This is a genomic window from Hymenobacter puniceus (genome assembly GCF_014333525.1).
Taxonomy (GTDB): domain Bacteria; phylum Bacteroidota; class Bacteroidia; order Cytophagales; family Hymenobacteraceae; genus Hymenobacter.
The window spans coordinates 1-230,686 of the sequence record NZ_JACSCX010000003.1 but is presented as its reverse complement, the minus strand read 5'-3'; the positions used below and the strand labels follow the sequence as shown (position 1 = coordinate 230,686).

Below are 230,686 nucleotides of genomic sequence, written 5' to 3'. Positions count from 1 at the left end.
GGCGTCACGTCCTTTTTCCTGCGCCACGAAATCGATACCGGCGACCTGATTTTCCAGGATGTAATTCCGATTGCCGCCGAGGACGATTTTGGCTCGCTCTATGAAAAGCTGAAGCTGGCCGGCGCGGCCCTGGCCTTGCGCTCGGTGCAGGCTATTGCGGCCGGCACGGCGCCCAGCCTGCCCCAGCAGGAAAGTGCCGAGTTGCGCGCCGCCCCCAAGATTCAGAAGGAAACCGGCCGGCTGGATTTCAGCGAGTCGGCGCCGGCGCTGGCCAACCGCGTGCGGGGCCTCTCCCCCATCCCTACGGCCTTCACGCAGCTGCCCGACGGCCGTACGCTCAAGGTGTTTCGGGCCCAGCCCTTCGACGACGAGGAAGCAAGCGGCCCCGACTCGGGCGGCATCGGCACCTGGCATACCGACGGCCGCACCTACCTGCGCGTGCAAACCGGCAGCGGCCTGCTGAGCTTGCTGGATGTACAGCTGGAAGGCAAGAAGCGTATGCCCATACAGGAATTCCTGCGCGGGTTCAATGTATCTGCTCTAACATCCTGATTGAAACGCATGGTATCCTTTGTAGTAGCTACTGCCGAAAACAACGTCATCGGGCACGACAACAAGCTGCTCTGGCATTTGCCTGATGACCTCAAGCACTTCAAGCGCCTCACCCAGGGCCACCCCGTTATCATGGGCCGGCGCACCTACGACAGCATCGGACGGGCCCTGCCCAACCGGCCCAACATCGTCGTCACGCGGCAGCAGGACTGGCAGGCGCCGGGCTGTGAAGTGGCGTATTCGGTGCCGGCCGCCTTGGAGCGGGCCGCGCAGCTCGATGAGGAGGTGTTTGTGATTGGGGGCGCCGAAATCTACCGCCAAGCCATGCAGGCCGCCGATACCATCTACCTCACCGAAGTGCACCACAGCTTCGAAGGCGACACCGTATTCCCGGAACTCAACCACACCGAGTGGCGCGAAGAGTCTCGCGAGCGGCACCCGGCCGATGACCGGCATGCTTACGCCTTTAGCTTCGTAACGCTGCGGCGCCGATAGGTAAGTGTCAACTAGCATCCTGTACATATAAAAAGGGCCGCCAAAATTGGCGGCCCTTTTTGGTAGGCATTGCGTATCATTTGCCGCTTAGCGAATCAGGACAATTTTGCCCCAGTCGTTTTTGAAGGCCCGGCGGTCGGCTTCGGCGCTGGTGGCGCGGCGGCTGAACTTGCTGGTCGGGTCATCAAGGATGACGCGGTACAGGTAGGTGCCGTTGGCCAGCCGGTCGCCGTAGGTATCGGTACCATCCCAGGCGTAGCCCGTGATGTTGTTGCCGATGCGCAGCGGCCCTTTGGCCGTGATGTCCTCCATCATAATTTCCTTTACCACGCGGCCCGTGAGGGTCAGGATCTGAATTTTCATGTCCCGCGGCAGCTCGGCGCCGGTAAGCGTAAACACGAACTGCGCTTTGCTGGTGACGGGGTTCGGATACGGGAAGACGTTGGTGATGGTAGAGGCATTCACTACTTCAAACGTCACGCGGTAGGGCTCGGAGCCAGCGGGCTTGTTGGTAGCGTCGCGGCCCTGCACTTCCAGCGTGTAGATGCCGTCGGCCAGCGCCTGGGTTTTGCCCATATCCAGCGTCAGCACTGCCAAGCCCCGCGTTGAGTCAGATTCAAAGATGACGTTGGAGCCGTTCAGGTCGAGGCGCGTGGCCGTGGTCTGGCCGGGCGCGGTCAGCAGCACATCGAAGTTGTTGGCGTTCTGGATGCGGCGCAGCCGGTCGTCATCCTTGAGCTGCACCCGAATAATAGGCGTCGGCGACACAATTTCCCCATTCAGAATCCGGCGGCCATCAAAAGCCACGTCCAGTACGGGCGGCGTGTTGCGGTCATCCACCTGGAAAGCAGGCAGCAGCAGTTCGTTGTTGAAAAAGTACAGTTCCGGTACAGCATTCGGGCGCGGGTTCACTACCACATTACCGCTAATGGAGCCGTCGAGACCTACTATGTTCATACTGGCGTTGAAGCGAACCTGTGAATTGGCCGCCAGTGGCCCACCAGGCACGTTTAGCAGCTCAGTGCGAGTGTTTCCGCCGTTGCTGAGTGTGATGCGGGCTTTGAGAGGGCCACTGAAGTTTATAGACGACACGTTTTCAAATACCACAGGTACCGTTACGCTGCCGGTTTCGGCGGCTTGCCGGGCCAGAGTAGCTGCGTCGTACACCGTGGCAGGGGTGGCCAGGTCGCGGCGCACGATGCCTTCGGGCACACCCTGATAGGTCACCAGCCACTGTTCCAGCTGCGGTGCCGTGCGATTCACAGTGTCGCGTAGGGTCAGTACCAGCTTCAGGTACGGATACTGCCGGGCCGAGATACCGGCCAGCGCCAAACTGCGGTTTGTAACGCTCGGATTGAGCAGGCGCTCCACGTTCAGCGTATCAATGCCCACTAGCTGCAACGTGTAGCTGTCGGAGGCCTCAGGCAGGCGCACGGTGTGGTAGAGCGTCTGCCACTCCTGGGCCGGGCCGATACGGGTAGACGATACTGTGCCGCTACCGCTACGGGTACCAATCTGGCCATTGAGAGTGACCACCTGGCTGGCGCGCGGGGTGGAGCTGGTGGGATCGGCGGTTACTTCCTGCACTGGGCGGGCGTTGGGGCCTTTCTGGACCAGCAGAGCGTACGGGTCGCCATCCTGCAGGCTGTTGATACGGGTGGCGCCGAGGCTGGTGAGTATCGCTTTCAGCGAAGCAGGGAAAGCCGAGAAGTTCACCTTGTTCATCGATAGCAGCGCGATATAGTCGCCGGGCCGCACATTGGTAAGCAAGGCCTGCAGCTGGGCCTGCCGGGCAGGTGTGTTGATATTGTCAGAGGCGGTGCCAGCGCTGGCGAAGTGGTAGAAGCGCAGATCACCCTGGCCACACGAGTCGTAGGCGCCGCCGCCCACGTTGCGCACGGGCCGCAGCGTGCGGCCACTGAACACAGCCACCATAATATTGGGCTGAATGACCGCGCAGTTGCCAACAAAAGGCAAAGAGGCCGCCGTGATTCCGTCCGTCACCGGATTGAACGTAGGCGTACTGCCGTCGCCGCCGCCGCGCGTAATCAAGCCAACAGGCTGCGTTGTGGCATCGGCAAACTCCCAACGCCCAGAAGGAGCAACGTTATTTATACGGGCCAGCTGGTTGCGTTTGAACTGGCCATGGTGGCTCTGCGACCAGCCACCTGGGGTGGCCGGAATCACGCGGAACGAGCTGGTAGCCCACTCCGGATTTTCGTTGAGGGTCGGGTCAGGCGTTTGGAAGCGCAGGCGCCAGTACCACACCACACTGTCGCGGCCAGCGAGGGCGGGCAGCGTGGGGCGCCAGTCAGGCACCAGGGTGGTGGTTACAGTGCGGGTTTGCTTGAGGGAACTATTGAAGGTAGGTACAGTATCAAGCTCCATTTCATAGGCCCGCGAGGTGCCGCGCGGGTCGTTGGTCTGGCCTACCAAGCGCAGGTTGGTAGCAGGCACAATGGCAAACTCCGGGGGCCACAGCGTCGTGACGCCGCCCTGCAGGAAATTGAAGCAAGCCTGTCCGCTGTTGTTGGTTTCCAGCAGCTCCGCAATGCGCTGCTGGTAGTCCAGCTCTACCTGAAAGCAGTTTTCGCCGAACACGTTGCCGGCATTAGGCAGCACGAAAGCGTAGGTGGTATCGCGCCAGGCCTGGCGTACCGTATAAGTGTACACGTCGGGGGCACGGGTGCCGGCGCTGGTGGTAGGATAGCGCCGCGTAATACGCACGTCCAGCGGATCGGTCGTGATTTTGCCGGGGTTTTTCACATTCACAACCACCTTGAGGCTGGTGGCCGAAGCTTGTAGCGGACCAGCACCATTGGGCTGCACCTGCACGTCGCCGGGCTGATTAGCAATGAAGTCTGGCTTATCGGGCGCGAAGAAGCGCAGAGCCGGGTCGCCAAGCCAGATATTCATCAATGACTGCGAAATTGTAGAGGGAAGGTTGAACTGCGCCAGCATCCGGCGAGTAGCCTCTGCTTGAATAACCGGAACGGGTTTGCCGTAAAAATTGGGGTCGTTGAAGGCAGCCTGGTAGAAATGGGTAGTAAACGCATCCAGGTTCTGCGGAAAACCAAGATCGGAGCCGGCCAGGAAGCCTATCGCGCCTTTATTGTCAGAGAAAATCCAGTTTTCCGACAGCGTACGGGCACCGCCGAGCAGACTGAACACCGCATTGGCAGAGCAGCCACTGATTAGAAACACCGGATACTTACCGGGGTTATTGTAGCCCTTGCTCGGGTCGGTGGGGTCACCAAACTGCAAATCGAAGTCTAGAGCCGTGCCGTGGCCAAAATATGTCACCAACGACACCCCATTATTGATTTCAGGTGCTAAGGTGATGCTGACTGGCAAATTTCCTCCCTGCGAGTCGGAGCGGCGGTAGGTTTTCACCACCTTCCCCCCAAACAGAGGACGTTCTACAAAGCGCTTGTATCTATCTATATACTCTTCGAACAACATACGCTCGTTTGAACTCTGTCCCCCGGCCAAGTGTACAACGTTTTTGCGCCAGGGTTCGGCGGGCAGCGCCTCGTGCGCTTTCAGCTTGTTCAAGTAATTCAGGACTTCCGTAGAAGTAGCTGCAGACACACGCCCAGTAGGCATGCGGGCAATGTAGTTGTTGTTTTCCCAGTCGGCCGACAGAAAGTTGTCGGAGGCGCTGCGCGTAGATCCGGGAATCAGGTCGCTGGCGGGCGGCAACGAACTGCGGCTGTATTCGCCTACCATCAGGCCCTTGCCCAGCAGCAACAGATAATTGGTTTGGCTGGCAGGTGAATTGGCCAGCTCCCAGCGCACGTAGTTGCGCATAGCTCCGACTGACTTCTCACCGTAGTGAAACTGGTCGTAGAGCTGCTGCGAGGTTACCACCACCGTATCATATCGGCCGCCGGCCGTAGAGGCGCGGTAAGTGGCATAGTCGCGCACAGCGTTTATGCCGCCTACTGGCCGCATGAGCAGCTGGTGGCTTATTATCAAAAAGTTAGTGGCAGTGGCATTCAGCGGACGAAAGCGTATGCGTGTTGCAGGACGAGGCACGGAAGCTACCGCTTCATCAGCCAGCACCATATTTCGAGTACGGTTGTTGGCCTCCGGAAATACATATCCCCGGCGCTGACCACCCAGCGCAGAGCCAACAATCCGTTGCACATTGTAAGGGTCGGTGATGTCGAAACCAACAACTGTTGCTGGAATAGAATCCAGGGCATAATAGGCTGGCCCGGCCAACGTCGAATCGTTGGAAAACGCAATTTGTGGGCGGCCGGCAAACCAGCGGTTGGTTTGTGCATATGTGTAGCGGGCATACGCCACCCGAAACTTGTTGCCATTGGCGGCCGGCGGCCGACCCGTAATGCTAAAAAACACTTTCACATTACCGTTGGCATCAATATCTGTGGATTGTAGCGGCAACCGTAAGCGATACTTATTGTAATTAGTCACCAAGGTGGTGGACAATAGCCGCATGTTGTTGCTGCCCGGCAGGTATACCGAAACGTCCACAGACCGCTGCCCCGGCCATCCCCCAACCAACATTACCTCCATCATGGGCACAGGGCCGTTCGCACTACGGCTCCAGATTGAGTCAGTTAAGGCAGTAGCATTAGTGGACTCTCCTCGAAATGTTCCCCCGAATGATGCTGAAAGCCACCCCTCTCCCGATTCGCCCCAGGGCTGGTAGATAACTGCATTGTCATCTACGTGTGCAAAAGAGGATACAAACATTTCGGTTTCACGGCGCATCCGGTACGGCTGTGCCGCGGCTGTGGGCGCTACGGCCGGCTGGGCCATCCGTAGTCCATTGGCCGTAGCCGACCACGTGAGAAAGTAAGCGGCAGTATCGGTGTAGAGGCTATAGAGGTCGTGGGGCTGGGTGGCCGCACCACCTTTGTAGAGGCGCTGGTCGAGCTTGCCGTCGTTGCGCTGGCCGTAGAACTCGAAGTAGGTGGTGGCGTCGAGCGTGGCCTGGTTGCCGCCACCGAAGATGGCCACTTCGCGGCCGCGCCGCCAGAGCTGTACCCGCTGCGGATTCACGCCGCTGATGCCAGCCTGCGCCAGATACTGCTGATCGAGGCGGTAGAGGCCGTCTTTGAGAATCTTGATCTTATAATACTGCTGGCTCGGAACGATCCACTCGTTGCCGTAGAGCGTCTGGGCCGAAGCAGAACCGGCGGTCAGCAAGCCCAGCAACAGGAAACACCAGCCCAGCAGGTAGCGAAGTCGGTAAGGTTGTGTCATATGATAGAGGTAGAAGCGTAAGGAGAAGAGCGTGCCGCGCCAACTCGCATGGCGCGGCAATAGGTTCCGCTTTCGGTCTTATTTGATGCCGTAGCCCAGCGAAACGATGATGTTGTTGGTCTGGGTGCGGCCAGCCAGCTTCTCGATGGCCAGCTGCGAAAGCGCCACATCCAAGCGCAACCCACTAAGGGCCACCCCAACGCCCAGGCTAGGCTGTACTTTCCACTCCTCGGAGCCAGTGAAGGCCTTTATTTTTTGCACGTTGCTAACCCCACCGCGCAGGAACACCAGGTTTTTGTAGCCAATTTCCAGACCGGCGCGCGGATCGACGCTCACCAGCCCACTTGACACCAACGTGTTGCGCTGTCCATCGGTCGTCAGGTCGATGTCGACGGCGGCCAGGGCCGTGAACTCGCCGGGCAGCTGCACCAAGCGGCCTACACCCAGCACAAAGCGGGGCAAGGTTACTTCGGTGCTGCCTTTGGGCACGCTGCTACCAGTGGAGTCGCCGGCTATGGGGCGTAGCTTATCGGAGTTGATAGACCAGGCGTTGACGGTGGTGGTGATGTCGCGGGCCATGAGGCCGAGACGCCAGTTGCCTTTGTCGTACTGCACACCGGCGTCGATGCCAAAGCCCCAGGCATTGGCAAACTCGCCGATGTTGCGGTAGATGACCTTGGCGTTGGCTCCCACTTTTAGGCCCTCGATGTTGCCAAGGCGCCGCGCGTACGACAGCATCAGGGCATAGTCGGCCACCGAGAAATACCGGATTCGGTCGTACTGGATATAGCCGTACTCATTAATAAGGTCACGGGTGTCGGCAATATCATCAACGCCCAGCCGCACCACGCTCACGCCAATGGCGCTTTTGTCGTCGAGAGGCATAGAGAAGGCGCCATAGTCGTTTTTCACGATGCCCGAGAACAGCTCAGAGTGCATGAGCACGGCATCGTACTTGGTTTTCTGATCGAGCAGGCCCGCCGGGTTCCAGTAGCCGGCTGTGGCATCGTTGGCCAGGCTTACCTGCACTTTGCCCATACCCAGCGCACGCCCCCCCACCCCAATATTGAGGAATTCGTTGCTGTACTTGGGCGTGGTATCCTGGGCGGCGGCCTGCTGCGGAGTGAGAGCCAATACTCCACTAACTACCACTAGCAGAGAAGTAATACGGAAAACGTGCGACATAGAAAACAAGCTAAAAACGGCTAATCCGATTCACAACGCAAGGTACTAACTAATAGTGCGTCGTGGCTTCATGGGCTTCGGAAACTATACCTCGTGGCCGCTGCCAGCATCTTTCGGCAGACCCGGATTCCGGCACTTACGCCAGCTGCTCTCCTCCGGATTCAGCGCCCGGCACTGCCCCATACCCAGTAGAATACCGCCAACAGGCGCATAAGCCGCTCTATCCGCTTTTCGGCGGCAGCGCAGCTGTACCTGAAGTACTGGTGCCGACGGTAGCTGTATGGGCAGGCGCTGGCATCCCACGTTTTTTTTGCCCGAAATGTGCAACCAAAAAATATTTTCGACAGTACCTTGTGTTACATAGTACCTTTTACTATCTTTGACTCATTCTTCACCGATCTACCATCGCAAGCCCATGAAAGTAGAGAACACCCAAGTGCAGATGCGGAAGGGCATCCTGGAGTTCTGCATTCTGGAAATCATCGCCCGCGGCGAGGTGTATGCGTCAGACATGCTCGAAGAGCTAACCCAGGCCCGCATGATTGTGGTCGAGGGAACCCTCTACCCGCTGCTCACGCGCCTCAAGAATGCTGGCCTTCTGGATTACACCTGGAAGGAATCCACGAGTGGCCCACCTCGCAAGTACTACACCCTCACCGAAGGCGGCACGGAGTTTCTCCACCAGCTCCGCCTCACGTGGGAGGAAGTCGAAGAGTCCATTCGCATCATTCGCACCAAGCCTTCCGCCACCGGGAGCCCCGAACTGCCGGTCCTACTGTAGGCCCCGGTTCCTTTCCTTCTCCTCCCGATTTTTTTCCGACTAGTTGCAGCAACTGAGATGAAAAAGAATATCAGCATCAACCTCCAGGGCATGATCTTCCACCTCGAAGAGGATGGCTACGACGTACTGGGCCGCTACCTGGCGGAAGTGAAAGCCCACTTTAGTGGCTACCGTGGGCACGAAGAAATCGTGGCCGACATCGAAAGCCGCATTGCCGAGCTGTTTGCCGCCCGTCTTTCCGTCACCAAGCAGGTGATTACGCTGGAAGATGTGGACGCCATGACCGCTAAAATGGGCCGCGTGAGCGACTTCCAGAGCGCCGACGACGCCGACGAAGACGATGAGCTGCTGGCCGGGGCCGTAGCCAGCGGCACGGCACAGGGCACTTATGCCGGCGGCAACAGCTACACGGGCCCTGCCGCCGCCGCGGCTGCTACCGCTGCCGCTGCCGACACGGAACCCCGCCAGTTGGTGCGCGACATGAGCCACCGCAAAGTGGCCGGCGTGTGTGCCGGTTTGGCTCAATACTTCCGCATCAATGCAGTGTGGGTGCGGCTGCTGGCGCTGGCCTCCCTGTTTTCGCCCGTCATCGGCGATTTTATCGGCTTCCTGCCGGGCGTGGTGCTGGTATCGTACGTGGTGCTCTGGATAGTATTGCCGAAGCGCTACGATGTACCCGAAACAGCTGATGCCAACGAAAAGCAGCTGTTTCGCGACACCGATACCGGCAAAATCGGGGGTGTGGCCGCCGGGGTAGCAGCCTACCTGGGCACGGATGTTTCGCTGGTGCGGATTCTGTTTCTGCTGGGTGCGTTCTTCGGCTTCGGCCTGATCCTCTACATCATTCTGTGGATTGCGGTGCCGGAGGCCAAAACGGTGGCCGACCGGATGCGAATGCGCGGCGACGCCCTGACCTTGTCGGGCATTGCCAGCAACGCCCGCGACTACGATGCCACCACTGGCAACCGCCGGCCTCTGGGCACCTTTTTCGAGGACCTGGCCGGGGCACTGAATCCACTATTGAGCTTTGTAGGCACGGCTTTACGCATCTTTGCGGGCGTGCTGCTGTCGGTTATCGGCTTCAGCCTGCTTCTGGGCTTCACCGTGACGCTGGGCGTGGTGCTGGGCTTGATTCCGGAGTCGCAGAACCCCACGATAGGCAACCCGGGCTTTCTGAAGCTGCTGCACGAGCAGCCCACCTGGGCCTGGCTGGCTAGCTACGTGGCTGCTGCCATTCCTTCGCTGGGAATGTTGCTGGTGGGCGTAGGCTTGCTGGTGCGCCGGTCCTTCATCAACCGCACTGTTGGCTGGTCGATGTTTGGCCTCTGGCTGCTTGGCGTTATCGGCATTACAGTGGCAGTGGCCCGCCAGAGCCGCGAGTTTCAGTACAGCGCCGATGTAGAGCAGACCACCAGCTACCCAACCCTCACAGCCCCGGTGCTGCGCCTCGAAACCCGCCACCTCGACCGGGACAGTGACCAGAATGTGGGCGTGCAGCTGGCTGCCGCCGACAGCGGCCAGGTAGTACAGGTGCTGCGCCGCATATCAGCCAAAGGCACCTCGGAAACCGAAGCCGCCCGCACCGCCGGCAACTCACTGGCCTACACCGTCCGCACCCGCGGCGACTCGGTTTTGCTGCTCGACGACCACTATTCCTTCCAGCCCAATGCCCGCTTCCGCGACCAGGACCTGGAACTGACTATCCGCCTGCCCCGCAACCGGACGTTCCGCCTCAGCAATGACGCTGCCTACTGGATTGGTGGGGAGAACTTCGCCGGTGGCCGGGTGCCCGACAACGTGGAGCGCCATAAGTTTCAGCTGCGCGGCAACGACCTGGAGTGCCTCGACTGCACTACCGACGAGTTGGGCCTTTCCGATTCGGAGGATGAAGACAACGCCAGCAACGACGAAATGGCCGACGACGACGATATGGACGTTGATATCGACTCCGATGATGACGATGTGAATGTCAACCTGAACTACGGGGGCGCGGCTTCCTTTAACCTCAACGAGGATTTCTATGGCCCCGACCGCCAGACCTACACCGAAGACGGCTTTCGGGCGGTGAGCGTGATGGGCAGCTACCGGGTGGTTATCAGGGAAGGCAGCACGTTTCGGGTCAGCGCCGCCGGTGCCGCCCGTGACCTGCGCGACCTGAAAATTGACCAGGAAGGTGATGAGTTGCTGGTGCGCCCCCGGGGCCGGATCAACTTCGGCTCCAACTGGCGCGCCAACGACAGCAAGGTATTGGTAACCATTGAAATGCCCAACCTCGACAAGCTCAACCTGGCCGGAGCTGTGCGCGCCGATGTGCGAGGCTTCAGCGACGACAGCCGCCTGGAAGTGGTGCAAGCCGGCGCCAGCGACCTGCGCCTCAATGGCACCTTCAACAACCTCGACCTGGAACTAGCCGGCAAATGCCGCACCTCTCTGGAAGGAAGCGCCGGCAACCTGAATGTAGATGCAGCCGGAGCCTGCTCTATTGTGGCCGCCGACTTCCCTACCCGCATTGCCGACGTAGACCTGGCCGGTATCAGCAAAGCCCGCCTCAACGTCACGGAAACCCTGAAAGCCGATGCCATTGGCGCCAGCATCGTCCAGTACAGCGGCAATCCGCGCAACGTTGAGAAAGACGTTATCGGGGCATCCCGCGTGAGTGCCGTATCTAACTGATTACCTCCCCCAGCACTGCCCTGGCTGGCAGCTTCTTCCCTATCGAGGCCCACAATTGATTTCCTACGCAGGCAACCTTACTACTCAAACGCGCATCTGTCTGCCTGAGTGACCAGTAATGTCTTTTTCTGGTGAGTGAAAGACTGGTCGAGAAAGTCCTCTTGCCTACCGTGCTGCAACCGGTAGACCAAGGGGCTTTCTCATTTTCGGGCCGGAGTGATTGTAAGACGCAATCTGCGCGGCTGGTAATCTGGTCCTGACTGGTGCCTTGAGGTTGGTTCGTAGCCTTCGTTGCCTGCTCACATGCCCCACTAAGCAGCGCGCTGCTTGGCAGCTACCTTTTCAACTTTCTATTATCTGGCTTATCATGAAACTGCTACTTTCCGCACTGGCGCTGGGCCTAATGCTGTTCCCCGCCGCCGCGTTTGCCCAAACTCCCGCGCCCACCTACGCCCAGCTTATGGATCAGGGCGGCGCCCAAATGCAAGCCAAAGACTTCTGCGGCGCCGTAGCTACCTTCGAGCAGGCTTTCCGGCCCGACAGCACCCGCGCTAATGAGTTTGAGCTATTTACCGGGGCTATGGCGGCCGCCAATTGCCTGGCCCGCCGCCCGCTGGCTTGGCGCTGGCTTGGCCAGCTGAGCCGACTCCGCCCACTCAGAATGCAGCCCCAGGACCTCGACAACGTAGCAAACGACCCGGCGTTGGCTCCTTTGCGCACTGAGGCAGCGTGGCTGCGCTGGCTGGCTGCCATGCGCCAAGCCTTGGCCGACCAGACTGCCAGCACCAAAGCCGCCAGTGTGCGCTGGGTAGCTCAAACCCAGACCCGCACGCTGCCCGCCGCCAACGGCAAAGTCCGGAAAATGGCTCCGTCCGGTTTCGCCCTCTACTTCAGTCAGGTTCCCACCGACACCGTTCGGATGCCCTACCTGGTGCGCGTGCCAACTGGTTATGACCCAGCTAAGCCCGCACCGGTGGTGGTGTACCTGCACGGCGGCGTAGTGAGCACCAAGCAGTTTGGCTACGCTGATCCGGACGTCGTAAAAGAGCCGGTTTTCGAAGAAGCTCCCACCAATGCCCTGGTGGTATACCCCTTTGGCCGGGTCAGCTTTGGCTGGGTGGAACAGCCAGCGGCCTTCGCCCAGATCGAGCGGATTCTGGCGGAAGTGCAGGCCCGCTACCGCACCGATGGCCGCCATACGGTACTCGGCGGCATGAGCAACGGCGGCAGCGCGGCCCTGTGGTTTGCCAGCCAGCGCCCCGCTGCTTTCAGCGGTTTCTACGCGTTGTCGCCGGCGCCCAAGCTGCCGCTGCAAGCCAGCTACGGGCGCTTGGGCCAGGGCAAGCCCTACTACCAGCTCAGCGCCCAGGACGACTCACTGTATAAGTATTCGGCCGTGAAGGCCACGTACGACGCACGCCCTTCGCAGGCCGCGCAATGGTTTCTGCAGACGATACCCAGCGGCAGCCACAGCTTCCTCTACGGCCCCAACGGCCCGGCACTGCTCCGGCAAACACTGGCCACGCTGTGTGCGCAGCCCAAGCCGCGTTAAGCACCTCACTACCCAACCACCAGCCTCCCGCTACTCCCCAGTGGGCACCGGCACGAGGCCTTTACGCTCCCCCAACTCCAGCAGTAGCGCAAAGGCCTCGTCGTGCTCGTTCCGGATCTTGCCTTCCAGAATGGCGTCTAACAGTGCCTCTTTCAGCTCGCCTACTTCGCGGGAAGGCTTCAGGCTGAAGGTGCTCATGATGATTTCGCCGGTGATGACGGGCTTGAAATTGCGCAGATGGTCTTTTTCCTCTACCTCTTTCAGCTTCTGCTCCACTACATCGAAGTTGCGCAGGTAGCGGTTTTTGCGGTCGTAGTCTTTGCTGGTGATGTCGGCGCGGCACAGCAGCATCAGCCGGTCGATGTCGTCGCCGGCTTCGAACAACAAGCGGCGCACGGCCGAGTCCGTCACGATTTCCTTGCTTAGCGCAATGGGCCGCAGGTGCAGGCGCACCAGCTTCTGAACCTGGCGCATTTCCTCGCCCAGCGGCAGCTTCAGGTCCGTAAAGATGCCCGGCACCCAGCGGGCACCCTTGTCCTCGTGGCCATGAAATGTCCATCCGACACGCGCATCCAGGCGCTTGGTGGCGGGTTTGGCAATATCGTGCAGGATGGCGGCCCAGCGCAGCCACAGGTCGCCGCCGGCCGCCACCACGTTGTCGAGCACTTGCAGCGTGTGGTAGAAATTGTCTTTGTGTGCGTGCTTGCCCACTTTCTCTACGCCCTGCAGTTGGGCCATTTTCGGGAAGATGAGCTGCAGCAGCCCACAGCTGAACAGCAGCTTGAAGCCGTAGCTGGGCTTCGGGGACATGATGATCTTGTTCAGCTCGGTGGTGATGCGTTCCTGCGAGATAATGCTGATACGCTCCTTATTGCGGGCCAACGCATCAAACGTATCCGGTTCGATGTCAAAGTCCAGCTGCGTGGCGAAACGAATGGCCCGCAACATGCGCAGCGGATCGTCGGAGAAGGTGACGTCGGGGTCTAGTGGCGTGCGAATCAGGCGGCGCTGCAGGTCGCCCATGCCGTCGTAGTAGTCTATCAGCTCGCCGTAGGTGGAGGGGTTAAGGCTCAACCCTAAAGCATTGATAGTGAAGTCGCGCCGGGCAAGGTCTTCTTCCAGTGTGCCGGCTTCCACTTCCGGTTTCCGGCTGTCGGCGCGGTAGCTTTCCTTACGGGCTCCCACAAATTCCACCTCAATTTCGGGCGTAGGCAGCATGGCCGTGCCGAAGTTTTTGAACACCGTAACCCGCGGCCGGCCGGGCAGCTTGCGTCCTACTGCCTGGGCCAGCGCAATACCGTCGCCAACGCACACCACATCCACATCTTTACTGCCGCGCTCCAGCGCCAGGTCGCGCACGTAGCCCCCAATCACATAAGCCGGATAGCCCAGCTCGCCGGCGGCGTCTGCAATGGTCTGGAACAAAGGAAGGTTGGGGAGCTGCGGGGTTTTCATGCTGGTCGAATTGAAGCGCAAAGGTACGGTCCTGGCTGCATCGGTAGGCGCCCATCCGCACGGATTCTTACCCACCGGCTTACTCGTTGCAGGAACTCAATGTGTGCTCAGCCCCAGAAAATGCTACTAACACAGAAATTAAAAAGCTCCTCCCGAAAAATCGGGAGGAGCTTTTCAGAAAGAAGTCAGACGGCAGATTACTGCTTGGCTGGTACTTCTTCTACTGCTTTGTCGGCTTCCTTGTTGATCACAACAGCCGTGTCGCCAGCTTCAGCGGCCATGTCGGCTTTCACGTCAGCAGCAGCGTTGTCGGTAGCGTTTTCCACTGCGTCGCCAGCATTTTCGGTGGCGTTGGCAGCGTCCGTAGCAGCGCTTTCAGCAGTTGCTTCGGCATTCTCTTTGGTTGCTTCCGAGCACGAAGCCAGAGCGAAAGGAGCAAAGGCGGCAACAACGAGCAGGGATTTGAAGGACATTTTCATAAGTCAGGGGAAGTGTTGGTGGTAAGTTTCTCTTTATACACCAATCGGCAAAATGTAACCTGGCCGCTGACACATAGCTACTAAAAAACCCATTGGTGCCCGTCATACACCAACTGAGTTGTCCTTCCTTGCGGCTACCATTCTGCATGCCGGAGCTGCGGCAAGTATGCACAGGCCAATGGAGCCAGCGAAAAGCAGTTGCTTATGCTGGACAATAGGCTTAGTCGCGCAACACTTCCAGACCACCATCGGGCAACACCCGCACCACCCGAGAAGGGGCCGCCCGCGTGGTATCATCCTGGCGCCAATAGGCTACGTAATCTGCTTTGCGCACAAGCTCCGGGTCTATTTCAGTGTATAGAGCCGGCGTTGGCGCGCCACTCAGGTTGGCCGATGTAGACACCAGCCCGTGCCCTAGGCGCCGCACCACCAGCCGGCAAAACTCATCGTCGAGCACCACCCGCAGGCCGATGGTACCATCGGGAGCCAGCAGATTGGCTGCCAGCAGAGGGCTGCCGGGCACCACATAGGTGGTAGGCCGGGTTTGGGCAGCCAGCAGTTCCGGCAGATTGGGTGGCACCACGGCAGCGTAGCGGGCAAACATCTGCTCATCAGCTACCAAAACGATACAGGCTTTTGTGGTAGGGCGGTTCTTAAGCTGATAGATCTTCTCCACTGCTCGTGGTAGTTCGGCGTCGCAGCCCAAGCCCCACACCGTATCGGTCGGATACAGGATAACCTGCTGCATCAGCAGGGCATCGACGGCGGCATCTACCTCTTCGCGAAGAAATCGGGTATTCATAGGAGTTTAGGGCTTAGAAAGGGGACTCGGGGTTCAGGACTTGTGATACAGGCAGGGCATAGGAAGGCTTAGAGGTTGGTATGGCCCGATTCCTATGCCCCAAGCGCCAAAAACCAAGCCCTTTAGTAGCTTATGGTCTGGCACAACTCTACCAGCACGCCACCAGCCGACTTAGGATGCACGAAGCACACCAGCTTGTTGTCGGCGCCGCGCTTGGGCGCTTCGTTGAGCAGCGTGAAGCCTTCCTGCCGCAGTCGCGCCATTTCAGCCTCAATATCGTCGACCTCAAACGCTACGTGGTGAATACCAGCCGGTTTCTTCTCCAGAAAACGCGTGATGGCGCTATCAGGAGAGGTGCCGGCCAGCAACTCTATTTTCGAGCCACCTACCTGAAAAAACACCGTATCCACTGCTTCTGACGCCACATGCTCCCGCTTGTAAGGTGCTTGGCCGAGTAGCGTGGTATAGAGTGCGGTGGCCGCGTCTAAGTCGGTTACGGCTAAGCCTAAGTGTTCGAGGTTAAGAAGCATGATGGGGGTGTAAAAGTGCCGCTGCCGCATAGCGCGGCTTGTTTGGATTTGTTCTACTTTTGCAGGTGCAAATGTGGGAAGAAATGAAAACCTGTTTTGCAGTTTTTGTGTTCTACCTGCGAAAGATTCTCCGCTGAAACCAGACCCCGAGTGATGCTTAAGCTACCTATTTACCTCGACAACAACGCCACCACGCCTCTTGATCCGCGCGTTTTGGAGGCGATGATGCCGTACCTGACAGAGGTATTCGGCAATGCGGCTTCCCGCAACCACCCCTTCGGCTGGGCTGCTGAAGAGGCCGTAGATTACGCTCGTGAGCAGATTGCCAGCCTAATCAATTGTGACCCCAAGGAAATTATCTTCACTTCGGGTGCCACTGAGTCCGACAACTTAGGCATCAAAGGAGTGTTTGAGATGTATGCCCAGAAAGGCAACCACATCATCACTACCACCACCGAGCACAAGGCGGTGCTGGATACCTGCAAGCACATCGAGAAGCTGGGCGGCAAGGTAACTTACCTGCCCGTCGATTCGGAAGGACTTATCAGCTTAGCTGAGCTGGAAGCCGCCATGACGCCGGAAACCATTCTGGTGACCATCATGTACGGCAACAACGAGACGGGCACCATCCAGCCCATCCGTGAAATTGCTGCCATTGCACACAAGCACGGTGCCCTGTTCATGACCGATGGCACACAGGCAGTCGGCAAAATTCCGGTGGACGTCGTTGCAGATGGTATTGACTTGATGGCTTTCACGGCGCACAAAATGTATGGCCCCAAAGGAGTTGGTGCACTGTACGTACGCCGCAAATACCCTCGGGTGAAGGTAACGGCCCAGATGGACGGTGGTGGCCACGAGCGTGGCATGCGCTCCGGTACCCTGAACGTTCCTGGCATTGTAGGCTTAGGCAAAGCCTGTGAGCTGGCCAAGCTGGAAATGGCAGCCGATACAGCCCGCTTGAGCGCCCTGCGCGACCGGCTGGAGCGTGAGCTGCTGACGCTGGAAGAAAGTTATGTGAATGGTTCGCGCGAGCATCGGTTGCCGCATGTGGCCAATATCAGCTTCAAGTATGTGGAGGGCGAAGGCCTGATGATGGGCGTGAAAGACCTGGCAGTGTCCTCGGGCTCGGCCTGTACTTCGGCTTCGCTGGAGCCTTCTTATGTACTGAAAGCCCTGGGCCTGAGCGACGACCTTGCCCACAGCTCCCTCCGGTTTGGCCTAAGCCGCTTTACCACCGACGAGCAAATCGATTACGCCATCAACCACGTAAAAGAAGCTGTTACTAAGCTCCGTGAAATGTCGCCCCTGTGGGAGATGTTTAAAGAAGGCATCGACCTCGACAAAATTGAGTGGGCCGAACATTAATCGTTTAATTGCCAGTGTTTAGTTGTCTGGAATGACCAACGACGAAACACTGCCAACTACCACTTACCAACTGACAACTAACAACACAAGCCATGGCTTACTCCGATAAGGTAATCGACCATTACAGCAACCCCCGCAACGTGGGCACGCTGGACAAAAGCAAAAAAAACGTAGGTACCGGCCTGGTGGGGGCACCTGAGTGCGGCGACGTAATGCGTCTGCAGATCGAGGTAGACGAAACCACTAACACCATCACCGACGCTAAATTCAAAACCTTCGGCTGCGGCTCGGCTATTGCGTCGTCGTCGTTGGCAACGGAGTGGCTGAAAGGCAAAACCGTGGACGAGGCCCTGGCCATCGACAACATGGAGATTGTGGAAGAGCTGGCGTTGCCGCCCGTAAAAATTCACTGCTCGGTGCTGGCTGAGGATGCTATCAAGTCTGCCATCAACGATTACCGCGTGAAAAACGGGATGCCGGAGCTGGAAATGGCCAAGTCGCACCACTAAGTTATTGCTGGTTGTCGATAGCAGATTGTGGAAGTTCTTCCAACAATCAGTTATCGACAACCAGCAACAAACACTGAATGGACGTTACCTCTTCTGACGTACACGTAGAAAGTGCCCGGATTCAGCGGCAGATAGAAGACTATCTGGGATTGGGACCGGGCAACCTTCTGTTTGAGTTCCGGCAACTGGATGGGCAAACCCGCCTGGATCTTATTACCGTGAATCCGCGGCACCAACAGAGCTTCCTGTTTCGCTATGAAATGGGCTATGATAAGCTGGATACATTGCGCAAAATGCTGGCCTACGTGCAGCGTTACCGCGACGAGGAAAGCTCCTTCACCCTGCAGTGGCGCGCACGCGGCGACAAAGAGTTGCAGACTTCATATTTCCGCGCCCATAATGCGTATGAAGCGCTCGATAAGCTGTACTTCGGTCGCGACCTGAACACAATCACTGTGTTTAGTGTTGTGTTAAATCCATCGTCGTAATACGATGCGAAGCTGGTGAAGGCGACACTACCTGTGGGTGCTTCTATCAGCTACCAAAATGCCCCATATTAAGTATCAACGCCATGATTACTGTTTCTGAAAAAGCGAAAGCGAAAGTAGAAAGCCTCATGCGCGATGCAGAGCTGGATGCTACCTACCGCCTCCGGGCCTCAGTAGCTGGTGGTGGTTGCTCGGGCCTGAGCTATAAGCTCGACTTCGATAACGAAGTGAAGCATATGGACCAGGAATTTGAGGACAAGGGTGTACGGGTAGTAGTGGACATGAAAAGCTTCCTCTACCTGGCCGGCACTGAGTTGGACTTCTCGGATGGCCTCAACGGCAAAGGCTTCTACTTTGATAACCCCAATGCCTCCCGCACTTGCGGCTGCGGCGAGAGTTTTTCGGTATAGCCGCTGTCTGCCATACTCCACAAAGCAAAAGACCCCATCTACATGATGGGGTCTTTTGCTTTGTGGAGTATGGCAGAAGGCTTATTCCCGCACAAAGCGCTGTACCTGGCGGCCAGTGGCGGTCTGCAGTTCCAAGAAATAAGAGCCGGGACGTAGCGCCTGCACATCAACAACCCCATCGTCAGCAGCGTCGCCGGTCAGGAGCGTCTGCCCTATCGTATTCAGCACCCGGTAATGCACCGGGCCGATGGCTGCCAGAATAATCTGGCCAGTGGTGGGATTGGGAAAGAATGTGGCTTTGGCAGTGCCACCAGATTTCACGGCTACTACTGGCGAAAATGACTCAGTGCCATCCGTATCATGCTGGCGGAGGCGGTAATAGCTGAGGCCTGCTAATGGCTGAGCGTCCAGCCATGCGTAGCTGTGAGTGCGGTTAGAGGTGCCCTGCCCATCTACCCGGCCAATGGTAATGAATTCAGTGGCGGTAGCGCCCCGCTGTATGTCGAACCCAGCGTTGTTGCTCTCAGACGCCGTGGCCCATTTAAGTTGCGTGCCCTTTGCAGTTGGCTCCGCCGTGAAGGACTTCAACTCCACCGGCAACGGACCGTCGCTCCCAATGCGTATGTCGTCGATAAAAACGCCTGTTTTGCCATTCACTGCAACAGTAATTCTTACTCGAACCTGTGTGATGGCAGCCCCGAAGTTTATTCTTGCAGTAGAGAGGCCTGCTACACCAGTAATAGCCAATGACTGTCCGCTTCCGGTCCGGTCATCTGGTGAAGTAAATGTTTGTAGCGTTGGGTTGGTGCTGGTTACAGAAGCAGTAGCAACACCAGTAGCACTATAGTCAAAAACAGAGCCGTTGTTCAGCCCAATAATTCTTAAAGTGGGCACAAAAGTGGAAGAACCGTTATAAGCAACATCAACCTGTATGCCGTTGTTGGCCGTGGCATTATCGAGGCCTCCGTTGTTGTTGGTTTGATATGAGGCCAACCTAAATTGCAGATAATTGCCGGTAGTTACTGGGAAAACAACGTTATTAAGGTTTACTATCCCGGTTGAATTTCCATTGCCTGTGTTATTGACCGCACCAAAACTACTACTACCTTCTGAAGCAATTGCTCCAGGATTGGGCAATGCATTAGCACTGTTCCCAGACGCTGCCAAGAAAGTACCACTATACACTGCACCAGCACCAGTAGCACTATATATGTACTGTCCACCTGCACCGCCACTGGCGTTGGAGCCACTGCCAGTGGCCGGCGTATTGCCGCCCGTTTCGAATCCTTGTTGCAGGTAGGAAGCTTGGGCGTAAGCTTCTGTTTGTCCCAAGCTCAGAAAAGCACCAAACAATGCGGCAGCGCGCAGAGCGGCCAAGTTGGAGAAGCAAGGTGTAATGAGTCGCATGAGAGTATCGTTTTGTCCGTTATTCCACTAAATGTACCTGAATCGTACATATAATTCACTATATTATTCATTCCCAATATGAAACTGTGCTCCTGAAGCAAGTCTATCATGTTAAAACTTTGCTAACTATGCAGTTAGCTTACCTAGCCTGTTGAAAATAATACAGGTAATAAAGCGACATGGCGCCATGCGTTGAACCGGTAGCGACAAGCAATTCCGATGAAAAGCCAAATGGACTCTGCGTAGCTACCCCAAGTTGCGGAGAAGCCGCGTAGCGGCGGTAGGTGTGTAGTCCAGCCATCGACAGCCAGCAAAAGCCGCGTAGCGGAGACAGATTCGCCGGCAGATAGTCCCACAATCCTGCCGCCGCTTTGCGGCTTGTTTCAGGTAACCGCTGACTTACTATAAACCTGTCGCCGCTATGCGGTTCTTCCGCAACTTGGGTTTGCTGGCAGGCCATTCTGTGTGTTTGGGAGTTTACAAAAACACCGTTTCGGTCCTGCTGCATTTCATGTCTGAACGCAACATAAAGCTGGCCAAATGGTATTTCGCGCCTGACCTCTTTCAGTAGGCGCAACCTGTGACAGGCGCAGACCACCACCCTTGAGGACCGCCTCACTAACACAACTGATGCCTCCGGCTCCACCAAAGCTTCAAGTGCCTCAGCAATCTGCTGGTCCTGCATGCTCCCGATGCGGCTGGCTTCCGGAACGCTCAGCACGCTACTACCCGCGTGGTGAAGTGTGACGTGTAGGAAGCCCCAATGGATTGTCCCGAACAGTAATACACGCTAAGCGTCTGCATAGGAGCAACTGAAAAAAAGCACCCAAACCAGGGTTGATATAGCACAAAAAGCCCCTTCTAATTTGATAGAAGGGGCTTTTGCTTTATTATAAGGATGGGCGCTTTCCGTTAAACCCTTGTAAGCGCCTAGTCCTGCTTGGTGAACTTGCGTACCATGCGGCCGTCAGCAGTTGTGACTTCTAAATGATAGAGGCCAGCCGGCAACGAAGCCACATTGAGCGTTGCGGTACCGGTGGTTGTTTTGCCGTCCAGCACAACGCTGCCAATGGGGCTCAATACGCGGTAGGTGGCCTCCAAGGCGGGCACCAGCACCTGTAGCTCCGTACGGGCCGGATTGGGATAGAGTGCCAGCTCCTTACCAACCGATACAGCTACTACCGGCGAAAACGAATACTCCCCGCTGGTATCTACCTGGCGGAGGCGGTAGTAGGAAGTGCCGGGTAGTGGCTGGCGGTCGAGGGTAGTGTAGGTGTGGCGCTGGGTGGTGGTCCCCTGCCCTGCTACTGTGGCCAACGTGCGGAACTGCAGGCCATCAGCGGAACGCTGTACTTCAAACCGGGCATTGTTTTTCTCGGAAGCCGTGGCCCAATCCAGACGCACCAGGTCGGCTTGGCGCTGGGCCGTGAACCGGATCAGCTCCACAGGCAGCGGGTTGTTGGCAACGTCGGGGTCGGTGCTTGCCAGGGCGAAGTCGCTGAACGAGGTGAAAGTGCCGGACGTAAGGGTACCGGGCACAAAACTACCTGCGCTAGCGGTGCCGGTTGCGGACGAGCGGCCAATGTTTTCCCAACCGCTTCCGTTGTTTTTGGCCACTACCAGCGACGCGGCTGCGGGGTCCGTTACTTGGTCATCGGTACCAAAGCTAAGGGTAATGTTACCGGAGAAGGCCGTCGGAATTACGTTCGGGACGATAGAATAATACCGTATGCGGGATACTCGCTGCAAGTCACCTAGCAACACCGGGCTAACGGGAGCCATGTTTTTTTGCTCCGCTGTATAGATAACATTATTGCCTTGAGCGGATATCTGCAAACGTATTGGCCGAAACGCGTCGCCTTTACCAATCGGCAACGTAATGTCCGTGTTACCCCCTGCTTCTATTAAGCAGGAAAGTGGGCCATCCACAAACGCTGTATTGCTGCTACCGGTAGTCACAGTCAGCTCATTAATCTGCAGTGTGCTTCGGGCGGGGGTACTACCACTTATGTATGAAGTGGTGATTTTTCCTCCGTCAAAATCCAGGTCACCGTCTGATATCACAGGGTAACTAATAGTTAAGCCAGCCGGATTTGAAACACGAATCAGCGTGAAGAAATCAGTAGGCCCCACCAGCACCGGATTAGTGCCCGTTCCGTTGATGAGTTGCGGCGTGGTACCATTGAAGATTACCTCATTGCCATTATCAAAGGTTAACTGGCCACCATTGACGGTAACATTACCCCCAATACTTGTAGAGCCGAAGTTCATTCCCACGTTACCGCTCTGCACAATCAGGTCGTTGAGAATGGCTATACCCGAGCCACCTGTCAGGTTTGCCAAGGTGTTATTACCGGCCGGCTGCCGAATTTCCAAGGTGGGGAAAGTTCGGCCATTGAAGCTGGTGGCAGTAGTCAGGCCATTGATGTAGTAGCGGCTGCCACTTTCAAACACAACAACGGTCGCCGGCGCAGCGAGGCCAAAAGGATTCGACCCGCCATTTTGCTCGAAAGTAGCCCCGCTACGGAACACTACTGCATTGGCCGAAGCAGTATTTGAACCAAACGGATTACCTGTCAGATATGTGCCCGCCCGGAAATAGCCGGTACTCGTGAATTCCACAGCATTAGCGCCCCGGGCTACCAGCCTATGACCACCATTTCGCGAGGCGTTGCCCTCAAACTCCAGCCGGCCAGCGACCAATCCCGTCTGGCCGCTTTGCAGATCCAGTATCAGGTCTCGGGCGCCAGTGGTGGAATTGTTTAGGAAGCGTGTTACGGAGCCACTGGCAATTTCAAAGTCTGAACCGGGCTGGTTACCGCTGATGATAAGGGTACGGTCGCCGGGCAGTGTCAGGTCGGCGGTTATGTTGTTGATGAACCGAAGCTGCCCTATGGTTTGCGTGGTAGGGGATATGTCTAGGCTCGCAACGGCGGTTGGCGTAATCTGGCCATTGAACACCAATATATCAGTGGTTTGTGGCGCAGTGCGAGCCGGAGTCCAGCTGCTGGAGCTGTTCCAGTTGCCCGCTCCTCCTGCTGCTGACCATGTGTATGTATTGGCCACGGGAGCGGCTGTGGCATTGCCGGTGACGGCTACGGCTACACTAGTGCTGCCAACAACGTTGGTGACATCGGCTGGACCGGTGGTGCCGGGCGTGGCTGGCGCTATGAACCGTACCCAAACCTGCCGGCTTAGGGTGCCAGTGGCGGTGGTGGTAGCCGTCTGGCTGCTGGCAAAACCTGCTGTGGCCGACGTTACCGACACTTCGAATGAAGCCGGAGCCGTGATGTTTACCGTGCTTGAAGCGGGCAAATTGCTGCCATTGAGAGTGTAGGACTGAGCAGCGGAGGTAGTGCTCACCTGCGTGCTAAAGCTCAACGAAGACTGAGTGGCCGTGAGGGTTGCGACTGGTGCCGTGACGGTGAAGGGTGCGGCGGCCGAAGCGCCGCCGCCTGGTGCAGCGTTGGTCACAACCACATCGTACGTACCAGCCGTGGCAATATCGGCAGCCAGGATAGCGGCCGTCAGGCGCGTGGCCGATACGAACGTGGTAACACGATTGGTGCCATTGAAACTGACCGTAGAGCCGCTGATAAAGCCCGTGCCGTTGACAGTGAGCGTGAAGCCCGCGCCGCCGGCCACCGCCGTGTTTGGCGACAGACTGCTGATGGCTGGAACCGGATTCGGAGGCGCAACGCTACCACTCAGCGGTACATCTAGCTGGGCTGCTCCACCGCCAGTATTCACTACCACTTGGTTGTTGTAGGTGCCCACCGGCAGGCCACCCTTCAGGCGAACGTAGACGTCGGTTGCCGAAAAGTTGCTGATGGTAAAGCCCGTTCCGAATGTCGCATTGTCCTGCGACACCTCGTAGTTGGTGGGGGCCGTAACAGTCACGGTAGAGTTGGCGGGCAGGTCGTTACCCGTAAGGCGGTAACTTTGGGTAGCCGAAGGCCCAAGCCCCTCCACATAGGTGAAATCGGAAAGGGAAGTGGGATTGGCGGTGAGGGTTGGAGTTGGCGCCGTGGGAGCCGTGATTTCAAAGCTGTTGGACGGGGTACCCGTCGTAGCCGGGTTAGAACCATCAACACGCACTTTGTAGGTGGTGCCGGCTGCGGTACCGGCCGGAATAGTTACGGTCAGGCTAGTAGCCGTAGAAGAGATGGTAGTAAGGGGCGTTGGGAAGGAAGTGCCCGCCGCATCCGACAATACTGCGCTGAATGTATTGCCACTGTTGAATGTACCAGCTGTGCTGAAGTTTACCGTTAGGTTGCTGCCGGCTGTTACTGGGTTCGGCGAAACTGTGCCGGTAGTGATAGTTGGAGCAATACTGCCAGTAGTAGCCGTGATTGAGAAGTCATCTACTCCCAACCCGTCATTTGCTCCCGTAATGCTAAAGTCGTTCCATCGAATCCAGAAAGTACCGTTATTAGCAATAGACACCCCTGTTATAGTGTGTGTGATTGTTGTTTTATTGTCAGTCGCATTGCCATTAAGTGCTCCAGTTGTTCCAGTTGTTTTAGGTGCCGTGAAATCAAGATTATCTACATCAATGTATGCACCCGAACCTAACCCTGTTGCGGTTGTGCTATACTGGAAGTCCAACTTATCAACTCTACCTGTCGCTCCCAGCCGCCATTGCTCACCTGTATAGGTGATGGTTAGGCTTGTGATTGTTTGACCCGTGTTGTTTGTAAACGAAGCACCTATTGTAGGAATAAGATTTCCGCTTCTCAATTCGCCAAAAGCCCGGTCAGTGGAGTTAGTTGCTCCATAGCTATATGTGTTGCCAGCATTTGACCCACCTGTATCTACCCCATAAGTACCGTTCGCATTGGAACCGGCTTCTGAGAAAGCCCAACCAGTTGGTAAAGATGATGATGTGCTGCCTGTGTTGGCGAGAGTATTAAAATCTTCTGTTACGGCAGATGTATTTAAGATACTCCGCTGCCCCCGCCCTACTATCGGGCTCAACAAAAGCAACAAGACAAACAGCGCGCGCCAGATAGTGCCAGAGCGGGTTGCGGACAAGTGAGTAAACGGTGCTACCATATGCAACAAGAATGAAAATGATGACAGGCGGAGTTTTCTAACTCCAAAGATACAAGTTAATCAAGGCCAAGTACAACCTACAGTAGATTATCGAATGATTACCTATTGGACACAAAAAAAAGCCTCCCGCAACTACGGGAGGCTTTTTGATGTAGGCGCGGCGCAGGCCGCGACACTAGTTAGTTCTTAACCACTTTCCGGGTCACCTGCTGGTCGCCGGTGCCTACTGTTACCATGTAGGTGCCAGCGGGCAGCGAAGCCAGGTCCAGCTCGCCGGTTACGGGCAGCGTCTGCTCGCGCAGTACACGGCCAGTCAGGTCGGAGATACGAACGCGCAGGCCTTCAGCGGTGGTCGCCTGTGGCAACGAAATCGTCAGCTTGCCCGAAGTTGGGTTCGGGTAGAAGCTAGCCTCGGTAAGACCGGCGTTTTTCACCGTTACCACTGGCGAGTACGAGAACTTGCCGTCGGTGTCAATCTGCTTGAGGCGGTAGTAGCTCAGGCCAGCCAGTGGGCGGGCATCTACGGCATTGTAGGTGCTGCGCGCATTGGTAGTTCCTTTGCCCTCCTTGAACAGGATGGTCGAAAACTCGCGGGCGTCCTGGCTGCGCTGTACTTCAAAGCCACGGTTGTTTTTCTCCGAAGCCGTTACCCAGTTCAGGGCCACCTGACCGTTACGCAGCTGCGCCGTGAAGCTCTTCAGCTCTACTGGCAGCGGCAACTGCACCGTGATTGGCAGGTTTGGCGTCTTGTAGTTCTCAGCGCCACCTACTTGGTCGTTGTTGTATTCGAAGCCGAAGAAGTAGTACTGCGTGTTCGGGTCAAGGCCAGTGATAATAGCCGTTACAGCCGAGCTGGCAAATACCACGAAGTTGCCACCAATGTTAGAGCCACGGCCATAGATGTTGTTGCCGGGGTCGTACGGGGTAGCATCCTCAGGGAAGAAGCCGGGAGTCAGCGTCGCGTTGAGGCTAGCCACAATCAGACGGTTTTCACCGAAGCCTGCACCCTCTGGATTACCTGGGAAGGCCGAACCATCTTCCTGCGTGAAGTTGATGGTAACAGTCGTACCATCAGCCGAACGAGTTACCGTGGCCGCCGATTGACGCGTAGGCTCCACATCGATAGAGCGGCCCTGCAGACGAGCATTCGGCACCCGGTTGAATTCTACACCATTGCTGATGTCTGGCGTACGGAACAACAGGTCAGCCAAAGCCGAACCTACACGGGTTGGCGAGTAGCGAACGTACAGGGGTACCAAGGCAAGGCTGTCATTGGCATCAGGCGTCAGCGTCAGCTGGAAGCCCGTTGGGTTAGCAGCCGTGCCCAAGTCCGAGAAGTCAGACGTCAGCGAAATCTGGAACTGTGGTGTACGGCTTGGGTTCAGCGGCGAAGCCGTGGTAGGCTCTTCCGGGTCGCGCGGTACCCGCACAACTACACTGCTGTTCAAACGAGCACCTTCCAGTACAAGCGTCTGAGTAGCCGATTGTGTGCCTTTCACCTGGTTAACTACCGGCGTGAAGGTACCACGCACGTTCAGTTCTGGCTCGCTCGAACCGTTTACCGATACAAACTGCGTACGGGCTGGAGCGCTGCTGTTGGAGATTACCTGACCACGGTTGGTTTGAGCCGCTGGTGGGAAGTAACGCACGTAGATAGTGGTCTGGTCAACGTCTCCGTTCAACGAAGCCGTAGGCGAACCCTGAATACGGGGCAGCGTCAGCGAGTTGCCGGTAGTAGTGCCCAACGAGTTGAATCCGCCAGGAGCGTTCGGGTCAGCTGAACGCGAAATCTGGAAAAACTGAGGAGCCAGAATCGTCAGATCCTGCAGCAGGTTATCGGCCGATACTTTGTATGACTGGATGTTGGAAGGCACACCGGGCGACGTGCTGAACTCGCGCAGAATTGCGTCCGTCAGGGAGATATCGGAGATGCTACCGCTTGGGTTGTTGGCATTCACAGCCACGTTCACCTGGCTGGCACCATTGCTGGTCAGCGCAATCGTACCCGAGAAAGTACCCTGTGCTACGGTTGGCACCAGCGTTACTTCAATCGTCTGGTTGGTGATGTTGCCGGAAGCGTTAGGCTGGATATCCAGCGGGCCGCTCGTGAAGCTACCCGTGTTGGAAGTCAGGTTACGGAACTGAATGTTGCCGTTCGAAGCCGCCAGCGTCAGGGGGCCGCTCAGGTTGGTAGCGCTAACCGTGAAGGTTTGCGTCTGGGCCGAACCGCTGTTGGTTACCGTACCAAACTCCAGAGCCAGCGGCGTAGCATTGATGGTTGGCGTAACCGGGGCGGGAGCACCCGAGCCGCTTACCGCTACCGAAGCAGAGGAGCCGCCGTTGCCGGTTGCCACTACGTTGCCCGTAATAGCACCCGTTGCACCCGGCACGAAGCGCACATCTACCTGCTGGTTGATAGCGCCATTGCTAGGCACCAGCGTAATAGGGTTAGGCGAGAAGGCCTGGCCGTTAACCCGGATTTCATAGCCGCTCGGGGCCGATACCGATACGTTGCCTGACAGGTCCCGACCTGTCAGCTGGAAGGACTGAGGCTGCGAGCTGGTACCTACCGTCTGCGAGCCGAAAGCCAGCGAAGTAGGATCAGCAGTCAGGATGGGCTGTGGCGCCGTGGCATTGCCGGATACCGTAACGGACACTGCTGTAGCACCCGTGCTGGTTACCGTAATATCTGCCTGAATGTTTTGTGGGTACGGACCGGGTGCCGAAGCAAACGTCGGTGCGAAAATCACATCATACTGAGCAGATGCGTTGCCGTTAGCGTTTGGCGTGATGGTAGCCGTCTGCTCGTAAGGGTCGCCGGTGCCAGCCAGACGCAGCAGGAAACCGGCCGGAGCCGTCACCGTGGCATCAGTCGACAGATCAGCGCCGGTAACAGTAAGCGTACGAGGAACGGAACGCTGGTTAACCGGCGTGTTAGGGAACAGCTGATTGTTGATAGAGACATTCAGCGTTGGGGTCAGGCTCCGCAGTGCTACGTCATCGAGGCGGTACTCTTTTGTCGTGCCGGTGGCCTGCGCCGTACGCGTGAAACTCAGCGCCAAAGAAGTGCTGCTGACGTTGATGGAGCTAGTGGTATACAGGTTCCAGGCGAAAGTGGTGCCAGTAGCTGTGTTGTTGGTGGTACGCGTGTAGCTTACAGTAACCGGAGCGCCGCCATTGTCTGAGTATTGCACCAAAAAGTCGCCAGCCACAGGAGCAGCGCCTTGAACGGTGTACAATCCAAACGTAATCTGCGTACGTCCCAGCGCCGAAGTATTGATGCCTGCTATGCGCAGATCCTGCGGCAGAACTTGTGGCTGGCCGGATGCGGGGCCGAAATACACTGAAGTACCACCGCTAGCACCGGTGTATCCGGTTGAGCTGGCAGCGGTAGCCATTCGGGCATTTCCCGTAAAAGTAAAGGGGCCCTGCTGAGTGCCTGTTGCATCATTGGCAAAGCCTCCACGGGAAGTATAGGCGGTTACCAGTTCGCGCGAAACAGCGGCAGTTCCTCCTGTTTCGCTCATAGGCTCTGTGAATGTCTGCGCAAACACAGTAGTTGATCCTAAGACCAAGATGGTTAACAGTGCCCAAAACTGCCTTACACTAGTAAGATATGAAGCTCTCGTGCGAGAAGAGTCCATCTGAAGGGCCTGTCGTATGGAACGCAGGTAAGAGTGGTTCATATGTATATGGAAATGGTAAGCGTTTCGAAAGTGAGGTGAAAAAACAGAAGAAAGCAGCGCTGGACTGCACCGATGTCACAGGGTGGTACGCAGAAAGATTGGCAAGGATTGCCACGTTTCTTACATATTATTGAACAATTTCAAGCATCATAAAATATGTATGGGCATATTATCTCAGAACTTTGTGACCACAATTCATGCCAACAACCAGTATCCTACTTCATTAGCGAGCCAAAAATTCCGAAAGTATAGTGCGCCTAATGCATACGGAATATGCTATGTTCACTATACCTACTTTGCCCTGCAAATTTGCGGCTATTTTCTGAATAATTCTACAAGGATGTGCGTCGTGCACTAAATAACCGTGGCTTCTATTCCCTAGAAGTCAGTCTATTATCCATTTCATATACTCCGGGTGGGTCATGTGTAGTTTTCATTTAATTGTCATCTGGCTATAGTGCATGGTTGCAATAGCTGGCACATTACATCACTAATGGCAATCTAGTTCAAGTGTTTAGCAGCTTATGTAAGAATATTTCCAGGCAGAACATTTTAAGACCTTTCCTCCATCCTTACCCTCCAGCCTATCCGGAAACGAGTAAGTTCAGCTTTTAAGGTTAGCATGGCCTAATTAGCGCAAACAGGATATAAACAAGACCCAACGAAAAAGGCCCACCGTTCTTGTGGAACGATGGGCCTTTTTTACTGAGTTCAGGCAATCAGTAGCGGTAGTTACCGCGCATCTGGCTGTGTTGCATTTTCAAATAGCCGGACTCTGTTGCGGCCGTTCAAATCAACCTGCCAAACTTCAGGAATGGCCTGGTTGACGTTCCTTACTTGTACAAAAATTACCTGAGCGCCGTTACCCGTGAATCTTGGCAGCACATCATTAAATCCTTCAGGCCTGCCGTTTCCACCAGTAACTTGGATAGCAGATAGGGAATACTTTCCGGAGCCATCCAGATTCTGGATAAATATCTGCGCATTAGTTTGCCGGCCTGTAGCATCCATAAAGCCGTCAACATCATTTGTGTACATAATGCGGTTGCCAAGTAGGTTAAACGACGGGGAATCCAGCCGTCCCGGCAGATTGCCAACTATTTGAGTCAGATTACTTCCGTCAGCATTCAGTATGTATATCTCGGAGTCGTAGATGCTTGACCCAACTGTTTGGACCAGAATTCGATTGTTCTGCGAATTCCAGTCGCACTCCCGGAAATGACGGTTTGCAGGCGCAGTTGCAATGATCTGTGCTCCTGTGCCGTCACGGTTGATACGCCACAGCTTGTCGTTGCTGGCAATGATGAACTGGCCGCCATCCGGCGACCAACAGAAGCCTACACCAAAGTTGTGGTAGCCTTCAATTGGAATCTGCGAGACAAGGCGCTGCTCAGAACCGTCGCGGTTCATCGTGTACAGGCGATACTGACCGGAAGCATTGGAAGTGTAGGCCACTTTGTCCAACAAGGGGCTAAGCCGCGGGTATGCCTCCACAAATGGCGAGTTCGTCAGACGAATCAGATTGCCACCAGTGGCGTCTGAGGAGTAGATATCCGTATTACCCCCAACCTGGCGCACGTACAAATACGGGTTGTCCGGCAAGTCGCGGGTTCTAAAAGACCATACGTTCCCGCGAGTTATCAGCCCGGCTTTATCACGAACGATAACCTGCCATAAATAGGCAGTGTTATATTTCAGCCCCCTTGCCACAACAGTTGTGTCCCGGGTGTTAGTCACCAAGGTCTGTTGGTTACCGTTGTTGCCTTCATATAGTATTACCTCGCTGCGCAGGGAGTCAGTCTTCCCATTAGGGTCACTTACCCGCCATTTTAGGGTCAGCTCCACTGGTTGATCAACGGCACCAGTAGCGGGCGTTGGGCTGAACGGCACGTTCGGAGCGACATTGCTTGCAGAGGTCTTTTCTAAAACCACCGTTACCGATGTGCTGGCATTGGCATCAACCTGCACGTTTACGCTTTCTGTTTTGAAATCTGCCTTTCTGATTGAAATGGCATATTTGCCTACAGCAATGTTGGGCAAGCTGAACCGGCCCTGGGCATCGGTTACGTAAGAAGAAGTTGCGGGATTAGTGGTAATTACCGCATTAACAAGCGGCGTGTTGTTGTTGCTGCCGTCCAGTACAGTTCCTTCCACTGAGCCGGAATACAACGGCTCAATCGTATCATCTTCACAACTCAACAGCGTCAGTCCTAACAGCAATACTACAAGTAGCCGAGCTACCACATACAAGCGAGTGAACATAATGGGGAAAAGAAGGATTCGGTGGGTGAGTGCTGGAGCAGGAAGTAGAAGTAAGCCAGGGCAGCAGGTGTGAGCTCAATCCGTTGAAAAGGATAAGCATCACTGATACTGATGGCCCGGCAAGTACTTATTACTTAAGAAAGACTACGGCTTGTGGATTATGGAATCCTGCGCTACTACGTTGCGCTGGTCATCCAATACGCGCAGTCGGGCCTCGTAAGTATCAGATGCCTGCACATTGATTGAGGTTTGAGAAAGGGAGGCTGTCTGGTGTGCTGCTATTGTCACAGAACCGGATTGCGCATTCTGCGAAGTGCCCGACACGCCTTGCTTGCGGGTGGTAAGCTCATAACGCAGCGTCAGGGCCTGATCCGACAGATTCTGGCATTGCCCTGTCAGGGTGAGCATGCCTGCTTGCTGCTTGGCTACCAGCCGGGCCTGGCAGCGCGGGTGTTGATCAGCTCCAGTGGTAGGCGACGACGAAAGACCGAGAGATGAAATCATAATAGAAATCAGGGGGATTTTCATGGGCAGGGCTGATGCAGAGGAATTTAAATATTGCTCGTAGCAATGAAAAGCGCCAGTTTTGGCTGCGTATGAACCATCACCGGCGCTTTGTATTACTGCTGCTAAGGCAAGCGGGAAACCCGACCTTGCTCAATCATAATCTGGATGCCGTTGCCCCGCATTTCCACTTCGTAGCCTGGATTACGGCCAGAAGTTTCGCGCTGTATCAGATGATTGTTGTTCCCTATCTGCTCAACGGTGTAGCTCTGGTTGTCGCGTTTTATTTCCTGATCTACCCGGTTGCGGTTCCCGTCCTGAGAAATAACGGACTCCGTATTGGTACCCTGAATGTCGCTGACTACCACATTCCGGTTTCCTTCCTGCGAGATGATCGTGCGGTTATAGTAGCCGGTTTGCAGCGCAGCAGCTGCATTATTATTGCCATTCTGCATGATAGAGGCAGCATTGCCCCGCCCAGCGCCGAGAATACTCTGGTCAATAGTGCCCTGGTTCTGGTTGCCTTGCTGAATCAGCGTAGCCTGGTTGGCAGTAACAACCCGGGCCTCCGACGATGATGTGCCGTCTGTGGGAAGTGCGCCGGTTTGCAGCAGCAGTTGGCCTGTACTAACCTCTTGGCCGTCTACCCCTTGCGCAAAAGCATTTTCGCTGAGAGCGAAAAGGCCGCAGCATATTCCTACAAAAAAGGATGTTCTCATAACAAGCAGGATTTCAAGTGGAAGAAAAGCTATAAAGACAATAGGCGTACGTATAATCCTTGGGCCTATCTGGTATCATCTCATAAAAATAAGCTTATTTTTCAATACAAAAGTACCTTATTGGTTATTTTCAATAATTGTTTTTAAAACGATAGCGCCAGCACCAAGCCATCTGATATGGAATAGTGCTGGCAGCATCAGAATACTGGAATCATACTTCCAATAACACGTTTTGTAAAGACAGATAGCACCTCCCGGACCAACCGGCGGATCCTTGGAGGTGCTATCTACTTACAGGCAGTATCGAAAGCGCAAACTTTCGACACTCTCAATTATGGGTGGTTCTGCTTCACCGTGCTGGTGTTGCCTACGCCCACCTGCGACACGTTGCTGTTGTTGCCGCTCATACCCTGATACGTGTTGGCGGTGTTAGCATTGCCTTGCTGGAACTGGATGGCAGTATGGCCACCCATATCGTCCTGGTCAATGTAGGCGCGGTTGGCAGGAAGTACACCAATCGACGAAACCTGGTTAGGACCATTGATGGCATACTGCGTCTGCAACGCACGGTTGCCGTTGCCATCCTGCTCAATCAGAGCGGAGTGCTCATCCGTACGCTGGATCTGCTCGGCTACGTTGTTGTTGCCAACCTGCATGATGGTAGCATCAGCGTAGAAGGTGCCACCTGGGTTGCGGCCCTGGTCCTGCGATGCCGTGTTGCTGTTGCCACGCTGATCAATTACAGCGTCCGTGTCGAAGCCGGACGAGTACTGCGTAGCGGTGTTGGTGTTGCCAAGCTGCACGATAGAGGCACGCAGGGAGCTACCCGATTGTGTTTGCGTAGCAACGTTGCCTTCTGCAGTGCTCTGGAATACAGAACCAATGTTGTTGCTGCCGGTCTGAGACTGAGTGGAAACGTTGCTGCCGCTCAGCTGCTCAACAGAAGCTCTGTTGCCCGAACCGGATTGCGTCTGGGTGGATAGGTTGCCGGCGTCCAATGGAATACCATCACCCTGACGGCTGGTGGCCGTGTTCAAAGAGCCCGACTGCGTCTGGAAGGAGCGCTGGTTGTTGCCAGTCTGAGTGGATGTAGCCGACTGGCCCGAACCGGATTGTGTCTGCGTCAGCTCGCTGTTGTTGCCAACCTGCGAGCCAATAGCGGTGCTACCACTACCGCTTTGAGTTACTGTAACTGAGTTGGCATTGCCAGTGGAAGTAGAGGTCTGGCTATTGCTTTGAGCAAATGCACCACCAGCTACGAACAGAGAGGCGATGAAGAGAGAAGTCTTTTTCATGGAAATAGAGCGTTGGGGAGGTTGGGGAAGATTAGGGGAATATTGAGCAATTCGTAGGCAGATGCTGGGATATTCATTGAACTATGCCATCATCTTTTTATTCCCTCCGGAGGAATAGCACAAATATATATGGGCAAAACTTAATATCAAGCTTTGTCGAAACAAAATTTTTAAATTTTTTATGATAATAATTATAAATATTAAAAAGGCCCTGAAGATCAGCATTTTACAGCTGACCCTCAGGGCCTTTCTATTGTTATACAATCCCGATTTTAACGCTCAGGCGCCGTCATTGGCACCGGCGTTGTCTTTCCGGCAGTCCCACGGCCCAGGTATAAGCTGATGCCCACTTTGCCTGACCACAGGTAATCGTAGTATTTTCCTAGCACAACACCATCCAACCGGTCATTCAGGAAATACCGGTTATCAACGCCGATTGTAATTCCCACCTTATCTGTGGGCAATATCTCTATTCCTATACCCGTAACAATGTGCCCAAGCGTTGGCTTGAAAACGCCTTGAGTGGCTCTGGAAGTTGCTCCCGCACCAGCAGTCAGATACGGGGTGAACTGGTCGCGCGGGAACAGACGAAACTGCCCAGCTACCTCCGCATAGTTGAAAGCTTCGCGGTAGAAATCACCGGCCCCCAACTCAAAACGTCCCAGGTTAACTACAGCTGACAATTTACTGTTCAGCTGCGGGTTATAATGCAGGCTTAGCTCTGCCGCTCCCCGAACCTGTGGGCGCCGCAGGTCTCCTTGGTAGCGGGCTGCAGCGCCTGCCACACCAATGCCCAGCGTTGTTCTGCGGTCATGCTGGACACGGCCCAGCACGTCAATGTTCTGATTTTCCTTTTTCTCCTGAAAATAAGCCTGCATACCCACTCCATTGACGTCGGCCATGTTGCGGGGCGCCCAGATCCGGCCATCAATCCCTTCGTAGATAAGTGCCTCAACTGACTTTTCAATAGCTTCCTTTACAGCCATTTCAGTGGGTTCATTGTAAGTGAAACCGGTTTCAGTTTCCAGCAGCCGCTTGAAATTCACAAAACGAAATAAGCTCGCATCGACCTGCTGCGACAGAATGGTTTTAGAGGTGTAAACTGTTTTCAGTATTTCGCCGGTGCTGGTACTGATAGCGCGCAGGTACACAGTTACGCGGTCCTGCCGGTACTGCCCGGATGCTCCGGCGCCAAAATAGCGTAGCCCCGCGCCGCCCGTAATGACGTTCGCATCGTAGGAAACGATACCTCCTTCCAGAATTATCCCCGCAAATAGCAACGAGGGTAGTGCTGGCTGCCGCTGGCCGGTTAGCTCCTGGTACTCTGCCCGGCTTGAGCGAATGATTTTCCGCTCGTTGAGCAGGTTGCCTAGATTTTCTCGTTCAATGGGCGTAAACCAGCGGGTTTCTTCCAAGGCGCGCAACAGAATGGTGGTGCCCCCCTGCGTGATGGCCGTGGAAAAGCTGGAGCCATTCTGCGCCGGCTTGTATTGCCCGGTCTGGTCGCGGAATTTGTACACGGCAGCAACTATCCGCTCTTTTGGCTCCGGCACACTGTGCAGGCCCTTGCTCCCCTCAATATCAGCCCCCAGGCGGGCTCGTTCACTGCTGAATGGTTGGTGAAAATACGGTGCACAGGCACCCATACCAATGGTAAGTAGCCCAGCTACTGCCAATCGGCGAATAACACGGTGTAGCATGATAGCGCGCGGCTTAGAAATATGGGATGGTAACGGTGGTCTGGTTGCCTGTATTGGTATCTGTTATCTGCACAGAGAAGCCATTGCCGCCCGGTACCACATTTATCTGATACGCTCCAACCGAGTAGCTTCCTTCCTGCAGGCCCTGTCCCTGCGTACCGTTTCCTCCAAACTGATTACCAATAAGCCGCTGGGCCAGCTGGTTGAGAATCTGCTGGTTGAGATTCTGCTCGAACTGCCGTAGCGGATCAATCTGGAATGGGTTTGAGGCAGACGCAGATGTTGGCTCCGCAATGGTGTTCTGCGCCTGAGCCGAGCTAAGCAGCCAGGAATAGTTGAATGTGTTGCCTCCACCGAAAGAAGGATTTTTTGGCTCGTATACCAAATCCTGAGCAGCAGCCTGTTGGCCTCCGAAAGCAAACAGCAGCAAGAGCATGCAGCGTAGTAGAAGGGTAGTCATGGGAGTGGAAATTTGAAACAGGGAACGATAGGGAGAAAATCAGGGGAGTTTAAAACACTTCAAGCGGCTGCCGCCCACCACGCTCTAGCTGCTGGCTTTCATTTTTAGCCTGCAGCAGAAAATTGGTTACCATTTCCAACGCATAGTTGGCTACATCTTCGATTATCTCCGCTTTAGGCTGAAGCGGCACTTCCAGTAGCTCGTTGTCATTCACATCCACCGAAATCAGGATGCTGGTGGCGCGGCCCGGCTTTTCACTAATATTGATGGTGTAGTCGCCGACGCCTTGCGGGACCTCCCAGTTGCTATAAAACTGGTCGTAGAAGTCATGGCCGACTTTCGATATCGTTTGGTCAATCACCAGACCTTCTATTTCGGTGGGCCGAAACTGGCGGCGCTGCGGGCTCACGGGTGTGGAGTCACCGGTTGCTTTCAGGAGAAGCTGCAGCGCCTCTTCCAGCTTTTTTGCCGGCAGCGGCGAAGACCCTTTTTCTGTAGTAGCCGGGGTTTTGGGCGGCATTCTTTGCGCATAGCTCTTCGGCAGGCAACACACCCAAAAAAGCGCCAGCAGCCCGATTGCCGGTACAAGCCTAATGTCTTTCGCTGCAATGAGTAGGCGGAAGCAAGCGTGCATGTGGCAGACAGGCTAAGAGGGTAATTGCTTGAAAAAAGTAGAATCAAGTGCCTGATTGCATATCGGAGGCAGTTAAGACACTTTTATGCCATAAACTTAATTCTTTAAAAGAATAATACAAATATTTACACCACATTTACTTTTCAATCGACGAAAAATTCAACTAACCTTCTATATAACTAGCTTATATCCAGATAAAATGGCCTATTACTGATAGTGGCCGGTCAATGAAAAGGCTCCGCAACAACGGAGCCTTTTCATTGACCGGCCACTATCAGTAATAGGCCTGCGAAAGAGAATTAACTACACCCGCCTCGGCGGCTACACCAGTACGTGCGGCACAAACTCCGACAGGTTGGTGATAAAACCAGGGTCGCGGCGGAACCCGATGGCACTACCAGTGCCCGCCCAGAACACACCAGCCTGGTAGAGCCGCTGCTGCGGATCCTGAGGAAGCTGCACGAAGCGTTGGTAAAGCTGTGGCTGACTGGCAAAGTCGCCGGCTATTGCCTTGCCGACACGGCCCTCTTGTACTTCGGTTACGTTTTGGCCCTCACGGCCCAATAAAGGCTTGCGCACACAATGGCCCGGCAGCTCGGTGAGAGATGCTTCCAACAACAGGGGATGGTATGGAAAGCACTGCCAGAGCCACGCCAGAATAGCTTTGCTCTGAAACATCATCGTATAGGCTGGGTTGGCAATAATCAGGTCACGGCTTTGCATCAGCTGCACCAGGTCGCCTGTAAGCTCGGGTTCTTCGGCTGCCAGGATTTCCCAGGGCACCAGCTTAAACAAAAAGCCGAATTGCTGCCATTGGCTGGGCTTTGTTTCCACCCAAACGCCTCGCTCCTCCCCTGCTACCGCCACCTGCATAGCATCAACCGAACAGATATGAACGGACTCGAAGCCGACTGCCGTAGCTGCTTCCGCTACCACGGCGCAGTTGGCCGCATCCTCCGCGCTGCCGGGCAGATGCACGAGCAGCAAGGTAGGTGCCAGATCGGGGTTGCGCTCCAGCCATTCAGCTAGCTGGGTTTCCAAGCCTTCAAACAGTCCATTGGCCTGCCGGTCTTCCTGGGCCTGGCCGGCAGCCACCAGGCTGGCCCACTGCACCACGGCCGTTTCGGGCAGGCCGGTGGCGGTGTCGGCGTTGAATTCGAGCAGCTTGGGGCCATCGGGAGTTTGGGCCAGGTCGAAGCGGCCGTAAAGGTGCCAGTGCCGGTCGTCGTTCCAGGAGTGGCGCACGGCAGGCCAGAGCAGCTCCGGAATAGCCAGCATCTGGAGCAGCGTGTCCGGAATCGGGTCGGGAACGGACTGCACCAGCAACTCATACAGCGTATCCGCCGCTTGCAGCAACGCGTCGGCTTGCACTTCCGGCAGCTGCACAGCTTCCCGCGCCACGTAATTCTGGCAGTCCTCTTCCACCACCCAGTCCCAGCCCAGTCCGCGCACGGCCGGCGTTACATCACCGGAAAGCGGCAAAAGCGAGATAGTAGGCATGCACGTAGGCTATGAAAATTCACTTTGATTGGATTACGCTTCTTATGGCAGCAAGCAGCTCAGCGGAAGCAAGTTAGTGCCTTATAGCTGCGCCAGCCAGTCATTCAACCAGCTCACTACCCGGCAGGAAATACTTCTGTCAGCCAGGCATATCAGCCACCAAAGCCGCGGCTGCTGCTACGGCTACCGAAGCCGGAGCTGCGGCTGCTGCTAGGGGCCGTGCTACGCACGCTGCTGCGGCTGCCGAAACCGGTGCTGCGCGTGACGCTGGAGCTGGGTTGCACGCCCGTATTGGCTCTGCTGCCGGAAAAGCCCCGTCCAAAGAAGCCGCGGCCCCGGTCACGCTCCTGCGCCACGCGGCCCCGCCAGCCGTTGTTCTGCTGCACAATGCCAGGGTTGGCATAGGCGCCCATGTTGGGAGTCAGAAAGCGGCCAGCCATGTAGCCGATGCCTCCCCACATCAGGATATCCATCATACCGGTGCCACCCATGCGGTTTTCGGGGTTCACGCGGCTGTATTCCTGCATCTGGCGTTGCAGCGCCTGGCCTTGCAGGGTGTCGACTTTGCCATCGAAGTGCTTGAGCACTGCTGCCACTTCTTCTTTGCCGGCCGGACGCTCAGCCGTGATTTTCCATTCGCCTGGCTTCACCTCGGTCATTTCCGTAATGACGCCTTCAGAGTAGGATTCGCCACCGCCCCAGTCTGATTGGGTGGCGGCAGTTTCGTTTTCAGAGCTGCCACCGGAGCAGGCCGGCAGCAACAGCCCCAGGCTGGTAGCTGCCGCCATCAGCAGCACGTTGCGGCGCAGGTCGCCGAGGCGGTAATAAGGCTTGTTCATGGGAATGGCAGAAAAGGAGGTGGTACACAGAGAGAAAGCAACGCAGGCGCAGAAGAGTTGCCCAAAGACACTATTCCCACAGCGGGTAGTGCTCCAGATGCACTTCCTGCCCGAAAAATATACGTGTGCTTTCCTCAAACGAACGAGTGAAGTCGGAGACGTAGAAATGGTGCATTGGGGCCGCTTTGCCGGGCTGAGCGGCCAGTTGGTGCTGCTGCAGGTACTGCTGCACATGCGTAGCTACTACGTCTGAGGCATCCAGCACGGCTGTGCGGTCCTGGTAGAAATCAGCAATCTGCTTTTTGATGAGCGGATAGTGCGTGCAGGCCAGCACCAGCGCCTCAATTCCGTCGAGGGCCGGATTGGTCAGGTAGCTTTCAATGATGTTGCCGGCAATGCTGTTGTCGAAGAAGCCTTCCTCAATCATGGGCGCCAGCAAGGGCGTGGCGAGGCTTTGCAGCTGCACCCCGGCATCCAGCTCATCAATTTTTTTGCGGTACACGTTGCTGTTAACCGTCTGCTTGGTTCCGATCAAGCCCACGGTGCGGCCGGCGTAGGTTTGCCCCACGTGGGCCACAATTGGGTCGATGACGTTGAGCACCCGCGCTTTGGAGCCTACGTATTCGCGCACCAGCTCGTAGGCTGCTGCCGAGGCTGAGTTGCAGGCAATGAGAATGACTTTGCACTGCTGCTTGAGCAGTAAGTCGCAGATTTTGACGCTGTACGCCTGAATAGCGGCCGTGCTTTTGTCGCCGTAGGGCAGATGGGCTGTGTCGCCGAAGTACACGAGCCGTTCGTGGGGCAGCACGCGGGCCACGGCGCGCGCCACAGTGAGGCCACCAATGCCGCTGTCGAATACGCCAATCGGGCGAGTGGAAAGGTCTGGGTTCATATCGGCGGCAAGTAACGAGTAACCGGCGGAACTGTTGTAGCCGATGGATTTTTACAATTCTCCTAATTTCCTATCTTCCGACTCCGTACCGAACTGCTACCCCCGTCATGAGCACCATTTTAGCTGAAATCGACCATGCCCTGGCAGCTTTCGATTCTTCCCGCGGACGCCCCGTGGCCATTGAGCTGGGCGAGCGAAAATACACGCAGCTCATTCTCGACGTAGCCCACCTGCACGCCGACGGCGGCGAGCTAACCCACAATACAGGCCGGCCGCTGGCTTACCGGGGCCTGGAGATTCTGCGCGACGACCTGCACGTAGACCGGATTCTGGTGATATAGGGAAAGAAGCTAGGCGTTAGGAGTAATAGGAATCAGAAGTAAAGAACGTCATTTCGAGTGCAGCGAGGAATCTCGCGTGCTGACGTTGCAATGCTCTTCATTCGCCAGCACGCGAGATTCCTCGCTCCGCTCGGAATGACGTGCTGCTTTTACCATTCCTCACTTCTTCCCGGCTTCTAACTCCTGGCCCCTACCTTTGCGGCATGAATCTGCTTTCCGCTGAGAACCTTTCGAAGAACTATGCCGACCGGTGGCTTTTCCGGGACCTGAACTTTGGCTTGCTGCAGGGCCAGCGCGTGGCCTTCGTGGGCATCAATGGCACTGGCAAAACCACGCTCATGCGCATTCTGGCCGGCCTCGAGCAGCCCGATACCGGCCTAGTAAGCACCCGCAAAGGCATCCGGGTGACGTACCTGGGCCAGCAGCCGGTATTTGATGAGAGCCTGACGGTGGAAGAAACCATCTTCGCCAGCCAGAACGACACGCTCAAGGCCATCAAGGAATACGAGCACGTGGTGAACGACCCCGACCACAAATCCGATGATTTGCAGCGGGTGCTGGAACGCATGGACGCCCTCAACGCCTGGGACTATGAGGCGCAGGTGCAGCAGATCCTGAGCCGGCTGGGCATTCTGGGCGACCTGCTCAACCGCAACATCAGCATGCTCTCGGGCGGGCAGCGCAAGCGTGTGGCTTTGGCCCGCGTGCTTATCGAGGAGCCCGACGTGCTGCTGCTCGACGAACCGACCAACCACCTGGATCTGGCCACCATTGAGTGGCTGGAAAACCGGTTGTCGTCGCCGAACCTGACGCTGCTCATGGTCACCCACGACCGGTACTTCCTCGACAGTGTGGCCAACGAAATTGTGGAGCTGGATAAGGGCCAGATGTACCGCTACCAGGGCAACTACGCTTACTTCGTGGAGAAAAAGGCCGACCGCGAGATGCGCGAATCGGTGGAGGTGGAGAAGGCCCGCCAGCTGTTCAAGAAAGAGCTGGACTGGATGCGCCGCATGCCGCAGGCCCGTGGCACCAAGCAAAAAGCCCGCATCGACGCCTTCTACATCACCAAGGAAAAAGCCAGCACCAACCTGAGCAAGCAGCAGGTGGAGCTGAGCGTGAAAACCACCCGCCAGGGCGGCAAAATCATTGAAGCCAGCCACCTGAACAAGAAGTTCGGCGACAATGTAGTGCTCGATGATTTCAGCTACGTCTTCAAGAAAAAGGACCGGATTGGCCTTGTGGGTCCCAATGGCGCGGGCAAATCCACACTGCTGAACATGCTCACGGGCAAGCTGCAGCCCGATTCCGGCACCATTGAGGTGGGCCAGACCACCGTGTTCGGCTACTACACCCAGACCGAGCTGGAATTTGACCCCTCGCAGCGCGTAATTGATATTGTGAAGGAAGTGGCCGAGGTGGTAGAGCTGGCCAACGGCGACGTACTGACGGCCAGCCAGTTCCTGAGTTTATTTCTGTTTCCGCCTGCCCAGCAGTACACGCTGGTAAGCAAGCTGAGCGGGGGCGAAAAGCGCCGGCTGCAGCTGCTGCGCGTGCTCATCAAGAACCCCAACTTCCTGATTCTTGACGAGCCCACCAACGACCTGGATTTGGGCACGCTCAACATCCTAGAAGACTTCCTGCTGCACTTCAGCGGCTGCCTGCTCATCGTCAGCCACGACCGGTACTTCCTCGATCAGCTGGCCGAGCACCTATTTGTGCTGGAGCCCGGCGGGGCTGTGCTCAACTTCCCTGGCAACTACACCGACTACCGCGAATACCTGGCCGAACGCGAAACGGAAGCTGCATTGGAAGCCGAAGAAAAAGCTGCTAAAGCTGCTCGCGCTGCCGCCAAAACGGCTGTTGCAGCGCCCGCCCCTTCCGCCGTTGCGGCCCCAGCGCCGCCAAAGCGCAAAGCCAGCTTCGCCGAGAAAAAAGAGTACGAAGCCCTAGAAAAAGAGCTGGCGCAGCTGGAAGTGAATAAGCAAGAGCTGATTACAAAGCTCAACGCCGGCTCCGGCTCCCATACTGAGCTAGCCGATTGGGCCGCGCAGCTCAAACGCACCGACGCCGACCTCGACGCCAAAGGCGAGCGGTGGCTGGAGCTAGCCGAGTTAATCTAGCCACGCCCTGTCTGAAACCACAAACGGCCCTTTCCGATAAGTTCGGGAAGGGCCGTTTGTGATATTGGCCTGGAAAGGGAAGCTGTATTTCGAGGCGGCACTTTATAGTTTGGGCTCAGGGTAAAGTATTGGCCTGGTGAATCATCTGAACGAAGCGGCACCGATGTTTCGGCAAGCTCAACCCGAAGGCAGCGCTACCTTTTAGTAGCCAGTGGCGGTGCTGCTGGCAGGCACGGTAGAGTACGTACCCGGTTTCTGGGTGAAATCAAATACAACCGGACGGGCGTTGAAAAATAAAACCACACGCAGCTGACGGGCAGCATCGGTGCGCGGGAAATGCACCTGACCCAGCACATATTCGTTTGGCTGCAGCACCGTCTTGCGCAGAATCACCGACTCCATATGCTGCTTGCGGCCGTAGAGCTCGTCGGCATTCTGGGCGTGGCTTTCGCGCTGCGCCTCGAAGTGGGCTTCGTTGTCGGCGTGGCGCTGCTCACGTTCTGCAATCTGCTCGGCAGTTTCCGTTTTCTTGATAGCGGAAATGTCTTCGGTGATGTTAGCAACGCTGCTCAGAATTTCCAGCCAGCTCCCTCCTTCCGCCTTAGATGCTTGCTTGTTGAGGCGGTTGGTGAGTTGCTGCAGCTTGAGTTCCGGGCTGAGGGCCATTACACGGGTAAGGGGCAGCGCGGGAGCAGTTGGCGCAAGACCAGTGGCCGCCGCTACCACCGCTGTATCGGGCAGCTGGGCGGTAGTGGCAGTATCAGTGAGGCGGTAGTTGGGTACGTAGTAAAATGATTCCGGCAAAATCTCCACCGGTCCGTGAGCATCATTGCCAATCTCAACTTCAAATACCAGCTCGTCTTTCTCATAGCGCACAAAGCCGAGTTGCACCTCTACGCTGTCGGAGTGGTAGATGCGGCTGGTGGGGCTCCCGCCTACGCTGGGTCCGTTGGGTTTCACGGGCTGCATAGTTAGGAACGCAGAAGAGCCGCAGCTGGCAAGCACCGCACTCAAACTGAGCGTAGTGAGTAAAAGTCGGAGTGGTAGCATATGGCAAGAGATAACTGGAGAGAAATAAGACCCGGCTCTGAATTATAAGTCGGCCGGTAGCGTTGCCTCTCCCGCATCATTTGTGCCAAACTGCCATATCCGCCGCACTGCCACCCGCGGGATGGGCCCGAACACGTGCGCAAAATGCTGCTGCCGGCTTTCCACCCACTCCCGCTCCACACGCACGTCGGCCGCGGCCAGAACCGCTTCATCCAGCTCCAATAACCACAAATCGGGCCGGCTGGCGTAGTAGCGGCGGGCTGTTTCCAGCACCTGATAGGCTTCTGAGCAGTGGATGAAGCCTTCCAGGGCCAGGTCGGCGCTGATAAAGAAGTTGGTTTGCTGGGCTTGCTGCCAATCAGCGGGTTCGGCAATTCGGTAGAGCATGATTACGGAAAGTCTAGAGCAGAAAAATAGCCGCCTGCTAACCCCTCACGGGCTAGCAGGCGGCTATTTACACAGGCGTTAGTTACTGAATCTACTCAGCCTTCCAGAGCTCCTGCTGCACGGCCTTGCCTACCGTGAGCATGATGCGCGTAGGGTTGGGTACGAGCGTGATACGGGCTTCTTTGCCAGGGTACTTCTCTGAATCAACCCACACACCTTCTTTCGGGGAAGGAGTGCCGCCAGTGCTGGAGGGCAGGTAGGCGGTAGGCAGCAGCACATCAGTATCCGAGCTCAGGTCGGTGTGCACCTTGTCCAGGGCTGCCTCCAAATAGGTGCCGTACTCTTCGTTGAAATCGTCTTCCAGATCGTGCAGTTCCTCTTCTACCTCATCGTAGCGGGCATCATCATACGGCATATCGTGCAGCGTCTGCTTTTTCTCGATCAGCGTAACGAGGGTGCGGTTTAGCTCTTCCAGATTCATAGGGGTAAGGCGTAGGGTTTGGCTGCAAAGGTGGACAGGATTCGCCAGTTTCATGTGCGGGTCCATCTCTCGCCCCAATTTTACGAAGAAAGCCGCATTTCATTTCTGGTGCCAGCGCATTTCCCGAGTGGCTTTTCCTACCGCAGTTGAGCTATCTGCTGCAGCTTCCCATACACTCACTGCACTGCGCCGCGGGTGCTGCCCACGTTGGCTGCCGGACCGGGCGGAATCATTTCCTTCAAAAACGTATTTTTACCCTCGCATCCCACCCTATTCCTTCTGCCCATGCAAACGATGACCTCGCCCGAAGTACAGGCCCACCCCGCCCACGACTTCCTGCCCCTCAATGGCACTGATTATCTGGAATTCTATGTCGGCAACGCCAAACAGTCGGCCTACTACTATCAGGCGGCGTTCGGCTTCGAGCTGGTAGCTTATTCCGGCCCCGAAACCGGCGTGCGTGACCGGGCCAGCTATGTACTGCAGCAAAACAAGATCCGCTTCGTTTTGACCACCTCCCTGCTGCCCGATTCCGACATCACGCGGCACGTGGCCCAGCACGGCGACGGCGTGAAGGTGATGGCGCTGTGGGTGGACGACGCCCGCAAATCGTTTGAGGAAACCACCAAGCGCGGCGCCAAAGTAGCCTTCGAGCCCTACACCATCGAGGACGAGCATGGCTCCGTGACGCTGGCCGGCATCTACACCTACGGCGAAACCGTCCACACCTTCGTGGAGCGCAGCAGCTACACCGGGCCGTTTCTGCCGGGCTTTGTGGCCAAAACCAGCCTCGTGCCGCAGGGCGCACCGGTGGGTCTGCAGGTAGTAGACCATTGCGTGGGCAACGTAGGCTGGGGCGAGATGAACCAGTGGGTGAAGTTCTACGAGGACGTTATGGGCTTCAAGCTGCTTATTACCTTCGACGACGACGACATCAGCACGGAGTACTCGGCCCTGATGAGCAAAGTGGTCAGCAACGGCAATGGCTTCGTGAAATTCCCCATCAACGAGCCCGCTGAAGGCAAGAAAAAGAGCCAGATTGAAGAGTACCTGGACTTCTATCACTCGCCCGGCGTGCAGCACATGGCCCTCATCACCAACGACATCCGCACGACGGTGACGGAGTTGCGCCGCCGTGGGGTGGAGTTTCTGCAGGTGCCCGCCACCTACTACGACGACCTGCTGGACCGCGTCGGCCACATCGACGAAGACCTTGACAGCATCCGCAACCTGAACCTGCTTGTGGACCGCGACGAGGAAGGCTACTTGCTTCAGATTTTCACCAAGCCTGTGGAAGACCGTCCGACGGTATTTTTTGAAATCATTCAGCGCAAAGGCGCCAAAAGCTTCGGCAAAGGCAACTTCAAGGCGCTGTTTGAGGCTATCGAGCGGGAACAGGCCTTGCGCGGCAACCTGTAGCAATCAGTGAATTCCAGATTTCAGCAAAGCCCGTTCTGCCCAGCAGGACGGGCTTTGTGCTGTATGTGCCTGCTGGGTAGCCGCTGAACAACAACAGCAAAATCAGGCCACAAGCACCTCAGCTAGTGCTTGAACTAAATCAGGAAAGTGCCAGAAGTGCCTTCGGTCGATAATTAGACAACAACTTATTAATTAGCCATTTATTACTGAAAACAAGTTGTTTTTTACTGCGCAAACCGCCCTGCGGGCTGCTTCAACCAGCCAAACGCCAGCTGCCGGAATATGAATATCACCATGATTAAGCACACCTATGGTCTTCCTGAGGTCGGGCCAATAGCCGGACCTACTCTTTGCCGCAAACGACAGTTTACTCACCTGCTTGAACTCCTTTAAATCAGCAACATACCCTGGGTTCAGATGAAATACGCGGGCTGCGTACCACAAGCCCAACGGTAGCAGATCTGCGAGCGAAGCACCGCCTCGGCACTACCCTAGGTACCGGTTGGCCCTGCGCGAACCATAGTTTGGAGAGTCGCAAGCTGAGCATGGGAAGGTTTGCCGACACTTGTGGCAGGAGCAGAAATCGACTAAGCCATGCTAACAATAAAGGACTAATAAACGTCTTAACCCCCGGCCAGCAGCACTTTTGGCTGTTCGGCTGGCCTTTCATTGGCTGGCCCACTACCTGCTTTTAGCGTAAATCTGCTTTTCTTTACCGTTCCTGCTCTTCCAACACCTTATTACATCCCACATGCCCCTTACTTCCGACATCCAGCAGAAAATCAGCACCTGGCTCACCCCCCACTACGATGCCAACACTCAGGCCGAAATCCGGCAGCTGCAGGCGGAAAACCAGGAAGATTTTCTGTCCGACGCCTTCTACCGCAACCTTGAATTTGGAACTGGTGGACTACGCGGAATTATGGGCGCCGGCTCGAACCGCATGAACCGCTATACGTTGGGCATGGCGGCGCAGGGTCTGAGCAACTACTTGCTCCAGGAGTTCCCGGGCCAGGAAATCAAGGTGGCCGTGGCGCACGACTCGCGCAACAACAGCCGGGAGTTTGCTGAAATGGTAGCGGGCGTTTTCTCGGCTAATGGCATTACAGTGTACCTGTTCGAGGCGTTACGGCCTACGCCGGAGCTGTCGTTCACTATCCGCCACCTGGGCTGCCAGAGTGGCTGCGTTATCACGGCCTCGCACAATCCCAAGGAGTACAACGGCTTCAAAGTATACTGGAACGATGGCGCCCAGGTAGTGGCCCCGCACGACAAGAACATCATCCGGGAAGTGGAAGCCATTCAGGGCGTAGAGGAAGTGAAATTCCAAGCCGACGCCTCGCGCATTCACAGCATTGGGGCCGAGGTAGATGCCGCCTACCTGGCCAAAGTGAAGGAGCTAAGCATCAACCCCGCCGCCATCCAGCGCCAGCACGACCTGAAAATCGTGTTTACGCCAATTCATGGCACTGGCATTACGCTGGTACCGCAGGCCTTGGCGCAGTTGGGATTCACCAACGTATCGGTGGTAGAGGCGCAGGCCACGCCCGACGGCAACTTCCCCACGGTGCTGTCGCCGAACCCGGAAGAGCAGGTAGCCATGCAAATGGCGCTGGATCAGGCCAAGGCCCTAGATGCCGACATCGTGCTGGCCACCGACCCCGACTCTGACCGGGTAGGTATTGCGGTGAAAAACACGCGCGGCGAATGGGTGCTCGTGAACGGCAACCAAACGGCAGCTCTGCTCACATATTATGTGTTGTCGGCGCGGCAGCAGGCCGGCAAAAAGACCGACAAGGACTTCATCGTCTATACCATCGTCACCAGTGAGGTGCTCGGCGACATTGCCCGCGCCCACGATGTGCAGAGCTACCAGACCCTGACGGGCTTCAAATACATTGCCGGCCTGATCCGGGATTTGGAAGGCGAGGCTACTTATGTTGGCGGCGGCGAGGAAAGCTACGGCTACATGCTCGGCGACTTTGTGCGCGACAAAGACGCCGTATCGGCGTGTGCGCTGCTGGCCGAAATGGCGGCTGTAGCCAAGGACAATGGACGCACGCTCTACGAGGAAATGACGCGCATGTACGCTCAGTACGGTCTCTACAAGGAGCATCTGATTTCGCTCACCAAGAAAGGCCAGCGCGGCGCCGAGGAAATTCAGGAAATGATGGCGGGCCTGCGGGCCACCCCTCCCGCTACCATTGCCGGCCAACCCGTGGTAGAACTGCGCGACTACAAAACCGGCCTGATCCGTGACCTGCGTACCGGCCTGGAAACCCCCACCGGCCTGGAAAGCAGCAACGTCCTCCAGTTCATTCTGGAGGACGGCAGCAAGATTTCGGCGCGCCCCTCGGGTACCGAGCCCAAAATCAAGTTCTACTTCAGCGTGCGGCACCCCCTGAAGTCACACGTCGATTTCGAGCTGGCTGAGCGTCAGGCGCAGGAAAAAATTCAAGCCATCATCGAGGACATGCAGCTGCAGTAGCAGCCCCGCGCGAGAAGCTGCGGGCCCTGTTTGGCGTCGACATAACCTCAACGCTGAAAGTGGCTCAGGCGCCGACAATTGCCGGACAAGCAATCTGCAAGTGCCCGGCCAGCCTAATATAGATTTCGGCCCGACTGCCCCCGCAGTCGGGCCGTTTTGATTGCTGCGCGGCCTAGCCGGCCCCAAACACCGGAGTTTCTTTACCTTAGGGATTCACATGCCTGACCTAGCCCTGATTTTCCGTTGTTTCAGTTTGCCCCGGTGCCGATGCCTGCTTGCAATGCTGGTTGTATTGGCTTCATTGGGTGTCCAGGCGGCAGCACTGCCCCAGCCTTCCGATTGGCAGGCGGAATACCCTCTCCCGCTCGACATCGACAACCCGGACAATTTCTTGACGCCCTTCAACTACAGCGTCTTGGAAGATCCGTCGGGCCAGCTCACACTGCGCGACGTGCAGCAGCCCCGATACGCTCAGCAGTTTGTATCCGGCGCGCGTGTGGCCACTACCATGGAGCACCCTGGCTCCGCCTACTGGTTGCGCCTGACAGTTCAGGCAGTGGGGCCACAGCCTCAGCACTGGTACTTGGAACTGTTCGACTCCCACCTCAACGACATCGTATTTTTCCCGAAGGCTGACACCGAGCAAGGCCGCATCCATACCGGTGCCGACTGCCCCTTCACTACCCGGCCCTACAGCTACAAAAACTACCTGCTGCAGCTGCCAGTAGCCGACAGCGAGCCGCATACCTACTACCTGCGGCTGCAGTCCAATTCCCGCACCAGCTTTCTATCGAAGATGCGGACCGAGCAAGGCATTGCCGAGCACTTCCAGCTGGAATATGGGCTGCTGGGAGCCTTCTATGGCATGCTGCTCATCATGATTGTCTACAATTTCTGCTTGTTCTGCTTCACCGGCGAGCAGACGTATCTGCGCTACGTCCTGTACGTGCTCAGCTGTAGCCTGGTGTTCTTGTCTGAAGACGGGCTGGGCTTCCAATATCTGTGGCCCAGCCAGCCGTGGCTGAATCGGGTGGTGGAAATAGCGTCGCCGCCGCTGCTGCTGCTCACCTTCGGCTACTACGCCCGTCAGTTTCTGGATGCGCCCCAGCGCCTGCCCCGCTACGACCAGTGGCTGCGGGCCGTAGTACTGCTGAGCGTGGCGGCGCTGCTGCTTGACGGCATCTGGTGGAAAACCGGGATGAGCATGGGGTTGTACCCGCTGCCGTATGGTATGCTGTTTTTTGCGGCGCTCCGCGTGTGGCAGCGTGGTTTCCTGCCGGCGCGCTTCGTGCTGCTGGCGCACTCTCTGGTGGCCATCAGCGTGCTGTTTTTGATTCTGCGCAAGCTGGGCATCCACACATTCACCAACACTTACACCGTGTATAGCATGAACGCGGCTTTTGTAGTGGAGGTAGTGGTGCTGTCGTATGCACTGGGCGAGAAGATCCGGTCAATTCAGCATGCTACGCTCAAGGCGCAGCAGCGCCTGGTGAAGCAGCTGCGCAAAAAGCACGATGTACAGCATAAGCTGGTAGAGCAGCTGCGGCAGAATGAGGAGTTGAAAGACCAGCTGAACTCGGAACTGGAAAACCTGGTGGCACAGCGCACAGCCGAGTTGCAGCGCCAAGGCGAAACCATTGCATCCCAGAACCGCGACTTGGTTCAAGCCAATGGCTTGCTGGCCTTGCAGTCGGCCGCCATCGAAAAGCTGAATACCGACCTGCAGCGCGACCTGCAGAAGGCCCAGACGGCGCGGGTACTCTCGCAGGAAGTAGATTTCGGTGAGTTCAGCCAGATCTACCCCGATAAGGACGCCTGCCTTACTTACCTGGCCGACCTGAAGTGGGCCCACGGCTACCACTGCCGCAAGTGCGGCCACGACAATTACTGTGAAGGCCGGGAAGCACACTCGCGCCGCTGCACTCGCTGCCGCTACGTAGAATCGGCTACGGCCTACACGCTGCTGCAGAAATGCAAGTTCTCGATTGTGAAGGCGTTTTATGCGGTGTTTTTGTTGCACACGCATAACGGTAGCTACTCCGCGCAAGAGTTGTCCCGGGTACTTGATTTGCGCCGGGCCACGTGTTGGAGCTTCAGCCAGAAAGTGCTGGACGCCATGCGCCGGATGCCCGCCGACCCCACCGCTGAAGATAGCTGGACCCGACTGCTTCTGGACGATGCCGGCACAGAGCCCGACGAGTCCACCGAACAGGAATTAGCAATTGCGGACGAGTTCGACCACGAAAGGGAGCTTGCAACAGTCAAGTCGAAAAACAAGCAAAAAAAAGTGGGCTGAAGCCCTTTTTTTTTGCTTGTTTTTTACCCGTTAGCAGCCCTCGACCATAATATAGGATTTGGCAGGACTACAGGATAAATGCCTCTCAAAAGTGGGTGCAGTAAGCGTACAGCTCTGCGTGCGACGTAAGCGAAAATCAGCCTTCCTGCTATTTCTAGCGGGGTTTACCGCTTGATTCTTAAGTAAAAGGGCGTCTACCTTTGATCATCCCCCGCCCTTATGATCAGCTACCTGACCTGCTTCCGCCCACTCCGGGTGAGTGAAGACCCACTCGTGCACGCAACTGCTTTCGAGCGCCCTCGGTTGCCCCACGCCCGCGCTTCCCCGGCGCGCCCGTTTCGCCCAGTTCTTCCTCACGAAAGGCTACTGGCAAGTTGCTTCCGCCAAGCAGGCAACCTGTACTCTCCCCTGTTCCGCCAAGACAGCTGGAGGTAGTGTTTGCCGAAGGCCCCAAGTTGCCGCTCACTTAGGGCTCCATCTGTTTTCCTGTGCGACTCCTGGCTTGCCTGACAGGGCTACCGGACGTCGATTTCAAATTCCCACACTCTTCCCTAATTCCCACACATGAACCGCAAACATTACTCGTATCCGGGATTCCGGCGCGTGGTTCCTCTCGCGGCCTGCGGGCTGCTGAGCCTAGCGCTGCCGCTGGCTGCTGAAGCTGGCACAGCCCCCGGCGCCCGCCTTGCCTTACTGGCTGATGTCCCGGTTTCTGGACGGGTCACGCAGCGCAACGGCGACGGCCTGCCCGGCGTGACCATTATCGTGCAGGGAACCACCATCGGCACCAGCACCGACGCCAACGGTAACTTCTCGCTGTCGGTGCCGGATGGCAGCACGTTGATTATTAGCTCCATCGGCTTTACCCGGCAGGAAGTACGCGTGAATGGCGCCAGCCCGGCCCTGAATGTGGTACTGGTCGATGATGCCAAAGCGCTGAGCGAAGTGGTAGTGGTCGGCTACGGCACCCAGGAGCGCGGCAGCGTAACGGGTGCTATTTCATCGGTGGGAGCTGCGGAAATCGTACGCCAGCCGGTGGCCGATGCCACGCAGGCCATCCAGGGCAAGGTGTCCGGCGTGACGGTGGTGAGCAATGGCGGCGCACCCGGCGGCGCGTCGGGCACGTCGGTGCGGGTACGCGGTATTACGTCGGCCGGCAACAACAACCCGCTGTATGTGGTGGACGGGTTTCCGCTGCCTGATGGCGGCGACAACCAGCTCAACGCCATCAGCCCCAACGACATCGAGTCGATTGACATTCTGAAAGACGCTTCGGCCACGGCCATCTACGGGGTACGGGCGGCCAACGGCGTCGTCATCATCACCACCAAGCGCGGCAAAGCCGGCCGCACCAACGTCAACCTGGACGTTTACCGGGGCGTGCAGTCCGTTACGCGCAAGCTGGATATGCTTAGCGCTTCGGAATACGCCGTTATCAACAACGAAAGCCGCCTGGCCAAAGGCCTGCCCATTGTGGTGGACAAGCTGCGCGACCCGGCCTCACTGGGCGAAGGCACCGACTGGCAGGACCTGGTGTTCCGCCGGGCCCAGATTCAGAACTACTCCCTCTCGGCCACTGGCGGCAGCGACAAGGCCCGCTACGCCGTGTCGGGCACGTATTTCCAGCAGGACGGTATCATCATCGGCACCAACTTCGAGCGGTTTACGCTACGGGCCAACGGCGACGTGCAGGTTGGCCGCATGCTGAAGCTGGGCAACAACATCCAGCTCACGCACCTACAAGACCGGCAGGTAACGACCAACAGCGGTGAGTACGGCACCGTGCAGCAGATGCTGCGCATTCCGGCCACCGTGCAGCCTTACCGCCCCGATGGCTACTGGTACCAGCCCACCTCGGCCGCTGACAACTTCATCGAGGAAAACCCGCTGGCCAGCGCCCTGATCAACAACCAGAAATTCACGCGCAACCGGGCCCTGACTACGTTCTTCGCTGAGCTGGAGCCCCTGAAAGGCCTGCGCTTCCGCACCAACGTGGGTGTCGACTTCATCTTCGACAACTTCAACCGATTTACGCCCAAGGGCCCCGAGCTGGCCGGCTACACCCAACGCTACGCCACGGCCAGCGCTGAAGCCACGGCCAGCTACGCGCCCACCTACCTGATTGAAAACACGGCCACCTACGACCATCTGTTTGCTGAAAAACACCAGGTGACGGTGCTGCTGGGCCAGTCGGCGCAGGAATTCAACTTCAGCAACGTAACGGCCAACCGCCAGGGCTACCTGCGCAACGACCTGCAGGTAATCAACGCAGGCCCGATCAACTCGCAGCTCAACAACGGAGGTGCTATTAACGCTCCCCAGCGTTTGGCCAGCTACTTCGGCCGACTCAATTACGAGTTTGCCGGCAAATACCTGCTGTCGGCCGTGGCCCGCTATGATGGCTCCTCGGTATTCCCGCCCGGCGAGAAGTTCGGCTTCTTCCCCGGCGTGTCGGTGGGCTGGCGCATTTCTGAGGAGGACTTCTTGAGTGGCAACAGCCTCATCAGCAACCTGAAGCTGCGGGCCGGCTACGGCAAAGTGGGCAACCCCCTCAATGCCGGCCGCTTCGCCGCCCTGTACACCATCAACTTCGGCGCCATCTACCCGCTCGGGCCCGATGGCACCATCAACACCGGCGCGGCTCCTATCCGCCTGGCTAACCCCGATTTGCGCTGGGAAAACAACAACCAAACCAACGTGGGTGTGGATGTGGGCTTCCTGGAAAACCGCTTCGAGGCCAGCCTCGACCTCTACAACCGCAACTCGCCCAACCTGATTGCGCCGGTGCCCCCGTCTTTGGTGTCGGGTACGTATGAGCCAGTGAACACCAACGCCGCTTCGGCCTACAACCGGGGCATCGACTTCTCGTTCACGTCGCGCAACGTGCAGGGCAGCGGCCAGGGCTTTAGCTGGACGACTTTGCTGAACGTGTCGGCTTACAAGACGCGCCTGGAGTCGTTGGGTTCGGGCGTTCCTTACAACGGCCCCAACTTTCTGAGCAACAGCGCCGTGGTGCGCTACGACGTCAACCAGGCATTCGGCTCGTTCTACGGCTTCGTGGCCGACGGTTTGTTCCAGACGCCCGATGAGGTGACGGCGGCGCCCACGCAGGAAACGGGCACGGCCCCCGGTGATATTCGCTTCAAGGACCTGAACGGCGACGGCGTCATCACGGCGGCCGGCGACCGGACGTTTATCGGCAATCCGAACCCCGATTTCACGTACGGCATCACCAATACCCTTACCTTCAAAGGCTTAGACCTAAGCTTCTTCATTCAGGGTGTGCAGGGCAATGATGTGTACAACATCAACCGCTTCATCACGGAAAGCGCCCTGTACGGCGCCAACAACGGCACCACCCGCGTGCTGAACCGCTGGACCGGCCCCGGTACCAGCAACGATGTGCCCCGCGCCATCGACGGCGACCCGAACACCAACCTGCGTGTGTCGTCGCACTTCGTGGAAGATGGCTCCTACGCTCGCCTGAAAAACCTGACGTTCGGCTACACGCTGCCGCAGAGCTTGATGAGCCGCATTTCGGCCACCCAGGTGCGCTTCTACGTGACGGCCCAGAACCTGGTGACCCTCACCAAATACACCGGCTACGACCCCGAAGTAAGCCCCAGCGGCATCGACCTGGGCGTGTATCCGCAGGCCCGCGTGTTCATGGGCGGCCTTAACATTGGGTTCTAACCTTTCCTCAACAGCTCCACTGCAATGACTATTTCCAAATACGCTTGCGGCGCCTTTCTGCTGTCGCTGGGCTTGCTCACCGGCTGTGGTGAGAAGTTTCTGGAAGAAACCCCCACCGACCAGATTACCGACGCCAACTTCTACCGCACCCAGGACGACGCCATTCAGGCCGTCACGGCTTCCTACAGCGAATTGACCAAAGAAGGCCAATACAATTTGGCGCTGTGGGCCATGGACATTATGGCCGACATTTCCACCACCGGCGGCGGCGGCGGCAGCGACGGTATCGAGTACACCCAGCTCGACGACTACAACACGCCCACCACCAACACCGTGGCCAACCGCCTCTGGGGCGGCTGCTTCATTGGGCTGCAGCGCGCCAACCTGGTGCTGCAAAAGGTGCCTGACATTCAGGGTATGGACCCCGCCATCAAGCAGCGCTGCCTGGGCGAAGCGCAGTTTCTGCGCGCCAAGTACTACTTCGACCTTGTGCGGGCCTTCGGCGACGTGCCCTTGTTCACGACGCCGCCTTCCGGCCCCTCGCAGGTGTACATTCCACGCACCCCCGCCGCCGACGTGTACCGCCAGATCGAGCAGGACCTGACCGATGCGTTCAGCAACCTGCCGGCCTCTTACAGTGGCGCCGATCTGGGCCGGGCTACCAAGTGGGCCGCCGCGGGTCTGCTGGCCAAAGTGTACATCACGGAAGGTAAAAAGACGGAAGCCGCTCAGTGGGCCCGCCAGGTCATCAACAACTCCGGCAAAAGCCTATGGGCCAACTACGGCGACAACTTCAAGATTGCCAACGAGAATGGCCAAGAGTCGCTGTTTGAAGTGCAGTACGTGAGCGGCCGCAACGGCTACGAGCGCAACAACGTGGGCTTCAGCGGCAACGAGTTCTTTGCGCCCCGCGGCTCCGGCACCACGCCGGCCGGCGGCGGCTACGGCTTCAACATTCCGGAGCCCGACTTCGTGAATGGCTACGAAACCGGCGACACGCGCAAAGCCGTGACCATCTGGGTGCCCGGCGACCCGTATCCGGCTGGCAGCGCCACGCCCGCGCAGCTGCCCCAGGCACCCGGCTCGCCGTTCGGCTATAACTGCAAGAAGTGGTTTATCGGCAAGGTGAACACCAACATCTGGGACTCGGGCCTCAACATTCCGGTGTTGCGCCTGGCCGATGTGTACCTGATTCTGGCTGAAGCCGTTGGCCCTACTACCGAAGGCCTGGATGCCATCAACAAAGTGCGGCGCCGCGCCTTTGGCCTGCCCATCAACACGCCTTCCGCCACCCGCGACCTGACGGCCGCTACGCCCGACTTCACCGGAGCCGTGCTGCGGGAGCGGAAATACGAGCTGGCTTTCGAGTTTGACCGTTGGTTTGATTTGAAACGCTACAACGGCACCCCCAACGGCCTGATTCCGCGCATGACCCAGCAGTCGGCGTTCCTGCGCACGCTCGGTATTCAGCGCGGCGTGCCCACCGAGAAGAACCTGGTGCTGCCCATTCCGCAGAGCGAAATGGACGCCAACCCGGCCCTGGTACAGAACCCTGGCTACTAAGCGGCTAGTTTGCTTTCCTCCACGATTTTCAGCCTGATTTTCATGAAAAGCCATTTCCATAAAGCCGCCATGCTGCTGCTGAGCGGGACCCTGCTTTTGGGTGCCTGCGAAAAAGACGACACCGGCAGCCTCGAAGGTGCGGTGCCTGTTTCCGATTTCACCACCACCTCCCGCACCGTCGGCTTCACAACCGAAGTAACATTCACGGCTACCAACACCGACGGCTTTCTGTACCAGTGGGAGTTCGACGATGGCACTGTGGGCTCTGGCCAGCAGGTAGTACACGTGTACTCGCGCAGCGGCTCCGTAAAGCCCCGCTTGATTACGGCCTACCGCGGCGGCACCAGCGTGTCGGCGCAGAAGGAAATCATCCTGCCGCCCGTTTCCGACCTGGTGAAGGCCGTGCTTACCGGTGGCTCGACGCGCACCTGGGTGCTCGACGACACCCAGAACGCGCCCATCATCGTGGGCCCCAACGATTCTGACCCTGGGGGATACTTCGCCGGCAGCCCGGCCGGTTCGCTGCCCGCCTGCCAGGCCGACGACGAATTCACGTTCAGCGCGGCCAACGTGTACACCTATGATGCCAAGGCGCAGACCTTTGTGGCCGGCGGCGGCGGGTGCTCGGCGCCACGCTCCGGCACCTCAGCCTTCACATTCGGGTCCGCTACGGGCCCCGGCCTGGCGCAGTTTGAGCTGGCCCGCACCGGCGCCTTCATCGGCATCACCGATGCGCCCGACCGGGTGTACCGGATTCTGTCCATCGACAACCAGCGCATGGTGCTGCGGGCCGGCCGGCCAACGGCGGGCGTGGTATTCACAATGAAGCTGCGCGTAAAGCCGTAAGCAACCACCCGGCTGCCGCTGGCCCTGCCACAAGTGGCCGGGCCGGCGGTTAGCGGTTGCGCGTGCTCCTGTCCTCCTTTTCCACCCGATTTCTTTCCTGCTATGCCCTTTTCCGCTTATTCGTGGGCGCGTGCCAGCCTGGGGCTCAGCCTGGCGCTGAGCACGCTGGCGGCCTGCACCTCCGAGTCGCCCAAGCCCGTGATTCCGCCGCCCGCTCCGCCGGCCGTAAACGCCGAACCGCGCGACTACGCCGCCTACACCACCCTGAAATGGAGCGACGAGTTCGACGGCGGCGCGCTTGATCTGACCAAGTGGGGCTTCGACCTGGGCGCCGGCGGCTGGGGCAACAACGAGCTGCAGACCTACACCAACGCCCCGGAAAACGTAACCACCACCGGGAGCGGCAACCTGATGATCAAGGCCATCCGGCCGGCCTCCAACAGCCCCGCCTACACGTCGGCCCGCATCCTGACCAAAGGCAAGCAGACCTTCGTGTTCGGACGGATTGACGTGCGGGCCAAAATTCCGAAAGGCAAAGGCATCTGGCCCGCCATCTGGATGCTGGGTGCCGACATCGACCAGAACAACTGGCCCCGGTGCGGCGAAATTGACATCATGGAGCTGCGCGGCAGTAAGCCCAAGGAGCTGATTTCCACCATGCACTTCGCCAACAGCGGCGGCTCCCGCGAATTCAGGACCACAACAAAAGTGCAGGCCGCCGACCTGTCCGACGACTTCCACATCTACTCGGTGGTGCGCAGCCAGGACCAGATCCGCATGTATCTGGACGGGCAGCAGTTTTTCACCTTCAGCAAGAGTGACGTCGGCTCCGGCCCTTACCCGTTCAACAATCCGTTCTTCCTGATTCTGAACATTGCCGTGGGCGGCGACTTCGACGGCAACCCGGACGCCAGCACCACTTTCCCGCAGGAAATGCTGGTCGATTACGTGCGCCATTATCAGTACCAGTAACGTACTGCTACTGGCTTGCGCGCCGGTTTTCACGGTCTTTCCTTTTGCTATGAATCTACGAATGCCACCCCGCCACCTGACCGCGGCCGTTGCGGCGGGCCTGCTGCTGCTCGGCGGCGCAGCCCACGCCCAGACCAAAGCCGCCAAGCCGGCTAAGGTGCCCCGCTACAGCTTCAAGGAGCTGATCTGGAGCGACGAATTCAACACGCCCGGCCTGCCCGACTCGGTGAAGTGGACCTACGACGTGGGCGGCACCGGCTGGGGCAACAAAGAAGAGCAGTTTTACACCAAAGCCCGCCGCGAAAACGCTCGTGTCGAGAATGGCCACCTCATCATTGAAGCCCGCAAAGAGGCGCTCAATTCCCAGAACGCCTATACCTCGGCCCGGCTGGTTTCCCGGGCCAAAGGCGGCGGCAGCCTCACCTACGGCCGCGTAGAAGTGCGGGCCCAGCTGCCCGCCGCCCGTGGCACCTGGCCGGCCATCTGGATGCTGCCCGACGAGTGGAAGTACGGCGACAACAGCTGGCCCGCCAACGGCGAAATCGACATCATGGAGTATGTGGGCTACCGGCCGGAAGTGGTGCAGGCCTCCACGCACAGCAAGAAGTACTACTTCCGCCTCAACAACCAAAAAACCGACTCCGTGCGCGTGCCCACGGCCACCACGGCCTTCCACAACTACGCCATGGAATGGACGCCCGAAACCATCACGGTGTTTGTCGACAACAAGCCTTACTTCACCAGTCGCAACGAACACACCGGCTGGGAAGCCTGGCCCTGGGACCATCCGTTTCATTTGCTGCTGAACGTGGCCGTGGGCGGCGAGTGGGGCGGCCTGAAAGGCATCGACCAGACGGCTTTCCCGCAACGAATGCTCGTGGATTACGTGCGTTTTTACAAGATGCGCCAGCGCTAGGCTTCGGGCCCGGCTTGCTTTTGTGCCTTATTTCCAGCGTTGCGCAATGGTCCTTTTTCAGGGGCCGGTTGCCACGCTTTGCCCTCAACTTTTCTACCACTATGGGCCGCCAAAGACAGTTTTTCCGGTTGTCGGCTGCCGAGCAGCAGGAGCTGCAGCACTATTTGCTGCTGCCCGCTCTGCTGCGCCGCCAAACCAACCGCGCCCACACCCTGCTGGACTGGCACGCTGGCCTGTCCGCCGCCGAGTCGGCCGAGCACCTGGCCATGACCGAGGGCCGGGTGTATGCCCTGCGGCGCGCCTACCAGCGCCAGGGCCTCACGGCCTACCTCAACACCCAGCCGGGCGGTGGGGCGCCCACCAAGCTCACGCCCGCCGTGGAAGCCGCGCTGCTGGCGCTGCTCTCGCGCCGCAGCGCCGACGCGCCCCGCCGCTGGACGCTGCGGCAGCTGGCGGCCTACCTCGTGGCCCAGGGCCACACCAAATCCATCTGCCCCGTGACGGTGGGCAAGGCCCTGCACCGGCTGCAGCAGCTGCTGCCCGCGGCCGGGGCCAGCCCCAACCTGCGCGCCGCCTGAGGTGCGCGGCTTTTCAAGCAGTGAGATGCCGGCAGCAAAAAGCCGACAATCAGAAGTAACCATCTGATTATCAGAAGCAATTTGTCATCTCACTACCAACTACTCAATACCCAATACTCCTCCGATGACTTTCTCCCGCTTTGTTGTGCTCACGCTGCTTGCTGGTTTGGCTGCGCCAACTGCTACCCACGCCCAGAAGGCGCGGCCCCGCCAGCCGGCCCGCACTGCCAAAACCGCCCGGCAGCCTGCCGCCCCGCTCACGGAAGACGCCATTGCCCGGCAGGTAGATGCCCTGCTAGCCCAGATGACGCTGGAGGAAAAGGTGGGCCAGATGACTCAGGTGACCATTGACGCCGTGACCCAGGGCAAGGACCGCTACAGCTCCAACGAGCCGCTGGCCCTTGACCCCGCCGACCTGCAGAAGGTCTTGGTAGACTACAAAATCGGCTCGGTGCTGAACTCGGCCAACAACCGCGCCCGCACCCCCGAAGTCTGGTACACCACCATCAAGCAGATGCAGGACGTGGCCACCCAGAAAACCCGCCTGAAAATCCCGATTATCTATGGCATCGACGCCGTGCATGGCGAAACTTACACGGCCGGGGCCACCATGTTTCCGCAGGAAATAGCGCAGGCCGCCAGCCGCAACCGCGCCCTGGTGCGGCGCGGCGCCGAAATATCGGCCTACGAAACCCGCGCCAGCAACATTCCCTGGGCGTTTTCGCCGGTGCTGGACCTAGGCTCCGATGCCCGCTCGCCGCGGCAGTGGGAAACCTTCGGCGAAGACCCCTACCTGATTTCCGAGCTGGGCGTGCAGATGGTGCGCGGCTATGAAGGCGACCCCAACAACATCGGCGACCCGACCAAAGTAGCCTCCAGCATCAAGCACTTTCTGGGCTACCAGGTGCCGCAGTCGGGCAAAGACCGCACCAACGCCTACATTTCCGACGAGGCACTATACGAGTACCACGTGCCGCCGTTCCGGGCCGCCGTGGCGGCCGGCGCCCACACCATCATGATCAACTCGGGCCTCATCAACGGGGTGCCCATGCACGCCAACTACGCCCTGCTCACCAAGCTGCTGAAGCAGGAACTGGGCTTCAAAGGCCTGGCCGTGACCGACTGGCAGGACATCGAAAATCTCTACAAACGCGACCATTTCGCCAAAGACCAGAAAGATGCCATCCGGCTGGCCATCAACGCCGGCATCGACATGTCGATGGTGCCCTACCAGTACGAGCAGTTCTGCGACAACCTGGTGGCGCTGGTGAAGGAAGGCCAGGTGAAGCAGGAGCGCATTGACGACGCCGTGCGCCGGGTGCTGCGCGTGAAGTACGCCCTCAATCTGTTTCAGCAGCCCAATACCAACCGCCAGGATTACCCGCTGTTCGGCAGCAAGGAGCACGAGCAGGCCAGCTACCAGATGGCCACCGAAGCCATTACCCTCCTCAAGAACACCGACAACATTCTGCCTCTGAAGAAAACCAGCAAGGTGCTACTGGCCGGCCCCAACGCCAACTCCATGCGCACGCTCAACGGCGCCTGGACCTACTCCTGGCAAGGCGAAAAAACCGAGGAGTTTGCCCAGCAATACAACACCATTCTGGAGGCGGTGCAAAAGGAAATCGGGGCTCAGAACGTGCAGCACGTGCCCGGCGTGAGCTACAAGATGGACGGCAAATACTACGAGGAGTACGCCGACAAGCTGGAGGAAGCCGTGGCTGCCGCCCGCAACGTGGACGTGGTGCTGCTCTGCCTCGGCGAAAACTCCTACGTGGAAAAGCCCGGCGACCTGAACGACCTCTACCTCTCCGATCTGCAAACCCAGCTGGCCCAGCGCCTGCTGGCCACCGGCAAGCCCGTGGTACTGGTGCTCAACGAAGGCCGCCCGCGCGTCATCAGCCGCATCGAGCCCGGCATGAAGGCCGTAGTGCAGACCTACCTGCCCGGCAACTTTGGCGGCGACGCCCTGGCCGACATCCTGTTCGGCGACGTGAACCCCTCCGGCAAGCTGCCCTACACCTACCCGCGCTACCCCAACGCCCTCATTTCCTACATCCACAAGTACGCCGAGGAGCAGAGCAAGGCCGAAGGTGCCTACAACTACGAAGCCGACTACAATCCGCAGTACAAGTTCGGCGATGGCCTGAGCTACACCACCTTCCGCTACGCCAACCTCAGCGTGGATAAGGCCTCGCTGCCCAAAACCGGCCAGGTAACCGTATCGGTGCAGGTTACCAACAGCGGCGCCCGCGCCGGCCAGGAAGTGGTGCACCTCTATTCCTCTGACCTCTACGCCAGCCTGGTAGCGCCCGACATGCGCCGCCTGCGCCGCTTCGAGAAGGTGAACCTCAAGTCCGGCGAAACCCGCACCGTCACGTTCACGCTGCCCATCTCGGAGCTGAGCTACTCCGGCCCCAAAGGCGAGCCGGTGCTGGAAGCCGGTGAGTTCGAGTTGCGCATTGCCGACCAGACCAAGAGCATCATGGTAACAGAATAGCGTAAAACCCCGCCGCTGCAATTGGCAGCGGCATCTTTATCTTTATCGGCCCGGCTGCCTGTGCAGCCGGGCCGTTTTTATGTTGTTATGCTTGCCATATAGCCCCACTTCAACTCGCTTCCCTGTCCCTCAGTTTAAAGCTTGGCCTTGGCTGGAAACTCTATTTTCATAATGCAACACCTCTACGATGCGCCCGTTGAGAGTCGCTATTCTTCCGATTTTATATATCGGGGCACTGGAGCTGCATTAGCTGGTTTCCTGCCATTGTTCTGCTTAATTGGCTGGCTTTCTGAATTAGACTTACTGGGTACGGCCTATGCTACAGCAGTCTGTAGCGGAAGCATACTTTTAGCAGCAGTTACTTCATACAGAGGATTAACCGTAGATGGAAAGCGGAGGCGCTACCGGTTTTACTGGTGGATACTGTGCTTCCGGCTTGGCAGCTGGCAAAATCTACCCGCTGTTACCAGAGTAGTTGTTTTGCCGTTTGCGCAGCGTCATACATTCGCAATCGATGGCCCCAACTACCACCAGCAACCTTCCGTCATATCACACGAAAGAGGATGGAAAGTTATCTTGTCTGTAGCAGACTCCGCAATAGGAATTGTCGTAAAAAAATCTTCTAGAAAAACGGCCACAAAAAGAGCTATAGAGCTAGCTGGCATACTCGGCTTGGAACTGCAAATCCGAGAATAAAATGCTGTGCTAGCGCACCAAGCAGCTATTTTTATCTCAAGCTTGGTGCGCATTTCTGCTTCCTCATCACGGCTTTTTAGTTTACTCTGGCCGCCGCTCCTTCTTGGTACCCAGAATAAACAGAATCAGCAGCAGGAAGGCCGCCAGCCCCAGGCTATACCACGTCAGCACGGGCAGGCCGCGGTAGTAGGGCATCTGGCCGGCCGGGTAGCGGCCCAGCAAGCTCAGGCCCGCAAACAGGATCAGCGCCACCGACACCGCCGCCAGAATGCCGCGGCTCACCAGTTGGTCGGCTTTGTGCATCAGCAGCTGGTAGCCACTCAGCTCGATACGCACGCGCAGGTCGCCACGCGAGATTTTGCGCACAATCTGCCGGATATCGGCGGGCAGCGTCTGAATCAGGGCCAGCAGTTGAGTGCCGGTGTATTCGGCTTCGCTGAGGATGTTCTCGGTGGAATACTGCTCGGCCACGATGCGCGCACCGTAGGGCCGCACAAACTCAAACGTGTTGAAGCGCGGGTGCAGCACCTTGCCGATGCCTTCCAGGATTACGAGGGCCCGCAGAATCAGGAACACGGCGCCCGGCACCTGCAGCTTGTAGTTGTAGATGACGTTCTGCAGCGCATCGGCCAGGTCCGACATGCTCATGTCCTTAACGTCGAGCGAGGCGAAATCCTCAATCAGCTCACCCAATGAGGCCTCAAACGCCCGCATATCCGGAATATCCGACGTGAGAGCCAGCCGCCGGAAGCTTAGCGCCATGCCGCGCGGGTCCTGCCGTGCCATACCAATGAATACGCCCGCAAAGGCGTATTTCTGCTGTTTGCTGAGCTTGCCCACCATCCCGAAGTCGATGAGCACCAGCGTGCCGTCGGGCCGCACCAGCACGTTGCCGGGGTGCGGGTCGGCGTGGAAGATGCCAAACTCGAATATCTGCGTCAAATAGATATCCATGCCGGTTTCGGCCACTTTCTCCGGGCTCAGGCCCCACTCCAGCAGCTGTGGCTTGTCCGTGATTTTGCAGCCGCTCACAAACTCAATCACCAGAATCCGGGCGGTGCTCAGCTCGCGGTAAGGCTTCGGAATGTAGAAGGTTTCGTAGTTCTGGTAGAGCGAGCGAAACTGCTCCATACTGCGCGCCTCGGAGGTATAGTCCAGCTCCTTGGTCATGCTCCGCTCGAAGGCATCTACCACGTCCTGGGGGTTGCTGAGGCCCTGTTTGCGCAGGAAGCCCGCCGTGAGGCGCACCAGCTCGTTGAGCAGGGCCAGGTCGGAGCGCACCTTTTCCGGCACGCCGGGGCGCTGCACTTTCACCACCACTTCCTCGCCCGTGAGCAGCCGTGCCCGGTGCACCTGCCCGATACTGGCCGAGCCTAGCGGCACGTCGTCGAACTCCGCAAACACCTCTTCCAGCGGCTGGCCCATCTCCCGCTCGATAATGCTTTTGGCCAGTTGCACATCGAAGGGCGGCACGTTGCTCTGCAGCTTCTCAAACTCATCGATGAGAGGCTGCGGCAGCAGGTCGGCGCGGTTGCTCATGGCCTGCGCTAGCTTGATGAACGTAGGCCCCAGTTCCTCGATAATCATCCGAATCCGCTGCCAGCGCGTGGTTTCAAACACGGCCTGCTCGCCTTCCTGCCACGAAAGGCGCCGGCTCCGCGTGACGAGGCGCCGCAGCGGCGTGCTCGTCACCACGTCCTCAAAGCCGTAGCGGATCAGCACTTCCGCCACTTGCCGGATGCGGGTCAGGTTGGATATCGTTTGCTTGAACATGAATCGGGAATCGCAGATGGTGCAGATAAAAGGGATTTCGCAGATAAGACAGCGCTCCTGCGCTGGGAGGGCCGCCCATGGTGAAGAAGCTAAGCAGCTACGCGGCAGCAAAATCCGGGGCTACAGCCGCAAAGCTATTCCACCCATCCGCAATCTGCGAAATCCCCTTCATCTGCACCATCTGTGATTAAAAAAACCCCGCCCGTAGAGCACGGACGGGGTTTCCTACGGCCGGAAGCCGCGTAGTACTAGGAGTTAGCCTGCGACGAAGCCGCACCGGCTGCCTTGTTTTCCTCTTTCTTGGCGGCACTAGCCGAGCCGGCAGCCGATTTCTGCGTTTTGCTGGCGGCAGTGCTGGTTTTGTCAGCGGCCTTCTTTACCGTAGAGGCGGCTTTGCTGGTGGCGCTGGCTGCAGCCCCTTTGGCCGTAGCGGCCGTTTTGCTGGCCGAAGCCTTAGGGGCGGGCTTGGCGCTGCTTTTCGCGCTGCCTGCCGACGACGCCGTAGAAGCCGACTTGGAGCTGCCTTTCACGGTGCGCTTCAGCTCTTCCACATCAGAGTTAGGCGCTACGCCTACCGTCTTCATCATTTTGGCAGCGAGGCCCTGCACCTGCTTTTCCAGCTCTTTGCGCTTGGTTTCACCGTTCTTCTTCAGGTCGTCCATAATCTTGGCGCCCTCCTTTTCCGACAGCTTGCTCTCCTTCACCAGTGTGTCGATGGTTTTCTGCACCCGGTCAGTGGTGAGGGAAACAAAGCCTACACCGGCGTTAACGAACTTCTTAAATAGATCTTCCATGAGACGGTAGGAAATTGGAAAATGAAGGTGAGAGAAAATGAAACTCAGAATGGAAAAGCTGCTCGCCGGAAAAAGTAGTATGCAAGCCGACTACTTGACGCAAACCTACGAAAATGCTGTTATATAGTTGGATATGAGGGTTAAAATTTATGCTGTACCTCATCTAATACTGTATGCACCTACTCAGCAATGGTAAAAAACTCTTCCCTTCACCCCTATTTAGGGTGAATGCCTGACAGCTACCGCAAAGGCTGTAAACGAAAGGGCGCAGCAATTTGCGCCTGCCGACCAGCTTTCTTCACGGTGGCCTGTGCCGCCTCCTGAGCTGCCCATACGCTACGCACGAAGCTACCTACCTGCTCCAGCGCCTGCCGGGCCTCTGGCACAAGGCGCCAGAACAGGTGCCACCAATGCACCAGCCCCCCAAACACCTGTAGCGAAACAGGGACACCAGCAGCGCGGGCTTTTTCTGTAAACTTCACCACATCGTCGTGTAGCACTTCGGCATCGGAAATCTGAATCAGGAGCGGTGGCAGTCCGCACAACTCGGCTCGTACCGGCGAAAGCAGCGGGTGGGCCAGAGGCGTATTATGAGCGTACATGCCGCCCCAGCCCCGGATTTCGAGGGCTTCAAGCAATTGGCTTTCCTCCCGGCATACCTGCCGGAGCGTGGCGGTAGGCAGTACCAAGTCGGTCCAGGGCGAAAGGCCAATGGCAGCGGCAGGTAGCGGCTGGGCGGCGTCGCGCAGGTGCAGCAGCAGCGCTAATACCAGCCCGCCCCCGGCCGAGTCGCCGGCCACCATGATGTTTTGTGGCGCGTAGCCTTCAGCCAGCAGCCAGTCGTAAGCCAGCCGGGCGTCGTCGAGGGCGGCCGGAAACGGGTATTCGGGCGCTTTGCGGTAATCGACAGCCAGCGTATTGAGCTGGCAACTGCGGGCCAGCGCGCCTACCAAAGAGCGGTGCGTATTCAGGGAGCCCAGCACGTAGCCGCCCCCGTGCAGATACAGCAGCACGCGCTCAGTGGGCGCGCCGGCCGGCCGTAGCCACTCAGCAGCCATGCCTTCCACATTGGTTTCCTCCAGAAACACATTCCAAGGCACAAACTGAAACAGGGCCGCCGCCTCTACGGCCAGCCGCATGGTGGCCAAGTGGGGGCGCTGCCGGGCAAGCGGACCGGTGGCAGCCGCCAAAAATTGCTTGAGCAGCAAGTGCTGGGAAGAGGGCATTAGAAACGTGGGAATTAGGCAGAGAAACCGGAGCAGGGCAATAGAAGTGTAAACTTCTTCAACCACAAGCTGAATACGCGTTGCGGCAACGATAAGATACTGATTTACTTGAACTCTAAGATGGGAGTTGCGCTACTGTGGCATTCACTTCCATTTTGCGGCAACTCTGCTGGCGTTTACATCGGTGGCGAAGCGTAAGCACCCTTGGCTCGTGTTGCCACAATGAACCTTATGGCGCAGTCAGCGAGTCGCAGCTAGATGCCTCTACGCCGTTCTGCCGCTAGGCCAGGCCGCTTTCCGTTGCGTAAGATGAACCCGCCAAAACCGACGCCACGCGCTACGGCTTCTCGCCGATGCGGTGGCCGCGGTAGCCGCGGATGGCAATCGGAATCCAGCCCAGAATCGGGATGAAAAACGACAGCGTGAACGGGTTGCGCCACACCATGCGCAGCCAGGCTCCCGGCTTATCCAGCTGCATCTTGAAGCCGCGGCGGCCTTCGCGCACGTAGAGGCGCTCGAACTCCTGAAACAGCGCTGGCCACGCCACGGGCAGGAAAAACGGGAAATAGCGCCAGTTCTGCTTCATGCGCTGCCATAGCTCCCGCCAGCGGTAAGGCTGCTGCCCGTGTTTGGCCACGGCAGCGTCCAGCTCGGATTGCATCAGCAGCCTTACCCGCTCCGAAAGCGCCGTGTAGTCTTCGCGCGTCATGTCGGCGGGGGCCTTGTCGATCATCTCGTAGGGCCGGATGCGCGAGCCAAGCACAAACGTGAGCTGTGCCGGATAGGCCATATAGAACGACCACGGCAGCAGCAGCACCAGCAGCACAATGGGGCCTAGCGGAATAAAGGGAATCCCGATTTTCTTGCTCAGGTTGTTGAGCCAGGGCCAGCTGTAAGCGTACGGGTTAAGGTATTCGCCGTTGATGGTGTAAAACGGCACTACGTCGGTGCGGTGCGAGATGCTGTGGCGCACCATGCTGCTGGCCAGCCGCTGCAATTCGTATTTCTTGTTGAACCCCTTCCCGATGCCCGGCACGCCCTCCGGATACAGCATCAGGTTGTGGTCCTGGTAGTACATCATCGTTTCGAAGTTGAGCGTGGTGGCATCCACGCAGCCACATTTCTTCCAGAAGTCCTTCACCTGGAACGGGTTCATGAGCGTGGACTGCGAGAGCAGCGGCGCCGATAGCGGCCGCGGCAACCCGCGCTGCCCCGGCAGTGTGCGCCACATATGGGCCAGCGCTACAATGGCATCCCAAGGAAAAGCCATACCCGAATGATTGGAGGCGAAGATCAGGGGTACGTCTGGGTCGTTGCGCTCCGGAAAATCCTCGAACCCCACCAGCCTCGAACGAAACCAAACGGCATCCAGCAGCTGCAGAATGTTGTTGTCGAGGGTTTGCACGAAGTCTTCCTCGAAATAATCGGAGTAGATGTGCTGGTTGGCCTGGATGGCGGGTGGCGGCTGGGGCAGCGCGGCGGGCGTGGTAGCCGTGGGCATCGGGAAGCGAAATGGGCGGGCAGGAAGGGAATACCAGAACAGCAGCGCCGGGCACTGGTGGGCTTCTAATGTAGGCATTTTACGGGCCCAGGCAAATCAGGGACGGGTAGCGGGCAATCTTAATTCACTTTAAAGCACCGGCTGTTTCAGCTGTTTTCGTGAGCCCGGCTGCTGCCAAGCACAACTATTCGACAGGCTGTGCAGGCAAACGCCTGGCGCCAGAGTATACAAAGCTGTGTTCGAGAGGCGCAACCGGCTCAGTGGTTCCTTCTATATTTTGCGCTGCAGCCGCACCTGGGTGGTATATAGCTCGCCATCGGGGCGGCGCAGCACCAGCAGCAGCACACGGCCGTTACCGGAATGAAAGATGCGGCTGAGCTCGGTGAGGCTGATGGCGCTGGCTGGCTGCAGATTCACGGATAGCAGCTCGTCTTTAGGCTGAATGCCGGCCTGCGCCGCCGGCGAACCGGCCTCAATCTGCATCACCACGTAGTTGCGGTATTCCTGGCCGGTGGCCAGCAGCTCCAGGCCGCACATGTCGTGCTCGAACGGGTCGTAGTAGAGTGCATTGGGCCGCAGCCACACGGTACGGCGCGAATAGTCAATCACCAGATCAAAGCGCTTAAGCAGCTCAAACCCGATGTTGCCGTTGCGGGGCACATCGGTGCGCAGGGCTGCGCTGTTGGCCTCCGGAAACGATGTAAGCAGCGTACGCAACTGGTAGCGGCCCAACTGCAGGCTGTGCACCCGGCCCAGATAGCCGTTGATGGCTCCACTCAGGCCTCTGCCCAGCTGCGAGCGGAGCCGCTTCTCGGGCACGCGCAGCTGTGGGTTGGAGGTGGTTTCGATGGACAGGGCGTGGCCGGCTCCCGTGTCAAGCACCAGCTTGAGTGGCAGCGTGAGCGAGTCGGTCATGCTCACGGGCACCGTCAGGTAGGGCTTGCGGCGCTCCAGCGTGAGGGGCACCTGCGTCCAGCGGCGGCCGCGGTGCGGGCGGTAGGTGGCCGGAGTGTGCAGCACGAGCTGGGTGGCGCTGGGCTCGATTTCGATGACAAAGCTCCGGAAAATGTCGTAGCCCAGGATGCCGTGCACTGGCATGCCCACATAGCCCGACAGGTTCAGCACATCGGCGGAGAGCACCAGAAACGGCAGATGGGGTGCCACAATCCCGGGCAGCGTCACACGGATGCTGTCGGCGTAGTGTGCTTCGAGCGGTTCTTCTTCGCCCACCCCTGCCACCCGGTACACAGCGGCGCCGGGCTTGAGGCGCAGCAGCGGCGTCAGGCTGGGGTCGGTGATGATGGACGTAGCTACGCCGGTATCGAGCAGAAAATTGTAGGGGCCTGCTCCGTTCAGCATCACCGGCACTACAATGAGGTTGCGCTGAAAGTAGAAGGGCAGGCGCACCCGCTGCTTGCCGGGGTTTTCCAGCTGAAACGGCGGATCAAGAATCTGCGCCTGGGCGCCAAAGGCAACCCCAAGCAACGCTACCCCCAGGCACGCCCCGGCGGGCGCAACACGCAGCAGCAACAGAAGAATGCGAAACCAGCGGGCGGGCATAGAAACAGGGGAGGCCGGGAAATATAGCCAAAAAACCATCTGTGTCCTTCACCTGCTTTTTCAGGCTGCCCGGTGCCCTGCTGCAGCCCAAGTCAGCTCATTTCGCTTGCCTGCGGCAGCTCCCAGCTTCCCTGCGGATCATAGAGCAGCTCGCCGGCCCGGATGTGGAGGGGAGCCACCAGGTTGTTGTGGTAAAGCTGCCCCGTGCCCAGCCCCTGCGGAAACCCTGGCAGGGCATATTCGCCGGCCAGCTGGCTTACCGCGTTCAGGCCGATATTAGACTCCAGCGCCGACGTCAGCCACCAGCTGATGCCTTGTTCCTCGGCCAGCTGCCACCACGCCAGCGAGGCCGCTAAACCGCCTACCAGCGTGGGTTTCAGAATAATATAGGCTGGCTGGATTTCGCCGAGCAGTTGCGCCTGTTGAACGGGGTTGGTCACGCCAATCAACTCCTCGTCCAGTGCTACTGGCACCGGCGACTGGCGGCACACCTCAGCCATGGCAGCCCACTGGCCGGCCGCAATGGGCTGCTCGATGGAATGCAGGGCATAGCGGGCCAGCTGCTCGAGCTTGGCCGGCGCCTCGGCCGGGCTGAAGGCCCCATTGGCATCCACACGTAGCGTCAGCTCGTCGGGGCCAGCTTCGGCTCTGATTTCAGCCAGCAACTGCAGCTCAGTAGCAAAGTCGAGGCTGCCGATTTTCAGCTTCAGGCAAGAGTAGCCTTCGGTGAGTTTCTTGCGAATCTGGCTGCGCATAAATGCCGCGTCGCCCATCCAGACCAGCCCGTTGATGGGCACACCAGCTTCGCCACAGCTAAACGCATTGCTGAACAACTGGCGCCGGCCACCACAATGCAAATCGAGCAGCGCAGTTTCGAGGCCAAAGCGCAACGCAGGCCACCCGGGCTCTAGTAGCGCCAGCACAGGTTCCGGCTCGGTATCGGCGCTGAAGTGCTGCTGGTTGAAAGCGGCACACAACGCCCGCAGGCGCGCTTCGAAGTCGGGCCGAAAATCGGGACTGAGACCCGCCAGTGGGGCAGCCTCTCCCAGCCCTACCAGGCCAGGGCGGGCAGTATCAGTTAGGTGCAGGTACCAGGCCACGTGCTCGGTGAGGGCGCCACGCGAGGTGCGGGCCGGGAAGTTGAACCGCAAGGTGCGGCGCGAGTACTGCAGCTCAAGCATAATCAGACAGTTGAAACGAGCCCGCAAATAACGCGCAAAAGAGGCAGCTGCCCAGCCAAGAGAAAGCCCGCGTTTGGCACTGGCCAAAGCGGGCTTTCCTGAAATCTACACAACTGTCCGGTGTAGTGCTGGGCCAGGCACTTAGGCCTCTGGCTGCGGACGGCGCGTGGCCTGGCCACCTTTGCGGCCGGCTGCGCGGGCTTCCTCCGGGGTGAAACGGTGTCCGCGGCCGCTCAGGTGCGAGGCTTTGCCGCCTTCACTGGCAATGCGGCGCTGCATATCGGGGTCCATGGAGGCGAAGCCGCGGGGGCGCTTGATTTTGGTTTCGGCAGCTGGTTGAACAGTGGCGGAAGTAGCAGGGGCGGAATTTGTTCGAGCAGTGACTGGCATATGCTTCTGTGTTTGGTAAAACCGATGAACAGCTAAACCAACGAAAATCCAGACTTCAACAGAGAGCTTTTAGTAGCCTAATTCAGCGTAGAGGCCATAAAATACCAGTTACTACGGATGAGCTCCGTTATTAATACTTGCTATTTTGCGTCAAATACGGATGGGCGGCTGCTGGCTTTCAGCGGCGGGTGGCACGGCCAGGCAAAACCCAGAGTGTGCAAAACCAGTTAAGAATCCGGCCTACTCTCACTCCCATGTCTACTTCCCTTTCCGCTCCTGCAGTTGATTCCGCTGCCTCATTGGCCTACCGCTACCAGCAGGTGCGCCAGCGTACTGTTCTGCTGTGCGAGCCATTGCTGCCCGAAGATACTGTAGTACAGCCAGTTATTGATGTAAGCCCGCCCAAATGGCATCTGGCCCACGTTACCTGGTTTTTTGAAACGTTTCTGCTCAAGGCGTATCTGCCAGGCTACAGCGTTTATCACCCGGAGTACGCGTTTCTGTTTAACTCCTACTACAACTCGCTAGGCTCGCGCGTGAACCGGGCCGACCGGGGCACCCTGTCGCGCCCGGCCCTGGCCGACGTGTACCGCTACCGCGCCCACGTAGACGAGCACATGGCCCGGCTGCTGGACCTGGCCGACACGCTACCGACTGCTTTTCAGGAGCTGTTTGAGCTGGGCTTGCAGCACGAGCAGCAGCACCAAGAGCTGCTGGCCACCGACATCAAGTATATTCTCAGCACCAGCCCCTTAGCGCCGGCGTACCTGCCAGCTTTGGCGCCGGCCGAGCCTGTAGCTGCGCCACCTGTGGCGTGGCTGCACGTGCCCGGCGGGGTGTCGCGGATTGGCTACGAAGGCTCGGGGTTCTGCTTTGACAATGAACAGGCCCCGCACGATGTGCTGACACCTGACTTCGCGCTGCAAAACCGCCTTGTGACCAATGGCGAGTACCTGGCCTTCATGGAAGCTGGCGGCTACCAGGATTTCCGCTATTGGCTGGGTGAAGGCTGGGACTTCGTGCAGACCCAGGGTTGGGAAGCGCCGCTTTACTGGACGCTGCACAACGGCCAGTGGCACCGCTTCACGCACCACGGCCTGCAGCCCGTAAATATGGCCGCGCCCGTCACGCACGTCAGCTTTTACGAAGCCGATGCGTATGCCCACTGGGCAGGCGCCCGCCTACCCACCGAGCCAGAATGGGAAGTGGCCGCCCGCTATTTTGGCGCTATGCCCGGCCACGGCACCTTTCTCGAAAGCAACCTATTCGACCCGCAGCCGCTACCACCCGACGCTGACCCCACCCGCTGCCACCAACTGCTCGGCGACGTGTGGGAGTGGACGTACTCGGCTTACCACCCCTACCCCGGTTACGTGCGCGCCGCTGGGGCATTAGGCGAGTACAATGGCAAGTTCATGATCAATCAGCTGGTACTGCGCGGCGGCTCCTGCGCCACGCCAGTCAGCCACATCCGCCTCACGTACCGCAACTTCTTCCACGCCGACAAGCGCTGGCAGTTCACAGGAATCCGGCTGGCCCGTTAGGTCTTTTGCTTATTCCTGCGCCGCTTCTCTTTCTACCCGCCCTGGCGGTTTTCCCGCACGCTCTCTGCCTATGACTTCCCGCTCCGCTGCTGCCTCGCCTTCATTCTACGCTTCCGGGCAGCTGGAAACCGCCGCCCCGGCGCTCCAGCAAGCGGCCACGCCCGATCAGGCCCTCGAAGCCCTGAAAAAGCATGTGGCCGAAGGGCTGGCGCGCACGCCCAAAACCCTGTCGTCGATGTATTTTTATGATGACGAGGGCAGCCGCCTGTTTCAGCAGATCATGGCCTTGCCGGAGTACTATCCTACGCGCACCGAGTTTGCCTTGCTTACTCGGCACCAGGCGGCGCTGGCCACGGCTTTGCGCCCCGAGAATAAGCAGAAGCCCTTTTTTCTGCTGGAGCTAGGCGCCGGCGACGGCCTGAAAACCAAGATTCTGCTGCGCTACCTGCTCGATACCGACGCCTCCTTCACCTACGTGCCCGTAGATATTTCCGGCGCGGCGCTGGACGGGTTGGCGGCCAGCCTGCGCCAGGAGCTGCCAAATCTGCGCGTAGAGCCCATCGTGGCGGACTATGGCACAGCTCTGCGCCTGATGGCGGTGCGGCCGGGTCGTAAGGCAGTGCTGTTTCTGGGCTCCAACATCGGCAACTTTCTGCCGGCCGACCGCCAGGCGTTTCTGCAGGAGCTGGCCGCACCGCTGTCTGCTGATGACCGGCTGCTTGTTGGCTTCGACCTGCAGAAAGACCCGCGCTTTATCCGCGCCGCCTACGATGACACGCAGGGTGTGACGGCCGCTTTCAACCTGAACCTGCTCACGCGCCTCAATCGTGAGCTGACCGCCGACTTCGACCTGGCCACCTGGCAGCATTACACCGACTATGACCCATTGTCCGGGGCTGTACGTTCGTTTCTGATGCCCACACAGGCGCAGCAGGTGCACATTGGAGCCTTGGGCCAGAGCTTCGACTTCGCTGCCTGGGAACCTATCCACACCGAAAATTCCTACAAATTCACTCGCCCGCAGATTCATGGCCTCGCGGCTGATGCCGGGTTAGCAGTGGCCGAGTTCTTCACCGACGACCAGGAGTATTTTGCCGACGTGGTGTTGCGCCTGGCAGTGTAAATGATGCGCATGAACACGGTAGCGCGAACTTTGTAGTTCGCGTCTCCGCGCCGTTCAAACGATTCCAACCGCGCGTGGACGCGAACTTTGTAGTTCGCGCTACTGCTTATGGGCCTTCCATACTGCCGGCTCCCTACTCCTCCTTTATGGCTGCTTCCTCCGATTTACCACTGATCAGCCTGGCTTCCGGCTATGGCAACTTTGCCTTGCCGGATGTGGTGCTAAACCAGTTGCAGCAGCACCTAAGTGCGCTGCCACTGCCTTCCGGCCCTACTGAGGGCCTGCCTACGCTACGGCAGGCGCTGGCCTGGCGCTACCAGACGCAAGGGGCCACCGTGGCGCCGGAAACGCTGGTTGTTACGCCCGGCACCAAAGCGGCCCTTTTTCTGCTGCTAACCGCTGTGTTGCGCCCCGGTGACGAAGTGCTGCTGCTTACGCCCAACTGGTTTGGCTTCGCGGAGCTAATAAGGCAGGCTGGTGTCACTTTGCGGGAGTTGCCCCTCACCCCTGCCAATGCCTACCAAATCAGTCCGAAGGCAGTGCAAGAGGCCATTGGGCCGCGCACACGCCTGCTGCTGTTCACTAACCCCAACAACCCCACCGGCCGTATTTACACTCGGGCAGAGGTGGAGGCGCTGCTGGCCGTTACGGGGCAATACCCACAACTGATGGTGCTGGCCGATGAGATTTATGACGGCATCCGGTTCAACTCTGAGCCGATTCCAACGCTGCTTTCGTTTCCGGATCCGCTGGGGCAGCACCTAGTGGTGAACGGATTTTCTAAGTCGCTGGCGTTGCTGGGCTGGAACATTGGCTACTTGGTGGCGCCGCTGGCTGTGGCGCAGGCGTGCACAGCACGGCAGTTTGCCACTGGTGGGGCCGTGGCAGCGCTCAGCCAGCTGGCTGCCCTGGCCGCCACCGAGGCCACTCCGGACATCACGCAGGAGCTGCGAGCCCGCCTGCAAATGAACCGCCAGCGGCTGCTCGACTTTCTGGCCACCCTGCCAGGTGCGCTGCCGCATGTGCCCCTGGGCACTTACTACGCCTTCCCCGATCTGCGCGCTTTTCTTGACCCTACCCTGCCGCCCGAGCAGGCTTCGGCCGAGCTGGTGGCGCGCCTGCTCGCGGCCGGCGTGGCCGTGGTAGACGGGACTACCTGTGGCTTGCCGGGCTTTGTGCGGCTGTCGTACGCCGTACCGGAGGCAGATCTGCAGGAGGCTATCCGGCGCATGGCACAGGTGCTGTGTTGAACTGAACCTACCTAATCCGGTCTGTGCTGCTGAGCTTGCCGAAGTATCTCTGCTGCTTCGCCCGAACGATTCACTAGCCCAGGGTTTGAGCCTTGAGTAATGGAGCGGGAGTCATTTCAAACGCCGATACAGTAAAATGTTGTTTCGCAACGAGAGCCTCGGGTTTAAACTGAGCCTGGTGTATTTCCGCTCGTCAGCGCGCCACCGCACGCCCGACTTCTGCATTTCCGTGCCCAGCGGTACCGTTTCCGTCCGTCAACGCGCCGCCGCACGCCCAACGCTTGTGTTTCCACCCCTACGCGACGCATTTACATCTATGTCCGTGCGGCCGCGGGCCCGGCTCCGGCGTTTCCGGCCAGCGCCGTTCTGCCGGCAGGCTGAGCAGGTGCAGGGTGCCTCCGTCCGACAATTACGCTTCCGCCGGCCCCGGCGCGACCAAACCGCCCTACCTTTGTGGCTCTTCGTTTGCTTTCTGCCATGCCGCTTACCGCCCTCCGCCCCCACCTCAAACCCCTCATGCTGCTGGCCTACCCGGTGGTGCTCAGTCAGCTGGGCCACGTGCTGGTCAACGTCTGCGACTCGGTGATGGTGGGCCAGACGGGCAAGGTGCCGCTAGCCGCCGTGAGCCTCGGCGTGAGCGTAAATACCGTGGTGATGGTGCTTGGACTGGGCCTCTCGATGGGCATCACGCCGCTGGTGGCCGCCGCCGATGGCCGCCGCGACGTGCCGCAGCTGGGCCGCCTGCTGGTGGCAGGCGTGTGGCTGAGCGCCGGGGCCGGGCTGGTGCTGGCCGCAGCCGGCCTGCTGATTGCGCCGCTGCTGGGCTACCTGCGCCAGCCCGCCGAAGTGGTGGCGCTGGCGGCGCCCTGGGTGCGGGTGCTGTTTCTGTCCTTGCTTCCGCTGATGGTATTTCAAGGCTTCAAGCAGTTTGCCGAAGGTCTGGGCCTCACGCGGCAGGCCATGTATCTATCGGTGCTAGCCAACATCCTGAACGCACTGCTGTGCTACATGCTGATTTTCGGCAACTTCGGAGCGCCGCGCTTGGGCATGATGGGCGCTGCCTGGGCTACGCTCATTGCGCGGGTGCTGATGGCCGTGTTCATGGTCACTTACGTGCTGCGCGCCACCCGGCTTAGGCCCTACCGTGAAGCGGCCACCCACTGGCTCCGGCCCGATGCCGCTACCCTGCGCCGCCTGGTAGGTTTGGGTTCCCCGATTGGCGTGCAGATGATGTTTGAGATGGGCGCCTTTAGCTTTTCAGCCATCATGATTGGCTGGCTGGGCGCCACGTCGCTGGCGGCCCACCAGATTGCTATTAATGTGGCTTCCGTGACCTATATGGCGGCCAGTGGCATTGCGGCGGCGGCCACTATCCGGGTGGGCAACCTGCGCGGCCTCGGCGACGCCGAAGGCTCGCGGCAGGCAGGCTTCGCGGCCTATCTGCTCACGTTTCTGTTTATGAGTTTCATGGGGTTGCTGCTGGTGGGTTGCAGGCAGTTCATTCCGCACTTCTACAACCACGACGCGGCCGTGGTGGCGCAGGCCTCGGGGCTGCTGCTGATTGCGGCTGCCTTTCAGGTTTCCGACGGCCTGCAGGTGGTGGGATTAGGAGCCTTGCGTGGCCTGCAGGACGTGAAAGTTCCGTCGGTGGTGGCGCTGCTTTCCTACTGGGTGATTGCGCTGCCGCTGGGCTACGGCTTGGGTTTCGTCCTGAAGCTTGGCAGCCTGGGCGTATGGCTGGGGTTGCTCACGGGCCTTACACTGGTGGCCGGGGCATTGCTCTGGCGCTTCCGCCAGTTCAGCCGAGTGCCTACAACGGTGCCGCGGCCGGCCGTAGTGGCAGCAGGCTAGCTGGGGCCCCGATAGTTCAGGCACCAGACCTTCTGACCCGGGGAACGGGAACCTCGGATTTGATGTACCCACTGAGCTACTTACACTTCTTAGTCTGCTCGCTGCTCTTATGGCTTTGCATTCCTTTCTACTTCCGTTGCTGCTGCTGCTTCAACCCGCTACGGCGCCACTCCAGACCACTCCCAAACCCGCTGCCCAGCCCGGCAAACCAACCAAAGAAGTGCTGGGTTGGTCGGCCGCCCGGCCCCTCACCTGGGCCGACTTCAAGGCCCGCCCCATGGGCACCGACCGGCTGAAGGCTATGACTTCCGCCAACATCGACGTGCAAGTGGCCTGCAAGGATTTTGTATTCAGCTCTACTGTTACAGCCGTGTTTCTGCCCCAGGAATCGTGGGTGCAGGATGCCGGAAAAGCCTCGGCCAACCTGCTGCGCCACGAGCAGCTGCACTTCGACATTACGGAGCTGCACGCCCGCCTGCTGCGCCAGAAGCTTAGCACTATTAAGCTGGACTGCCAGCACCTGAATCCGGCATTCAGCACCCTCACTAAAAACTATTTCGCGGCCTGGCAGCGGGAAGAAACCCGCTACGATGTGGAATCCAACCACGGCCTCAACCAGGAAAAGCAGCAGTTCTGGGAAACCCAGGTTAAGCAGCGCCTGGCATTACTGGAGTCCTTTGCGTCGCGGTGACAGGTGACAGGTGACAAAGTAAGAATGTCATTCCGGGTGCAGCAAGGAATCTTACGTGCTGATGTTGCAGTGGCATTATTTACCCCATTGGCGAGATTCCTCGCGCTGCTTGGAATGACGTTCTTACCCCATACCTTTCTTGCCTCATCACTCCATCACCACCTTATGCCAACTATTTCTTGGGCCGACTTTGAGCTGGTTGATCTGCGGGTCGGCACCATTGTGGAAGCGCATGAGTTTCCGGCGGCCCGGCGTCCGGCATATCAGCTGCTGATTGACTTGGGCCCGGAAATCGGCCTGAAACGATCCAGCGCCCAGATTACCTTTCACTATCAGCCCGCCGACCTGGTGGGGCGGCAGGTGCTGTGCGTCGTGAATTTTCCACCCAAGCAAATCGGCAAATTCATGTCGGAAGTGCTGGTAACAGGAGCCGCCGATGCGCAGGGGCATATAGTACTAGCAGCACTGGCCGGCCCGGTCCCAAACGGCAGCCGTCTTATCTGAACTCTGCATAACGGCCTTACGCTACCAGTCCACTACCCTGCCTTACTTGGCGGGGCCTATTTTCACCTGCCGCAACGCCAGCGTATCAATCACGAGGCCGTAAATTTCGTCGAGGTCTTTGCCATGGCTGGCGTAGTAGCGGTAGCTTTGCTGAAACAGCGAGTCAGTGACCTCACGGCGCCAGAACAACGCTTTCTGCTGCTGCAAGTATAGCGCGCGGGCCGAGTCAGGATGGAGACTGGCCGATTCCACGCGGGCTTCCAGCGTGTGCAAGTCGGCCAGCAGCGTCACCAGCTGCTCGCGGGGCAGCAGTGGCTGCGGGGGCGGCACCTCTTCAGGCGTCTGGCAGCCAGCCAGCCAGCCACTCAGCAGCAAGCTGACTACCAACAAAAAAGCACGGGGATGCAAAAGTTTCACACTACAAAAGTAAGGGTTCGGCAGCTTTCGAACGCCAATACTGCCACGATTCGCGTAGTTTAGCCAATATGAATACGCCCACGCCCACGCCTTTTCAGTTGCTCGTACGCAAATTGCGGCAGGTGGAAATCCGGATGCTGAAAGCCGTGGACGCGCAGTTGCAGGGAAATTTTCAGTCTGTATTCAAGGGTACTGGCCTCGAATTCGACGATGTGCGCCTGTATCAGTACGGCGACGAGGTGCGGGCCATCGACTGGGCCGTATCCAGCAAGGGCCACGGCACGTTCATCAAAACCTACAAGGAAGAGCGGGAGCAGCAGGTGCTGCTGCTGTTCGACGTGAGTGCCTCGCAGCAGGTGGGCGCGGCCGGCCTGCGCAAGCTCGACGTAGGCCGCGAAATCTGCGGAATTCTGGCGCTGGCCGCCGCCCGGCAGGATGCGCAGCTGGGCATCCTGGCCTTTTCCAACCAGAAAGAGCTGTATCTGGCGCCCGGTAAGGGCGTGCGCCACGCCTATTCATTGATCAAGCGGCTGTTTGCCTTAGAGCCTCAGTCGCAGCAGACAGATGTGGGAGGCGGCATCAAGCAGGCGCTGGGGCTGCTCAAGCGCCGCAGCATCATTTTGCTGATTTCTGACTTCATTGACAACGGCTACGAACGGGAGCTGACCATGCTGGCCCGCAAGCACGACCTGGTGGTGGTGCAGCTGCTCGACCAGCGCGAACAGGAATTTCCGCCCCTGGGCATCGTGCCGCTTTATGACCACGAGTCGGGCCGCACGCTCTGGACCAACACGTCTTCGGCGGCGTTTCGGGCGCGCTACCGTGCCACCTACGAGCAGAACCGCGACCAAATCAGCCAGATTTGCCGCCGCCACCGCACCGAGTACCTATCCATTGCCACCAACGCCGACTATGTGCCGCAGCTGATCCGGCTGTTTCGGCGGCGCAATCTTCGTTCCGGCCGTGCGTAGCGCCTTTCAGTTCATAGCTATTCTGTGGCTCGGTGCATTGCTGGCGCTATACCAGCCGGGGCTGGCGGTAGGCCAGCCTGCAGCAGCGCCGCCACAGGGCCGTTTCCTGCAACCCAGTGTCCGGGTGGGTGAGATTGTAGAGTATGAGCTCAGCTACCGTCACGAGCCGGGCCTGAATGTTATCTTCCCGGACTCCACAGCTGAGTATGCGCCGTTTGAGTACGTAGGCAAAACCTACCAGCCTACCCGCACCCGCCAGGGCATCAGCCTCGACCAGACCACCTACCGGCTGCGTACGTTTGCTCTGGCGCCGGTACAGGCGCTGCAGCTGCCCGTCACGATTTTGCGGGGCCGCGACACGCTGACGCTGCCCAGCACCCGTGCCACTGTGCAGCTCCGCCGCCTTGTGCCCCCGGCCGCAGCGGGCACTACCCCCGCACTGCGGCAAGCTACAGCGCTACTGCCCGTGGAGCCGGCATTCAACTACCCCTACTGGCTGGCGGGCGCAGGTGTGCTGCTGCTGCTGCTTGGGGGCGTGGCGCTTACCTTCGGGCGGCGCTGGCGGCATCGGTATCAGCTGTACAAGCTGCGCAAAAACCACGTGTACTTTCTGGCACAATACGCCCGGCACGTGGAGCGCTTCACGCTAAGCCGCTCCCTCACCAACATGGAGCGCGCCATCACGCTCTGGAAAAACTACCTTACCAACCTCGAAAACAACACCATCAACAGCCTTACCACCCGCGAAATTGTGGCCCATTATCAGAACGACGCCGATGTACGCCTTGCACTGCGCCTCGCCGACCGGGTAATCTATGGCAACCAGTTCTCGGAAGACGACACGGAAACCGACTTGGCCTTCGATCTGCTCCGCACCTTCGCCGACCGGCGGTTTGAGCTGGTGCAGCGGCAAGTGGAGAAGTAGTTTTTTCTGCTGGGCTGAACCATCTGTCATCCTGAGCGGCGCGAAAGGCCTACACACACTAGAGCGAGATGGTAATATGCTAGTCGCGCCGATACGACGAGGTTCTTCGCGCTGCTCAGGATGACAGCTATCTTTACCCCATCACCTCATCACCTGTTTACTGAATAGTGCAGCAACTCTGGCAACAGATTTTTGGGCCGATACTGGATAGTTTGCGCTATGCCACGTTGGCTAGCTATGCCTGGGAGAAACCTCGGTTGCTGCTGCTGATTGCGGCCATTCCACTGCTTTTTGTGGGGCGGTGGCTGCTGGCCTACCGGCGGCGCAGCAAGCTTGGCGTAGCTTTCGTGCGGGGCGAAGTGCGCCGCGACTGGAGCGCCGTGCTGCGGTTTTTGCCCGATGTGGTGCTGGCACTGAGTTTGGCGTTTGCCGTGGTAGCCCTGGCCCGTCCCCAGCGCACCGACGAGCGGGTGGTGCAGAACGGTGAGGGTATTGATGTGCTGCTGGTACTTGACGTATCGGGCTCCATGGAACTCGGCGACCTGAAGCCCAACCGCCTTGAAGCTGCCAAGCGCATGGCACTGGAATTTGTGAATGGGCGCCAGGGGGACCGGCTGGGGCTGGTGGCCTTTGCCGGCGACGCCTACTCACTGGCTCCGCTTACCACTGATTATGAGCTACTGCGAGAAAGCCTGAATAACCTGCGGCTGGGTATGATTCCCAACGACGGCACTGCCATCGGAACGGCCTTGGGTGTAGCCACCAACCGCCTGCGTACCTCGCGCAGCCGCAGCCGAGTGTGCATCCTGCTGTCTGATGGTGAAAATACAGCCGGTAACCTCGACCCGCTGACAGCCGCCCGGCTGGCCCACGCCTACGGCCTTAAGATCTATACCATCGGCCTTGGCCAGGATGGAACGGTGCCCTTTGGCCGCGACGAGCTGGGCCGCCCGCGCTACGTGGAAACCCGCCTCGACGAAACAACTATGCGCCAGATTGCGCAAGCCGGCGAAGGCCATTTTTTCCGGGCCACCGACAACGCCGCGCTCCGCCAGATTTTTCAGCGCATCAACCAATACGAAAAGTCGGAAATCAAGCAGACGCGCTTTCGCAACACCAAAGACTATTACCGCATTTACCTGTGGTGGTCGGTGGGCTTGTGGCTGCTGTGGCTGGCGCTGAAGAATACCTTCCTGACTAATTCATTGGAAGACTAGTCCCCCTTTGTTCCACAACAATGAAAGTTGTTCATGCAATAATCTTCGGTTATTACAACTTACTCCCAAAGGATCAGAATCCAGATGGAACACTTGCCAGTGCCCAGAAACTAGCGTGTCTGTTCTTGTATTTGCTTTGCCTAAATGCTACTACTTGGATTGCCCCTGACTACATGCTTGACTCGTTTATACTTTACCTAACACCAGCAGCACTTACTGTAGGTGTTATTATCTATGCCCAAAATGACAAATCTGGTTGGCTTCGTGCTCAAGCTCAGTTGAATAGGATTCCTCTATTAATTAGAGCACTTTATTCTCTTGGCCTATTCCTAGCTCATCCTTGTTTAGCATATACGCTCTACTTCTAAAAGGCTAGTTCTTAATGTCCAACATCACCGACAATCTTCACTTCTTCCAGCAGCAGCTGGCTGGCACTCGCTGCCGCCTCGTCACGGTCACGAAAACCCACCCGGCGGAAAAGCTGCGCGAGGCCTACGACGCCGGCGCCCGGCTGTTTGGCGAAAACAAGGTGCAGGAAATGGCCGCCAAGCAACCCGAGCTGCCCGCCGACATTGAGTGGCACCTCATTGGGCACCTGCAAACCAACAAGGTGAAATACATTGCCGCGTTTGTGCACACCATTCAGAGCGTGGACAGCCTGAAACTGCTGCTGGAAATAGAGAAACAGGCAGCCAGGCACAACCGCGTCATCCGGGGGCTGCTGCAGTTTCATATTGCCGCCGAAGACACCAAAACCGGCCTCACCCTGCCCGAAGCCGAAGAAATTCTGCAATCTGAGGAGTTCCGTGCCTTGCGCCACGTGCACCTCACCGGTGTAATGGCCATTGCTACCAACACGCCCGACGAAGCCCAGCTGCGCCAGGAATTCCGGTTGCTACGCGGATACTTCGAGCAGCTGAAAGCTCGCTACTTCGCCAACGACGAGGAATTCCGGGAAATTTCCATGGGCATGAGCTCCGACTACCGCCTGGCCATTGAGGAAGGTAGCACGCTCATCCGGGTGGGTAGCGCTATTTTTGGGGCGCGGAATTACCAGTAGCCCGTCTTTGCCTAAAGTGTTACCGTTATGCTGAGCTAGCCGAAGCATCTTTACCGCTTCGTTCTCACAACTGAGGTAGTCTGAGGTAGGGATGCTACGGCTCTGTATCTGCGTGACATTCTCATGACCACTCAAATTCAACCTATGACTGCCAAACTCATTCTACAACTTGCGGCCCTGCTGGGCGGACTAGGCGTTGCCATCGGCGCTTTCGGAGCGCACGGCCTGCGGGCCATGCTGGAGGCTTCAGGCCGCTTCGACACCTTCGAAACTGCGGTACGCTACCAGTTCTACCATACGCTGGCCTTGCTAGCCGTGGGCGTGCTGCTACACGCCCGGCCCGAGTTGCGGCTGCTGGGCACGGCAGCCTGGCTCTGGACCGGGGGCGTCGTTGTCTTTAGCGGCTCACTGTATCTGCTGTGTTTCACAGGCATCACCAAGCTGGGAGCCGTAGCGCCCATAGGAGGCCTGCTGTTGATTGCCGGCTGGATTGCGCTACTGCTAGCCGCGCGGCAGGCCTAAGTATCGTTTCAGTCGAGGCACAGCATCCAGCTAAACTCATGGGTTGGCTAACTTAGGCTCTCCACCTTGTGCGGAATGACAAGCACACAAAAAGGGCGGCCCGCATTGTGCGGGCCGCCCTTTTCACTTGCAATGCAGTAGCCTTACGACTTCTTGGATTTCACTTTCAGCTTGTTGTCGTCGGCTTTCATCTTCGACTTGTCGCTCAACTCGGCTGGCTCAACTTTTTCGCTTGTTATGGCGGCGGCTTCTTTCACCTCACCTACCACCGACACCATAGCGTTGCCGTTAGCCGAGTTCGACTCGATAGTTAGCACCTTGTTCTGGATGCCCATCTTACCGGCCGTGTTGAAGTTAGCAGTAATAGTACCCGTTTTGCCGGGCATTACGGGTTCCTTGGTCCATTCCGGCGTGGTGCAGCCACAGCTTACCCCGATGTTGGAAATCACCAGCGGCTGCGTGCCCACGTTTTTGAACTTAAACACATGCTTCACCACCTCACCCTGCTTGGCGCTGCCGAAGTCATACTTCATTTCATCGAACTGAATTTGCGGGCCTGTTACTTTGGTCTGCGCAGTGGCGAGCTTTACGGAAGCCGATTGGGCCTGAGCGGCAAAGCCAGCGCAAGCCAGCGACAGAGCCAGTACAAGTGCTTTTTTCATGATTGCTACTTGGTTAAGATGTTGATGGAAACAAAAATACACGTTTTGCCGGGCGGGGCAAGTTGAGTGCCAGTTTTCTACTTGTCAGGTGAAGCCTGCATGAAGACAGACACCTGCCCAGCCGCGCCCGTTCCGCCAACCCCGCCTAAAACTAAAACAGGACGAGCCGGAGCCCGTCCTGCTACAGGAGGTAATGATAAAGGTAGCCCACTAAAAATCAATAGCTGTCTTAGCAATACAGATTACATAAACTAGTATCTATCAGGCAATAATACACTTTCAATCTAGCTCTTAAACTCCTTGGAGTAGGGAAACTGGCGCGACGCCTTCCGCATGATGGTTGTCACGATGGTGTTGGTGTCGCTGCCGAAGCCGCGGGCCAGGCTCTTGTCGTATTTCCAAAGCAGCTCGCCCGATTTTCCATCGTGAATGTTGATGAGCAGCTTGCCGGTATTGGTGGGGCCGCTCATACCTACTATTACATTCAGGGCAATAGCAGCTCCGTTGGACATCGGCTGGGTGCTGGCAAATGTGCCGGAGATGATACCGTCAACGCCCAGCAACAGCGCCAGTTGCTCGGGCGTCTGAATGGCCAACTGCTCAGGGGTGAGGCCACTTTGCGCCAACAGCGCGTTGGTACGAGTAGGGTCCTGCACATCTACGGTCAGGTCGTTGGAGGCTTTCTGCTTCAGGAAGTATGAGTGCAGGGCCTGCTGCACATCCAAGCCTTCGCGCTTTTCCAGTTTGGCTACGCCTTCGGGGCCGCCGTTCTTGGCTACTTCCTGCGGGCGCAGCTGCAGCTTCACTACAAAGGGAAGTATGGCCAGGGTTTTGTGGCTTTGGGCCAGCGTTTTGAAATTGGTGTTGGTGTAGATTTCGCGGGTCTGGGCCTGCGTGGCCAGTGGCGCTAGTGCCAACAAGAGCAGGAAAAGTAGTAGCTTTTTCATAACAGCAAGGAAAGAGAAGCAGAAAGACAAATAGTAGCTCGCGAAGCTTGAATGGCACATTACCAACTTCATGCCATAAAAACTGCCACTATTGAACTTTTCTCAAAAACCTACCGTTTGACGCCTTTTTTTTCAAACTTCTACGTTGTCAGCCAATAGCTTAGCATTGAAGTTTAGCAAAAACAATTTTTCTGATGCCCGGGTAACAGCAGTATAAAGCCAGCGTGCAAACTCGGAATTCACCATATCCTCCTTTAAAAACCCGTGGTCGACGAAAACCGCCTGCCACTGGCCGCCCTGCGCTTTGTGGCAGGTGAGAGCATACGCAAACTTCACTTGCAGCGCGTTCAGAAACGGGTCTTTGCGGAGCGCGGCCGTCTTGTCCTTCTTGGTGGTAAGGTGGTCGTAATCCTTGCCCACTGCTTCATACAGCTCTTTGCTGCGGTCGGCGGGCAGGGCAGGGCTTTCGGTGTGCAGCGTATCCAGGAGCAGCTTGATTTCCATGTCCGGCTCATCGGGGTAGTCCACGAGCCGCACGCGGGCATCAGCAAAGCGGAAGCCGAACTCCTCAGTTAAGCGGATGATTTTCACTACCTGCACAAAGTCGCCGTTGGCCAGAAACCCCATTTCCGAGTCTTTGGGCAGCCAGAAATAGTTGTTGCGCACTACCATCAGGTAGTCGCCGCTTTCGATTTCGTCTTCGGCCTCAAACAGCACCCGCCTGATCATCTGATTGTACTGGTTGGCGTTTTTGTTGGAGCGGCAAATGATGGTGGTGTTTTCGTGCCCAAAGTTCTTGTAGGCCCAGCGCAGGCCATCCTCCAGCTTGTCGCCACCCATCTGAAACAGGTCGGAGTAGCCGCGGGTGTGGAACTGAATGTTGGGCTTTTCCTCGCGCAGCTCCTCGCGCAGCACGGTAGCATTCATCAGAATACCCGACTGCTCGGCCTGGCGCATCACCTGGCGCAGCTCCACCCCATCCACAGTAGCCCGGAAGCGGTGGCGCAGCAATTCGGGGTCGAGAGCGGGGCTGAGCAGCTGGCCTACGGGCGGCAGCTGAGCGGTGTCGCCGATGAGCAGCAGCCGGTTGGAGGGTTTCTCGAACACGTAGTTGAGCAGGTCGTCGAGCAGGCCGGTTTCACCGAACGACTTCTCATCGGAAATCATCGAGGACTCATCCACGATGAAGAGCGTGTCCTGGGCGCGGTTGGGCTGGCGCTGAAACGACAGATTCTGGCTGGGTGTGCCGCTGGTCTGGCGGTAGATTTTTTTGTGAATAGTGCTGGCCGGCACGCCCGCATAGCCGCTCATCACCTTGGCGGCGCGGCCGGTGGGAGCCATCAGCACGTATTTGCGGCCCAGCTTGTGCAGCCATTGCACCAAGGCACTCACCACGGTGGTTTTGCCGGTTCCGGCGTAGCCGCGCAGCACAAACGCCTTGCGCCCCGGCAAATCGTCCTTCAGAAACACATCCAGCTTCTGAAACAGCTGAGCCTGATCCTGAGTGGGTTCGTAAGGAAAATAGTCGCGGACGGAAGGAGTTCTGACGGAGAGCATAGCAAAGTGTTCGGGCAAGCAACAAAGCTACGCCCGTTTCAGGTCCCCGGCGTACCGATTCCGACATCAACAAGACGCCTTAAAACAGCTGGTTGCTTATTCCAAAGGCAGTATGATAATAAACTCCGTTCCCTGCCCGGCTGCCGACTTTGCCCGTAGCGTGCCGCCGTGGCTTTGCACAATGTCGTGGGACAGGGACAATCCAAGGCCAGTGCCTTCGCCCAGGGGCTTGGTTGTGAAAAAAGGCTTGAATATATCGGCCTGAATCTGCTCGGGAATGCCGGCCCCGTTGTCGCGCACGCACACCTGCACGGTGCCCTCAGCGAGTTGGGTACTACTGATGCTCACCACGGGCAAGTAGCCGTTTTCGCCGGCCTGCTGGCGCTGCAGCACCGCGTAGAAAGCATTGGTAAACAGATTCAGCAATACGCGGCCCATATCGGGAGCCAGCACAGGCACGGCCGGCAGATTGGGGGCCAGGGCAGTTTCTACGCGTATTTCCGAGGCCTTGTCGCGGAATTCCTGACTTTGGCGGGCCAACTCCAGATACTCCAGCACCAGCGCGTTGAGGTCGGTGGGTAAGCGCTGGCCGGCGCCCGCGCGGGCATGCTCCAGCATGTCACGGATGATGGCCGAAGCCCGCAGCCCATGCTGGCTGATTTCCTGCAGGTTGCGGCGTAGCCCCATCAGAATCTCGTCCTGAAGCGCGGGCGTATCGGCGTGCTGGTCCATGTTATCAACGAGAGCAGTGCTTACCTCCGCAAACCGCTTCATGAAGTTGAGCGGATTTTGCAGCTCGTGCGCAATGCCAGCAGATACTTCGCCCACAAATGCCCATTTCTCTGACTGCACCAGCTGGTTCTGGGTTTGGCGCAACTGGGTTAGCGTACGGCGGTGAAGGCGCAGCTGCTGATAAAGCACCACGCCCAGGGCCGAAATCAGTATGAGGGCTGCTACAGCCAGCGCCAGCAACTGGCTACGCTGGTGCAGCCGCAATTTCTGCACTTCCCGGTCGTGGCGCAGGCCAACAATTTCTTCGTTCTGGGCTTGTTCCACCCGTTCGGCTTCGTAGTTGGCCAGCAAGTCGGCTCCCTGGGTGGTATTGAGCGTATCCTGTAGGGCCAGGTATGCCAGGCTGTAGTGCCGCGCTGCTTCGGCCGTGCCATGCTTAGCTTCAAAGCGGATCAGCTCGCGCAGGTATTGAGGGCGTAGCATCTGCAGGTTGAAGGCGGTGGCCTGCGCGTAGGCCTGGCGCCAGTGGGCAGCTGCCTGCGGGTAGTTGTGGCGAGCTGTGTAGTAGCGGGCCCAGGTGGCATCCAGAGAAAACTCGCCGGGCCGTCCGGCAATAGTCATCTGGAGCGAATCGGCGAGCTGCTGGGCCCGCGTAAGCAACGGGCCTACTGCTGCCGGCTGCTGCCGGGCCAGTAGCAACTCGCTTTGCAGCAGTAGCGCGTAGGCGGTGTACTGGGCGGCGTTCAGCTGATCGTGGCGGGCCGTACGAGTGGCCTTGGCTACGTACCGGGCCGCCGCCGCAATGTTGCCCTGCTTTAGATACAGGCTGGCAATGGCACGCTCCGAATAAAACCGCTGCAGGCCGCCAATACGTGATTGATCGTTGTAGCGCGACGCCAGCATCAGGTAATGCAGGGCTTTGCGTGTATTGCCCCACTCCGCGTAGGTGTTACCGGCTACCATCAGCTCGTTGCTGTACAGGCGCCGATTGAAATGCCGGAACAGATCGGCGGCACGCAGATAGTGACTGATGGCCTGGTTGTAGTTGCCGCGGTGGCGGTAGGAGCCGCCCAGCACCAAGTGGCAGGCCGCCTCATTCTCTGGAAACCCACCAGCCACCTGGTATTGCCGCAGCTTGCCCTGGAAGTAGCGCATCCGCCCCTCTGAGTCCTGCAATTCATTGAAAACAGGTGCCAGGTCAATCAGCAGAAGAGGCACCGGCTGACCAGCCTTATCGAACAGTTCGATGGACTGCTGCAAACCAGCCAGGGCAGCAGCATACTGCCGCTGCTGCCAGTGCTGCAGGCCAGCCTGCAGTTGCTGGTACGGAGCCTCATCAGCCAGGTGGTGGGCACGCGCATTCAGGCGCAGCAACTCAGCCAGCGCCTTTACTGCCCGCTGCCGGTGGCTGGGCTCCGTTAGCTCTGTCACGTGCAGCATGTGCACCAATGTTCGAATGCGCGCCGTGTCGGCGCGCTGCCCGGCCAGCACCTGCTGCAACGAGTCAGCATCGGCATTCCAATACCGCGGCTGCGCCGGCAATGAGCCTCCCAGCAGCAAGAACCACACGGTAAAAATCCATTTCATAAGCAGCCGCCAGCTTCCGGAAGCACCAGCCGCTTGGCGGCGATAAGTTGAGAAGAAATCAGCGTATTCCGGTACCTACACGAAACGCAAGGCAGCCAGCAAGGCTCCCACGGCCATCATGGCCGAAGCATTTATAATCCGGTTTTAAAGCAACGAAGCTTGATACTGAGCGGGTTCGTGCAGGCATTAGTCATGGGCGGGACAAACCTTTAGAAGCGCATGAAAATCGTTAGGTAGCTAAACAAACATGGTAACGGAATATTTTCATTGCCTGCATCAGCACTTTAGCAATGAATATTCGCTCATTCTTATTCCAGGCAGGATGATAAGCAGGCGTACCGGGTGACGCCAGCAGCATTCCGGCACCGGTGCAAAAAAAACAGTTTGTCACATGCTTACTGCGGTTCCACTACGGCCATTGTGGCGGAGGCCTTGGCAATCAGCTTATCATCACACCATACTTCGGATTCGCAGAAGTGCAGGCGGCGGCCGGCTTTCAGCACCCAGCCCACGGCGCGCAGCTTCTGGCCCACGCCGGGGTGCAGGTAGCTGGTTTTCAGCTCCACCGTCACCACGCCGGTACCATCCGGCACGAGCGTAACGGCCGCAAAACCGGCTACCAGGTCGGCCATGGTGGCCACGAGGCCGCCGTGGGCAAAGCCACTGTGCTGCTGATGTTGCTGCTGCAGCGTCACTTCGGCTTCTATGCGGCCCGGTTCGATGCGGGTGAGGTCGGCTCCGATGAGGTGCATGAAGTGCTGGCGCGTGAGCTTGCGGCGGATCCGGGTTTCGAGCGAGTCGGCGGCGGTGGGAGTTGTTGGGTTCATTGCCGCAAAGGTCGGGGTTTAGGGTTCGTTATTCGTGGTTGACTTTCGTTTTTCGGCGTTTGTTTTTCGATATTGATTGCCACACGCCGCTTGCCACAGCTTCTTTTTTCGCTAAACCAACACTCGCTATGCAGCTCCAGGAATATTTATTGAGTGGTGCGCTGGGGCTGGCCCTGGCGGCGTGCAGCGGGTTTCGGGTGTTTGTGCCGCTGCTGGCCGCCAGCCTGGCCTACCAGACGGGTGTGCTGGCGCCGTCGGCGGGGTTTGCCTGGCTGGGCTCCTGGGCGGCTGTCGGTGCATTGGGCACGGCTACGGTGGCGGAAATACTGGGCTATTATTTCCCGGTGGTAGACAATGTGCTGGATACCATAACTACGCCGGCATCGTTTATTGCTGGCGCCGTACTCATGACGGCCGCCCTGCCCGACCTCGACCCGGTAGTGCGCTGGGGTTTGGGCGTGCTGGTGGGCGGCGGCACAGCGGGTATGGTGCAGACCGGCACGGCGCTGTTGCGGGCCGGTTCTACGGCCACTACGGCCGGCCTCGGCAACCCCGTGCTGGCCACCGCCGAAAACACGCTGGCCATTGTGGGCTCGGCGCTGGCGCTGCTGCTGCCGGTGGTGACGGCCGCCCTCATGCTGGGGGTGGTGGTGTATATTGCCACCCGGTTGCGGCGCTGGCGGCAGCGCCGTGCTGGCCGCCGCGAGGCGTCTGGCCGGCTGGCCTGAACCGGCCACTGCTCTGCATGCCCCTACTGCTCTATCTACTTATCACACCTTTTCATGGCTACCGACTCTTTCTCTACGCGCGACCTGCTGGGCGCTTACACCGGCCAAGTAAGGGTGCGCGTGTGTGGCCTGCTGGTTCATCAGGACACGCTGCTGCTGACGGCCCACCGCGGCCTGCTGCCTGCGGAGGCACCGTTCTGGTCGCCGCCCGGCGGAGGCTGGCAGTTCGGTGAAACCATCCAGGACTGCTTGCGGCGCGAGTTTCGCGAAGAAACCGGCCTTGCTGTTACGGTAGGACGGTTTTTACACCTGCATGAATACAAGAGCGACGACCTGCAGGCCATTGAGCTGTTTTTTGAAGTAACTCTTGAAGACGCTACTGCCGTGCCCAGCCTCGGTTCCGACCCCGAGCATGAGGCCGGTGCTCAACTACTGACGCAGGTAGCATTTGTGTCGCCTCGTGAGCTGGTGGTGCTGCCGGCCGCGCAGGTGCACCCTATGTTGCGCCAGATTATCAGTCCCGACGACGTATTTATTCCACAGATACGCTTCCAGCGGTAGGGCCGGAGCCAGGGCTATGTGCGCTGGCTGCCTTTTGTACCTTTGCCGCTTCGCCTCCACTCCTGCTGCTGTGTCTCTCGCTTCTTCTGCTCCGCCTGCTGTGCCTGCTCCGTCGACTTTGCCTGCTCCCACGGTGCTGCACCGCCTGCGCGATGAAACCCTGACTGCCGACAACCTGGCGGCCTACAACCTTTACCTCACGGCCAGCACGGCCGGACTCCGCCTGGGCATTGCCGATGTGCGCCGCAACAAGTTTGTGGTACTGGAAGAATATGCGCCTCAGGCGGCCACCTCACTCAGCGGGCAGCTGCAGGCCCTGGCCGCCCACCACGACTTGCTGGGCCTGCCCGGCTGGAACCATGTGCGGCTGGCCGTGCAGAACCGCCACTTCACGCTGCTGCCCTCGCCCCTCTTCCGGCCTGGCGACGAGGCCACCTACCTGCGCCTGCATCACACCGTAGACACGCAGCACGAAACCGTGCAGGCTTATGCCCACCCTGGGCAGGAGTTGGTGAGCATTTTTGCGGCCGAAAAATCATTGCTTGACTGGTTTCGGGGCAGCTACCCTGCGGGCACGCTTCTGCACCAGACCAGTGCCCTGCTCGAAGGCCTCATGCACCAGAGCGACGCCGCTGCTCCCCGTCGCCTCTACCTCAGTATTGGGCATCTGGAGCTAACCATCGTCGTCATTCGCGACAAGCGGCCGGAGTTCTGCAATGTGTTTGCGTTCAGTTCGCCTGAAGACCTGATTTATTACACCATCCTGGTGATGCAGGAATTCCAGCTCAACCCCGACCAGGACCCGGTGATGGTATGGGGCGACCTGATGCACGACTCCGAGCTGTTTACTATCCTGCGCAAGTATATCCGCCACGTCAAGTTCGGCAACCGCCCCTTTGACCTGGGTTATAGCTACCGCCTCAACGAGTTGTTTGAATACCGCTTCTTCGAACTCTACAGCCTGCACCTTTGCGAGTAACTGAGTGGTTGAGTAGCTGAGTAATCGTTCTGTCAGAACGCATAAGTATTCAGCTATTCGCTACTCAGCTACTCAGCTACTCAGTTACTCAATTACTCTCTCATGCGTATTGCCCTGTTTCCTGGCTCTTTCGACCCTTTCACCAACGGCCACCTCGACGTGGTGCGGCGCGGGGTTTCGCTGTTCGACCAGATTATCATTGCCATCGGCAACAACAGCAGCAAGAGCCGCTACCTGCCCGTAGAGCAAATGACGGAGATGATTGCAGAGGTTTTCCACGACGAGCCCCGGGTGTCGGTGCAGTCCTACAAGGGCCTCACGGCCGATTACGCCCGCGAAACCGGCGCCCGGTATCTGCTGCGGGGCTTGCGCAACACCACCGACTTCGAGTATGAAAACACCATTGCTCAAGCCAACCGCCACGTCAACCCCGACCTGGAAACTGTGTTCCTGATTACCTCGCCGGCGCTGGCCGCCATCAGCAGTACCATCATCCGCGAAATCCACCGTTTTGGCGGCAACGTCAATGACTTTGTTCCGTTTCAATTGCCTCCTTATGCCGGGTAGGCAACCCCCTACCGTATAATGCCCAACAAGCCCGGCCATTTGGCGCTCCTGCCTGGAGCAGCCAAACGGCCGGGCTTGTTGCATTGGGCGCGTTTCGGAGCTAGTCCTTCTTCGTTACCCGCACCCCAATGGTGTTGCCGGGGTTGCGGGGGTCGGCAACGGGCTGCACAGAATAGGCCGGGTCGGTGATGCTAAGGTTAGCGCGGCGCATCACTTCGTCTTCGTCGCTGCCCAGCACCACAATATCGTTCACCTTGCGGGTGCGGGCATTGAAGGTGGCCACGATGGTGGCACCATCTTTCTCGAAGGTATTGATCCAATCCTGGCCTTTCGTGGATTTCATTTGTTCCGCCGTCGGTTCCAGCCCGATTTTATCGGTTTTGGTTTCGCGGGGCGTACCCAGGCTACGGCGCAGCTGGTCGATGTTGCGGCCTACAAGCAAAGGCAAGTTCAGGCTGTTGGCCGGCACGGCTTCGGCCCGGCCCGTTGTGGGTGCACCACCCTCAGAAGCTTGCTGGACGCCAGTGCAGGCAGCCATGCCCCCCAGCAGCAGCAACACGGGCAAAGAGCGGGAAAGGAAACGCATAGAGGTACTACTTAAAATGGGAGTTATTTAGTGGAGGGCTCTGAGGCTGGCGTCGAGCCGGTGGTTTCGCTCAAGTAATGGCGCATAACCAGGGCAATGCTGGCATACGACTCATCCAGCACGCCCAGCGCCTCCTGCGGAGTCATCCAGCGCACTTCCTCGATATACTCTTCAGCCTGCGGCTTCATCAGCGAATCGTCGAGGCAGCGCATGATGTACCAGTCAGTTTTCTTCAGAATCTTATTGCCATTGTAGGCATAGGAGTGCCAGGTACTGGGCAATACGTCCCCCAACTCCACTTTGATGTTGCACTCTTCTTCCACCTCGCGCAAGGCGCCCAAAGCAGGATCTTCGTCTTTTTTAAGCTTGCCCTTCGGCAAATCCCACTTGCCCAGCCGGTAAATCATCAGCACCTTGCCGTCCTTCACCACGAGGCCACCGGCGGCCTTTACGATGCGGAACTGGTCTTTCAGGTGCAGAATGAGGCGCTTTTTCTTGCGGGCCAGCATGGTCAGCGACTTCAGCTTTTTCAGCTTCTTCACTTCCATCAGCCGCAGCAGCCGGTCCACAAATAAGTCCGTAACGTCGCGCACCAGCACGTCGCCCACCAGATCTTTGGAGATAAACTCATCTTCCGGATTCAGGATGAGGTCGTACTTGTGCTTGTACACTTTCTCGCTGTTCTTTTTGATGATCAGCGGAATATCGTTGATGAAGACGTTCATCGCGGGGCAATCAGGAGAGGCAACAATGGGGAATCTGGGCTAAGCTGGCCACAAAGCACAGCCTGCATACAGGCAAACCGAAACCTGCCGCAGGACGGGCAAGATACGAGAAGCACACGGTTGTGTTGTCGGCAGGCACGGAATGCGGCCGAGAACTTCCTTGCAGACCAGCCTACCAAACCATCTAAATCAGCCCCACTGGTGCAGTTGGATTAATGTACCCGAGGACCGCTATTCCACTCAGCCTTGCGTAACGGCCGTTTATCTGCGTTCCACTGCTGCCTGGCCCCTACCTTCGTTTCATGAAAAAAATCGGTTTGCTTTCCGACACTCATAGCTACCTCGACGAGCGGATTCTGCACCATTTGCGGGACTGCGACGAAATCTGGCACGCCGGCGACTTTGGCACCGCTAGCGTAGCCGACGAACTGGCCGCGCTGGCCCCGTTGCGGGGCGTATATGGCAACATCGATGGCCGCGACGTGCGCCTGCAGCAGCCGCTGGTACAACGCTTCATCGTGGAGGGCTTGCCAGTGCTCATGACCCATATTGGAGGCTATCCGGGGCACTACAGCCCTGCGGCCCGGGCCCTGCTGCAGGAGCACCGCCCCGGCCTGTTCATCAGCGGCCATTCTCACATTCTCAAAGTAATGCCCGACCCTAAGCTGCACTTGCTGCACCTGAACCCTGGTGCCGCCGGCCGCCACGGCTTTCACAAGGTGCGCACGCTGCTCCGGTTTGAAATAGCCGACGGCAAAGTGCAACAGCTGCAGGTAGTGGAGTTGGGTGCGAAATAGCCCATCCTAAAAGGGGAGCCAGCGAATAAGGCGCCCCATCAAAACAGAAAGCGTCCTCCCTTTGCAGAGAAGACGCTTTTGAAGTTCTGACCAGAACCCACCGACGCCGGGGGCAGGTGTGCCAGACGGGCGTTAGTTACGCAGCCGTCGTAGCTTCGCTCTTGTTGAAGCGGGATTTCAACTCTTCGATGTCCACGTTCTTCAGAACGGGCGTCAGCAGGAGCTGCTTAATTACGCGCTGCTTGTTGTTGGCGCGGGCAATGTTTTTGCGGTGTTTCCGCTTCAGACGGGTAGTGCTCATTTTTTCCGGGTCGGTTAAGGTCTTTCTGTAAACGAGGGGCAAAAGTAACGACTAAATTTGAAACCGGGAAACCTTTCCCTTTTTTACCCACCGTATTCCATGTCTACTGCCGTAATTGATTTGCGCTCTGATACCGTCACGCGCCCCACTCCGGCCATGCTGGAGGCTATGTTCCAGGCCCGCGTCGGAGACGATGTGTATGAAGAAGACCCCACTGTGCGGGCTTTAGAGCAGGAAGTTGCCGCCCGCTTTGGGCTGGAGGCCGGCCTGTTCTGCCCCAGCGGCACCATGACCAACCAGATTGCCATCAAGGCCCACACCGAGCCGATGAGTGAAGTAATCTGCGAGCAGACCTCACACATTTATTTGTGGGAAGTAGGCGGTATTGCGTTTCACTCGGGAGCGTCGGTAGCGCTGCTGCCCGGCGAGCGGGGCCGCCTGACGGCCGCGCAGGTGGAAGCCGCTATCCGGCCGCAGAACGTGCACTACCCCACCACCAGCCTCATCAGCCTCGAAAACACCCACAACCGCGGCGGCGGCAGCTGCTACGCCTTGCCCGAGCTGGCTGCCATTGCCGACGTGGCCCAACGCCACCGGATTCCGCTGCACCTCGACGGGGCCCGTATTTTCAACGCGCTGGTAGCCACCGGTCAGGATGCCCGCGAATACGGCCGCCTGTTTGATACGATTTCGGTGTGCTTGAGTAAGGGACTGGGGGCGCCGGTGGGCTCGGTGCTGCTGGGTAGCCAGGCCTTCATTCAGAAAACCAAGCGCATCCGGAAGGTGATGGGCGGCGGCATGCGGCAGGCCGGCTACCTGGCCGCAGCGGGCCTGTACGCCCTGGAGCACAACGTAAACCGCCTCGCCGATGACCACCGCCGCGCCCAGCAGCTGCGCGATACGCTGCAGGCGCAGCCCTATGTGGCCGAAGTACTGCCCGTGGAAACCAACCTCGTCATCTTCCGCCTCCTCGACAGCATGCCCGCCGAATCGTTTCTGGCCCGACTGGAAGAACAGGGTATTCGTGCCTCATCGTTTGGCCCGCAGTTCATCCGCTTTGTTACGCACCTGGATATCGACGATACCATGGTAACGCGGATAACGGCGGCACTACAGCAGCTGGCTGCGTAAAGCGTTTCAAACGATGCCTGAAAAGCGGGTGGCGGCACCGGGGTGCGCCCTCTGTTGTCATTCGCTTGGCGGGCAACCCACCACGGCTACTTGCACTTACCTAACTTATGGCCGAACAGAACATATTTGTAGTGGGTGATGTGCACGGTTGCTTCCACACCTTCGAGGAGCTGCTAAGCCACTGGCAGCCTAGCACAGAACGGCTGGTGCAGGTCGGTGACCTGGTGGACCGGGGCCGCTATAGCCTGGAGTGCGTGGCACTGGCCATCAGCCTGGAAGTGCGCTACCCGGGCCAGACCACGTTTCTGAAAGGCAACCACGAGGCCTGCATGCTGCGGCACCTCGGCCCGGCCGGCCCGTATAAGGAGTGGTTGCGCTGGGGTGGCCGAAGTACTGTGTGGCAGTATCAGCAGTACCCGGCGCTGCTGGCGCCGCACTTGGCCTGGCTGAGCCAGCGCCCGTTGTATTGGCAAAACGAGCACCTGCTCATCAGCCATGCTGGCTTTGCCGACACGCCCAATCCGCTTGATGAAGACAACCTAGATGGCGTGCTGTGGCGCCGGGGGCCACTGCGCCACCTGCCCCAGCGCCAGATCATTGGGCACACCCCTACCACGGGGCAACCCGATTTCGACCTGGCTACCAATGTCCTTAACGTGGATACCGGAGCCGTTTTCGGGCAGTCGTTGACCGGGGTGCGCCTCACAGCTGCCGGCGAACTGATAGCTGAAATAGCCATTCACACTCATCTCACCGACCTGGCCACACTTTAGCGGCACCTTCCTACCCTTCCCCATGACTGTTCCCGATTTCAGTGCGTATGCTGCCGCCAAGCAGCACCTGCTGCAAGCCGACCCAGTGCTGGCCGCCATCATCCGGCAAGGCCGACCCATTGCGCCAGCGCCACACGAAGACCTGTACTTGGCGCTGCTGCGCGCCATCGTGAGCCAGCAGATTTCCACCAAAGCAGCGGCCGCCATCTGGCGCAAGGTGCAGGCCCTGTTCCCGCCCGATGGCTACCCGGAGCCGCTGGCCATCCAGGAAATGACCGAGGAAGATTTGCGAACGGCCGGTTTGTCGCGCCAGAAGGCCGGCTATCTGAAAGCCATTGCTGAGTTTGCGTTGAACGACCAGCTCGATCATGCCCACCTCAGCCAGCTTTCCGAAGACGATTTCACGCGCCACCTCACCCAAATCAAAGGGGTAGGCCGCTGGACAGCGCAGATGCTGCAGATGTTTGCGCTGGACCAGCCCGACGTGTTTGCTGAGGGCGACCTGGGCGTGCAAAACGCTATGCGCCGGCATTACGGTCTGGAAGAAACCGGCCGGGCCCTGCTCAGGCGCATAACGGAGCTGGCCGAACCCTGGCGCCCTTACCGTAGCTTGGCGTGCAAATACCTGTGGCAGTCACTGGACAACCAGCCCGCGTAGCGCAACGCTTCCGCCTATGGGTACAAACGAACTGTGCAACTCGCGTTGGCACAAGTGGCGTGGTGCCGGATACTCGCTTTGCCCGTAGGCAGCAGCGGAAGTTTTGCGCTATAGGTCTTCCCGGCGGCGGGCTTCGCGCAGACTTGCCGCAATAGCTATAAAAATGCCTAACAACGGCAGGCAAAACCCAATCAGCAGCCACCGCTTCAGTGGCCGGCCGTACATGTGCGCAATATAGGCCGTGACCAGCGCCGAAAACAGCGCCACCAGAAACAGGCCTACGCCCAGTGCAAATTCATCCATGGCGTAAAGTTAGCGCACCTTGCTGCGCTTCACCAGGTAAGCGTACAGCACTTTATCGAACGGCTCCCGGATATCAACCGGCACAAAGTCGATTTTGTATTGCCCGCAGCGCAAAGCCAGTTCGTGCTCGTATTCGCGCATGGCCACGCGGTACTGCTCGCGCACCTGGGCCGGCTGCAGCTTGAGTGTCTCGCCGGTTTCAATATCCTCAAACAGATAGGGCCGGTCCTGAAAGTTGAAGTTGGCTTCGGTGGCGCGGTCCATGATATGAAACAGCAACACCTCGTGGTGATGGTGGCGCAGATGCTGCAACGCCGCCAGCGTGGCGGTCTGCTCCTCGGGTGCCCGGCCCAGCATATCCGAAAACAGCACTACCAACGAACGTTTCGGGATTTGCTGCGCAATAGTATGAATGACGCCAGCCACATCGGTGGTGGCGGTAGCACTGGCCGCCACCGGCGGGCGCTCCAGCAAGTGTTGCAATGCCAGTAGCAGCGTGTGGCGGTGGGTGCTGGTGGAGCGCACCGGCGTCTGCAGCTCCACTTTGTCGCTGAACGTGACCAAGCCCACGGCGTCGCGCTGCTTTTGCAGCATGGTGGCGAGGGCAGCCGCGCACAGCACTGCAAACCGCAGCTTGTCGTGGCCAGGGGCCGGATAATACATGCTGGCACTCACGTCGAGCAGCAAGTGGCAACGCAGGTTGGTTTCCTCTTCATAGCGCTTCACAAACAGCTTGTCGGTGCGGGCAAAAATCTTCCAGTCGAGGTGGCGCGTGCTTTCGCCGGGGTTATAAAGCCGGTGCTCGGAAAACTCCACCGAAAAACCATGGTACGGCGACTGGTGCAGCCCCGTAATGAACCCTTCAACCAGCTGCCGGGCCAGAAATTCCAGGTTTTCAAACGAGCGGACTGCCGCGAGGTCAAGAGGTTGGGCCATGCAAGTGAAATGAGGCAGCACCTTTCAGAGCAAAGCTGCCAGGGGTTGGTGGTTCAAAGAAACAAATAACTGCGCAAGGTGGCCTTGGCATAGTATTAATCGAATATAATCCTGATTTAAACTGAATCCAGTCCAAACTATGTTGCTACCTAAATTCAGGCAGTGCCGCCTGGAAAACCGCATTTATGTAGATAGTCAGCTGTTTATAGAAAAATGGAAGCCTAGAAATTTTTATATCCGATACGGTAGTTGTACTTTGGCCTGAAATTCAACCATCTTGGAATAACAAAACTTTACAGAAGGCCCCGTGGAAGACCGTCACGACCAAGAAGAGATTTACTCCCAGCGCATTAAAGCGGGCAAACGCACGTACTTTTTCGACGTGAAAGCAACCCGTGGCCAGGACTATTACCTGACTATCACGGAAAGCAAGCGCAAGCTTCGCGACGATGATACTTTCTCGTATGAGAAGCACAAGATCTTCCTGTACAAGGAGGATTTTCTGAAGTTCGTGGATGCCCTCCAGGACGCCGTAGAGTACGTTCGGGAGGAACTCCTGACCGAGGAAGAGGTAGCAGAGCTGGACCGCCCGCGCCCGGCCTACGAGGAGCGGGAAGCCGGTTTCAATCCGAACCGCGCCGACGACAACTTTTAACTGCCTGGACGCCTAGCGAAACACTCCATACGCTCGTTTTTTCTCGCTTAGAATTTCTACAACGGCGCACCCGGCTTCGGCCAGGTGCGCCGTTGTGGCGTTAGGGGGCGCTACTGCAGGTAGTACTGGCTGGCCACGACGAGTAAGGCAGCGGCCAGGTAAAAGCCGAGACGCTGTAGTTTCTGAGTAGGGTTGTGGTGTTCACACATGCCTGAGCTAACAGCGGATAGCAGGTGTCCGGTTCAACAGCACTGCAGCACTTGAGCACAGAGCTTCAGGGTAAGCTCAGGCTGCTCTGGCAGAAGCCGCTTACCGGCTGTGCTTTCCCCAAGAAAGCCCCGTACCTTTGCGCCACGAAGTGCGCCACTGGCCCATTTCATCACTTCTCAACTTTACAAACTCACCATATGGGTCTCCGCTGCGGTATCGTCGGCCTGCCGAACGTCGGCAAATCCACGCTTTTCAACGCCCTTTCCAACGCCAAGGCCGAGTCGGCCAACTATCCGTTCTGCACCATCGAGCCGAACGTGGGCGTGATTACCGTGCCCGACGAGCGGCTGCAGATTCTGGAAAAGCTGGTGAATCCCAAGCGCGTGCTGCCCACCATCATTGAGTTCGTGGACATTGCCGGCCTCGTGAAAGGCGCCAGCAAGGGCGAAGGCCTGGGCAACAAGTTCCTGGCCAATATCCGCGAGGTAGATGCCATCATCCACGTTATTCGCTGCTTCGACGACCCCAACATCGTGCACGTAGCCGGCGGTGTCGACCCCGTGTTCGACAAGGACGTTATCGACACCGAGCTGCAGATCAAAGACCTGGAGAGCATCGATAAGAAGCTGGCCAAGTCGGAGCGTTCGGCCAAAAACGGCGACGCCGCTGCCAAGAAGGAAGTAGCCGCGCTGCAGCGCTTTAAGCAGGCGCTGGAAGACGGCCAGAACGCCCGCGCCCTGCAGGCCACACCCGAGGAGCTGGAAGCAGTAGCTGATCTGCAGCTGCTCACCATCAAGCCCGTGATTTACGTGGCCAACGTGGACGAGGCCAGCGCCACCACCGGCAACGCCCACACGGCGGCCCTGCAGGCGCACGTAGCGCAGGAAGGCGCCGAAGTGGTGCTGGTGTCGGCCGCCATCGAGTCGCAGATTGCCGAGATGGAAGACCCCGAGGAAAAGGAAATGTTCCTGGCCGAGTACGGCCTCACCGAGTCGGGCCTGAACCGCCTGATCCGTGCTTCCTACACGCTGCTCAACCTGATTACCTACTTCACGGCTGGCGTGCAGGAAGTACGCGCCTGGACGGTGCACCGCGGCGACAAAGCCCCGGCAGCAGCCGGCGTCATCCACTCCGACTTCGAGAAGGGCTTCATCCGCGCCGAGGTTATCAAGCTAGCTGACTACCAGGAGTACAAGACCGAAGTGAAGATCAAGGAAGCCGGCAAGATGGCTGTGGAAGGCAAGGAATACGTGGTGCAGGACGGCGACATCATGCACTTCCGCTTCAACGTGTAGTTGAACACACCTGCCCGTCCGTCATGCTTCGACAAGCTCAGCATGACGGGCGAGAGGAAGTCTGCCAACCCAACGAAGCGGTAGAGATGCTTCGGCAAGCTCAGCATGACGTTCTACTTATCACGCCAATAGCCGCCCTTCTCATGGACGTAAAAGACAGCAACGGTAACCTGCTCGCGGAAGGCGACTCGGTGACGCTCATCAAGGACCTGAAAGTAAAAGGCTCCTCGCTGACACTCAAGCGCGGCACGGTGGTCAAGAACATCCGCCTAACCAACAGCGCCGCCGAAATTGAAGGCCGCGCCGGGGGTAGCACGATGGTCCTCAAAACCGAATTTCTGAAGAAGGCGTAACGCCGTTTCTTCAGCGGCAACTAGTAACTTAAGCGCCCCAGCCGAACGAATCGGTTGGGGCGTTTTTAATGTATATTAAATGGATGATAAACTCTTTCCGGATTGGTTGCTTGAACGTTTGTCTACCTTCTCATTTGACTGGGAAAGCACCAAGACAATTGTAGCTTCTCAATTATTGAAACAAATTACCCTACATGATTCCTCATTGTTCCGAATCTTTCTACACACAAAGGACTCATTAATCATGATTTTCGAGGTGGATGCTATCTGGAATCCAGATTTCTGCCACTCTAAAACAGATTGGCCCTTTCTGATAGCAGAGTTTCAACATACCATCTCAGTTGTACAGGACTTCTCGGATGACGAGCCCGTAGTCAGTATCGTGGGTGAAGCAAAGTCAACAACTATTGATTCCGAAGAGTATTCGAGTTGGTTGAGCATTGGAGAATCAATAGGTATATACGATGCTCTCGACTTACCTATCCATAAGCATCTGCAAACATATAGCACTCAGATTTCGACTGTGTATGGAGGCAATTTAGCCTGCGTTCATAAAGGCCCTATACGAATACTACTGTATTCACAAATAGGTGATTTATTGCCGATTACCATTCCAGATTAAATTATAATCCCTTACTTCCCCACCACTTTAAACAGCATCCCAGCCGTCATTTTATCGGTGGTTTTCATGCCGTTGAGAATGGCCATTTCCTCGTAGCGCTTGCTGGAAACACCGTTGGCGGCAAGGGCTGAGGCCAGCGTCTGGCCGGCTTTGGCGGCTTTGATGCGGATACGCTCAGGCTGGCGGTTGATTTTGCTGGCATCGGTGAGGCGGCGGAAACCCTGGGCGGTGCGCTGGAAGTCGTCGCCGTAGGTGCCGAGGGTGCCGGGGCCGCAGAGGCCCACCATGGCATAAATCGTCTGGCCGTCCTGAATCAGGTAGGTGAGGGAACTGGCCGTGATGCCCTGCTGGCCGGTTTGCTGGTCCTGCCCTACCTGGTCGCCCTGGATGACCATAGCCGGAAAGCCATTAACGGTCGTTTTCTGAGCCTGGGCATTCTGGAGCTTGAGCTGCTGGGCCAGGGCCTGCGCTGTTTCATCGAGGCCCTTGTTGCCGGCAGGCAGCAGGATAATCACGGCCTTGCCATTGGGCTCGGCCATCTGGAACTGGCTGGGCGAGTTCTGCGACTTCCAGCCCTGCGGAATCGGGAACTGGAACTTCAGGTCGGGGTGGTAGAACACGCTGTTTTCCACGTAGCCTTCGCGCGGATTGTCGCCGTAGGGAAGGCCCTCAATCATGCGCAGGTACTGGTCGCGGTTGACGGCCAGCTGGCGGCCAGCTTGCTGCTCGGCCTGTGCAGCCAGCTTTTTCACGTTGGTGTAGCGGTCGGCGGAGTTGGGGTGCGACGACAGGAAGGTAGGAATGGTGGCGGCGCCGCTGCTTTGCTCGGTGCGCGAAAGTGTCAGGAAGAAGTCAGCCATGGAGGCCGGGTCGTAGCCGATTTTGCTGGAGTACTTCACGCCCAGCTTATCCGACTCGTTTTCGTCGTCGCGGCCGTATTTCAGCAGCCCGAGGCCCACCACCTGCGAGGCTGGCTGGGCAATAGAGGCAACCCGCTTGGACAGGATGGAACCCAGAATCAGGGCGCCGTTGGCAATGGTAGAGCGGGTTTGCTGCTTCTGGCCGTGGCGGGCCGTGATGTGCCCGATTTCGTGGCCGAGTACCCCGCTGAACTGCGCCTCGTTGTTGAAATGGGCCATGATGCCGCGCGTGAAGTACACGTGGCCATCGGGCGTGGCAAAGGCGTTGATAATGGGCGAATCGACAATGGTAAAGCCTTTGACATCAGCCGGGCGGTCGGAAATCCGGCCCATCTGCATGCCTTTCTGGTCGATGTAGCTTTGAAGCTTGGTGTCGTTGAGCAGGCCGAACTGTGCTACTACGCCGGGGTCGGGCTGGGCACCCTGCACAGGCAGGGCCACGGCAGTGGTGGCAGCAGTGGTTGCTGAGCCGGAACCGGCCATGGGCAGCAGCGCCAGGGCAGTGCCGGCGTACAGAATGTGCGAGAGGGTGGTGTTCATAGCGGAAGGGGCGAGATCGTGGGAGGAGAAGGTTGTGGGAGGATATATGCCTGCAACGAACCTACTCTGTAGAAAGGTTACGCGCTACCTCAGCCTATAGTCCAATTCCGTGCCGACTTAGTGGCCCGACCCGGCGGCTTTGGCCTGCTGCTGCTCCTCCAGCTCCACGGCAGTAGGGCGGCCGTGGCGGCGGTCCAGCCAGTCCATTACGGGTGTTGCCAGCACGCCATGCAGCACAATAGACGCCAGCACAGTGAAGCCCGTAGTAGCCCACAGTTCCCGCGCATCCGCAAAAAAATGGCCGTCGGTGGCATACGCCAGGTAGAAAAATGAGCCGATACCGCGGATGCCGAAAAACGAAATCACCAGCCGCTCCGGCCACGACACACGGGTGCGGCCCAGCGTAAGGATACCGCCCATCGGCCGCACTATCAAGAGCAGGAAAAGCCCCAGCGCCGCGCCCGTCCAGGTGAGGGGCGCCAGCAGGCCGCGGACAATGGCGCCGCCGAACAGAATCAGAATCACAACAATCAGCAGGCGCTCTACCTGGTCGGTGAATTCGTGCATCTCGGTGTGGTACTCGTGGCTGCGCTCGTGGCTACGCAAGGTTACGGCTGCCACAAACACCGCCAGAAAGCCGTAGCCGTGCAATAGCTCCGTAACCCCATAGGCGGTGAGCGTAACGGCCAGCGCCACAAACCCATACGCCTCCGGATTGATGCGAATGTGGTGCGGCAGGTCGAAAATCAGAAACGACAGCGCCCGGCCAGCCAGCCAGCCGGCCCCCACGCCCACCACCGTACGGTAGCCGACATCCATCCAGGCCCAGTGCAGCAAACGCTCGGAAAAGGGCGCAACGGCCACCGGCAGCAGCAGAATGGCCAAATACACAAACGGAAAAGCCAAGCCGTCATTCAGGCCCGCTTCACCGGTCAGGGAAAAGCGCACAGTGTCTTCGCGGCCTTCGCCCGGTTTGCCCACCTGCACGTCGCCGGCCAGCACAGGGTCGGTGGGGGCCAGCGTGGCCGCCAGCAGCACCGCCGATGCCGGCAGCATCCCGCCCAGCTTCCAGGCCACCACCGCAAACACCCCGATGGTGATAGTCATGAGTACCAACACTAGCTGCAGGGGCACGCGCCAGCGCAGCAACGAAAATTTGCGGTCAATCTTGAGGCCAGTGCCAGTCAGGGCCACCGTCACGCAGATTTCGGTGAGGTGCACGGCAAAACCGGAGTTAGCCACCGGGTCGGGGTTGGGCAAGCCCAGCGGCAGCCAGAACACCAGGGCACCCAGCCCCACAAACAGAATGGGGTAGGAAAGAGGGAATTTCTTGAGCAAGGAAGGCAGCCAGGCTACGGCCAGGATGGCCACGCCTAGTATCACCAGAATCAGGTTGTAGTGCGACATGCAACGGCTGGCTCGGCAGAGCACAATGGTTCAGGAACTGCAGGTTTACGCAGCTACCCCCATTCCGACTGACTTCGGCCTGCCTTGCCTTACGGCCGGCGGCGGTTGACGTCGAGGCTTTGGTAGCCGATGAGCAGGTCGGCGCGGGTGCCCGGCGGGCGGTAATACACCAGCAGGTCGTACTGGTTTTCGGTTTCCTGGTGGCTGCCTTCCCACACCACACTGTTGGGCCCCTGGGGCGTGGCGGTGGCATACACGTAGTTGTAGTAGCCCTGCTTGAGCAGCGCGTGGCCGGTGTAGCGCTGGGTGGCGGCATCGTAGGTCATCCGGAACTCGTCTTTGAGCTGCCAGTCGGTGAGGGCGCCCAGCACATACACGGAGCTGGCGGCAGGCTGCTCGGCTTTCAACTGAAACGTCACGTCGAGGTAGTCGGCGTTGGTGGCGCCGTTGCCGTACTCGCGGCTTTCAATCACGCGCTGGCCGTTGATGTCGTCGAGTTGGGTGTAGGCGCGGCCGTTGCGGGTATCATCGAGCTGGAGCAGTGCCTGCCGGGGCGAGGCTTCGGCATCCAGCTGGGCCACGCCAATGCCCAACGAGCGGAACGTGCGCAGATCGAAAAAGCGAAATTCGCTTAGGGCCGGGAAGGCATTTTCGAAGTTGAAATACTGGTAGTCGAGCTGCCGGTCGATGTCGCGCACGAAAGTAGGACGCAGGTTATACTTGGCGTTGTCCCAGCGGTAGTTCTGGCGCAGCACCACTTTCACTTCCTGGGCGGGGTTCACAAGCTGCATATTGTAGCGGATGCCGAAATCAATCTGCTGCAGCGTGTAGCGCTCCTGCCCCGCCACCGGAATGCCCTGCTTCATGGAAATCTGCACGCTGTTGTCGTACACCAAGAGGCGGCGGCTGACCAGCGGCGTACCCCCCGGGCTTTGCACCACCAGCAGGTAGTTGCCGCTCAGCTTCACGCGCGGCACCTGAAGCCGGTAGTGGTAGTAGGGCACTTTGGTGTTGACGGAGGTGCGGTAGTTGGTGATGAGAATCTCGTTTATCTCGTTCAGAAACTGAATATCCGTGAGGATGGACGGTTTCCAGTCTAGGTCGCAGTGCACGAGCTTGGCCGTGAGGCGCTGGCTCTGGTCGCCGAGCAGGTCAAACTCCAGCGCAATGGGCTGTTCCTGGCTGATGGGCACCACTGGCGGCGTGAAGATTTCATTGACGCTGCCCGACAACACGTAGCACTGCACGCTGCGCACGTTGGGGTCGTAGGTGTAGTCCTGGTAGCGCAGGGTTTTATCGGCGTAGTACTCGGGCGCCTTAGTCTGGCCCGGCGTAGCGGGCCGGCGGGCGGCGTTGGGGTCGGTGATGGGCGTACCGAGCGGCACGCAGGCCGTGGTGAAAAGCAGCAGGAAAGCAGGAACGAGACGGTGGAGCATAGCAACGAATGTAGCGCGAACTTTCAGCTTACGGGAGCAGCCCTGGTAGCAGCCACCCACAACAGGCAGCAGCTGGCGGACTGGTAACATTGTCTTCACAGGAAGTTTACGCAGTCGTAGCGTAGACGTAAACCAGACGAAATAGTGCATTTTGAACTTGCGCCGTACTTCAACCCCTCACTCGTCGGTCATGAAACACACTTCTACGCTTTTGCTTGCCGCCCTGGTAAGCGCCGCTGGTCAGGCCTCGGCTCAGGCGCCCTGCCCTACCCTGCCCACTGACCACATCAGCCGGTTTACGTCGGTGGAGCCCACCACCCAGCCTCAGGATCTGCGCCTGCCCGCCACCCACACGTTCCAGATGCTGGTGCAGGGCGGCACGCCCTATACCAATGCCGCCGACGGCAACATGCTGGAGGCCTTTGACTTTACGGGCTACGTACCCAGCAACGGCGGCAATGCCGGCTACCTGTCCATCAACCACGAAGGATCAGGCACCACGTCGGGCGTGAGCATGCTCAGCCTGAACTTCAACGCCACCACCAAGCTGTGGAACGTAACGGCCAAGCACCCCGTGAACTTCGCCCCGGTGGTCGGGACCATCAACAACTGCTCGGGCACGGTTACGCCCTGGAATACGGTGGTGACGTGCGAGGAAAACACCGGCCCTACCACCCCCACCGACACCAACAACGACGGCTACATGGACTCGGGCTGGAACGTGGAAATTGACCCGGCCACGCACACCGTGAAAGACCAGAACAACGACGGCACGCCCGATAAGCTCTGGCGCATGGGCCGCCTCAAGCACGAGAATATTGTGGTGGCGGCCGACCGGCGCACTGTGTACGAGGGTGCCGATGATGGCTCAAGCAACAGCTTCGTGTACAAGTATGTAGCCACCACCGCCGGCCAGCTCGGCAACGGCACGCTCTACGCCCTGCAGCTCGATGGCGCCATCGGCACGGCCACTACCGGCACCTGGATTCCGGTGCCCAACAGCACTCCGGCCGAGTGCAACAATACCACGGCCGCGGCCCGCGCCCTGGGCGCTACCAGCTTCAATGGGGTAGAAGACATTGAAATCAGCCCGCTCACTGGCCAGGTGTACTTTACGGCCAAAGGCCCCGGCACCATCTACCGCTTCACCGACACGGGCGCAACGGGCACCACGTTCAGCAACTTTGAAATCTTTGCCGGCAACACGCCCACGAATACCGCGCAGGCCTACACCATCAACTACGGCTCGGGCAGCATCTCGGAGCTGTGGCGCACCGGCAACGACAACCTGACCTTCGATTCGCTGGGCAACCTGTACGTGCTGCAGGATGGGGGCCGCAACCACGTATGGCTGATCAAGCCCTGCCACACGCAAGCTGCTCCGGCCGTGGAGGTATTCGCCGTAACGCCGGCCGGCTGCGAGCCCACCGGCATGACCTTCTCGCCCGACGAGCGGTTCCTGTTTATTTCCATGCAAAGCCCCGACGCCAACACCCTGGCTACCGTGGATGCTGCCGGGCAGCCGGTGGTGTTCAATAAATCCACGGCCCTGGTTATTGCCCGCAAAGGCGTGCTGGGCACGGCCCTGAGTGCGGCCACCGGCAAACCCGAGCTAACCCGCGCCGACGTGTACCCCAACCCCGTAGCGGGTACCGAACTGGCGCTGGCACTGACGCACGGCCAGAAAGAAACGGCCACGCTCACGGTGTTCAACACACTGGGCGCCCGGATGCTGGAGCAGAGCGTGGTGCTGAGCCAAGGCTTGAACAACCTGAAAGTATCGGTTAGCAAGCTGCAGAGCGGCCACTATCAGCTGGTTATCAAAACGGCTACCACCACTACCACCCGCGCTTTCATCAAGCAGTGAGAAGCCGCCTTCTTCTTTTTCTAGCCTTCCATATTGCCCTGCAGCTGCTGCAGGGCAATATGTGTTTGGCGCAGCGCCCAGCCGCTGCCACCTTTTCCCTCACTGAGGCCCTGCAGCACCCGACCAACGTCACGGAGCTGAACCTGCGGGGCCAGAACCTGGAGCTGCTGCCCCCCAGCATCGGGCAGCTGCGGGGGCTGCGGCAGCTGTTTGCGCACGAAAACCACCTGCGCCACCTGCCCGACGCCCTTACTGAGCTGGATAGCCTGCGGGTGCTGTTTCTCAACAAGAATGGGTTGCTGGACTTGCCGCCCGCCCTCGGCAACCTGCACCGGCTGCGGCAGTTGCAGCTCGAGCAAAACCTGCTGACTGAGCTGCCGCCCAGTATTGGGGGGCTTGATAGTTTGCGCTACCTGCTGAGTGCCTACAACAACTTCACGTCGCTGCCGGAGGAGCTGGCGCAGCTGGCGCAGCTGGAGTACCTTGACGGCTCGCACAACCAGCTGCTTTTTCTACCCGCTTCCCTGAGTGCTTTGCGCAAGCTGCGCTACGTGTACCTCAACGACAACAAGCTGCAGCAGCTCCCAGCCCGCCTCGGCAACCTCACGCAGCTGGAAGAACTGAACGTGTCCAACAACCAGCTTGAGCAGCTGCCGGCCAGCATTGGAGCATGCCAGAACCTGAAGGTGCTCATCTTGTCCGGCAATCAGCTGAAGGCCCTGCCCCGCAGCTTGGGCAAGCTCCGCAAGCTGGAAATGCTGATTGTCAACGACAACCAGCTTACGGCGCTGCCCCGCTCATTGCGCCGGCTGAAGCAACTCAAAACCGTTATTGTGAAGCAGAACGCCTTTACGCCCGCCGCCCGCCGCCAGGCCACCAGTGCGCTGCCACAGGCTCAATTTTATTTCTAATGGCTATGCTCCCGAATCGTTTGCTGATGATAGGCCGGCCGTTGCTGCTAGGCTTATCAATGGTGCTGTTTTCGTTTGCCGTGCTGCGCAAAACGCCCGCTGAGCAAGCAAAGGACTACTACGAAACCCACCTGCGTGAGCTGCACACCACTTTGGCGCGCTTCCAGCAAGTAGCCTACCAAGCCGATACCACCACGCTGCGCAGCCAGTTTGCCGCCTGCCGGACGGAATACAAATACCTGGAGTTTGCCATCGAATACTACTACCCGCACGCCGCCTCGCGCATCAACGGCGCAGCCCTGCCCGAAACGGAGCCAGGCGAGCCAGGCGAAGTCATTCCGCCTACCGGATTTCAGGTGCTGGAAGAATACGTATATGCCGCTCCCGATACCCGCGCTAACCGGGACCTGATTCATCAGGAAATCGATAACCTGCTTTACCAAGTGCGCCAGCTAGAGCAGCAGGCCCCGTTTCTAGCCTTCACTGATGCCGAGCTATTCGATGCTGTGCGCCTGAACCTGTACCGGCTGGCAGCCAAGGGCCTCTCCGGCTTCGATTCTCCGGCTGCTCATGCCTCGCTGCCGGAAGCGGCCGCCACACTAAATGCCAGCCGCGAAGTACTGGCGTTGTTTGCCGTGCCGGATGAGCTAACCAAGCTACTGCAGCGCAGCGCAGCGGCTGTTAGCGCCCCCAACCACAACTTCATCACCTTCGACAGGGCCCGCTTTTTTGTGCGCCACTTCAACCCCACGCTGGCAGCACTGCGCCGGGCCCAGGTGCAGCGCGCCATTCCGTTCGTCAGGGCGCGCCGCGCCGTGCGGCCCGATGCCGACGGCTTTTTCGGGGCTGATACCTTTGATCCTGCTTTCTTCGCGCCGGCTGATGCGGCCGCGCCTACGCCCGCCGTGCTGGCCCTCGGTGAGGCACTATTTCGGGAGCCGCTGCTATCGGGAAAGGCGGGCCGCTCCTGCGCCAGCTGCCACGTGCCCGGCCGCGCCTACACCGACGGTTTGCGCGTGAACAGCTCATTGCTGGCCAACGCCGGCCTGGAGCGCAACACCCCCACCCTGCTCAATGCTGCCCTCCAGCCCGACCAGTTCTACGACAGCCGTGTGCATTACCTCGAAGACCAGGTACACGCCGTTGTGACGAACAAAGCCGAAATGGGTGGCCAGCTCAGTGAGGCGCCGGCGCTGCTCCGCAAAAAAGGCCGTTACCCGCCGCTATTCGCGCAAGCGTTTGCCACCGAAAAGCAACCCGTTTCAGAGCGCAACATCCGGCGGGCGGTGGCTGCCTACGTCCGCTCGCTGGTGCGCCTCAACAGCCGCTTCGACCACTATATGCGCGGCGACACGGCCGCTCTCAACACGCAGGAAGTACTGGGGTTCAATCTGTTTATGGGCAAAGCGCAGTGCGGCACCTGCCACTATATGCCGTTGTTCAGCGGCAGCGTACCGCCCCTCTACGACAAAAGTGAAAGCGAAATTCTGGGTGTACCCGCCACCACCGACACGCTGCACCCGCGGCTGGATGCCGACCCAGGCAAGTTTCTGCTCTACGGCGTGGCGCACCAGAAACACGCGTTCAAAACGTCCACCGTGCGCAATGCGGCCCTCACGCCGCCCTACATGCACAACGGCGTCTACCAGACGCTGGAGCAGGTGCTCGATTTCTACAACAAGGGCGGTGGCGCTGGCCTGGGCTTCATTGTACCAAACCAAACCCTGGCTGACGACAAGCTGAACCTGAGCGCGGCCGAGCAGCAAGCCATTATTGCCTTTATCAAGTCCCTGAACGACACGCAGGAAGTGGTGTATTAGGCTGTAGGAACGTCAGTTGCTTCTGTTGCCAAGAAGAACGCCATTTTAAGCTGGCTAAGGAATGATATTCTATTAGTTTCCTCTCCATTCAGTTAAGCCTACCAAAGCTCATAGAAAAAGCCTCGCCGGAAGCTATATGTTTCCGGCGAGGCTTTTTCTATAAGCAAAAACCAATGGCTACATCTCCGCTAGCATCTCCCAACGGTCATTTAGTTGAGCCAGCTCCTTTTTCACCTGCTCAAATTTGAGAGTGGCATCTTTTAGCTGGGCAGCGTTTTGGTAAATCTGTGGGTCGGCAAGCTGCTTTTCGTAAACAGCTAACTCCTTTTCCCGCTCGTCGATTTTCTTTTCCACCTCGGCCAGCTCCTTTAGCGCCTTCTTCTGATCGGGCGAAGGAGTTTTGGCCGGTGCGGCTTCCACCTTCTTTTCCTCTTTCGGCAGCGGCTTAGCAGCCGAAGGCGACGGCAGACCGGCTTTCTTGGCGGCCTTCTCCCGGTCGTCCTGCCAGTGCTCGTACTCGGCGTAGGTGCCGGGGTATTCCTTTAGCTGGTAGTCTTCGATGTACCAGATCTTGTTGGCCACATTCTCCACAAAGAACCGGTCGTGGCTGATAACGATATAGGTTCCCTGGTATTGGTCGAGCGCCTGAATCAGGATGTTCACCGACTGCATGTCCAGGTGGTTGGTCGGTTCGTCGAGCAACAGGAAGTTGGCTTCCGAAATCAGGGTTTTGGCCAGCGCCACGCGGCTTTTCTCGCCACCACTCAGCACCTTGATTTTCTTGTAGACCTCCTCGCCCGTGAACAGGAACGAGCCTAGTACCGAGCGCAGCTCCATTTCCGAGCGCCGCGAGCCGGCTTCAATCATCTCCTGCAGAATCTCATTCTCGATGCGCAGGCTTTCCAGCTGGTGCTGGGCGTAGAACGACATGATGACATTATGGCCCAGCTGGTGGTTGCCGTTGGTGGGCGCCTCCTGGCCCGCCACCAGACGCATCAGCGTGGATTTGCCTTTGCCGTTGGCACCAATCAAAGCAATTTTGTCGCCCCGCTCGATGTGCACGTGCGTGTCGCGGAAGATGATTTTCTCGCCGTATTTCTTGCCTACGTGCTCCATACGCAGGATGTGGCGGCCGGGGGTCACGGTGAAGTTGAACTTGATGTTCACCTTGGCATCGTCGCCGGCTACATCCTCGATGCGCTCCAGCTTGTCGAGCGCCTTCACGCGGCTCTGGGCCTGCTTGGCTTTGCTGGCTTTGGCCTTGAACCGCTCAATAAACCGCTCGGCCTGCTTGATCTGGGCCTGCTGGTTTTCAAAAGCACCTTTCTGAATGGCGTTGCGCTCCTCCTTTTCTTCGAGGTAGTAGGAGTAGTTGCCGGCGTACGGTACCAGCTTGCCACCCGTCACCTCCACAGTGGTGTTGGTGGTGCGGTCCAGAAATTCCCGGTCGTGGCTCACAATGATAACGGCGCCTTCGTAGCCAGCCAGGTAGTTCTCAATCCACTTGATAGAGGGCAAGTCCAGGTGGTTGGTGGGCTCGTCGAGCAGCAGCAAAGAAGGCTGCTGAAGCAGGATTTTGGCCAGCATCACGCGCATGCGCCAGCCGCCCGAAAATAGCTTCAGCGGGCGCTGCAGCTCCTCCGTAGTAAAGCCCAGGCCTTCCAGAATCTCCTCGGTGCGGGCCTGCATGGTATAGCCGCCCAGCGCCTCAAACCGCTCCTGCAGGTCGGCCAGCTTTTCTACCAGGTCGTCGGTGTAGTTGGTTTCAAACTCCACCAGAATGGCATCTATTTTCTTCTGCAGTTCCAGCGCCTCCGAAAACGCCTGCATGGCCACCACCAGAATCGATTCGTGCGAGTCGTAGCTCAGCAGATCCTGGTTCAGGAAGCCCAGGCTCACGTCCTTACTCATCGAAATGGAGCCGCCGTCGGGCTTGTATTCGCCCACCAAGATGCGCAGCAGCGTGGATTTGCCGCGGCCGTTGAGCCCGATCAGGCCAATCTTATCCTTGGGTTTGATGTGCAGGCTGGCTTTGTCGTAGAGCGTACGGGAGCCGAAATGGAAGTCGAGGTCTGTAATGGAAATCATCCTACTTTGCGGGGCTTGAAGCCGCAAAGGTACGGGTTTGGGGGCAGAGGATAATGAGAACCACTGACCAGCTATTGTTTTACTTTCGCCGCTTGGCAACCAATAATTCTGCCGAGCTTCACATCACTTTATGAGACGATTGGCCAATTTCGCATTACTCGTGTTGACCGCCTGTGATTCACACCCTATACGCTATCAGAGAACTGCCCTTCAACTTCCAACCGGCATTGATTCATATATTCCAAATAAATATGTTGATACGTTAGCACAGCCACTACTGACAGGTACAGATCCGGTGCCGACATCGGTGCTCACGGCAGTCAAAAACGTTATGCTCACCAAAATAAAAACGCCGGCTGACAGTCTTCAGCAGACTCGCGAAGCTACTTACTATATCAATGACAGCGTTACCGCATTTTTGGTCCAAGCCATGGTAAACCAGCCGCGCCAATACTTGGATTGCATTGGTTTGTACAAACGGAACGGCAATTTTGATTTTTATACTCACCTTCTTCATCTAGGATCAGAAGCCCCACCAGACATTTCTCTATCTACTGAAATATCCCAGCTCAATGGAACTCGCCGTGAGTACCAAATAACTTATATATCCCGGTTGATGTATCCTGGAAAGGGTAGAATTAAAAGTCATGATCGGATTAGCTTTAAGGATACTTTGAATCAGTTTTTGTGGTACAAGCTGGAATCTGGTTCACATATGCCTTACTAAGCGGCATCTGATAAATATAAATTCTCTTTAAACCATTTTAAATCCACCTCAAACACATCCGCGCACTCCATTTACACTTCCGGCAGTGTGGCTACTGGCATCAGGCCGGGCGTGGAGAACTCACCGCGCAGTTGGGTAGCGGCTTGGTAGCCCGAAAACTGCCACGGCTCCACCGCGTACCTTGCGGCATGAAACTGCTCCTGCTTACCTCGCTTCTGCTCCTGGCCGCTTGCACCTCCACTGACCGCGAGTCGTCGGGCCGGGGTATGGCCGAAACCATTCCGGATGATATCAAGAGCGAGCAGTCTACCACCGAAGCTGCGGGCGCAACAGGCCGCAACCACGGCTATATCCGTCGCTTCTACCAGCAGGGCGGGCAATACTACGTAGACGTCGATTACGTGCAGTTTCTGAGTGGAGAGGCGGCCGTGGCGGCCGCCCGCCGCAAAGGCGACGCAGCTGTGGACATTGTGAATGGCGACACGGTGTACTCAATCTTCAACGACTATTACATCATCAACGACAACCCGCGGCTGCGCACCCTGCGCCTCGACCCACAGGCCACGTTCACGCTGTGGCGCAGCGGTGAGAACGGACTGGAGCGTTACCCGGCTACAGCAGCCAAGCTGCAAGCCAATGTTCCTAAAACCCTGACTCTCTCGCCATTCATCATTGAAACCCGCCAGGGTGTAGTAGTGAAGGCAGATGAGCAGTACGTGCCGTAGTCCTGCCAGCACGGTGGCTGGTAGCCCAGGATGAGGCTCAGACGCTTGTGTTTACTATTTCCCATTGAGACTTGCAACTGAGGGCTGTACCCTAGAAACTTGCGCGCTTTTTGCCCATGCTTGGCTTTCAGGCTGGCAGTAGCCCCTTGCCTGCAGCCTGGCGTTCCTATGAAGCACCCTGGCCCACGGTACAGCTGAGTTAGCACGTTTCAAAAACCTGTCCGGCCAGGCCGATTGCCTCATGAAAGCCAGGCAGTTACTTTAAGATAAAATTTAGTTCACATAAGAGGGCATTCAAAACACGATTTGCTATTTTTTTATTAAATCAGCTTAATTAATGCATTATCATCAGCTTTTTCAATTAATACTAAGATTGCAACATTATAAGATTAACAATTATAAGAAAACCGAAAAAACAGCGGGCTGCGTACGTCTGTGCGCATTGGTCTTCAACCCTACTCTGCTGTATGAAAAAAACTTTACTTGGCATGCTCTGCTTCTTTGGAAGCTCAGCAGCCGCTTTTTCGCAAGCATTTGTCGATCCGAATCTGGCATCCGCCTTGTCGAACACCACTACGCTGCACCAGGTGGTGGTAACGTTTAAAGGCAACGGCGCGCCCTCAGCAGCCGATCTGCAAGTGTTGCAAACGCTGGGTATCACCCACGGCCGAACGATGCACGCACTGCCTATAGCGGGTGTGCTGGCTACCACGGAGCAGATTGATCAGCTTGCGGCCAGCCCCAACGTGCTTTCCGTTTATCTGAACCGGTCGTTGCAGCGCGACGATGACGTTGCTACGGCCCTGACCGGCGCCCGGCGTGCCCGCACCGAAACGGTGTTTACGCAGCGCAACGGCGGGTTGCCTGTGTCGGGCAAAGGCATTGGCGTGCTGGTTAACGACAGCGGCATCGATGGCACCCACCCCGACATGAAGCTGGGCCAGAACCTCAAGCAGAACGTGCTGGGCACCACCAACCTGAACGCCCAGGATTCCATGCTGCCCATCACGTACGTGGAGAACGTGCCCAACACCGACCAGACTGGCGGCCACGGCACGCACGTAGCCGGCATTGTGGGCGCCACAGGAGCAGCCTCCAACGGCAAATATACCGGCGTTGCGCCGGGCGCCGACCTGATTGGCTATGGTACGGGCGCCGGCTTGTTTATTCTGGATGTAGTGGGTGCCTTTGATTACGCCTTGGTGCACCAGTTTCAGTACAACATCCGGGTTATTTCCAATTCGTTTGGCACCACTTCCGATACCGGCACCGACGTAAACCCCGCCGACCCGATTACCCTGGCTACCAAGCGCTGCGTCGACCGCAACATGGTGGTGGTATTCTCGGCCGGTAACTCGGGCGCTGGCTCGGGCACCATCACCGGCAACTACAAAAAGGCACCCTGGATTATCTGCGTGGCCAACTCCGACAAGGCCGGGGTGCTGGCGCCATCGTCTTCTAGGGGCCGCAAAGGCGTGAGTGGCACCGTCACGGCCGATGGCCGGACGCTGACCTGGCGCGACGAGCCCACCGTGACGGCTCCCGGCACCGACATCGTGTCGGCGCGCGCCGTTTCACCGATAGGCCTGCTCAGCACCCAGCAAGACGCGGAAACCATTGCGCCGGCACATCTGCCTTACTACACCACCCTTACGGGCACCTCAATGGCGGCACCGCACGTGGCCGGCATCGTGGCCCTGATGCTGGACGCCAACCCCAGCCTGACGCCCTACCAGGTAAAGGCCATTCTTGAGCAAACCACCACCAACCTGCCCAACCGCGAATCGTGGGAAGTGGGCCGCGGCATGGCCAACGCCTACGCTGCCGTAGACCGGGCGTTCCGTGAGGCCGGCTACGGCCCAACGGTGAATGCCACGCGCAACTTTTTCAGCAACGTGAACACGGCCGCCAGCACTTCGCCATTCACCATCAATTTCAACCCTACCACCACAGCCAGCAACAGCCGCACGTTCAGCGTGGCCGCCGGCACGTCTTCGCTGGAAGTGAGCTGCAAGGTGTCGGGCCTGCTCGGCGAGACCGGCAACCCGGTCAACCTGGTGTTGCTTTCGCCTACGGGCAAGCGCTATGCGTCGGGTATTTCGGTGCTCTTTGCCACCAGCCCCGGCCGTGCCGTAGCCGTGGCAGGCCCCGAAGCCGGCACTTGGACCGTACGCCTCGACGGGTTGCAGGGTGTGGCCCTGCCCGAAACCGTGAACGGCACCATTTCGCTCAACCAGTCGCAGGGCTCTACGGGCCTGGCCGATGCGGCCAACCATGCGGCCAAGGCGTCCATTGAGCTGGCTGTCAGCAAACGTCTCATGGATGGCCTGCCAAACGGCTTCAAGCCCGAACAGAACCTGACTCGCATTCAGCTGGCCGACTACCTGCTCATGGGGCAGGCTATCCGCCAGAGCTTGCCCCTTACCGGCGCCGCAACCTTCGGCGACGTAAGCGCAGCCGAGCAGCTGCTGGCGTCTTCGGTCACGGCACAGGGAGCAGCGCTGCGCGACCGTAACTACGCGCAGAACGGAGTTATGCAGCCGGTAGCGGCGGGTGCTTTCGGCCCCAACCAAACCGTTACGCGGGCCAGCCTGGCGTATTCGCTGGTGCAGAGCCTGGGCTTGCAAAACAAAGCCCAGCAGGCTCCCAGCGCCGTAACAGTGGAGGTAGATGGCCGCCGCATCCCGATTGACGACGCCGCCCAGATTCCGGCAGGCTTGGCAGGCTACGTGCAGGTGGCCCTCGACATGAACATCATCAACGCCTATTATACCATCATGCAGGGTCCCTACGACCTGCAGCCCACGCTGCATGCCACTTTTAAGCCTGCCCAGGTGGTAAAGCGCGCCGACTTCGCCGTGATTGTGACTCGTACCCACGAGCAATGGAACACCGCACCGGCTGATGCCACCGCGGCCCGCTCAACGGCTTCGGCACTGTCTGCTGGCAGCCAAACTCACGCGGCCGACGAGCAGGTGTACGTAGCGCCCAACCCCTTTGCTGAGCGTGCGACCCTTAACTACCAGCTGGCTGAGGCTGGTCCGGTAAGCCTGGAGCTCTACGACATGATGGGCCGCAAAGTGCAAACCGTGCTGCAGGCTCAGCAGGCCGCAGGCCGCCACGAGCAGGTGATTGAGGGTGCCAAGCTGCCGGCCGGCACTTACGTGTACAAGCTGAAGGCCAATCAGAAAACGCAGAGCGGCCGCTTGGTTGTCACGCACTAATTCGTCATTGCTTAGGTCCTAAAAAAAAGGGTCCCGCTCTAGTACGAGCGGGACCCTTTTTTGTGCGTACTGCCAACGCCAGCCGGCTACCCCACAAACGGCCCCTGAAACTGTGGCGCCACGCGTTTCTTGGTGGCTTGCTCGTAGGCGTAGGCCAGCGTCAGCAGAGGACCTTCCTGGTAGGCGCCCCCCACAAACGACAACCCCACAGGCAGGCCGTTGACCGTGCCCATGGGCACGGTGATGTGCGGGTAGCCGGCCATGGCAGCCGGCGACGACGAGCCGGGGCCGCCGCCGGCGTCGCCGTTGATGAGGTCGATGACGCGGGCCGGGCCGGTGGTGATGCCCACAATGGCGTCGAGCTTCTGGTCGCGCAGGGTGGCATCGAGCAGTTGCCGGGCCCCGAGGTGCGACTTGCGCCGGGCGGCTTGGAACTTGGGGCTGCTCAGGCCCTCCAGCTTCCGCGAGGCTTCCAGAATTTCCTGCTGGAAAAACGGCATGGCCTTCGCCTTGTTCTGGGTGTTGAAGGCAATGACGTCGGCCAGGGTTTTCACCTTGGCATTGGCCGTGGCTAGGTACTTGTTTACGCCGTCCTTGAATTCATACAGCAGCACATCGTACTCGGATTCGCCAAAGGCATCGGCGGGCTTGTCTACCTCCACTTCTACTACCGTGGCGCCCAGCGCCTTGAGCTGCTCTACGGCCTGCTGAAACAGCGGCACCGCCCCGGAAACGCCTTCCAGATGACGCTTTTCTATGCCCAGGCGTTTGCCTTTCAAGCCATCGGCCTGCAGGAATCTGCTGTAGTCGGCCTGCCCTTTGCCGGCGCTTTCCTGCGTAACGGCGTCGGCGGCGTCGGGGCCAGCCAGTGCCCCAAGCAGCAGGGCGGCGTCCTGCACGGTGCGCGCCATGGGGCCAGCGGTGTCCTGGGTGGCGGAAATCGGAATGATGCCCGTGCGGCTCAGCAGTCCCACCGTAGGCTTGATGCCCACCACACCGCAGCACGAAGCCGGCGACACAATGGAACCGTCGGTTTCGGTGCCGATGGCTAGCGCGCAGAGGTTGGCGGCCACGGCAGCACCCGAGCCCGAGCTGGAGCCGCTGGGTGTGCGGTCGAGTATGTAGGGGTTTTTGGTTTGGCCGCCGCGGCTGCTCCAGCCGCTGGTGCTGCGCGTCGAGCGGAAGTTGGCCCACTCGCTCAGGTTGGTTTTGCCCAGCACCACGGCCCCGGCCTCACGCAGCTTGCCGATGATGAAAGCATCCTGAGCGGCTTTGTGGCCAGCCAGCGCCAGCGAGCCGGCCGTGGTCTGCATTTGGTCGCCGGTGTTGATGTTGTCTTTCACCAGCACCGGAATACCGTGCAACGGGCCGCGCATCTTGCCGTTTTTGCGTTCCTGATCGAGCTGATCGGCAATGGTCAGGGCGTCAGGGTTCAACTCAATAACGGAATTGAGCTGCGGGCCGGCTTTGTCGATGGCTTTGATGCGCTTCAGGTACAGCTCGCACAAAGCCCGTGAAGAACGTTGGCCACTTTTCATCTGCTCCTGCAACCCCACCACGGTGGCCTCATGCAGCTCGAATGGCGGCACTGAATCCGGTGCGCCGCCGGCAGCAGCGCCGGATTCGGGCGCCGAGGAAGGCCCCGAGGAACAGGCATCAAGCGTGAAAGTGGAAATAGCCAGGCCGGCCAGTGAGCTGTTGCGCAGGAATATTCTACGGTTCATCGGGTGCTTTTTGTGGGGAAGATAAAGCAGAATTAGGAGCTACCGGCTATTGTGTTATACCGATGCAGCGTGCGGCACTCTGGGCTTGTTGCGCTGGCACTTCTCGCCGCAATACTTCACCTCGTCCCAGCTGTTGCGCCATTTCTTGCGATACTCGAAGGGGCGGCCGCAGGTGAGGCAGATTTTGGTGGGCAGGTTGCCTTTAACGAGCTTTTGTGGGACTGGCATGATAAACGGCATCAGGTGGCGTAATGCCCAAACACTACCCTGGCCTGATTGGTTATGACCGCGGCCTTGCGGGAGGTTGGCACAGTCTCATTTGCGCCACACTACCACAGGCATTGATTTGCGCGCAGCCACTGGCTTGCTGCTTCAGGACACCACAGTGCTGCAAGTAGCGACTGACAGATAAAGTAAGACGTAGCCTCCCAGCTCCAGCTGATGCTGGAGCTGGGAGGCTACGCTCGAATGTATGGTTGCCACACTGCCCTAGCACCCTACTACCGTTGCCCGCCGCACTCGTGCCAACAGCTACATGCTCTCAGCCAGCTTTGGCAAAATTGCTACGGAATCTTCCGGCATCGGCAGTTACGATTGGCAAGGTTGGTTTTTAAGCTTTACGTTCCTCCGTTGGTTGTGTATATAAGAAAGGGGCGAATCCTACGGTAGGATTCGCCCCTTTCTTATACGGTTAGGCGGTGTTAAAGCGCTTGGCCAGAAGCTACCTGACGGCGCAGTTCCTGCACTTCGCGCTCCAGCTCTAAGGTTCGGAAAGTCACTTTCACTTCGAGGTCGGAGTAGGCACGCTCCAGGTCCTGCTCCCGCTTGCGAAGGGCAAACTCGGTTTCCTTCTGGTCCTGAATATCGGTACAGGTGCCAAACCACTGCTTGATGCGGCCCTGCTCGTCGAACTGCGGACGGGCCTGGCCCAGAAACCAACGGTAGCTGCCGTCCTTGGACTTGAAGCGGTACTCGATTTCGTAGAAGTCGCCAGTGGCCAGCGAGTGACCCCACACTTGGCGGGCACGGGCCTGGTCGTCGGGGTGCAGCAGGTTGTTCCACATATCAGGGCCTACGCTGTCGGCCAGAGTGTAGCCCGTAAAGTCAATCCAGCGCTGGTTGAAATAGATGTGGAACCCAGTGGGGTCAGTAAACCACACCAGCTGCGGAATAAAATCGGCAAGAAACCGCATTTGCTCGTTGGTCTGTTGCCGGAGCTGTTCTTCAGAGAAAATAGATTCAGGGTTCATGCAGCAGAAGGCTTAGCAAGGGCGAGCAAGCTGAATTTCCATGCCCGACTGAAAGTAGAGGTTTAGTTGGCTTTGCAGGCCATCGGTGGAGCGGCGCAGACGCGTAATCAGCGCACGGGTTTCTTCCCGCAGCAGGTGCAGTTCCAGGTACGGGCGGTTCAGCAGCGAGTCCCGTTCCATGGTCCATTGCCCGGAATCCTGCAACTGCGGCGACTGCACCTGCATGGTGCCAGGCTGAAGGGTAAACCGTGTAGCCAGTGCCAGAGAACTGTCCGGAGCATTGCGGTTGAGTACCCGATCGGCCACGCACCAGTCGCCCGTCAGATATTCTTCGGGTATCTGCTGCAGGTTTACGTCGAATAAAATGTCGGTCATAAAGCAAAAAATAGGAGCAGACAGAAAACAGCAGCCTGTACTTACGAAAAAATAAGTGCGTGGTACTGTCTTCTGCCAAGCAACAAATTTAGGAAAGAGTTCAATCATTACGGTTGAGCTTACTTGCCTGTCAGGGATTTTTACGCGAAAGTTTTCTTTGGCCGCCGCACGTTTACTCGCTTTCACTAAGCCGCTTGGCTAGTGGCGCAGGCACACCGGCACTGTTGAGCAGGCCACTTACCAACCCCTGGCGCCACAGCGAAAACACCGAAAATCGCAGCTCCCGCCCAGAAGTCATGCGGCCTGTGTGCAGGCCCTGGCCCGGCCGGCGCGGATTGTTGTCGCGCAGAAACAAACCGTTTACCAAGGTGGTCCCCACGCGTCGTAGCGCGTCGCGCTTGCCCTGGCGGTTCAGTAGGTCCAGCTTAAGATCGGTGTACGCTGCCCACATGGTTCCTCGCGCCTGCTGGCGGTTTAGCTGCATCCGGAACCGGATGGCACCGATGTTGCCGCTCCGAAACCGCAGGCCGCGCGTAGGCTCCACCATGGAGTTGAGTATGGCCAATGGGGCGGCTCCAAACGAGCCCTCTAATATGTGCTTGCCTTGCTTATCGAGCAGGTTAGCGCGTAGCTTAACACGGGCAAAGCTGCGGCCCTGCACCAAGCCGGCAGCAGTGCCGGTGAGCGGCTGAGCGGCACTCATGCGGCGTGGGTCGTTGCTGATGTTGCGAAGCGTGGCTTGCAGTTGCCGGATGGCCAGTACGCCGGGCGTAGCGCTGCGTGGAGAGCGGTAGCTCATTCGCACGTCGGCGTGCTGAAGCCGAAGCTGGCGCACATCTACCCGTATGGGCAGCATACCGATGCGCTCCGGCGTAACGATGGAGTGGTTGGGATTGATGGGCATTCGGCCGTCGCTGGCCGTGAGTACCTGCACCCGGCCCAGCTCAATAGTAGCAGCCAGCAAACTGCCGTGGCGTGCCAGCGCAAACAGGTCCAGCCCCTGCGCTGCCATCCGGGTTAGCCGCACCGTTACGTGCGCCGTCTGGTGGCCCTTGCGGCGCGCCATAGCCCGGACCGACATCGTAGGCGCTATAGCAACGTTGGTGAGGACGAGCTGGCGGGTACGTGTATCAGCTTGCAGGCCACCAAACGTGCTACGGTAGTAGGGCGCCCCCACATCCAGGCGCCCGCCCCCGGCGCGCAGCTGCCAGGCCCGGGCATAATACAAATACTGCGGAGCACCGTACGTGGCAGCTACTGGCCGAACATCAGTGCCCACAAGTGTAACAGCACGCAGTTCCGGGCGGCTTTCTGCCCCCAGCACCCGTAACCGTCCGTTGGTCAGGCGTAGCTGCTTCACATGAACAGCCTTGAAATAAGGAGCCAGCAGCTGGTGCGGAGGCGGAGGTGCTACGGCGGGCAGCGTCATGGCCAGCTGGGGCGCGGTGAGCAGCAACGAATCGGCCTGGAACCGGCCACGAGCTAGGTTTGCAGCGGCCAGTCCCACCAGCCGCAGCCGCGGAAGCCACAGCGCCAAGCGGGCAGCGGGCGTGCGGCGGCCGCTAATGGCACGCACGGGCAGCACGCGCACCGAATCCAGCTGCAGCTGCCGGCTCGCAGAGGCGAAATACAGTTGCCTTATGCGCACCACGTGGCCTGGTGCCCGCGCCAGCACCCCCTGCGCCGCCGCCGTGATACTGCGGGCATACCCTATACGAAAAGTATCGGCGGCACCGGCTGCCGTAAGCGCTACATCAGATGCCCGCAACGAAACGCGGCTGACCTGCCCCACAGCATGCTGCACAGTGCCGTAGCGCACTTGCGCCTGGCGCAAAACTACCGCCCCTAAACGAACCCCGGGCAACGCCAATGGCAGCTGCTGGTGAAGCGGCCGGCTTGGCCCAGCGCTGGTTGGCAGCTGGGCCAGCCGCAGTTGCACGGAATCAAGCACTACACTATCAATGGGCACCACCTGCCGCCGGGCCAGCGCCAGCAGGCCGATACCCGACGCGCGCATTTCCGGTACAGCAAGGCGCACCTCCGGCAGCTTGGCCGTGTCAGGGTTTGGTGTGCGCAGAGTACGCAAGTGCACCTGCCGGACCGTGAGCGAGCGGGCCCACAGGTGGGTTTCCAGCTCACCGATGCGCAACTCATAGCGGCCATTACTGGCAGTGCGCACCTGCTTTTCCAGGGTGTGGCGCAGCCAGGAGTCAAGCCCAAACACGATAGCAGCAACGGCCAGCAAAACCAGCAGCGCGGCGGTAGCACCAAGCCACCACCAGCCCCGCATTCGGCGGGGCGTACTGGTTGGGGTGGCAGCAGAGTGGGTGGCAGGATGCGTCACGAGCGGTTACGTGCTGGAGCAGATTGCTTCAGTGGTTAAGGAGCGTAGGAAACCGGGGTACTGCCGGCTAGGTTTAGCACACTCCTGCAATTCTTTACTGCCTAGCTCTGCGCTTACGACAAAGACGCCAGTCCGGACGAGGCAGTACAGCTGATTGCTGATTTTTGCCTGCCCGCTGCTGCTTCCGGCCGGCACCGGCAACCATCCGGCGCCAAGTGAGTAACAGAAAGCCGGCCGGCGGCCACATTCCACGCTCATTGCTCTACTCGTTATCAACTGATGCTTGCCATAACATCTGTGCTGAACCCGCAAAACGCGGAACGGATCAACCGCATTATCAAAAGCCTGGAAACCGAATTTGGGCTTGATGATGTGCAGGCCACGCCTGATCCGCATTTCACCTACCAATTGGCCGGCGTGCGCAAGCTGTCGGCGCTAAACCAGGTACTGCGTGAGGTGGCCCGCAACACGGTGCCGTTTCCGGCCCACACCACCGGGCTGGGGCTGTTTCCGGGTCCCAATCCAGTGATTTATATTCCGGTGCTACGCTCCGATGCGCTCAATCGGCTGCACCAGCGCATTATTCAGGCCACCCGGCCACTCTGCTTGCGCACCGACAAGTTCAGTGGGCCCGACTGCTGGCTGCCGCACATTTCGCTGGCCCTGCACGATACCACGCCCGAACTACTGGGCCCGGTGCTGCAATACCTCAACCAGCAAACCTTTAACCTTAAGCTCGCCATCAACAACATCACCATTATGCGTCAGGAAGGCGAACTGTTCCTGCCGGAAAAAACCTTTCATTTTGAGGGCCACAAACAGGACGCTGCTCCTCAGCTTTTTTAAGCTCCTCCGGCTTGTACCTTGGCTGTCATCAACTGGCTTCGTACCGCTGCTGCTGTATACTTGGTGCAGGCCGCGCGGTATTGCTGGCGCATATAGCAGTTGATGGGCGCTTTCGTTGATCCACTAACTCCACGGCTAAACATCTGACCAGCCATAAAATCCACCTGAGCCAGCACATCCGGTTGAATCCGTGAGTAGCTTTGCCAGCACCAATTCACCTACTGACCTTTTCCTATGTACCAAATCGTACTGCTTTTGCACTCCTGGAGCCGTTGGCTCGTGCTTATTTTCGGGCTGATTGCCATCTTCCGTGCTTTCGGAGGCTGGCAGGGCCGCAAGCCTTTTGCAGGAGCCGACAACGGTATGGGTGCCGCTTTTGTGGGCTCTATGCACCTACAGCTGCTGCTGGGCTTGATTTTGTATTTCGGGTTGAGCCCTTTCGGCATGAAGGCTTTTGAAACGGCTGGTGGCGCCGTCATGAAAGATCCTACCGGCCGCTTCTGGGCCGTAGAACATCTGGTGGGTATGCTGCTGGCCGTAGTAGCGGCGCAGGTAGGGCGTACCCTGTCCAAGAAAGCCACCGATCCGGTGCTGAAGCACAAGAAGGCATTTATCTGGTTTACCGTTGCATTGCTGCTGGTACTGCTCATGATTCCGTGGGGCATCTGGAACCCGGCCCGTCCGCTGTTTCATATGTAGCACAACGGCTTCTGCCAACCGAAAGCCCGCGTATCCGACGATGCGCGGGCTTTCGGTTAGTAGGGGCCACACGTTCTGCATTCGGCTCAGTCTGCAGGCAATGCCCTTCCCAGGTCTTCAGGCGTTGCGCATTCCCCTAGCCGGCGGCATCAGAGCATGGGTAGGCAGCCTTTCACTGATATTATCGGGCCTACCTAAATGGCCGCGTGCGGTACTACCGCTCGGCCTATTGCTTTGCTGAGGTATACAGCGCGGGCCGCAATGCTGTTGTTGTGCGGGCGCTACCGTACAGTATCTGCTCCATACATGCGTACGAAAGTCCAGCCCGGGAAAAACACCACATTTTTGGGTTCTACAACAACTAGCTTGCTAGGCAGAAAATAGAAGGCAAGAAAACCGGAGAGAAAAAAATTACCATCAACGATGTGTTGCCGGGCGCAACAATGCCGTAGTTTTGCAATATGCTTCAACCCAAAAACCTGTTGATGAAGCGTGGAACCCTGCTCGGCAAGGAACCGCGAGTGGACCGCAAGGTCTTCGCTGCTATCGGTTCTCCCGGTTTTGCCTCTGGTTCCAGTATTTCTGTTGTTTTTTCTGGGTGTTGCCCCGCTACCGTTTCGGATTCCGAAACGGTTTTTTTATGTCCGTCGAGTTCGGCTGCCGCCCCGCAGCCAACTTATACTTCATAGCAAATGCAGTGTAAGAGCATCGACAACAGATAGTCTTACACGCCCCTTACACTCACTACGCATTTACTTTCACCAACTCCGGTATGGCACGTAAAGACCTGCTCGACATTGCCTCCCTCCACCGTGAGGAAATCGAGTTCCTGCTCGACCAATCCACTTCTTTTAAAAAACTGTTCACCCATTCGGTGAAGAAAATCCCCGCCCTGGAGGGCAAGTCCGTGCTCATGCTGTTCTATGAGGCCAGCACCCGGACGCATTCCTCCTTCGAGGTTGCCGCCAAACGACTGTCGGCAGAGGTCACGAATTTCGACGTCGCCCACTCCTCCATCACTAAGGGCGAGTCGGTGCGCGAGACTATCGAGACGCTCCAGGCCATGCGCACCGACTACATCGTCGTCCGTCACGGCCACCCCGGCCTACCCGGCATGATTGCCCGCCAAACCACGGCGTCGGTCATCAACGCCGGCGACGGAGCACATGAGCACCCCACCCAGGCCCTGCTGGACGCCTTCACTATCAAGGAAAAATTTCCCGACCCCCGGGGCAAAAGAGTCCTCATCATCGGGGATATCCTTCACTCCCGCGTTGCGCGCTCTACCAGTACGCTGCTGCAAAAGCTAGGTATTGAGGTGGCTTACCTGGGTCCGGGTTCCCTGGTGCCCAAGTATGTGCCGGCAACCATCCCCCGCTTTACCGACTATGAGGCGGCTATGGCCTGGGCGCCCGATGTGGTGTACCTTCTCCGCGTGCAGATGGAGCGCCAGGACGTGCAGTTTTTCCCCAGCGTCCGGGAATATCACCGGGTGTATGGCATCACCACCGCGCGGCTGGCCGAAATCCGCGACCGGGGCCTCTACATCATGCACCCTGGCCCTGTAAACCGGGGAGTTGAGTTGTGTGACGCCGTGATGGACTATGAGCGGAGCCTGATAACCAACCAGGTCGAAAACGGAATATCCGTTCGGATGGCCGTGCTCGACTGGCTCACGCCGGGCGGTGAGTTCCCGCGGCAGGAAGCGTATGCCGCACCGCAGCTAGCCAGCTCACCGGTGGCTACGCCCTAAAGGCCCATCTGAATAGGTGGCCCTGCTGAGCTTGCCGAAGCGTTTCTGCCGCTAACCAATCAATTACAGGACAACGAAGTGGTAGAGATGCTTCGGCAAGCTCAGCAGGACGTTGATTTTTGACAAGTAGAATATCTCCTCCCCCTTTTGCCAATTCACCGCACTCCTCCCTCCATGCTTCTCCTTCAAAACACCCGTATCGCCACCGAAAATTCACCTGTACTGCTCGAAGGCGACGTCCTGATGGTCGAAGGAATCATTCAGAAAATCGGTAAAGGCCTGGCGGTTCCCGAGGGCGCCCGCGTCATCGATGCGCGTGGGCGCGTGCTGATGCCGGCCATGTTTGATGCCCACGTCCATTTCCGCGCCCCCGGGTTTGAAAACAAGGAAACCATCACCACGGGCAGCGAAGCGGCCATTAATGGCGGCGTTACGGGCGTGGTGATGATGCCCAACACCCGCCCGGCTCTCGACTCGGCAACGGCCGTGGATACCGTACTGGAAAATGCCCGGCACCGTTCCCGCATTCCGGTGTACACCTCCGGCTGCGTGACCAAAAACCGTGAGGGCAAGGAGCTGGCGGAAATCGAGGGTATGCGTGAGCTCGGAGTAAAAATGCTCACCGATGACGGGGATACCACCAGCGACCCGGCGGTACTGCTGCGGGCCATGCAGTACGCCACCGAGTTTGGGATGTTTTTCGCCAGCCACTGCGAGGTACCGGAACTGGCCGGGCCTCGCGCCCTGAATGAGGGCGTGATGAGCTACCGGCTCGGCATCAAAGGCTCGCCGGCCTGCGCAGAGGAAATTATCATCGACCGGGACATCCGCCTGGCCCGGGCGGCGGGTGCGCATGTGCATATCCAGCACGTATCCAGCAAGCTCGGCATGGAAACCATCCGCTGGTGGAAATCACGCGGCGACGTGAAGGTGACGGCGGAAGTGGCCCCGCACCATCTGCTGTTCACCGATGAGCACATCGGCGACTACGACACGAACTACAAGATGAACCCGCCGCTGCGGACCCAGGCAGATTGTGATGCGCTGCTGGAAGGGCTCAAAGAAGGCGTGTTCGACCTTATTGCCACCGACCACGCGCCGCACACGCCGTTTGAAAAAGCCCAGGATTTCATTAGCGCGCCCAACGGTATTACTGGTCTGGAAACGGCGCTGGTGTCGCTTTACCACTTCTTCGTGCAGCCCGAAAAATTTGGGTGGGACTTAGTAGTGAAGCGCTACTCGGCGGAGCCCCGCCGCCTGATGGGTCTGCCAGTTCCTACCGTTGAAGTCGGCCAGCCCGCCGAGTGTGTCTTGTTCGATACCGCAGCGGAAACGACCTTCACGCAGGAATTCATGAAATCCAAATCCCAGAACACGCCCTTCATCAACCAAACACTGAAAGGCCGTGTAGACCTTGTGATTCTGGGCACGGAAATCCTGCTGGAGCGCTAGCCGCTCGTTACGCTTACCCAGATAATAGTCGTCCGTCATGCTGAGCTTGCCGAAGCATCTCTACTGCTTCGTTGAGTTCTGTTTCACTTAGCTCTGGTGCACCTTTAAAATCACTGCCTAGATGCGCCACTCAGATTTACCTGAACGTTGGAAAATCAAGCGACGACATTACCTAACTGCGAAAGGAAGTAACTATACAACGCTCAATGCTTCTAACAGCCCGGTTGAGAGTGTGATGCGCATTGAGTTCGAAGACGACTCAAAAGTTGAATTCAGATATGCGTTTGCCATTGAAGCACCGGAATTCAAGGGAATAGCCGTCTTCACTGAGCACTGTGGCTACCATCTGTTCCAATTGCACGAAGGGATGAGCATAATCACAGAGAAGCGGTAGAGATGCTTCGACTTCGCTGCGCTCAGCATGACCGCCTTTTTCAATTTCTTTCCCATGAGTACACCTTCCTCCCCCAATCCCTCCCAGCCACTGATCGGCGTGGTGATGGGTTCCAGCAGCGACTGGGACACCATGCAGCACGCTGTGCAGATTCTTACGGACTTTGGCGTGGCCCATGAAGCGCGCGTAGTGTCGGCTCACCGCATGCCCGACGACCTGTTTGCCTACGCCGAACAGGCCGGCCCGCGTGGCTTGCAGGCTATCATTGCCGGGGCGGGTGGGGCCGCCCACCTGCCGGGCATGCTTGCCGCCAAAACCACAGTGCCCGTGCTGGGAGTACCGGTGGCCAGCCGCCATTTACAGGGAGTGGATTCGCTGCACAGCATTGTGCAGATGCCCAAAGGAATACCCGTTGCTACGTTTGCCATTGGCACGGCCGGGGCGGCTAATGCCGCCCTGTTCGCCGTCAGCCTGCTGGCCCTGCACAACCCCGAGCTGGCAACCAAGCTGCAGGCGTTTCGCGCCGCACAAACCGAGGCCGCCCGCGCCATGACGCTGCCCCTATGAGTATCAATAGTCACGTTGCAGCCATGCCCCCCGTTTTTCCGGGCAGTGTGGACGCCGCAGGCCAGCGGGCCACGCTAGGCGTAGTGGGGGGCGGCCAGCTGGGCCGCATGTTTGTGCATGCTGCCCAGCGCCTGGGCTACTTCACTGCCGTGCTGGAGCCCGACGCGCAAAGCCCGGCCGGGCTGGTGAGTCACCACCACATCCAGACTGGCTACGACGACCCGAACGGGCTGGCGCAACTAACCCAGTTGTGTCAGGCCATTACCACTGAGTTTGAAAACGTGCCGGCCCAGGCCCTGCACACGCTCGCGCAGTCCCGCCCCGTAGCGCCGGGCGCGGCCGTGGTGGGCATTGCCCAAAACCGTATCGAGGAAAAAGCCCACTTCGCAGCCTGCGCTGACCTATCGGGGGTGAACTGCGCGCCCTATGCGGTGCTTGAAACACCAGCCCAGCTGCAAGCCGTGCAGGACGAGCGGCCGGATTTGCTGCCTGGTATCCTGAAAACTGCCCGCATGGGCTATGATGGTAAGGGCCAGGTGCGCGTCAAAACGACCAGTGAACTGGCCGCCGCCTGGGCGGAACTAGGAGGCGTGGCCTGCGTGCTGGAAAAGATGCTGCCGCTCACCGCCGAGTGTTCGGTGCTAGTGGCGCGCGGCTGGGATGGGCAGGTCGTCAGCTTCGCCCCGCAGCGCAATGTGCACGTCGAGGGCATTCTGGCCGTAACCCACGCCTACGAAGGAAACATGCCGCCCGCCCTGGCACACAGGGCCCGTGAGGCGGCCGTTTCTATTGCGCAGCATCTGGGCTACGTTGGGGTGCTGTGCGTCGAGTTTTTTGTGGTGGAAGACGGCAGTGAGCATGGTGGTCTGGTGGTCAATGAAATGGCACCGCGCCCGCACAACAGCGGCCACTACACGATAGATGCCTGTGACGCGTCGCAGTTTGACCTGCAGGTGCATGCTATGGCGGGCTTGCCTTTGCCGCAGCCGCGTCAGCATTCATCGGCTATTATGCTTAATCTACTAGGTGACGTGTGGTTTGACGCCGCTGGCCAGCTGCAGGAGCCGAACTGGCACGCCGTACTCAGCCTGCCCGGTACGCACCTGCACCTGTACGGCAAAGCGCAAGCACGCTTAGGACGCAAGATGGGCCACCTTACCATCACCGGCCCAGACGTTGCGAGCGTTAAAACCGTAGCGCGTCGCGCTGCTGATTTGCTTGGTCTGCCGGGGCTGGATGCCATCTAGGTGTCATCATCTGCTCGTTTGTTTAGGCCGCAATACTTAGCCTGGGGCAAAGATCCGGTCTGCTCAGGCTACCCATCTACCAACTAACGACAGTGAGCTGCTCTGCTGATAGCTTCTGTGCGCCCGATGCAAAGTTTATCGGGCTGTATATCCTTCCCTGCACCTATTCTACAGCTTACTAGAATCACGCTAGTGGAGCGAACATTGGTACGCGTGTATATTGCTCGGCACCTCTGGAATGATGCTGCTTACTTTCAGCAGGGAGGTGTTGTGGGTAATAAGCAACAACAGAGTCTGTGTGCCGTCGCGCACGGCCCTGCCCTACCGGGCCGATGCCTGCGCCAACAATTACGCCCTGCAGAAAGCATAGGCTAACTGAGGCCCGGATGCAGCATTAGCCTCTAACAGGAAGCCAGCTTACAGTACCGTACTTTGAATCGGCCTATGGACTTACACGGCCTATCGGTAAAGTGGCATACTCCTGCAAATCCATTATAACCCCTTCTGTGTCAATGGAAGTGCCGACCGGAATTATTTCTATCAACCCCGTGGCTGAACTGTCCTACCCTGATGTCAGACTCTGCTCTTATTACAACTGCATCCGTACCGAATCGTGCAGCCACGCCCCGCGTACGGGCCCTCGATGTGATACGGGGCTTGGTGATGGTGATTATGGCTTTAGACCATACCCGCGACTTCTGGGGCGCTACCCTCCTGCGGCCCGAAGATGTTGCCCATGCCCCGGCCCTTTTGTTTCTGACACGCTGGGTTACTCACATCTGCGCGCCCACCTTTGTGCTGCTATCAGGCTGCAGCGTGTACCTGTACGCGCAAAAGCGGCACAATAGGGCTGCCGTCAGCCGCTTCCTGCTTGCCCGGGGGCTGTGGCTGATTGTAGTGGAGGTGACAGTACTCACCTTCGTGCTTTCCTGGAGCTATAGTTTAACGCTGCTATTGGTTATCTGGGCTATTGGGACGGGCTTTGCGTTGCTGGCTGGCCTGCTTTGGCTGCCCCGCTGGCTGTTGATAGCACTGACATTTGTTGTTCTGGCTGGCCACAACCTGGTGCCTAATCTGGCTCCCGTGACGGCCGCCAACGCCGGGTGGGCCCTGCTGCACAACGGGCCGTTTGTGCTGCCAGTGCTGGGACAGCCGGTGCTGGTTGCCTATTCGGTGGGGCCCTGGCTGGGAGTGCTGCTGGCCGGCTACCTGCTTGGACCGTGGTTCCAGCTACCGCTGCCGCTGCGAAACAGGCGCTTACGCTGGGCTGGAGTTGGGCTGCTAGGCATATTCTGCATGTTGCGGGCCACCAATTGGTACGGGGACCCTACGCCCTGGAGTGTGCAGCCGCAAGGGCTGCTGCACACGTGGCTGTCATTTGTCAACGTAACCAAATCCCCGCCGTCGCTGCTTTTTGTATGCCTAACGCTGGGCGTGGCTCTTTTGCTGCTCAGCCAGGCCGAAAAAGCCACTTCCCGGCTGAGTGACATACTGCGCACTTTCGGCCAGGTTCCGTTTTTCTACTATCTGCTGCACTTCACCCTGCTTAGCAGTGCGGCCTGGATATGGACAACGCTGGAGTTTGACCGAGCCGTGAACCTGGCGTTTGCACCGGCCAGCGCTTGGCCTCCCGCCTACTCTCCCAGTTTGGCGCGAACCTATCTGGTGTGGGCCGTGGTGGTAGTGGCCATGTATGGGCCGTGCCGCTGGTACCAACGCTTCAAGCAAACCCATACGCACTGGTGGCTGTCGTACCTGTAAACCGCAACCATTAGTATCGAGCGTGTGAACTCGCAGATGCAACAGCAGTAAATGTAAGTGCTTTCCCCAGCTTTTTTTCATGCGCCAGCCTGAACAGTAGGAGCGTGTAGCAGCAGGCATTTCTGGCAGGTGTATTGCTCCGTTCAGCAGACAGCCGCTTGGAATAAGTCGGGAGTGCATGGCCTTATTCCTGTGCTTTATTCCATACCACAATCCGCCTCCCTACGCTATGGCAAGAGTTTTACTGAGTATACTGATGCTGTCAGGGCTGAGCCAATTTGCCTGGGGCCCGCGTGAATACCACACCAGCTACGGGTTCATGAGCAGAAACAGCAGGTTGTGATACAGAATACCCTGCTCGCCGTCGTGAATACCATCGAGGCCGGCATCTTCCAGAAGCTCTTCCACCTCCTCATAGTCCTGCAGAAAGTCGATTTCCGGCTCTGGCTCATCGGGTGTCTGCGTATGTACCAGGTAGCGGCGCTTGGGTTCCAGCGTGATGAACAGCTTGCGAAAACGCGTCTGGGCTACCAGAAGAGCTTCGTAAGAGGCTACTTCGTCTTCATCCAGATGAATAAAGACAGTGGTCTTTTCGCTTTCCGGGGTGTGAAGAAGAAAGCTGGCAAGGTCGATGCTCATAAGTGGCGCTAGGATGGAATATGGCGAAGGTAGGCGTTGTACAACGCAGAACAGCACCCCAGCCAGCCTGGCGGGTCTTTCCGGGAGCGGACTGTTTAACAGAAACCGGCATCTACCCTACCCGGCCACCTCAACTATACTTTCCTTCTACTGCCTACATAGCTGAAATTCCTTCCCGCCATACTAGGCAATACCGACGTTGCTTGCTGCTTTAAACTACAAACCGAATACAGCCTGTGGCTGGCCGATGATGAAGCTATGAAAAGCGAGGCTGGCTCAAGACGTGTTTATTTTCATCAACAAACAATTCATCCTGGTGGACAAGCAGGGTTTCACGGGCAGAAGAATCGTTTATTTGTCTATTGCCTGAAGAAGCATATCCCGCTTCGGTATCGAAACGGCCGGCCATCTGGACTTGGATGCGGAGCTGAAAATCTGGGTTTCCAGCGAAACCCAACCCAGCGTGATGCGCAAGTTCAACAAGCAGGTCAATATCTATGATTTGTAGAAAGTACTGGCCCAGCACGTGCTGTTCTAACACACGCAGACGCTGCCAACACATCCAGAAAGCCCGCCGCTGCACGTCAGCGGCGGGCTTTTTATTTAACTATCTACTATTATTAATCCTTCAATCCTCCGCTCTCCACACTATGTCCTCCGTCTCCCTGCCTTCTGCACCTGTTACGCCTCATTCCCTTCCTTCAGAGGCCGGGCACCCCGCCGCGCATACGTGCCTGAACTGCGGCCATCCCGTGCCCGACCGATACTGCGGGCACTGCGGGCAGGACGCGCACCACACCCACCGTCTTACCCTGCGCGACATGCCCCACGACGTGCTGCACAGCATCTGGCACATCGACAAGGGCATTCTGTACACGTTGCGCACCATGATCCGACGGCCCGGCCCTACTATCCGGGAGTATCTGGCGGGCAAGCGCGTCGACCATTTCCGGCCCTTGTCGCTGCTGTTTTTCATTACCGGCCTCTACGCCCTGCTTTTCTCGGCGCTGCACATCAACATGCTGCCCCCCCGCGACCCGGCCATGCCGGAGGCCGTGTATCAGGTGCAGGTATCGTTCAGCACGTTTTTTATGAAATACCTGACCTGGTGCTACCTGGCCACGGTACCGGCCTGGGCGCTGGCGGCCCGCTTGTTTCTGCGGCGCGGCGGCTTCAACTATGCCGAGTGCCTCATCATTGCCTCGTTCATCACGGCCATCAACAACTTTATCACCCTGCTGCTGCTGCCCGTCTCGTACGCTTACAGCGGCACGCCCCAGATTCAGACATTCAGTCTGTATGCAATGGTGCTGGTAATTGGGTATGCCTCGTGGGCCTACGGTGACCTGCTGACCCATACCACCCTCGGCTGGCTAAGCCGCCTCTGGCGCGGCTTCCTGACCTTTATGGTGGGCTACCTCCTGCTCATTGTAGTGGGTATAGTGGCAGTGTTTACCCTGAACTGGTCCAGCATCAAAGAATCGGTGAAGCAGCAGCCCAAAGCCAAGCAGGAGCAGCAGCGCCGCGCCGCCGGAGCCCGGCCGCCCCAGGCTGGCCTGCATCCGCAGTAGCAGCTGATGCTTTCTGAGTGAACACGCAAAAAAGCCCGCCGCTGAACGTCAGCGGCGGGCTTTTCTGTACGGTTACTCAGCAATCTACTGGCCCAGCACCATGGCAAACACCAGCGGCGCTACAATGGTAGCATCCGACTCGATAATGAACTTGGGCGTGTCTTGGCCCAACTTGCCCCAGGTGATTTTCTCGTTCGGCACGGCGCCGGAGTAGCTGCCGTAGCTGGTGGTGGAATCGGAAATCTGGCAGAAGTAGCCCCACAGCGGCACCGAGGTGCGGCCCAGGTCCTGGTGCAGCATGGGCACCACGCAGATGGGGAAGTCGCCGGCAATGCCGCCGCCAATCTGGAAGAAGCCTACTTTGCTGGCCTCGGTGGCCTGCTGGGTGTACCAGTCGGCCAAGTAAATCATGTACTCGATGCCCGTGCGCACGGTGTGTACGTTCTTGATGTCGCCGCTGATAACGTGGCCCGCGAAGATGTTGCCCAGCGTGCTGTCTTCCCAGCCGGGGCAGATGATGGGCAGGTTTTTCTCGGCGGCGGCCAACATCCAAGAGTCCTTAGGGTCAATCTGGTAGTACTGCTCTAGCTCGCCCGACTTCAGGATCTGGTAGAAGAACTCGTGGGGGAAGTACTGCTCCCCGGCCTTATCGGCCTTTTCCCAGAACTTCAGCACTGAGTGCTCGAGGCGGCGCATGGCTTCTTCCTCCGGAATACAGGTGTCCGTCACGCGGTTCATGTGGCGCTCCAGCAGGGCCTGCTCGTCGGCGGGGGTCAGGTCGCGGTAGTTAGGCACCCGCTCGTAGAAGTCGTGGGCCACCAGGTTGAAGATGTCCTCCTCCAGGTTGGCACCGGTGCAGCTGATGATCTGGACTTTGTCCTGGCGAATCAACTCGGCCAGCTGGATGCCCATTTCGGCGGTGCTCATGGCGCCGGCTAGGGTTATCATCATCTTGCCGCCCTCGGCCAGGTGCTTGTTGTAGCCTTCGGCGGCATCAATCAGGGCAGCGGCGTTGAAGTGGCGGTAGTGGTGCTTGAGGAAATTGGTGATTTGCATGTTAGTGCTTGGTGCTTTGTGCTTAGGGCTTAGGGGTGTTTGTCCCGGCAACCTGAGCGGTACGAAAAAAATCAACTGGGTGGGGCTTAGCTGCTCGCCGCCTACTGCCTAAGCACTAAGCACCAAGCAATAAGCACTACCCTATACCGGCTCCTCAATCATGAGGTTGTGGTTGGTGTAGATGCAGATGTCGGCGGCAATGTGCAGGGCTTCCTCCACCATCTGGCGGGCCGTGAGGTGGGGCGCGTGTTTCTTGAGGGCCAGCGCGGCAGCCTGGGCAAACATAGCGCCCGAGCCGATGGCGGCCACATCGGAATCAGGCTCCAGCACGTCGCCAGAGCCGGCAATGATGAGCAGCTCGTCCCGGTCGCAGACCACCATCATGGCTTCCAGCTTGCGCAGGTACTGGTCTTTGCGCCACTCCTTGGCCAGCTCGATGGCGGCGCGGCGCAGCTGCCCGCCGTAGTTGCCAAGCTTCTCCTCAAACTTATCGAGCAGCAGAAACGCATCGGCGGTGGAGCCGGCAAAGCCGGTTACCACTTTGCCTTCGTGGAGCTTGCGCACCTTGCGCACGTTGCTCTTGGCTACGTGCTTGTCCATGGTGGCCTGGCCATCGGCCCCGAGGGCCACTTGGCCGTTGTGGCGCACGCCCAGCACGGTTGTAGAACGGATTTTCATGTCAGTTGCGAATTATAAGTTGCCGTCTTTCGCTAGTTAGGGAACAGAAAAAAGGGTGTCATCCTGACGAAGGAAGGACCTTACCGCACAGAACCGGTAACGCATAAGCGCCTCGTTCTGCCGTGATAAGGTCCTTCCTTCGTCAGGATGACAGGTAGCGTTTGCCTGACCTTCTATTAGAATCGGGCCTGCAATTTAGCAAAGTAAAACCGCCCATTCGAACCCATCTGCACCGGGTCCCAGGCGCCGCCGGTTTCCGTGAGTTGCGGATCGAACAGCGTGGGGTAGCGGTTGAACAGGTTGGTGCTGCCCACCGAGAGCTGCAAATGGTCGGTGAGGGCATAGCTAAAGGTTAGGTCCGTCGTGACGCGGGCGTCGTAGTTCATGTCGTTGCCATCGAAATCCACGAGCCGCACTTTGTCGAAGCGCACAAAGCGCAGCAGCGTGCTGAAGCGCCCCAGCTGGTAGTCGAAAGTGAGGTTGATTTTGGACGGCGGCGCCGAGGCTTTTACAAAGGCCTGCTCGCGGGGCCCGAAGAAGTCGTCTTCGCGGCCCGCCAGGCGGCCGGTGGTTTGCACCCGGTCAATCTTCAGGTTGTTGAAGTTGGCAGCCAGCGTGGAGTTGAGGCGGCCGGTGCCCAGCGTAGCGGTGTGGTTCAGCACCACATCCAGGCCAATGGAACGCGTGTCGGCGGCATTGGCGAAGAACTGCGCCTGGTCTACGTTCAGCGCCACCAGATCGGGCCCGATAACCGGGTCGTCGGACGAGAACTGGCTGGTGAGTACCACCCGGTCTTTTACCTTGATGTAATAGCCATCCACGGTCAAGCTCAGCGACGAGCCCAGGCGGCTGGTGAGGCCCACGTTGGCGCTGTTGGAGGTTTCCTGCTTGAGGGCCGGCACACCCAGCTTCTGGGTTACGGCGCTGTTGTTGCGGGCCAGCAGCACTTCCACCGGGTCGCCGTTGATGAAATTGGTGAAGGTGGAGTTGAAGTTGATCTGAGCAAGCGAAGGCGCCCGGAAGCCGGTGCTGTAGGTGCCGCGCAAGGTCAGAAACTCAGTGAGGTTGTAGCGCGTCGAAACCTTATAGTTAAGCGTGCTGCCGAAATCGGTGTAGTTCTCGTAGCGCAAGGCAGCGGCCAGCAGCCATTGCTGCGTCACGCTCAGCTCGGCGTCTACGTAGGCGCCCACATTGTCGCGGTCAGCCTTGATGGCGTCGCCGGGCTGGTAGCCAGGGAAGCCCTGCGAGCCACCCGACTTGGTGGGGTCGTAGTTGCGGTAGGATGCTTCCTCGCCGGCAAACAGCGAGTACCATTCGCGCCGGAACTCAGCCCCGGCGGCCACGTTCAGGCCCTGCAGCACGGTTTTGTAGTTGCGCGTGAGGCCCAGGCTCACCACGTCCTGCTGCAGCTGGAAGCCGCCCGCGTTGAAGCTGGTGGGCGAGGCCGCACCCAGCGAGGCGTTCAGCGTGTTGCGCAGCCCGTACTCGAAACGGTTGGAGCCGAAGTTATTGCTCAGATCCAGCTCCCACTCGCCCAGCTTGGTACGTACCCCGGCCACCGCCGACACGTCCACGATGTCGCTGGTGATGATGGGGTCGAAGCCGTTGGGGTAGATGGATGGTACGTTGCGGTCATCGTCGGCGAACCGGGTCCAGGCGTAGGCGTCGCCTTTGCGCTTATTGGCGCCCCCGAACACGTAGATGTGGCTGCGGTCCGACAGCGCAAATTTCGAGTTCAGATACGCCGAGAGGTTGGACACTTTGGGGTCGCCGTACTCGCGGCGGGCCAGTGAACTGGAATTGGGCACCGGCACGTTGGCGCGCTGGGTGTGCTGGCGCTGGTTGAAGTCAACGGTGGCATTCACAAAGCTGCCCTGCTCGCCTAAGCCCACGCCGTAGTTCACGTTGGCGTTGAAGTTGCCGCCGTCGAATTTCTCGTTGTCGCGGCGGTATTTGGCGTCGTAGGCGCCGTAGTTGGCGCTGGCCGTCAGCTCATTCACGGAGCTTTTCAGCACGATATTAATCACGCCGGCAATGGCGTCGGAGCCGTACTGGGCTGCCGCGCCGTCGCGCAGAATCTCAATCCGCTCGATGCTGGCCGCCGGAATGACGTTCAGGTCGGTGCCGGTGTTGCCGCGCCCGCGCGAGCCAAACAGGTTCACCAGCGCCGACTGGTGCTGGCGCTTGCCGTTCACGAGCACCAGCGTCTGGTCGGGGCCGAGGCCGCGCAAAGAGGCCGGATCGACGTGGTCGGCGCCGTCGGAGCCGGTCTGGCGGTTGGAATTGAAGGAAGGCGCCACAAACTGCAGCAGCTGATTCACGTCGAGCTGGCCGGTTTTGGTGGTCACTTCGCGCAGGTCGATAATATCTACAGGTGAAGGCGAATCCGTAACGGAGCGGTTCTGGCTGCGCGAGCCTACTACCTGCACCGCGCCCAGGCTGGTGGAGGCGTCGGCCAGCTTCACGCTTACGGAGCTGCTTCCCGCCACTTCCTGCGTGGTGTAGCCAATCGAGCTAATCACCAGCCGTGGGTTGGCCGCCCGCGACGACAACGAGAAACGGCCGGCATTGTCGGTGGCAGTGCCGTTGTTGGTACCTTTTTCTACTACCGTGGCGCCAATAACGGGCCGGCCAGCCGCATCGAGCACCTGTCCTGAGAGGGTTTGCGCCTGACCGTAAGCGGTGAGGCTGGCCGCACTTAATGCGGCCACTAGTAGTTGTTGCTTCATATCTGCGTCTGCCTTGTGTATAGTTCAACATTCAGGTGCTGCAGGCGCAACACCTCTGGCAGTAAGTATAGAGGATTTATAATAAAACCCTTCTGTTGCAGGGTTGTCCGCTTGCCTGTTCTGCGCCTTTCGTCTATTGGTCGGGCTTCTGCTGTGCAACAAAAAAGCCAGCCCGGTCGGGCTGGCTTTTTTGTTGCACAATCAGCTTACGCAACTCAGATAAGCATGCGCATTGGGTCTTCGAGCAGGGCTTTGAGCGTCTGCAGGAAGGCGGCGCCGGTGGCGCCATCCACCACGCGGTGGTCGCAGCTGAGTGTCACCTTCATGATGTTGCCGATGGCCAGCTGGCCATCTTTCACCACAGCGGTTTGCTTGATGCCACCCACGGCCAGAATGCAGGCGTCGGGCGGGTTGATGATGGCCGTGAATTCGTCGATGCCGAACATGCCTAGGTTGGAGATGGTGAAGGTGCTTCCCTCCCACTCGGCCGGCTGCAGCTTCTTGCTCTTGGCTTTGCCAGCCAGCTCCTTTACCTCAGTGGCAATGGTGGAGAGGCCCTTGCCGTCGGCGTTGCGCACTACCGGTACCAGCAGGCCTTCATCCACGGCTACAGCTACCCCGATGTTCACTACCTTGTTCTGGCGAATCTTGTCGCCGAGCCACGAGGAGTTGACAGCCGGATGCTGCTTGAGGGCAACAGCGGCAGCCTTGATAACCAGGTCGTTGAAGCTAAGCTTCACCGGCGAGAGTGTGTTGAGCTGGGTGCGTACCTCCATGGCCCGGTCCATCAGGATTTCCATGGTCAGGTAGAAGTGCGGCGCCGTGAACAGGCTCTCGGAGAGGCGGCGGGCAATTACCTTGCGCATCTGCGACACGGGTGTGTCGGTGTAGGTGCCGTCGGCGGGCTGAGCAGCTTGGGCCGGAGCAGCTTCTGCTTTGGGGGCTTCGGCCTTGGGTGCTTCTGTAGTAGCCGGGGCAGCTGCCGGGGCTGGCGCAGCGGCGGCAGGCTGCGCTGCCGGAGCAGCGGCAGGCTGGGCATTCTCCAGGTCGCGCGACACAATGCGGCCGTTTTCGCCGGAACCTTTTACACCGTTCAGGTCGATGCCTTTTTCGCGGGCAATGCTTTTAGCCAGCGGCGACGCCAGAATGCGGGTGCCAGCCGGGGCCGGTGCTACCGACGTAACAGCAGCGGCGGGCGCAGCGGCCGCCGGAGCAGCCGGCGTTGGGGCCGGAGTTGCTGCTGGAGCAGGTGCCGCGGCGGCAGGAGCTGACTCAGGTGCGGGTGCCGCTTCGGCCGGAGCTGCGCTACCGCCGCTCTGGCCGCCCAGCAGAGCCTGCACGTCAGCACCTTCTTCGCCGATAATGGCCAGAATGCCGTCTACCGCTACCGATTCGCCGTCTTTCGGGCCAACGTAGAGCAGCGTGCCGTCTTCGTAGTTTTCCAGCTCCATGGTCGCCTTGTCGGTTTCCACTTCGGCCAGCACGTCGCCGGACTTCACTTTATCACCTACTTTTTTGAGCCAGGAGGCAATGGTGCCTTCGGTCATCGTGTCGCTCATCTTGGGCATCCGGATGACGGTAGCTTTCTTGCCGTTGCCAGCCGGAGCAGCGGCCGGCGCCGGAGCAGCTGGGGCTTCAGCTTTAGGGGCTTCCGGAGCGGGAGCCGCGGCAGGAGCTGGCGCAGCCTCGGCGGCCGGAGCAGCTTCGGGAGCAGGAGCCGCCTCGGTCGGGGCTGGCGCTGCCGGGGCAGCACCGCCCAGCAGGGCAGAAATATCTTCGCCTTCTTTCCCAACAATGGCCAGCAACCCGTCAACGGGTACCGACTCGCCCGCCTGCGGGCCGATGTGGAGCAGCGTGCCGTCTTCGTAGTTTTCCAGCTCCATCGTGGCCTTGTCGGTTTCGACCTCCGCCAGAATGTCCCCGGATTTCACCTTATCGCCTACTTTTTTGAGCCACGAGGCAATGACCCCTTCGGTCATCGTGTCGCTCATTTTGGGCATTTTTATGATTTCGGCCATCTGCGTCTACTGTTGAATTGAATGGGGTCAAAATTAGCCCGAAAATCCGGGGGTGCAAACGAAAGTCTCGGCTAAGCGCACGCCTGCCAGGAGCGAATTTTCGCCTGCAGCCATGCCTTACGTCTATCCGCGGTTCATTGCCCGCGACTATGCAGCCGGTACTTCCTTACCTGATGCCTAGCAGCCCAAGCGTTAATGTGGTTCCCCTCCGCTCCCATTCTTCCGGCACCAGCCTGCTACAACTCCCGCACCCAGATATTGCGGAAGCTGATGGGCTCACTTGGGTCGCCGTGCGACTGTAGCTTGATAGGTGACGGGCCGTGCGCCTGATAGCTGGGCGGCCCGATGTATACAGTGGCGCCTTTCAGCTCGGTGTTGTTTTGCACCAGCACGCCGTTGAAGAGCACCGTCACGCGGGCGGGCGTCATCAGCGCGCCATCGGCCTTGAAAGTTGGCGCGGTCCACATTACGTCGTACGACTGCCACTCGCCGGGCTTCTGGGTGGGGTTGGCCAGCGGAATAAACTGCTTGTAGATGCTGCCGGCCATACCGTTTACGTAGGTCTGGTTCTGATACGAATCCAGAATCTGCAGCTCGTAACCTAGGTCGCCTTTGCCCAGTGAGGCCAGAAACAGGCCGCTGTTGCCGCGCACTTGGCCCGTACCAGCAATGGTGGCTGGCACCCGCCACTCCAAGTGCAGCTGGTAGTTGGTGAATTTCTGCTTGGTTTCGATGTTGCCCGTTTTCTTATCTACGGTCAGCAACCCATCGGCTACCTTCCAGCCAGCGGGCTTGGTGCGGTCCTCTACCGATACCCATTGGGCCAGGTCGCGGCCATTGAACAGCACCACCGCATCGGAAGGCGGCGCGGTAAACACGCCGGTGGCCGTCACCACTTTCGGCACCGGTTTCCAGACTTCGGTGTCCTCGGGTTTGCCTTTTTGCGGAGTCTGGGCCACGGCCGAACAGCTGATGAGAGTGGGGAGAAGCAGAAAAGCCAGTTTCATGGGAGAGAAATGAAGGGCGGAAAATAGGGAAGTCTGTAACCTAGAACGTTGCGCGGACGCTGGCCGAAGCATCCTTACTGCTTCGCAGAACGATTCACTAGCTCAGGGTTTAAACCCTGGGCTAGGGAGCGGTAGCCATTCCAAGCGCCAGCGCGCACAATTCCTCGGCAAGCTCAGAATGGCTTTCTGGTTGACTCGCGCTACACATCACACAACTGCACAGCCTGCCGCAGGGAAGCTAATCCGTCGGCCTGGCGGGGCATGAACTCCTGAGCCACGTAGCCTTTGAAACCGGTGGCCAAGATAGCGCGCATGATGGCCGGATAGTTCAACTCCTGCGTGTCGTCGAGCTCGTGGCGGCCGGGTACGCCGGCGGTGTGGTAGTGGGCAATATAGCGGTGGTTGTCGGTGAGGGTGCGAATGACGTCGCCCTCGTCGATCTGCATGTGGTAGATGTCGTAGAGCAGCTTGAAGTGCTCGGAGCCCAGCCGCTTGGCCAGCTGCACGCCCCAGGCCGTCCGGTCGCACTGGTAGTCGGGGTGGTCGATTTTGCTGTTGAGCAGCTCCATCACCAGCACCACGTTGTGCTTGGCGGCTAGTGGCAGTAGCGGCTGCAAGCCGGCCACGCAGTTCGTCCACCCCTGCTCGTCCGACATGCCTCGGCGGCTGCCGCTGAAACAGATGAGGTTGGTGTAGCCGGCCTGCGCCACCCGCGGAATCATTTCGGCGTAGCGCTGCCGAAGCTGGGCGTGAAACCGGGGGTCGTTGAAGCCGTCGGTGAGGTTGATTTCGGCGCCGTTGCACATCGGCGAGTCGAGGCCATACTTTTTGAGCGTCGGCCAATCGGCGGGCCCAACCAAGTCAATACCTTTCAGGCCCATGGCTTTGGCGGCCGCGCACAACTCATCGAGTGGCATTTTGCCGAAGCACCAGCGGCACACCGACTGTTTCAGGTTGTTCTTCAGTTGTCCCGAACCGGGTTGCTTGTTTTCCGCAGCACACGCCGCCGAAACGCCTAACGTGCTGACGGCTGCCGTGCCGGTCACCAAGCCTTTTAGCGCCGCCCGCCGATTCCAGGTAGCCATGGCTAAACGGCTTGGGTGAGTGGCGTGGCGGGGTCTTGCAGCGGCGTGGCCGTTGACGCCACCTGCGGCTGCGACGCATCCCGGAAAAACGCCAGAAACGCCAGCAGCACCAGCGCCGCAATACCGGCCGGAATCAGCCAGATCATGCGCCAGTCGTGGGTGGTGGGGGTGATTTGGTAGGCATCGAAAATGCGGCCCGACAGCAGCGTGCCGATAAGCATGCCCACGCCGTAGGTGGCCAGCGTGATGAAACCCTGGGCGGAGCTTTTGAACCGCTCCCCGGCCAGGTTATCCGTATAAATCTGGCCCGTTACGAAGAAGAAGTCGTAGCAAATGCCGTGCAGTACAATGCCTACAATCAGCATCCAGTAGTTGCCGAGGCCGTCGCCGTAGGCGAAAAACAGGTAGCGCAGCACCCAGGCCGCCATACCGATGGCCAGCATCTTTTTCACGCCCAGCCGGCTGAAAAACAGCGGAATAGCCAGCATAAATAACAGCTCCGATACCTGCCCCAAGCTCTGCACGCCCGCCGCCGACTTCATCCCGACTTCGTTGAGAAACGGGTTGGTGAAGCCATAGTAGAAAGCCAGCGGAATGCAGATGGCAATGGAAGCCAGGAAGAAAATGAGGTAAGAGCGGTTACGCAGCATGCCAATGGCTTCCAGCCCCAGCAAGTCGCCGAGGGAGCTGGTTTGGTCCTTTTTCACGGGCGGCGTGGCCGGTAGCGTGAAGCTGAATACGCCCAGCAGCGTCGAGGCGCCGGCCGCCATCAGGAAAGTGCTTTGCAGGCTGTTGGTCTGCTCCCAGTTCAGCCAGCCGATGGTGAGGCCGGCCACAATCCAGCCCAGCGTGCCCAGCACCCGGATAGGGGCAAACTCCTTCTGCGGATTCTGCATCTGCCGGAAGCTAATAGAGTTTACCAGCGCCAGCGTGGGCATGTACAGCACCATATAAGACAGGATGCTGGGGTAGAAACTGGTAAAATCAGGCGCGTTGGACGCCCGCCACAGCAGCACCGCTCCCACTAGATGCAGCACGCCCAGAATCTTTTGGGCCGAGAAAAACCGGTCGGCAATGAGCCCAATGATGAACGGCGCCACAATGGCCCCAATTGACTGCGTGAGAAACGCCACGCCCACCTGTGTACCCGTTGCGCCCAAGTTGCGCAACAGGTACGTGCCCAGCGTCACGAACCACGCGCCCCAGATGAAGAACTCCAGGAACATCATGATGGATAGCCGTATTCGGATGGAAGCAGTCATGGGCGGTGGGGATTAGGAATGGCTTGATTTTGAACGTCATGCTGAGCGAAGGTGCAGCCGCAGCCGAAGCATCTCTACCGCTTCGTTGCGCCAGAGAAGGCGCGTGCTGATGTTGTTTTAGCTGGTGCCGGAACCGGTCGTTCAACGACGAGACGCGAAGTGTCGCGTCTCTACAATCGACCAATGAAGCAGTAGAGATGCTTCGGCAAGCTCAGCATGACCGTTCACCCCAACCGCAGCTCCGGCTACTTCAGCGCCAGAATATACTTGGTCATTTCCTCGGCGTCTTTCTGCGAGAGGCCGGGGTGTGGCGTCATCGGAATTTCGCCCCAGTTGCCTTGGCCGCCCGTTATGATTTTCTTGGCCAGCATGGTCACGTTGGCGGCTGTGTTGGGGTATTTGGCGGCAATTTCGCGGTAGCCGGGGCCGATGAGCTTTTCATTTTCGCGGTGGCAGCTGGCGCAGTCGGAGCCTTCCATCAGTTTGGCACCTACGGCTACTGCGCCGCCCGTCGGCGCCGTCCCGATTTTGGTGACGCTGGTATCTACCTGCGGCTGGCGGGCCACGGCGCTGAGATTGGCGCCGGTGGTGCTGTCCTGGGCCGGCACAGATTCCTCGGCCAGCGTGTAGTCTTCCTTGGCCTTGGTGGCAGAGGTGTCATCGGAGCCGCAGGCCAGCAGCAGGGGCCCGCAGGCGAAGAGGAGAAAAGCCTTTTTCATGACAAAAGCGGAGAATTAGAAGCCGAGAAGCTGGTGGTTGAAAGATTGGTCGATGCCCGAGGCGGCAAAGTCGTCGAAGGCTTTATCGGTGACGCGGATGAGGTGATTCTGGATGAAGGGCGCGCCTTCGCGGGCACCATCTTCGGGATGTTTGAGGGCGCACTCCCACTCCAGCACGGCCCAGCCAGGGTAGTCGTACTGAGTGAGCTTACTGAAAATGGCTTTGAAATCCACCTGCCCGTCGCCGAGCGAGCGGAAGCGGCCGGCGCGGTCGGTCCAGCTTTGGTAGCCGCCGTACACGCCCTGTCGGCCATTGGGCCGGAACTCGGCATCCTTGACGTGAAACGCCCGAATCCGCTCGTGGTAGATGTCGATGTACTCCAGATAATCGAGGCACTGGAGCACGAAGTGCGAGGGGTCGTAGAGCAGGCAGGCGCGCGGATGCTGGTGTACTTCGGCCAGAAACCGCTCGTAGCTGACGCCGTCGTGGAGGTCTTCGCCAGCGTGCACCTCGTAGCACACGTCCACGCCGCACTCGTCAAACGCATCCAGAATCGGGCGCCAGCGCCGGCCCAACTCGGCAAAGCCATCCTCCACCAGCCCGGCCGGCCGCTGGGGCCAGGGGTACATATAAGGCCAGAGTAGCGCCCCGCTGAACGTGGCGTGCGCCGTGAGCCCCAGCCGCTGCGAAGCTTGCGCGGCGTACTTGAGCTGCTGCACGGCCCACTGCTGCCGGGCCTTGGGGTTGCCGCGCACGGCCTCCGGCGCAAAGCCATCGAACAGCGCATCATACACCGGATTCACGGCCACCAGCTGCCCCTGCAGGTGCGTCGACAGCTCCGTAATTTCCAAGCCTGCGGCCTGCACTTTGCCTTTCAGCTCGTCGGCATAGGTCTGGCTTTCGGCGGCCAGCTCCAGGTTGATGATGCGCGGGTCGGTGGTGGGCAGCTGCACGCCCTTGTAGCCCAGCCCGGCCGCCCAGCCACAGATGCTATCTAGGCTGTTGAACGGGGCTTGGTCACCGAGAAACTGCGCCAGGAAAATGCCGGGGCCTTTGATGGTTCGCATGGCAGTTTAGACAGTAAGGTCAGTCCACTTTTGCTCGGAGCGGCCCGAGGCAATAACGGTTTCAATGAACGCCATGCCCCGCAGACCTTCCTCAATGCCGGGGTAGTCGGCAGCCTCGGGCGGGGCTTGCGGGCCGCCCAGGTCGGCGCGCAGGGTGAGGGCGAAGTTGCGGTAGAGGTTGGCAAAGGCTTCGAGGTAGCCCTCGGGGTGGCCGGCCGGAATGCGGCTGTTGTGGCGGGCGGCGGCGCTGAGGTAGCCCGCGCCCGTGCGGCGCACTTCGGCCGGGCGGTCGGGCCATTTCACCAGCAGCGTGTTGGCGTCGGCCTGCTGCCAGTCGAGGCCGCCTTTTTCGCCGTAGATGCGCAGGCGCAGGTTGTTTTCCTCGCCGGTTGCCACTTGGGTAGCTACCAGCACGCCGCTGGCGCCGTTGGCAAACTGCAGCAGCACCGCCCCGTCGTCGTCGAGCTGCCGGCCGGGCACCACGGTATTGATATCGGCACACAACTGACTGACTGATAATCCACTCACGTACTCGGCCAAGTTGAAGGCATGGGTGCCGATGTCGCCCATGGCGCCGGCAATGCCGCTGCGGGCAGGGTCAGTGCGCCAAGCGGCCTGCTTGTTGTCGGCGTTGCCTTCTTCAAAGCTGCTGAGCCAGCCCTGCGGGTACTCCACGTATACTTTGCGCACGGTGCCCAGCGCCCCAGAGGCTATCAGGTGGCGAGCCTCCTTGAGCATGGGGTAACCAGTATAGGTATGTGTCAGGCATAGCCGGCGGCCGGTAGTGGCCACCACAGCGGCCAGTTCCCGGGCTTCTGCCAACGAAAACGTCATCGGCTTGTCCAGCACCACATCGAAGCCGTGCTCCAGCGCCATTTTGGCGGGCGCGAAGTGCAGATGGTTGGGCGTCACGATGCTGACAACCTGCACCCGCTCGGCGGCCGGCCGTTGCGCTTCCTGCTCGATGAGCTGCTGATACGAATCGTAGACGCGCTCAGCCGCCAGCCCCAACTCCTGGCCGGTGGCGCGGGAAGTGGCCGGGTTGCTGCTAAAGGCACCGGCCGTCAGCTCATACAGCCCATCCAGGGAAGCTGCCATGCGGTGCACTGCACCAATGAAGGAGCCCTGCCCGCCGCCAATCATGCCCAATCGTAGTTTCATGCAGTGCCTAATTGTTGTTAGGTAATCAACTGACCGTCATGCTAAGCGCAGCCGAAGCAGCTCCACCGCTTCGTTGAATTACTACCACAAGAAAGCGGTAGAGCTGCTTCGGCTGCGCTCAGCATGACGTTTATGAGAAATAAGATTAGGTAGTTGCCCAGGCCCGGTCGCCCTTTTTGTACGGTACGTCGCCGTCGTATTTACCGGGAACGGGCAGGTAGCGCAGAGCCTTAGTGGCGCCGGGCTCAGACGTGAAGAAGCCCAGCAACGTCAGCTCCTTGAACATGCGGAAGTAGTGGTTGGGCTGCTCCGGGGTTTTCGCCTTTTCGTACTGCTTCATTTCCGTATCGAGGGCCGTGAGCAACGCCGTGCGCTGCGAGGCATCGAGGGCCAGGAAGTCCTTGCTGTATTTCTGCTGCGCGGCAGCCTCCAGTTTGGGCAGGCCTTCCAGGAAGATCTGCTGGTCTTTCGGGGCGTAGCAGTCGCGCACCATCACGGCCATGAAGCCGCCCACGTTGGCGGCTTTGGCGCCCGGCGTTTTGGTAGCCGGCAGGATGGTTTCACCCACCTCATTGAGGAGGTTGATCTGCTTGGCATCCAGTACCTCGGCCAGCTTTTCGGGCTTCGCCGGGGCGGTTTTAGCTTTGGCGGCGGCCTTGGATTTGTCAGTATCGGCGGTGCAGCCGGTCAGGAAATATTCGGCCCCGATGAGCGTACCGCCCATGAGGAGGGCTACGCGGGCTACGGCGTCTCTTCTGTTCATGGTGGCGGGCGCTAGACGTTTTGTTTTTTCAGTTCACTTACGGCGTGGTCCACGGCGCGGGCCGTGAGGGCCAGGTATGTGAGCGACGGATTCTGGCAGGCGGCTGAGGTCATGGCCGCGCCGTCCGTTACGTACACATTGGGCGCATCCCATACCTGATTCCATTTGTTGAGCACCGACGTTTTTGGGTCGCGGCCCATGCGGGCGGTGCCCATTTCGTGGATGCCGCCGCCCAGCGTGTAGCCGTTGTTATAGGTCTTTACGTTCTTCACGCCGGCCTTTTCCAGCATTTCCTGGGCATCTGCCATCATGTCGATGCGCATTTTCTGCTCGTTGTCGCGGATGCTGGCGTCCATCACCAGCACCGGCAGGCCCCACTTGTCTTTCTGGGTGGTCGAGAGGGAAATGCGGTTGTCGTGGTAGGGCAGCGTTTCGCCGAAGCCCATGATGCCCATGGTCCAGTCGCCGGGCTCGCTCAGCGCGTCCTTGAAGTCGCCACCGATGTTCATCTCGGCAATTTCGCGGCCCCAGCCTTCGCGGCCAGCGCCGCCCTGGTAGCCGAAGCCCCGGATGTAGTCGCGCTTGTCGCCAAACAGGTTGCGGTAGCGCGGCACGTAAATGCCATTGGCGCGGCGCCCGTACACATATTTGTCTTCGTAGCCGGGCATTTCGCCGGAGGCCCCGGCCCGGAAATGGTGGTCCATTACGTTGTGGCCCAGCTCGCCGCTGCTGCTGCCCAGGCCGCCGGGCCACACGTCGGTGGCAGAGTTCATCAGCACCCAGGCCGAATTCAGGGCCGAGGCATTCAGGAAGATGATTTTGGCGTAGTACTCGTAAGTCTGGTTGGTTTCGGCGTCCAGTATTTCCACGCCCTTGGCGCGCTTGGTGTCCTTATCATACAGGATGCGCGTGACGATGGAAAACGGCCGCAACGTGAGGTTGCCGGTGGCCACGGCGGCCGGCAGTGTGGCCGACTGCGTGCTGAAATACGCCCCGAACGGGCAGCCCAGCCAGCACTTGTTGCGGTACTGGCAGCTGACGCGGTTGTTGTGGTTTTGGGTGATGTTGGCCGTGCGGCCGATGATCATGCGGCGGTGCTCGTAATGCTTTTTGAGGCGGGCTGCCACGTCTTTTTCCACCACGTTCATCTCCATAGGCGGCATAAAGTCACCGTCGGGCAGCTGGGGCAGGTTTTCGCGCGAGCCGCTGATGCCGGCGAACTTCTCGGCATGGCTGTACCACGGGGCCAGGTCCTGGTAGCGGATGGGCCAGTCCACGGCAATACCGTCTTTGGCGTTGGCTTCGAAGTCGTAGTCGCTCAGGCGGTACGACTGCCGGCCCCACATCAATGAGCGGCCGCCCACGTGGTAGCCCCGGAACCAGTCGAAGGGCTTGGCTTCCACATAGGGGCTTTCCTTCTCGTTCACCCAGTAGTCCAGGTTGGTTTCATTGAGAGTATAATCGCGACTCAAGACCGGATAATCTTTAATCATTTGCTGCGTTTTGCCGCCCCGGTGCTCGTACTCCCACGGGTTTTTGTTGGCATTCACGTAGTCCTTGATGTGCTCGATGTTGCGCCCCCGTTCCAGCATGAGAGTTTTCAGGCCCTTCTCGGTCAGCTCCTTGGCCGCCATGCCGCCCGAAATGCCGGACCCAATGACGATGGCGTCATACGTGTTCTTTTCCATGAATATGGTGGGATGAAAGTAGAGAACGGGGGAATAATAAGTTGTCAATTGCTGGTTGTCAGCTAGTAGTTGTCAGTCAGAATAATGCTGCTGAATGACCTAACTGACAACTACTAGCTGACAACCAGCAACTAGCTACTCTACACCAAGGTGCGCTTGATGTGCGTGATGCTTTTCTGGATGCTGTCGAAGGGCGAGCCGGGCGTTTGGTCCTGCTCGACGAAGAAGTATTTCATACCCGACGTCTTGGCTTGAGCGAAAATGCGCTTGAAGTCGATAGAGCCGTTGCCGACTTCAGTGAAATTGCGCGCCGGCGTGCGGTCCATATCCTTCACGTGCCACAGCGGGAAGCGGCCGGGATGCTTCTGAAACAATGCTACCGGGTCCTGGCCAGCCTTGGTAGCCCAATACAGATCCAGCTCCATCTTCACCAGCTCTTTATCAGTGGTGAGCAGCACATCATAGGGCATCTTGCCGTCCTGCGCCACAAACTCGAAGTCGTGGTTGTGGTAGCAGAGCTGGATACCTGCTTTCTTGCACCGCTCGCCAGCTTTATTGAGGCGCTCGGCCAGTAGCTTGTAGTGGTCGAGGTTGCCACGCTCCGACTCGGTTAGCCAGGCGCACACCATGTACTTGATGCCTACTTGGGCGGCATCGTCTATGGCTTTATCCCAGCCGTGCAGGATGGTGCCGGCAGTGGGCTGGCCGTTGTTTTGCTGCTCACCCAGCAAATAATGGCTACTAGGCATGCGTAGGCCGGCTTTTTTGAGGGCCTGCGCGAAAGCGGCCGGCGTCATATCATAAAATTTCAGGCTACCGGTGTAGGTGGCACCTTCCATTGTAGTATAGCCCATTTGCGCCACACGGGCCAGTGTACCTACCGGGTCCTTCTGCATGGCGTCGCGGAGTGTATATAGCTGCAGGCCAATATCAGTTTTGCCTTTGGCAAGCAATGCGGGAGATGCGAGAACACCCGCCGACAGCAGGGAAGCGGACTTTACAAAGGCACGTCTGGATAGCATATGGACAGGAATGGGGAAGAAAACAGAACTGTATTTTCCGGGTAGCCCCTGCTCCTGCGTTCAGGACGGCAGCGGCCGGCAGCTCTGCGGAGCCGTTCCGGACTTTACCTCGTCAGCAGACAGCGCATAGGCTGCCTATTGCTTGTTGCGAGTAAGTTACAAGTTGTTCTTACCAAACAAAATGCAGTTGGCTTGTTCATTTACTATAGCAACTTATTTTTCGGCTATTGGAGGCTGCAGAGCTATATTTTGGGCACTTATAGGGCATGATTTCTTCTAAAAAAACCAGATAGCAAGTACATGCCAACCAGTTTTAAAATACTATATTCATACGCAGTGCTCTTGCTCATTCAAGCTTCTGGTGGGCTTGTCCCTACTTTCCAACTTCCTGCAGGTGCGCTACATCAAGGAAACTGCTAATCGTGAACATGGAGCCGGAATACTGCAGGCAGTATAGCCCCAGATTGCGGTGGTCAAAGGAGTCCATGTAGCGCAGCGGATAGTTGAGCAGCTGGCACAGCAGCACCCGCATGGCGCGGCCATGCATGCACACCAGCACGGTTTCCTCGGCGGGGCGGCTTTTCAGCAACTCAATAAACGGGCGTTGCCGGGCGGCCACTTCGTCGGGACTTTCGCCGCCGGGCAGGCGGGCGGCAGTGTTGCCAGCGGTCCATTGCCGCAGCACGCCATAGTATTCCTCGTCTTCTTCGGGCGTGATAAGTGTGCCTTCGCGCGCCCCCCAGCTGATTTCGTTGAGGGCAAGGTGCTGCTCGTGCGGCAACTGCTGATCAAGAAAGCCCTGCACCGACTGATGCGTGCGGCGCAGCGCCGAGGTGTACACCTTATCGAAGGGCAGGTGAGCGTAGGCTGCGTGAAACCGCCCGGCCTGTTGGTGGCCGGTAGCGTTGAGGCTGGAGTCGATGCCGCTGCCCTGCACGATGCCGCGCACGTTGAAGTCGGTCTGGCCGTGCCGAATGAGGTATATTTTTTTGACGCTCACTTTCCCGCTAGCTTTGCTGTTTATGGGGTCAAAAGTAGCTTTTCAGCTCCCGGAATCCCTGACCTCGCGCCTTATTTACCATTCCTGATGTACCCCGAACGCCTTTCCTCTGATCTGGCTCAACTCAACGCCTTATGCCGCAACACGCTGGGCGAGCAACTGGGGATTGAAATAACCGCCGTGGGTGAGCGGAGCCTGACCGGCCGCATGCCCGTGGACCGCCGCACGCACCAGCCGATGGGTTTGCTGCACGGCGGCGCGTCCGTAGCACTGGCCGAAACGCTGGGCAGCATTGGGGCGCAGCTACAGGTAGACGTACGTAAGAAAGCGTGTGTGGGACTGGAAATCAACGCCAATCACCTGAAAGGCGTGCATTCCGGCTATGTGATAGGCCACGCTACGGCGCTGCACGTAGGCCGCAGCACGCAGGTGTGGGAAATCCGCATCACGCACGAAGAAACCGGCGTACTGGTCTGCGTCAGCCGCATCACCATGGCCGTCATCGACCTGCCGGCTGCCCCCCAAAACCCGGTGGCGTGAGTGGCCTGCAGCGCCTGCCCTGGCACCCCGACTTAGCGCCGGCGGCCCGCCAACGCCAGCTAGTGGCGCTGGCGCTGAGCAGCGGCCGGCCCGTGGCGCTGTGGCGGCTGCCCGGTGCCACGCACGCCCAGCTGTGTTTGAGTTTGCGAGTAGAGGCTGCCTACGTGGGGTTGCCACCGGCGCTGGAGCCGACTGCGCCGGCCGGTTTCGCTTTTTTTCCTTTCCAGGATTCCGACCACAACCCGCCGCTGTTTCTACCCGCCGACCTGTATTTTGATTTAGGCCAGCCCGATGAAATCCAGGTCAGCAACACGGCAATGGCGCGGCTGCCGGCACTGCGGCAGCAGTTTATGGCGCGGCCCACAGACGCGCCGCTACCCTGGCACGTGAGCCCGCAGCCGGCCCCGGCGGCCGCCACACAGCCTTCCTACGAGGCGTTGGTACAGGCCGGCGTAGACGCCATCAACAGCGGGCGGCTGCAGAAAGTGGTGAGCAGCCGGGCCGTGCGCCGGCCGCTGCCCGCGGGGTTTGATGTGCTGGCCGCGTTCGAGAAACTGCAGGCGCGCTACCCCAATGCTTTTGTGTCGGTGGTGAGTGCGCCAGGCGTGGGCACCTGGCTGGGCGCTACGCCCGAGGTGCTGGCCGAAGTCGGGGCCGACCATATGTTCCGGACGATGGCGCTGGCCGGCACCCAGCCGCTGCTCCCGGGGCACCAACCCAGCGAGGCCATCTGGCGGCAAAAGGAAATCGAGGAACAGGCGCTGGTGGCGCGCTATATCGTTAATTGCTTCAAGCAGCTGCGGCTGCGCGAGTACCAGGAAACCGGGCCGCGCACGGTGGCAGCCGGCGAGGTGCTGCACCTGCGCACCGACTTTGCGGTGGATTTGCGCAAGGTGCCGTTTGCCACGCTGGGTACTGATATGCTGCGGTTGCTGCACCCCACGTCGGCCGTGGGCGGCATGCCCCGCCAGGCGGCCCTCGACTTCATTGCCAGCCACGAGGGCTACGACCGGGCCTACTACAGCGGCTTCCTGGGCCCTGTAAACCTGCCCGACGCCGGCCAAGCGCGCCTCTACGTGAACCTACGCTGCCTCCAGCTTCGCCCCGACCAGGCTATCCTCTACGCCGGCACCGGCCTCACCATTGACTCCGACCCCGCCCGCGAGTGGCAGGAAACCGAGTTGAAGCTGCGCACCATCGGGGCTATTTTAAATTAAGAATTAAAAATTGGTTGTTCTAATGACTTGAATTCAGACGCAGGCATAGCCGGTTTGCACATGATTGTCACTGCGGCTGCCTGTCTCAATTCTCAATTTTTAATTAACAAGCATGCAAGCCGTCCACAACATCCCCGAAATCTGCGCGCAACTGGGCATTACCGACGTGGTACTGTCGCCGGGCAGTCGGTGCGCACCACTCACTATTGCCTTTGCGCGGCACCCAGGCATTGTGGTGCGCACGGTGCCCGATGAGCGGGCGGCGGCCTTCATCGGGCTGGGACTGGCCCAGGCCCAGCGGCAGGCCGTGGCGCTGGTGTGCACGTCGGGCACAGCGGGCCTGAACTACGCACCAGCCGTGGCCGAGGCCTATTTCCAGCAGATTCCACTCGTTGTTTTCACGGCTGACCGGCCGCCGGAGTGGATTGATCAACTCGACGGCCAGACCATCCGCCAAACCGATTTGTACGGCGCGCACGCCAAGGGCTCGTTCACCTTTCCGGCCGACACCACGCACGCCGACGCGCAGTGGCACGCCACGCGGATCGTGAGTGAGGCCATTGTGTTGGCAGAGCAGTTTCCGGCCGGGCCGGTGCAGGTGAATGTGCCGCTGCGGGAGCCTTTCTACCCCAAGCAGGGCGAGGAGCTGCAGTTTGGCCCAGTGAAAGTGACGCGCGAATTGCCTGGCCGGCTCCAGCTGCCGGCCGCCACGCTGCAGGAGTTGCGCAACGCCATCCAGAGCACCAGCCGCGTGCTGGTGGTAGCCGGCCAGCACCCTGCCGACACCGAACTCCGGCTGGCGCTGCTGCAATTCGCCACCACCCACCATGTGCCTGTAGTCGGTGATTTGATTGCCAACCTGCACTTGCCCGCCGCTGCCGGTTTCGACCAGCGCCTGCGCCCCTTGGGCCGCCAGGACGTGTTTATGGCCGTGCCGGAGCCGGGCCTGAAAGAAGCTCTGCGGCCGGAGCTGCTCATCACCTTCGGCCAGTCGCTGATTTCCAAAGCCTTAAAACTGTACCTGCGCAACGCCAAGCCCGCCCAGCACTGGCACATTCAGGCGGCCGGCGCCGTGGCCGACACGTTCCAGTCGCTGACGAAAGTGGTGCGTATGGAGCCAGCTGATTTCTTTGCGGCGCTGGGCGCGGAGAAGTTTAGTACAACAGATAGTATAGGAGTTTACGCATCTGCTGTTTCAGGTTCGATTCCTAGCGCGGCCATACCCAATCACACTACCGCGCAGGACGCCACTCGCGTAGCGCCGCGGCCGCAGCCACTGAATGAACCGGTGCGCCTGACGTGGCTTGCGGCGGAAGCAGACCCGGCCAAAGCAGCTTACCTTAAGCCCTGGCTGGCGGCTGAGAACTGGGCTACAGGTTTCCTACAAGAGTTTCTGCAGCAGCGCAACCAACCGTTCAATGAGTTTACGGCCATTTATAAGGCGCTGCAGTTGCTGCCCGACCAAACGGCGCTGCACCTGGCCAACAGCATGGCCGTACGCTACGCCAACATTCTGGGGCTGCCGGCTACCCGCTCGATAGAAGTGTTTGCCAACCGCGGCACCAGCGGCATTGATGGCTGCACCAGCACGGCCGTGGGCGCGGCCCTGGCCCAACCCAAGCGGCCGGTGGTGCTGCTCACCGGCGACGTGGCGTTCTTCTACGACCGTAACGCATTCTGGCACAATTACCCCACCCCCAACCTGCGCGTGATACTGCTCAACAACCACGCCGGCGGCATCTTCCGGCTGATTGATGGGCCCCGCCAGCAGCCGGAGCTGGAAGAGTTCTTCGAGACGCGGCAGCCGCTGCGCGCCGAGAATACGGCCCGGGATTTTGGGCTGCGCTACTTCGCCGTTTCCACTTTCTCTGAACTAGAGTCGGCGCTACCGGTTTTCTTTGCAGCCGAAACCGGCGCGGCGCTGCTCGAAATTACCACCGACAGCCCCACCAACGCCGAATTCTTTGAACACTACCGGACGCAAGTCCGCACTTCTTTTTCTCACTAGCACACCGCGTCCTCTGCGAAAACACTGCGCCCTCTGCGGGCTATATCGTTGTTACGTCTTTAGCCCGCAGAGGGCGCAGTGTTTTCGCAGAGGACGCAGAAACCCGTTCACTCTATGTCAGAACAACTTACCTGGACCCCGATCAAGGAGTTCCGCGAAATCCTCTTCACGCAGGCCGGCGGCATCGCCAAAATTAGCATCAACCGCCCGCAGGTGCACAATGCCTTCACGCCGCTCACGGTGCAGGAGATGATTGAAGCCATGCGCATCTGCCAAGACCGCACCGATATCGGCGTCATCATCCTCACGGGGGAGGGCGGCAAGGCCTTCTGCTCGGGCGGCGACCAGAGCGTGCGTGGCCACGGTGGCTACGTAGGTGAGGACACTGTACCCCGCCTGAACGTGCTGGAACTCCAGAAAATCATCCGCTCCATCCCGAAACCAGTGGTGGCTATGGTGGCCGGCTGGGCCATCGGGGGCGGCCACGTGCTACACGTGGTTTGCGACCTGACAGTGGCGGCCGAAAACGCCCGCTTCGGTCAGACCGGCCCAAATGTGGGGTCGTTCGATGGCGGTTTTGGAGCCTCGTACCTTGCCCGCATTGTGGGTCAGAAGAAGGCCCGTGAAATCTGGTTCCTGTGCGACCAGTACGACGCCCAAGAAGCCCTCGATATGGGCCTCGTGAACAAGGTTGTGCCGCTCGATAAGCTGGAAGAAGCCACGGTGGCCTGGTGCCACAAAATCCTGCAGAAAAGCCCGCTGGCGCTGCGCATGCTCAAGTCCAGCTTCAATGCCGAGCTGGATGGGCAGGCCGGTATTCAGGAGCTGGCCGGCAACGCCACGCTGCTGTATTACCTCTCGGAGGAAGCCAAGGAAGGTCGCAACGCCTACATGGAAAAGCGCCAGCCCGACTTCTCGAAGTACCCGAAGTTTCCGTAACGGTGGCGCTTCATTGGTAAGGTAAAACGGCCTGCCCCGGCAACGGGGCAGGCCGTTTTCATGCTGCATAGCGGCTTATCAGGTGCTGAAAGGCGGTTTTAGAGCACGACAGTGCTATATTGAGCCACGGCGCCAGTCAGGGCTGCCCCGGATACAGCTCATCGTTTTTCGTCGTCTTTCCACTTCTCCGCAATGGCCGACTATCAGGTAAAATCAGACTCCACCCGCACCTTCACGCTGCGGGAAGCAGGCACCGTGCTGGGCGAGCTGACGTACACGGAGTGGTTTTCTTTCAAGGCTTCGTTGACGCTGCCCGGCGGTGTTTCCCTGCAAATTGAGCCGAAGGGTTTCTGGGGCACTACCATCGAGCTGAAAGAGCAAGCCGAGGTACGGCTGAGCTTCAAGATGCACTGGAATGGCAACATTTTGCTGAAGTCCCGGCTGGGCGGCGTAAACCAGGCATTCGTGCTGAAGAATCGCTCGATGCTGAAAAACGAGTATGTACTGCTACATAAAAGCGGCCAGGAGCTTCTGCTGATTCGGCCCGATTTTAAGTGGAACAGCGCTAACTACGACTACACCATCAGTAGCACCGAGGAGTTTGAAGCGCTGGCCGCCAAGCACGTGCTCTTGCTGATTGCCGTGCATTGCACCAACTACTACCTGACAATGATGACGTCGACTGTGCTGCTCTCCGCGTAGTGTTCTTATCAGCCGGCCTTCCGTATATTGCTTATTCAGGCTTCAACTCTCCTACCTATGAAAACCATCGTCCCATTGCTGGTAATGTTGTTGCTGGTAGCAACTGCGCCTACGCTGCATGCCCAATCAGTGAAGGCGCCCACGGCCCGTTTGAGTGAGCCAGCCCCGAATGTCCCGGTGCTGCAGGTGGATGCGTCCTGCGGCCAGTGCCGGCTTGGGCTGAAAGGCAAAGACTGTGACCTGGCCATCCGGATGGATGGGAAAGCCTATTTCGTGGATGGCACCACCATCGATTCGCACGGAGATGCGCATGCCGACAATGGTTTTTGCAACACGGTGCGCAAAGCAGAAGTGCAAGGCACTTTGGTTGACAACCGGTTTAAGGCAACCTATTTCCGGCTACTCCCGGAAGCTGCACCCGCAAAGTAGGTGGCCCTGCGCCGGCCAACCACAGCCGGCTGGCTTACGTTTTATTTCACTTCAAAAAGCGCCCCTATCGACCAGGGGCGCTTTTCTGTTTTTCACCTTCCTGAGAAAGACATGCAGGCTTACTTCAGCTTGCATCTTTCATAGAAACATAATTTTGGCAAGAAGCTATAATTATCCGATAAGCATTTGGCTTGCTGCCTACTATCGTTACCTTATCCTCACCAAAGCCCTTCCCACCAACAAACTTTGGTTATCCTTTATGAAGAAACCCCTACTCTTCTGGGCAGGTATGCTGTGCCTGTCGCCAGTGGTTGAAGCGCAGACATCTGCGCGGCAAGCCATCAGTGCCGAAACGCCTTACGCCGCGTATTTTGCGGAAGCCTACCGGCAGTATCCGGCGGTGCCACGGGGCATGCTGGAGGCCGTGTCGTTCACCCAAACCCGCATCCGCCACATTGCCGCGCAGGAACCGGAAAGCTGCATGGGTATGCCGCTGCCCTCAGGCGTAATGGGCTTGTTTGCCAACGGCAAGGGTGTGTTCCGCGAAAACCTACGGCTGGTAGCCCGGCTGGCGCACGTCAGCGAAGCACAGATTCAGCAGGACCCGCGCACCAATATTCTGGCGTATGCTGCTGCCTATGCGCAGCGGGCCGAAGCGCGGCAGCTCAAAGCCACCGAGCCGGCTGCGCACTTGCCCGTATTGCTGGAGCTCAGTGAGCTGCCGCTCGGCAAAGACGCCGTAACGGCCTTCGCGCTGGACTCGCACCTATACAGCGTCCTGCGTTTTATGGCCCAGCCCGACAACCAGCTCCGCTACCGTTTCCCGGACTACCACCTCGATTTGCCGGCTATCTTTGGCGCCAACTACAGCGTGCTGAGCGCTGGCACCACGCAGGTTTCCGAGAAAGAAGTGCAGGCCGAAGGGCGTACCTTCAATCCCGGCACCTCCACGTATGCCGTGGCCGCCTCCACCGACTACGGCCCCGCTATTTCCGATTTCACCACCTGCAACTACAGCTCACGCAGCGGCACAGCCGCCACGCACTACGCCATCCATACCGTGCAGGGCACGTATGCGGGCTGCATTTCGTGGTTCAAGAACTGCTCGTCGAGCGTGTCAGCGCACTATGTGGTGCGCTCCTCTGATGGGCAGGTAACGCAGATGGTGAGCGAGGCCAACAAGGCCTGGCACATCGGCTCCGAAAACCCCTACACCATTGGTACCGAGCACGAAGGCTACGTGAATGATGCTTCCTGGTATACCACGGCCATGTACAACAGCTCGGCCGCCCTGGCCCGCGACATTGTAGGCAGTGGCTACGGCATCAGCGGGCTGCGCACGTTTTATGGCGCTGCTACCACCGGCACGTTCAGCACGGGAGCGTGCGTGAAAATTAAAGGTCATCAGCATTTCCCCAACCAAAGCCACACCGACCCCGGCGTGAACTGGGACTGGGAGCGGTTCTACAAGCTTATCAACAACGCGCCGGCCGTCACGACGCTCACGGCTGCATCCGGCACTGTGTATGACGCGGGCGGCAGCACCGCCAACTACCCCGACGACGTGCGCCAGTGCCAGCTGATTGCGCCTACCGGCGCTACCAGCGTGAAGCTCACATTCAGCAGCTTCGACCTGGAAAACAACTACGACCATCTGCTGGTGTACAACGGCGCCAACAACCAGGCGCCGCTGCTAGGCAAATACAGCGGCACCACCAATCCGGGCACCCTCACCGGCACTTCGGGCAAGCTGTTTCTGGAGCTGCGCTCCGACTGCGCTACCACCCGCGCGGGTTTCGCGGCCAGCTGGACTTCCACGGGCGGTGGCACGGCCTCCTGCCCCACCGACAGCTATGAAGCCAACGAAACCCTGGCCGCCGGCAAGAGCGTGGGCGTGAACGTGAATAACACGGCTTATGTATGCCCGGCCACCGACGTGGACTGGTATCAGTTCACCAGCTCCTCTACCAATAACAACCTCAAAATCACGCTCAGCACCCTGCCCGCCGACTATGAGCTGCAGCTGTACAATGCCGCTGGTACGCTGCTGTACTCGTCTACCTCGGCAGGCACTACGGCCGAAAGCATTGTGTACAACGGCGCCCCGGCCGCTACTTATTACGTGAAAGTGTACGGCTACAACGGCGCAACCAGCAACACCACCGCCTACACGCTGCGGGTTTCCACGCAGTCTACGGCGTGGCTGGCTCCTACCGCACCCACCGTGGCCAGCCGCCAAGGCGGGTCGGTTAAGCCGCTGGCCAGCATCACGAATCCGGTGGAAAACGGAGGTAGTGCCTGGCTGAGCGTTACCAACTACGACGGCCCCGCCGATGTGCAGCTGCGCAACACGCAGGGCCAACCGGTAGGCGCGCCTTTCCGCACCAAGCTGGCTGCCAGCCAGCCGGTGCGCTACGCCCTGCCCACCAGCCTGCAGCCGGGCGTCTACCTCGTGACGGTGCAACTGGGCGCGCACGCCGAATACCTGCGTCTGCTGGTACAATAACCGGCTAGTTGTCCGGCGCTGAACGGCCCGGCCTGCCTTGTGCGGGCCGGGCCGTTTTTTATTCGTTATTCCACCTACCGCCACCAGCCGGCCAGCAGCTCCGCTGCCTAGCCTGGCCACCGAAGTTTGCTAACTTGGGTGCTTCCGCGCCGCTGTTTCCTTCTGCTGTTTCTCTACCCACCGCCGCCATTTTCCTATGAAATCCTACTACGCATGGGCCGTACTCCTGGGCACCGGTCTGGCGCTGGGCAGCACCGCTACCGCTAAGTACAGTGCCCCGCTCCACGCCTCAAAAAGCCGCCCCATCCTGACGGCCGCCGACCAGACGGAGCGCTACCTGCCCTACCTCACCAACAAGCGAGTAGGCATTCTGGCCAACCCCACCACCATCATCGGGAGCCAGCATCTGGTGGACAGTTTGGTGACGCGCGGCATTCGTATCGTGAAGATATTTGGGCCGGAGCACGGCTTCCGGGGCAATGCCAGCAACGGCGCCAAGGTGGCCGACGAGAAAGACCCGGCCACCGGCATCGACATCATTTCGCTGTACGGCAAGAAGCGCAAACCTTCGGCGCAGGACCTGGCCAACGTAGACGTGATGGTGTTCGATATCCAGGATGTGGGCTGCCGCTTCTACACCTACATCAACGTGCTGCGCGACGTGATGGAAGCCTGCGCCGAAAACGATAAGGAGCTGCTGATTCTGGACCGGCCCAACCCCAACGGCTACCTCGTGGATGGGCCCGTGCTGGACATGCGCCTGAAGTCCGGCATCGGGCAGTTTCCGGTGCCTATTGCGCACGGCATGACTGTCGGCGAGTTTGCGCGCATGATCAACGGGGAAGGCTGGCTGGCCGATAAGAAGCAGTGCCGGCTGCGCGTCATTCCGGTGAAAAACTACCGGCACGAAATGGCCTACACGCTGCCGGTGAAGCCTTCACCCAACCTGAACACCCAGCAAAGCATTCTGCTGTATCCGTCCACCTGCCTGTTTGAAGGCACGGCACTCAACCACGGCCGCGGCACCTATTTCCCGTTCACCATCCTCGGCAGCCCAGCCCTGAAAAACAGCTATTCCTACTCGTATACGCCTGTTAGTCTGCCTGGCATGAGCGAAGCGCCGCTGTACATGAACGAGGTGTGCTACGGCCTGGACTTGCGCACGTATGACGTCGGCCAGCTGCGCAAAACCCAGCGCATCAACCTCGACTGGATGCTGCAGCTCTACCAGGCCTACCCCGATAAAGCCCGGTTTTTCGACCGCACGCAGAGCAAGCAGATCGGCAGCATTGATGGCCTGGCCGGCGACGCCAACTTCAAAGCGCAGGTTATGGCTGGGAAGTCGGCCGCCGAGATTCAGGCGTCGTGGGAGCCGGCCTTGTCGCACTACAAGGCCATGCGCAAAAAGTACCTGCTGTACCCGTAGCCACTACAATTCACTCGCTACAATCAATAAGTGCAGGCTAGAATATCGACCCGTAGGCTTCGCAGCCGCTGCACCACCCGAAGAAGTCGCGCAGGCGGGCATCTTTTGCTTGCTGCTCGCGCAGCTTGCGGGCCTGGCGCCGGGAGTGGGCTCCGGCTTTGGTAGCGCTGAGGTAGCGGCGGAAGGTGATAAGGCGCCGGAATACCACAGTTTTGGCGCGGACAAGCGGGCTGGCGGCGGTAGTATCCATGGGGCGAGAGGAAAAGGTGAATGGAATAAGTTACGCTTTTAATTACCTCTCCGTCAAGACCTATCGAATTTTCCGGCCACTAAGCAGGCAGAGCGCACGTAGTTCCGGTTGTTTCTGAAAATATTTGCTGCTTCTCTGCCACGCTGCTGCCCGCTATGGATACTCCCGCCACTTCCGCCGACCTACTCCTGCCCGATTCCCTCCTGCTCAATGGCCGCGAATTCCGCTACGCCGACATTCAGCAGTACCCGGCCAACTCACCGCAGGATTTGAACGGCTACGAGGCGCGCGTGCTGGACTTTGTGCGACAGTGGCTGAACGGTGCGCAGGAGTTCGGCTTACGCACCTCAGGCTCCACGGGCAAGCCGCAGCTGGTGCAGATGAAGCGGCGGCAGCTGGAAGCCTCCGCCCGCCGCACCGGCGACTACTTCGACCTGGGCCCCGGCGACCGGCTGCTGGTGTGCCTGAACTGCGAGTTTGTGGGCGGCCTGATGATGCTGGTGCGCGGCCTGGAGCGGCGCATGCACCTGACCATTGTGGAGCCTCACGCTGATCCGCTGGCGCTGGTGCCGGCCAATGCGGAGTTCGACTTCACCTCTTTTGTGCCGTTACAGCTGCGCACGGTGCTCGATGCTGGCCACGCCCCGCGCCTCAACCGCATGAAGGGCATTCTGGTGGGCGGCGCGGCCGTGGAGCGCAGCCTCGAAACCGAAATCCGGAAGCTGAAGGTGCCGGTGTACGTGACGTATGGCATGACCGAAACGGCCTCGCACATTGCGTTGCGCCGCCTCAATGGCCCGCAGGTGCAGACCACCTACCGCGTGCTGCCCGGCATCCATGTGGCGCAGGACACACGCGGCTGCCTCACGGTCCGCGCCGACGTCACCAACGACCAGCTGGTGGTCACCAACGACCGGATAACGCTTTCCGACGACGGCCACAGCTTCGAGTGGCTGGGCCGCGCCGACTTCGTGATAAACAGCGGCGGCGTGAAAGTGCAGGCTGAAAAGGTGGAACTGGTGCTGGAAGTGGCCCTCACGGAGCTGAATCTGGGCCGCCGCGCCTTCGTGGCCGGCCGCCCCGACCCGCGCCTGGGCGAGCAGGTGACGGCGTTTCTGGAAGGCCCGGCCCTGCGCCCGCAGCAGCAGCAGCAGCTTCTGGCCCTGCTCAACCAGCGCCTCGACAAGTACGAAGTGCCCCGCGACATGGTGTACGTGCCGCAGTTCCGTACTACTGCCTCCGGCAAGCTGGATAGGCTGGGCACGGTGCGCGGCCTCGCGCCCGCGCCGGGTGTGGGCGGCCGGTAGCGGGCCGGCGCAAATATTAACTATGTGAAATTATCCGTTGATTTGTGCAAGTTCCTACTCTGCACCCAATCAATGAAGCGTACCCCAGTTTCTGTAGCGGCCTTGTTGCTGGCCAGCCAGTTGGTGGGCGGCTGTGCCACCACTGCCAGCACCACCACTACCCCCACCACTGCCGTCGGCAATGCCACTACTGAGGCCGTAAACCAGTTGGGCGCGGCCAGTGCCACGGCGCCTACCACACCAGCAACTCCCGCTCCGGCCGCAGCGCCGGCGGCCCCTCCGTTTCAGGTGGTGGCCGAGCAGTTTGCCGATCTGCGCGTGCTGCGCTACCAGGTTCCTGGCTTCGAGACGCTGGAGCCGCAGCAGAAAGAGCTGCTGTACTATCTGTACGAGGCGGCGTTGAGCGGGCGCGAAATCATCTACGACCAGAACTACCGCCACAACCTGCGCGTGCTGCGCACCATTCAGGCCCTATGGGCGGCCAATGAGCAGCGTCGCACTGCCAGCACCAACCCGCGCGAGCTGGACCAGGCCACCAAGTTTGCCACCTACGCCAAGCGTGTGTGGTTCAGCAACGGCATTCATCACCACTATAGCACCCGCAAGATGCTGCCGGAGTGCACGCCGGCTTACTTTCGGGAGCTGATTTTTGCCGTGGACGCCAAGCAGCTGCCGCTGGAGCCCAATGAAAGCGTCACAAAGTTTCTGGGCTCGATGACGACCATTCTGTTCGACCCCGCAGTGGCGCCCAAGCGCGTCAATCAGGAAGCCGGCAAAGATTTGGTAAAGACCTCGGCCGTAAACTTCTACCAGGGCGTGAGCCAGGCCGAAGTGGAGGCCTATTACAAGCGCAAAATCAACCCCCAGGACCCGCAGCCCATTTCCTACGGTCTCAACTCGCGCCTCGTGAAAGACAAGCAGGGCCAGCTGCAGGAGCGCAAATGGATGACCGACGGCCTCTACGACAAGGCCCTTTCGCAGGTGGTGTTCTGGCTCAGCAAGGCCGTGGAAGTAGCCGAAAACCCCGAGCAGAAGCTGGCCCTGCAGAAGCTGGTGAAGTTCTACCAGACCGGCGACCTGAAGGTGTGGGACGAATACAACATTGCCTGGGTGCACGACACCAAAAGCCGCACCGACGTGGTGAACGGATTCATTGAAGTCTATGGCGACCCACTGGGCTACCGCGCCAGCTACGAGTCGGTAGTGTCGTTCAAGGACCTGGAGGCTACCAAGCGCATTCAGGCCATCGGCGACGAGGCGCAGTGGTTCGAGGACAACTCGCCCATCAAGCCCGAGCACAAAAAGCAGAACGTGGTAGGTATCACGGCCAAGGTCATAACGGTGGTGGTGGAAGCCGGCGACGCCGCGCCCGCTACGCCCATCGGCATCAACCTGCCCAACGCCACCTGGATTCGCAAAGAGCACGGCTCGAAATCTGTGAACCTGGGCAACATCGTGGATGCCTACGGCGCGGCCGATGCCGGTGGCATGCTCGAGGAGTTTGCCTACGATGAAGCCGAAAAGCAGCGCGCCCGACAGTTTGCGGGCATGGCCGGCAAGCTCCACACCGATATGCACGAGGTAATCGGGCACGCCTCGGGCCAGATCAACAAGGGCGTGGGCACGCCCAAGGAAACCCTGAAAAGCTACGCCTCGGCGCTGGAAGAAGCCCGCGCCGACCTCGTGGCCCTCTACTACCTGCCCGATGCCAAGCTGGTGCAGCTGGGTGTGGTGCCGGCCGGCGGCGAGCTGGCCAAGGCCGAATACGACAACTACATCCGCAACGGCCTGATGACCCAGCTGGTGCGCCTGCAGCCCGGCGAGACCGTGGAAGAATCGCACATGCGCAACCGACAGATGGTGGCCAAATGGGCGTTCGAGAAAGGTCAGAAAGACAAGGTTGTGGAGAAGGTGACCCGCGACGGCAAAACCTACTTCCGCGTCAACGACTACGAGAAGCTGCGCGGCCTGTTCGGGCAGCTGCTGCGCGAGCTGCAGCGCATCACCAGTGAAGGCGACTACACCGCCGGCAAAGCCCTCATCGAAACCTACGGCGTGAAAGTGGATGCCGTGCTGCACAAAGAAGTACTGGCCCGCTACGCCAAGCTCAACATTGCGCCCTACGCCGGCTTCATTCAGCCTAAGCTGGTGCCGGTGCTCCGGGACGGCAAAGTTACGGACGTAACGCTGGAATACCCCACCGATTTCGCCCAGCAGATGCTGGAATACGGCCGCAAGTACAAGCTGCTCCCGAACTACAATTAGCGAGTCTTCCCGAATAGAACGTCATGCAGAGGCGCAGCCGAAGCATCTCGCTCGTGTAGTAATTCTGTCATTCCGAGCTTGCCGAGGAATCTCTACCGCTTCGTTGCAATGCTGTTCACACGAAGCGGTAGAGATGCTTCGACGAGCTCAGCATGACGTTCTTTTTGCTCTATTCACCCACATCAACCAACCTCAACCACACCACATGAAACACCTTTCCGCTCTTTTCCTCTTGCTGGCGCTGCTGCTGGCTGCACCAGCCGCCCGCGCCCAAACTGCCTCCGATGCCGCTCGCTACGAATACTGCGAGCTGCACCTCAAGGGTGCCGACGTATTCGCCGATTTTGGCTACGGGCCTGAGAAGCTTGGCGGCGGCTCGCTCTCCAAGCTGGAGGCCGGCAAGCTGCAGGTGTTTGCCACCCATATCAGCGCGCTCAACTACATGGGCTCCCTCGGCTGGGATGTGGTGCAGGTCTACGGCGACATCAACTCGGGCAGCACCCGCAACAAAGAGCAGTTCTTTATGCTGCGCCGCCTGCGCTCCTCACAAGGCGTGAACGTGAACAAGCAGTAACTACCTCACCTGTCATTGCGAGGCCGAAGGCCGTGGCAATCTTTCCTCTCGCGGCAGACATTTTCCTTACAGCAAAGCCCTCTGGCGTTAGTGGATTACACTACTGCCGGAGGGCTTTGAATTGAAGGCAGCTTAGAGCACGGAGAGGAAAGATTATTAGCTGCGCTTTCCTACGGGTGCTTCGCTTCACTCGCAATGACAGCGAACTACCAATCGGCGCGGCGCAGGCCTTGCTGGGTGAAGAGGCGCTGGCGGCCGCGCATCACTTTGTACACGTCGCCGAGGGAGAGTTTGACGCGGCCGTAGAATACCGGCCCGTTGAGCTCCCGGGTCGTGAGGCGGTTCACGAACACCGGCTGCCGCCAGCCCACGCCCGTGCCCAGCGCCAGCCAGCGGTACACGCGCATCTGCCCGGTCAGGGAGGGCTCGGCCAGCCAGATAACTTTCTTGGGGGAACGAACTACGGCGCCGTCGGGCAGGGCATAGCGGGCGTAGGTTTTGCCCACGCCCAGCTGCAGCTGAGTGGCTATTTCCCAGCGCGGGTTGCCCAGCACTACATACTCGCCGTAGGCGGCCACGTAGCGCAGCCGCAGCTCCGAGCTGGTAGCAACCGGAAACTCCGCCGGAACAGGCTGGCGCGACGGAATGCCGTTGCTGAGCAGGTACACACCCAGGCCCGTGCGCAGCCGGCCCCGCCACTCTATGCCCAGCTTCAGGCCCGGAATAGTGACCAGCTGGTGGTTGATGATGGAGTTGCGGATATCCAGCTGAAACACCGGCCGGCGGTGCGGATGCCGCACGCTCACCGAGTCGTCGGCGGGCGCGGCGCGAGGGGTGGCCAGCGCGGGCAGTGTGGTGGCGCTGGCCAGCAGCAGGACGCTCAGCGCCCTCCGCCACTGCCTGAAACCGAATATCTGCAATGCTACCACGGCGCAAAGGTACGGCCTGCAGCGGACGTGGTTGCTACCGGGCGCAAATACGGCCGCCCGCTTCACCGGCCCGGTTTGGTTGGTTCGCCCCGGCTGGCGGCCGGTTCACCCGGTTTGCGCTTCGGTGCGCGGCCACTGGCTGGTACCTTCGGATCGTCATCCAAGCCCCACTGCCATGGCCTTTACTCCCGACGCTCTGTTTGCCCTCGCCAACCCCGTAGCGCTGCTGGGTTGGGCGCTGCTGGTGCTGGCACCACGCTGGCGCTTCACGCGCCTACTGGTGCTTAGTGGAGCGCTGCCGCTGCTGCTGGCCGTGGCGTACGCGCTGCTGATTGGCGGCCACTACCTGGGAAGCCACGGGTCGGAAGGCGGCTTCAGCTCGCTGCAGGATGTAGCGCTGCTGTTTCGCAATCCGTGGGCGCTGCTGGCTGGCTGGGTGCACTACCTGTGCTTCGATTTGAGTGTCGGCATCTGGGAAAGCCTGGATGCGCGGCGGCGCGGGGTGCCGCACCTGCTGCTAGTGCCCTGCTTGCTGCTCACGTTTCTGTTCGGGCCGGTGGGGCTGTTGCTATATGCGGTGGCGCGGCGCTTCTACACCACTCCCGCGGCCGAAACGGCCACGCCCCATTCTACTTCCCTTTAATCTTGCTGCGTTATGGCTGCTCTTGACTTTTCGCTGAAATCCGGCACCTCTGCCGCCACTGGCACTGCTTCGCCGGCCGGCTATGCGGCCACCTGGCTGCGCGTGCTGCACCGTGTGAATCCGGTGCTGGCCTGGGTTGGCTGGCTGCACGTGGCGCTGTTGCTGCTGGCCCTGGCGCTGCTGCCCTTCGACCACCGCCTCGTAACGGGCCTTCCTGTCTGGATTAAGCCGGCCAAGTTTGCTCTCTCCGGCCTGCTCTACCTCTGGACGCTGGCCTGGCTGCTGGCCGATCTGCCGACGGCCGCACAACGGTCAGTGCGCCACATCAGCTGGGGCGTGGCAGTGAGTATGGCGGTGGAAATGGTGTGCATTACGACGCAGGCGGCCCGCGGCACCACCTCGCACTTCAACGGCGCCACGGCGCTGGATGGCGCCCTGTTCAGTTTGATGGGCGTATTCATCCTGCTTAATACCGTGCTAACCATCTGGGCCGTGTACCTGGTATGGCGGCATCGGCCCCACGGCCCGGCCGGCTACGTGTGGGGCGTGCGGCTGGGGCTGCTGCTGTTTCTGCTGGGCAGCCTGTTGGGTGGCATGATGATTCACCTCAACCAGCACACCGTGGGCGCCCCCGACGGTGGCCCCGGCCTGCCGGGCCTGGGCTGGAGCACCCGCGCCGGCGACTTGCGTGCCGCGCATTTCCTGGGTTTGCATAGCCTGCAGGCGCTGCCGTTGCTGGGCTGGTGGCTGAGCCAGCGGCTTCCGCACCGCGCCGCTTTCCTAACGTGGCTGGGCGCGGCCATCTACGCCGGCCTGGTAGCCCTACTATTCGTGCAGGCCATGCAGGGCGTGCCGCTGCTGGCCGTCCGGTAGCACAAACCCTACTCTTTCTCAATCCATCCTACCCTCCCACTTATGTCCGCTCGTCCATCCTTCCTGCGCCATTTGCTGCTGATTTTCAACTTACTGCTGAGCGCCAGCACCTACGCCCAGCCGCGCGCCAGCCGCCTCACCAACGGCCCCACCACCCTGCTCACCTCCGATTCGGTGCAGCTGTATGTGCAGGTGGCGGGCCAGGGGACACCGTGCGTATTCGTGCACGGCGGACCGGGCGCCGGCAGCTACTCGTTTGAGAAGCTAGGCGGCAACCGCCTCGAAGACAAGCTGCGCCTGATTTACTACGACCAGCGCGGCAGCGGCCGCTCCGGCAGCCCCCGCCGCCCCAACTACGCTATGGCGCGCATGGTGCAGGATCTGGAAGAGCTGCGGCAGCATCTGGGGCTGGAACGCTGGGTGCTGATGGCCCACTCGTTTGGGGGCACTATTGCCACGGCCTACGCCACGCAGTATCCGCAGCGGGTGCAGGCCCTGGTGCTGGTGAATGCCGTGCTGAACCCGCCGGCTTCGCTGGAAAGCATGGTGCAGTATGGTACTACGCTGCTAACAGCCGCCGCCCAACCCAACCCCGGCCTGCCGATGATGCAGCGCGTGGGCATGGTGATGGGCGCGCTGCAGCAGCAGAAACTGGCCTGGCAGCTGCAGTTTTCCGCCGACTCACTGGCCGCCCGCGCCAGCCGCGTAAGCCGTAGCGTAGCTGCCAACCCCGACTTCGGCACCCAGATGTTCAGCGGTAAGCTGCCCGACTACGGCCAGGACTTCGTGCCTGCCACCGCGAAGCTCCAGATGCCCGTGCTCAACATCGTGGGCCAGGACGACCGCACGACGGGCGCCGCGCCCGGTACGTTCCGGTTTCCGCGGCAGCAGACGGTGGTGCTGCCCGGCAAGCATAATTCGTTTCTGGAGCAGCCGGCGGCCTTCCGGCAGGCAGTGGTTAGCTTCGTGCAGAAACTCCCGCGCTAACATCCTGCCGCATGCCGCTGCCCGCCGAACGTCCTGCCGCTTTCCTGAACGACCGGTGGTTTCTGCTGCTCGGCATCCCGACGCTGGCCCTGCTGGTGCTGCTGCCGCGGGGGCTGCTGCAGGTGCGCTCCGTGCCGGAAGCGCTGGGGGCCTGGGTGGTGTCGCTGGGCATTACTACCACGTTCTGGCTGGCGGGCCGGCAGCTGTGGCGCCTGCTGCTCCGGCGGTTTCCACGCGTCGAGCAGACGACGCAGCGGCTGTGGTGGCTGGCCGGTATCAACACATCCATCACGGCCGTGGTGACGCTGGGTATTGGGCTGCTGGCAGCTAAGGCGCAGGGCGGGCAGCTCACCGGGCACGGCTACCTGTCGGAGTTTGGGCTGAACATGGTGCCCACGGTAGTGGTGCAGCTGATTTATGAAAGCTGGCACCTATTTCAGCAATGGAAGCAGAACCTGCGCCGCGCCGAGCAGCTGCAAAGCGCCGGCGTGCAAAGTCAGCTCGAGGCCCTACAAAGTCAGCTTGATCCGCACTTCCTGTTCAACTCCCTGAATACGCTGTCGGCGCTGGTGGAGCCCGAAAATGAGGCGGCGCAGCAGTTTCTGGAGCAGCTTGCCGACGTGTACCGCTACGTGCTGCTGGCCCGCGAAAAAACGACGGTGCCGCTCAGCGAGGAGCTGGAATTTGTGGATACCTACCTGGCGCTGCACAAAACCCGCTTCCGCGACAACCTACGCGTGACGACCACCGTGCCGGCCGCGCTCCGGACCCGGCAGGTGGCGCCCCTGAGCGTGCAGCTGCTGGCAGAAAACGCCCTCAAGCACAACGTGGCTTCGCGGGAGTTTCCGCTGGAGTTGCGGATTGGGGTGGATGCCGGGCAGCAGTTTCTGGTGGTCGAAAACAGCCTGCGCCCCCGCACGGCCGGCCTCGCGCCCGGCACCGGCACCGGCACCGGCCTGCGCAACGTGCGCCACCGCTACGAGCTGCTGCAAGCGCCGCACCCAGTGACAGTAACGGCTGCCGACGGTTGGTTTCGGGTGCAGCTGCCGTTGTTGGAGGGGTGATGATGTGGTGGGGTAATAAAGACTGTCATTCTGAGCATGTGGCGCTTCAAGCCAGGGTGCGCAGCCGCAGTCGAAGAATCTCTACCGCTTCGTTAGTTTGCTATTCCAACGTCAGCACGCGAGATTCTTCGACTACGCCTCCGGCCTCGCTCAGAATGACGTTCTATTTTATCCCTCATTTTCCCCATATGACCGTTCTGCTCCTCGAAGACGAATACCCGGCCGCCGAGCGGCTGCAGCGCCAGCTGCTGCAGGCGGCTCCCGAGGCGCAGGTGCTGGCCGTGCTCGACAGTGTGGCCGCTGCGCTGCAGTGGCTGGACAACAACCCCGCCCCCGACCTGATTCTGAGCGACATTCAGCTGGCCGACGGCCTCAGCCTAGAGGTGTTCGAGCAAGCAGTGGTGCGCAGTCCGGTTATCTTCACCACGGCGTATGATGCCTATGCTATTCGGGCTTTTCGGGCCAACAGCGTGGATTATCTGCTGAAACCGGTGAAGCTGCTGGAGCTGCAGGCGGCGCTGGCCAAGCTGCGCGAATGGCGCACGCCCGCTGCTGCCACGGCTGCCGCCCCCAGCCAGCCAGCCCAGCGTCTGGAGCGCCTCCTCGACAGTTTGCCGCGCCCTACGCAGCCCTACAAAACCCGGTTTCTGGTGCGGCACGGCGAGCAGCTGCTGCCGCTGCCCGCCGCTCAGGTGGCCTGGTTCCAGAGCCGCCACGAAACCACTACACTGGTAGCGCAGGACGGCCGGCGCTTCGTGGTCGATTACACCCTGGAGCAGCTGGAAAGCCTGCTCGACCCGCGCCAGTTTTTCCGCCTCAACCGCCAGTTTCTGGCTCAGCTGCCCACCGTGCAGCGCCTGCACCCGCACTTCAACGGCAAGCTGCTGCTAGAGCTGCACCCCGCTCCCAGCGAAGAAGTGCTGGTAAGCCGTGAAAAGGCCAACGCCCTAAAGCAGTGGCTGGAAGGGTGAGGCGTCCGTTTTTCACTGTTTGCTGCTCGTTGTCGATTCTTGGCACCAGTAGCTGCTGGGCTAATAACGAACCCAAGAAACTACTATCCAGCCAGCAGCCACGCCAAGCCGCCACCGGCAGCCAGCCCCACGGCGGTACCCACCACCAGCTCTGGCCCGGTGTGGCGCCCCAGCACCCAGCGTGAGGCGGCTATGGCCGCCGCCAGCACCAGCGCCCCCACCCCCGCGCCCGGCCCGGCTAACTGCCACATGGCGCAGGCCAGAAAAAACGACATGGCGGCGTGCAGCGACACCTTCAGCCGGGCGTTGATGCCGTAGCACAGCCCCAGCAGCAGCCAGGCCGCCAGCAGTCCCGCCCGAAACGCACCAGCCTGCGGTTGTTGCCACAGCAGCGCTGCCGCCACACCCAGCAGCCCCAGTAGTACCGGGTACCACGTGTGCCGCTGCCGCCGCTCCGACAAATCAAAGTTGGTGAACACGCCCCGGCGCGTCTGGCGCCAGCTCCACAAAGCCACCGGCACGACCACGGCCAGTACGCTGCCCACCACCCAGGCCGCCACCGAAGCCGGCAGCTGCCGCCAAGCCACATAAGCGGCAAAGACCACCGTCGTCAGTAGTGGGTGGCCCAGAGCAGACACAACCGCCGCCACCCACAGAACAACCTTGTTCTGGCTGTTTGCCACCTTTGCCACAGTCCAGCTCACCGATCCAGCCAGGCCTTGAACGTGCTTACTTTTTCGCGGCTTACCAGCACGGTGTCGTTGTCGGGCGGGGCAGGCTTGAGGACGGTTTGCAGGCGGGAGTTGGTGTAGTGGATGATGTCGTGAATGGCTTCGGCGTGGGCTAGGTAAGCGCGGTTGAGGCGAAAGAATTCCAGCGGATCAAGCATGCCTTCGAGCTGCTCCAGGGTGTAGTCGACCACAAACCGGCGGCCTTCGCGGGTGTGCAGCAGCGTCACTTTTTCCAGGCTGGCGAAGTAGGCAATCTGTTCGACCGGAATGGCCTTGAGGTGCTCCCCTACACGCACCACGAAGCGCGTTTTGTATTCCTTGGCAGGCTGAACCTGCTGCAGTACCCGCGCCAGCAGCGCCGCATCAAACTGCGGCGTAGCGGCCTCCCGCTGGCGGTGCAGCTTGGCTAGCGCGGCCGTCAGTTCGTCGGCATCAATGGGCTTGAGCAGGTAGTCGACGCTGTTCACTTTGAAAGCCCGCAGCGCGTACTTGTCGTAGGCGGTGGTGAAGACCACCGGGCTGCGGATTTCCAGCCGCTCGAACAGCTCGAAACTGAGTCCGTCGGCCAAATGAATATCCAGAAACAGCACGTCGGGCGCGGGTTGCACCGTGCGCAGCAACGCCTCCGCTTCCGCCACCGACTCGGCCGTGCCCACTACCTCCACGGGCTGGGGTTGCTTGTTCAAAAGCCCGATCAGGCGGTTGGCCGCCAAAGGCTCGTCTTCGATGATGAGGGCGCGTAGCGGTGTGAGCATAAGCGAAAGTAAATAGACGAAGCCCGTTTTAAGCAGTAGTGAGCGGTGTAGAGACGCAATACTTTGCGTCTCATTGTTGCTGATAGCGTTTTGTCTAGGTCAGGCACTGCAAGGCCAGTAGCGGCAGCGTCACGACGAACTCGGTTTCGGTTTTCTCGATTCGGACGGGCTGGCCGGTAAGGAAGCCGTAGCGGGCCTGCAGGTTGGTGAGGCCCAGGCCCGTCGATTCGCCGTCGGGCACGCGGCGGTGGCGCAGGGCGTTGCGCACCACCAGCTGCCGGGTTGCCGCGTCCAGCGTGATGCTGATGCGCAGCGGGTCGCGCTGGGAGGTGGCGTTGTGCTTAAGGGCGTTTTCGAGCAGCAGCTGCACGGCCAGTGGGGGCACCAGCAGCGTGTCCAGGTCGGCGGCGGGTGGCAAACTTATGTCCACCTGCAGGCCCTCGCCGAGGCGGGTTTGCTGCAGGTACACGTAGGACTCCACGAACCGGATTTCCTCGCGCAGCGGCACCACTTCCTGCTCCTGCGAGTCGAGCACATAGCGGTAGACCTGGGCCAGCTGCCGCACGAAGCGCGTGGCGCGGACCGGGTCGTGGTCTTCGATGAGCGAAGTCAGGGCGTTCAGCGAGTTGAACAGGAAGTGTGGATCTACCTGGCGGCGCAGCGAGTCGAGGCGGGCCACGGCGTTTTCCTTTTCCACCCGCTCCACCCGGATGGCGGCCTCGCGCCAGCCCATCAGAAACGAGCGGCTGTGCATAAACAGCGACACCACCACCGTAATCAGCAGTGGCATCACAAAGGGCCGCCAGGTGAGTGAGCTAAGCGGCCGGTGGTGGTAGAACACCAGAAAGCCGCCGGTTACAAGCAGAATAACGAGCAGCGACATCACCACCGAAAACAGCAGCGTAATCAGGAAGCGGCGCAGCGGGTGCGCCGTCCAATCCACGCGGCGGTTCAGCCACTCGCTGGGGTAGCCATTGGCCAGCCACAGGCCGGTAGTATAGCAGAAGTTGTAGCCGAAGGTAACCAGAAAATCCTCGCTCAGAATCGGGCAGTCAGAGCAGAACGAAAATGTCAGCACCAGCGAAATAGCCAGCATCAGCCCCAGCATCAGCTGCCACTTGCGGTGCGGATAATACTGGCCCAGATTAGCAAAATGCCGGCTGGCCGGCGGCGCGGCGGCGGCTTTCTGCTGCGCGGCAAGAGCAGATTCCAGCATAGTTCAGAGAAGCCCCACGGGCCGATAGTTCAAGCGAAAAGATACCACATGCCCCGCAGATAGCCGGCACAAGGACGGGCCAACTATCTGCGGAGCTACACCAAAGCTTATTTGGCCGAGGCCGTTTCGTAGGCTTTCAGGCGGCCCAGCAGCTGCCGCTCGCCCCAGTTAGGAGCCATGCCGGAGGTCGGCGTGAAGGCGGCGTAGCGTTTTTTGGCTTCCTCATACAGCGGCTTGGCTACATCGGCGCCGCCCCCAAACATGGCGGGCGTGTAGTACACGTTGTTGGCCTGCACCAGGTAGATGCGTGGGTTGGCGGCGTTAGCTTTCTTGGCCTGCTCCAGCGTGGCCGTCACCATGCCCGAGTACTTCATGGAGCGCATCATCGGCGACACGCCCAGGCGGGCTTGGTAAATGTAGGCCTGCAGCACCAGCAGTTCCGACTCGTCGCCACCCAGCTTGCGGGCCTGGGCTAGCGCGGCTTCGGCCTGGTCGAGGTACTTGTCTTTGGTGTCGCCGTCTTCCTTGCTCTGGAAGCAAACGATGAGGCGGGCGTAGGCCTGGTAGTAGCGGGGCAGCCAGTCTTTGCTGTTGACAGCCGCGGCGCGCTCCAGCTTGGCATCAGCCTGCTTGAGCTGGGCTATGTCGCCGGTGCTCATCAGCTCCTTGATGGTGGCCGTCAGCATGTCGGTGTAGGCGTTAGTGGCGGCAGCGGTAGCCGCGGGCTTGGCAGCGGCCGGCGCCGGGGCCGTTTGCGCAGTGGCGGCGAAGGAAGCGGCAACGAGGGCGAAGGTGAACAGCGACTTTTTCATGACAGGAAAGTGGTTTGTGGTGATTGAGTGATTCAAAGGTGGGCGGCCCGGGGCGGCCCTGAAACTTGCTGTTACCGAAGCGTCGGATTTGGCGGATGAAGCGTCGGTGGGGAACTTCTAGCGCTATTCGCCTCATCCCCCGGCCCCCTTCTCCCGTGGAGAAGGGGGAGCCTGACGACTTTGCAGCACTGAATTTTAGAGCTAGTCCCCCCTATCAGTTGGAGAGGGGGCTAGGGGGTGAGGTCACTCCGGCCGCTCGTTCACGTCGCCGGGGCTCTTCTTGTTGATGGAGATGAACACGCCCACGAACAGCATGCGCGGGGCTGTGGGCGTGACGGCCACGCGCCGGTACTGGCCGGTAGCAGCATCGGGCGTGGTGGCGTAGCGGTAGCCGAAGACGTTGGGGCGGGCCAGCACGTTGGAGGCCGACACGTGCACGATGGTGAACTGGCCAAACAGGCGCGTGAGGTAGCTGGCGTTCAGGCTCAGGTCCTGGTAGGTGGGCAGCACGCCCTGGTTGTAGCCGTCTTGGTTGGGATTGTGGTAGCGGCGGGGGCTGCCGTAACTCCAGGTGGCCCCAATGAGCGTATTCAGCTTCGGCACCCAATACTTGCCCACCACCGACACATTATGGCGCGAGGCAAACGAGGGGACAGCCAGTATGGGGTCTTGGCGGTACTGGCGGCGGGTATCCAGCAGGCCGTAGCTCACCCAGTATTCCAGGTTTTTCACCGTTTTTCGGTCGCGCCACAGCACGTCGAGGCCGCGGGCGTAGCCGGTGCCGTCGTTGGAGTAAGCAGCCGGGTTGCGGGGGTTACGGCCGTCGAAGCAGGTGAGGTGGGCGTAGGTTTTGTGGTAGGCTTCGGTTTGCAGCAGGCGGCCGTTGTGGTTGTACTGGTAGGTGAGTACGGCGTGGGTGGCCTCCTCGAAGCGCAGTGCCGGCTGCACCAGCAGCAGCGCGTTGTCGGGCGTCTGGTAGAAGCGGCCGTACGCCCCCGACACGGAGCTGTGCGCGGTGGTTTGGTAGGCCAGCGCCAGGCGCGGCGCCACATTGGCCAGCCCCAGCAGCGCCGAGTACTCGGCGCGGCCGCCGGCCCGGCCCGCCAGCCGGTCCGTTAGTTGGAAGTCGGTTTCCACGAAAGCGGCCGTGCGCTGCTCCGTGAAGCTGCTTTGGTAGCGCAGCGGCTCGGCCGCCTGCGGCTGATAGGTTTGCGTGACGCGCTGACCCACGCCTTCCATGCCCAGCTTCAGATTCCAGCGGGTACCCACTGAGTCGTTGGTAAGCACCACGCGGCCCACTATGGTCTGCTCCAAGGTGCGCAAACGCAATGTATCGGGCCGCAAATCTTTGTCGTCCTGGCTCAGGGCCACGCCGGTCTGGATGCTCCAGCCGTGGCGCAGCGGGCTGCGGAAGGTGGTATTGAGGTAGGCGTTATGGTTTTGCAGCGCTATCTGCTGGCGGCCGGCAGCCTCCGGGCTGGGCTGCCCGATGACGAAGCGCTGCCCGCTCCAGGTGCCGTACACTTTCAACATGCCGGCCTGGCCGGTGCGGTGGCTGAGCTTCACGGAGCCGCTGCCGCCGCGCGGAGCCTGCACCCAGTCCACGTTCTGTGGCAGCAAGCCCATGTAGGGCGTCAGGTTGGTGTAGTCTCCCGAGAAGTCCAGCGAAGTCCGCTCCCAGCGCTTGGTGCGCGAGGCCCCCACGAACACCGACGACACTGACACGCCGGTCTGCGTTTCAGCGGCCAGATCGGTGGAATTCAGCTGCAGCCCCCCCGACAGCGCCTGCCCATACAGCGCCGAGTAGCCGCCGGTGCTGAACACCGTGCCCCGAAACAGCGTGGGCGCAAACCGCCCGCGGGCCGGCACTGCGGGCACCGAGCCGGCGTAAAAGTTCTGCACCAGCAGCCCATCGAGGTACACTTTGGTTTCGTTGGCAGCCCCGCCGCGCACAAATAGCTGGCCTTCCTCCCCTACTTTGGTGGTGCCGGGCAGCGTGTTGAGGGCCGCGGCCACGTCGGCGAGGGCGCCGGCGGTGGTTTGCACGTCGCGGGTGTTGAGGGCGGCGCTGCGGTGCTCGTCGCTGGCCTCGAAAGCACCGGCCGTCACGACCACCGAGCCTAGCGCGTGTGGCGTGCCTTTCATCTTCAGGGCCAACCGTAAAGGTTGGCCGTTGAGGGCCACAGGCAACTCCTGCGGCTGGTAGCCCAGCAAGCTCAGCACCAGCACGGCCGCCCCGGTCTGTTGGGTGTCAAAGCGAAACGCGCCCACCGAATCAGTGCTGGCGCCATCGAAGGTGCCGCGCAGAAACACGTTCACGCCCGGCAGCGCGCCCCCCGCCGCGTCGCGGACGGTACCGGAAAGCGTGGTGGCGGACTGGGCCAGCAAAGGCAGGCCGGAGGCGAGGAGCAGCAGCAGCGCGAGTAGCAGACGTTTCATGGGGGTAGCGGCGAAGTGATGCTCAAAAGTGAGCACCCGCCGCAGCCCAGGAAACTTGTCGTTACCGAAGTGTCGGATTAGGGGGATGAAGCGTCGGGAAGCGTGAAGGGCGTACTTTGGCTGACCGCCTTATTATTCCTATCGGTTGCTTATGCAGAAAACCATCCAGATTAAACGCCTCTTCCGGGATGCTATCCGGCGCGGTACCGGCCGGGCCCACCTGCTGATGCGCGACTACCCACATGTGAATTTCTCACTCGACATTCTCAAAGCGGCCGTCACGAACTACGCCTACGACCCACAGTGCGAAAGAGGCCGGGGTATGTACATCGTGGAGTTAGTCAATCTTTCCACCAATAAGCAGCAACTCATCAACCAGATACTGCGGAAACTAGTGGCGCAGCAGGAAGATACCCATGGTCTTGACCAGCTATTCGAAATAGCCCGGCTGCTGGCCCAGGCCGGCCACCCGGAGGCGCGGGCAGCTTTTTACGAACGACTGGCATTGGGAGCTTTACCAGAATATGCCTGCACAGGTACCTACGAAGCTGTTTTGTTGGATGGCGTGGAGGGTATGAAGCGCGCCGCTGAGGTAATCGGCCAAGTGCTGGCTGCTGATCCGGAAGAAACAGAAGAAACATGGCTGCTGAAATACGCACAGGAAGAGAACCCCGACGTACAGGTAGAAGCCGAACTGGCGAAGGCAGCGCAGCACAACGCTCACATTGCCCGCTACTTGAGTGCCGTGCAGGAAACCCGGCAACGGCAGGTGCAGAAGCCACCGGCCCGCGGCTTTGAGTTCATCCGGCAAAGCATCACCAACAAAAACAAGCAACGCCTGAATCCGCGCATTGTCAAGGCGCTAACACAAACACAGGTTCGGCAGCTGGCGGATGCTTTTCGGGTGGAAACCAACAGCGCCCGCCAAGCCAAGTATCTGCAGGTATTTCGGCACGTGAAATATTTGCACGGCTACGAACTCCTGCTGGGGCTAGCAGCAAAGCCCCCGCGCCGTAACGACCGGCCCGTACAGGATGCCATTCAGGCTCTGCAGTTTTTCAAAGCCCCTGCCATCCGGCAATTTGCCCTCCAAGCCTTGGCAACTTCTGCTTCTCCTGATCTATATGTTGATCTGTTACTCAACCACTACCGCTCCGGTGACCATAAGCTTCTGGTACAACTAGCCCGGCAAGCCACCTCTGAAAACGATATAGAGAACTTAGCCACTAGCTTCATCGGCATCTACCGCAAGCATAAAACTCGCCATTGTCTGGATCCTTTGCGGTTAATCTACTACCGGATGAACTGCGGTATCCACCGCTGCGATGTGGTTGAAACATTGCTTGAAAACGGAGTTTTGCCAGATGAAATCCGGGAGGAAATCGTTTTCGACAGCTTTGAAGACACTCGAGAGCTGCTCAACAGTGAATAAAATAGCTGTCCGATTCCTCCCCATTATCTAGCATTCTAACCTCAACCTCAAACAACTCTTCGAGGGCTTGTTTGCGCTCTGACAGTTTGAGGCAAGGCAGCGCCAACTCATTGATTGGATGAATAATGATTTTGTCCCCATCTAACAGCTTGGTTTCACGCAGATACTCAATGAGGCGCATGACGTTTTCTGATGGTACGGCCACCTCTGTCATGTGCCACACAAAGTCCTGCCGTTCCTCATCGTCGTCTTCGGCATACAGCACAGTCCCATAGATTTTATCCTCGTGCATCTCGTTCCAGATGATTCTGACAGCGCCCAAGGCTGCTAGAAAAACGGACAAAAACTGCTTACGTTTCGTTGAATCTATCATCTCACCTACCGAATCACCCGAAAAATCAGCAGCAGAATAATCCCCACAATGCCTACCAGCGCGGCCAGAAACAGGTAGTCGGCGAGGCGCTCGGCCCGCTGCTCTTTGGCGCGGTCGGTAGTTCGGATGGCGAGGAACGAGAGCAGGCACGAGAAGGCGAACAGCAGCGCAATGAGCGAGGTAAACTCGTCGATGAGGCTGCTGGTGGCGCTGTTGGTGATGTGCAGCGACGTGATGACGAACAGGCAAAAGCCCCGCAGATTGGCGGACGTGGGCAGAATATGTTGCGACGTGGTATTGGCCATAGACCGGCAATCTGGCGTTTTTGCGGCGTATTTCCGTGCCTGACCGGGTACGGCGGTGCGGGCCCGCGCTACTACCTTCGGGGCGGCTAAAGTATCCAGCGGTCTGGGCCGACTACCAAGTTGGCGGCCACGGGCGCCGCTTCCCCGTATTCTGTGCGTATGCGTATTTCCTGGAAACTGATTGGGCGGCTGACCGCCAGTATTGTGGCGCTGCTGCTGGTGGCGGGCGTGGCCTTCGCCAACCTGAGCCCGCAGCTGGGCGGCTCGCCCACCAAAGCTCAAAAGGCTGCCTTTGCGCAGTCGGGGCACTACATGGATGGCGAGTTCCGCAACTTGGTGCCCACTGAACTGATGACCGGCGGCAGCACGTTTTCGGCGCTGTGGAAATTCGTATTCGGGAGCAAGCCCGCCAACGTACAGCCGCCCGCTCCGCTGCCCACCCGCCCGCTCGATTCGCTCAGTATCGTGCGCAAGCCGGCCGGGCTGCTGCGCGCCACCTGGTTCGGGCACTCGGCCAGCTTGGTGGAAATAGCCGGCAAAAACATTCTCTTCGACCCCATGCTGAGCGTGAAAATGGGCCCGCTGCCGCTCGTCACGCCCAAGCGCTACAACCCCAGCCTGGCCATCACGGCCGAGCAGCTGCCGGCCATTGATGCGGTGCTGATTTCGCACGACCACTACGACCACCTCGACTACGAAACCATCCGGAAGCTGCGTGACAAGGTGGCCGGCTTCTACGTGCCGCTGGGCGTAGGCGCGCACCTGCTGGCCTGGGGTGTGGCACCGGCCCGCGTGCACGAGTTGGACTGGAACGACTCGGTGCAGCTGCCCGGCGGCCTCACCATTGTCAGCACGCCAGCACGCCATTTTTCGGGCCGCGGCCTCACCAACCGCAATTCCACTTCCTGGAGCTCCTGGGTGCTGAAAGCCGGAACGCAGCGCGTGTTCTACAGCGGCGACGGTGGCTACGGTCCGCACTTCCGCGCCATTGGTGAGCAGCACGGCCCCTTCGACCTGGCCTTGATGGAATGTGGCCAGTATGACGACCAGTGGGCCCAGATTCATATGCGCCCTGAGCAGACCGTGCAGGCCACGCTGGATGTGCGGAGCCGGGTGCTGCTGCCGGTGCACTGGGGAGCTTTCACCGAAGCCAACCATGCCTGGAACGAGCCTGTGCGCCGCGCCACCGCCGAAGCCGGCCGCCTGCTGCTGCCCATCACTACGCCCGAATTAGGTCAGCCCGTGACACCTGGCGCGGGTTTGCTGCCGCAGGTGCGGTGGTGGCAATAGCCCGCTAAAACAAACAACCGCCCTGGCCACTGAAGTTGTCGTTCAGGGGCCGGGGCGGTTGCTTGGAGGTTGGCGGCCAGCAGCTCAGTACCGGGGCAACGCGTGGCTACAGGTTGTTCTGCTGGTTGCGGCGAGCTTCTTCTTGCGCGGCCCGCTCAGCCTTTTTCTTGTCGCGGCGGTTGCCGATGACGCCTCCGCCCACGGCGCCGGCAGCGCCGCCCAATATGGCCCCGCCGGTGCCGCCTACGGCGCCACCCACTACGGCCCCACTCGCGCCGCCAATGGCGGCGCCGGTGCCGCGGCTGGTAGAGCAATCAGTGAACAGAAAGCAGGCTGCAGCCACGAAAGCAAAAAGTATCGTTCTCATAATCTTGGGTTTTCAGTTGGAAAAAGACTTCCTGCCAATGGAAGCCATTTTTTAAAACGGGACCCATGGACGGCGGTTAGGGAATACAAAAATTATGTACCTACCGCAGTCAGCCGGCCGCAACGGACCGAGCCGTTATCTTTGCGCCATGACGCTCACCTGGACTACCCTCCCCTTCGACCTGCTTTCCGTGCCTCAGCTCTACGCCCTGCTGCAATTGCGCAGCGAGGTATTTGTGGTGGAGCAAACCTGCGCCTTTCAGGACCTGGACGGCCAGGACCAGGCGGCCACGCACCTGCTGGGCTACACCGAAACCGGCGAGCTGGCCGCCTACGCCCGCCTGTTCGGGGCGGGCATTAGCTACCCCGAAGCCAGCATCGGGCGGGTAGTGGTAAGCCCGAAGTTTCGGCGCTATGGACTGGGACGCGAGCTGCTGCAGCAGGCAATTGGGGCGGTAGAGCAGCTGTTTGGGGCCCAGCCCATTCAGATTGGGGCGCAACTCTACCTGCAGGCCTTTTATGAGAGCTTCGGTTTCAAGCAAGTCGGCGACGGCTACCTCGAAGATGGCATTCCGCACATTCATATGGTGCGGCAATAATTTTTTTCGGGGGTTACACTGCAGCCAGGGCCACAATGGGCTTTAAAGCGCCATACTTTTTAAGCTACTGATACTATTCCATCCCCCAGTAAGCTGCTGGTTTTGTTGATTCCATTTCTTAATTCGGCGGCTATGCCTTCCCTACCAGGGTCGTTTTTTACTAGCCGTTATATTCCCGTTAAATACCTTCTGCAGCCCTTTTTTAGCGGCATCCCAGCTGTTATCTTTGTTTAGCTTCTACCTCAGTACGGAACTGTTTATACTGCTGAATTTTCTTTTGCCCGCCGCATGGCTTCTGCTACTCCTACCAACTACCACAAGCTGTTTCGGTCCCTGCCTGAGAATTTTCTGCTTATTGGAGCAGATCCGCAGGCAACCATCCTTGACAATACCGATAGCCACGTGGCGGTATCCTTGCAGAAGCGGGAAAACGTGGTAGGCAAACCCTTTTTTGAAGCTTTTCCTGCTACAGATGAGGCCTCGGCTGCCGTTATCCGCGAGTCGCACGAACATGTACGGCAACACCGGCAGCCCCACGTCATGCCCTTGATTCGCTACGACCTGGAGCGGCCGGCAGCCCAGGGTGGTGGCTTGCAGGAGCTATACTGGCAGGCCACGCACTATCCTATTTTGGACGAGCAGCAGCAGCTGCAGTTTATTCTGCAGCGCACCCAGGACGTGACCGAGCAGCATCTTGCCGCGCTGGAAGCTGCCCGCGTGGCGCAGGAGCTGGCCGAAACGCAGCAGCGCAACACGTTCATTCTTGAAAACCTGCCGGTGATGGTGTGGACTAACCGCGCCGATGGCACCCCCGACTACTACAATCCGCGCTGGGAGGCTTTTACGGGCCTGGGGTTGCGCTACGGCCAGCAATGGCAGGAGACGCCGGGGCTCATTCATCCGGATGATGCCGGCCGGATTGCTATGGAAGTAAGCCAGGCCATTGCGGCCGGCCACGAATACCAGCTGGAATTCCGGCTGCGCCGCCACGACGGGCAGTACCGCTGGGTGCTGGCCCGCAACGTGCCCCGCCACAACGAGCAGGGCGAACTGACGATGTGGGTGGGCAGCGGCACAGACATCCACGATCAGAAAATGCTGGTGCAGGAGCTGCTGGAAACCAACGAGCAGCAGGCTCTGCTTTCCGAGCAGGCATACCAGGCTCAGCGGGAAGCCCAGCTGCAGCGGGAAAGCCTCTACGCGCTGTTCATGCAGGCTCCGGCCCTGATATCTATTGCCCGCGGCCCCGAGCACCGACACGAGTTTGTGAATCCGCCCTACCAGGCATTATTTCCAGACCGCGAGCTGTTGGGCCGTAGTGCCGCCGAAGTTATTCCCGAGGCAGAAAGCCAGGGCTTCATAGCTATTCTAGACCACGTATATCAATCAGGTGAGCCGTTTTATGGCCAGGAAGTACCGTTTACAATAGTCGACCCGCAGACAGGCCAGACAACCGAGCGGTTCTTCAACGTCACGTATCAGCCGGTGCGCGAAAACGGCCAGATAGTGGGCATTTCGCACTACTCCTACGATGTAACCGACGTGGTATTGATGCGGCGGGCCCTGGCCGAAGGCCGCTCTAATGCCGAGTAAGGCAGATATTCTCACGGCTTTCAGGCATCTATCCAGACGGTGGCAATGGACATAACCAATCTCGATTTTCAGCAGGCCCGCATCAAGCAGGTGCTGTTCAAGTCGCGCCTGCGCTCCGTGCTCTACGGAGTGCGGGAGGCGGATGACGCCCTGTTTTCGATGCGCGAAAACCCGCTGGGCGAGTGGCTGAATGCCATTGTCAAGCCCCGCTATGGCACTTATCCTGAGGTACGGGAAATCGAGCGGGTGCTGCAGCAAATGCTGACGACCGGCCAGTCGTTGGTGCGGCAATACCAGCGCGGCCAGTTGGAAGAGTCACGCACCGGCCTGGAGCAGATTGATGGCTACGCCGAGCAGATTGTGGGGCTGCTGCAAAAGATGGAGCGGGCTGCTGCTTAGTTTATTGTCAATTGTTAGTGGCTGCTTGTTAGTGCACTTTTATTCTGACAACGAACGATCAGCTATTAACAATCAACCATTAATAATTAGCAACTATTTTAAGCCGTCTTCCCAAGGCGTAAGCGCGGCTTGGTGCTCGGCATATATCCGGCGCACCAGAGACGTATCGGGGCGTGTGACCAGAAACAGGCGCGTTCCCCGTTCCCGCGCAAACGGGTTCGTAACCTCCCCTATCAGCCGAATAGACTGGCAGTGTGCCGCCACACCTTCGGGCTCGTCGTCCTCTATCAGCAGCAAATGGGGCCAGGGCTGCGCGGGCCGCGCCGGAAACCAGTACAGGTAGGAACCATTGAAACTGTGGGCGGGAGGCAGTTGGCGGTGGCGGTTGAAGTAATTGATGGCGCCCGCCTGGCCGTAGTTGTCGCACTTGATAAGGGTATGCGCGCGCGTAGCAGCGGGCAAATTCTGGTAGGCTTGCCACACCTGATCGGCCAGTTCCTGCCAGCCCAGCATGTCAGCGTAGTCCTGGGGCAGTACGTGCTCCACACCGTCTTCCCAGCGGGTGAGGCCCAGGCCCTGATAGTTCTGGCCAATCAGGCGCATGTAGGCGGGCGGATAAAGCGTAAACATAAAAGGCAGCAGTGGCAGCATCGTCAGGACAGGCAGGGCGAGCAGGGCCGGCCGCCACACCCGCGGATGCCAGCGGCGGGCCACCCATTGCTCCAGCCACACCGCCCCAAACGGCAGCAATATGGGGTAGTAGCCCAGGCTGTAGTAGCTTTTGCCATGCAGCATGGTCAGAATTAGTAGCCCCACCACCCACAGCCAGCCCACCACCCGAAACCGCCGAAACTGCCGGGCCAGCAGCAGCGCCAGCAGCCCCGCGCCCCACACCCACACCACCGGAAAGCACATCAGCAGTTGGTCTTTCCAGAAGTCAGTGGCGGCCACATGCACCAGTTGCGAGTCGTGGAGCAAGGCCATGTGGTGCCGGAACGGAACGCCGTGCAGCGCCTGCCACCCCAGATTCGGCAACCACAGCACTAGTGCCAGCGCGGCCGCGCCCCACAGGTGGCGGCTGGCCAGCACACTTCGCTGGGGCGTAAGCAGCAGGGCCATGCCCAGCGCCGCCACGTAAAACAGCGTAGTGTATTTGTTGAGCATTGACAGTCCCAAAGAGGCGCCCAGTGCGTAGAGGTAGCCGGGGCGGTGGGTTTGCAGGTGCCGCACCAGTGCGTAGCTGGCCGCCGTGAAAGCCAGCACCTCAAACGAGTTGGGCTGAAACAGAAAGTTGAGCCGGGCATACGCCGCCACCATATAGCCGAGGCCAGCCAGCACTACCGCCCAGACGCCGCCACCCAGCTTCAGCACCAGCCGCGCCAGCAGCAGCACCGTGAGGCTGCCCCACAGAAGCGGCCAGAATTTCACCCAGAACCAACTCCCGCCCAGCGCCAGCGTCAGCCAGCTCTGCAGAGCCATCAGCGGCGGCACTTCCAGGTAGCCCCAGGCCAGATGCTGGCCGTAGTTCAGGTACAGGTACTCGTCGCGGTGCAGCTCGTAGGCGCGGCTGGCCAGCACGTAGCCCGACACGAACTTGAGCAACGCCAGCAGCAGCGGCAGGAAACGGCGGTAGGGTTTCATGCCTCAATATAGCGGGCTGCGGATATGCAGTTCCTAATTACTGCTATAATGGCTGCGGCAGCCGGATGTGGCGCAGGTACTCGCTCAGGCCGGCGGGATGCTGAAACAGGTGAATAAACAGGATGTGGTCTTCGCCTTGCACGCGCCACTCTTCGGCGTAGAAGTCGCCGAGGGCGTGCAGGTGCAGCACAAAGCTGTCTTCGCGCCGCTCGGCCAGAAAGTGGCCGTGCTGCCGGAGCAGGTCGGCCTGCTGGCCCATCGGGAGCTTTTTGAAGACGCGTAGATGCATTGGGTAACACAGCAAACCCGAAGATACGAAGATGGGGAGATGAGGTGACAGATAAAGAAAGAACGTCATTCCGAGTGAAGCGAGGAGTCTTGCGCGCTGACGTTGCAGTAGTATTACTGCTCAGGCATCAGCACGCGAGATTCCTCGCAGGCTCGGAATGACGTTCTTTCTTTATTACCTCATTACTCCATCACTTCGACACTTCATCACCTACCATCTTACCTTCGCGGCATGAAAACGATACGCTTTCCGCATCCGCTGGTGCTTTTGGTGGGGTTTATTCTGCTAGCCTGCCTGCTGAGCTACGTGCTGCCCGCCGGTGTGTTCAGCCGCCACCCCGATGCCGCCACCGGCCGCGACGTGGTGGTGGCCGGCTCCTACCACCGCGTGCCCGCCACGCCCGTCAGCCCGCTGCAGGCCATCGTGGACATTCCGAAAGGCATGGTGGATGCAGCGTCGGTCATTTTTCTGGTGTTTCTGGCCGGCGGCGCCTTCACGGTAGTGGACCAGACCGGTGCCCTGCGCAGTGGCGTCGACTGGCTGCTGCGGCGGTTTCAGGGGCGCGAGGCCGTCGTGATTCCCATTATTTCGGTGCTGTTTGCCACCATGGGCGCCCTGGAAAATATGCAGGAGGAAATAGTGCCGCTGGTTCCGGTGTTGCTAATTCTGATGCGGCGCATTGGCTACCCGGCCCTCACGGCGACAGCGGTCAGCATCGGTTCGGCGGCAGTAGGCGCGGCCTTCAGCCCCCTAAATCCGTTTCAGGTGGGTATTGCCCAGAAGCTGGCGCAGCTACCGCTGCTTTCGGGCGGCGGGTTCCGGCTGGCGTTTCTGGTGCTGGCTCTAGCCATCTGGATTGCAGGCACCGTGCGCTACGCCCTGCGCCACCGCGTAGCACCCGAAACCAGCGCCGCCGCCGACCCGGCCGCGCTGGCCGAAGGCCGCAACCACGGCCTTGTATTGCTGCTGCTGTTCGCGGCCTTTGCCTTCTTCGCCTATGGCGTACTCAAGCTTGGCTGGGATTTCGAGCAGATGGCGGCCTTATTTTTTGGGCTGGGCGTGGTAGCGGGTCTTGTGGGCGGCCTCGGCCTCACGGGCACGGCCGAAGGCTTCCTGGCTGGCTTCCGCGACATTGCCTTTTCGGCGCTGCTTATCGGATTTGCCCGCGCCATTTTCGTGGTGCTGGAGCAGGGCCAGGTCGTCGATACCATCGTCAATGCGCTGTCGGCGCCGCTGGCCGGGCTGCCCGTGATGCTGTCGGCGCTGGGTATGATGGGGGTGCACACGGCACTGCATCTGCCCGTGCCCAGCGTGAGCGGCCAAGCCGTGCTTACCATGCCGCTGCTCGTGCCCCTCTCCGACCTCATCGGTCTCTCGCGCCAGGTGACTGTGCTAGCTTACCAGTACGGCGCCGGCCTCTGCGAGCTGATTACGCCCACCAACGGTGCCCTTATGGCCATTGTGGCAGCCTGCGGCGTGCGGTTTGATGAGTGGTGGAAGTTCGTGCTGCCGCTCTACCTGATTCTGTTTGCGCTAGGTGCCGTGGCCGTGATGGTGGGCATTGCGGTAGGCCTGTAGCGGCGGCTCAAATGGGCCAGCATTTCAATTTCCCATCATAAGAAGCACTAATCAGCTCCTGCCTTTCCGGAAGCAGCGCTACGCTTTGCACAAAATCCTGGTGCTGATGCTGTTCCTGGAATGTGTCCAGGTTCCAGATACGCACAAAATTGTCTTCGCCCCCGCTGGCTAGGCGGTGGTCGTCCAGCAAAACCAACGTGCGCACGATGCCAGTATGTGCCGGCACGGTACGCAGCAGGTTGCAATGCTGCAGATCGGGCGAAACCTGACGCACCTGAATAGTGCCATCGAAATGGCCGCTGATCAGGCTCCTGCTACGGGCATCGAACAGCAGGACGTGGGCCGGCGCCAACCCAATGCACAGGATGGTGGACTCCTGTGCATCTGCCACGTTCCAGATCCGGAGCGTACCGTCTTCGGAGCTGGAAATCAGTCGCCCACCCGCGAGCGGTAGCACAGCCCACACCCAGTCGGAGTGACCACGCAACGTGTTTAGCAGCTTGCCAGTGGCGGTGCTGACGCAAATCAGCCCATCAGCCCCACCACTCACGAAGCTTTCATCGGAAAGCCGTGCCAGGCAGAGGACGGTGGCCGCATGGGGGCGCAACACACCTATCTGGCTGAACTGCCCGGCCTGCTGCTCCCACACCCGGATAGTGGCGTCGCGGGAGCCAGAAAGCAGGGTAATAGAATTAAGCTGTGCCAGGCACAGAACTGAGTTTTGATGGCCGACGAGTTGTTGCACACAATCGCCTTCCAGGTTCCATATCTTGAGCACTTTATCACGCCCGCCACTTACCAAGTGCGCCCCACCGAATGGCAGCACCTGCCAGATGTATCCCAGATGCCCAGCCGCAAATGCCCCAGACGTGGGTGAAGCTACGGCTTCCGTTTCGTAAAGAATATCACTGCGTAGCACAAATTTCTCGCCCGCTTCCAGCTGTTCGCCTTCGTGCCACAGCGTGTGGTCGAAGACAATCAGGTCACCCTGGGCGGGCTGATATTCCGCCCAGATGGCCGGATCGTCTTTGCTGCGATAGAATAACGTCCGGCCGCCCTCGAAATCAGTCGCGTCGTTTAGGTATATCATAAACGTAAGCCGTGACTGCACGGTAGCCGAACGAAAGTGGACTCCATCAAGGTGCCGGTGGAAATACTGCCCAGCAGTGTAGCCGCAGAACCGTAAGCGGCTATTCAGTTCGCGCAGGTGCCAGGGTGCCAGGCTATCCGTGTCCGAGGGCAGGACTTTGGGCAATACCGGCTCTATGGCAGCAAATAGGCGCGCCGCCAGAGCCGGGTTGTCTACTACCAGTCGGTCGTTGTTGCGGTAGTAAGTTGGATAGTGCGTGCGAGCCGTTTGAAATCCCTCGTGTGCGAAGTCAGCTAGCAGCGCCTGACACTCGGTGGCCGTGAAAGCCCCCGGCACTACAAAGCAAATCAGTGGACTGTCGGGTAGCAGATGCCGGCACTCGAATGACGATTTCATAGCAGTAGCGGCGACATACGCGTGGAAACAACGACTGGCACTAACTTATGGTTTGTGCCAGTTGGCTAATCCGGCCGCAGCTCGTCGGCGCGGAAGATGCGGGGCAGCTTGCGCTTGCGCTCCACAATCTGGTAGCTGGCGGTGTCCGTTTGCTCGTCCCAGAACACGTCGCTCACCACGCCGAAGTGGCGGAAGCGGCCGGGCTCGGGCTGCACTTCCTCCACGGCGTCGCCGAAGCTGAAGGCCGGCCGGCGCAGGTGCAGCTCCCGAAATAGCTCGGGCCGCACCAGAAACTGCTGCTCGTCGTAGCGCAGCGTAATCCACTCGCCGTCTTCATCTTCACTGATTTTCTCGAATAGCTTGCCTACCGGCTCCAGCCACTCAAACGAGCGGCGGTTGGCGGGATGAATATAGCGGAAGCCAAAGTCGGGCGTCCAGGGGTATAGGCCGTAGATGACAGGTTTGGGTCGGGGCATACGAGCAGAAATAGTCGGGCGAAGGTCTAGCAAAAAAACCAGATCCAGCGCCAAAAGTTGTCCGCACATCCCCCTTTTGCTAGCTATCCGGTGGCGCCCGGCCACCCAGGCCCCGGCTTTTCGGTCGCGGGTACCTGGGGGCATCCTGCAGTCCGGCGGGTTGCCCCCAGCAGCGCGCCACACATTAATGGGCGTGTTTTGCAGCTCTGGGAAGCAGGCTTTTCAGCGAGCTAGAACTGGCGACTTCCGGCAGTCTAGCTGCTTGCTGTCAAGTATTTACAACTCACAATATAACCCCACGCCTGTTTATGGAGTTTAACCCCCGCACTCTCTCCTGTCAGTGCTGATTTCTTTATTGCTTACCATGCCTACTGTTTCTTCTCTGCCTACCACTGCCCCCACGCTGCAAGTCGGTATGGGCGCGCTTCCGCACGACCACGGCACCACCTTTCGCGTCTGGGCTCCGGCCGCTACTGCCGTTTCGGTGGTGGGTCCTTTCAACAACTGGGATGCCGCCACGCACCCATTGCAGCATGAAGCCGACGGCTATTGGGCGGCCGATTTCCCGGATCTGCCCAGCGGTACCGAATACAAATTTCACCTTTCTACCCCCGCCGGTGAGCTGCTCAAGAACGACCCCTACGCCCGGGAAGTCACGCACTCGGCCGGCAACTCCATCGTGCCCAACCACAGCTTCGACTGGGAAGACGACCAATTCCAGATGCCGGCCTGGAACTCGCTGGTTATCTATGAGCTGCACGTGGGCACGTTCAACGTGAAAAATCCTGAGCAGCCCGGCACCTTTCTCGATGTGGTGGAAAAGCTGGAGTACCTGCGCGAGTTGGGCATCAACGCCATTGAAATAATGCCGCCTACCGAATTTCCGGGTGGCCGCAGCTGGGGCTACAACCCCTCACACCCATTTGCGCTGGAAACCGACTATGGCGGGCCGCAGGCCTTCAAAGAGCTGGTGAAACAGGCGCACCGCCACGGCATTGCCGTGATTCTGGACGTGGTGTACAACCACTTCGGGCCCGGCGACCTGGACTTGTGGCAGTTTGATGGCTGGCACGAAAACGACGGCGGCGGCATCTACTTCTACAACGACTGGCGCGCCGAAACGCCTTGGGGCCACAACCGCCCCGACTACGGCCGCGACGCCGTGCGGGCTTACATCCGCGACAATGCCCTAATGTGGCTGGAAGACTACCGCGTAGATGGCCTGCGCTGCGACTCCATCTCGCACGTCCGCAACGTAGACGGCTCCTCCGACCCTGCCCGCGACCTGCCCGATGGCTGGAACCTAATGAAGTGGATCAACGAGGAAGTGCAGCAGCACATGCCCTGGAAAATCATGATTGCCGAAGATCTGCAGGGCAACGAGTACATCACGCGCCGCCCCGAAGACGGCGGCCAGGGCTTCTCCAGCCAATGGGATGCGGCTTTTGTCAACATCATCCGCGACGCGCTGGTGACGCCGGAAGATGCTGACCGCAACATGCACCAGGTAGCCGAAACCTTGACAGGCGTGTACAACGGCGACGCTTTCCAGCGCATCATTTACACCGAAAGCCACGACGAGGTGGCCAATGGCAAGAAACGGGTAACAGAGGAAATCATGCCCGGCAGCGCCCACACCTGGTTTCCGAAAAAGCGGGCTACGCTCGGTGCGGCGCTGGTGTTCACGGCCCCCGGCATCCCAATGATGTTTCAGGGCCAGGAAATGCTGGCCGATGGCTACTTCTCCGACGACCTGCCGCTGCAGTGGGAGCACGCCGAGCAGCACGCCGGCCTCGTGCACCTCTACCGCGACCTGATCAAGCTGCGCCGCAACCTGGATGGCCGCACCCGCGGCCTGCTGGGGCAATACACCGAAGTGCACCACCTCAACAACGACGACAAAACACTGGCCTTTATCCGCCGCGACCAGTCGGGGCCCGGCGACACCACCGTGGTGCTCTGCAACTTCGCCGACCGTTCGCACGACAACTACACAATCGGGCTGCCCCGCGGCGGCCACTGGCGCGTACGCTTCAACTCCGACTGGGCCGGCTACGATGAAGAGTTTGGCAACTTCGAGAGCCTCGATACGCTGGCTGAGCCGGGTATTTATGATGACCAACCTTTCCACGCCTCGTTTGGGTTGGGCCCCTACTCGGTGCTGATTATTTCGCAGGAGCCCGCGTAAGGGCAGGACTACTGCCATATACATGGGAGGTTCGCAACCAGGCATAAGCCTGCGGCGGGCCTCCCGTTATTTTTTCCGGGTTTCCAGGCTGTTGGGCGGCGGAAACTCCGTGCCTTCCTATATCTTGCCCGCCCGCACCCAATCCTGCCTATTATGCAAGTTCCTGCCACTGCTCCCGCCCCCCTCGCTCCCGATGCCCTGCTGGTAGAAGTGGCCTGGGAAGTCTGCAACCAGGTAGGCGGCATCTATACCGTCATTCGCAGCAAGGTACCCGCCACCGTGCAGGGCTGGGACGACCGGTACTGCCTGCTGGGTCCCTACTTCGCGCAGCAGGCCCAGAGCGAGTTTGAGCCCTACGACGACTACCAGCTTTCCACGCTCAGCGACCCATTTGCCGGGGCCGTGCGTGAAATGCGCAAGCTCGGCTACGATGTGCACCTGGGCGTGTGGCTGGTCACGGGCCGGCCGCGGGTGGTGCTCATCAACCCTTACCAGGCCTACCCGCAGCTCGGCCAGATCAAGAGCGACCTGTGGCATCATCACGGCATCCCAACGCCCGACCACGACGATTTGCTGCATCAAGTGGAAGCCTTCGGCCACCTAGCCAAAATTTATTTGCAGGTCTTGGCTGCCGAAGTAGTGCCGCCGCAGCGTATTGTGGCCCACTTCCACGAGTGGATGACGGGCGTGGCCATTCCGGCCCTACGCCGCGAGCAGACGCCGCTGCACATCGTGTTTACCACGCACGCCACGCTGCTGGGCCGCTACTTGGCCATGAACGACCCCAACTTCTACGAGCACCTGATGCTGGTAGACTGGGAAGCCGAGGCGCGGCGCTTCAACATCGAAACGGCCGTGCGCATCGAGCGGGCCGCTGCCCACGGCAGCCACGTTTTCACGACGGTGAGCGAGCTGACGGTGCGCGAGTGCATCTACCTGCTGGACCGGATTCCGGACGCGGTGCTGCCCAACGGCCTCAACATCGAGCGGTTTGTGGCCCTGCATGAGTTTCAGAACCTGCACCAGCAGTACAAAGCCAAGATTCACGAATTCGTGATGGCGCACTTCTTCCAGAGCTACTCGTTTGATCTGGATAAGACGCTGTACCTGTTCACGAGTGGCCGCTACGAGTACCACAACAAAGGCTTCGACCTGACGCTGGAAGCACTGGCCCGCCTCAACTACCGCCTGCAGCAAAGCGGACTGGAAGGCAACATCGTGATGTTCTTTATCACCAAGCGGCCGTTCCACAGCATCAACCCGCAAGTACTGCAGAGCCGCGCTATTCTGGACGAGGTGCAGGAAACCTGTGAGGCCATTGAGCGGCAGGTGGGCGAGCGGCTGTTCTACGCCGCCGCCGGCAGCACCGACCACCGCCTGCCCGACCTCGACGCCCTCGTGGACGACTACTGGAAGCTGCGCTACCGCCGCACGCTGCAAAGCTGGAAAACCACCAACCTGCCCCCGGTTATCACCCACAACCTCGTGGATGACGCCAACGACGACATCCTCAACTTCGTGCGCCGCGCCAACCTCGTCAATAACCAGCACGACCGGGTGAAAATCGTGTATCATCCCGATTTCGTGTCGCCCACGTCGCCGCTGTTTGGCATGGAATACGGACAGTTTGTGCGGGGCTGCCACCTGGGCGTTTTCCCGAGCTACTACGAGCCCTGGGGCTACACCCCGCTGGAGTGCGTGGCGCGCGGTGTACCGGCCGTCACGAGCGACCTGTCGGGCTTCGGCGACTACGTGATGCAGCACGTGCCGCAGCACGAAGACAAAGGCATTTTTGTGGTGCAGCGCCAAGAAAAAAGCTTTGACGAGTCGGCGGAGGAGCTCACCGAGATGATGTGGCAATTTGTGCTGCTCAACCGCCGCGAGCGAATCATGCAGCGCAACAACGTGGAAAGCAACGCCGAAATCTTCGACTGGAAAAACCTGCGCGTGTACTACGACCGAGCCTACACGCTGGCCCTGGAGCGGGAGTAGTTGGGTGCTGGCTTAAGTTGCTGATGAAATTATTTTTACCGCTGGCCGGCCTGCTGCTGGCGGCCACCACTGCCTCTCTTGCGCACGAATTCTGGCTGCAGCCTACGCCGTTTTTTGTGGCGCCGGGCACCCGCCTTACTTTGCGCGTATTGGTGGGCGGAAACTTCTCGGGCGAGCGGTGGGCCGGCAAGAGTAGCCGCGTCACGCGCCTCACGCACTTCGCCCCCATCGGCCCCCAGGAATTGCTGGCTGCTGCCACCACCGCCGACACGCTGCACGCCGCCGTGACCTTTCGGGAACCGGGCACCCACCTGGTGGCGCTGTCCACCACCAACGCCTTTGTTACGCTGGCTGCCAGTCAGTTCAACACTTACCTCAAAGAGGAAGGCCTCGATTATATTTTGCTGGAGCGGCAAAGGCGCGGCAGCCTCAATCAGCCCGGCCGCGAAGCGTACCGCCGGTGTGCTACCACGCTGGTGCAGGCCGGCCCCGTGTCCGGGCTGGACACTGCCCGCGCCTGGAGCCGCCCAACTGGTCTGCCCCTGGAACTGGTGCCTGAGCAGAATCCTTACGCGCTTAAACCCGGAGCTTCACTTACAGTGCGGGTGCTGGCCAAAGGCCAGCCGCAGCCTGGCCGGCTGGTACAACTATGGCAGCGCAGTCCTGGCCAGCCGGTACGCATAAGCAAGCTGTATAGCAACCAAAACGGCCGTGTGCTGTTTCGCTTAACCGGGGCCGGCCACTACATGATCAGCACTGTTCACATGGCCCCTGCCACGCTGCCTGAGGCCGATTGGCAGAGTACATGGGCGAGTCTCACTTTTGGACTTCGTCCTGCCACAGGGCGCTGATTCATGTTTTTTTGAGAAATTGTTCAACCGACGAGCAGACTTCCAACAAATCTTTTTTTTATTACCTTCGCAACTCTCTTAAAACTCCGAACCACCGACGGTATGAAGTACTCAATTGATAAAAAGGAAACGTACACGATAATTACGATTGACGAGAAGAAGCTGGACACTACCGTAGCTCCCGATCTGAAATCGGAATTCGTGAAGCTGAATGCCGAAGGAATCAATAACCTGATTCTGGACCTCAGCAACGTAAAGTACACCGACTCATCGGGGTTGAGCTCTATTCTGATTGCCAATCGCCTTTGCAATTCCACCGGCGGCCTACTCGTGCTTACCGGCCTGCAAGACCACGTAATGAAGCTTATCACGATCAGCAAGCTCGAATCGGTATTGCATATTCTGCCTACCGTGGAAGAAGGTATCGACCGAATTTTTCTGCACGCCATTGAGCGCGACCTGACCAGCAAAGAATAGCGTTTTTTCGGTTGTCAGTTGTTGGTTGTCAGTTGTCAGACTTAGTGTAGCTGGCACCTGACAACCAATTTGCATTTCATATCCTACCTCTGGAAGCGAGGCTCTGACAACACTCAACTGACAACAACCAACTCTCTTGGAGTTTGAGCTGAAAATTCTGGGTAGTGCTTCGGCCACCCCCTTTCTCGACCGCCACCACACGGCGCAGGTCCTGACGGTGGGCAACAGCCAGTACCTCATCGACTGTGGCGAAGGCACGCAGCGCCGCCTGATGGAGCATAAGATCCGGCACCAGCGCATCCGTACCGTCTTTATCAGCCACCTGCACGGCGACCATTTCTTTGGGCTGTTTGGGCTGCTGGGCACTATGCATCTTAACGGCCGCACTGAGCCGCTGCAGGTGTTCGGGCCGGCCGGCCTCGATGAAGTGCTGACTATGCAGTTCCGGCATTCCTACACACAGCTTAGCTTCGAACTCGACTTCGTGGCCGTTGATACCACGCAGCACGCCCAGATTTTTGAGGACAAACACCTGACCGTGCATACACTGCCTATGCGGCACCGGATTCCGTGCTGCGGTTACCTGTTTCGGGAAAAGCCCAAACGCCGCCATCTGGTGAAAGAACTGCTCCCGCCCGGCCTCACGCCGGCGCAGTTCAATGCCCTCACGCTGGGAGAGGACCTGCTGGACGACAATGGCCAGTTGCTGGTAGCCAACGCCAGCGTCACGACGGCGCCGCACCCCAGCCGCAGCTATGCCTTTTGCTCCGACACACTGTACACAGAAAGTCTGGCGGAGCTGGTTCGCGGCGTAGATCTGCTTTATCACGAGGCTACCTTCCTGCACGATATGCGGGAGCGGGCCGCTACCACGCACCACTCTACGGCCCGGCAGGCGGGCCTGCTGGCGCGGCGGGCCCAGGCGCAGCGCCTGCTTATCGGACACTTTTCCAGCCGCTACCCCAACCTGGAGCCCTTATTGGCTGAAGCCAAGGAGGTGTTCGAGTGGACCGAGTTGGCCGTGGAAGGCCTGACGGTGTCGGTATGAATTAGAAATTAAGAATTATGGGTTAAAAACTGGCCGCAAGGACTAGCGGGCAGTTTTCGACCAAGTTTTGGGTGCTGCCGCTAGCACCAAGACAGGCGTCACGCCCAATTCTTACTTGACAATTCCTCATTTTTAATTGAAACAATGTCCCATAAGAAACAGCAGCTCTACCTTGTCCTTAGCGGCATTTTCATCGTCAATGCGCTGCTGGCCGAAATTATCGGGGTGAAGATATTCTCGGCCGAGGCGCTGCTAGGCCTGCCCGGCAACCTCACGGCCGGCGTGCTTATTTGGCCCGTCGTGTTCGTCACGACGGACATCATCAACGAGTATTTTGGCAAGGCCGGCGTACTGCGCGTGAGCTACCTCACGGTGGCGCTCATCCTGTTTGCCTTCGTCGTGATTTATGCCACCACTAAGCTGCCGCCGGCTGCCTTCTGGCTTGACGTGAACAAGACCGACGCCGAAGGCCGTCCTTTCAACATCGACTTCGCCTACCAGAGCATTTTCCGGCAGGGCTTGGGCATCATTGTGGGCTCCATCACGGCATTTGGCATTGGGCAGATGCTGGATGCCACGGTATTTCAGGCGCTGCGCCGAGCCACCCGGGGCCGCTACGTATGGCTGCGGGCCACGGGCTCCACGCTCGTCTCGCAGCTCGTCGATTCGTTTGTGGTGCTGTATGTGGCCTTCTACGTGTTTGGCAACTGGACGCTGGACCAGGTGCTGAGCGTGGCTAACACCAATTACTGGTATAAATTCGCGGCCGCCATTCTGCTTACGCCCGTGCTCTACCTCGGCCACTTCCTCATCGACCGGTACCTCGGCGACGAAGCTACGCGGGAGCTGCAGCAGGAAGCCGCGGCTGATGCAGCAGTGTAATTGCAAGCAGTATTCCTATTTGAGCCTTACTTATATGATCCTAATTCGCACGCTACTTTTAACCATTGTATTTCTACTAGCCAACCGTTTATCTTACTCGCAACCTGGCTTCAGCAAAGGCAGCTGCGTACTGCGGAATGGCCAACAGTTGCATGGTAACTTCAACCTACGCACGGCTACTGCTCAATCACCGGCTATCTTGGTCTATTACGACGGACAAGCAGAACAGGAGTTCGAACCTACCCAAGTCAGACATCTTAGCTTAGGTCGTCGCTCCTATATTATTGGGGGCAATTTTGTAGCGCCAGACGATAAGGACGGTATTCCCGTTGACCACGACTTTGTAGAGGTAATTGATACAACAGGCGGAGTGCAGTTATTTCGCTATGAATACGTAGGCTACTCAAGCAGTAGCAGAGCCAGCTATTCCATGCCAATGGGTAATGGCCCAGGCAACATGATGTACGGTGGCGGTGGAGATGGCTACCGCCGAACTGATATTCTGCTGCTTCGTGCTGGAACAGGTCAGCCACTTGTGCCATATATGCCTGGCTCGCGGGATAGTATAGGCAGCTCCGAAGAAGGAAACGCTAGTCTCCAAGAAAAGCCAGTTTCTACTGCTGTGGGAGCTACTACGGCTTTCTTTGTTAATGATCCTGAATTGCAAAAACGAATTGAATCCGGCAAGCTCTCAGAAGCTCGACTGGAGGCGGCAGTACGTGCGTACAACGCTGGTGTAAGACTTCAACCAAAGAACTAAGTATTTCATGTCCCGCATTCTCACCGGCATTCAGAGCACCGGCCGCCCGCATTTGGGCAACCTGCTAGGCGCCATTCTTCCGGCTATCGAGCTGTCGAGAAACACGGCCAACGAGTCGTTGTACTTTATTGCCGACCTGCACTCGCTGACCACTGTGCGCGACGCCGAAACGCTGCGCCAGAACACCTACGCTGTAGCGGCCGCGTGGCTGGCCTGCGGCTTCGATACCGAGCGTAACCTGTTCTACCGCCAGTCGGATGTGCCGCAGGTAACCGAATTAACCTGGTACCTGAGCTGCTTTGCGCCCTACCCGATGCTGGCCAATGCCCACTCGTTCAAGGATAAGAGCGACCGGCTTTCCGACGTGAATGCGGGTTTGTTCACGTACCCAGTGCTGATGGCGGCCGATATTCTGCTGTATGATGCCGATGTGGTGCCGGTGGGCAAAGACCAGATTCAGCATCTGGAAATCACACGCGACATTGCCTCGGCCTTCAATAACCGCTACGGCGAAACCTTCGTGCTGCCCCAGGCCCGCGTAGACGAGCAGCTGATGACCATTCCCGGACTTGATGGGCAGAAGATGAGCAAAAGCTACGGCAACATCATCGACATCTTCCAGGACGATAAAACGCTGCTCAAGACCGTGCGCAGCATTGTGTCGGACAGCACGCCGCTGGAGGCGCCCAAGAACCCGGACACCGACACCACGTTCAAGCTGTTCTCCTTGCTGGCCACGCCCGAGCAGACCGCCGAGATGCGCCAGAACTACCTGAACGGCAACTACGGCTACGGTCACGCCAAAACGGCCCTGTTCGAGCTGATTCGGGAACGGTTTGCCACCGAGCGGGAGCAGTTCAATTTTTACAGTGCCAACCTGCCTGAAGTAGACCGCAAGCTGGCCGAAGGCGCCGCCAAAGCCCAGGCTTACGGCTCCGAAGTTCTCAATAAAGTGCGTGAGAAAGTGGGGTACCTGAGAAGGTAGCTGGCTCATTGCGAGCAAAGCGAAACGCTCCTTTCTCCACTAAGCGCGACACAATCCCTTACAGAGAAGCCCTCTGGTGTTAGGCTGGTAGCCTAACACCAGAGGGCTTCTCTGTAAGGGCCATGTGCAGCAAACCAAGGATTCATTACATCGTCCTGCGTCCTTGTAATGGCAAACAAGTGCTAATACGGCAGCCCGTCGATGGTGCGGCTCTGTTCGTTGGAGAAGCTGAAACCTACTTTGCTGCCGCGGCTTACCTGCTGGTTTTCCAGCTTCTGCTTCACCGATATTTTCTGGATATCGTTGAGCGGCGGCGCAATCAGGTCGTTATTGACGGCGGCCACCATAGCGCTTTCCACGAACAGCTTGAGGCCGTCGGCCGTCACCTGGTTGTCCGACATATCGTTGTCGGGCAGTTCCAGTTGCTGCACGCCTTCCAGGAAATAGTGATTGTCGATGTTGATGAGCAAACGGCCGACCAGGTAGCCGGGGTCGTTGAGGCGCTGGTACTTGATGCTGTCAGCCATGAAGTTGTAGGCCATGATGTGCCCGAAAAAGCGCCGCCGGAAGTCCTCCTCTACATACTTGGTGGTCATCGGGCCATAGTCGTCGGGGAAGGTGACGATGTTGGAGTGCATCACAAATACCAGCAGGTCGCCGGAAAAGCGGATATGAAACTCCATTTCGTTGACGGGTCGATACTCGATAATCACCGTGGAATCAACGGGCGTAATGCGGCGGCTTAGCTCCACCACCAGTTCCTGCGACACCTGCCGCAGCAGGGCAAACGTGGCCAGCGTATTGCGGTAGATGGCCTGTTTGGCCGACGACTTTTGCCGTAAACCATCAAAGATCAGGTCGAGGCGGTCGGCAGGAACGGCGCCGGGCGCACCGGGGGCGTGGGTGGCGGTATTGTCGGAGTTGGGCGTGCCGGAATTAGGATTGTTTTCAGCAGCTGAATGAGCCGTGGACTTGGCGGGCTTGGTGGGCTTGATAGTATCCATGGAGAGACGGGAACAGAACGAGTTGCAACAAGGCGTAGCAGGAAGAAATACCGCTACTGAAGCAGTTGTGGGTGGTAGTATCTACGCAAGGTAACAGGCGGTAAGTTTTAGCGTTGTCTGGTAACCACCACGCCCAAGGCTGGCAACCACTTTCAATTGCGGTAATCTTCAAGCAGCCGACCAGACAGTATAAGTTTGTGTGCCAGCCAGTGGCGGTGGGGCGCTTAACGCGGCTACCACCGGCCACGCGTTGCTGCGGAACGCCACTGTGCGCATACCGGCGTGCGGGAAACCGGGAGCCGGCGGCAGCAGCATCGTTTGGGCCAGTGGATGCGTCAGGGCCTCGCCCACCGTGCGCACCGCCCCGGCTGGCACGGCCAGTTGCTCCAACTGGGTTAGCAGTTCCCGGCCCGGCACTTCGGCAATGCGCTGGGCCAGTAACTCCTCCAGCGCGGCGCGGTGCGCTACCCGATCAGCGTTGCGGCGGAAACGCGCATCCTGTGCCCATTCCGCCCGCGCCAGCACGGCACACAGCTGACTAAACTGGCGGTCAGAGCCCACAGCCAGCAGCAGGCGCGTGCCATCCTGGGCCGTGTACACAGTACCGTAGGGCACAATGCTGGGGTGGCCCGAGCCCAGCGGCTGCGGCTCCCGGCCCGTGACAAGGCAGGTGGCGGCCTGGTTGGCCAGCGAGGCCAGGGCGCTATTGAGCAGGCTCACTTCCACCAGCGCGCCCTGGCCGGTTCGCTCGCGGCGGTATAGGGCCGCGAGCAGGCCTTCCTTGAGTTGGTGGGCAGTGAGCAAATCGATGAGAGCCACGGGCATTTTCTGGGGCGGCTGGCCGGGGCCGGGGGCGTTGAGGTGCATGAAACCGGTTTCGGCCTGTAGCACAGCGTCGTAGCCGGCGCGGGTTTCCGTGGGGCCGTAGCCGGTGATGTGTCCGTAAATCAGGCGCGGGTTCAGGGCCGCCAGCGTGGGGTAGTCGGCGCGGAGCTTTTCGGCGTCGCCGGGCTTGTAGCTGGTCAGCACGATGTCGGCGGTGGCGGCTAGCTGGTGCAGGGCGGTTTGGCCAGCGGGCGTGGTCAGGTCCAGCGTCTGGCTGCGCTTGCCCCAGTTGGCGCTGCTGAAATAGGCCGTAACGGTGGTAGCAGGGTCTTCGGCGGGAGTGCGCCAGGTGCGCGTCACGTCGCCGGCCGGGGGCTCCAGCTTCAGCACCTCGGCCCCCAACTCGGCCAGAAACTGACCTACCTGCGGTCCGGCTAGCACCGAGGCCAGTTCCAGCACGCGCAACCCGGCCAGCGGTAGGGTATCGTGAAATGCGGATTCAATCATCGGCGCAAGAAACGCAAAGCCCCCGAATCAGGCGTTATTCCCTTGTTTCCATAGGACGCCTGAATTTCATCCGACGCTATATACTGGAAACAGGACGCCGGGCAAAAGCCAGGCGAAGTCCTATCTCAAACAAGCGACACCGAGTGACAATCATACGGCATTCCGCATCAGGTTTACGCGCACACGAAGCGGTAGAGATGCTTCGACAAGCTCAGCATGACGTTCCAGTGAATTCCCAGACCCGCCCGGATTTACCGCCGCCCGGCCCGAGCAAACACCGGAAACACCACCTCTCGCTCGCCCGGCCCCCAGAGTCGCATCACCTCTTCCGCTAGCAGCAGCACCGGGTCGTGACCATGCTGTTGCTGGTACTTCACTACGCTCGACCACGTGCGCAGGTAGTTCAAAAACCACTCCGCCGACCACTGCCGCCGCACCTCGAAACGGGCTTGCTGCACGGCGGTAAACGGGAACGGCAGACGGGCGTACTCGTCGGTAATGTGCCAGCGGTTAGCGTCCCAGTAGGGCCGCATGGTGTCGTCGTGAAACTGCTGCACCAGCGGGTCCAGCCCGGGGCTGATGCGCAGCAGGCCGTAGCCCCACTCAGCCACTACCCCGCCGGGCTGCAGCACGCGGCGAACCTCGGCGTTAAAGGCGGCCATATCAAACCAGTGCACAGCCTGCGCCACCGTCACCAGATCAAAGCTAGCGGCGGCAAACGGCGTGTGCTCGGCCGGGGCTTGCTGGTAGGTGATGTTGGGCTGCCGGGCGGCCTGGGCCAGCTGCGCTGCGCTGATGTCGGTGGCCTCTACCTGCCCGAAATGCCCGGCCAGCACGGCGGCCACCTGCCCATTGCCGGTGGCGCAGTCCCAGGCGCGGGCGCGGCCCGGCACCTGCGGCAGCAGCCAGTCGTAGAGCGTCGCCGGGTAGTCGATGCGGTAGCGGGCGTAGAGGTCGGCCTGGGCAGAGAATCGGTCAAGCATGGATGGATGGATGGATTGTAGCTAAACAGAACGTCATTCCGAGCTTGCGAGGAATCTCGCGTGCTGATGTTGCAGGGACACCTAACCCAAATTGCGAAGAATGTAGAACGATTGGCTTGGGCTCCGGACCGGAGCTTTCTCCGTAACGTGGGTTAGCTATACGGTTAGAACGAAGCGGGAGAGATGCTTCGGCTGCGCTCAGCATGACCGTTGCCATTGCAACATCAATACGCGAGATTCCTCGCAAGCTCGGAATGACGTTCTTGAAACGACGTTCCCAGAATACCGTTCTTGACAACCCGCTGTAACGCTTGCTTCCCCAATAACAAAAAACGCTCATGTCCTCTCCCATCCAAACCGGCTTGCTGGCCTACGGCATGTCGGGCCGCATTTTTCACGCGCCGTTTCTGAGCACGCACCCAGGCTTTATGCTGCGGGCCGTGGTGGAGCGCAGCCGCAAACAGATGGCCCAGCAATACCCCACCGTCATCAGCCACGACAGCGTGGCCGAACTGCTGGCCGACCCGCAGCTGGAGCTGGTGGTGGTGAACACGCCTAACGATACCCATTTTGCCCTCGCGAAACAGGCATTACAGGCCGGCAAGCACGTGCTCATCGAGAAGCCCGTGGCAACCACCGTAGCCGAGCTAAACGAACTGCTGGCCCTGGCTGCCGCTCAAAACCGGCACGTGCTGGCCTACCAGAACCGCCGCTGGGACTCCGACTTTCAGCTGGTGCGCCAGGTGGTGGAAGGCGGCCAGCTGGGCCAGCTCACGGAAGTGCATTTCCGCTTCGATAGGTATAAGGCCGCTCTCAACGCCAAAACATTCAAGGAAGACCCGGCCGTGGCGGGCAGCGGCCTGAGCTTCGACCTGGGCCCACACGTACTGGATCAGGCCCTGAGCTTGTTCGGGCAACCCGAGCGCGCCCATGTCACGCGCGCCAGCCACCGCCCCGGCTCCCGCGTTGATGACTACTTCCATTTGCATCTGCAGTACCCGCAGGGCCTGAACGTATTTGTGGCCGGCAGTCTGCTCACGGCCGCGCCGGTACCGGCCTACGTGCTGCACGGCACCCGCGGCTCATTCCAGAAAAGCCGCGCCGACGTGCAGGAAACCCAGCTCGACCAGGGCCTGCTGCCCACTGAAGCCGCCTACGGCCACGAGCCCGCCGGAGCAGAGGGCACGCTCACGCTAGTCCCTGAGCCGGGCCGGTTCACCACTTCCACTCTGCCCGCGCCCGCCGGCAATTATGTCGGCCTGTTCGACGCCGTGCACCAGACCATCCGCCACGGCCAGCCCTTCCCGGTGCGCCCTGAGCAGCTGCGCTGGCAGCTGGAAGTACTGGCGGGTAAAAACTAAAAAGAACGTCATTCCTCGCTCCGCTTGGAATGACGTTCTTGAAATGATGTTCGGGTTGAGGTGACGTTCTGCCGGCGCGGGGACGCGAACTGCAAAGTTCGCGCTACTGCCGATCCGACCTCAACCGCACACAAATCCCGTTATCTTTGTTTCAATCCAACCCAGCGGTTTGCTGACCGAGACGCAAGGTCAGCCCTCTATCATCTTAAAGAAGCTGTACCTTGACGTTTCACGAGTTTAACCTGCACGATGACCTGCTCGCGGGCATCGATGCCATGAATTACCAGAATGCCACGCCCATTCAGGAGCAGGCCATTCCCCGCATTCTGGAAGGCAAGGACCTGATTGCCTGCGCCCAAACTGGCACCGGCAAAACCGCCGCCTACCTGCTGCCGCTACTCGACAAGATTTCGCACGCCAAGCACGGCACCACCTCCACACTGGTGCTGGTACCCACCCGCGAGCTGGCCACCCAGATTGACGAGCAGGTCACCGGCTTCGGCTACTTTGTGGAAGCCAGCTCCATTGCCATCTATGGCGGGGGCAAAAGTGAAGGCTGGGAGCAGCAGAAGCGCGCCCTCACTTCCGGTGCCGACATCATCATTGCCACGCCCGGCCGCCTGATTGCGCACATGCAGATGGGCTACGTGAAGTTCGAGGACCTGAAATATCTGGTGCTGGACGAGGCCGATAAGATGATGGACATGGGTTTCTCCGATGACATCCTCAACATTGTGCGGCAGCTGCCCAAGGAGCGCCAGACGCTGCTGTTCTCGGCCACCATGCCCAGCAAAATCCGCGACTTTTCGCAGCAGCTGCTCAAGAGCCCCGAGGAAATTCGCCTGGCCGTATCCAAGCCCGCCGCCGGCATCGACCAGCAGTTCTATATGGCCTTCGACCGCCAGAAGATCTACCTGCTTGAGCATATCATCAAAACCCAGGATGTGCAGAGCATGGTGCTGTTTACCAGCCAGAAAGCGGCCGTGGGCGGGATTGTGCGGGCCATCAACAAGCTGGGCATCGAGGCCCGGGGCATCAGCTCCGACCGCACCCAGGAGGAGCGCGAGGAAATCATGCGCGCCTTCAAAAACAAGCAGTTCCCTATCCTCGTTGCCACCGACGTGCTGAGCCGGGGCATTGATATTGACTCGCTGAGCCACGTGGTGAACTACGACATCCCGCGCGCCGCCGAGGACTACGTGCACCGCATCGGGCGCACGGCCCGCGCCGCCACCAAAGGCACGGCTATCACCTTCATTGCCGACCAGGACCAGGACCGCGTGCTCAAAATCGAGAAATTGATTGAGCGCGAAGTAGAAAAGCAAACCATTACCGAAGGCCTCGGCCTGGGCGAAGCGCCCGAGTTCGACCCCAAACGGTTCAGCGGCCTGCGCGGCAAAGTAGGCGGCCGGCCCGAGCGCGGCCCCCGCAACGGCGGCGCCGGCGGTTCTGGCGGCGGTGGCCGCGACCGAGGCCCACGCCCCGAAGGTGGCAACGGCGGCCGTAGCGGTGGAGGCCGCGACGGAACCCGTCCCAACCGCGGCGACGGCAAACCCGACGCCGACCAACTGGCCCGCATTGCCAAAGCCCAAGCAGCCTTGGCCGCCCTCGACGCCGGCCAGGCCCCATCCCAGCCCTACCAGCGCCCACCCCGCGAAGACCGGCCAGATGGTGGCGAAAGCCGCCCCCGCCGCGAGCCGCGTGCCCCGCGCCCGGAAGGCGAAGCCCGCCCCCCTCGTGAGCCCCGCGCTCCTCGCCCCGAAGGGGAGGCCCGGCCGCACCGCGAACCGCGGGCTCCCCGTGCGGAAGGCGAAGCCGCTACCGAACCCCGTGCCAATAACGACCAGGCAGAAGGCCAGCGCCGCCGCAAGCGGGGTGGCCGCAACCGCTCCGGCCGGGGCCCTCGGCCCGAAGGCGACACTACAGCACCGCAGGCTACCGCGCCAGCGCCAGCCGCAGAGTAAAACTTTCCGCTACCACAACACTGCGCCCCGATTACGCGAGTAGTCGGGGCGCAGTGCGTCAGGACGGTTTTAGCGGGGGCGCCTATACTTCAGCGTAAATACCTTCTCCTATCAGCTCCCGATTCAGCCAGGCACCGGCTTTGGCACCTTGGGCTACGGCGGCTGCTACTTGCCGCATGGGCGTGGTGGCGTCGCCGGCTGCGTAGAGGTTAGTAACGCCGGTTTCGCCGAATTCTGTGACCTGAATGTGGCCGGTTGCCGTGAGGGTGCAGCCCAGTTGCTGAGCCAGAGTACCGGGAAGTCGGGTGGAAAAACGAGCAAATACCGCGTCCAGCGGATGCAACTGCTCATCCGCTGTGCGCAGAGCGGTTAGGTAGCCGGCCGCGTGGGCAACACTCACTACTGGCGTTTCGACCACTGGCACCTCGTGCGCTTTCAGCAGCGCCTGTTGCTCGGGCGTGAAGATGGCGGGGCCGTTGGTGAAAACAGTCAGCTGCCGACTCCAGTTGCGAATCAACGCCACCAACTCCGCTGCCACGTCACCGTTGGCCAGCAACCCCAATTGCTGCCCCCGCACCTCGTAGCCGTGGCAATACGGGCAGTGTAGCACCGAAATCCCCCAGCATTCGGCCAGCCCCGGAATCGGCAGCAACTCGTCTACTACACCGGTAGCCAGCAGCAGCTTCCGCGTTTTCACGTTTGCACCGCCGGCCATTTGCACCTCAAAACCCACCGCCTCAGTTCTAGCCGCGACTACTGTGTCAGTCTGGAAAGCCACCGTGGGATACCGGGCCACCTGCTCCCGGGCCACGGCCGCCAGTTGGGCCGGAGCAGCGCCATCCTGCGTCAGAAAGCTGTGCGAATGGGGTGTCTGGCGGTTGGCGGGCTGCTGATTATCAATTACCAATACCCGGCGCATAGAACGGCCCAACAGCAAAGCCGCACTTAGTCCGGCGTAGCTCCCTCCTACTATCACTACATCATACATTTCCATCAGCTTCATTTTTACTAAAATGCAACAATGATGCAAATATAGAGCGTAGCAAGAAAAACCCAGCCTAGGCTGGGTTTTTGGGAACGTAATCCTCATGCTGGCTACGCTGAAGCGGGGCCGTCTGATAGCTGCAGGTAGCCTGCTGGGACTTCATCCACCAGCCACACGCCGTTGTCGGCGCGATAAAAGGTGTGGCCATCGGCGTGCATGTGGGCGGCGTCTATTCGGAGCACAATCGGCGCGCCGTGTCGGCTGCCCACCTGCCGGGCCGTAGCTGCATCGGCGCTCAGATGCACTTGTTGGCGGCTCATCTTCCGCAGGCCTTCGCGCATAATTTGCTCTTGGTGGCGAACCGCAGTACCGTGGTAGAGCACGGCTGGTGGCACCGTTGGCGCGTAGCCCAAGGCCACCTCCACCGAGTGGCCCTGGCTGGCTCGGATGCGCTGCTGGTCGTCGCTGAGTCGGAAGCGCTGCTTAGGACTGGTTTCGACGATGTAGACTAGGGCTTCGCGCGTAAGCGAAATCTGGTGCGCTTGAGCCTGCGCCAGCAGCACGTCCACTCCCACCCAGCCCTGCTCGTCCAGGGTCAGGCCCAGGTGAGCCGGGTCGTGGCGCAACACCAGGCTCAAGAGCTTGCTCAGGCGAGTGGTTTGTTTGTCGGATAGCATATAGTTTCTGGTTATTCTATTGCTGCTTACAGCACCTGCCCCAGTCCAAACAGCAGCGTGAATACCAGCGTAGTAAGGGCCATTTGCTTCAACAATGGGTCGAGCTGCATAGAGTCCTGACGCTGCCACACGGCGCGGGCGTTACGCACCAGCAGCGGGGCGCTCAGCAGAAACAGCCACTGCCAGGGCGAGCGATAGGTAAGCAGCACATACAATACTGCGCAAACAAGCCCTGCCGCGAGCAGCAGCACGTGGTACACGCGGGCCCGCTGCGGCCCCAGGCGCACCGGAATGGTGATTTTGCCGGCCAGCGCATCGGAGCGGATGTCGCGGATGTTGTTCACATTGAGTACCGCCGTGGCGAAGCAGCCCAGCGCGGCGGCCGGTAACAGCACCGACAGCGGCAGCGTGCCGGCCTGCAGGAAATACGTGCCGCACACACCCACCAGCCCAAAAAACACGAACACCGATAGGTCGCCGAGGCCGGCATAGCCGTACGGCTTGGCACCAGCTGTGTAGTTCACCGCCGCCCAGATAGCCACCAAACCCAGCACGAAAAACGCCAGAAACACCCACGCGCCAGCTGTGCCCAGCGCTACCCACAGCAGCAGCAGCCCACTCAGCAAAGACAACGCCCCAAACAAGCCCATGCCCTTCTTCATTTGCGCCGGACTAATAGCCCCGCTCTGCACGGCCCGCTGCGGCCCTTCGCGGTGTACGCTGTCAGCGCCGTTTTGGGAGTCGCCGTAATCGTTGGCTAGGTTGCTCAGGATTTGCAGCAGGATGGTGGTCAGGGCTGCCAGCCCCACCACGCTGCCCCGGAAGTGGCCATTGCTGGCCGCCAGAAAGCCGCCGGCCATGATGCTGGCCAGCGCCAACGGCAGCGTGCGCGGCCGAAACGCCGAAATCCAGGCTTTGGCGGGGCTGACAGATGCGGGAGCGGCGGGGGAAGAAGTTGCCATGAACTGTAGAAAGATAAACCGTCAAGAGTAGGACGCACGATAGTAGCGCGAACTTTGCAGTTCGCGTCTCTGCGCCGTCAGAGTTACCCGAATGGCGCGAGGACGCGAACTACAAAGTTCGCGCTACTGCCCCCGTTTCCAAAGCAGTAATGCGCTCGGCCGTCAGCTCGTTGAAATGGGTCACGACGAGGTCAGCGTGGCTCAGGTCCTGCAGGGGCGAGTGGATGCTGTTGTAGCCGATGCAGTAGAGGCCGGCGGCTTTAGCGGCCGTCACGCCGTTGCTGGAATCCTCAATCACCACGCACTCGGCGGCCGGCGAGTGGGCCAGCGTAGCAGCCTGGACGAAGATGGCTGGGTCGGGCTTGGAGCGCGGGAAGTCCTCGCCGCTGAGCAGGTGCGTGAAATACGGCCCCAGCGCAAACCGCCGCATCACCCGCTCAATGGTGGAGTGCGAGGCCGAAGACGCCAGAATCAGCTCAAGGCCGTGCTGGTGCAGATCTTCGATGAGGGCACGCACGCCGTCGAGCAACTCTAGGTCAGGCTTTTCATCGAAGGCCCGATTGAAGAATTCGCGCTTGCCCATCACCAAGTCGGGCACTTCGGGCGTCAGGCCGTGCTTGTCCTTAAGGTGCTGGTACACATTCTTGGTCGAGCGTCCCGTAAACTGCGCGTACTCGTCGTCTGTCACCGCTATGCCCAACTCCTCGAAGTGGCGGAAATAGGCGTAGCGGTGCACCGGCTCGGTGTCGACAATAACGCCATCCATGTCGAAAATAACCGTGCGAACCATGAGCAGAAGGGGCTTGATGCGGCCGCGAAGGTAAGCAGCCAGCCACTACCGCGCCCCTCCCGCCCCGGGCGCTACTTCTGGATGGCGGCCAGCAGCTCGGGGCTCATGGGGCTGACTTTGGAGGGATAGAACGCCAGCACGTGGCCCTGCTCGTCGATGAGGTACTTGCAGAAGTTCCAGTTCGGCTTTTCGTCGGTGCGGCCGTTCTGGGCTTTGCTGCCAAGGTAGCGGAACAGCGGCGCGGCATCGGCCCCGGCCACCGATATTTTGCTGAATAGGGGGAATGTGACGCCGAAGTTTTTCTCGCAGAATGCAGCAATCTGGTCGTTGGAGCCCGGCTCCTGGCCCCCGAAATTGTTGGCCGGAAAGCCCAGCACGATTACCTTGTCGGCGTGTTGCTGGTGCAGCTGCTCCAGTTCCTGGTATTGCGGGGTGTAGCCGCACTCAGAGGCGGTGTTCACGATGAGCAGCTTCTTGCCCTGGTAGCGGCGCAGCTCCACGGGCTGGCCATCAATACTCTGGAGGGTAAAATCGTAGACGGAGCCGGAGGTAGCGGGTGCAGACATGGTATCGGGAGTGGAAGAAGTGGAGGAAGAAATAGCAGGTGCCGACGGCGAAGAACACGCCAGACATCCGGCCAGCAGCACGAAAGCAACGAATTTCATGGATAAAAGGGAAATCAATAACTGGCTACGAAACCCATCCGGCACAACAATGTTCAGCTTACCATCCGCTCGCTAGGCTTGCCGGCTACACCGGACTTTCAAGCCGGAATTTTGTACATCGACAAGCGCCGCTACCGAAAAAGGCCCTACTTTCGTCTCTTGACGCTCCCTCACTTCTTATCAGCCTGCTCATGCGTAGGACTCTCTATTCGGTCATTACCGGAACAGGCAGTTATCTTCCTTCCCGCGTTGTTCGCAACGCCGACTTCGTTGCCTCTACTTTTTTTGAAGCCAACGGCCAGCCCCTCACCAAGCCAGGCGCGGAGATTGTGGAGCGCTTCGCCCAGATTACCGACATTCAGGAGCGGCGCTACGCCGAGGACGACCAGGTAGCTTCCGATCTGGCTTACCTGGCTGCCCGCAACCTGCTGGAAACCCATAGCATCGACCCCGAAACGCTGGACTACATTCTGGTGGCCCACAATTTCGGCGACGTATCGGTGGATAACCGTCGCTCTGATTTCGTGCCCACGCTGGCCGCCCGCGTGAAGCATAAGCTGGGCATCGAAAACCCGCACAACATTGCCTACGACCTGCCGTTTGGCTGCCCGGGTTGGCTGCAGGGCGTTATTCAGGCCGATTACTACCTGCGCTCCGGCGACGCCAAACGGGTGCTGGTCATCGGGGCCGAAACCCTCTCTCGTGTCTGCGACCCGCACGACCGGGACAGTATGATTTACGCCGACGGAGCCGGAGCCATCTTGCTTGAAGCCCGGGAAAGCGACACACCCATCGGCATCCTGGCCCACGGCTCCCGCTCCGATACCGTGCAGGCGGCCCATTTGCTGCGCATGGCCAAGTCGTATAACCCGGATTATGTGGGCGAAGAGCTGTTTCTGAAGATGGAAGGCCGCAAGCTCTATGAATATGCGCTCAAAACCGTGCCCCAGGCCATCTACGACACGCTCACTAAAGCCGGCCTCTCCATCGGCGACATGAGCAAGCTACTCATCCACCAGGCCAACGGCAAAATGGACGAGGCCATCCTCAAGCGCCTCTATGCCCTCTACAACCAAGCTACTGTGCCGGCTGGCGTCATGCCCATGACCATTTCCTGGCTCGGCAACTCCTCCGTCGCCACCCTACCCACCCTCCTCGACCTGATCTTGAAGCACCAATTGCCCGAAACCATCATCTCGCCAAACGAAACCATTGTATTTGCCTCCGTAGGTGCCGGCATGAACTGCAACGCCGTCGTGTACCGCGTACCCGCCGAGTAGAGATTTTCCATCACAAAAAAGCCCGGCCTGCTTCTGAAGCGGGCCGGGCTTTTTTGTGATAGCACAACGCCAGGAGATTATGTAGTGCGAGGGGTGAGCCACTTTTCCAGCGCTACAGGCTTGTAGGCCAGCATTTCGTCGAGGATGCCGTGGGGCGTAGGGTTGCTCAGGAGCTGGTTGCGGTTTTCGCGGCGCAGCAGGTCTTCGTCGGCCATGTGGTCGAGGGCGCGCAGCAGATGGTCGTAGTAGCCGGCCACATTGAGCACCCCGATGGGCTTTTTATGCAAACCCAGCTGGCCCCAGGTCAGTACTTCAAACAGCTCTTCCAGTGTGCCGTAGCCGCCGGGCATGGCCACGAAGCCTTCGGCCAAGTCGGCCATCATCAGCTTGCGCTCGTGCATACTTTTTACAATGTGCAGCTCCGTAACACCCCGGTGCTCCACTTCCTTGGCTACCAGAAAGTCGGGGATGACCCCGATAACCTGGCCACCATGGGCTAGGGCGCTGTCGGCTACGGCGCCCATCAGGCCTACCCGGCCACCGCCGTATACCAGCGTGATGCCCCGTTCGGCCAGGGCCTGGCCCATGGCCGCGGCCTGTTGGGTAAACAATTCGTTGGTGCCGCTGCTGGCACCGCAATACACGGCTACGCTTTTCATAAGCAAACCGGACTCGGCCGGGCCTCGTCCGTCATTAGTGACAAAAGAAAAAAACAGCAGCAACGCCAACTGTTGGCGTTGCTGCTGCACTACAAACAAATGTTGACTGTCATGCTGAGCTTGCCGAAGCATCTCTACCGCTTCGCTCAACGGTAATCCAACGAAGCGGTAGAGATGCTTCGGCAAGCTCAGCATGACGTTCTGAGGGGAACTAGCCCCGTACCCTACTGCCGTTACATCCGCTCAGGCACCTGGATGCCCAGCAGGCCCAGGCTGGCTTTGATGGTGCGGCCGGTGAGGGCCGAGAGGGCCACACGGAATGCGCGCTTACTTTCGTCATTCTCCGAAAAAATCGGAACCTCTGCAAAAAGACGGTTGTACGCTTTGGCTATGTCGTAAGCATACTGGGCTACCACTGCTGGTGACTGGGTTCGGGCAGCTTCCGCAACAACCAACGTGTAGCGCCCTAGTTCCTGTATCAATTCACGCTCAGTAACCTGCAGCTCAGTTATACCTTCCAAAGAAGAATTCAGGTCAATATTCCTTTCGGCAGCTTTGCGCAGAATACTGCTGATACGCGCGTGGCTATACTGAATGAATGGACCGGTATGGCCTTCTAACTGCACCGACTCCTCGGGGTTGAAGAGCATGCGCTTCTTGGGGTCCACCTTCAGCAGGTAGTACTTGAGCGCGCCTAACCCCAGCATGTGGTAGAGCTGGGTTAGCTCGTCGTCGGTGAGGCCTTCGGTTTTGCCTTTTTCGAGGGTGGCAGCTTTGGCGGCTTCCACCACTTCGCGCACCAGCTCGTCGGCGTCTACCACAGTACCTTCGCGGCTTTTCATCTTGCCCGAGGGCAGGTCCACCATGCCGTAGCTGAGGTGGTAGATGGCGTCGGCGTAGGGCTTGCCCAGTTTCTGGAGCACCGCTTTCAGCACCTGCATGTGGTAGTTCTGCTCGTCGGCAATAACGTACACGCTCAGGTCGTAGCCGAAATCCTGATACTTCAGCTCGGCCGTGCCCAGGTCCTGGGTGATGTACACCGAGGTGCCGTCGGCGCGGAGCAGCAGCTTCTCGTCGAGGCCTTCTTCCTTAAGGTCCACCCACACCGAGCCGTCCTCTTTCTTGAAGAACACGCCCTTCTGCAGGCCTTCCTCTACCCGCTCCTTGCCCAGCAGGTAGGTACCCGACTCGTAATAATACTTGTCGAAATCGACGCCAATGTTCTGGTAGGTGGCGTCGAAGCCCTCGTACACCCAGCCGTTCATCTGCTTCCAGAGGCTCACCACTTCGTCGTCGTTGGCTTCCCAGGCGCGGAGCATGTCCTGCGCTTCCAGCATCATCGGGGCCTGGCGCTTGGCTACGTCGGGCTGTACGCCCTCGGCTTCCAGCTGGCGCACCTGCTCGCGGTAGTGCTTCTCGAACAGCACATAGTACTTGCCGGCCAGATGGTCGCCTTTGATGCCGGCGCTCTGCGGGGTTTCGCCCTGGCCGTACTGCTGGTAGGCCAGCATTGACTTGCAGATGTGGATGCCCCGGTCGTTGACCAGGTTGGCCTTGGTGACGGTGGCGCCTGTGGCTTTCAAAATCTCGGCCACCGAGTAGCCGAGGAAGTTGTTGCGCAAATGACCCAAGTGTAGGGGCTTGTTGGTGTTGGGCGACGAGTACTCCACCACCACGTTGCGCGGGCCGTCGGTAGTGACGGGCGTGCCGGCCGGCTGCTGGCGCAAAGCCGTGAACAGCTTCAGCCACTCGGCATCGGCAATTTCCAGGTTCAGGAAGCCTTTCACCACGTTGTAGCCGCTCACCAAAGGCGAGTTGGCCACCAGCCACTCCCCCACGGCCTGCCCGATTTGCTCGGGGCCTTTGCCCAGGGTTTTGGTGAACGGGAACGTGACGAGCGTAAACTGACCGGCAAACTCCTTGCGCGTGGGCTGCAACGTGAGCTGGGCGGCGGGCACCTCGGTGCCGAATACAGTCTGGATAGCCGTGCCCAGGGCGGCTTTAAGGGTTTGTTCGAGTTGCTGCACTAGAAGGAGCGAAACGCTGAATAAGAAGCCTTTGCGGGGCTTCGGGTAGGTTGTAGAATGAAATCCGGGAGGAGGCGTAAGCAGCCGGCCAAGGCAGAACACCGGCCGGAGCAGCCGCACAGGCACACCCAGGCTAGCCGCGGCGGGGGCCGCCTACGCTAGCTTCGTCGGGAAGAAAGCTGCCAAAAAACCGGGTTCATAAGCACTTACCGCCGCAACCACCCCGGGCTGCTGCGCGCACAAAGGTAGAAACCTGGGCCGGAAGACCCTGCGCCCGGCCTCACTTTCCTGCGCGGCGCAGCAGCACCTGCGCCTGCTGTGGGTTACCGCGCGTGATAACCGGGTAGGCCACGTCGCTCAGAAACAGCAGCTGCCCGCTTACCTGAATGCGGGCCTGCACAATGTAGGTGTTGCTTTCCTGGATGCGGCCGGGGTCGTAGGTGAGCGTGAAGGGTAGCGGCACCTGGTCGCCATTGGGCCTTATGGTCACGGAATCAATGATAGTAGCCGCTATATCCTGCCGCGACACGTCCAGCAGGTGTACCCGCACTACGGCCGTGGCCGGCAGCGCCATCCGCTCGCGGTACGTAACGGTGCCCGTCACGGTGTCGCGCGGTAGCTTCATGGGCTGCATAGCTTCGGCGCCGGGGCTGTTGGCGGTGGCAGAAGGCGAAGTGGTGCAGGCTGCCAGCAGCCCGGACACAGATAGAGCAAGCAGGCAGCGAAAAAGCATGGTGTGGCAGCAAAAAGCAGGATATCGTTACAAATAGTCACGAATATATCCGCTTTTTGCTGCCGCACAAGTCTGCCGTTACCGGCTCACCACTTCTTCCTGCCGCAGCCGGCGCTGAATGGCATCGGTGGCGGCCTCCAGGATATCGAAGGCGTTCTGGGCCATGGTATTCTCGGAGTCCAGCGTGGGGTTAATTTCCACCATCTCGAAGCACACCACCCGGTCGTTGTCGAGCAGGGCACGGCACAGGCTGATGGCCTCCTCCACGTTGAGGCCTTCCTCTACGGGCGTGCCGGTGCCTTTGCTGAAGCGCGAGTCCAGCGAGTCCACATCAAAGCTGACGTATACCATGTCGCAGAAGCGCAGGCGCTCATACACCTCGCGGGCTATCTGGCGGGTGCCTTTGGCCTTCACCTCGTCCAGCTTGTAGTTTTTGATGCCCAGGCGCTCAATAATGGCATCTTCCTCGGCCTCAGTGTCGCGCACTACCACATACACCAGATGCTCGCCGGTAATTTTGGGGCCGGGCTCGCCCAGGTTCTTCAGCTTCTGCCAGAAAAACTCGGTTTCCGGCTCGGGCTCGTTGCGCTGGCAGGGCAGGTTGTCGTCGCCGAGGCTGATGGCCAGCGGCATGCCGTGCATGTTGCCCGAAGGCGTGGTGTACGGCGAGTGAATGTCGGCGTGGGCATCCACCCACACCACGCCCAGCGTTTTGTGCGGATAGGCCGCCTTGATGCCCGCAATGGTGGCGGCGGCGCTGCTATGGTCGCCGGCCAGCACCAGCGGAAACTCGCCGAAGCGCAGCGTTTGCTCTACGGTGCTGGCAATGCCTTTCTGCACCGTGTAAATGGAGTCGATGTGCTTGGCCTTCGGAAAATGGTTTTTCTCGAAGAGCACGTGGTTCAGGTCCGGAATCTGGACCGAGTTGAACCGGCGGAAGTAGTCGGACCCTTTGTTGAGGCAGGCCACTTTCAGGGCATCTACGCCCATACTGGCACCACGGGTCCCGGCTCCAAGCTCGGAGCGGACTTCCAGAAGCTTAATGCGTCGCATATTACATTGGCAGGAAAAGGGTTAGGGTGGTTTTAATGCTTGCCGATTGAGCGGGTGGGAATTCCTCTCAGGCTTGACGCGCGCAGACCTTCCGGCGCAACCAACGAACAAAGCACAACCAAAACCCCGCGCGCGGGGTATCTTTGCGGTTGCAAGTTCGACAAAAGGATTGCGAAGAAAAAGAACGTCATGCTGAGCTTGCCGAAACATCTCTACTGAGGGTAATCAATTGCTACCGCACCAAAGCGGTAGAGATGCTTCGGCAAGCTCAACATGACGTTCTTGCCTCCAACTTCTCCCTCACATATTCCTTCAATGGATACCTACCACGACCTGATTTCCCAGACGTTTGACTTTCCTACCGATGAGTTTCAGGTAGAGCAAAATGAGCTGCGCTTCCACGACATTGACCTGATGGCGCTGGTGAAGAAGCACGGCACGCCGCTGCGCCTCACCTATTTGCCCAAAATCAGCAGCCAGATTCAGCGGGCGCAGGAGTGGTTCCGGGCCGGCATCGAGAAAATAGGCTACCAGGGCAAATACTCCTACGCCTATTGCACCAAGGCCTCGCACTTTAGCTTTGTAGTAGAAGAAGCCCTCAAAAATGGCGTGCACATCGAAACGTCGTCGTGGTTTGATACCAACATCATCCGGGCCATGCACGCCAAGGGCAAGGTCAGCAAGGACACGTTCATCATCTGCAACGGCTTCAAAACCGACGAGTACAAGCACGAAATTACGCGCCTCATCAACGACGGCTTCGTGAACTGCATGCCTATCCTCGACTCGCCGAACGAGGTGGACTACTACCACGACAACGTCCGCGAAAAGTGCAATGTAGGCATGCGCCTGGCTTCTGATGAAGAGCCGCGCTTCCAGTTCTACACCTCGCGCCTGGGTATTCGCTACGCCGATGCGCTGCCACTCTACGAGCAGAAAATCAAGGATGACCCGCGCTTCGAGCTCACCATGCTGCACTACTTCATCAACACCGGCATCAAAGACACCAGTTACTACTGGTCGGAGCTGAGCCGGTTTGTGCACAAGTACTGCGAGCTGCGCAAGGTGTGCCCCACCCTCACTACCATCGACATCGGCGGCGGTTTGCCCATCCAGACCAGCATCCAGAAAGAGTACGACTACCCGTACATGATTGAGGAAGTGCTGCACACCATTCAGCGCATCTGCGCCGAGGAAGGTGTGGCCGAGCCGGACATTTTCACCGAGTTCGGCATCTTCACCGTGGGCGAGTCGGGCGCTACCATCTACAGCATCCTGGACGAGAAGCTTCAGAATGACAAGGAGTTGTGGTACATGATTGACGGCTCGTTCATCACCAACCTGCCCGACACCTGGGCCCTGAACCAGCGCTTTATTATGCTGGCTCTGAACGGCTGGAACAAGAAGTACAAGAAGATTCAACTTGGCGGCCTCACCTGCGACTCGCAGGATTATTACAATGCCGAAAAACACATTTACCAGGTATTTCTGCCCGAGCGTAAGCCCGCAGATACTGAGCAGCTGTACGTGGGCTTTTTCCACACCGGTGCTTACCAGGAAAGCCTGAGCGGCTACGGTGGCGTGAAGCACTGCCTGATTCCGGCTCCGAAAATGGTAATTCTGGACCGCGCCGAAGATGGCACGCTCACCGACCGAGTGTTTGCCGAAGAACAGACTGCTGACTCGATGATGCGCATCCTAGGCTATCAGGCATAAGGATTCGACAACTTTTAGGCGAACAGGTTGGAAGGCACCCGCGAAAGTCCTATTTTTGGTGTTAGCTTCTGTTTCTTAATCCGTTTACTTTCTGCCACGATAATGAAAAAGTTCTTCCTGCTAGCCGCTGTGGCCGTTCTGGGGTTGAGTGCCTGCAACAAGGAAAAGTGCCCTGCTTACTCCAGCACCAAGGCCGCCAACCGTGTATCGTCGCCAATTATGGCTTCGTCGGTGGAAGTGCCTGCTGCACGCCAGTAGATTTCCGTAGCCTTATCAGCCCTGCAAAGCCCGCTACTGCCCTAGGCAGCAGCGGGCTTTTTGTTGCCTTTTAGAGTAATTCTTGCAAAAACCTATTCTGCACAATTTAAAGAGAACTGCTCCGTTATATACTGGAAGATTTTCGCAGTTAGCAGGTTACGGATATAAAGCCTGCTTTTTATTGTATGATAACATGAAGAAAGTTTTGATTTTCGCCATGGTTGGTGTGGCTGCGCTAGGCTCGTGCCGTACCAAATGCCCTGCCTACTCCGCTGCCAAGCCCGCCCCCCAAACGGCGGCTCCCGTTATGGCCAACACTGCCGTTACCACGTCTGGGCAGTAACCGTTTCCCCATTCACATAAACCGTCCCTTGCTTCTTTAGCAGAAGCAAGGGACGGTTTTTTGTTGAAATAATACACGTAGGATGTGCAGGATTAACCGCTGATTTTTGCGCGCATACCTTATGCCTCGTGCAATATCAGGTCGGCGGCGGCGGCCAGATCAGGCACGCGAGGCTGGAAAACGGCGGCTTCCTCTGCTCCTACCAGAATACCACGCACGCCCACTTTGGCGCCCGCCTGCATGTCGCGCAGCCGGTCGCCGACCAGCCAGCACCGGGCGGCATCTAAGTGGAAGCGCGCCATTGCCTGCTCCAGCATCAGCGAATCGGGTTTGCGCCTGAGTGACTCCGACACGCTGGGATGGCCCGGCGCAAAGTACAGCGCATCGAGCGCGCCGTGGCAGGCCTGTTGCAGTTTCTGGTGGCAGGCCCGCACGTCGGCGGCGGTGTAAAGCCCCTTGGCAATACCAGCCTGGTTGGTCACGACTATAAGAATATAGCCAGCGGCCTTAAGGCGGGCCAAACTTTCCGGCACGCCTGGCAGCACCACAAACTGCTCGGGGTGCCAGACGTAGTTTCCTATTTCCTGGTTCAAAACTCCGTCGCGGTCCAGAAAAACAGCTTTGTTGCTCATACGGGGTGAGGTGAGAGGTCAGAGGTAAAAGGTGACAAAGGTAGCGGGGCGCCAGCCTGAGTCACCTTATTTGTGACTGTTACCTTTGTTGCGTGTTACAGCATTGCTTATCTCCTGTCGCGTTATCACTTCCTCTAACTTCCATCACCTACACCCCATGTCCATTGCTATTCTTGGAGGCGGAATTTCGGGGCTGACGCTGGCTTGGCAACTGCAGAAAGCGGGTATTGCCTACGACCTGTTTGAATCCGAAGCCACGCCCGGTGGCTGTTTGCGCACCCTGCACCACCCGGCCGGCTACCTCCTCGAAACCGGCCCCAACTCGTTGCAGCTCAGCGACGAGCTACAAGAACTACTTGCTGAGCTCGACCTCACCGGCAGCATCCGGGATGCCGCCGACGTCAGCAAGCACCGCTATGTACTGCGCGACGGCCGCATTCAGGAACTGCCCGGCTCGCCACCAGCACTGCTCACCAGCAGCTTTTTCAGCCTTAAAGCTCGGTTTAGTTTGCTGCGTGAACTGCTGCGCCCAGCCGCGGCGCCTAACCCGCAGGAAACAGTAGCCAACTTTTTTCGCCGCCGCTTCGGGCCCGAGTTAGTGGACTACGCTGTCAACCCGTTTATTTCGGGAATCTACGCCGGCGACCCGGAGCAGCTGCTTATTCACAAAACTTTTGGTAAGGTGGCGGCGCTGGAGCAGCAGCACGGCTCAGTGCTGCGCGGGCTGGCCAAGGCCGGCGGCGGCGCAGGCCGGCGCCGCATCATTTCGCTGGAAGGCGGCCTCCAAACTCTCACCAACGCATTGGCGGCCCGCCTCACGCACCTCCACGCAGGCCAACCCGTGCAGGCCCTGCACCGCCTCCCCGATGGCCGCTACCAAGTGCAAACGGCTGCGGGCCCGGAGCGTCAGTACGCGGCACTTGTACTGGCCCTGCCTACCTACGCTGCTGCGCCCCTGCTGCAGCCGTTGTTTCCGGCAGAAGCGGCGGCGCTGGCGGCGGTCCACTACCCACCTATGGCGGCCATCTACACAGCCTATCAGCGTGCTGATGTGCGTCATCCACTCAATGGATTTGGCGCCCTCAGTCCCAAAGTTGAGCAACCCTACGCGGCCGGCACCATCTGGACCAGTGCTATTTTCCCGAACCGCGCCCCGGCCGACCAAGTGCTGTTCACCACGTTTGTAGGCGGTACGCAGTATGAGGAGCACGCACGCCAGCCCGAAGCCGTGCAGAAAGCAGCCGTACACGCCGAACTGTCTAAACTCTACGAAATCCGGGAAGGTGCGCAACCTGTGTGGCAGTTCCGGTACTATTGGGAGCGTGCCATCCCGCAGTTCGACTCCCGTATTGTGGCTGCGCACACCGCGGCCGATAAGCTGCAAAACCAGGCAATCTGGAGCGTAGCTAATTGGCGCGGCGGCGTGGGCGTGCCAGACTGCATCCGGCATGCCCGACAAATTGCTGTTCAGCTTGTTGCGCAGCCAGAGTCAGCAGCAGGGCAGCTTATCGCGTAAACGAGGTTATCAGCGAGCTTCCAGGAGGCTTTTTCCTCTTCTGCAGTTTCTGCATATTGCCGGACGGGCGCATCAAAAACCCCTCTATCTTTGTCTGATGAATGACGGGCTTGTCCTGATACCAACCTATAATGAGCGGGAAAATGCGGAGCTTATCCTTCGCAAGGTTTTTTCGCTGCCCAAGGAATTCGATGTGCTCATCATCGATGATGGCTCGCCCGATGGCACGGCAGCCATTGTGCGCGAGCTGATGCTTGAGTTTCCGAACCGGTTGTTTCTGGAAGAGCGCAGCGGTAAGCTGGGGCTTGGCACGGCCTACATTCATGGCTTTCGGTGGGCATTGGAGCGCGGCTACCAGTACGTATTCGAGATGGACGCCGACTTTTCTCATAACCCCGATGACTTGGTGCGCCTCTACGACGCCTGTGCCCGCGACGGCTACGATCTGGCCATCGGCTCGCGCTACATCCAGGGTGTGAACGTGGTCAACTGGCCGATGGACCGGGTGCTGATGTCGTATTTTGCTTCGGCGTATGTGCGCTTCATTACGGGCATGCCCATCCGCGACGCCACGGCGGGATTTAAGTGCTACACGGCCCGCGTGCTGCGCGCTATTGAACTCGACCGGATTCGGTTTGTGGGCTATGCCTTCCAGATTGAGATGAAGTGGCTGGCCTACAAATATGGCTTCCGCATCAAGGAGGTGCCCATCATCTTCACCGACCGCACCCGTGGCTCTTCTAAAATGAGCAAAGGTATTGTGCAGGAAGCTTTTCTGGGCGTCATCAAAATGAAGGTCAGCAGCTGGTTCCGGCGCTTCAAACCACTACCGCCGCAGGCCACCGTTTCGGCCGGCAGTGCAACCCCGGCTCCCGAAACCCGGTAAGCGTAGCTGCAGCTGCCCGCTGCATCGTTTGGTTTCCTGGGCACTTAGTGGCGCTACCTATGGAAATTACTCCCTTGTTCTGGGTGGCCTTCAATGCTTTTGTGCTGGCCATGCTGCTGCTCGATCTGCTGGTGTTCAACCGCCGGGCCCACGTGGTGCGCATGCGCGAAGCCTTGGGCTGGAGTGCCTTCTGGATTGCACTGTCGCTCACGTTCAACTACCTGGTCTACCACTTCATGGGCCAGCAGGCGGGGCTGGAGTTCCTGACCGGCTACCTGATTGAAAAGTCGCTGAGCGTCGACAACCTGTTTGTGTTTCTGCTGATATTCAGCTATTTCAAAGTTCCAGCGCAATATCAGCACAAGATTCTGTTCTGGGGAATTCTAGGGGCGCTGGTACTGCGGGCTATTTTTATTCTGGTAGGAGCTGCGCTGCTGGCCAAGTTTCATTTCTTGCTGTATGTGCTGGGCGCGTTCCTGGTGTACACCGGCGTGAAGATGGCCACCAATGCCGGGGAGCCCGAAATTGACCCTGACAGCAATCCGGTAGTCCGCTTCCTGAGCCGCCATCTGCCCATTACCAGCCGCCTGCACGACGACCGGTTCCTGATTCGGCTGGATGGTAAGCTGTTTGCCACGCCGCTACTGGTGGTGCTGGTGATGGTAGAAACCACCGACGTGGTATTTGCGGCCGACTCTATTCCGGCCATCCTGGCCGTTTCGCGCGACACGTTCATTGTGTATACCAGCAATGTGTTTGCGCTACTGGGGCTGCGGGCGTTGTATTTCGCCCTGGAGGGGCTGATGCGGCTATTCCATTACCTGCAGTATGGCCTCTCGCTGATTCTGGTCTTCATTGGGGCCAAGCTGCTGCTTTCCGAGCTATACCACATTCCGATGGGTATTTCGCTGGGCGTGGTAGGTGGCATTCTGGTGCTTTCCGTGGCGGCGTCGCTGCTGTGGCCTAAGCCGCAGCAAGATCCAGCCTGACACCGCCGTAGCCTGTTTTACCATTGAAAAGGCCGTTGTGCAGGATGCACAACGGCCTTTTGCGGCACTTAACTTTGAGCTTACGGCTTAGGCACCGGAGTGCCTTCCGGCGGCGCCGGAACGGTTGTATTGATGCCCTCATCGGGAGCAGCAGCCCCACCCAGCAGATCAATCAGGTTGAGAGGCTCAAACTGAGTTGAATCGGAGGGCTGCGTGACGCGCACTGTGTCGCGCACGGCACGGAAGATAGAGCCATGCGCCCGGCCCGGGAAGCTGAGGTTGTAGCTGAGCGTACTGCGGGCACCTTCTGATATCAACCCTTTCTGCAACATCAGGTCGGCAATGAGCCGGTGAAAGTAGCGTGCGGCACTGCGCATCTCCCCGTACTGGTTGAACGACATCTGGTAGCGTTTCGGGCGCGGAATAATGCTGGCCATGTACAGGCTTTCCGACAGATTGAGCTGTGACGGGTTTTTGGCGTAATAGAACTCGGCGGCTTCTTTTACGCCATAAATCTTCGGCCCCCACTCAATGATATTGAGGTATACCTCAAACATGCGCTCTTTTGAGACGAGGCGCGTGTTTTCCAGCAGCCACACAATCAGGGCTTCCTCAATCTTGCGGGTCACGGTCTTTTGCCGGGTGAGAAACACGTTTTTCACCAGCTGCATCGAAATGGTGCTGCCGCCCCGGGCAAACCGCTTTTCCTTGATATTCTGAATGGCCGACTTCACAAAAGCCTTTTCCATAAAGCCCTTGTGCGACAAAAAGCGCGGGTCCTCGGCCGTCATGATAGCCAACTTCAGGTAGTCCGACACTTCGCTATAAGGCACAAAATCCGGGTTGATGGGGCCTACCCTGAATGTCTTGATGGAGTCGCCCTTGTCGTTGTAGGCGGTGTAGCGAAAAGCCTGATTAAGCTGATTGAGGTCTTCGCGACCCATGCGCGTGATGCCGAATCCTTTAGGAGTGAGGCTGGAGCTGAATTCCAGGCTGTCAACCTGGTTCATATCCAGGTCCAGGTGCATGCGGTACTGCAACGTGCCACGGCCCTGCATGCCTTCCAGCGTATTAAACATGCCCTCGGGCAGCGCAGCGAAGAACGTGTTGGCCGGCGTTTCGGCTGACTCAATATCAGCCTTCACCTGCAAGCCGGCCAGCAGCTCACGGCGGTTGCGCACCCCATTAATCATCTTGCCCACCACACGCTGGTTGAGCGGCAGCTTGCGCACGCTCAGCGTAGGGAAGAATTCCATACGGTTGAGCGTGACCTTGGTCCCCTTTTCCAACGCCGCATAGGCCTGTCCCAGCGTGGCCACAAAGTCGATGCCGCCGCGCGGGAAACGCACGTCCCGGTCGGAGAGCTTCGGGTGATTCACGATGAAGTTGGCGGCCGAGGCTGTGCCGCGCACCGTCAGTTGGTCGTCGTCCAGATCTTTGTCGGCAACGCTGAAACGCAGTGTATCAAACTGCACACGAGCCCCGTAGCGGCGCTGCACGTAGGGCAGCGTCACGGGGCGGCGTTCCAGGCCAAATACCTCGGCCTGCAAAGAGTAGTCGCCGGGCTCGATGTGGCCCTGCACGCCCACGCGGTTTTCCACCGAATCAATAACGGCCGTAAGCTGGCCCTGAATGTCGCCGTCTTCAATGGAGAGGCGCGGCATCGTAATCCGGGCCCGGTGGCGCGGGCTGTCGTAAGTGACCAGAAAGTTCTGAAAATCAGCCTCGCCGGGCATGTTATCAAAGCCGGCTTCCAACAGCTGGTTGGCCAGCAAACCGTAGTTGACGCCCTGTGTGGTGTCGCGCGGCGCTACGGGCTGCACGCCTTTTTTGCGGTACAGAAACGAGTAGTTGTCCTGGCCGGCGCGGGTTTTGCGGGCCGTAAAGCGGGCGTCGCTGATTTCCAGATTGCTGAACACCGGGCGGCCAGCAAACAAGCTGCGCACACTCAACGACACCGTCAGCAGACGGGCCTGCAGCAGCGTATCGGTGGGCGCGGCTTTGGGCACCAGACTCATGCCGGCAATCTGCACAGTATTCAGATCGGTGAACCGTGCCGGGCCCAGCGCAAGCGTTACGGGGTATTTGCGCTCTACCTTGGCCGTAGCCTGCCCGATGGCATAATCCAGCAGCTGCTGGCGCTTAAGCAGGAATACCGTGAGGCCGATGGCCAGCAAGGCCACCACAATGCCCAGGCCGATGGCTATTTTTTTCTTGGTTGCTGGAGTCACGCGAGCGAGTCGAGAGGAAAGTAAGTCGCGGGCGGGGCATGCCAGATTCGTGCCGAACCCGCCGCCGATCAGAACACAAAGGTAGGGAAAAAGGGCCTCGCCCGTTTCCGGCCCGCGGGGGCTTCGCTACCTTTGGCCTATTCTGGCCAACCCCTTCTACGCATGAATGCTGCTGCCGACTACGCTGCCCTCACTTCGCTCACTGCCGTTTCGCCCCTTGATGGGCGCTACCGGCGCACTACGGCCCCACTGGCCCCCTATTTTTCGGAGCTGGCGCTGATTCGCTACCGGGTGCTAGTAGAGGTGGAATATTTCATTGCGCTGTGTGAGCTGCCGCTGCCACAGCTGCAGGACGTGGATGCCGCCCTTTTTCCGGAACTGCGCGGCCTCTACGCCAGCTTCTCATTGGCTGATGCCGACGCGGTAAAGTCCTATGAGCAGACCACCAACCACGACGTGAAGGCCGTGGAGTATTTCCTGCGCGACAAGTTTACGGCCCTCGGTCTGGAGGCCTACCTAGAGTTCATTCACTTCGGCCTGACCTCGCAGGACATCAACAACACGGCCATTCCGCTGAGCTTGCAGCACGGCCTCATCAACACGCTGCTGCCTGTCTACGCGCAGGTGCGCAACGCCCTGGCCGCCCGCGCCACCGAATGGGACGCCGTGCCGATGCTGGCCCGCACCCACGGTCAGCCGGCTTCGCCCACGCGCCTGGGCAAGGAAGTGCAGGTGTTTGTGGCCCGGCTGGATGCCCAGGTGGCGCTGCTGGGCCAGGTGCCGTTTGGGGCCAAGTTTGGGGGCGCCACCGGCAACTTCAACGCCCACCACGTGGCGTATCCGCAAGTCGACTGGCACCAGTTTGGGGAGGTGTTCGTCAACAACCGGCTGGGGCTGCACCGCTCCTTCCCTACCACTCAAATCGAGCATTATGACCACCTGGCTGCCCTCTGCGACGCCCTCAAGCGGCTCAACACCATCCTCATTGACCTGGCCCGCGACGTATGGCAGTACATTTCGCTGGGCTACTTCCGCCAGACCATCAAGGCCGGCGAAGTAGGCTCGTCGGCCATGCCGCATAAGGTGAACCCCATCGACTTTGAAAACGCCGAGGGCAACCTGGGCCTCGCCAACGCCCTGCTGGAGCACCTGGCCGCCAAGCTGCCCATCAGCCGCCTGCAGCGCGACCTGACCGACTCCACGGTGCTGCGCAACCTGGGTGTACCGCTGGGCCACACGCTTATTGCCCTCACAGCCCTGCAGCGCGGCCTCGGTAAGCTGGCCCTCGACGAAGCCGCCCTTGCCCGCGACCTGGATGCCAGCTGGCCCGTGGTGGCCGAAGCCATCCAGACCATTCTGCGCCGCGAAGCCTACCCCGACCCTTACAACGCCCTCAAAGCCCTCACGCGCACCCACGGCTCCACCACCGAGCAGACCATCCGGGAGTTCATTGAGACACTGGAAGTTGGTGAGGCAGTGAAAGCAGAGCTGCGCGGCATCACGCCGCACAATTATGTAGGCATTTAAGGCAACTTCATCGAGGCCGTAAGCCGCTGCCCCGGTCCCACGGCAGTAGTCGTTCGGTTGCCGCCAGCTGCTGTTGCTGCATCATTTGAAATACGCAGCGTTTGATGCAGGCCTGCTACTTTCAGTTTACCTCTTCTCCGCTTACCCATGCCCGACCTGAACGGCATCACCGTCCACGCTGACTGCCGCCACTTTCGCGGTGACATTCCGTGCCGCCCCAACAAAACGCACGGCTACGTGTGTCAGGGCTGCCCTGTGTACTCGCCCGCGCAGCAGCGTATTCTGCTCATTAAGCTGGGTGCCATCGGCGACGTTATCCGCACGACGCCGCTGCTGCGGCGGCTGCGGCAGGAGTATCCGGGCTGCTACATCACCTGGCTCACGCTCACGCCTGCCATCCTGCCCCAACAGGAGGTAGACGAGATTCTGAAGTTCGATTTCGCCAGCGCCTTGCAGCTGATGGCGCGGCGCTTCGACATTGCCATCAACCTCGACAAAGAGAAGGAGGCCTGCGCGCTGCTGCTGAAAGTGGAGGCCGGCACCAAGTTCGGCTACACCCTGCGCGAGCATGACGGCGTGCCGTGGCCGCACAATGAGCAGGCCAACCACAAGTTCCTGACCGGCGTGTTCGACGAGCTCAGCCTGCAGAACCAGAAACCCTACGTGCAGGAAATATTCGAGCTGTGCGGCTTCGATTTCCGGGGTGAGGAGTACGTGTTCGATACCCACGACGACAAAGGGTACAACTGGAGCGCGCTGCCTACCGGCCGCCCCCGTATCGGCCTGAATACCGGCTGCGGCGACCGGTGGACCACCCGCCTGTGGTCAGATGAGAAATGGGTTTCGCTGATTACGCAACTGCAGCAAGCCGGCTACACGCCCGTGCTGCTGGGCGGCGAGGCCGAAGACGCCCGCAACCGCCGCCTGCACACCGATACCGGCACCGCTTACCTGGGCACGTTCCCGCTGCCGCAGTTCATCAACCTGCTGCACCAGATGGACGGCATCGTGACACAGGTGACCATGGCTATGCACATCAGCATCGCGCTGCGCAAGCCCACCATCCTGATGAACAACATCTTCAACCCCTACGAATTCGACCTATACGGCCGTGGCCAGCTGGTGCAGCCCGACAAGCAGTGCGTGTGCTTTTACCGTGGCTCCTGCCAGCTCGGCACCAGCTGCATGGAAGACCTACCGGCGGAAAAGGTGTTTGAAGCAGTGCGGGCTAGCGTGCCAATAGGCATGTAGTGAAGTTCAACCAAAACGCAAGACCGTTATGCAGAGCGGAGCGAACCATCTTGCCAGTGTGGTAAATGAAACTACTACACTGGCGAGATGCTCCGCTCTGCATGACGGCCTACTCGGGATGACTGTCTGATTATTTCTGCCCTACTTCCTTCAGTGCTTTCACCATCTCCTGCCACGAAAACTCTTTCTTCTTAGCCCACACACCGGCCGTGAATTCCACCTCGCGCTGGTGCTCGTAGAAATCCACCAGCGCGTCGGCAATGACCTGGGGCCGGGGCGGCACCACGTAGCCCACTTCGCCGTCCGGAATCAGCTCGGCTAGGCCACCCACGTCCGTCACCAGCATGGGCCGCTCAAAGTGGTAGGCTATCTGCGAAACGCCGCTTTGGGTGGCGTTTTTGTAGGGCTGCACAATAAGGTCAGCGGCGCAGAAATAGTCCACTACCCGCTCGTTCGGGATGAAGTCGGTGGCGCGCACGAGGCGGTTTTCCAGGTTGTGCTCCCGGATCAGAACTTCATAGGGTGCGGCATCTTCGTAGTACTCGCCCGCAATGATGAGCTTGACAGGCAGTGCCGCCAGCCGGGCATCTGAAAAAGCTTCTAGCAGAATGTCCAGCCCCTTATAGGCCCGGATAAAGCCGAAAAACAGCAGGTACCCAAACGCCGGATCGAGGCCCAGCGCCTGCACGGCAGCGGGTTTGGGCTTGAGCGAGCCGAAGTTGTCGTAGAGCGGGTGGGGCCGGTAGAGGGCGGGCTGGTTGAAGCGCAAACGGCGCAGATCGGCCAGCACCGCGCGGCTCATCGTCACGAAGCCGTGGCAGGCACTCAGGAAATAGCGCGTGAGCGGCAAGTCGCCGGGCCGCTTTTCATGCGGCACCACGTTGTCGGTGATGGCCACCACGCGGGTGTGGCGGTTGCGGGCCACGAGGCGGGCAATGGAACCCAGCGCGGGCCCCATAAACGGCAGCCAGAACCGGAAAATCACCAGATCGGGCTTTTCGCGGCGCAGTTGCTGTCCCACGCGCCACCACGTCCAGGGGTTCACCGAGTTGATGCTGACTTCGATGTCCAGATCAGCAGGGCCGGGCTCGGTGCTGAATTGGGTCTGGCCCGGAAACAGGAAATCAGGGTATTGCAATGCAAACGTCACGAGCCGCACATCGTCGCCGGCCTCGCGGAAAGCCCGTGCCAGCCGCTCGTTGTAAGTAGCCAGCCCGCCCCGCAGCGGATACGCCGGCCCGATAATGACGACTTTCATAAGTATTCCACTAGAATAAAGAACGTCATGCTGAGCTTGCCGAAGCATCTCTACTGCCTCACTGTTGTATAATTTCAACAACGTAGCGGTAGAGATGCTTCGGCAAGCTCAGCATGACGTTCAGGTTCTCATTTTCTTACTTCAGGTTTACCTTGTCCCGCACCAGATAATCGTTGCGGTTGGGGCCATTCAGCTGGATCAGCTCGGCCAGAAAGCCCGTCAGAAACAGCACCACGCCAATCAGCACTGCCGTGAGAGCCAGGAAAAACAGCGGCTGGTCCGTGACGTTGCGCGCCACTAAGTTGTGCCACGACAGGTACACCTTCTCCCCCACCAGCCACAGCGTGATCAGCATTCCGAGCACAAACGACAGCGTACCCATCGTACCGAAAAAGTGCATGGGCCGCCGCCGAAACCGGCTCACGAATGTGATGCTCATCAAATCGAGGAAGCCGTACACGAACCGCTCCAGCCCGAATTTGGTGGTGCCGTACTTGCGCTCTTGGTGCTGCACCACCTTCTCGCCGATCTTGCGGAAACCCGCCCATTTGGCAATTACCGGAATATAGCGGTGCATTTCGCCGTACACCTCAATGCTGCGCACCACGCGGTGGTCGTAGGCCTTAAGGCCGCAGTTGAAGTCGTGGAGCTGAATGCCCGAAATCCAGCGCGTGACGCCGTTGAACAGCTTGGTTGGGATAGTTTTGGACAGCGGATCGAAGCGCTTGCGTTTCCAGCCGCTCACCAACTCAAAGCCGTCCTGCGTAATCATGCGGTACAAGTCAGGCAGCTCTTCCGGCGAGTCCTGCAGGTCGGCATCCATGGTGCAGATGACGCGCCCGGTGGTTTCCTTGAAGCCCACGTTCAGCGCCGCCGACTTGCCATAGTTGCGGTTGAACCGGATGCCGCGCAAATGCGTGTCGGTTTCGGCCAGCTCCTCGATTACGTCCCAGGAGTTGTCGGTGGAGCCATCATCCACCAGAATCACTTCGTAGGTCAGCCCGTGCTGGGCCAGCACGCGGTTGATCCAGCGAGTCAGCTCCGGCAACGATTCCGCCTCGTTGAGCAACGGAATAACGATGGACAGCTCCACCGGAAACGAATGCGAAGTGCGCTTACTCAAACTCGGGTCGGGGGTTTTTGGTGATGGCTGAAACAATCAGAGATACAATAAAGCCAATGATCAGGGCTCCCAACACGGCGAATACAGTGGAGAGTACGCCACCGGTAAACTTTTCCATCATGGCCATGGACTGATCGATCTGAACGTCGCTCAGCCCTTTCTCTTCCATGCGGGTACGCGTAATGTCCATGACGCGCTTCATGTAATCGGGGTCGATGAACGTGAGATAGATATAGCTAAAAGCCCCTCCCAGCACACCCGATACAGCCGTTACGATGGTGCCAAGGCCCAAACCTTGCCCGTACGACATAAAGCCGCCATTCAACTGCCGAAATTGCTTGTGGGCTAACACAATGCCTACAAGCAGAATTACTAAACTGAGCCACCGCAGAGGTGTTTCTGGGTCTTCGATGAGACTTAGCTGAAGAAAAGAGAAAATGATGGATACCAAACCTGTCAGCAAGCCATAGCGAATGCCAACCGAAGTAGTTGTGACGGGAGTAGTGGTGTTCTCCATGAGAATGAGCGTAGGGAAGTGGAAGGAAGAAAATGCAGGATGCAATATTCTATTTCCGCAGGAATATCCCGCCGGGTATGCTTAAAAACATGCCCCACAGCAGTTTCTTCAGGAATTCGTCCTGCGCAAAACCTGCCGGCGTATGCGCCAGCCCTTGCAACGTGGCCTCGAACTGCTGCCGCCCATTGGGATTTTCCAGGTACAGGCGCCTGGCATTCTCCAGCAGCTGCCGGGCTTCAGCTAGATGCTGCTGTATCAGGCTGGGGTCGGCTAGCTGGGCGTATACATACAGCCCGGAAGCGGCCACCGCTGCCGCGAGCAGGGTCGTCAGCAAGCCTACGCCCACGGCCTTGCCCAGGCCCGGCCCCAGCGGGTAGTAGCGGCGCAGCACAATCTGGCTGCCAATGGCCGCTACCGGAGTGAAAAAATCGGAAAGCGTACGCTTAAGGCCATAGGGGTTGTTGTGGGTGAAGTGCAGAAACAGCACCCAGCTAATGCAAAGCAACCCGGCGGCCATGCCGCAAAGCAGAGCTGTGCGCAAAACCGGGTTGGCGTGTGAAGGCGTATTTTCCAAGAGTAGTATAGATGAAAGCGGCAAGATACGCCGCAGCCGCCCAATTTAGGCGGCTACTTTCACCTCCGCAGCCGGCGTAGGGCGCCCCATGAAGCGTAGCAAAAGCACTTCGGCCAGCAAACAGGCCAATGCTGCCCACAAACAGTACTGCCACAGCGGCGTTCCTACCCGCTCAGCCGAATACAGCGCCGCCACCGACGTACCCTGGCCCGTTTCATACACCTGCACATTAGGTCGGTTTAACCCAATCAGCTGCCGCAGCTCGGCGGCCGTGTAGGCTGCCAGCTCCGATTCTCGCTTGTCGTTGTTGAAGGCCAGCTGGGCTATGGTCTTGCCGTTGCGCGTCAGCTGGTAAAACCCTGGCTGCTGCATGCCTGCCGGCACCTCGAAGCGCAGGCGTCCTTCCTGAACTCGCTGAGTTGGAATGAACGTCAGGCTATCTTGTATCAGCTTGTAAACCTGTTCGCCTTGCGATACCGCAGTTGCATCCCCCAGATCTACTGCTACACTTCCCTGGTTGAGCCGATATGCCAAGCGCTGCTCGTTGCGAAAGCTCTGCATCGCCAGTCGGTACATCACCGGTACAAACAGAGCGTGCTGCGGAAAATTAGTTGCGCCCTCTTCAAAAGGAGTGGAGAACAGATAAACCGTTCCTTTGCCACTACTGAAAGCCGACAGAAATCCGTCGCCATCCTGCGTACGCATAATGTCAGTGCCAGAACGAAACCAGCGCAGCACAGGGGCGACACGCGGCATCACCGGCTGCCGAGTTTGCGCTCCGAATACCTCCCGAAAAAACGGATTACGCCGGTCTGGCACCGCCAGCTCACGGGAGGCAGCCCGGGCTCCGGTTGCTTCCCATTGCACTGGCCCTATGCCTAGCTCCCGAAACAACTGGTCGTATGAGGCGCGCCCAGCTACGTCGGCAGGTGGCACCACTACCACAGAGCCGCCCCGCTGTACCACTCGCCGGACACTCTCACGCAAAGCCGCCTCCAGTCGGCCAACTCCCTGAACTAGAAGTATGTTGGCTTTGTCTATTTGCGCATAATCCAGACGGGCACTGCTTGCCTGGTTAAAGGCAAATAATGGTTCATTGCCATATACCTGTCCTAAAGCCGACGCTTGGCCGCTTGCTTTCACTTCCAGCACCCGGATAGTAGGCGACGCCTGCAGAGTGAAATAATGAGTGTTGTCGAATACCACCGGAAAATCTTCCAGTTCCACCCGACACCGCTGTACCTGGTCGGAAAGCAAGCGTACCCGGACCGTCATCGTTGTGGGTGCCTGAGTGCCAACAGAAGCATTGAAAGCCGCAGCCTGCCGGTCGCCGACAAACAGGCGCACCTGACAATTCTCCACCGCCTCTGCACCACCATTTCGCAGCCGGATGTACACCAGCACATCGGCATCGCGCCGTACGAATGCGTCTTCCAGCCACACACTGTCTACATAAACATTACGGGCCGTGCTTCCCCCCACAGGCACAAGCAACACCTGCGCTGTAGAGTCAACCGCAGTCAGACTGCGCGCCGTAAAAGCAGATTTCTGGAAGTCAGAGAAAACAAAGACCTGCTTCGCCTTGACCGTATTTCCAGCGAAATATTGCTGTAGCAACCTATTCAGTTCAATAGACCTACCGTCTATTTTCAGTTGGTCTAATGCAGTGCGAAATGCAGCCGGTGTTAACGAGGTATTCAACTCCTTGTTCAGGGTAAACCGAGCAGTAGCAGGAAACGCTGTTGGCAACCCTCTCGCTTGATCAATGGCCTTGTCGAAACTGGAAAGGGAATTGCCTTGCCCGGCAGCCTGCATGCTTGGCGAATCATCTACCAGCACCGCAGGATTAACGCGGGCAGAGCCTGCTAATGCTTTTTTCGCCGGTAAGAAAGGCTGCGTAAACATCAGCACCAGAAAAACCACGAATCCAATTCGCGCCAACAGCACTGCTAGATGTCTGAGCTTACGCTGTCGCGCCGTCACAATTTGCACTTCCCGTATAAAGCCCAGATTCGTAAAGAGCACACGCGTAGGGCGCCTTAACTCAAATAAATGAATCAGTATCGGGATGGCTGTACCCAACAGCCCTAGCAGAAACCAAGGATAAGTAATGCCCATTCGTGAATACAGTTTTCTAAAGATAACTCAAGAATGACGGTAAAGAGTTGCGCTGCATATCTACAGACTAAATTGGTAAAATAGCAGACGAAGGCGTAACTGATAAGAAAATCACTAAGCCCCCATATAATCTTTGCCCATTGGCTTAACTACAAATGGTAAGCGGCCCCCGGGCCGGCCTCCGCAGGGGAGGCCGGTCCGGGGGCCGCTCGGCTGTGGCCGCACACCCCGTGCCGGGGCGGGCCACAAAGACAGTAAGGTTGGCGGCGACCGACTCTCCCACCGATGAAGGCAGTACCATAGGCGCTCCGGGGCTTAACGACTCTGT

201 protein-coding genes (1 of these 201 cut by a window edge) are annotated in these 230,686 nt (G+C 59.2%); 101 read left to right on the top strand and 100 right to left on the bottom strand.

Going from position 1 to position 230,686, the window contains the following annotated elements:
- Positions 1-552, top strand: partial view of a methionyl-tRNA formyltransferase gene (gene fmt, locus H8B14_RS09720; protein WP_187315442.1) — the 3' portion only. Its footprint begins 396 nt before the window's first position; 552 of the gene's 948 nt are visible here — the last part of the coding sequence; the start codon falls outside the window, past its left edge; its stop codon occupies positions 550-552.
- Positions 553-561: 9 nt separating this feature from the next.
- On the top strand, positions 562-1,047 hold the full coding sequence (locus H8B14_RS09715; RefSeq protein ID WP_187315441.1) for a dihydrofolate reductase: 486 nt from the start codon (positions 562-564) through the stop codon (positions 1,045-1,047).
- 87 nt (positions 1,048-1,134) lie between these two features.
- Here H8B14_RS09715 and porU2 read toward each other — a convergent pair whose 3' ends face one another.
- Positions 1,135-6,282 carry a putative type IX secretion system sortase PorU2 gene (gene porU2 / locus H8B14_RS09710; RefSeq protein ID WP_187315440.1) on the bottom strand — a complete coding sequence of 1,716 codons (5,148 nt, stop codon included), beginning with the start codon at positions 6,280-6,282 and terminating at the stop codon, positions 1,135-1,137.
- Positions 6,283-6,360: 78 nt separating this feature from the next.
- A complete protein-coding gene (locus H8B14_RS09705; RefSeq protein WP_187315439.1) occupies positions 6,361-7,467 on the bottom strand; it encodes a putative type IX sorting system protein PorV2 in 1,107 nt (368 codons plus the stop codon).
- Between the two features lie 415 nt (positions 7,468-7,882).
- Between H8B14_RS09705 and H8B14_RS09700 the strand changes: the two genes are divergently transcribed.
- From H8B14_RS09700 to H8B14_RS09690, 3 genes are all read left to right on the top strand, one after another.
- The gene (locus tag H8B14_RS09700; protein ID WP_187315438.1) at positions 7,883-8,248 is read left to right on the top strand and encodes a PadR family transcriptional regulator; all 366 of its coding nucleotides are present in this window, start codon (positions 7,883-7,885) and stop codon (positions 8,246-8,248) included.
- A 57-nt stretch (positions 8,249-8,305) separates the two neighbouring features.
- On the top strand, positions 8,306-10,921 hold the full coding sequence (locus H8B14_RS09695; protein ID WP_187315437.1) for a PspC domain-containing protein: 2,616 nt from the start codon (positions 8,306-8,308) through the stop codon (positions 10,919-10,921).
- 367 nt (positions 10,922-11,288) lie between these two features.
- On the top strand, positions 11,289-12,473 hold the full coding sequence (locus tag H8B14_RS09690) for an alpha/beta hydrolase-fold protein (RefSeq protein ID WP_187315436.1): 1,185 nt from the start codon (positions 11,289-11,291) through the stop codon (positions 12,471-12,473).
- Positions 12,474-12,503: 30 nt separating this feature from the next.
- On the opposite strand, the gene H8B14_RS09685 is transcribed toward H8B14_RS09690, so the two are convergent.
- The 4 genes from H8B14_RS09685 to mce all read right to left on the bottom strand — a co-directional run bounded on the left by H8B14_RS09685 (position 12,504) and on the right by mce (position 15,739).
- A complete protein-coding gene (locus H8B14_RS09685; protein ID WP_187315435.1) occupies positions 12,504-13,928 on the bottom strand; it encodes a CCA tRNA nucleotidyltransferase in 1,425 nt (474 codons plus the stop codon).
- Positions 13,929-14,125: 197 nt separating this feature from the next.
- On the bottom strand, positions 14,126-14,401 hold the full coding sequence (locus H8B14_RS09680) for a hypothetical protein (protein WP_187315434.1): 276 nt from the start codon (positions 14,399-14,401) through the stop codon (positions 14,126-14,128).
- A 226-nt stretch (positions 14,402-14,627) separates the two neighbouring features.
- Positions 14,628-15,209 carry an L-threonylcarbamoyladenylate synthase gene (locus H8B14_RS09675; RefSeq protein WP_187315433.1) on the bottom strand — a complete coding sequence of 194 codons (582 nt, stop codon included), beginning with the start codon at positions 15,207-15,209 and terminating at the stop codon, positions 14,628-14,630.
- A gap of 122 nt (positions 15,210-15,331) precedes the next feature.
- Positions 15,332-15,739 carry a methylmalonyl-CoA epimerase gene (mce, locus tag H8B14_RS09670; protein WP_187315432.1) on the bottom strand — a complete coding sequence of 136 codons (408 nt, stop codon included), beginning with the start codon at positions 15,737-15,739 and terminating at the stop codon, positions 15,332-15,334.
- Between the two features lie 153 nt (positions 15,740-15,892).
- Here mce and H8B14_RS09665 point away from each other — a divergent pair, with 153 nt between their 5' ends.
- From H8B14_RS09665 to H8B14_RS09650, 4 genes are all read left to right on the top strand, one after another.
- Positions 15,893-17,107 carry an IscS subfamily cysteine desulfurase gene (locus H8B14_RS09665; protein ID WP_187315431.1) on the top strand — a complete coding sequence of 405 codons (1,215 nt, stop codon included), beginning with the start codon at positions 15,893-15,895 and terminating at the stop codon, positions 17,105-17,107.
- A 92-nt stretch (positions 17,108-17,199) separates the two neighbouring features.
- Entirely contained in the window at positions 17,200-17,616 is a 417-nt protein-coding gene (gene iscU, locus H8B14_RS09660) for a Fe-S cluster assembly scaffold IscU (protein ID WP_044017126.1), read from the top strand.
- 77 nt (positions 17,617-17,693) lie between these two features.
- Positions 17,694-18,104 (top strand): hypothetical protein, encoded by a 411-nt coding sequence (locus tag H8B14_RS09655; RefSeq protein ID WP_187315430.1) that lies wholly within the window; start codon positions 17,694-17,696, stop codon positions 18,102-18,104.
- A gap of 83 nt (positions 18,105-18,187) precedes the next feature.
- Positions 18,188-18,514 carry a HesB/IscA family protein gene (locus tag H8B14_RS09650; RefSeq protein WP_187315429.1) on the top strand — a complete coding sequence of 109 codons (327 nt, stop codon included), beginning with the start codon at positions 18,188-18,190 and terminating at the stop codon, positions 18,512-18,514.
- A gap of 81 nt (positions 18,515-18,595) precedes the next feature.
- Here the strand turns inward: H8B14_RS09650 and H8B14_RS09645 are convergent, their stop codons facing one another.
- The 14 genes from H8B14_RS09645 to murI form a co-directional block, all read right to left on the bottom strand.
- Positions 18,596-19,921 carry a T9SS type A sorting domain-containing protein gene (locus tag H8B14_RS09645; protein WP_187315428.1) on the bottom strand — a complete coding sequence of 442 codons (1,326 nt, stop codon included), beginning with the start codon at positions 19,919-19,921 and terminating at the stop codon, positions 18,596-18,598.
- A gap of 139 nt (positions 19,922-20,060) precedes the next feature.
- Positions 20,061-20,606, bottom strand: coding sequence for a hypothetical protein (locus H8B14_RS09640; protein WP_187315427.1), 546 nt, complete (start codon positions 20,604-20,606; stop codon positions 20,061-20,063).
- A gap of 245 nt (positions 20,607-20,851) precedes the next feature.
- Positions 20,852-24,367, bottom strand: coding sequence for an IPT/TIG domain-containing protein (locus H8B14_RS21310; protein WP_187315426.1), 3,516 nt, complete (start codon positions 24,365-24,367; stop codon positions 20,852-20,854).
- Between the two features lie 788 nt (positions 24,368-25,155).
- Entirely contained in the window at positions 25,156-28,374 is a 3,219-nt protein-coding gene (locus H8B14_RS09630; RefSeq protein ID WP_187315425.1) for a T9SS type A sorting domain-containing protein, read from the bottom strand.
- A gap of 1,020 nt (positions 28,375-29,394) precedes the next feature.
- Complete coding sequence (locus H8B14_RS09625) at positions 29,395-30,924, bottom strand: carboxypeptidase regulatory-like domain-containing protein (protein ID WP_187315424.1); 1,530 nt, start codon at positions 30,922-30,924, stop codon at positions 29,395-29,397.
- Between the two features lie 144 nt (positions 30,925-31,068).
- Positions 31,069-31,428 carry a curli-like amyloid fiber formation chaperone CsgH gene (gene csgH, locus H8B14_RS09620; protein WP_187315423.1) on the bottom strand — a complete coding sequence of 120 codons (360 nt, stop codon included), beginning with the start codon at positions 31,426-31,428 and terminating at the stop codon, positions 31,069-31,071.
- A 125-nt stretch (positions 31,429-31,553) separates the two neighbouring features.
- The gene (locus H8B14_RS09615; protein ID WP_187315422.1) at positions 31,554-32,147 is read right to left on the bottom strand and encodes a hypothetical protein; all 594 of its coding nucleotides are present in this window, start codon (positions 32,145-32,147) and stop codon (positions 31,554-31,556) included.
- 332 nt (positions 32,148-32,479) lie between these two features.
- Entirely contained in the window at positions 32,480-33,442 is a 963-nt protein-coding gene (locus tag H8B14_RS09610; protein ID WP_187315421.1) for a hypothetical protein, read from the bottom strand.
- Between the two features lie 272 nt (positions 33,443-33,714).
- Positions 33,715-35,088, bottom strand: a complete 1,374-nt coding sequence (locus H8B14_RS09605) for a CsgG/HfaB family protein (RefSeq protein WP_261989959.1) — start codon at positions 35,086-35,088, stop codon at positions 33,715-33,717.
- Positions 35,089-35,155: 67 nt separating this feature from the next.
- On the bottom strand, positions 35,156-35,602 hold the full coding sequence (locus tag H8B14_RS09600; RefSeq protein ID WP_187315419.1) for a curli assembly protein CsgF: 447 nt from the start codon (positions 35,600-35,602) through the stop codon (positions 35,156-35,158).
- Positions 35,603-35,651: 49 nt separating this feature from the next.
- Positions 35,652-36,122, bottom strand: coding sequence for a CsgE family curli-type amyloid fiber assembly protein (locus H8B14_RS09595; protein ID WP_187315418.1), 471 nt, complete (start codon positions 36,120-36,122; stop codon positions 35,652-35,654).
- Between the two features lie 435 nt (positions 36,123-36,557).
- Positions 36,558-37,736, bottom strand: coding sequence for a glutathionylspermidine synthase family protein (locus tag H8B14_RS09590; RefSeq protein WP_187315417.1), 1,179 nt, complete (start codon positions 37,734-37,736; stop codon positions 36,558-36,560).
- 152 nt (positions 37,737-37,888) lie between these two features.
- Positions 37,889-38,575 carry a hypothetical protein gene (locus tag H8B14_RS09585; RefSeq protein ID WP_187315416.1) on the bottom strand — a complete coding sequence of 229 codons (687 nt, stop codon included), beginning with the start codon at positions 38,573-38,575 and terminating at the stop codon, positions 37,889-37,891.
- A gap of 70 nt (positions 38,576-38,645) precedes the next feature.
- Positions 38,646-39,467, bottom strand: coding sequence for a glutamate racemase (gene murI, locus H8B14_RS09580; protein WP_187315415.1), 822 nt, complete (start codon positions 39,465-39,467; stop codon positions 38,646-38,648).
- Positions 39,468-39,574: 107 nt separating this feature from the next.
- On the opposite strand from murI, the gene H8B14_RS09575 reads away from it, so the two are divergent.
- Both H8B14_RS09575 and abc-f read left to right on the top strand, forming a co-directional pair.
- The gene (locus H8B14_RS09575; RefSeq protein ID WP_187315414.1) at positions 39,575-39,808 is read left to right on the top strand and encodes a hypothetical protein; all 234 of its coding nucleotides are present in this window, start codon (positions 39,575-39,577) and stop codon (positions 39,806-39,808) included.
- A gap of 203 nt (positions 39,809-40,011) precedes the next feature.
- A complete protein-coding gene (gene abc-f / locus H8B14_RS09570) occupies positions 40,012-41,931 on the top strand; it encodes a ribosomal protection-like ABC-F family protein (RefSeq protein ID WP_187315413.1) in 1,920 nt (639 codons plus the stop codon).
- Positions 41,932-42,132: 201 nt separating this feature from the next.
- On the opposite strand, the gene H8B14_RS09565 is transcribed toward abc-f, so the two are convergent.
- From H8B14_RS09565 to H8B14_RS09555, 3 genes are all read right to left on the bottom strand, one after another.
- The gene (locus tag H8B14_RS09565) at positions 42,133-42,981 is read right to left on the bottom strand and encodes a hypothetical protein (RefSeq protein WP_187315412.1); all 849 of its coding nucleotides are present in this window, start codon (positions 42,979-42,981) and stop codon (positions 42,133-42,135) included.
- A 42-nt stretch (positions 42,982-43,023) separates the two neighbouring features.
- Positions 43,024-43,368, bottom strand: a complete 345-nt coding sequence (locus H8B14_RS09560) for a DUF952 domain-containing protein (protein ID WP_187315411.1) — start codon at positions 43,366-43,368, stop codon at positions 43,024-43,026.
- A gap of 91 nt (positions 43,369-43,459) precedes the next feature.
- Positions 43,460-43,849, bottom strand: a complete 390-nt coding sequence (locus H8B14_RS09555) for a hypothetical protein (RefSeq protein WP_187315410.1) — start codon at positions 43,847-43,849, stop codon at positions 43,460-43,462.
- A gap of 285 nt (positions 43,850-44,134) precedes the next feature.
- Between H8B14_RS09555 and hppD the strand changes: the two genes are divergently transcribed.
- The 11 genes from hppD (at position 44,135) to H8B14_RS09500 (ending at position 61,816) form a co-directional block, all read left to right on the top strand.
- Entirely contained in the window at positions 44,135-45,268 is a 1,134-nt protein-coding gene (hppD, locus tag H8B14_RS09550) for a 4-hydroxyphenylpyruvate dioxygenase (RefSeq protein ID WP_187315409.1), read from the top strand.
- Positions 45,269-46,019: 751 nt separating this feature from the next.
- Positions 46,020-47,756 (top strand): phospho-sugar mutase, encoded by a 1,737-nt coding sequence (locus H8B14_RS09545; RefSeq protein WP_187315408.1) that lies wholly within the window; start codon positions 46,020-46,022, stop codon positions 47,754-47,756.
- A 280-nt stretch (positions 47,757-48,036) separates the two neighbouring features.
- On the top strand, positions 48,037-50,052 hold the full coding sequence (locus H8B14_RS09540) for a 7TM diverse intracellular signaling domain-containing protein (protein WP_187315407.1): 2,016 nt from the start codon (positions 48,037-48,039) through the stop codon (positions 50,050-50,052).
- 564 nt (positions 50,053-50,616) lie between these two features.
- Positions 50,617-53,745: a SusC/RagA family TonB-linked outer membrane protein gene (locus H8B14_RS09535; RefSeq protein ID WP_187315406.1), complete on the top strand. Its 3,129-nt coding sequence runs from the start codon at positions 50,617-50,619 to the stop codon at positions 53,743-53,745.
- 24 nt (positions 53,746-53,769) lie between these two features.
- Positions 53,770-55,308, top strand: a complete 1,539-nt coding sequence (locus tag H8B14_RS09530) for a RagB/SusD family nutrient uptake outer membrane protein (protein WP_187315405.1) — start codon at positions 53,770-53,772, stop codon at positions 55,306-55,308.
- 42 nt (positions 55,309-55,350) lie between these two features.
- A complete protein-coding gene (locus tag H8B14_RS09525) occupies positions 55,351-56,154 on the top strand; it encodes a PKD domain-containing protein (protein ID WP_187315404.1) in 804 nt (267 codons plus the stop codon).
- Between the two features lie 102 nt (positions 56,155-56,256).
- Positions 56,257-57,126 (top strand): glycoside hydrolase family 16 protein, encoded by an 870-nt coding sequence (locus H8B14_RS09520; protein ID WP_187315403.1) that lies wholly within the window; start codon positions 56,257-56,259, stop codon positions 57,124-57,126.
- 49 nt (positions 57,127-57,175) lie between these two features.
- Complete coding sequence (locus H8B14_RS09515; protein WP_187315402.1) at positions 57,176-58,042, top strand: glycoside hydrolase family 16 protein; 867 nt, start codon at positions 57,176-57,178, stop codon at positions 58,040-58,042.
- Positions 58,043-58,143: 101 nt separating this feature from the next.
- A complete protein-coding gene (locus H8B14_RS09510) occupies positions 58,144-58,620 on the top strand; it encodes a helix-turn-helix domain-containing protein (RefSeq protein WP_187315401.1) in 477 nt (158 codons plus the stop codon).
- A gap of 124 nt (positions 58,621-58,744) precedes the next feature.
- Positions 58,745-61,120, top strand: coding sequence for a glycoside hydrolase family 3 N-terminal domain-containing protein (locus H8B14_RS09505; protein ID WP_187315400.1), 2,376 nt, complete (start codon positions 58,745-58,747; stop codon positions 61,118-61,120).
- A gap of 171 nt (positions 61,121-61,291) precedes the next feature.
- On the top strand, positions 61,292-61,816 hold the full coding sequence (locus H8B14_RS09500; protein WP_187315399.1) for a hypothetical protein: 525 nt from the start codon (positions 61,292-61,294) through the stop codon (positions 61,814-61,816).
- Between the two features lie 81 nt (positions 61,817-61,897).
- Here H8B14_RS09500 and H8B14_RS09495 read toward each other — a convergent pair whose 3' ends face one another.
- From H8B14_RS09495 to H8B14_RS09465, 7 genes are all read right to left on the bottom strand, one after another.
- Entirely contained in the window at positions 61,898-63,589 is a 1,692-nt protein-coding gene (locus H8B14_RS09495) for an ABC1 kinase family protein (RefSeq protein ID WP_187315398.1), read from the bottom strand.
- A 248-nt stretch (positions 63,590-63,837) separates the two neighbouring features.
- On the bottom strand, positions 63,838-64,383 hold the full coding sequence (locus tag H8B14_RS09490; RefSeq protein WP_187315397.1) for a phasin family protein: 546 nt from the start codon (positions 64,381-64,383) through the stop codon (positions 63,838-63,840).
- Between the two features lie 239 nt (positions 64,384-64,622).
- Positions 64,623-65,609, bottom strand: coding sequence for an alpha/beta hydrolase (locus H8B14_RS09485; protein ID WP_187315396.1), 987 nt, complete (start codon positions 65,607-65,609; stop codon positions 64,623-64,625).
- Between the two features lie 337 nt (positions 65,610-65,946).
- Positions 65,947-67,188 carry a lysophospholipid acyltransferase family protein gene (locus tag H8B14_RS09480; protein ID WP_261989958.1) on the bottom strand — a complete coding sequence of 414 codons (1,242 nt, stop codon included), beginning with the start codon at positions 67,186-67,188 and terminating at the stop codon, positions 65,947-65,949.
- A 192-nt stretch (positions 67,189-67,380) separates the two neighbouring features.
- Positions 67,381-68,670, bottom strand: coding sequence for an aspartyl protease family protein (locus H8B14_RS09475; RefSeq protein WP_187315395.1), 1,290 nt, complete (start codon positions 68,668-68,670; stop codon positions 67,381-67,383).
- Between the two features lie 92 nt (positions 68,671-68,762).
- Positions 68,763-69,851, bottom strand: a complete 1,089-nt coding sequence (locus H8B14_RS09470) for an o-succinylbenzoate synthase (protein WP_187315394.1) — start codon at positions 69,849-69,851, stop codon at positions 68,763-68,765.
- A gap of 141 nt (positions 69,852-69,992) precedes the next feature.
- Positions 69,993-70,241: a con-10 family general stress protein gene (locus H8B14_RS09465; RefSeq protein WP_187315393.1), complete on the bottom strand. Its 249-nt coding sequence runs from the start codon at positions 70,239-70,241 to the stop codon at positions 69,993-69,995.
- A gap of 254 nt (positions 70,242-70,495) precedes the next feature.
- Between H8B14_RS09465 and egtB the strand changes: the two genes are divergently transcribed.
- The 6 genes from egtB to H8B14_RS09435 all read left to right on the top strand — a co-directional run bounded on the left by egtB (position 70,496) and on the right by H8B14_RS09435 (position 77,204).
- Entirely contained in the window at positions 70,496-71,785 is a 1,290-nt protein-coding gene (gene egtB / locus H8B14_RS09460) for an ergothioneine biosynthesis protein EgtB (RefSeq protein ID WP_187315392.1), read from the top strand.
- Between the two features lie 70 nt (positions 71,786-71,855).
- Positions 71,856-72,908: an L-histidine N(alpha)-methyltransferase gene (gene egtD, locus H8B14_RS09455; protein WP_187315391.1), complete on the top strand. Its 1,053-nt coding sequence runs from the start codon at positions 71,856-71,858 to the stop codon at positions 72,906-72,908.
- A gap of 146 nt (positions 72,909-73,054) precedes the next feature.
- Positions 73,055-74,158 (top strand): pyridoxal phosphate-dependent aminotransferase, encoded by a 1,104-nt coding sequence (locus H8B14_RS09450; RefSeq protein WP_187315390.1) that lies wholly within the window; start codon positions 73,055-73,057, stop codon positions 74,156-74,158.
- Positions 74,159-74,635: 477 nt separating this feature from the next.
- Positions 74,636-76,009, top strand: coding sequence for an MATE family efflux transporter (locus H8B14_RS09445; protein WP_187315389.1), 1,374 nt, complete (start codon positions 74,636-74,638; stop codon positions 76,007-76,009).
- A gap of 109 nt (positions 76,010-76,118) precedes the next feature.
- Positions 76,119-76,700, top strand: a complete 582-nt coding sequence (locus H8B14_RS09440) for a DUF922 domain-containing protein (RefSeq protein ID WP_187315388.1) — start codon at positions 76,119-76,121, stop codon at positions 76,698-76,700.
- A gap of 165 nt (positions 76,701-76,865) precedes the next feature.
- Positions 76,866-77,204 (top strand): tRNA-binding protein, encoded by a 339-nt coding sequence (locus H8B14_RS09435; protein WP_187315387.1) that lies wholly within the window; start codon positions 76,866-76,868, stop codon positions 77,202-77,204.
- A 42-nt stretch (positions 77,205-77,246) separates the two neighbouring features.
- Here the strand turns inward: H8B14_RS09435 and H8B14_RS09430 are convergent, their stop codons facing one another.
- Positions 77,247-77,621 (bottom strand): DUF4296 domain-containing protein, encoded by a 375-nt coding sequence (locus H8B14_RS09430; RefSeq protein ID WP_187315386.1) that lies wholly within the window; start codon positions 77,619-77,621, stop codon positions 77,247-77,249.
- Positions 77,622-77,689: 68 nt separating this feature from the next.
- Between H8B14_RS09430 and H8B14_RS09425 the strand changes: the two genes are divergently transcribed.
- From H8B14_RS09425 to H8B14_RS09405, 5 genes are all read left to right on the top strand, one after another.
- Positions 77,690-78,592, top strand: a complete 903-nt coding sequence (locus H8B14_RS09425; RefSeq protein WP_187315385.1) for a DUF58 domain-containing protein — start codon at positions 77,690-77,692, stop codon at positions 78,590-78,592.
- Positions 78,585-79,517: a hypothetical protein gene (locus tag H8B14_RS09420; RefSeq protein ID WP_187315384.1), complete on the top strand. Its 933-nt coding sequence runs from the start codon at positions 78,585-78,587 to the stop codon at positions 79,515-79,517. Before H8B14_RS09425 ends, H8B14_RS09420 begins: the two co-directional genes overlap by 8 nt.
- 167 nt (positions 79,518-79,684) lie before the next feature.
- Positions 79,685-80,734, top strand: a complete 1,050-nt coding sequence (locus H8B14_RS09415) for a VWA domain-containing protein (protein ID WP_315984816.1) — start codon at positions 79,685-79,687, stop codon at positions 80,732-80,734.
- A 382-nt stretch (positions 80,735-81,116) separates the two neighbouring features.
- On the top strand, positions 81,117-81,794 hold the full coding sequence (locus tag H8B14_RS09410; RefSeq protein WP_187315383.1) for a YggS family pyridoxal phosphate-dependent enzyme: 678 nt from the start codon (positions 81,117-81,119) through the stop codon (positions 81,792-81,794).
- Positions 81,795-81,938: 144 nt separating this feature from the next.
- Positions 81,939-82,316 carry a DUF423 domain-containing protein gene (locus tag H8B14_RS09405; RefSeq protein WP_187315382.1) on the top strand — a complete coding sequence of 126 codons (378 nt, stop codon included), beginning with the start codon at positions 81,939-81,941 and terminating at the stop codon, positions 82,314-82,316.
- 143 nt (positions 82,317-82,459) lie between these two features.
- Here the strand turns inward: H8B14_RS09405 and H8B14_RS09400 are convergent, their stop codons facing one another.
- The 5 genes from H8B14_RS09400 to H8B14_RS09380 all read right to left on the bottom strand — a co-directional run bounded on the left by H8B14_RS09400 (position 82,460) and on the right by H8B14_RS09380 (position 88,628).
- Positions 82,460-82,978 carry a DUF1573 domain-containing protein gene (locus H8B14_RS09400; protein WP_187315381.1) on the bottom strand — a complete coding sequence of 173 codons (519 nt, stop codon included), beginning with the start codon at positions 82,976-82,978 and terminating at the stop codon, positions 82,460-82,462.
- A gap of 284 nt (positions 82,979-83,262) precedes the next feature.
- The gene (locus tag H8B14_RS09395) at positions 83,263-83,925 is read right to left on the bottom strand and encodes a DUF4136 domain-containing protein (RefSeq protein ID WP_187315380.1); all 663 of its coding nucleotides are present in this window, start codon (positions 83,923-83,925) and stop codon (positions 83,263-83,265) included.
- Positions 83,926-84,057: 132 nt separating this feature from the next.
- A complete protein-coding gene (locus H8B14_RS09390; protein WP_187315379.1) occupies positions 84,058-85,482 on the bottom strand; it encodes an ATP-dependent DNA helicase in 1,425 nt (474 codons plus the stop codon).
- A 96-nt stretch (positions 85,483-85,578) separates the two neighbouring features.
- Positions 85,579-87,801: an ATP-binding protein gene (locus H8B14_RS09385; protein WP_187315378.1), complete on the bottom strand. Its 2,223-nt coding sequence runs from the start codon at positions 87,799-87,801 to the stop codon at positions 85,579-85,581.
- A gap of 395 nt (positions 87,802-88,196) precedes the next feature.
- Positions 88,197-88,628, bottom strand: a complete 432-nt coding sequence (locus H8B14_RS09380) for a PaaI family thioesterase (protein WP_187315377.1) — start codon at positions 88,626-88,628, stop codon at positions 88,197-88,199.
- A 128-nt stretch (positions 88,629-88,756) separates the two neighbouring features.
- Here H8B14_RS09380 and H8B14_RS09375 point away from each other — a divergent pair, with 128 nt between their 5' ends.
- From H8B14_RS09375 to coaD, 4 genes are all read left to right on the top strand, one after another.
- Complete coding sequence (locus tag H8B14_RS09375; protein WP_187315376.1) at positions 88,757-89,356, top strand: DUF4126 domain-containing protein; 600 nt, start codon at positions 88,757-88,759, stop codon at positions 89,354-89,356.
- Between the two features lie 54 nt (positions 89,357-89,410).
- Positions 89,411-89,917 carry an NUDIX domain-containing protein gene (locus tag H8B14_RS09370; RefSeq protein ID WP_187315375.1) on the top strand — a complete coding sequence of 169 codons (507 nt, stop codon included), beginning with the start codon at positions 89,411-89,413 and terminating at the stop codon, positions 89,915-89,917.
- A 118-nt stretch (positions 89,918-90,035) separates the two neighbouring features.
- A complete protein-coding gene (locus tag H8B14_RS09365; RefSeq protein WP_187315374.1) occupies positions 90,036-90,896 on the top strand; it encodes a DUF3822 family protein in 861 nt (286 codons plus the stop codon).
- Between the two features lie 102 nt (positions 90,897-90,998).
- A complete protein-coding gene (gene coaD, locus H8B14_RS09360) occupies positions 90,999-91,463 on the top strand; it encodes a pantetheine-phosphate adenylyltransferase (RefSeq protein ID WP_187315373.1) in 465 nt (154 codons plus the stop codon).
- Between the two features lie 100 nt (positions 91,464-91,563).
- Here the strand turns inward: coaD and H8B14_RS09355 are convergent, their stop codons facing one another.
- Both H8B14_RS09355 and H8B14_RS09350 read right to left on the bottom strand, forming a co-directional pair.
- Positions 91,564-92,049 carry a hypothetical protein gene (locus H8B14_RS09355; protein ID WP_187315372.1) on the bottom strand — a complete coding sequence of 162 codons (486 nt, stop codon included), beginning with the start codon at positions 92,047-92,049 and terminating at the stop codon, positions 91,564-91,566.
- 23 nt (positions 92,050-92,072) lie between these two features.
- Entirely contained in the window at positions 92,073-92,774 is a 702-nt protein-coding gene (locus H8B14_RS09350; RefSeq protein WP_187315371.1) for an NUDIX hydrolase, read from the bottom strand.
- Positions 92,775-93,076: 302 nt separating this feature from the next.
- Here H8B14_RS09350 and H8B14_RS09345 point away from each other — a divergent pair, with 302 nt between their 5' ends.
- Complete coding sequence (locus H8B14_RS09345) at positions 93,077-93,571, top strand: metallophosphoesterase family protein (protein WP_187315370.1); 495 nt, start codon at positions 93,077-93,079, stop codon at positions 93,569-93,571.
- A gap of 136 nt (positions 93,572-93,707) precedes the next feature.
- Here H8B14_RS09345 and H8B14_RS09340 read toward each other — a convergent pair whose 3' ends face one another.
- Entirely contained in the window at positions 93,708-93,872 is a 165-nt protein-coding gene (locus tag H8B14_RS09340; protein WP_187315369.1) for a hypothetical protein, read from the bottom strand.
- 99 nt (positions 93,873-93,971) lie between these two features.
- Between H8B14_RS09340 and H8B14_RS09335 the strand changes: the two genes are divergently transcribed.
- The 3 genes from H8B14_RS09335 to H8B14_RS09325 all read left to right on the top strand — a co-directional run bounded on the left by H8B14_RS09335 (position 93,972) and on the right by H8B14_RS09325 (position 96,434).
- Positions 93,972-95,003 (top strand): threonine aldolase family protein, encoded by a 1,032-nt coding sequence (locus tag H8B14_RS09335; protein WP_187315368.1) that lies wholly within the window; start codon positions 93,972-93,974, stop codon positions 95,001-95,003.
- 107 nt (positions 95,004-95,110) lie between these two features.
- Positions 95,111-95,776 (top strand): metallophosphoesterase family protein, encoded by a 666-nt coding sequence (locus tag H8B14_RS09330; protein ID WP_187315367.1) that lies wholly within the window; start codon positions 95,111-95,113, stop codon positions 95,774-95,776.
- A gap of 22 nt (positions 95,777-95,798) precedes the next feature.
- A complete protein-coding gene (locus tag H8B14_RS09325) occupies positions 95,799-96,434 on the top strand; it encodes a DNA-3-methyladenine glycosylase family protein (RefSeq protein WP_187315366.1) in 636 nt (211 codons plus the stop codon).
- A 108-nt stretch (positions 96,435-96,542) separates the two neighbouring features.
- On the opposite strand, the gene H8B14_RS09320 is transcribed toward H8B14_RS09325, so the two are convergent.
- Positions 96,543-96,737, bottom strand: a complete 195-nt coding sequence (locus tag H8B14_RS09320) for a hypothetical protein (protein WP_187315365.1) — start codon at positions 96,735-96,737, stop codon at positions 96,543-96,545.
- Between the two features lie 9 nt (positions 96,738-96,746).
- The gene (locus H8B14_RS09315; protein ID WP_187315364.1) at positions 96,747-97,673 is read right to left on the bottom strand and encodes a DUF58 domain-containing protein; all 927 of its coding nucleotides are present in this window, start codon (positions 97,671-97,673) and stop codon (positions 96,747-96,749) included.
- Between the two features lie 307 nt (positions 97,674-97,980).
- Here H8B14_RS09315 and H8B14_RS09310 point away from each other — a divergent pair, with 307 nt between their 5' ends.
- The 4 genes from H8B14_RS09310 to H8B14_RS09295 all read left to right on the top strand — a co-directional run bounded on the left by H8B14_RS09310 (position 97,981) and on the right by H8B14_RS09295 (position 100,808).
- Complete coding sequence (locus tag H8B14_RS09310) at positions 97,981-98,328, top strand: DUF3276 family protein (protein WP_187315363.1); 348 nt, start codon at positions 97,981-97,983, stop codon at positions 98,326-98,328.
- A gap of 407 nt (positions 98,329-98,735) precedes the next feature.
- Positions 98,736-99,833: a redox-regulated ATPase YchF gene (gene ychF, locus H8B14_RS09305; RefSeq protein ID WP_187315362.1), complete on the top strand. Its 1,098-nt coding sequence runs from the start codon at positions 98,736-98,738 to the stop codon at positions 99,831-99,833.
- A gap of 143 nt (positions 99,834-99,976) precedes the next feature.
- Complete coding sequence (locus H8B14_RS09300; protein WP_125436405.1) at positions 99,977-100,186, top strand: zinc ribbon domain-containing protein YjdM; 210 nt, start codon at positions 99,977-99,979, stop codon at positions 100,184-100,186.
- A 79-nt stretch (positions 100,187-100,265) separates the two neighbouring features.
- Complete coding sequence (locus H8B14_RS09295; protein WP_187315361.1) at positions 100,266-100,808, top strand: hypothetical protein; 543 nt, start codon at positions 100,266-100,268, stop codon at positions 100,806-100,808.
- Positions 100,809-100,819: 11 nt separating this feature from the next.
- Here the strand turns inward: H8B14_RS09295 and H8B14_RS09290 are convergent, their stop codons facing one another.
- The 3 genes from H8B14_RS09290 to H8B14_RS09280 all read right to left on the bottom strand — a co-directional run bounded on the left by H8B14_RS09290 (position 100,820) and on the right by H8B14_RS09280 (position 105,111).
- Entirely contained in the window at positions 100,820-102,268 is a 1,449-nt protein-coding gene (locus H8B14_RS09290; protein ID WP_261989957.1) for a M48 family metalloprotease, read from the bottom strand.
- A 117-nt stretch (positions 102,269-102,385) separates the two neighbouring features.
- Positions 102,386-103,675 carry a cation:proton antiporter gene (locus H8B14_RS09285; protein ID WP_187315360.1) on the bottom strand — a complete coding sequence of 430 codons (1,290 nt, stop codon included), beginning with the start codon at positions 103,673-103,675 and terminating at the stop codon, positions 102,386-102,388.
- 89 nt (positions 103,676-103,764) lie between these two features.
- Positions 103,765-105,111 (bottom strand): type IX secretion system plug protein, encoded by a 1,347-nt coding sequence (locus H8B14_RS09280; protein ID WP_187315359.1) that lies wholly within the window; start codon positions 105,109-105,111, stop codon positions 103,765-103,767.
- Between the two features lie 190 nt (positions 105,112-105,301).
- Between H8B14_RS09280 and H8B14_RS09275 the strand changes: the two genes are divergently transcribed.
- The 3 genes from H8B14_RS09275 to H8B14_RS09265 are packed head-to-tail and all read left to right on the top strand — an operon-like array spanning position 105,302 to position 109,709.
- Positions 105,302-106,978: an alkaline phosphatase PhoX gene (locus H8B14_RS09275; RefSeq protein ID WP_187315358.1), complete on the top strand. Its 1,677-nt coding sequence runs from the start codon at positions 105,302-105,304 to the stop codon at positions 106,976-106,978.
- Positions 106,975-107,889, top strand: coding sequence for a leucine-rich repeat domain-containing protein (locus H8B14_RS09270; RefSeq protein WP_187315357.1), 915 nt, complete (start codon positions 106,975-106,977; stop codon positions 107,887-107,889). Before H8B14_RS09275 ends, H8B14_RS09270 begins: the two co-directional genes overlap by 4 nt.
- 5 nt (positions 107,890-107,894) lie before the next feature.
- Positions 107,895-109,709, top strand: a complete 1,815-nt coding sequence (locus tag H8B14_RS09265) for a cytochrome c peroxidase (RefSeq protein ID WP_187315356.1) — start codon at positions 107,895-107,897, stop codon at positions 109,707-109,709.
- A gap of 177 nt (positions 109,710-109,886) precedes the next feature.
- Here the strand turns inward: H8B14_RS09265 and H8B14_RS09260 are convergent, their stop codons facing one another.
- Positions 109,887-111,797 carry an ABC-F family ATP-binding cassette domain-containing protein gene (locus H8B14_RS09260; RefSeq protein ID WP_187315355.1) on the bottom strand — a complete coding sequence of 637 codons (1,911 nt, stop codon included), beginning with the start codon at positions 111,795-111,797 and terminating at the stop codon, positions 109,887-109,889.
- Positions 111,798-111,927: 130 nt separating this feature from the next.
- On the opposite strand from H8B14_RS09260, the gene H8B14_RS09255 reads away from it, so the two are divergent.
- The 3 genes from H8B14_RS09255 (at position 111,928) to H8B14_RS09245 (ending at position 116,473) form a co-directional block, all read left to right on the top strand.
- On the top strand, positions 111,928-112,524 hold the full coding sequence (locus tag H8B14_RS09255) for a hypothetical protein (protein ID WP_187315354.1): 597 nt from the start codon (positions 111,928-111,930) through the stop codon (positions 112,522-112,524).
- 188 nt (positions 112,525-112,712) lie between these two features.
- Positions 112,713-113,249, top strand: a complete 537-nt coding sequence (locus H8B14_RS09250) for a hypothetical protein (RefSeq protein ID WP_187315353.1) — start codon at positions 112,713-112,715, stop codon at positions 113,247-113,249.
- 560 nt (positions 113,250-113,809) lie between these two features.
- Positions 113,810-116,473: a S8 family peptidase gene (locus tag H8B14_RS09245; RefSeq protein WP_261989956.1), complete on the top strand. Its 2,664-nt coding sequence runs from the start codon at positions 113,810-113,812 to the stop codon at positions 116,471-116,473.
- Positions 116,474-116,559: 86 nt separating this feature from the next.
- Here H8B14_RS09245 and H8B14_RS09240 read toward each other — a convergent pair whose 3' ends face one another.
- The 5 genes from H8B14_RS09240 to H8B14_RS21305 form a co-directional block, all read right to left on the bottom strand.
- Complete coding sequence (locus H8B14_RS09240) at positions 116,560-118,197, bottom strand: amidase (RefSeq protein WP_187315351.1); 1,638 nt, start codon at positions 118,195-118,197, stop codon at positions 116,560-116,562.
- A gap of 54 nt (positions 118,198-118,251) precedes the next feature.
- A complete protein-coding gene (locus H8B14_RS09235) occupies positions 118,252-118,425 on the bottom strand; it encodes a DUF2256 domain-containing protein (protein ID WP_222840579.1) in 174 nt (57 codons plus the stop codon).
- A gap of 473 nt (positions 118,426-118,898) precedes the next feature.
- Positions 118,899-119,447 carry a PAS domain-containing protein gene (locus H8B14_RS09230; protein WP_187315349.1) on the bottom strand — a complete coding sequence of 183 codons (549 nt, stop codon included), beginning with the start codon at positions 119,445-119,447 and terminating at the stop codon, positions 118,899-118,901.
- 12 nt (positions 119,448-119,459) lie between these two features.
- A complete protein-coding gene (locus H8B14_RS09225) occupies positions 119,460-119,822 on the bottom strand; it encodes a hypothetical protein (protein ID WP_187315348.1) in 363 nt (120 codons plus the stop codon).
- A 172-nt stretch (positions 119,823-119,994) separates the two neighbouring features.
- Positions 119,995-122,166, bottom strand: a complete 2,172-nt coding sequence (locus H8B14_RS21305) for a DUF748 domain-containing protein (protein WP_187315347.1) — start codon at positions 122,164-122,166, stop codon at positions 119,995-119,997.
- A gap of 279 nt (positions 122,167-122,445) precedes the next feature.
- On the opposite strand from H8B14_RS21305, the gene H8B14_RS09215 reads away from it, so the two are divergent.
- The 9 genes from H8B14_RS09215 (at position 122,446) to H8B14_RS09180 (ending at position 130,885) form a co-directional block, all read left to right on the top strand.
- Entirely contained in the window at positions 122,446-123,012 is a 567-nt protein-coding gene (locus H8B14_RS09215; RefSeq protein WP_187315346.1) for a 2'-5' RNA ligase family protein, read from the top strand.
- Positions 123,013-123,246: 234 nt separating this feature from the next.
- A complete protein-coding gene (locus H8B14_RS09210) occupies positions 123,247-123,711 on the top strand; it encodes a hypothetical protein (protein ID WP_187315345.1) in 465 nt (154 codons plus the stop codon).
- 772 nt (positions 123,712-124,483) lie between these two features.
- Positions 124,484-125,464, top strand: coding sequence for an aspartate carbamoyltransferase catalytic subunit (locus H8B14_RS09205; RefSeq protein ID WP_187315344.1), 981 nt, complete (start codon positions 124,484-124,486; stop codon positions 125,462-125,464).
- 174 nt (positions 125,465-125,638) lie between these two features.
- Positions 125,639-126,916, top strand: coding sequence for a dihydroorotase (locus H8B14_RS09200; RefSeq protein WP_187315343.1), 1,278 nt, complete (start codon positions 125,639-125,641; stop codon positions 126,914-126,916).
- A gap of 121 nt (positions 126,917-127,037) precedes the next feature.
- Positions 127,038-127,310: a hypothetical protein gene (locus H8B14_RS09195; RefSeq protein ID WP_187315342.1), complete on the top strand. Its 273-nt coding sequence runs from the start codon at positions 127,038-127,040 to the stop codon at positions 127,308-127,310.
- Between the two features lie 54 nt (positions 127,311-127,364).
- Complete coding sequence (purE, locus tag H8B14_RS09190) at positions 127,365-127,877, top strand: 5-(carboxyamino)imidazole ribonucleotide mutase (RefSeq protein WP_187315341.1); 513 nt, start codon at positions 127,365-127,367, stop codon at positions 127,875-127,877.
- A 23-nt stretch (positions 127,878-127,900) separates the two neighbouring features.
- On the top strand, positions 127,901-129,124 hold the full coding sequence (locus H8B14_RS09185) for a 5-(carboxyamino)imidazole ribonucleotide synthase (protein WP_222840578.1): 1,224 nt from the start codon (positions 127,901-127,903) through the stop codon (positions 129,122-129,124).
- A gap of 238 nt (positions 129,125-129,362) precedes the next feature.
- The gene (locus H8B14_RS21075) at positions 129,363-129,494 is read left to right on the top strand and encodes a hypothetical protein (RefSeq protein ID WP_261989955.1); all 132 of its coding nucleotides are present in this window, start codon (positions 129,363-129,365) and stop codon (positions 129,492-129,494) included.
- A 200-nt stretch (positions 129,495-129,694) separates the two neighbouring features.
- Positions 129,695-130,885 carry a DUF1624 domain-containing protein gene (locus H8B14_RS09180; RefSeq protein ID WP_187315339.1) on the top strand — a complete coding sequence of 397 codons (1,191 nt, stop codon included), beginning with the start codon at positions 129,695-129,697 and terminating at the stop codon, positions 130,883-130,885.
- A 309-nt stretch (positions 130,886-131,194) separates the two neighbouring features.
- Here the strand turns inward: H8B14_RS09180 and H8B14_RS09175 are convergent, their stop codons facing one another.
- Both H8B14_RS09175 and H8B14_RS21430 read right to left on the bottom strand, forming a co-directional pair.
- On the bottom strand, positions 131,195-131,524 hold the full coding sequence (locus tag H8B14_RS09175) for a hypothetical protein (protein WP_187315338.1): 330 nt from the start codon (positions 131,522-131,524) through the stop codon (positions 131,195-131,197).
- Between the two features lie 256 nt (positions 131,525-131,780).
- Entirely contained in the window at positions 131,781-132,065 is a 285-nt protein-coding gene (locus tag H8B14_RS21430; protein ID WP_458363599.1) for a hypothetical protein, read from the bottom strand.
- Positions 132,066-132,174: 109 nt separating this feature from the next.
- Between H8B14_RS21430 and H8B14_RS09165 the strand changes: the two genes are divergently transcribed.
- Positions 132,175-133,095 (top strand): DUF3667 domain-containing protein, encoded by a 921-nt coding sequence (locus tag H8B14_RS09165; protein WP_187315337.1) that lies wholly within the window; start codon positions 132,175-132,177, stop codon positions 133,093-133,095.
- 84 nt (positions 133,096-133,179) lie between these two features.
- Here the strand turns inward: H8B14_RS09165 and H8B14_RS09160 are convergent, their stop codons facing one another.
- The 14 genes from H8B14_RS09160 to H8B14_RS09095 all read right to left on the bottom strand — a co-directional run bounded on the left by H8B14_RS09160 (position 133,180) and on the right by H8B14_RS09095 (position 150,351).
- A complete protein-coding gene (locus tag H8B14_RS09160) occupies positions 133,180-134,151 on the bottom strand; it encodes a deoxyhypusine synthase family protein (protein WP_187315336.1) in 972 nt (323 codons plus the stop codon).
- A gap of 141 nt (positions 134,152-134,292) precedes the next feature.
- Positions 134,293-134,829, bottom strand: coding sequence for an ATP-dependent protease subunit HslV (gene hslV, locus H8B14_RS09155; RefSeq protein ID WP_187315335.1), 537 nt, complete (start codon positions 134,827-134,829; stop codon positions 134,293-134,295).
- 176 nt (positions 134,830-135,005) lie between these two features.
- The gene (locus tag H8B14_RS09150) at positions 135,006-137,558 is read right to left on the bottom strand and encodes a TonB-dependent receptor (RefSeq protein ID WP_187315334.1); all 2,553 of its coding nucleotides are present in this window, start codon (positions 137,556-137,558) and stop codon (positions 135,006-135,008) included.
- Positions 137,559-137,773: 215 nt separating this feature from the next.
- Positions 137,774-139,576 (bottom strand): pyruvate dehydrogenase complex dihydrolipoamide acetyltransferase, encoded by a 1,803-nt coding sequence (locus tag H8B14_RS09145; RefSeq protein ID WP_187315333.1) that lies wholly within the window; start codon positions 139,574-139,576, stop codon positions 137,774-137,776.
- 236 nt (positions 139,577-139,812) lie between these two features.
- Positions 139,813-140,583 (bottom strand): 3-keto-disaccharide hydrolase, encoded by a 771-nt coding sequence (locus tag H8B14_RS09140; protein WP_187315332.1) that lies wholly within the window; start codon positions 140,581-140,583, stop codon positions 139,813-139,815.
- 200 nt (positions 140,584-140,783) lie between these two features.
- Entirely contained in the window at positions 140,784-141,668 is an 885-nt protein-coding gene (locus tag H8B14_RS09135) for a hydroxypyruvate isomerase family protein (RefSeq protein WP_187315331.1), read from the bottom strand.
- Positions 141,669-141,670: 2 nt separating this feature from the next.
- Positions 141,671-142,930 carry a nucleoside permease gene (locus H8B14_RS09130; protein ID WP_187315330.1) on the bottom strand — a complete coding sequence of 420 codons (1,260 nt, stop codon included), beginning with the start codon at positions 142,928-142,930 and terminating at the stop codon, positions 141,671-141,673.
- Positions 142,931-143,175: 245 nt separating this feature from the next.
- Positions 143,176-143,649, bottom strand: a complete 474-nt coding sequence (locus H8B14_RS09125) for a c-type cytochrome (RefSeq protein ID WP_187315329.1) — start codon at positions 143,647-143,649, stop codon at positions 143,176-143,178.
- 15 nt (positions 143,650-143,664) lie between these two features.
- The gene (locus H8B14_RS09120; RefSeq protein ID WP_187315328.1) at positions 143,665-144,717 is read right to left on the bottom strand and encodes a sugar phosphate isomerase/epimerase family protein; all 1,053 of its coding nucleotides are present in this window, start codon (positions 144,715-144,717) and stop codon (positions 143,665-143,667) included.
- Between the two features lie 6 nt (positions 144,718-144,723).
- Positions 144,724-145,878 (bottom strand): Gfo/Idh/MocA family protein, encoded by a 1,155-nt coding sequence (locus H8B14_RS09115; protein ID WP_222840577.1) that lies wholly within the window; start codon positions 145,876-145,878, stop codon positions 144,724-144,726.
- Positions 145,879-146,023: 145 nt separating this feature from the next.
- Complete coding sequence (locus H8B14_RS09110; RefSeq protein WP_187315327.1) at positions 146,024-146,641, bottom strand: gluconate 2-dehydrogenase subunit 3 family protein; 618 nt, start codon at positions 146,639-146,641, stop codon at positions 146,024-146,026.
- A gap of 11 nt (positions 146,642-146,652) precedes the next feature.
- A complete protein-coding gene (locus H8B14_RS09105) occupies positions 146,653-148,329 on the bottom strand; it encodes a GMC oxidoreductase (protein ID WP_187315326.1) in 1,677 nt (558 codons plus the stop codon).
- Between the two features lie 140 nt (positions 148,330-148,469).
- Positions 148,470-149,351, bottom strand: a complete 882-nt coding sequence (locus tag H8B14_RS09100) for a sugar phosphate isomerase/epimerase family protein (RefSeq protein WP_187315325.1) — start codon at positions 149,349-149,351, stop codon at positions 148,470-148,472.
- A gap of 373 nt (positions 149,352-149,724) precedes the next feature.
- Complete coding sequence (locus tag H8B14_RS09095) at positions 149,725-150,351, bottom strand: histidine phosphatase family protein (protein WP_187315324.1); 627 nt, start codon at positions 150,349-150,351, stop codon at positions 149,725-149,727.
- 87 nt (positions 150,352-150,438) lie between these two features.
- Here H8B14_RS09095 and H8B14_RS09090 point away from each other — a divergent pair, with 87 nt between their 5' ends.
- The 8 genes from H8B14_RS09090 (at position 150,439) to H8B14_RS09055 (ending at position 160,118) form a co-directional block, all read left to right on the top strand.
- Positions 150,439-150,891 carry a hotdog fold thioesterase gene (locus tag H8B14_RS09090; protein WP_187315323.1) on the top strand — a complete coding sequence of 151 codons (453 nt, stop codon included), beginning with the start codon at positions 150,439-150,441 and terminating at the stop codon, positions 150,889-150,891.
- Positions 150,888-152,108 carry a chorismate-binding protein gene (locus tag H8B14_RS09085; protein ID WP_315984815.1) on the top strand — a complete coding sequence of 407 codons (1,221 nt, stop codon included), beginning with the start codon at positions 150,888-150,890 and terminating at the stop codon, positions 152,106-152,108. The genes H8B14_RS09090 and H8B14_RS09085 overlap by 4 nt, the downstream gene beginning before the upstream one ends.
- Before the next feature lie 112 nt (positions 152,109-152,220).
- The gene (gene menD, locus H8B14_RS09080) at positions 152,221-154,116 is read left to right on the top strand and encodes a 2-succinyl-5-enolpyruvyl-6-hydroxy-3-cyclohexene-1-carboxylic-acid synthase (RefSeq protein WP_187315322.1); all 1,896 of its coding nucleotides are present in this window, start codon (positions 152,221-152,223) and stop codon (positions 154,114-154,116) included.
- Between the two features lie 114 nt (positions 154,117-154,230).
- Positions 154,231-155,055, top strand: coding sequence for a 1,4-dihydroxy-2-naphthoyl-CoA synthase (gene menB, locus H8B14_RS09075; RefSeq protein WP_187315321.1), 825 nt, complete (start codon positions 154,231-154,233; stop codon positions 155,053-155,055).
- Between the two features lie 192 nt (positions 155,056-155,247).
- Positions 155,248-155,757, top strand: coding sequence for a hypothetical protein (locus H8B14_RS09070; RefSeq protein WP_187315320.1), 510 nt, complete (start codon positions 155,248-155,250; stop codon positions 155,755-155,757).
- 57 nt (positions 155,758-155,814) lie between these two features.
- Positions 155,815-156,186, top strand: coding sequence for a DUF6370 family protein (locus H8B14_RS09065; protein WP_222840576.1), 372 nt, complete (start codon positions 155,815-155,817; stop codon positions 156,184-156,186).
- A 259-nt stretch (positions 156,187-156,445) separates the two neighbouring features.
- Positions 156,446-158,692: an N-acetylmuramoyl-L-alanine amidase gene (locus H8B14_RS09060; protein ID WP_187315319.1), complete on the top strand. Its 2,247-nt coding sequence runs from the start codon at positions 156,446-156,448 to the stop codon at positions 158,690-158,692.
- A 196-nt stretch (positions 158,693-158,888) separates the two neighbouring features.
- Positions 158,889-160,118, top strand: coding sequence for an exo-beta-N-acetylmuramidase NamZ family protein (locus tag H8B14_RS09055; protein WP_187315318.1), 1,230 nt, complete (start codon positions 158,889-158,891; stop codon positions 160,116-160,118).
- Positions 160,119-160,155: 37 nt separating this feature from the next.
- On the opposite strand, the gene H8B14_RS09050 is transcribed toward H8B14_RS09055, so the two are convergent.
- Positions 160,156-160,368, bottom strand: coding sequence for a hypothetical protein (locus H8B14_RS09050; protein ID WP_187315317.1), 213 nt, complete (start codon positions 160,366-160,368; stop codon positions 160,156-160,158).
- A 155-nt stretch (positions 160,369-160,523) separates the two neighbouring features.
- Between H8B14_RS09050 and H8B14_RS09045 the strand changes: the two genes are divergently transcribed.
- The 3 genes from H8B14_RS09045 to H8B14_RS09035 all read left to right on the top strand — a co-directional run bounded on the left by H8B14_RS09045 (position 160,524) and on the right by H8B14_RS09035 (position 164,514).
- On the top strand, positions 160,524-161,675 hold the full coding sequence (locus H8B14_RS09045; RefSeq protein ID WP_187315316.1) for an AMP-binding protein: 1,152 nt from the start codon (positions 160,524-160,526) through the stop codon (positions 161,673-161,675).
- A gap of 72 nt (positions 161,676-161,747) precedes the next feature.
- Positions 161,748-163,940, top strand: coding sequence for a dipeptidyl-peptidase 3 family protein (locus tag H8B14_RS09040; RefSeq protein ID WP_187315315.1), 2,193 nt, complete (start codon positions 161,748-161,750; stop codon positions 163,938-163,940).
- Positions 163,941-164,145: 205 nt separating this feature from the next.
- On the top strand, positions 164,146-164,514 hold the full coding sequence (locus H8B14_RS09035) for a hypothetical protein (protein ID WP_187315314.1): 369 nt from the start codon (positions 164,146-164,148) through the stop codon (positions 164,512-164,514).
- Between the two features lie 206 nt (positions 164,515-164,720).
- On the opposite strand, the gene H8B14_RS09030 is transcribed toward H8B14_RS09035, so the two are convergent.
- On the bottom strand, positions 164,721-165,443 hold the full coding sequence (locus H8B14_RS09030; RefSeq protein ID WP_187315313.1) for a hypothetical protein: 723 nt from the start codon (positions 165,441-165,443) through the stop codon (positions 164,721-164,723).
- A 175-nt stretch (positions 165,444-165,618) separates the two neighbouring features.
- On the opposite strand from H8B14_RS09030, the gene H8B14_RS09025 reads away from it, so the two are divergent.
- The 5 genes from H8B14_RS09025 to H8B14_RS09005 all read left to right on the top strand — a co-directional run bounded on the left by H8B14_RS09025 (position 165,619) and on the right by H8B14_RS09005 (position 169,981).
- Positions 165,619-166,086 (top strand): ABA4-like family protein, encoded by a 468-nt coding sequence (locus tag H8B14_RS09025; RefSeq protein WP_187315312.1) that lies wholly within the window; start codon positions 165,619-165,621, stop codon positions 166,084-166,086.
- Between the two features lie 12 nt (positions 166,087-166,098).
- Positions 166,099-166,959: a hypothetical protein gene (locus H8B14_RS09020; protein WP_187315311.1), complete on the top strand. Its 861-nt coding sequence runs from the start codon at positions 166,099-166,101 to the stop codon at positions 166,957-166,959.
- A gap of 42 nt (positions 166,960-167,001) precedes the next feature.
- On the top strand, positions 167,002-167,946 hold the full coding sequence (locus H8B14_RS09015) for an alpha/beta fold hydrolase (protein WP_187315310.1): 945 nt from the start codon (positions 167,002-167,004) through the stop codon (positions 167,944-167,946).
- Positions 167,947-167,957: 11 nt separating this feature from the next.
- On the top strand, positions 167,958-169,010 hold the full coding sequence (locus H8B14_RS09010; protein WP_187315309.1) for a sensor histidine kinase: 1,053 nt from the start codon (positions 167,958-167,960) through the stop codon (positions 169,008-169,010).
- Between the two features lie 188 nt (positions 169,011-169,198).
- Positions 169,199-169,981 (top strand): LytR/AlgR family response regulator transcription factor, encoded by a 783-nt coding sequence (locus H8B14_RS09005; protein ID WP_187315308.1) that lies wholly within the window; start codon positions 169,199-169,201, stop codon positions 169,979-169,981.
- A gap of 83 nt (positions 169,982-170,064) precedes the next feature.
- Here H8B14_RS09005 and H8B14_RS09000 read toward each other — a convergent pair whose 3' ends face one another.
- The 5 genes from H8B14_RS09000 to H8B14_RS08980 form a co-directional block, all read right to left on the bottom strand.
- Positions 170,065-170,619: a hypothetical protein gene (locus H8B14_RS09000; protein WP_187315307.1), complete on the bottom strand. Its 555-nt coding sequence runs from the start codon at positions 170,617-170,619 to the stop codon at positions 170,065-170,067.
- A 62-nt stretch (positions 170,620-170,681) separates the two neighbouring features.
- Complete coding sequence (locus H8B14_RS08995; RefSeq protein WP_187315306.1) at positions 170,682-171,467, bottom strand: LytR/AlgR family response regulator transcription factor; 786 nt, start codon at positions 171,465-171,467, stop codon at positions 170,682-170,684.
- A gap of 94 nt (positions 171,468-171,561) precedes the next feature.
- Entirely contained in the window at positions 171,562-172,683 is a 1,122-nt protein-coding gene (locus H8B14_RS08990; protein WP_187315305.1) for a sensor histidine kinase, read from the bottom strand.
- Between the two features lie 107 nt (positions 172,684-172,790).
- Positions 172,791-173,495: a hypothetical protein gene (locus H8B14_RS08985; RefSeq protein WP_187315304.1), complete on the bottom strand. Its 705-nt coding sequence runs from the start codon at positions 173,493-173,495 to the stop codon at positions 172,791-172,793.
- 243 nt (positions 173,496-173,738) lie between these two features.
- Entirely contained in the window at positions 173,739-175,934 is a 2,196-nt protein-coding gene (locus H8B14_RS08980) for a TonB-dependent receptor (RefSeq protein ID WP_187315303.1), read from the bottom strand.
- A gap of 151 nt (positions 175,935-176,085) precedes the next feature.
- Here H8B14_RS08980 and H8B14_RS08975 point away from each other — a divergent pair, with 151 nt between their 5' ends.
- Positions 176,086-177,366, top strand: a complete 1,281-nt coding sequence (locus H8B14_RS08975) for a hypothetical protein (RefSeq protein WP_187315302.1) — start codon at positions 176,086-176,088, stop codon at positions 177,364-177,366.
- Here the strand turns inward: H8B14_RS08975 and H8B14_RS08970 are convergent.
- Together H8B14_RS08970 and H8B14_RS08965 are read right to left on the bottom strand one after the other, a co-directional pair.
- Positions 177,353-177,709, bottom strand: coding sequence for a hypothetical protein (locus tag H8B14_RS08970; RefSeq protein WP_187315301.1), 357 nt, complete (start codon positions 177,707-177,709; stop codon positions 177,353-177,355). The two genes, H8B14_RS08975 and H8B14_RS08970, sit on opposite strands and share 14 nt — an antisense overlap.
- A 35-nt stretch (positions 177,710-177,744) precedes the next feature.
- Complete coding sequence (locus H8B14_RS08965) at positions 177,745-178,044, bottom strand: hypothetical protein (RefSeq protein ID WP_187315300.1); 300 nt, start codon at positions 178,042-178,044, stop codon at positions 177,745-177,747.
- 159 nt (positions 178,045-178,203) lie between these two features.
- On the opposite strand from H8B14_RS08965, the gene H8B14_RS08960 reads away from it, so the two are divergent.
- Positions 178,204-179,334, top strand: a complete 1,131-nt coding sequence (locus H8B14_RS08960; RefSeq protein ID WP_187315299.1) for an MBL fold metallo-hydrolase — start codon at positions 178,204-178,206, stop codon at positions 179,332-179,334.
- Positions 179,335-179,440: 106 nt separating this feature from the next.
- Here H8B14_RS08960 and H8B14_RS08955 read toward each other — a convergent pair whose 3' ends face one another.
- Positions 179,441-179,701 carry a glycine zipper domain-containing protein gene (locus tag H8B14_RS08955; protein ID WP_187315298.1) on the bottom strand — a complete coding sequence of 87 codons (261 nt, stop codon included), beginning with the start codon at positions 179,699-179,701 and terminating at the stop codon, positions 179,441-179,443.
- Between the two features lie 148 nt (positions 179,702-179,849).
- Between H8B14_RS08955 and H8B14_RS08950 the strand changes: the two genes are divergently transcribed.
- The 3 genes from H8B14_RS08950 (at position 179,850) to H8B14_RS08940 (ending at position 182,291) form a co-directional block, all read left to right on the top strand.
- Positions 179,850-180,299 carry a GNAT family N-acetyltransferase gene (locus H8B14_RS08950; protein ID WP_187315297.1) on the top strand — a complete coding sequence of 150 codons (450 nt, stop codon included), beginning with the start codon at positions 179,850-179,852 and terminating at the stop codon, positions 180,297-180,299.
- A 288-nt stretch (positions 180,300-180,587) separates the two neighbouring features.
- A complete protein-coding gene (locus H8B14_RS08945; protein WP_187315296.1) occupies positions 180,588-181,892 on the top strand; it encodes a PAS domain-containing protein in 1,305 nt (434 codons plus the stop codon).
- A gap of 45 nt (positions 181,893-181,937) precedes the next feature.
- On the top strand, positions 181,938-182,291 hold the full coding sequence (locus H8B14_RS08940) for a hypothetical protein (protein ID WP_187315295.1): 354 nt from the start codon (positions 181,938-181,940) through the stop codon (positions 182,289-182,291).
- A gap of 93 nt (positions 182,292-182,384) precedes the next feature.
- On the opposite strand, the gene H8B14_RS08935 is transcribed toward H8B14_RS08940, so the two are convergent.
- Positions 182,385-183,932, bottom strand: a complete 1,548-nt coding sequence (locus H8B14_RS08935; protein WP_187315294.1) for a glycosyltransferase family 39 protein — start codon at positions 183,930-183,932, stop codon at positions 182,385-182,387.
- 43 nt (positions 183,933-183,975) lie between these two features.
- Positions 183,976-184,221, bottom strand: a complete 246-nt coding sequence (locus H8B14_RS08930; protein WP_187315293.1) for a hypothetical protein — start codon at positions 184,219-184,221, stop codon at positions 183,976-183,978.
- A gap of 231 nt (positions 184,222-184,452) precedes the next feature.
- On the opposite strand from H8B14_RS08930, the gene H8B14_RS08925 reads away from it, so the two are divergent.
- Positions 184,453-185,799, top strand: a complete 1,347-nt coding sequence (locus H8B14_RS08925) for a YfcC family protein (RefSeq protein WP_187315292.1) — start codon at positions 184,453-184,455, stop codon at positions 185,797-185,799.
- 7 nt (positions 185,800-185,806) lie between these two features.
- Here the strand turns inward: H8B14_RS08925 and H8B14_RS08920 are convergent, their stop codons facing one another.
- Both H8B14_RS08920 and H8B14_RS08915 read right to left on the bottom strand, forming a co-directional pair.
- Positions 185,807-187,285 carry a 2OG-Fe(II) oxygenase gene (locus H8B14_RS08920; RefSeq protein ID WP_187315291.1) on the bottom strand — a complete coding sequence of 493 codons (1,479 nt, stop codon included), beginning with the start codon at positions 187,283-187,285 and terminating at the stop codon, positions 185,807-185,809.
- Between the two features lie 65 nt (positions 187,286-187,350).
- The gene (locus tag H8B14_RS08915; RefSeq protein ID WP_187315290.1) at positions 187,351-187,761 is read right to left on the bottom strand and encodes a DUF6960 family protein; all 411 of its coding nucleotides are present in this window, start codon (positions 187,759-187,761) and stop codon (positions 187,351-187,353) included.
- A 364-nt stretch (positions 187,762-188,125) separates the two neighbouring features.
- On the opposite strand from H8B14_RS08915, the gene H8B14_RS08910 reads away from it, so the two are divergent.
- From H8B14_RS08910 to trpS, 8 genes are all read left to right on the top strand, one after another.
- Complete coding sequence (locus H8B14_RS08910; protein WP_261989954.1) at positions 188,126-189,949, top strand: alpha-amylase family glycosyl hydrolase; 1,824 nt, start codon at positions 188,126-188,128, stop codon at positions 189,947-189,949.
- Between the two features lie 153 nt (positions 189,950-190,102).
- Complete coding sequence (locus H8B14_RS08905; RefSeq protein ID WP_187315289.1) at positions 190,103-191,941, top strand: glycosyltransferase; 1,839 nt, start codon at positions 190,103-190,105, stop codon at positions 191,939-191,941.
- 23 nt (positions 191,942-191,964) lie between these two features.
- Positions 191,965-192,792: a DUF4198 domain-containing protein gene (locus tag H8B14_RS08900; protein ID WP_187315288.1), complete on the top strand. Its 828-nt coding sequence runs from the start codon at positions 191,965-191,967 to the stop codon at positions 192,790-192,792.
- A gap of 102 nt (positions 192,793-192,894) precedes the next feature.
- Entirely contained in the window at positions 192,895-193,269 is a 375-nt protein-coding gene (locus H8B14_RS08895; protein WP_044002696.1) for an STAS domain-containing protein, read from the top strand.
- Between the two features lie 136 nt (positions 193,270-193,405).
- Positions 193,406-194,317, top strand: a complete 912-nt coding sequence (locus H8B14_RS08890) for a ribonuclease Z (RefSeq protein WP_187315287.1) — start codon at positions 193,406-193,408, stop codon at positions 194,315-194,317.
- Positions 194,318-194,461: 144 nt separating this feature from the next.
- Positions 194,462-195,199, top strand: coding sequence for a queuosine precursor transporter (locus H8B14_RS08885; RefSeq protein WP_187315286.1), 738 nt, complete (start codon positions 194,462-194,464; stop codon positions 195,197-195,199).
- A gap of 34 nt (positions 195,200-195,233) precedes the next feature.
- Positions 195,234-195,959, top strand: coding sequence for a hypothetical protein (locus tag H8B14_RS08880; RefSeq protein ID WP_187315285.1), 726 nt, complete (start codon positions 195,234-195,236; stop codon positions 195,957-195,959).
- A gap of 7 nt (positions 195,960-195,966) precedes the next feature.
- A complete protein-coding gene (gene trpS, locus H8B14_RS08875; RefSeq protein WP_187315284.1) occupies positions 195,967-196,944 on the top strand; it encodes a tryptophan--tRNA ligase in 978 nt (325 codons plus the stop codon).
- A 182-nt stretch (positions 196,945-197,126) separates the two neighbouring features.
- Here the strand turns inward: trpS and H8B14_RS08870 are convergent, their stop codons facing one another.
- From H8B14_RS08870 to H8B14_RS08860, 3 genes are all read right to left on the bottom strand, one after another.
- Positions 197,127-197,948, bottom strand: a complete 822-nt coding sequence (locus tag H8B14_RS08870; protein WP_261989953.1) for a hypothetical protein — start codon at positions 197,946-197,948, stop codon at positions 197,127-197,129.
- A gap of 168 nt (positions 197,949-198,116) precedes the next feature.
- Positions 198,117-199,280, bottom strand: a complete 1,164-nt coding sequence (locus tag H8B14_RS08865) for a CaiB/BaiF CoA transferase family protein (RefSeq protein WP_261989952.1) — start codon at positions 199,278-199,280, stop codon at positions 198,117-198,119.
- A gap of 251 nt (positions 199,281-199,531) precedes the next feature.
- Positions 199,532-200,263: a class I SAM-dependent methyltransferase gene (locus tag H8B14_RS08860; protein ID WP_187315283.1), complete on the bottom strand. Its 732-nt coding sequence runs from the start codon at positions 200,261-200,263 to the stop codon at positions 199,532-199,534.
- A gap of 338 nt (positions 200,264-200,601) precedes the next feature.
- On the opposite strand from H8B14_RS08860, the gene H8B14_RS08855 reads away from it, so the two are divergent.
- Both H8B14_RS08855 and H8B14_RS08850 read left to right on the top strand, forming a co-directional pair.
- A complete protein-coding gene (locus H8B14_RS08855; protein WP_187315282.1) occupies positions 200,602-201,624 on the top strand; it encodes a Gfo/Idh/MocA family protein in 1,023 nt (340 codons plus the stop codon).
- Between the two features lie 275 nt (positions 201,625-201,899).
- Positions 201,900-203,588, top strand: coding sequence for a DEAD/DEAH box helicase (locus tag H8B14_RS08850; RefSeq protein ID WP_261989980.1), 1,689 nt, complete (start codon positions 201,900-201,902; stop codon positions 203,586-203,588).
- Positions 203,589-203,670: 82 nt separating this feature from the next.
- Here the strand turns inward: H8B14_RS08850 and H8B14_RS08845 are convergent, their stop codons facing one another.
- The 5 genes from H8B14_RS08845 to H8B14_RS08825 form a co-directional block, all read right to left on the bottom strand.
- Positions 203,671-204,591 (bottom strand): NAD(P)/FAD-dependent oxidoreductase, encoded by a 921-nt coding sequence (locus H8B14_RS08845; RefSeq protein ID WP_261989951.1) that lies wholly within the window; start codon positions 204,589-204,591, stop codon positions 203,671-203,673.
- A 92-nt stretch (positions 204,592-204,683) separates the two neighbouring features.
- Positions 204,684-205,250 (bottom strand): RNA 2'-phosphotransferase, encoded by a 567-nt coding sequence (locus tag H8B14_RS08840; protein ID WP_187315280.1) that lies wholly within the window; start codon positions 205,248-205,250, stop codon positions 204,684-204,686.
- Positions 205,251-205,276: 26 nt separating this feature from the next.
- Positions 205,277-206,212: a 1,4-dihydroxy-2-naphthoate polyprenyltransferase gene (locus tag H8B14_RS08835; RefSeq protein WP_187315279.1), complete on the bottom strand. Its 936-nt coding sequence runs from the start codon at positions 206,210-206,212 to the stop codon at positions 205,277-205,279.
- A 109-nt stretch (positions 206,213-206,321) separates the two neighbouring features.
- Complete coding sequence (locus H8B14_RS08830) at positions 206,322-207,002, bottom strand: HAD family hydrolase (RefSeq protein ID WP_187315278.1); 681 nt, start codon at positions 207,000-207,002, stop codon at positions 206,322-206,324.
- 71 nt (positions 207,003-207,073) lie between these two features.
- On the bottom strand, positions 207,074-207,667 hold the full coding sequence (locus tag H8B14_RS08825; protein WP_187315277.1) for a glutathione peroxidase: 594 nt from the start codon (positions 207,665-207,667) through the stop codon (positions 207,074-207,076).
- A gap of 191 nt (positions 207,668-207,858) precedes the next feature.
- Between H8B14_RS08825 and H8B14_RS08820 the strand changes: the two genes are divergently transcribed.
- Entirely contained in the window at positions 207,859-208,947 is a 1,089-nt protein-coding gene (locus H8B14_RS08820) for a 3-oxoacyl-ACP synthase III family protein (protein ID WP_187315276.1), read from the top strand.
- Positions 208,948-209,024: 77 nt separating this feature from the next.
- Here the strand turns inward: H8B14_RS08820 and H8B14_RS08815 are convergent, their stop codons facing one another.
- From H8B14_RS08815 to H8B14_RS08800, 4 genes are all read right to left on the bottom strand, one after another.
- A complete protein-coding gene (locus tag H8B14_RS08815) occupies positions 209,025-209,606 on the bottom strand; it encodes an LOG family protein (protein WP_187315275.1) in 582 nt (193 codons plus the stop codon).
- A 233-nt stretch (positions 209,607-209,839) separates the two neighbouring features.
- A complete protein-coding gene (gene argS, locus H8B14_RS08810; protein WP_187315274.1) occupies positions 209,840-211,633 on the bottom strand; it encodes an arginine--tRNA ligase in 1,794 nt (597 codons plus the stop codon).
- A 280-nt stretch (positions 211,634-211,913) separates the two neighbouring features.
- Entirely contained in the window at positions 211,914-212,366 is a 453-nt protein-coding gene (locus H8B14_RS08805) for a YbaY family lipoprotein (RefSeq protein WP_187315273.1), read from the bottom strand.
- 78 nt (positions 212,367-212,444) lie between these two features.
- Positions 212,445-213,419, bottom strand: coding sequence for an arginase (locus tag H8B14_RS08800; protein ID WP_187315272.1), 975 nt, complete (start codon positions 213,417-213,419; stop codon positions 212,445-212,447).
- 315 nt (positions 213,420-213,734) lie between these two features.
- On the opposite strand from H8B14_RS08800, the gene H8B14_RS08795 reads away from it, so the two are divergent.
- Entirely contained in the window at positions 213,735-215,135 is a 1,401-nt protein-coding gene (locus tag H8B14_RS08795) for a type III PLP-dependent enzyme domain-containing protein (protein ID WP_187315271.1), read from the top strand.
- A 102-nt stretch (positions 215,136-215,237) separates the two neighbouring features.
- The gene (locus H8B14_RS08790; protein WP_187315270.1) at positions 215,238-215,393 is read left to right on the top strand and encodes a lipoprotein; all 156 of its coding nucleotides are present in this window, start codon (positions 215,238-215,240) and stop codon (positions 215,391-215,393) included.
- Between the two features lie 462 nt (positions 215,394-215,855).
- On the opposite strand, the gene H8B14_RS08785 is transcribed toward H8B14_RS08790, so the two are convergent.
- Positions 215,856-216,368: a D-glycero-alpha-D-manno-heptose-1,7-bisphosphate 7-phosphatase gene (locus H8B14_RS08785; RefSeq protein ID WP_187315269.1), complete on the bottom strand. Its 513-nt coding sequence runs from the start codon at positions 216,366-216,368 to the stop codon at positions 215,856-215,858.
- 157 nt (positions 216,369-216,525) lie between these two features.
- On the opposite strand from H8B14_RS08785, the gene hemG reads away from it, so the two are divergent.
- The 3 genes from hemG (at position 216,526) to H8B14_RS08770 (ending at position 219,759) form a co-directional block, all read left to right on the top strand.
- On the top strand, positions 216,526-217,884 hold the full coding sequence (gene hemG / locus H8B14_RS08780) for a protoporphyrinogen oxidase (protein ID WP_187315268.1): 1,359 nt from the start codon (positions 216,526-216,528) through the stop codon (positions 217,882-217,884).
- Between the two features lie 97 nt (positions 217,885-217,981).
- Positions 217,982-218,770 (top strand): polyprenol monophosphomannose synthase, encoded by a 789-nt coding sequence (locus tag H8B14_RS08775; protein WP_187315267.1) that lies wholly within the window; start codon positions 217,982-217,984, stop codon positions 218,768-218,770.
- Positions 218,771-218,829: 59 nt separating this feature from the next.
- A complete protein-coding gene (locus H8B14_RS08770) occupies positions 218,830-219,759 on the top strand; it encodes a TerC family protein (protein WP_187315266.1) in 930 nt (309 codons plus the stop codon).
- Positions 219,760-219,839: 80 nt separating this feature from the next.
- Here the strand turns inward: H8B14_RS08770 and H8B14_RS21300 are convergent, their stop codons facing one another.
- Positions 219,840-221,990, bottom strand: a complete 2,151-nt coding sequence (locus tag H8B14_RS21300) for a transglycosylase domain-containing protein (protein ID WP_187315265.1) — start codon at positions 221,988-221,990, stop codon at positions 219,840-219,842.
- 162 nt (positions 221,991-222,152) lie between these two features.
- Between H8B14_RS21300 and purB the strand changes: the two genes are divergently transcribed.
- Complete coding sequence (gene purB, locus H8B14_RS08760; protein ID WP_187315264.1) at positions 222,153-223,517, top strand: adenylosuccinate lyase; 1,365 nt, start codon at positions 222,153-222,155, stop codon at positions 223,515-223,517.
- A 147-nt stretch (positions 223,518-223,664) separates the two neighbouring features.
- Positions 223,665-224,768 (top strand): glycosyltransferase family 9 protein, encoded by a 1,104-nt coding sequence (locus H8B14_RS08755; RefSeq protein ID WP_187315263.1) that lies wholly within the window; start codon positions 223,665-223,667, stop codon positions 224,766-224,768.
- 130 nt (positions 224,769-224,898) lie between these two features.
- Here H8B14_RS08755 and H8B14_RS08750 read toward each other — a convergent pair whose 3' ends face one another.
- From H8B14_RS08750 to H8B14_RS20875, 6 genes are all read right to left on the bottom strand, one after another.
- Entirely contained in the window at positions 224,899-226,026 is a 1,128-nt protein-coding gene (locus H8B14_RS08750; protein ID WP_187315262.1) for a glycosyltransferase, read from the bottom strand.
- A gap of 136 nt (positions 226,027-226,162) precedes the next feature.
- Positions 226,163-227,149 (bottom strand): glycosyltransferase family 2 protein, encoded by a 987-nt coding sequence (locus tag H8B14_RS08745; protein WP_187315261.1) that lies wholly within the window; start codon positions 227,147-227,149, stop codon positions 226,163-226,165.
- Positions 227,142-227,666 carry a DUF4199 domain-containing protein gene (locus H8B14_RS08740; protein WP_187315260.1) on the bottom strand — a complete coding sequence of 175 codons (525 nt, stop codon included), beginning with the start codon at positions 227,664-227,666 and terminating at the stop codon, positions 227,142-227,144. Before H8B14_RS08740 ends, H8B14_RS08745 begins: the two co-directional genes overlap by 8 nt.
- A gap of 49 nt (positions 227,667-227,715) precedes the next feature.
- Positions 227,716-228,240 carry a DUF4199 domain-containing protein gene (locus H8B14_RS08735; protein WP_187315259.1) on the bottom strand — a complete coding sequence of 175 codons (525 nt, stop codon included), beginning with the start codon at positions 228,238-228,240 and terminating at the stop codon, positions 227,716-227,718.
- Positions 228,241-228,285: 45 nt separating this feature from the next.
- Complete coding sequence (locus H8B14_RS08730; RefSeq protein WP_187315258.1) at positions 228,286-230,358, bottom strand: BatA domain-containing protein; 2,073 nt, start codon at positions 230,356-230,358, stop codon at positions 228,286-228,288.
- Between the two features lie 145 nt (positions 230,359-230,503).
- The coding region (locus H8B14_RS20875; protein WP_222840575.1) for a hypothetical protein at positions 230,504-230,686 on the bottom strand (183 nt) is incomplete at its 5' end.

Excerpts from the sequence above, each read along its gene's own strand:
- H8B14_RS09715 (WP_187315441.1), top strand. The coding sequence starts at position 562 with ATGGTATCCTTTGTAGTAGCTACTGCCGAAAACAACGTCATCGGGCAC.
- porU2 (WP_187315440.1), bottom strand. The coding sequence starts at position 6,282 with ATGACACAACCTTACCGACTTCGCTACCTGCTGGGCTGGTGTTTCCTG.
- H8B14_RS09705 (WP_187315439.1), bottom strand. The coding sequence starts at position 7,467 with ATGTCGCACGTTTTCCGTATTACTTCTCTGCTAGTGGTAGTTAGTGGA.
- H8B14_RS09700 (WP_187315438.1), top strand. The coding sequence starts at position 7,883 with ATGAAAGTAGAGAACACCCAAGTGCAGATGCGGAAGGGCATCCTGGAG.
- H8B14_RS09695 (WP_187315437.1), top strand. The coding sequence starts at position 8,306 with ATGAAAAAGAATATCAGCATCAACCTCCAGGGCATGATCTTCCACCTC.
- H8B14_RS09690 (WP_187315436.1), top strand. The coding sequence starts at position 11,289 with ATGAAACTGCTACTTTCCGCACTGGCGCTGGGCCTAATGCTGTTCCCC.
- H8B14_RS09685 (WP_187315435.1), bottom strand. The coding sequence starts at position 13,928 with ATGAAAACCCCGCAGCTCCCCAACCTTCCTTTGTTCCAGACCATTGCA.
- H8B14_RS09680 (WP_187315434.1), bottom strand. The coding sequence starts at position 14,401 with ATGTCCTTCAAATCCCTGCTCGTTGTTGCCGCCTTTGCTCCTTTCGCT.
- H8B14_RS09675 (WP_187315433.1), bottom strand. The coding sequence starts at position 15,209 with ATGAATACCCGATTTCTTCGCGAAGAGGTAGATGCCGCCGTCGATGCC.
- mce (WP_187315432.1), bottom strand. The coding sequence starts at position 15,739 with ATGCTTCTTAACCTCGAACACTTAGGCTTAGCCGTAACCGACTTAGAC.
- H8B14_RS09665 (WP_187315431.1), top strand. The coding sequence starts at position 15,893 with ATGCTTAAGCTACCTATTTACCTCGACAACAACGCCACCACGCCTCTT.
- iscU (WP_044017126.1), top strand. The coding sequence starts at position 17,200 with ATGGCTTACTCCGATAAGGTAATCGACCATTACAGCAACCCCCGCAAC.
- H8B14_RS09655 (WP_187315430.1), top strand. The coding sequence starts at position 17,694 with ATGGACGTTACCTCTTCTGACGTACACGTAGAAAGTGCCCGGATTCAG.
- H8B14_RS09650 (WP_187315429.1), top strand. The coding sequence starts at position 18,188 with ATGATTACTGTTTCTGAAAAAGCGAAAGCGAAAGTAGAAAGCCTCATG.
- H8B14_RS09645 (WP_187315428.1), bottom strand. The coding sequence starts at position 19,921 with ATGCGACTCATTACACCTTGCTTCTCCAACTTGGCCGCTCTGCGCGCT.
- H8B14_RS09640 (WP_187315427.1), bottom strand. The coding sequence starts at position 20,606 with ATGCAGGACCAGCAGATTGCTGAGGCACTTGAAGCTTTGGTGGAGCCG.
- H8B14_RS09630 (WP_187315425.1), bottom strand. The coding sequence starts at position 28,374 with ATGGCTACCGCTGCCAGCTCAACCGGATACACCGGTGCTAGCGGTGGT.
- H8B14_RS09625 (WP_187315424.1), bottom strand. The coding sequence starts at position 30,924 with ATGTTCACTCGCTTGTATGTGGTAGCTCGGCTACTTGTAGTATTGCTG.
- csgH (WP_187315423.1), bottom strand. The coding sequence starts at position 31,428 with ATGATTTCATCTCTCGGTCTTTCGTCGTCGCCTACCACTGGAGCTGAT.
- H8B14_RS09615 (WP_187315422.1), bottom strand. The coding sequence starts at position 32,147 with ATGAGAACATCCTTTTTTGTAGGAATATGCTGCGGCCTTTTCGCTCTC.
- H8B14_RS09610 (WP_187315421.1), bottom strand. The coding sequence starts at position 33,442 with ATGAAAAAGACTTCTCTCTTCATCGCCTCTCTGTTCGTAGCTGGTGGT.
- H8B14_RS09605 (WP_261989959.1), bottom strand. The coding sequence starts at position 35,088 with ATGGGTGCCTGTGCACCGTATTTTCACCAACCATTCAGCAGTGAACGA.
- H8B14_RS09600 (WP_187315419.1), bottom strand. The coding sequence starts at position 35,602 with ATGACTACCCTTCTACTACGCTGCATGCTCTTGCTGCTGTTTGCTTTC.
- H8B14_RS09595 (WP_187315418.1), bottom strand. The coding sequence starts at position 36,122 with ATGCCGCCCAAAACCCCGGCTACTACAGAAAAAGGGTCTTCGCCGCTG.
- H8B14_RS09590 (WP_187315417.1), bottom strand. The coding sequence starts at position 37,736 with ATGCCTACTATCTCGCTTTTGCCGCTTTCCGGTGATGTAACGCCGGCC.
- H8B14_RS09585 (WP_187315416.1), bottom strand. The coding sequence starts at position 38,575 with ATGAACAAGCCTTATTACCGCCTCGGCGACCTGCGCCGCAACGTGCTG.
- murI (WP_187315415.1), bottom strand. The coding sequence starts at position 39,467 with ATGAACCCAGACCTTTCCACTCGCCCGATTGGCGTATTCGACAGCGGC.
- H8B14_RS09575 (WP_187315414.1), top strand. The coding sequence starts at position 39,575 with ATGAGCACCATTTTAGCTGAAATCGACCATGCCCTGGCAGCTTTCGAT.
- abc-f (WP_187315413.1), top strand. The coding sequence starts at position 40,012 with ATGAATCTGCTTTCCGCTGAGAACCTTTCGAAGAACTATGCCGACCGG.
- H8B14_RS09565 (WP_187315412.1), bottom strand. The coding sequence starts at position 42,981 with ATGCTACCACTCCGACTTTTACTCACTACGCTCAGTTTGAGTGCGGTG.
- H8B14_RS09560 (WP_187315411.1), bottom strand. The coding sequence starts at position 43,368 with ATGCTCTACCGAATTGCCGAACCCGCTGATTGGCAGCAAGCCCAGCAA.
- H8B14_RS09555 (WP_187315410.1), bottom strand. The coding sequence starts at position 43,849 with ATGAATCTGGAAGAGCTAAACCGCACCCTCGTTACGCTGATCGAGAAA.
- hppD (WP_187315409.1), top strand. The coding sequence starts at position 44,135 with ATGCAAACGATGACCTCGCCCGAAGTACAGGCCCACCCCGCCCACGAC.
- H8B14_RS09545 (WP_187315408.1), top strand. The coding sequence starts at position 46,020 with ATGCCCCTTACTTCCGACATCCAGCAGAAAATCAGCACCTGGCTCACC.
- H8B14_RS09540 (WP_187315407.1), top strand. The coding sequence starts at position 48,037 with ATGCTGGTTGTATTGGCTTCATTGGGTGTCCAGGCGGCAGCACTGCCC.
- H8B14_RS09535 (WP_187315406.1), top strand. The coding sequence starts at position 50,617 with ATGAACCGCAAACATTACTCGTATCCGGGATTCCGGCGCGTGGTTCCT.
- H8B14_RS09530 (WP_187315405.1), top strand. The coding sequence starts at position 53,770 with ATGACTATTTCCAAATACGCTTGCGGCGCCTTTCTGCTGTCGCTGGGC.
- H8B14_RS09525 (WP_187315404.1), top strand. The coding sequence starts at position 55,351 with ATGAAAAGCCATTTCCATAAAGCCGCCATGCTGCTGCTGAGCGGGACC.
- H8B14_RS09520 (WP_187315403.1), top strand. The coding sequence starts at position 56,257 with ATGCCCTTTTCCGCTTATTCGTGGGCGCGTGCCAGCCTGGGGCTCAGC.
- H8B14_RS09515 (WP_187315402.1), top strand. The coding sequence starts at position 57,176 with ATGAATCTACGAATGCCACCCCGCCACCTGACCGCGGCCGTTGCGGCG.
- H8B14_RS09510 (WP_187315401.1), top strand. The coding sequence starts at position 58,144 with ATGGGCCGCCAAAGACAGTTTTTCCGGTTGTCGGCTGCCGAGCAGCAG.
- H8B14_RS09505 (WP_187315400.1), top strand. The coding sequence starts at position 58,745 with ATGACTTTCTCCCGCTTTGTTGTGCTCACGCTGCTTGCTGGTTTGGCT.
- H8B14_RS09500 (WP_187315399.1), top strand. The coding sequence starts at position 61,292 with ATGCAACACCTCTACGATGCGCCCGTTGAGAGTCGCTATTCTTCCGAT.
- H8B14_RS09495 (WP_187315398.1), bottom strand. The coding sequence starts at position 63,589 with ATGTTCAAGCAAACGATATCCAACCTGACCCGCATCCGGCAAGTGGCG.
- H8B14_RS09490 (WP_187315397.1), bottom strand. The coding sequence starts at position 64,383 with ATGGAAGATCTATTTAAGAAGTTCGTTAACGCCGGTGTAGGCTTTGTT.
- H8B14_RS09485 (WP_187315396.1), bottom strand. The coding sequence starts at position 65,609 with ATGCCCTCTTCCCAGCACTTGCTGCTCAAGCAATTTTTGGCGGCTGCC.
- H8B14_RS09480 (WP_261989958.1), bottom strand. The coding sequence starts at position 67,188 with ATGCCTACATTAGAAGCCCACCAGTGCCCGGCGCTGCTGTTCTGGTAT.
- H8B14_RS09475 (WP_187315395.1), bottom strand. The coding sequence starts at position 68,670 with ATGCCCGCCCGCTGGTTTCGCATTCTTCTGTTGCTGCTGCGTGTTGCG.
- H8B14_RS09470 (WP_187315394.1), bottom strand. The coding sequence starts at position 69,851 with ATGCTTGAGCTGCAGTACTCGCGCCGCACCTTGCGGTTCAACTTCCCG.
- H8B14_RS09465 (WP_187315393.1), bottom strand. The coding sequence starts at position 70,241 with ATGCCAGTCACTGCTCGAACAAATTCCGCCCCTGCTACTTCCGCCACT.
- egtB (WP_187315392.1), top strand. The coding sequence starts at position 70,496 with ATGTCTACTTCCCTTTCCGCTCCTGCAGTTGATTCCGCTGCCTCATTG.
- egtD (WP_187315391.1), top strand. The coding sequence starts at position 71,856 with ATGACTTCCCGCTCCGCTGCTGCCTCGCCTTCATTCTACGCTTCCGGG.
- H8B14_RS09450 (WP_187315390.1), top strand. The coding sequence starts at position 73,055 with ATGGCTGCTTCCTCCGATTTACCACTGATCAGCCTGGCTTCCGGCTAT.
- H8B14_RS09445 (WP_187315389.1), top strand. The coding sequence starts at position 74,636 with ATGCCGCTTACCGCCCTCCGCCCCCACCTCAAACCCCTCATGCTGCTG.
- H8B14_RS09440 (WP_187315388.1), top strand. The coding sequence starts at position 76,119 with ATGGCTTTGCATTCCTTTCTACTTCCGTTGCTGCTGCTGCTTCAACCC.
- H8B14_RS09435 (WP_187315387.1), top strand. The coding sequence starts at position 76,866 with ATGCCAACTATTTCTTGGGCCGACTTTGAGCTGGTTGATCTGCGGGTC.
- H8B14_RS09425 (WP_187315385.1), top strand. The coding sequence starts at position 77,690 with ATGAATACGCCCACGCCCACGCCTTTTCAGTTGCTCGTACGCAAATTG.
- H8B14_RS09410 (WP_187315383.1), top strand. The coding sequence starts at position 81,117 with ATGTCCAACATCACCGACAATCTTCACTTCTTCCAGCAGCAGCTGGCT.
- H8B14_RS09405 (WP_187315382.1), top strand. The coding sequence starts at position 81,939 with ATGACTGCCAAACTCATTCTACAACTTGCGGCCCTGCTGGGCGGACTA.
- H8B14_RS09400 (WP_187315381.1), bottom strand. The coding sequence starts at position 82,978 with ATGAAAAAAGCACTTGTACTGGCTCTGTCGCTGGCTTGCGCTGGCTTT.
- H8B14_RS09395 (WP_187315380.1), bottom strand. The coding sequence starts at position 83,925 with ATGAAAAAGCTACTACTTTTCCTGCTCTTGTTGGCACTAGCGCCACTG.
- H8B14_RS09390 (WP_187315379.1), bottom strand. The coding sequence starts at position 85,482 with ATGCTCTCCGTCAGAACTCCTTCCGTCCGCGACTATTTTCCTTACGAA.
- H8B14_RS09385 (WP_187315378.1), bottom strand. The coding sequence starts at position 87,801 with ATGAAATGGATTTTTACCGTGTGGTTCTTGCTGCTGGGAGGCTCATTG.
- H8B14_RS09380 (WP_187315377.1), bottom strand. The coding sequence starts at position 88,628 with ATGAACCCAACAACTCCCACCGCCGCCGACTCGCTCGAAACCCGGATC.
- H8B14_RS09375 (WP_187315376.1), top strand. The coding sequence starts at position 88,757 with ATGCAGCTCCAGGAATATTTATTGAGTGGTGCGCTGGGGCTGGCCCTG.
- H8B14_RS09370 (WP_187315375.1), top strand. The coding sequence starts at position 89,411 with ATGGCTACCGACTCTTTCTCTACGCGCGACCTGCTGGGCGCTTACACC.
- coaD (WP_187315373.1), top strand. The coding sequence starts at position 90,999 with ATGCGTATTGCCCTGTTTCCTGGCTCTTTCGACCCTTTCACCAACGGC.
- H8B14_RS09355 (WP_187315372.1), bottom strand. The coding sequence starts at position 92,049 with ATGCGTTTCCTTTCCCGCTCTTTGCCCGTGTTGCTGCTGCTGGGGGGC.
- H8B14_RS09350 (WP_187315371.1), bottom strand. The coding sequence starts at position 92,774 with ATGAACGTCTTCATCAACGATATTCCGCTGATCATCAAAAAGAACAGC.
- H8B14_RS09345 (WP_187315370.1), top strand. The coding sequence starts at position 93,077 with ATGAAAAAAATCGGTTTGCTTTCCGACACTCATAGCTACCTCGACGAG.
- H8B14_RS09340 (WP_187315369.1), bottom strand. The coding sequence starts at position 93,872 with ATGAGCACTACCCGTCTGAAGCGGAAACACCGCAAAAACATTGCCCGC.
- H8B14_RS09335 (WP_187315368.1), top strand. The coding sequence starts at position 93,972 with ATGTCTACTGCCGTAATTGATTTGCGCTCTGATACCGTCACGCGCCCC.
- H8B14_RS09330 (WP_187315367.1), top strand. The coding sequence starts at position 95,111 with ATGGCCGAACAGAACATATTTGTAGTGGGTGATGTGCACGGTTGCTTC.
- H8B14_RS09325 (WP_187315366.1), top strand. The coding sequence starts at position 95,799 with ATGACTGTTCCCGATTTCAGTGCGTATGCTGCCGCCAAGCAGCACCTG.
- H8B14_RS09320 (WP_187315365.1), bottom strand. The coding sequence starts at position 96,737 with ATGGATGAATTTGCACTGGGCGTAGGCCTGTTTCTGGTGGCGCTGTTT.
- H8B14_RS09315 (WP_187315364.1), bottom strand. The coding sequence starts at position 97,673 with ATGGCCCAACCTCTTGACCTCGCGGCAGTCCGCTCGTTTGAAAACCTG.
- ychF (WP_187315362.1), top strand. The coding sequence starts at position 98,736 with ATGGGTCTCCGCTGCGGTATCGTCGGCCTGCCGAACGTCGGCAAATCC.
- H8B14_RS09300 (WP_125436405.1), top strand. The coding sequence starts at position 99,977 with ATGGACGTAAAAGACAGCAACGGTAACCTGCTCGCGGAAGGCGACTCG.
- H8B14_RS09295 (WP_187315361.1), top strand. The coding sequence starts at position 100,266 with ATGGATGATAAACTCTTTCCGGATTGGTTGCTTGAACGTTTGTCTACC.
- H8B14_RS09290 (WP_261989957.1), bottom strand. The coding sequence starts at position 102,268 with ATGAACACCACCCTCTCGCACATTCTGTACGCCGGCACTGCCCTGGCG.
- H8B14_RS09285 (WP_187315360.1), bottom strand. The coding sequence starts at position 103,675 with ATGTCGCACTACAACCTGATTCTGGTGATACTAGGCGTGGCCATCCTG.
- H8B14_RS09280 (WP_187315359.1), bottom strand. The coding sequence starts at position 105,111 with ATGCTCCACCGTCTCGTTCCTGCTTTCCTGCTGCTTTTCACCACGGCC.
- H8B14_RS09275 (WP_187315358.1), top strand. The coding sequence starts at position 105,302 with ATGAAACACACTTCTACGCTTTTGCTTGCCGCCCTGGTAAGCGCCGCT.
- H8B14_RS09265 (WP_187315356.1), top strand. The coding sequence starts at position 107,895 with ATGCTCCCGAATCGTTTGCTGATGATAGGCCGGCCGTTGCTGCTAGGC.
- H8B14_RS09260 (WP_187315355.1), bottom strand. The coding sequence starts at position 111,797 with ATGATTTCCATTACAGACCTCGACTTCCATTTCGGCTCCCGTACGCTC.
- H8B14_RS09255 (WP_187315354.1), top strand. The coding sequence starts at position 111,928 with ATGAGACGATTGGCCAATTTCGCATTACTCGTGTTGACCGCCTGTGAT.
- H8B14_RS09250 (WP_187315353.1), top strand. The coding sequence starts at position 112,713 with ATGAAACTGCTCCTGCTTACCTCGCTTCTGCTCCTGGCCGCTTGCACC.
- H8B14_RS09240 (WP_187315351.1), bottom strand. The coding sequence starts at position 118,197 with ATGAACCGTAGAATATTCCTGCGCAACAGCTCACTGGCCGGCCTGGCT.
- H8B14_RS09235 (WP_222840579.1), bottom strand. The coding sequence starts at position 118,425 with ATGCCAGTCCCACAAAAGCTCGTTAAAGGCAACCTGCCCACCAAAATC.
- H8B14_RS09230 (WP_187315349.1), bottom strand. The coding sequence starts at position 119,447 with ATGAACCCTGAATCTATTTTCTCTGAAGAACAGCTCCGGCAACAGACC.
- H8B14_RS09225 (WP_187315348.1), bottom strand. The coding sequence starts at position 119,822 with ATGACCGACATTTTATTCGACGTAAACCTGCAGCAGATACCCGAAGAA.
- H8B14_RS09215 (WP_187315346.1), top strand. The coding sequence starts at position 122,446 with ATGCTTGCCATAACATCTGTGCTGAACCCGCAAAACGCGGAACGGATC.
- H8B14_RS09210 (WP_187315345.1), top strand. The coding sequence starts at position 123,247 with ATGTACCAAATCGTACTGCTTTTGCACTCCTGGAGCCGTTGGCTCGTG.
- H8B14_RS09205 (WP_187315344.1), top strand. The coding sequence starts at position 124,484 with ATGGCACGTAAAGACCTGCTCGACATTGCCTCCCTCCACCGTGAGGAA.
- H8B14_RS09200 (WP_187315343.1), top strand. The coding sequence starts at position 125,639 with ATGCTTCTCCTTCAAAACACCCGTATCGCCACCGAAAATTCACCTGTA.
- H8B14_RS09195 (WP_187315342.1), top strand. The coding sequence starts at position 127,038 with ATGCGCCACTCAGATTTACCTGAACGTTGGAAAATCAAGCGACGACAT.
- purE (WP_187315341.1), top strand. The coding sequence starts at position 127,365 with ATGAGTACACCTTCCTCCCCCAATCCCTCCCAGCCACTGATCGGCGTG.
- H8B14_RS09185 (WP_222840578.1), top strand. The coding sequence starts at position 127,901 with ATGCCCCCCGTTTTTCCGGGCAGTGTGGACGCCGCAGGCCAGCGGGCC.
- H8B14_RS21075 (WP_261989955.1), top strand. The coding sequence starts at position 129,363 with ATGATGCTGCTTACTTTCAGCAGGGAGGTGTTGTGGGTAATAAGCAAC.
- H8B14_RS09180 (WP_187315339.1), top strand. The coding sequence starts at position 129,695 with ATGTCAGACTCTGCTCTTATTACAACTGCATCCGTACCGAATCGTGCA.
- H8B14_RS09175 (WP_187315338.1), bottom strand. The coding sequence starts at position 131,524 with ATGAGCATCGACCTTGCCAGCTTTCTTCTTCACACCCCGGAAAGCGAA.
- H8B14_RS09165 (WP_187315337.1), top strand. The coding sequence starts at position 132,175 with ATGTCCTCCGTCTCCCTGCCTTCTGCACCTGTTACGCCTCATTCCCTT.
- H8B14_RS09160 (WP_187315336.1), bottom strand. The coding sequence starts at position 134,151 with ATGCAAATCACCAATTTCCTCAAGCACCACTACCGCCACTTCAACGCC.
- hslV (WP_187315335.1), bottom strand. The coding sequence starts at position 134,829 with ATGAAAATCCGTTCTACAACCGTGCTGGGCGTGCGCCACAACGGCCAA.
- H8B14_RS09150 (WP_187315334.1), bottom strand. The coding sequence starts at position 137,558 with ATGAAGCAACAACTACTAGTGGCCGCATTAAGTGCGGCCAGCCTCACC.
- H8B14_RS09145 (WP_187315333.1), bottom strand. The coding sequence starts at position 139,576 with ATGGCCGAAATCATAAAAATGCCCAAAATGAGCGACACGATGACCGAA.
- H8B14_RS09140 (WP_187315332.1), bottom strand. The coding sequence starts at position 140,583 with ATGAAACTGGCTTTTCTGCTTCTCCCCACTCTCATCAGCTGTTCGGCC.
- H8B14_RS09135 (WP_187315331.1), bottom strand. The coding sequence starts at position 141,668 with ATGGCTACCTGGAATCGGCGGGCGGCGCTAAAAGGCTTGGTGACCGGC.
- H8B14_RS09130 (WP_187315330.1), bottom strand. The coding sequence starts at position 142,930 with ATGACTGCTTCCATCCGAATACGGCTATCCATCATGATGTTCCTGGAG.
- H8B14_RS09125 (WP_187315329.1), bottom strand. The coding sequence starts at position 143,649 with ATGAAAAAGGCTTTTCTCCTCTTCGCCTGCGGGCCCCTGCTGCTGGCC.
- H8B14_RS09120 (WP_187315328.1), bottom strand. The coding sequence starts at position 144,717 with ATGCGAACCATCAAAGGCCCCGGCATTTTCCTGGCGCAGTTTCTCGGT.
- H8B14_RS09115 (WP_222840577.1), bottom strand. The coding sequence starts at position 145,878 with ATGAAACTACGATTGGGCATGATTGGCGGCGGGCAGGGCTCCTTCATT.
- H8B14_RS09110 (WP_187315327.1), bottom strand. The coding sequence starts at position 146,641 with ATGAACAGAAGAGACGCCGTAGCCCGCGTAGCCCTCCTCATGGGCGGT.
- H8B14_RS09105 (WP_187315326.1), bottom strand. The coding sequence starts at position 148,329 with ATGGAAAAGAACACGTATGACGCCATCGTCATTGGGTCCGGCATTTCG.
- H8B14_RS09100 (WP_187315325.1), bottom strand. The coding sequence starts at position 149,351 with ATGCTATCCAGACGTGCCTTTGTAAAGTCCGCTTCCCTGCTGTCGGCG.
- H8B14_RS09090 (WP_187315323.1), top strand. The coding sequence starts at position 150,439 with ATGTACCCCGAACGCCTTTCCTCTGATCTGGCTCAACTCAACGCCTTA.
- menD (WP_187315322.1), top strand. The coding sequence starts at position 152,221 with ATGCAAGCCGTCCACAACATCCCCGAAATCTGCGCGCAACTGGGCATT.
- menB (WP_187315321.1), top strand. The coding sequence starts at position 154,231 with ATGTCAGAACAACTTACCTGGACCCCGATCAAGGAGTTCCGCGAAATC.
- H8B14_RS09070 (WP_187315320.1), top strand. The coding sequence starts at position 155,248 with ATGGCCGACTATCAGGTAAAATCAGACTCCACCCGCACCTTCACGCTG.
- H8B14_RS09065 (WP_222840576.1), top strand. The coding sequence starts at position 155,815 with ATGAAAACCATCGTCCCATTGCTGGTAATGTTGTTGCTGGTAGCAACT.
- H8B14_RS09060 (WP_187315319.1), top strand. The coding sequence starts at position 156,446 with ATGAAGAAACCCCTACTCTTCTGGGCAGGTATGCTGTGCCTGTCGCCA.
- H8B14_RS09055 (WP_187315318.1), top strand. The coding sequence starts at position 158,889 with ATGAAATCCTACTACGCATGGGCCGTACTCCTGGGCACCGGTCTGGCG.
- H8B14_RS09050 (WP_187315317.1), bottom strand. The coding sequence starts at position 160,368 with ATGGATACTACCGCCGCCAGCCCGCTTGTCCGCGCCAAAACTGTGGTA.
- H8B14_RS09045 (WP_187315316.1), top strand. The coding sequence starts at position 160,524 with ATGGATACTCCCGCCACTTCCGCCGACCTACTCCTGCCCGATTCCCTC.
- H8B14_RS09040 (WP_187315315.1), top strand. The coding sequence starts at position 161,748 with ATGAAGCGTACCCCAGTTTCTGTAGCGGCCTTGTTGCTGGCCAGCCAG.
- H8B14_RS09035 (WP_187315314.1), top strand. The coding sequence starts at position 164,146 with ATGAAACACCTTTCCGCTCTTTTCCTCTTGCTGGCGCTGCTGCTGGCT.
- H8B14_RS09025 (WP_187315312.1), top strand. The coding sequence starts at position 165,619 with ATGGCCTTTACTCCCGACGCTCTGTTTGCCCTCGCCAACCCCGTAGCG.
- H8B14_RS09020 (WP_187315311.1), top strand. The coding sequence starts at position 166,099 with ATGGCTGCTCTTGACTTTTCGCTGAAATCCGGCACCTCTGCCGCCACT.
- H8B14_RS09015 (WP_187315310.1), top strand. The coding sequence starts at position 167,002 with ATGTCCGCTCGTCCATCCTTCCTGCGCCATTTGCTGCTGATTTTCAAC.
- H8B14_RS09010 (WP_187315309.1), top strand. The coding sequence starts at position 167,958 with ATGCCGCTGCCCGCCGAACGTCCTGCCGCTTTCCTGAACGACCGGTGG.
- H8B14_RS09005 (WP_187315308.1), top strand. The coding sequence starts at position 169,199 with ATGACCGTTCTGCTCCTCGAAGACGAATACCCGGCCGCCGAGCGGCTG.
- H8B14_RS08995 (WP_187315306.1), bottom strand. The coding sequence starts at position 171,467 with ATGCTCACACCGCTACGCGCCCTCATCATCGAAGACGAGCCTTTGGCG.
- H8B14_RS08990 (WP_187315305.1), bottom strand. The coding sequence starts at position 172,683 with ATGCTGGAATCTGCTCTTGCCGCGCAGCAGAAAGCCGCCGCCGCGCCG.
- H8B14_RS08985 (WP_187315304.1), bottom strand. The coding sequence starts at position 173,495 with ATGAAAAAGTCGCTGTTCACCTTCGCCCTCGTTGCCGCTTCCTTCGCC.
- H8B14_RS08980 (WP_187315303.1), bottom strand. The coding sequence starts at position 175,934 with ATGAAACGTCTGCTACTCGCGCTGCTGCTGCTCCTCGCCTCCGGCCTG.
- H8B14_RS08975 (WP_187315302.1), top strand. The coding sequence starts at position 176,086 with ATGCAGAAAACCATCCAGATTAAACGCCTCTTCCGGGATGCTATCCGG.
- H8B14_RS08965 (WP_187315300.1), bottom strand. The coding sequence starts at position 178,044 with ATGGCCAATACCACGTCGCAACATATTCTGCCCACGTCCGCCAATCTG.
- H8B14_RS08960 (WP_187315299.1), top strand. The coding sequence starts at position 178,204 with ATGCGTATTTCCTGGAAACTGATTGGGCGGCTGACCGCCAGTATTGTG.
- H8B14_RS08955 (WP_187315298.1), bottom strand. The coding sequence starts at position 179,701 with ATGAGAACGATACTTTTTGCTTTCGTGGCTGCAGCCTGCTTTCTGTTC.
- H8B14_RS08950 (WP_187315297.1), top strand. The coding sequence starts at position 179,850 with ATGACGCTCACCTGGACTACCCTCCCCTTCGACCTGCTTTCCGTGCCT.
- H8B14_RS08945 (WP_187315296.1), top strand. The coding sequence starts at position 180,588 with ATGGCTTCTGCTACTCCTACCAACTACCACAAGCTGTTTCGGTCCCTG.
- H8B14_RS08940 (WP_187315295.1), top strand. The coding sequence starts at position 181,938 with ATGGACATAACCAATCTCGATTTTCAGCAGGCCCGCATCAAGCAGGTG.
- H8B14_RS08935 (WP_187315294.1), bottom strand. The coding sequence starts at position 183,932 with ATGAAACCCTACCGCCGTTTCCTGCCGCTGCTGCTGGCGTTGCTCAAG.
- H8B14_RS08930 (WP_187315293.1), bottom strand. The coding sequence starts at position 184,221 with ATGCATCTACGCGTCTTCAAAAAGCTCCCGATGGGCCAGCAGGCCGAC.
- H8B14_RS08925 (WP_187315292.1), top strand. The coding sequence starts at position 184,453 with ATGAAAACGATACGCTTTCCGCATCCGCTGGTGCTTTTGGTGGGGTTT.
- H8B14_RS08920 (WP_187315291.1), bottom strand. The coding sequence starts at position 187,285 with ATGAAATCGTCATTCGAGTGCCGGCATCTGCTACCCGACAGTCCACTG.
- H8B14_RS08915 (WP_187315290.1), bottom strand. The coding sequence starts at position 187,761 with ATGCCCCGACCCAAACCTGTCATCTACGGCCTATACCCCTGGACGCCC.
- H8B14_RS08910 (WP_261989954.1), top strand. The coding sequence starts at position 188,126 with ATGCCTACTGTTTCTTCTCTGCCTACCACTGCCCCCACGCTGCAAGTC.
- H8B14_RS08905 (WP_187315289.1), top strand. The coding sequence starts at position 190,103 with ATGCAAGTTCCTGCCACTGCTCCCGCCCCCCTCGCTCCCGATGCCCTG.
- H8B14_RS08900 (WP_187315288.1), top strand. The coding sequence starts at position 191,965 with ATGAAATTATTTTTACCGCTGGCCGGCCTGCTGCTGGCGGCCACCACT.
- H8B14_RS08895 (WP_044002696.1), top strand. The coding sequence starts at position 192,895 with ATGAAGTACTCAATTGATAAAAAGGAAACGTACACGATAATTACGATT.
- H8B14_RS08885 (WP_187315286.1), top strand. The coding sequence starts at position 194,462 with ATGTCCCATAAGAAACAGCAGCTCTACCTTGTCCTTAGCGGCATTTTC.
- H8B14_RS08880 (WP_187315285.1), top strand. The coding sequence starts at position 195,234 with ATGATCCTAATTCGCACGCTACTTTTAACCATTGTATTTCTACTAGCC.
- trpS (WP_187315284.1), top strand. The coding sequence starts at position 195,967 with ATGTCCCGCATTCTCACCGGCATTCAGAGCACCGGCCGCCCGCATTTG.
- H8B14_RS08870 (WP_261989953.1), bottom strand. The coding sequence starts at position 197,948 with ATGGATACTATCAAGCCCACCAAGCCCGCCAAGTCCACGGCTCATTCA.
- H8B14_RS08865 (WP_261989952.1), bottom strand. The coding sequence starts at position 199,280 with ATGATTGAATCCGCATTTCACGATACCCTACCGCTGGCCGGGTTGCGC.
- H8B14_RS08860 (WP_187315283.1), bottom strand. The coding sequence starts at position 200,263 with ATGCTTGACCGATTCTCTGCCCAGGCCGACCTCTACGCCCGCTACCGC.
- H8B14_RS08855 (WP_187315282.1), top strand. The coding sequence starts at position 200,602 with ATGTCCTCTCCCATCCAAACCGGCTTGCTGGCCTACGGCATGTCGGGC.
- H8B14_RS08850 (WP_261989980.1), top strand. The coding sequence starts at position 201,900 with ATGAATTACCAGAATGCCACGCCCATTCAGGAGCAGGCCATTCCCCGC.
- H8B14_RS08845 (WP_261989951.1), bottom strand. The coding sequence starts at position 204,591 with ATGAAGCTGATGGAAATGTATGATGTAGTGATAGTAGGAGGGAGCTAC.
- H8B14_RS08840 (WP_187315280.1), bottom strand. The coding sequence starts at position 205,250 with ATGCTATCCGACAAACAAACCACTCGCCTGAGCAAGCTCTTGAGCCTG.
- H8B14_RS08835 (WP_187315279.1), bottom strand. The coding sequence starts at position 206,212 with ATGGCAACTTCTTCCCCCGCCGCTCCCGCATCTGTCAGCCCCGCCAAA.
- H8B14_RS08830 (WP_187315278.1), bottom strand. The coding sequence starts at position 207,002 with ATGGTTCGCACGGTTATTTTCGACATGGATGGCGTTATTGTCGACACC.
- H8B14_RS08825 (WP_187315277.1), bottom strand. The coding sequence starts at position 207,667 with ATGAAATTCGTTGCTTTCGTGCTGCTGGCCGGATGTCTGGCGTGTTCT.
- H8B14_RS08820 (WP_187315276.1), top strand. The coding sequence starts at position 207,859 with ATGCGTAGGACTCTCTATTCGGTCATTACCGGAACAGGCAGTTATCTT.
- H8B14_RS08815 (WP_187315275.1), bottom strand. The coding sequence starts at position 209,606 with ATGAAAAGCGTAGCCGTGTATTGCGGTGCCAGCAGCGGCACCAACGAA.
- H8B14_RS08805 (WP_187315273.1), bottom strand. The coding sequence starts at position 212,366 with ATGCTTTTTCGCTGCCTGCTTGCTCTATCTGTGTCCGGGCTGCTGGCA.
- H8B14_RS08800 (WP_187315272.1), bottom strand. The coding sequence starts at position 213,419 with ATGCGACGCATTAAGCTTCTGGAAGTCCGCTCCGAGCTTGGAGCCGGG.
- H8B14_RS08795 (WP_187315271.1), top strand. The coding sequence starts at position 213,735 with ATGGATACCTACCACGACCTGATTTCCCAGACGTTTGACTTTCCTACC.
- H8B14_RS08790 (WP_187315270.1), top strand. The coding sequence starts at position 215,238 with ATGAAAAAGTTCTTCCTGCTAGCCGCTGTGGCCGTTCTGGGGTTGAGT.
- H8B14_RS08785 (WP_187315269.1), bottom strand. The coding sequence starts at position 216,368 with ATGAGCAACAAAGCTGTTTTTCTGGACCGCGACGGAGTTTTGAACCAG.
- hemG (WP_187315268.1), top strand. The coding sequence starts at position 216,526 with ATGTCCATTGCTATTCTTGGAGGCGGAATTTCGGGGCTGACGCTGGCT.
- H8B14_RS08775 (WP_187315267.1), top strand. The coding sequence starts at position 217,982 with ATGAATGACGGGCTTGTCCTGATACCAACCTATAATGAGCGGGAAAAT.
- H8B14_RS08770 (WP_187315266.1), top strand. The coding sequence starts at position 218,830 with ATGGAAATTACTCCCTTGTTCTGGGTGGCCTTCAATGCTTTTGTGCTG.
- purB (WP_187315264.1), top strand. The coding sequence starts at position 222,153 with ATGAATGCTGCTGCCGACTACGCTGCCCTCACTTCGCTCACTGCCGTT.
- H8B14_RS08755 (WP_187315263.1), top strand. The coding sequence starts at position 223,665 with ATGCCCGACCTGAACGGCATCACCGTCCACGCTGACTGCCGCCACTTT.
- H8B14_RS08750 (WP_187315262.1), bottom strand. The coding sequence starts at position 226,026 with ATGAAAGTCGTCATTATCGGGCCGGCGTATCCGCTGCGGGGCGGGCTG.
- H8B14_RS08740 (WP_187315260.1), bottom strand. The coding sequence starts at position 227,666 with ATGGAGAACACCACTACTCCCGTCACAACTACTTCGGTTGGCATTCGC.
- H8B14_RS08730 (WP_187315258.1), bottom strand. The coding sequence starts at position 230,358 with ATGGGCATTACTTATCCTTGGTTTCTGCTAGGGCTGTTGGGTACAGCC.